This is a genomic window from Thermanaerothrix solaris (assembly GCF_032334255.1).
GTDB classification, from domain to species: Bacteria; Chloroflexota; Anaerolineae; order Anaerolineales; family Anaerolineaceae; genus Thermanaerothrix; species Thermanaerothrix solaris.
On record NZ_JAUHMF010000001.1, the window covers coordinates 922,237 to 1,152,922 of the forward strand.

A 230,686-nucleotide genomic window follows, 5' to 3' on the forward strand; every position below is an offset into this window, starting at 1 on the left:
AGCGCTGCGGTCTGGAATTGGTCTCGTAGTGCTTCATTCTCATAGTGGGTGCGTTCGACCTTAATGTTGGGATTGGCGGCCATGAACTCTGCCAACAGCTGGTCAATAAACACATCCACCTCGTCACCCTCTTGCTCCCAGAACGAGAGGGTGACTTCTTCCGCCGCCGGTGGTTGAGTCGGCTGTTCCTGAGCCGGCGGTTGCGTAGGTTGTTCTTGCGCCGGCGGTTGAGTGGGAGCAGCCGTCGGAGACGCCGGTTGGCATGCGGCTAGCACAAAGGCCACCACAAGCAGCAGGCTGATTAAGGGCAGTAACTTCGCTTTCATCTTTCCTCCTTTTGTTGCTTTTGGAAATTTGGATGCCTATCAAACAGATTCAGGCAGGGTAGAAGGGGTACAACTTCACCTTAACTCGTGCCCATCACCTCCTTTCCACATTGTCCCTTACAGACATACGTCCCGCAAAGAAGCAAGCCCATATATACCACAGTCCCAAAAATGTTGACAAGCCTTTTATTAAACCCCCTAATTCGACGAACACTAAGGAAAACTCGCATTAACCATATTTACAATTTTCATTATAGCATAAGCGGCAAAGCCTTCCTCGCATCTGTCTAAACTTTGGTTTTCTCTGCTTTTCTGGTTTATAATTTGGGTCACGATGCGGGAAACTTGGCGACTCATCCGCTCTTCACCCGCGCCGGGGGCTTGGAATATGGCTCTGGATGAAGCGATTTTGGAAGCTGTAGTCCAGTGGCAGGCCCCACCTACATTGCGCCTTTATGCCTGGAACCCTCCGTGCTTGTCCCTGGGATACGCCCAAAGTTTCAGTGATGTGGACATAGAAGCCCTTGAAGCGCTCGGGTGGGACATAGTTCGCCGCCCCACCGGAGGACGTGCCATCCTTCACACTGACGAACTCACCTATGCTGTCATCGCTCCCCATGATCACCCGATTGTCAGCGGAAGCGTGATTGAATCGTATCGCCGCATCGCCGCTGCCCTGGTCAAGGCCTTGCATGATTTGGGGCTCCTGGCGCGCGCCGACCGCGAATATGGACAAATCGAAGCCAACGGTGCAGTGTGCTTCGAAGTTCCTTCGAATTACGAGATCACTGTAGATGGTAAGAAGATTATTGGGAGTGCTCAGGCACGCCGCCTGCAGGGGGTCCTTCAACACGGCTCATTCCCATTATACGGTGACCTGACCCGCATCGTACATGTGCTTCGCTATGATGATCCTCAACAGCGTGCTAGAGATGCCGAGCGCCTTCTAGAACACGCCACCACAGCCGAAAGAGTATTGGGATATCCGCTGGCCTGGGAAACGGCGGCTGAGGCTTTTGCCCGCGCCTTCGCCGAAACGTTTGACTTGGATCTCCGGGAAGGTTTCCCTTCCCCTATCGAAATGCAGCGTGCCGAGGCCCTGGTACGCGAAAAATACGCCAATCCGTCATGGATTCAGCACCGATGAAGCGTACACTATTCTTCGCTTTAGGGGTGTTTTTTGGGTTAGTAATACTAACATCCTGCTCGTCTACCGGCACGCTTACCCCTGTAACCCCCACCCTAATTCCAACCCTTACCCCTACCCCCCAACCCCTGGGACATCCCGAAAACCCCCTGGTTATCGGCTTCGTCATCGAAAATCCCCTCGCCCCAGAAAACCAATCCGCGGCCCAAGGCTTGAGCAAGGCATTGAGTGAACGGGCGAAAATTAGTGTAAATGCTCGCCTCTTCGCGTCTTACACCGCTCTCATGACATCTCTGGAAAGCGGAGCGGTCCAAGCCGCCTTCTTACCTCCAATAACTTATATCTACGCGCATGACAAAGGCCTCGCCGAGGTTGAGTTATTGGCCAACCATTTCGGCGTTTATTTTTATGGCAGTATGTTCTTGGCCAATGCCGAGAGCAACTTCGTTCGTTACTTTGACCCCATGACAAATCGCAGCACCGCCTCTGCCGAAACTGCACTTTCTCAATTGGCTGGGACACGTCCCTGCTGGGTTGAAAACACTTCTATTGCAGGGTATTTGCTCCCAGCTGCGCTATTAAAACAATTTGATATCGAAACATTACCCGCGGTTATTGCCCAAACCCCCAGCGCAGTTGTTCGTGCTCTTTACATCAAAGGAATCTGCGATTTCGGTGCTACCTTTGCCATTTCTGGTGATCCGCGCACGGCATCTACAGTATTAAAAGACCTGCCAGATGCAGAACAGCGGGTGGTTATTCTTTGGCAGACTGAGCCCATCATCCCAAACCTGAATGTCTCTTTTCACCCACAGGTGCCAGAAGCAGTGCGTCAAGCGCTTGTGTCAGCCCTAATGGATGCCGTCAATGACACCAATTTGAATGCCTTGATCTCTCAACTCAATCAGGGATACACATTGCAGGCTTTCAAGCGAGTGGATGATTCGGTTTATGACCCACTGCGCGAAGTGCTCTCAGCGCTTTCACCGGACTTAGAAACCTTGCTAGGGCAATAAGCAAGCCTGATCTTACCAAACTGCCCCTCATGGTAGAATTCTCCGCATGAAGACCTTGAAGAATCTGTTTACAATATCAGCCGTCGTCGGTGGCGGGGCGATTCTTTTGCTCGGGATTTCCAATCTCACCGCATGGCTCTATGCCAAACCACGCACATTTTCCCTCCATGAGAGCCCAAAAGCCCCCGTAGCCATTGTTTTCGGCGCCGGCCTTGCCCGTGATGGCAGCCCTTCCCCCGTATTGCGTGATCGCGTGGCAACCGCAGCGCAATTATATTTTGAAGGTAAGGTCAGTAAGTTGCTCATGAGCGGAGATAACCGCTTCATCAACTATAACGAACCGGGTGCCATGCGCGATTACGCCCTTCAGTTGGGCGTTCCCGATACCGACATTGTGTTGGATTATGCCGGACGGCGTACTTACGACACCTGTTATCGTGCCCGCTATATTTTTGGTGTCCAACAAGCCGTGCTGGTGACTCAGGCATTCCATCTTCCACGCGCACTCATCACTTGCAACCTGCTCGGTGTTAATGCCTGGGGGGTGCCAGCAGATCAGCGCGCCTATCATCCGATTGCTTATCGTTACTGGCGGTTGCGTGAAATCCCGGCCACCTTCATGGCACTTATAGACGTTCTTATTCGGCGACCAGTGCCAGTATTGGGAGAACCCGAGCCTATCTTCTCTGAACCACACGGGGTGTACCCGTTGAACCTTCAAAATCGCCAAGGAGGTATAGAGGTATGAATCGCGATGAGGCTTTTGCCATTGTTACCGAATACGTAAAGAACGAGAATCTCATTCACCACATGCTCGCAGTTGAAGCGGCAATGCGCTTCTACGCCGAGAAATTGGGACAAGATACGGAATTATGGGGCATAACCGGCTTGCTCCATGATTTTGATTGGGAAATTCACCCCACTCTGGAAGAACACCCCCAAGCCGGCGCACCCATTCTGCGCGCGCGAGGTGTTCCAGAGGACATTGTGCGCGCTATCCTGAGCCATGCCGATCATACTGGTGTTCCGCGTGTCACATTGATGGAAAAAGCCCTCTATGCTTGCGACGAAATCACAGGATTGATCACTGCCGTGGCTTTAGTTCGCCCCTCACGTTCGCTTTATGACCTCACTGCCGCCTCAGTCAAAAAGAAATGGAAAGAGCGCTCTTTTGCAGCAGGTGCCAATCGTGAGGAAATTGCCCGTGCTGCGGAAGAATTTGGAGTTGAACTGTGGGAACACGTGGAAAATGTGATCACTGCCATGCGCCGTATTGCGCCCGAGATTGGACTGGCAGGGAACTTGCAACCTTCTTCCCAGGGTTGAGTCTCAATTTACAAGGGAAGAGGGAGTAACATGACACTCCAAGGAAAGGGTTTTTTTATCTGGAAAATCCGCGATTGTGAAGGTGGGGATCCTCAAGCCATTGCAAACCTTGCCCAATCCTCTGGCTATACGCATATCTTGATCAAGGTGGCCGACGGGCCATATGCTTATAATATCAACACCTCGACCGGCGCTGACCTGGTGCCCCCGGTTTTGCAAGCCTTGCGCGCCCGAGGAATCAAAGTCTGGGGGTGGCATTATGTCTACGGTTCCAATCCAGTGGGAGAAGCCAATATCGCGATTCAGCGCATTCAAACCTTGGGCTTAGAAGGTTACGTGATTGACGCTGAGGCCGAGTTCAAGCAGCCCGGACGAGAAACCGCCGCCCGCACCTTGATGAGCCGCCTACGGAGTACGTTTCCCAACCTCCTCTTTGCCCTCAGTTCCTATCGCTTTCCTTCTTACCACCGCTCCTTCCCCTGGCAAGCCTTTTTGGAATACTGTGATTACAACATGCCTCAGGTTTATTGGGAACAGGCGCATAACCCAGATGCCCAACTCCGGCGTTGCGTGAGCGAATTTCAGGCTTTATCCCCGGTTCGTCCCATCATTCCCACTGGACCGGCCTATAAAGTTAATGGCTGGGCACCAACTCCCGCTGATATCGTTACATTCCTGGATACTGCCCGAGCGCTTAATCTAAGTGCAGCCAATTTCTTCTCGTGGGATGAGTGCCGTCGCGATCTCCCCACCATATGGAACACTATAGCCGCCTATACATGGAACATTCAACCCCCTCCACCCGATATCACCCAACAATTCATCAGCGCCTTAAACAGCGGTAATCCAGACAGCGTGGTAGCCTTATACCATCCTGACGCAGTTCATATCACAGCAGCTCGCACCATCCAGGGACGAGAGGCTATCCGTGCCTGGTACACAACGCTGTTACGCCAACTCTTACCCCAAGCGACCTTTACTTTAACCAGCGTAAGCGGTAGCGGTAACTCGCGACATTTCACCTGGACTGCCCAATCCAGTCTGGGGAGCGTGCGCGACGGCAGCGATACGCTGGGCACCTTTGACGGAAAGATCGCTTACCATTATTCGTCCTTCAAAATTTCATGACCCTTAATAACAAGAAAAAGCAGGTGGTTAAAAAGCCACCTGCTTTTATTTTATCTCTCTGCGCGAAAGTCCGGTTAGTCGCCGGTGATATTGGCCATAGAGACGCTCTTGGAGAAGATTCCATCCACCTTGAAGCGATCAGGATGGAAACCTGTGCCAGCCGGGATGAGTTTACCAATGATCACGTTCTCTTTCAAGCCGTAAAGCGGGTCCACCGCACCCGCAATGGCTGCTCCGGCTAATACTTTGATCGTGTGCTGGAAGGAGGCCGCTGAGAGGAACGAATCGGTGCTCAACGAGGCTTTGGTGATTCCTAAGAGCACCTCAACGTAGCGAGCGGGTTGCTTGCCCTCAGCGATCAACTGCTCGTTGACGCGGCGGATTTCCAGCCGATCCACCAAATCCATTGGCAGGTAGGGCGAATCTCCTGGCCGGATGACCTGAACGCGTCCCATCATCTTGCGGATGATCACCTCAAAGTGTTTATCGTTGATGTTCTGCCCTTGCGCACGGTAAACCTTCTGGATTTCCGAGAGCAGATACATCTGGCAGGCTTCACGCCCTTTCACCCGTAGGATCATATGCGGATTAAGTGAGCCCTCGGTCAAAGGTTGGCCCGCCTCAACATGGTCACCATCGCGAATGAGCAGGCGCGCCGTGCTGGGGATTTCATATTCCTCAGCCTCTTTCTGTTCGTAAGAGACAATCACGCGCCGCCCTTCCAAGCGCACCCGACCGCTGTGTTGAGCCGTGATTACCGCCTCACCCTGGGTAGCAATTGGATCACCGATTTTCACTTCACCCTCATCGGTGACGTTTATCTCCCAACCCTCAGGTACGTCATACTCATCGCTGACCATTTCGGAGTGCTCAACGCGCACTACGCGCTGGTCAGAGTAACGATCAGATTGAATGATCTTTGCTGTACCGGAAATACGTGCCATGACCGCTTCACCCTTAGGCTGGCGGCGAGCCTCAAAGAGTTCTTCCACGCGCGGCAGACCGGTCGTGATGTCACCACCCGCAGCTACACCACCGGTGTGGAACGTGCGCAGGGTCAACTGCGTACCCGGCTCACCAATGGACTGAGCTGCCACAATTCCTACCGCCGCGCCCAACTCAACCATCTTACCCCGACCCAGGTCCATACCGTAACAATGGGCACAGACCCCGTGCACCAATTCACAGGTAAGCGGCGAGCGCACCTTGACCTCATCAATACCAGCGGCCAAAATCTTACGGATCAAATCATGATCCAGCATCTGATTGCGTTCCGCCAACACCTCACCGGTCAAAGGATGCACCACGCGCGCTGCGGTCAGACGACCATATAAGCGGCTCGCCATGGATTGCCCTGCCACATCGTCTGACTTGCGGATCCAAATACCTTCCTGGGTGCCGCAGTCCACCTCATTGACAATGATATCCTGGGCTACATCCACCAAGCGGCGGGTCAGATAACCGGCATCTGCGGTACGCAAGGCGGTATCCGCCAAACCCTTGCGGGCACCGTGGGTGGAGATGAAGTACTCCAACGCGGTCAAACCTTCGCGGAAGTTGGACTGAATCGGCAAGCGAATAATGCGTCCCGCCGGATCCGCCATCAATCCGCGCATACCCGCTAACTGCGAGATCGGCCCAAAGCCACCTTTGGTGGCGCCACTGTTAGCCATAATAGCCAGGTTGCCGTTTGGATCCATGACGCGGCGCACTGCTTCAGCCACCTCTTTGGTGGTTTGCTGCCAAATTTCAATTTCACGTTCATTGCGTTCCTGTTCGGTAAGCAAGCCGCGGCGGAAAGCACGTTGCACTTCATCCACACGCTGGTGAGCCTTGGCCAGGATCTCCTGCTTTTCTGGCGGCATGGTGATATCCTCTACCGCCAGCGTCGCACCCGAACGCATCGCGTATTCAAAGCCAATGTCCTTAATGCGGTCAGCAACGACTGTGGTAACCTCTTCGCCGCAGAGTTCATAGACTTGCGCGATGAGATCTTTTACTCCGCCTTTATCAAGCGCTTCATTGACAAACTGCACCTCTTCCGGCAGGATACGATTGAACAACGCGCGCCCAACTGTGGTTTCAATAAGGGCCTGCCGTGGCGCTGATAGGCGGTTGCCCTGATCATCGTACCAAGTTTTGACCCGTAGACGGATATTCGTGTGAACTTCAACCTGCTCGAGGTGATATGCTAACTCCACCTCATCCAAATCAGCAAAGACCCGTCCATCCCCGCGGTGGGATTTGTTGTCTTCCATGGTAAGGTAATAAACCCCGAGCACCATATCCTTGGACGGGCTGATGATCGGCTCGCCATCCGCTGGCTTGAGCAGGTTCTTGGAAGACAGCATCAAGTTGCGCGCTTCCCAGACGGCTTTTTCGGAAAGTGGCACATGAACGGCCATCTGGTCACCGTCGAAGTCGGCGTTGAAGGCGGTGGTAACCAAGGGATGAAGTTGAATCGCGCTACCTTCAATCAACACCGGTTCAAACGCCTGAATACCTAAACGGTGCAGAGTCGGTGCACGGTTGAGCAATACCGGGCGCTCCTTAATAACCTCTTCCAAGACTTCCCAAACCTCAGGGCGATTGCGCTCAATTAAACGGCGCGCGCCTTTGACATTAGCGGCATAATTATGCTGTACCAAACGTGCAATGACGAAGGGGCGGAATAGTTCCAGCGCCATGGTCTTGGGCAAACCACACTGATAAAGTTTCAGGGTTGGCCCAACGACAATCACAGAGCGACCCGAGTAGTCCACACGCTTACCCAGCAGGTTGCGGCGGAAACGCCCCTTCTTACCCTTTAGCATATCACTTAGGGATTTGAGTTCACGGCGTCCCCGGCGCGAGAGAGCTTTACCGCGCTGTGAGTTATCAATGAGGGAATCCACCGCCTCCTGTAGCATACGTTTCTCGTTACGCACAATCACGTCTGGCGCACCCAATTCGAGCAAACGCTTGAGGCGGTTATTGCGGTTAATAACTCGCCGATAGAGATCGTTGAGATCAGACGTAGCAAAACGCCCACCATCCAATTGCACCATGGGGCGCAAATCAGGCGGGATGACCGGTAAGACCTGCAAGATCATCCACTCGGGACGGTTGCCCGATCGGCGAAATGCCTCAACCACTTTGAGGCGCGTGGTAGCCTTCTTACGCTTCTGCTTGCTCTTGGAGGTGCGCACCTCATGCCATAGGTCTTCGGCCAATTTGTCCAGGTCTAAACGACGCAAAATATCATAGAAGGCTTCCGCACCCATGTCGGCACGGAACACCTGCCCCCAACGCGATTTCAACTCGCGATAGCGGCTTTCGGTCAGGAAGGTAAAGGGGCGCAGTTCCTGCAATTCATCCCGCTGGCGCGCGCTACTGCTCTGCGCCGCCACCGACTGATCCTCGAGCTCGCTTCGCAAGGCTTCCATTTCCATCTCAGCCTGCGCTCGAATCTCTTCGATCTGCATCTTAATTTGTTCGAGTTCACGCTGGAACTGCTCGCGGAATTCGTTCTCCAATTCTTCCAGGTGCTCTTTAACCACCCGCTGCACCCGCCCAATATGCTGTGGGGTGATCGTCTCCCCGGCAGCGGCAATTTCGACATTCGCCGAAGTAAAGACCACCGGCACACGCACCACTGTTCCTACTTTCTCCTGCAGCATTCGTTCCAGGGACTGCCCTTCCTGGATCACTGGCTCTAAGCGGGATGCAATTTGCTCATCGCGACGGGCTTCCATTTCAGCCCGCTGCTGATTCAACTCGGCGATGCGGCGATCGCGTGCCTGTTTGACTTCAAGAATACGTTTATTAAGTTCAGCCGCTTTTTGGCGCTCCGATACAGTGATTTCATCTTCCATACGCTTGAGCACCTTCTGGCGTGCTTCTTCATCCACGTAGGTGACAATATACTGGGCAAAATAAAGCACGCGATCCAGGTTTCGGCGCGAGATATCCAATAGCAAGCCAAGGTAAGAAGGCACACGCCGCGTGTACCAGATGTGAGCCACCGGAGAGGCTAATTCAATATGCCCCATGCGTTCACGGCGCACTGAAGACCGCGTGACTTCTACTCCACACTTGTCGCAAACAATGCCTTTATAACGTGGATTTTTATACTTACCGCAGTAGCATTGATAATCTTTGGTTGGGCCAAAGATGGCCTCGCAAAAGAGCCCATCTTTTTCGGGGCGCAGCCGACGATAGTTAATCGTTTCGGGTTTGAGGACTTCGCCATACGACCAGGACCGAATCGTCTCCGGAGAGGCCAAGCTGATTCGAAGGGCAATCAGGCTTTTCGTTTCCACAAATACGCCTCCTCTAGCAAATAACTTTTTTGACGTTAAACAAGATACACGCGTGAGACTCAAAGTCTCATGCGTTTGAGTTCGCCTGAGCATTAACCATTAGCATGCATGCAAAATCAAATTATAACACGAAAATCGTTCTTTGTATCCCCACTGGCGAAATTTTAAGGTTTTGGAGAAACTATTTCTTACGCTTATTATACCAAAGATTCACTTTTTTCAGGGTCAAGAGGCAATTCAACATAAAAAACACTCCCCTTACCAAGTTGGCTTTCTACCCATATCCGCCCATGGTGGCGCTCAACAATAGATTTGACAATGGCTAAGCCTAACCCCGTGCCTCGTTGCTCATATGCCTCGCGCCGCCCACTGCGGTAGAATTTCTCAAACAAGCGTGGAAGATCCAGCGGGGCAATACCAATCCCATTATCGCGCACCGCAAACGTGACATAACCATTGTTATACGTTGTTATCACACTTACTTCACCCTGAAGTCGTGTGTATTTAATAGCATTATCCACCAGATTAAGCAATGCCTGCTTCAGCAGGTCGGGGTCAGCCCGTAGCATTAACCCCTCAGGAAGATGAAACTCCCGCTGTATCTCAATGTTCTTTTGAGCCGCCTGGGGTTGCAGTTGAGCGATAACCTGACCAACGATTTCAGCCGGTTCAAGGGGCTCAAGTTTTAAGTCCACGCCCGCTTCAATGCGCCCTAGGTCAAGCAAATTATTCACCAAGCGGGTCATGGATTCGATACCATTGACCATTTTCTGCAGATAACCCCGCTGCTGCTCGTTGAGATCACCGATCATTTGCAACATCGTGGCATAACCTCGAATAAGAGTCAGCGGCGAACGTAAATCGTGACTTACTGTCGCCACAAATTCGGACTTCAGCGCATCCAGTTGCTTGTAGTGCGTAATATCCTGCAACACACACACCTTGCCAATGGGCCGCTCTTCGCCCCACACGGCTGCAACACTGGCATGGTAAACCCGACCATCGGGAAGCGCAATTTCTCGCGCCTGGAAATGCGCTCCGGGCCTCAACGATAAAAGGTCAAGCAGTGCAGGAACACTGATCACCTCACGCAATGGGCGACCCGGTGCAACCTGACCAAACAACCCTTGCACCTGGAGCGCTGCCGGGTTTAAGAGCAGTAGCTCATCCTGATCATCAAACACCAGCACCGGTTCAGGCACTGAGGTCAGGACGGCCTCAAGACGTTTACGTCCAACTTCGGCGGTGGCATACAAACGCGCATTGGCCGCGGCTACCGCAATATATCCCGCTAACGTTTCTAAAAAGCGCAATTCTTCATCAGAGAACGCCCGCGGCTGATCGTATCCTACCCAAAATACACCGTAATAGGTATTCTCATAGCGAAGGGCAAGGGCAACCAGTGCCGCTGGGTAGGGACGGTCGCGCACAACCTCTTGTAGGTGCCGGGCACGACTGACATTGGCAACCGTGAGCAGATTCTGTTCTCGAAGCCAATCAAAAAGCACCTCATCCAGGTAACCAAATGTCTCTGAAAGCTTCCCTTTCGCTACTTTGACCTCGCCCCCACCGGCAAAATCCAGTTTTACCTCGGGCACCAACATCACCCGTGCTGCAACCACATGCTCCCCAAGGGTAACTTCAAGTGCGGGGGCAATTGCAGCTTCAATATCTAAGTTGGTCGCCACCGCTTGACTAACTTGCAAAAGTTTGTTCAATTCTTCTAGGCGTGCTTTGAGGCTCACCCGCATCTGCTCAAAAGCGTGCCCCAACCGTCCAACTTCATCTACCCCCTCTACATTGACAACAGATTCCAAGTGGCCCTGCGCAATTCGGGTTGCTTGAGAAGCCAAAAGAGAAAGTGAAGCTGCTAGGGTGCGTGAACTTAAATTAGCCAGCAGAATCAGCAAGGCCGCAAAGACCGCTAATGAGATCAAAGTAGGCGCTGCAATTTGAAGTGCCACCTCTTGCACACGTTGTGCCGGTAGAATGAGGATCACACTCCACGCTTTGCCCACCGCCGGTTGGTAAAAGGCAAATTGGCGTGTACCCAGCGGCGAAAGGCCTTCAAAGAACCGCGGTGCATCTCCAAGCCCAATCGCGCCATATGGCTCGCCAAGAAGTGCTCCCTGGCTGGGATTGGCTTGATACAACACTATCCCGTTCTCATCCAGGATAAACCCATCCCCACCTTCAGCCAGAATGCTTTGTAACGCGGCTAGGGCGGGTTGGGTAAATGGATTGGTATCAAAGTCAGTGCGACCTAATAAAACACCCTCTACCTTTCCCCCTTCTTGAATGGTTGCCACAAAAACCACCTGCATGGAACGCTTTTCTCCCACCGGAAGAATTGGATACACTTGAATCGGCACACCTTTGAGGGCTAACCCGATTCCCTGATTTTCTTGGTCAGAAAGTGGAGTCGTCTTAATATCCATCTCAGGATAGGCTGCAACCAGCTCACCAGCAGAGTTGAATAGCATCAATTGGTTAAAGTAAGGTACCGCACGTAATTGTTGTGCCAATCGGTCCCGCATAACCTCCGGTGGTTGACCCAATAGGCTGGGTTCAGCCAGACGTGTGATTAGGCTCTGACCGCTCTCCAAAAAATAGGGTAACCCTTCAGCCGCTACTTGAGCTGCCGCACTTAAACGTTCACGGAGCATCTCGCGCGCAGCGTTCCCTGCCGCCATCCAATGGCTTACCGTCATCACTATCACCAAGAGCATGATCAAAGGCAAGGTAATGACTAAGATTTTCTTGGCTAGACTGGACTCCCAAGGAGCAGTTACAAGAATTGTGCTCCTCCGCCAACTCAGACCAGGAAGCACTGACACCACCGTGGCCATTACGCTAGCCAAAAACAATTCAAGATAACGCACCAGCCCTGGTAACCAGGCCTGGGATAAAGCAAAATCAAGTCGCGCTGCCAAACCCCCGGGAGTGGCAAAGAAGGCGCCCAAAATCCAAATTGGAGCATAAGCCAATCCCACTCCAAGAGCCGCCACCCAAGGTCGTCGCAACCAAGCCCAGAGCCGTCCGTGATATGCCTGAGATACCGTAAACCCATACAGCATACCCAGCCCACTTATTAACAATGGGGTAAAGAGGTCATGAGTCACCCACAACCCCATGAACATACCACTCTCTAACGCAATCCAGGCAGCCCAGAACGGCCCTAGCCATTCCGATGCCAAAACCCAGGGGATGGCCACCAAGGGCAAAAATAACGGTAAAGGAGACTCACCAGGAAGGTAGGGCAAGGGCTGCAAGGTCTCCCCTACCAGACGTAAGCCCAATCCCAGCGTGAACAATGGCGATAAAAGCACCAAACCAGCCAATAAATGCCATCGTTGTCGAGCTACTTCTAAGGCATCAGGGACAAAACGCCGGATTCCCCACCCCCAAACGAGCAATAAAAGCCCCCACCCTACCCAACCCAACCACTGGGCAGGTAGAGAAATTGATGGCTCCTGTAGAAACGGCCAGACCCATTCCATCATGCGATTATCCCGCTCCTAGACCCAATCCAGCACCTCTTGGGGAATCTTATTCAGGCGATTCATCTTTCGCCAAAAGGCATCGTATACCCATGCAAGCCGAGTTTTTAGCGGCCAACGGCGCACAACATCCAGCCAGCGTTGTTCGGCTAAACTGCTTTGCTCCAAGCATCGCTGACTCAACTCATACCGTTCCTCTGCCGAGCTTCCATACAGGCGCTCTACCTCGGATAAGAACTCGGTTTCTAAGGCTTCTCTCTCCGCCTGTATCGCTTCCATTCGGGTGGGGTAGTCACGCAGTATCTCCCGATGCAACACCTCATGTCGCCAGAACAAGGAATCAGGATCATATTCACCTTGCGGTTTGGGTCCCATATTAGGTAAGCCGCTATCCAGCCAGAAAGGTTTAAACAGGCTGGTACAGGGTGCTGAAGTAGCTGTTCCCCAAAACGTAAACTGGTTGGGCTTAAGATGGGCAATGAACGAGGCTACCGATTGGCTGCGCCGCACTGGACCAAATCCGGCATGCATGCACACATCCGCACCAAGTAAACCCCGATCTGGTCGCCAGGGGGTTCCTCGAGTAACCGGATGGGAACGAAGCACAGCCATAACCGTAGCAACTCGTATCCCCCCCTTTGCTCGGCCGAGAGATTCTAAAGTACAAACCTGGCGACGATGTCCATCACCAAAATGGGTATACAACCAATCCGAATAGCAGGTCGCAAAGTCAAAATCCTCGCGGCGTTTGCACCATCCTTGATCAAGGGCATAACGCACGACATCTTCAGACGCCAAATCCCCTGCCTTGCGGATGCTTAGTGCATTTGATATCGTGCGTACATCACGCACACGTTCTGCCACCCAATGGCGTCCCGCCGTTTCTAAAACCCATGCTTCCGAAGGATCTGCAATTAAAAAACTATTGTGATAGTAAAAAGGATGACGGAAACCGCAATTCCCCCCTTGCCCATAGGTTTCTAGCAAGCGTACAATCACCCACAGTGCTTCTTCGGCTTTTTGAGACCGTTCCAGGGCTAACCGCAACAAATCCATACCGGTCAGACCGGGTTGCTTTTCATAGGGGATACGGGTGAAAACCGCTTCATTTCCAATGACCACGCCATGCTCATTAGCGCCCATCTCCGCCCCCCACATCCAGAAGGGGCGTGAAAGCAGTACGGTATAGGTCCGCTCCACCTGAGGAATCTCAAGATAGGTGCACTTGACCATTTTCCCAGGCGGATGAACCCCTCCCGGAATTAATTCCAGAATTTGAGCTTCATCCGGCTCTCGGTCAGAATTCTTCGCAAAAATGACCGACCCATCTGCAGTTGCATTGTTTAAAGCCACCAGAGTGTCACACATCGGCGCTCCTAGTTGATCTGAGCCAGGATCTTTTGCACCACCTCGTCTACACTCAAGCCATCGGTATTGACCACGATGGCATCCGGAGCCACCCGAAGTGGGGCCACTTCACGTGTGGAGTCCAAATGGTCTCGTTGCCGCAAGCTCTCCAAAATTTCCTCGTAGTTAACCTCTTCACCTCGTGCTTTTCGTTCTAAGTATCTCCGGCGGGCACGTTCTTCTACTGAGGCATCTAAATAAATCTTGGCTTCCGCTTCCGGAAGCACCACGGTAGTGATATCGCGACCAATCATCACGACTTTTCCGCGTAAGCCAATCCGCCGTTGTTGTTGAGTCATGGCTTGACGTACCCCTGGATAGGCCGCTACGCGCGAAACCCATTGATCCACCTCAGGACGGCGAATCGCCCAGGTAACATCGTCACCATCAACCCACACATCGGCTTGCCGACCATCGTTTTGACTCGGCGGCTGAACATCAATTTGCACGACCTCGGCCAGGCGGGTAACAGCAGCTTCATCTTCAACAGATCCCAAACGCTGCAAAGCCACCCAGGTTACCGCGCGGTACATCACGCCGGTGTCAAAAAACAAATAACCCAGTGCTTTGGCTAAACGTTCCCCCACGGTAGATTTTCCCGAAGCGGCTGGTCCATCAATTGCAATTGTCAACGGTGGTGCCTCCATGATTCAATTCCTAATATTATGGACTCGCAAGACTCAAGACCTGTGGAAAACGATCTGTGCGCACCCAAACAATCACACCTTGGCGTTGTAAGGGGGCTTTACGATATATTATCCAGGATAACCACTCGCCTGGCAAGAACAACGACCAAGATGGCGTTTCCCGCCAGACGAAATCTTGTCCACGATACAGCGCACTCACCCCAGGCATTGCAGTTTCGGGTGTGATAATCACTGAGGGTGTTTCCATCGGGGTTAGGACTGGAACAAACTGGGCGTTATTAAAATGGCGTAAGGTCCACCGTAATGCAGGTGAATCCACCCCCACAACCCGAATATCAATGGCATCGCGTCGCCCGGTCGTCCACTCGGAAACATCGCCCAGTGTTTTCACTAACAGATCCGCCTCAGCAGGATATGGTTGGGGCCCCCACACCTGTGCTGATGGCGCACGACCCAATCCCGCCGCTTGCCATGTGGCCGAAAAGGTTAGAAAAGACAAAAATACAAATCCCCCCAGGAACAATCCTTGACGGGCTACATGTAATCCCCACGTCCAACTCACAACCAATCCTATCGCAATACCCAACAAGATCACCCCTAAAATAGCCAACCAGCGCACCCATACCCACTGCGGCATCAAGTTACCGGGGACAAATCCTTCGATATTCATCCAAAGGTAACCCACCAGAGTAAAGTATCCCGCCGCGACTACGACCTGTTTTATCCAATCCGTCTGGGCTAGATGCTCAATCGTTTGGGCTAAGGTAGAAGCCGCCAACATCCACACCGGTACCAACAGCCACACCAGATGAGAAATCTGTCGCCCCGGATACACCACCAGAACCAACAGACCAATCCCCAGCCACAGGGTCGCCACTTGTGCCAATGCCGGCATACGCCGCCATCCCCTTAACCACTGAAGCAACGCCAAAAACCAACCCAAAGGTTGATAGATGATCAAACCCATTCCCATCAGCCCCAGCGACACCCCTTCAGATGACCAACCGTGTAGAAATTCTGCTAGCCCGGTTGCTGCTGCCCCCAAGCCGCGCCAAAACGCGCCCAAACCGCTTCCTACCGCCACCAGAGTCACCAGAAAAGCAAGGCCCACCTTCTTCCAAGAAACAGAATGACCCTCTTCACGTTTTTGGGGGTCTAACGTCAATCCATTCTGCCATGATCCATTAACCCAGCGCCAGAGCCACCAGGTTAACAAAAGAATCAAAATCCCAACCCAAAACGAAGGGCCACTTAATACGCCCAAAGCCAACGCGACCCCTGCCAGGTACCATTCGCCACGCCAAAAGAACGTTATAAAACCCATAACCCCAAGCAAGGCTAATGAATCCGCAGCGGCCAAACGCGAGGTCGCAACCAAACCCGCATCCAGTGCTAGACCTAATGCGAGAAAAATTGCTAAGGGTCGCCCCAGGCGATTCCGCAATAGCCAAGGCAGAATGATGACCAGCAACCCCCAAACGGCCGGCCAAAAGCGGGCGGTGGCTTCGTGTGCACCCACCAAGAAAAATGCCACTGCGGTTGGGATCAGATAACCGGGTTGCCCAACCCAATCAGGCACAGATTGCCCTTGAGCCAACGCATAAGCCTGTAAGGCTACGCGCGCTTCGGTATCGCTTAAGGGGTGAAGATCCAAGCCAACGAAACGCAATATGCCTCCCAACAATAGTGCGATTAAGAATACCCCCTGCTCCCATTTGAGCGTTTGATGCCATGGTTGATCGGCGGGAATCGTGCTCATAGTCACCTCACTCGCCCGGACGAATAACCCGGTAAATGGCGGTATCGGCATCCTGGTAGACTCTTCGCCAGAGCCGGCCTTCTTGGGCCTCGAATTTGGCTAACCCTTCCGGTTGGTAAACCGCCTTTTCCAACTGACCCACGATAATATATGAAACGTGATACTGCTCCAAAAAACGCTTGGTTTCTTGGAGGTCGGTCGTGTTGTAGAAAGACGCAATTGCCACCACCCGTTCCGTCACCCAGGTGTCGGGTAGCAGTGCACGCTGCTGCCGCTGGTGCCAATTCCACCCTACCACCCCCGGCAAGCCGGTGTAAATTGTGAACCGGTTACCCCAGCGGTATTCGGGGACATTCGCCTCGACAATAACTGGCGATCCTTCTACATTCTCTTGCATCCAGCGAATAGCGCGATAGTCCTGGCTTAAATCAAGCGTGTGCTCCCCCTCCCAATAAGTTGAAAATGGCATATAAGCCATGCCATCCAGGCTATGAGGCGCGGTCGGGCTCATACGATCGCGAATTTTATCCAACCCACCCAATAAGGGGAAAAGTAACGCACCTCCCACCAACAAACTGACCCCCACTCTAAAAACATACTGCCAGCCTGTCTTCCAGAATCGCCGTACCGCGGGCCATAACCAGGTCAGAGCCACGGCAGCGCTGAGCCCTAATAGCACCCAGGCTTGCAGGTAGAACTTGAAGACCGTGTTCATGCGCCCAATATCACCACGCAAAACCACCAGTTCTACCGCCAACGTGAGCACCAGCGCCATGATGCTCATAACCAACACAGCACGTCGTGAATCATCCTGGCGAGGACGCAAGAGGAGTAGCCCTGCCCACAGTACTAAAAGCATAACTGGCCAGGCGATCTCCACCCCAAGGCCATGAGTCAGATAAATCATGATCCCGAGGTATACCGCTAATCCAACCAACAAGGGATACCGGTAAGGATAAATGCGCCTCAGGGCTGAAAGTGGTGTGGTCGCCATCCAGATATAGGTCTCCCAGCCATACCAGAACGTCAAAATGAACAGGAAGACCCCCCAGTGAGTCAGATACGACCAGAAAGGCGAACGAGCGCCACGCCACAGATCTATCGCCGCATAGGCCTGCCCATACCACTGACTAAATGGGAGATAGAGCAAAAACGACAGTCCGATCAGCGAAACTGCAGCCAAACCTATGGCTATCCAGCGCCTCAGCCAAGCAGGGAGGTATGGACACCAACCCTCCGGAAGATCAGCATACTGCCAGCCGCTGTAGGTCAACGCCAGCAGGCCCAATCCCAGATAAGTAGGCAAATCCCAGGTATTGGTCGGGCGTAAGGCGCCAATGATCAGCCCACCCAGGAAAAAAACCGCCGCCGTCCGTATCGGCCAGGGGAGGTCATCAGAACGTACCCAGCGCCAAGCCGTGAAGGAAATTGCCAGCGCCCACCCTAACGCCAAAAGGGTCAGCGGCAGCGCAAACAGATGAGCATGCGGATCGGCGTAAAGGAAAGTAAAGAACGGAAATTCTGTAATCGGTTCACCCGGATAAACACGGCTAGGGATCCAATACCAATCCCCTGGTGCATAGGGTAAATGAGCCCCTGCCACCAAGCGCCCAAATCCACCTAGTGCCCAAATAATCTGCTGGAGGAAATTTACCCCTTCAATTTGTCCATTTGGGGCAACCAGCCGTTGCAACCCATGCCAGATCATGCGCACCGTACCCAGGTTGCCCAGGATCAGCACACCAATGGCCCCCGCCCATCCGCCCAGCCAGGGATGTCCATCTACGTAATATGGATTTTCATGGTCACCGCGAACACGTTGGCTAATGGCCCACGCCACCAGATTGTAGCCCGCGCTGAACGCTCCCAACGCTACCAGCGCAAAGAACGAGGGCAAAATGAAATTGTAAGCAATTGAAGGAACAATTCCCAGCCATTTGGTGGGAACAGCCGCCAACACAAAACCAAAATAGTAGTAGTTAATGTATCCACCCGCGAACCAGGGATCATAGGGTGGAAACGTGGTGCTCTTTAGCACTGCATTGAAATAGGAAAAATCCATCGGCTTCTCTCCCCCCTTATAGGGGTGCCAGAGATCCGGATTGCCAAGGCGAATGAGCAAAAAGAAGAGGAAGAAAGCCAGGGCTAGGGCTTCGATGCGCAGAAAATAGCGCCATTCTTGCCGTAATTCTTGGCGAATGGCCTCACGCTGAAGATAACCTAATCCCAGATTTAACATCAGAATTGCTAAGGCGCATAGGGAGATGGTAAATGGCGTAAACGGCACACCCATGGATCCCAGAATCCATACCCCCCATCCCAAGCATAGTAATCCTAATATCCGTAACAGCGGATATCCCTTGTCGGGCAGGACCCCAAAAACCAACCGCGCCAAGGGGTAAACCATCCACCCCATTAACATTAGCGCAACATACCAGATGATAAGTCCTAACCCGGGATACCGGTTATTCCAGGCCGAGGTGCTAAATAATTCCGACCAAGTCCCTCCCTTGACCTGTTGAACCCAACGTTCTAGAGGGAGCATTAGCGTTGCCGGGTAAGATTTAAACTGACGCGGGGTTAGCCGGATCACTTTACTTAAGTCCACACCGCCCAATACCGCACGCACCTGTGCCGGGTTGTAATCGGCCTGTTTCTTAAAGATCAACACCTTGGGATGATCGTAAACCGTGAACGCTTCCTCAGCAAATTGTGTGTTGAAACGTAACGAACCCAGGTTAGGGTCACTCTGGAAAACTGCTACCAACTCAAAGCCCAACTTACCTTCAAACATACCCGGCTGGGCTACACTATAGCACCAAAGTATGGACGTCTCTTCTGGACAGCCCAACAAATTGCGATAATAAACCGTTGTCAACGGATAACGTTCGGGTACACGGGTCGTTGTCCCCCATTGGCGATTGGACGTGATGAAAATATAATCAGCCTGATCGAGAATAGAGAGAAAGCGCGCCAGTTTGTCTTCGTTGTCATCCCAATACATCTCAAAGTTCAAACCACTGCGGTAAATCCCCCCATAGGGATCATAACCATCCAGGCGTAAAGGCAGTCCATCATCCCAAGTGGATTCATGCGCTGGTGCACTGCCGTAAATCGCAAGGTCGCCTTCACCGGCTGTGATATCTAATGCAAGAAGGTAGCTTTTATTCTTCTCGATCTGAATTGGGTTCTCCAATGTAATCGCATAGGATTCCCCACGCGGATCGCTCAATGCGCGGAAAACTCCCTCAAATTCAATTGTGGTTAAGGTTATACCGCTCGCCGAATCTAAGATTTGCAAACGCAGCGTTTTTATATCCCCCAGGCCTCTCCAATCCACAATGCGGTTGAGCAAAACTTGTGACAACGTCCCGGACTGCACCGCTGTGAATGGAATGACCAGCCCCTGCCCCAAGCGCAAAGGTTCAACTAGTGCCGGGATCACGGTGAGCCGCTGGGAAACCTGGGCATTACCTAATTGGATCGCACCGTTCAGACGCAGTAAGCGCCCTTCACCTTCCAAACGGACTTCGAACCAGTAAGGGTGGCCGGCCACAAGGGTTACCACTGAATCAAATGGGATAACGCGGTTCGCTTGTTCCTCAGGGGTGGCAAAGGTATCGGTTAGTTGTGAAATTGCCAGAACCTCTCCTTCACCTTGCCCTAAAACAAATTGCACATTTTTCAAATCGGAACCCAGAGCCGGGTCATAAATGGCCGTAATCCAAGCCTGAGTCACACGCCAATCTTCAGTCGGTGTAAATACCCAACGAAGAGGGTGTTGAGCGGTCAAGGATACTCCCTCTCGGATTGGCAACGGCTGGTTAACCGTTTCTGATCCGGTCTGGATGCGCAAATTGATCGGGCCGGGCACATGCTGATAAATCCAACGGCTGGCCGCCACGCGGGTCACCGGACGGGTATAGATGCGGGTGAAAGCAAACGCCCATAAAAAAGAACCTATCAAAACCAAGCCCCCCAAAACCACCGCCAGCAAACGGTACGGGTTAATCCTTCTCACCGCCCGTGAGTGCAAGCCATTTAATAGGGCTTTATTCCACAATGTGATGATCGCCCAGGCGGCAATGATTGCCAGCGCAGGATATACCGGAAGTTGATAGCGCATGGCACGGGTGAAGTTCAGGCTCTGCCAAGAAAAATACAATCCAGTCCATGCCCACAATAAGACGTGCTCACGCCAAGCCCCTCTGATAATACGATACCCCATCCATAAAAACCCCACCCACGCCAAAAGTCCCAATGGCCAGCCCAACCCCCACCTTACCATGTTCACCCAGGCAAAGGTTAACGGACGCCGCGCCCACTGCAACGCTGGGGGAAAATCTACATCCCCATTGCTCAAGGTGCTCAACTCACGCAGGTTATCCACCCAGCGTGGATTAATAGCCAGCCCCCAAAAGCCCGGTCCACTGAACGCATAAGGTTGAAAGATGCGAAAGGTGAAAAAGGCTACTACTACGGCCAGCGCCAGGTTACGCACCATCCCAAGGCTAAGCCGACCGCGCATTTGCGGGGTTGGCACACGAGAATAACGAATGAGAGCCGCTATTGGCAACAGGATAGCAACAGGGAGGGTGCTCACTTTGGAAGCCAGCGCCAAACCCAACCCGAGTCCGAACAAAAGATAGAATCCCACCGGTTCGTCCAAGCGGCGTGCGGAAGTGTTATCCTGACTCTCAGAGGGTAATGGCGCCGTCATCACCCGCACGGCGGCGTAAAATGCCAAGTAGAGAAACGCGTTGGCAAATGTATCTACCGTAAAATAGTGCGAGAGTTGAATCTGCAATACAGCCAGGGCGGCAAACCCTGCCGCCAGCGCCCCTATTGCGTAACGGCGATAGAGATGCCGCGCGATATGATAAACCAGGAAAACGGTCAGCAGGTCAGCCAGGGCTGAAAGCACACGACCCACGAGATAAATTTCGCCGTAACCGGTTTTGCCCAGTGCCTCACCCACCCATCGCGTCAGGAACAACGGAAATGTACCATACACATAAAAGCCATAACCCACGACATGAGGATTAAGCGATGAGGTAGCCGTATTGAAATAATCCCCTAGGCTTCCCGGCGTGTGGATGGAACTGGCAACCATAGTCATGAATCGCTCATCGGGATGAAGGTGTTGCTCTTCATCCCAATCCAATCCAATCAACCGAAAATAAGCCCCCACTATTAAAATGACAAGTAACAGCACATCCCAAAACAGGCGCCGAGGCTTAATCGTTGAGGTTTCTTTCATAATAGAGGCTTCAACCATATTATGATCCGCCTGTAAGTCCTAGGGTGTCGTGGGAGGGACAAAAAAGATCAAGAAATCTTTGCCCTCACGGTGACTGTCATAATAATAGAGAAACCCCGTCGGGTAAAGTTGGCGCAGTTTATCCAAAGCGGCCTGATCCTCGGGTTTTAGAATAAACAACTTGGCCCCGAGTTGATCAAGTGTCTTCTCAAAATCTTGAGGCCACAGCGCATAGTCCTTCAGTGGATAGCCCGCGTTGATCCCTACCAACCGCGTGTCAACCCAATAGGGATAAGGGACAACGTATGCCGAATCAGGGTCGCCTATTGAATCGGCAAACGCTCGAATCACATGCCCGATTTGCGATGTATTCCAGGCCCCGGCCATAAACTGCCGATCGAATTGACGAAACACTAAGTCAAAGTTCTGATAACCGATTCCGATCAAAAGCGCCGCTCCGGTTAATGTAGCAGCCATTCGACCCAGCCGGGGTTGAAGATTATTGACCATGGTCTGCAAAAAGGAAATCAAACCAATCGCCGCGATGATAAAGACCGGCACAATCGCCCCACCAGTGCGATTAAGCGAAGGATTTTCCTCAGGGAAAGCCAACGAAAGAATGGAGGGCATCATGAGCATAGGTATCGAAAGCAAGAGGAAAAGATCCACCCAATGGCGCTTGCGGAGGTAACGCCCCCCTACTACCACCAAACCAAGAAAATAAAGCACCGCCGTGAAAATGTCTAGTGCCGGGCGGCCAGGAATGGAGTGCACCCAGATGTTCCCGTTATCATAAAAGAACATCACCAAGGCTTTTCCTAAATTACTTAGGAAGATTTGCCATACCGGCGCTGGATACGGCCGTTCAATGGCGCTCAGTCGGGTCAACGCGCGGAAGGCAAACATGTCCGGCTGTTCCATCATATACCGCAAAAGAGGCAAAAATACCACCAGCGCCGTGAAAGCCAGCATTCCAAAAGCCCACATGGATGCCCAACGCCGCCCTTCAGAATGGCGATGGAGTAAATACAAAACCAGCGCCAGAACCATGACCGCGGGCAGAAGTCGGGTGGGGCTGTAACCGTGCAAACCAACCCCCAGAGCTAGTCCCGACCAGATAAAATCGTTGCGGTTTCCATGCCTTAGGCCACGGATAAGAAAATATAGCGCTGGCGCTACTGCCATCGGATAAAGAGGAAAACGCAACCCCACTCGCGAAATCACATTCGGCCAATAGGCCATCCCAGCCAGGAGAAAGGCCGTTAATCCCGTCCATTTTCCCCCAATTTCCTTGCCTAAAAGATAGATAAAAGGCAGTGTAATGAATCCAGCCAGCGCTGTACCGAGTTTCAAACTCATGAAAGACAAACCCGTTCCAGCGACAACCGCGATCAGCGCCGTCAGATACATCTGAAACGCCTCTCGCCCGGTATTGCGGGGGAAGAAAATAGACGTCTGACCCTGCAACACATCTGCTACATCCAGTAATTTTTCAGCATGATCGCTGAACATCTCCCCCAGCACACTATCCAAGCGGTAGAAACGGAAGAAGGCCACAACCAAGGTAGCCAAACTTAGCAAAATAGCCCAACGCGAGATAGTTATTGTCCACCCGGGTTGACGCAGGAAGGTCAGCCAATCACGCCGATTATGCGACCGCTGCCCAGGGAGGATAAACGCTACCAAGGTGGCTACCAATGCCCCCAACCAAAGCACCAGATTAAACACCGTAAACCGGTTTCCCCCTAGGGCAATAAAGGCCAACGGTAATAATCCAGTGGCCAGAAGCGCGGCGCGAGTTTGCACCCTCAACGGCATAGGAGGGGGAGAATCCTCATTGATGAGTGAAGGGATTTGCCATTCCCGTCTCCCAATGGCTGCTACCAGGGCCACAAATGCCAAAGCATAGATTATAACGGCCACCCAGGGTGAGCCCTGACGCGGTGGTTCCAGTAGACGTTGGGCCAGAAGTGCCAACCCCACCGCCAAGAGACTTGACCAGGGAACTCGGAATCCGACCCGTTGTTCTGGGAAAATCTGGCCAGGGCTTTCAGGTTCTGGTATTGACGCAACTGGGCGTTCTAGTGGCGATGGAGATGCGGATTGGGATTCTTCTAACGGAGGAATGGCCGGGGGTCTACCCCGCCAGGGCGTCAGTAGGGCTTTCACGAAATCCAGAATGGTCGGCTCTTTCATGATTGATATGTCTTTTGCGGGTTCGCGTTCTTTTCAGCGGATCATTCCGATTGAGTGTATATCATAATTCAAGACCAGGGGGCTGACAAGCGCTGCCTTACTCAATAACGGTTGTGCTAAACTTATTTTTAGTAGTGCGATGCACACAGAGATGACATGATGAAATCAGTAACCCCTCTTGCTCTGGATACCATTCTGGAAGGTGATTGCCTTGAAATTCTGCCCCAATTACCTTCCGGGGTCGTGGATATGGTATTCGCGGATCCACCTTACAACCTGCAATTACGAAATGCTCTTTACCGCCCCAACTTCACCCGCGTGGATGCCGTTGATGATCATTGGGATCAGTTTGAGTCCTTCGCGGCATATGATGCCTTTACCCGTGCTTGGCTTTCCGAGTGCCGCCGTATCCTCAAAGATACCGGAACCCTCTGGGTGATTGGGACTTACCATAACATCTATCGAGTCGGTGCCATTTTACAAGAGTTGGGATTCTGGATTCTCAATGATTTAGTCTGGATCAAAACCAACCCCACCCCTAATTTTCATGGCACCCGCTTTACCAATGCCCACGAAACATTAATTTGGGCCCAAAAAGTAAAAGGCAGAAAATATACCTTCAACTATCACGCTATGAAGGCGCTCAACGATGACCTACAAATGCGGTCTGACTGGTATTTGCCCACCTGCATTGGCAATGAACGCATTCGTATTAACGGCGAAAAAGCCCACGCTACCCAAAAACCCGAAGCCCTTCTTTATCGCATTATTCTGGCATCAACCCAACCCGGTGATATCATTTTAGACCCATTTTTCGGCACCGGGACAACCGGGGCCGTAGCGAAGAAACTCCATCGCCACTTTGTAGGCATTGAACGCGATCCCAGATACGTGAACATTGCGCGCGCTCGCATCGAAGAAACAACCCCCGCCCCTCTTTCGGCGGTAATACTGAACGAACCTCGACGCCGTCCACGTATCCCGTTTGGGGCTCTGCTAGAGGCCGGCCTACTCCAACCCGGACAAATTCTCTATTTTCGCGGTAATACCCCCGAGGCTACGATCCAGGCCAACGGACATCTTCGTTGTGGTAATCTAACCGGTTCAATTCACACCTTAGCACGGGCCATGCTCAATAATGCCCCGTGCAATGGATGGGAACTCTGGCATTTCCGCGATACCGAGGGCAATCTGCACCCCATTAATGAATTGCGGCAGAAACTGATCCAGGAGTCATCAAGGGGCCAAAGCGATTAAGATCGCCGCGCAATGTAAAACGTATAAACCCCATTTTCACACTCTGCCGGTTGATCAAAGTAAGGTTGAACAACCCGTCGGGTTAGTGCCAGATTCCATGGGTACGGCGCCAAAATCCATTTACCGGTCAATTTCCGCGCGACCAATGAGGGCAGGCCAAAGTAATGTCCCCATTCCAGACAAGCCAGAGCCCCGGGCGAGAAATAATGCCAGTAGTTTTCCAAAGCAAAGCCCGCCCTCTCGAGCCGTTCTTGCCAGCGCGGAACATCATCACAATGATAATGCCGTGAAATACGATTGAAGAAGCGTTGATAAGCACCGGCGAGCCCACACCAACCCAAGCGCTTGAGGAAACGCGCCACCGAAAGCGAGGGGGCAAAACGATGATTCGGCACACAGAAGATAAAGGGAGCACCTGGGCGCAGAACCCGTGCAACCTCACATAAAACATTATCTACGTCAGGGATATGTTCAAGAACAGAGTTGCTGACCGCACTGGCAAAAGTTGCGCGACCAAAGGGTAAGGCATCTCCATAGCCGCGCAATACCCAGCGATAGCCCCCATACCCCCGCGCCAAGGGTAAAACCCGAGGATCGGGATCAAGGCCAACATCCAAAGGTTCATCAAAGGTCACGCTGGCAAAATGACCATCTCCGCAACCGATATCCAATACCGGACGTGGCAAGTGCAACCCCTGGTAAAAACGCGCCTCAACCGCCCGCAGTAATGCCCGAAAATAAGGCAATTCGCGTAAATGCAACCAAAGAAAATCTCGTCCTGATGGCTGACTTGACGCCGAAGGTGTGTCCATAACTACCGCAACTTGTTCAGCATGCTTTGAAACAGGCCTTCAAACTGCGCCGCAACGGCATCCGGATGATATTGCTGACGAATGGCGTCACGATCCACCATAAACTGTTCGCGGTGATTGAGCACATCCAAAATGGCCTCGGCGAGGGCTTTGGAGTCACCCACGGGGGCAATTCTCCCCATACGGTGTCGAAGCACCGGCTGGCGTACACCCGGCAAGTCCGAAGCCACGCACGGCACACCATTCATCATTGCCTCAATCTGGACTAACCCAAAGGCTTCGGTTGAGTTAAGGGAAGGCAAGACCAAGACATCAATATTAGGATAAAAGCGTGCCATATCTTCGGGGTTTAAAACACCCAGGAAGCGCCAATGTCCCTGCGCTTGAAAAGCCTGAATGCGCGGCGCTAAACGTTGAAAGTAGTGCTCTTCGCCAACGATGTTCTGATAAGGGCCGGCAAAATGTACTTGGGCCCGCGGATAAACCTCTAAAATCCGAGGGAGCGCATCCAGCAATACTTCTACTCCCTTTTCAGTGGCAAAGCGCGCTGCCATGCCGATCACCGGGCGATTGCCTTCAGGATTATTACGTTGGCTAAACGCCTGAATACTTTCCGGGTCAACCTCGGGCAATTCGACCGGTGGTGGGATGATCTGTAATTTATGCTGATAACGGCGTAAGTAGGCCGAGTGATCAGCGTAATCTTGGGTGTAGGTCACCATACGATGCGTGAACAAGGCTGCCAATTCGTTCATGACCAATACGGCTTGATTGGCCAACCAGGCTATCAATCCCGGAGGCATGCGCAAATCACAGTGATAGGTGATCACCGTGGGCTTGCGGAACAGCCGCCCGCGCAAGGCGATCCCGGCGGCATCAAACTGAGGCAAATGCAAATGCACCACATCGTGGCTCAGTACCAGCCGCGTTGCCAAGAAGCCAAATGTGGGCATGATAACCCCTTTGCTTACCCGCATGGCCACTGGCGCCCGGACGATTCGCACCCCATCAACCTCTTCCTCACGCGGCAATGCACGGTCATATTGCGAGGTCAGCACGGTCACCTGATGGCCACGCCGCACCAACGCTTTGGCTAACCTTTCCGCATAAATGGTGAGCCCTGAGGTATGCGGACGATAATAGGTCAATACCGTTAGAATGCGCATCGTTGCCCGCCAGAATTAGAATAGATTGAGGTTGTTTCTCACCCAGGTTACCAGTCGCTCAACCCCCTCTTCTACACCCACCTTGGGTTGCCATTCCAACCATTGGCGTGCCTTGCGAATATCCGATATATAAACCCGCTGATCGCCAGGACGCCATTCTCCGAAATCTACTGGAATGGGGTAACCCACCAAGCGCTCCAGTAGGGGTCCAAATTCACGCCAGATGGAAATACTGTTTTGCGGTCCGCCACCAATATTAAAAATTTGCCCGGCGACTTGATCAATGCATTCAATTGCAGCATCATAAGCATCCAGAAGGTCATCAATAAACAATAAGTCACGCACCTGCTTGCCGTCTCCGTAAATGGTCAATCGTCGTTTGAGCAGGGCGGCAATGACAAACCAAGCCACCCAGCCCTGATCTTCCACCCCAAACTGCCGCGGCCCATAGATGCAGGACTGGCGCATCACCACCGTCGGTAGTCCATAAATACGCGCATAGTCGCGAACGTATTGGTCACCACAACCTTTTGAACACCCATAGGGGGAATGGAAATCCAAGGGTTGGGTTTCAGGGCATCCCTCGGGCAAGTCCTGATAACGCCAACGCGTTTCATCTTCCACCACCGCCACATTCTCCATTCCCCCATATACTTTATTCGTTGAAGCATAAATCACGATAGGATCTCGGCCTGAGAGCCGGGCTGCTTCCAGGACATTAAACGTGCCCAGGGCATTGATCTCAAAGTCTGTGCGCGGATCGGCAACCGAAGTCGTCACTGCCACCTGCGCCGCCAGATGCACGATGACATCCACGCCTTGCACAGCCTCATTCAATCGGGACGCATCTCGCACGTCCGCCACGATCAAACGATAGGAATCTTCACCAAAGGTCGTCCGTAACCATTCCAGATTACGTACCGCACCAGCTCGGGAAAGATTATCATAAAGGATAACCTCGTGTCCCTGACCGATTAGCCGTGCTGCATAATTCGAGCCAATGAAACCTGCTCCACCGGTGATAAGATAACGTCGGGGCATTGTACCTCCCAATTTTATTGAGTAAGATTTCCACGTTCACGAAGTTGCAACCATTGACCCCATTCCTGTAAAGAATGCCGTTGACGCAGAAACCCCAGCAACCCCAAAACTCCTGTGACCAGGAATTGCAAGAAGTGAAGGGTTATTGCATAGGCCAATGCTGCCGTTGAATTCACCCCTAACAGGGCCAAGGCCGCTACCAGAGAGGCTTCAAATGTACCCAGCGCGGCTGGTGCTGACGGCAAGGCAATCCCCATGGCTAATACTCCATCGGCAAATACCCCCCACCAAAAACGAGCGTGCGGGGCTAGGGGCAAGAGCATCAAGTAATAATTGCAAACGGCTAATCCCCATGAAACGCCAACCCAGAACAGAGCCTTCCAAAGCGCACGGGGATTGCGCAAAGCGCCTAAGCCTTGCATTAAATGATGCAACTGCGGTAATACAACCACTCTCAGAAATCGCCAGCGCCACCGCTGAGATACATTGTCAAAGAACCGCAGGGTATTTTCTTGACGTCGTGAAAGAACTATCAACATGACCAGAACAGCCAGAATAATCGCCAGGGTAAGCCAGGACACGGTACGCGCCCAAGCCATCCCCACCACCAAAGGCAAGGTGCTCAAAAGAAGCGTTGCTGCAAAAGCAAGGTCTAAGATCCGTTCAATAACAACTGTTGAGAGAACCCGAACAGGGCTTTGGTTGATCTGGTAACCCAAAAGAACTGAGCGACCCAATTCACCTGCCCGCAGTGGCAATAGATTATTGATTAAATACCCCTGGTTAATCGCCCAGAAGGCTTGAATAGGACGGGCTTGTCCTTCCAGTAGAGCCGTCCAGGCCCAGGCTCGCGCCCACAAGAAGCTCAGGGTTAAAAGCAATGAACCCATAATAAATGGCCAACGATAGGCCGACAATGCGACTCCAACATCTTTCCAGTTAGCAACCCGGAACAAAATACCTATCGCCAGTAAACTGATCGCCACCCCCGGCAACCATCGTAACCACTGAAAAGATTTTCGCGCACCGCTTTCCTGCTTCAATCTTCCTCCAAGCCTAAAACCGCCAGGAAAGCTTCCTGCGGAATTTCTACATTACCTACCATCTTCATGCGCTTCTTACCCCGCTTCTGCTTCTCCAACAGTTTTTTCTTGCGCGTCACATCCCCGCCATAACACTTTGCCAGCACATCTTTGCGCAGTGCTTTGACATTCGCCCGTGAGATGATCCGCCCGCCAGCGGCGGCTTGAATCGCCACATCGAACAATTGACGCGGAATGACCTCTTTGAGTTTGCTCACCAAAGCCTGCCCCTTATGATAAGCCTGATCACGATGCACAATGGTTGCCAGCGCATCCACCGGCTCTCCGGCTACTAACACCTCTAACTTAACCAAATCACCGGGGCGATATTCGGCAAAATGATAATCCATCGAGCCATATCCCCGTGTACGCGATTTCAGTTCATCGAAAAAATCCACAATCAATTCAGAAAGAGGGATCTCGAAAGTTAACTGGACACGATTGGGAGCCGGATATTCCTGCTCGCGGAAAATTCCCCGGCGACGACGCACCAAATCCATCACGGTGCCGTAGTATTCCATCGGGGTGAAAATCTGAACCACCATCCAGGGTTCGCGTATCTCTTCAATCAGACCCTCATCCGGGAGCAGTGCCGGAGAATCAATCCGAATCACTTCACCGGTGCGCAAAACCACCTCATATTCCACTGAAGGCGCCGTGACCACAATATCCAGGTCGTATTCCCGTTCCAGGCGCTCTTGGATGATCTCCATGTGAAATAGACCAAGAAAACCACAACGGAAGCCGAAATTAAGCGCCTGGGACTTTTCGGGTTGAAAGACAAGCGAGGCATCATTAAGTTGCAGTTTCTCAAGGGCTTCTTTTAGGCGTTCATAATCTTCATTTTCAACGGGATAAATTCCAGCAAAAACCATCGGCTTGGGATGACGAAAACCAGGCAATGGCTCCACAGCCGGATGGGTGGCCAGGGTGATTGTGTCCCCGACGCGACATTCCGAAACCGTTTTTAGACCAGTCGCTACATATCCCACCTCGCCTGCGTTCAGTGAATTAACCGGACGCATATCCGGGGCGAACACCCCAATTTCAACCGGTCGGAAATCAATGCCACTGGACATTACCCTGAGCATATCTTCAGGGCGAAGTGTGCCATCAAATACGCGGATATATGCCACCACACCTTTGTAGGGGTCGTAATGCGAATCAAACACCAATGCTCGTAGAGGCAAAGATGCGTCACCCTGGGGTGGTGGTACTCGCTCGATGACAGCCTCTAACACCTTCTCTACGTTGGTGCCCTCTTTGGCCGAAACCGCCAGGATTTCTTCCGATGGTGTTCCTAATAAATTTTGAATCTCCTGCGCTACCTCCTCCACCCGCGCTGAAGGCAAATCAATCTTATTAATAACCGGGATAATTGTCAGATCGGCATCCAGTGCCAAGTAAAGATTGGCTAGCGTCTGGGCTTCAATTCCCTGAGTAGCATCTACAACCAGCAACGCGCCTTCACAGGCCATCAGAGCACGGCTAACTTCATAACTGAAGTCCACATGCCCCGGCGTGTCAATAAGATTTAACTCATACTCTTGACCATCGGAACGACGATAAAGCATTCGCACCGCCGAAGCCTTGATGGTTACCCCCTTCTCGCGTTCCAATTCCATTGAATCCAAAACCTGCTCTACCATCTGGCGATCAGAGATTGTACCGGTGATCTGCAAGAGGCGATCCGCCAGAGTGGACTTCCCATGATCAATATGGGCAATAATACAAAAATTGCGAATTAAAGCCTTATCCATAGCCGGGGAATAAGTATACCCCAAAATGAAGGCAAAAAACTCTGCCCATTCCGGCAGAGGCAATTATGAAGGATAGAATACAACGAAAAAACGACTAACTCACCGAAAAGAGGCGCATTCGCGGCGCTTCGGCTCGCTCAAGGTTAGTAATGCGTTTACGCACATGCTCAGCCAGATCAATAAAACTTTGAGCAATAAGTGAATCTTTACTACTGCGTAAAATCGGTATTCCCAGAGCATCCGCTTTTTGGGCGGCTTCAATGTCCTCGGGAATGGTCATGACAACGGTGTGCTTAAGACGTTCACTCACTTTTTCTACGGTAATCGGGTGATCTTTACGATAACGATTCATCACTAACGTAATTCGTTCTCGCGACATTCCTAACGCATCCCAAAGATCCAGAAAAAGCCGCACGTTACGAATAGAATTTATCTGTTGTTCTACCACCAGAACTACCACATCCCCTGCATCCAACGCAGCCAAAACTGGATCGTTAATGAAAGAATGTGTATTTACAACAATGTAATCACTAAACCGACGCATGAATTCTAAAATGCGTGCAAAGTTTTCCCCGGTAATCTTTTCTGCAAATTCTGGGCGCGGTGGTGCCGGTAAAAGATAGAGCCCAGTAGCCCGGTTTAGAATCATCACGCTCTCGACCAAAGGGATATCCAAATCGTAAATACGGGGAACAAGATCTAAAACCGAGAACTGCCCCAGTTCGTTGAAGAACATATGAGCATCCCCGTACTGCAAGCACCCATCTACCAGAGCTACCCGCACCTCGTTATTCAGTAGAGCCAGGGCCAAATTAGCCGCGATAGTTGTAGCCCCCGTCCCCCCTTTGGGGCTGTAAACGGTCACAATTCGACCATTGATGCCGCGCCCAGGCACAAACATTTGCGTAGGTCCGGCTGGCAAGCCGGCCGGTGGAGTTTGTCGTTGCCGCTCGGCTGAAGAAAGTTGTGCCGCGCGCCTTAGGACATCGGTAACTTCCTTAATCGAAACATCATGGGTAATAAAGTCGCACGCCCCCGCTCGAACCGCTCGCAGTACCAAATCAGTGTAGTTGTCTTGTGAGATAAGAACCACTTGAGTGCCAGGAAAATCTCGACGCAGCATTTCGGTCAGGGCAATTCCATTCATATCTGGGAGATCATACTCAATCAGGGCAACATCAGGTTTAAGATCTCGAATGGCCTCGACCGCCTCTTGAGCCGACATCGAGATATTAACTAAATCAACCTCTTCAATCAAACCCAGCGTTTTTTGAAGGTGTTTACTTAATTGTGGATTGTTTTCCACTAAGACAACCGTGATTAAGTCCTGTGGACTGATCATCGCCTCTCTCCCTCTTGAACACGGCTCGGGTTTCTATATTACCTCATGGACTAATAGGCTATTTAACAGATCACAAAGCGGAAATTTTAATCTGCTCTTAATTGACATGCAAGTTGAGCAGGGATATTATTAGTATAATACAATTAACTTTACAGGGGAGACTGCAACATTCGATGCTCCATTTGTTGTGCAGCAAAAAGTAGAGCCGGTTAATGGGATTGGAAGGAAAGGGTTATGGAAACCGAACGGCTTGACGAATCCGCAACAGAAAATCCTACAATTGAAAACGTTGTTGCGGGTTCAGATCCCTCAGAAGGAACGCCAAAAGACCAAAGCTCCCTCTCTCTCTTGGAAGGCGTTAAGACTTCTGAGCCTAGTTTCTCACGCCCCAACTCAGTCTTCCAAAACATAATAGACTCGATACGCCAATGGCTGGATTTGCAAAAGCAAATTCGGGCCTATCCCAAGCAAGCCCGTCAGCGTCTCAAGGATATTGAGGCTGCTTTTCTGGCTTACCGGGTCACTTATGCCAGCCTCACGTTTAAAGCGCCAAAAATTGAGGAGGAGTTACAAGATCTTTACCATCAAGTATGTGAAACAATCACCAATCTCGAGCAAAAAAGCCACAAGACTCCGCTCTTCATTTATCCCACCCCTAAACTTAAGAGCATAAAGGCGGCTTGGGACGAGTTACATACCCAACAAGACGTTCTGATAGATAAACTTGCCGCTGCACCCAAGCGCATGGATTTCTACAACCGAATGCAAGTCATGCGCGAGAAAAAACGGTTGGAGGAAATTCGGCGACGTGAAAACGCAGCACGCCTTGAAGCCGCCACCGAATCGGTTAAGAAGGTCATCAGTTACGTTGAAAGTCAGTGCAAAAACGACGATCCAGTGCTTTTTGGCAATGAGGTGCTCACCTTTCAAGATGCCCGGACATTATGGGAACAAATCCTAAACGAAATTTTACAACAGCGCAATCAAGAGGCTACAGAGGTTGAGGATCTTCTGGCTCGCTTGCGTGCTCTAGAAGAAAGTGTACGGGATTATCCTGCGCTCTCTAAACAAGTACAACGTGTCGGTGAGCGCTTTTCACGGCTTATTGCCTACCACGATTTACTATCTTCTTACGGGAAACGCATCATTCCACAGGCCGAAATTGCCCGTGCTTCAGCCATTATGTACGAACAAATCCCGGCGCTCTGGGCAACGGGGCAGTACCAGCAACTTAAAGTTATGCTCGAACGTGTAGAGAATTTTCTGAACTTTTACGAAAATACAGTTGAACTAGAAGTAGCAATTGGAGAACGGCGGCGCCCCGGTTTTACTCAATCGCTATCCCCTACCGTATTTCCGGGAGCAGCTGGTCTCTCTCCCCTTATCAACTTAGCCCGTGTTCTCGTCGCGGCTATTGACCAACGTGATCGCTTCATGGTTGGGCATTCTGAGCGCGTTGCACGCTACGCTGTTGAAACTGCCAAACGCATGAACTGGTCGGGCTCGGATTTGGAGTTTATCGAGATTGCTGGCCTTTTACACGATATTGGGAAAATCTCGATCCCTGAGGCCATTCTAACAAAAGTTAAACCCCTTACCCCTCAGGAATGGAAAATGATCCAGATGCATCCCTATTATGGAGCACAAATCGTCAAGCAGATGAATACTTTTTCACGCATTGTTCCTTGGGTCTACCATCATCAAGAACATTGGGATGGCACTGGCTACCCCGAACAGTTAAGCAAACAAGAAATACCGCCGGCTTCGGCCATTATTGCTGTGGCGGAGGCCTATACTACAATGACCACAGATCTTCCTTATCGAAATGGATTTACCTCCGAAGAAGCTCTTGATAAACTTCGCGAGGCAGCGGGTACTCAGTTCAATCCAGAAGTGGTTGAAGCCTTTGCCGAAGCCATACAGGATACCCAAGAGCATCCCCCAAAAGCGTGATTTATGTCTTAATTCATACTATCTGGCTGGAGAACCATTATGCGTATAAAAGCCCAACCCTTCATCCATTATGCCCCTGAAACCTGTGCATTTTGCAGTGGCAATGGCGCAGGGCGTTGCCGTGACGGCAACACCTACGACATCTGCCCGGTTTGCAAAGGGGTGGGAACAGTCTTAGTGGCTCAGGCACCTAAGAAATGTGCCTTTTGTGCTGGCAATGGAGGCGGGCTCTGTCGCGATGGTTATGTCTATAATGTATGCCCAGTGTGTAAAGGTACAGGTTGGGCCTACGTTTACGAAGAGAGCGTTGAGAGCGAAGAAGCCTAAAAGGACAAGATGGGATGGGGGAAACTAAAATAAAGCGCTATGTTCTGGCATTGACCACCATAGTTTGGGGGTTGATCGCCTTTGCTCCACCCCCAAGCATTATCCTCGATCAGCCAGATCGTCTACCCCAAGAAATCATCTCCTTTGCTCAGCCTAATCCCACTTTAAGTTCTTCATCCTCGGCTGCTGCAACAACTCCTAACGAAGGAAGCACTCAGCCGGTCTATATCCTTTATAGTACAGCCCTGACATGTGGTGAAATTTGGGGCATTCATCAGCGTCCCCCCTACATCCCCCCAATTCTGGAGCCATCCGTATTTCTTAACGAACTCAATACAAACACCCCCTATTACTATCTGGTCGCAATGTTAATTCGCAATAAGGTCGTTGATGCGCAGGACTGTCCAGGAGGCGGGTTGCAAACCCCTTATGTGGCCAATACGTGCGGCGTAGAGCGAGCACGTGCTGCGCTCGCCGAATGGCAAAATATGTACGACGCTGAAATCATCCAGGCATCTAAGAACACTGGTGTACCCCCAAGGCTCTTAAAACAACTATTTGCCATTGAATCCCAGTTCTGGCCCGGCACTTATGGCAACGGTTACGAAATCGGTTTGGGGCAACTTAACCAGTCGGGAGCAGATACCCTCCTCCTTTACAATCCACCATTTTTTCAACGACTATGCAATGGCATCCTTCACCCAAACCGCTGTGAGGTGGGATATCCCAACTTGAGCAGCGAGGAACGGTTGATGCTACGCGGTTATCTGGTTCAGCGCGTGAACGCCACCTGCACCGATTGCCCCGCTGGCATTGACGTAACCCGCGCCAAGGAAAGTGTCGCCGTTTTCGCCGAAGTGCTGCGCGCTAACTGTGCCCAGACGGCCCAAATCATCTACAATGTTTACCGACGTTCACCGGGCCAAGTGAGCAATTATGTTGATCTCTGGAAATTAACTCTGGTAAATTATCACACCGGCCCCGGCTGCACGTCTAAAGCTGTTCAATACGTAAACCAAAGCGGTTTATTCCTCACATGGGAAAGCCTTAAATCCGGACTCATAAGTCCAGAATGCAAAAAAGGTTCCGATTACATCGAGCGTATCTTTCAGTGAGATAGACTGACCACGGCGTTGATCATTGAGAGCAGATGTGAAGTCTTACTTTCCCCAGAGCCGGGAGTGAGAAGAGTTAGGAACTCAACATTTCCCTTCGGGCCTAAAAGCGGGGAGCGGATCAACCCCTGAGGCGTTAGTCCTATCGCCACCGCAAATGCCAATACCTCTTCAAGTACACGGTGGTGAACTCGGGGATCACGGATAACCCCCTTGCCACGAGCAGATTCGCTCGGGCCAGCCTCAAATTGGGGCTTGATGAGGGCGATGATCTTCCCTTCTGGTTTTAGCCAACCCTTGACTGTAGGTAGCACCAGTTTTAGCGAAATAAACGAGACGTCAATCGTGACCAAATCCACTTGTTCGGGAAGATCTGTCAGATAACGTACATTTGTTCGTTCCAAAACAACCACACGTGGATCCTGGCGCAGTTTCCAATGTAATTGGCCATACCCCACATCAATCGCATAAACCCGAGCCGCGCCATGTGCCAGCAAGCAATCTGTAAACCCGCCTGTGGAGGCACCCACATCGGCGCAAACCCAACCTTCAAGATGGGTTAATTCGAACGCATCCAAAGCAGCCTCTAATTTTTCTCCCCCCCGCGAAACATAGCGCATTCCTTCAACAATTTCAATTTGTGCCGATTCCAGGACTAAAGTGCCGGGTTTCAGAACCGTTTCTCCCCCAACTCGAACTTGCCCCGCCATAATCAATCGCTGGGCTTTAGCCCGGCTCTCTGCCAAACCCCGTTCAACCATGAGGACGTCCAACCGTTCTTTCACGTGGGGTATTTTACCCGGTTTGGAGAGTTATGATATGATTATGCACATGATCAAGGCGTTATTCCAAACCATGCGCCCTCGCCAATGGACGAAAAACGCCTTTGTGCTGGCTGCTCTGGTTTTTGATCGCCAGTTAACAAATGTACCAGCCACCTTACGAACCCTACTGGGGTTCATGTTATTTTGCCTTGTTTCAGGAGTTGTTTATATTCTCAACGATATCGCAGATGCCGAAGCAGATCGTCACCACCCTCAGAAGCGTCTGCGTCCGATTGCCTCAGGAGCACTCCCTATCCCTGTTGCTCGTGCTGCCGCCATTGGCTTAATTGTCTTAACTATCCCCTTTGCCTTTTACCTTTCGATTGGATTTGGAGTTATTCTGAGTGGTTATTTTTTGCTCAACCTGGCTTATACGAGGTGGTTTAAGCACATCCCCATCCTGGATGTGCTGATCATCGCCGCTGGTTTTGTTTTACGGGTGGCTGGTGGTGTTTCTCTAATTCAAGTGGAGCGGTTCTCGCCTTGGCTCTATGTTGTAACCACCCTTTTAGCTCTCTACATCGGCTTTGGTAAGCGCCGTGCCGAACTTACCGAACTGGCTGACCAGGCCAATACACATCGCCGCGTCCTAGATGGTTACACTCTCCCATTTCTGGATCAGTCAATCACCATTGTATCCAGCAGCACCATTATTGCTTACAGTCTATACACCTTCTCAGCACCTAACCTGCCCTCCAATCACCTTATGATGCTTACAATTCCATTTGTTCTTTATGGAATTCTGCGTTATCTTTACTTGGTTCAGGTTGAAGGTTCAGGGGGGGCGCCAGAGGATCTACTGCTAACCGACCGCCCCCTCCAAATTACGATACTGCTTTGGGGAATTGCAGTGTTGGTCATTTTTTACGCCTTTCCGGTTAAGTGAGAGACTATGCCTGCCATTTCATCCACTGCTCCGGCAAAAGTTATCCTTTTTGGAGAACATACGGTTGTTTATGGCTATCCGGCCATCGCAGCCCCGGTTACCGGATTAGAAGCGCGCGTGACAATCACCGCCCAACCTGGGCGCTCTACATTGCCCGTCATCGAAGCCCCCCAGATTGGTTTGAAAACCACCCTAGACCATCTTCCATCAGAGCATCCCATCGCGCTTGCCTTTAACCTGGTCGCAGAGGCCTTGAAACTCGATCACTGGCCAGCCCTGCACCTTCGTCTCACCTCATCCATCCCGGTGGCATCAGGTATGGGCTCAAGCGCCGCGACGGCTGTAGCCCTGATCCGCGCTCTCTCAGCATTTGTAGGACACCCTCTACCTGACCCCCAGGTCTGCGAATTAGCCTTTCGCCTTGAACAACACCATCACGGCACACCCTCAGGCATTGACAATACCGTTATTACCTACGCCCGCCCCATCTTCTTTATCCGTGACCAACCCATTGAGTTTCTCACATTCTCCATGCCTCTTTATTTGATCATTGGCGATACGGGAATGAAAGGATTAACCCGCGAAGCCGTGGCCGGCGTTCGTCAGCGGAGGGAACAAAACCCCACCTGGTATGATGATCGCTTTAGGGCAATTGGCGAACTCACACGGCGAGCCAAACGAGCCCTAATCGAGGGGCAGATAGACGAGGTCGGCAGATGGATGGTTGAAAACCACCGCTTACTGATCGAGATTGGCGTTTCGTCGCCCGAATTAGACCGTCTCGTTCAAGCGGCACTATCGGCAGGAGCTCTCGGCGCCAAACTCTCAGGGGGTGGCCAAGGGGGGATCATGATCGCGTTAGTGCACCCTGAGAACAGTTCACAAGTCGAACAAGCACTGCGTCGGGCTGGCGCTGCCAATGTTTTTTCCGTGGTTATCCGCACCACCCAAGCAATTTAATGGATAGCACCTTATGGATACACTTTACTTCGTCAAACTGGGTGGTTCGCTGATTACCGAAAAACACCGCGCCTCTACTCCCCGTCTGGATGTTATTCGGCGCCTGGCGTCCGAAATTGCCCAAGCACGGGCAGATAACCCCGCCCTACGCCTTGTCCTGGGACATGGATCAGGCTCGTTTGGACACTTCGCCGCTAAAAAGCATAACACTCATCTTGGAGTAGCCACCCCCGAACAATGGCGGGGTTTTTCGGAAGTCTGGTGGCAAGCCCGGGCACTCAATACTTTAGTAGTTGAGGCACTATTACAAGCCGGTCTCCCTGTGATCGCCTTTCCACCTTCCTCAACTATTCTGTGCCAAAACAGGCGTGTCGTGCGATGGGAAATTGAGCCACTTCAACGCGCCATTGGCGCCGGCCTTATCCCTGTCATTTATGGAGATGTGGTTTTTGATACCAAACTTGGGGGAACCATTCTCTCCACCGAACGCCTGTTTATCGAACTCATTCCTCACTTGAAGCCCTCGCGCCTTCTTCTCTGCGGGCAAGAAGAAGGCGTGTGGGCAGATTTTCCTCTGCGCCAGCAATTGATTTCGCATCTCACCCCGGATAATTTGGCCGAAGTTTTACCAGCCTTAGCCGGCTCTGAAGCCCCCGACGTGACCGGCGGCATGCTTGCTAAAGTGCACTTGATGCTCCAGGTCGTCCGACAATATCCTGACCTGGAAGCGGTTATTTTCTCTGGTGAGCAACCGAACAGCCTGGAACAAGCGCTTCATGGTTACCCGATAGGAACACGTATTACTCGATAAGGAGGCCGTCATGCTCTTAACCCGTGAGATGTTAGAAGAGATTGAGGACCGTAATCTCGCCCCTTATGGGTTTCGCAGTAAGTATTCCCGCGGGCGCTTTTACGCCGAAGACGAGCCAGAGTATCGCACGATATTTCAGCGCGATCGCGATCGCATTCTTCATACTACTGCCTTTCGGCGCCTCGAGTACAAAACGCAGGTTTTCATCACCTACGAAGGTGATTACTATCGTACTCGTCTCACCCATACCCTCGAAGTAGCGCAAATAGCACGCACTATCGCACGAGCGCTCGGTGCTAACGAGGACCTCACCGAAGCCATTTGCCTTGCGCACGATCTTGGGCATCCCCCTTTCGGCCACTCAGGAGAGACTGCTCTGGCTCGCTTGATGAAAGATCATGGCGGTTTTGATCACAATCGTCAGTCGTTCCGTATTGTCACCGAATTAGAACGGCGTTATCCCGATTTTCCTGGGCTCAACCTGTCTTGGGAAGTTCTTGAAGGGATCGTCAAGCACGAGACAGAATATGACAAAGCCGAAGCCCGGAATTTCAATCCTGAACTGCGCGGGCACTTAGAAGCCCAAATTGCAAATGCTGCCGATGAACTGGCTTACACTGCCCATGATTTAGACGACGGATTACGCTCAGGTTTGATCACCCCAAATATGCTTGACGGTCTTGAATTATGGGAGTTACTGAAACACAGCATCGGTTGGGATGGCAAACGATTGGATGAAATGACGCGACACCGTCTAATTCGCCGTTTAATCGGCCTAGAGGTTTCGGATTTAGTACACGCCACTCACCAACGGCTGGTTGAGAGTGGCGTGCAATCCGTAGACGAACTCCAACGTTTGTCTTATAATGTAGTGAGTTTCAGTGCGGATTTCATTCGTCGCAACCGTCAGTTAAAGGATTTCTTGTTCATTAATTTGTATCGCCATTACCGTGTTGTCCGTATGGCCGTAAAGGCAGAGCGATTAATCAGTGACCTTTTTAATGCCTACTGTTCTGAGCCCACCATTCTGCCCGGTCATATCCAGCAGTTGATCGAACAACGCGGGTTGGAAAGGACAGTATGTGATTATATTGCAGGCATGACCGACCGCTTTGCGATAGAGGAGTATCAAAAACTTTTCGCCCCTCTCACCCTTCCATAAGGAAGAGCGGTTACAAAAGCGGTCAACCCGAAAAAGTTATTGGGCAATGAATTTTTAGCGGAGAGGTGTTTAGCCATGTCCGAGGTGCATTATTTGACGGCTGAAGGTTATCAACGGATGCAACAAGAATTAGAATATCTGAAGACAACTGTCCGTCAGCAATTAGCGCAACGATTACGCGCCGCAATCCAGCAAGGTGACCTTTCAGAAAATGCTGACTACATTGCGGCCAAAGAGGAACAGGGTTTCGTTGAAGGACGTATCCAGGAATTGGAACAGGTCTTACGCAATGCCGTCATCATTGACCACGCTGAGAAAAAAGCAAATGAAGTAAGCATTGGACATGTGGTGACCGTCCAAGAGGGTAATTTTCCCCCTGAAACCTACCACCTCGTTGGCCCTAAAGAAGCCGACCCACTCAACGGGCGCATTTCCCATGAGTCGCCTATCGGCAAAGCATTGCTGGGTAAAAAGGTGGGTGACGAAGTGACTGCAGAAACTCCAGGGGGGACAATTCGTCTAAAGATCCTTAAGATTGAATAAGCCTGAATAATGGATAAAAAAGAGCCCCCACATTCAAGGGGGCTCTTTCTATCCGCGATCCAAAAAGCGGTGGGAAAATCAGGCTTGTTTCTGCCACACCGAAAGTTCAATCGTAATACGCTCGAAGTAACTATCTGGCGGTAATGCTCCACCGCCTAATACCAGATCCGCCACATGGGCTTCCATAATCAGGGTGTTGGCTTCCAACGTAATCCGCTGGCCAGGTTCAACCTGAATCAATTCACCCTTGGATTCAAGACGTTGACGAATGGCCGGATCGTTATAAGCATGTGGGGTCATCAAGACCTTAGTGACCGTTTGATAGTCATTCTTGTCAAACAACCACACTTCCAATGCCGTGACCCGCTTGGGCTCGCCTACACCAATGGTATCAGAGATACCTACACCACATTCCCCAAGGAACTCTCCCGCCGGAGAATCAATACTGAATGAGTCGTCATACAGGTCATCCCCAAGCACATAGGTGGTCATGAATTGGGAGATCGGCGGTTGCTGCCCTTGAGCAGCGAAATCCGTAGGCTCAGTCTGGCGGCTGTACTCGCGGGCCTGACTCACCACCGAGGGTGTTGTCGGGCCACCCTGTTGACGGCGGAAGACCAGCAAATACACCAGAACCCCACCCACAGCCAGGGTCACCAGACACAATATAATAACCATCCCCATCCCCGACGTACGCGGGGCGGCAGTGGGTTTTTCCGTACCCGGGGTAACCGCTGGCAACGGCAATACCGGTCCTTGGAGTGCAGCGCGGAATTGACTGATATCACTTTCGCTCAGGTTGCACTGACCAGGTTTCAATGCGGCCAGCAACGCCTCACCCTCTTCCCCTAAAAGTTCAAAGCGCGCCCTCGCATTGACCTGATTCTGGTTCTTGACATACGAATCAATGACCATACATAAATAATCCGTCTTCAAATCAGGACGCAAATGGCGCGGTTCGGCGTTAATCCACCGCACTGGCCAAAGCCACCATCCCAGAATCGGTAGTCCGATGATTAAGCCCAGGACAAAGCCACTCACGGCGGCAACAATGGGGTTTTTCAAACGCTCACGCAGCATCTCCATCATGATCTTCTCTCCTACTAGCGGGCTAATTCAGTCCGGTGGCCGGCTTGCCATTATTGTAGATCAAGCCCTAGAATAATGCAACCGCCGCCGAACCTGATTTTGGGATTTGTAGCTTTTCGATGCAAGATTCATGCCGATTCAGCCGCTTTTTCCCCAAGTTTTTCCAGTAAAAAAGTCTCGTTACAACGGATACATTGCGCTTCGCGTCTGTTGGCCTCAACCAGTAACCCTCCACAAGCCGGACACGGTGTAGATAAGGGACGTTTCCATGACGTGAACTGACATTGTGGGTAATTCGAGCACCCATAGAACACCCGTCCCCGCCGGGTCTTGCGGATCACCAGTTCGCCTCCATCCTCCGGGCAAAGCACGCCTAACTTCTCCAACCAGGGTTCAGTATAACGGCAAGTAGGGAAGTTACTACAACTAATGAATTTTCCAAAACGCCCATAACGAACGACCAGCGGATGGCCGCATTGGGGGCAGTCCCGCCCCACCGGTTCCAGGTCCATCTTACTCACCGGAATATCCGCTTGGGCTTTTTTAACCTGGGGGGCAAATGAATCATAGAAGGCTCGAATGACATCCGTCCATGCTCGTTGCCCTGAGGCAATTTCATCCAAATCTTCTTCCATTCTTGCTGTGAAGCCGATATCCACAATATCCGGGAAATGTTGTACTAACAAATCATTGACCAGCCGTCCCGTTTCGGTGGGGATTAGACGCTTATTTTCACGTACCACGTAGCCTCGTTCCTGGATAGTTGAAAGAATAGGCGCATAGGTCGAGGGACGGCCAATGCCATATTCTTCCAAAGCCTGAACCAGCGATGCTTCGGTATAACGCGGCGGGGGTTGGGTGAAGTGCTGCTCGGGCAACACACGCACTAAGCGTTGGGGTTGACCTTCTTGAATCCCTGCCGGAATACGTACATTCTCATCGTCTTCGCCTTCCTTCTGATCTTCGTCACGGGCTTCTTCATACAGCACCAGGAACCCGGGAAAACGCACGCTAGAACCCGAGGCACGGAAAAGGAAGAGATGATTTTCGTTTTTTCCTTCAACTTCTACTGCTAGGGTATCCAGAATCGCCGATTCCATCTGAGAGGCCACAAACCGCTGCCAAATCAACTGGTAGAGTTTAAATTGTTCCGGCGTCAAATGGGGTTTGACTTTTTCGGGCGTACGAAAGACCGAGGTAGGACGAATTGCCTCGTGGGCTTCCTGCGCCGCTACTGCTCGCGTGCGATAGTGAGGGGGTGATGGGGGAAGAAATGCATCGCCGAAGACCTGGCGGATATAATCGCGCGCCTCGCGCTGTGCCAGTTCCGAGACATTGGTTGAATCAGTGCGCATATAGGTGATTAAACCGGTCGAACCGCCCTCGCCGACGTCCAAACCCTCATAGAGTTGTTGGGCGATCATCATCGTTCGACGGGGTGTAAATCCTAAGCGCCGTGAAGCCTCTTGTTGTAAGGTGCTGGTGATAAAGGGCGCCGATGGGCGGCGACGGCGTTCACCGCGCTTAATCCTTGCGATGGTGTAACCTGCCTGCTCCAATTGTGCTACAACTTTCTGGGTCTCGGCCTCATTGGGAAGGTTGACCTCTTGATCGTCTATGCGCATTAGGCGAGCTACAAAAGATTGGTGTAACCCCTCAGGCAAAAATTCGGCCTGAATTGTCCAATATTCTTGGGGGACGAACGACTCAATCTCGCGCTCGCGTTCCACCACCAAACGCAATGCCACTGATTGCACCCGCCCTGCCGAGAGACGGCTGCGCACTTTCTCCCAAAGCAACGGACTTAGGCTGTATCCAACTAACCGGTCTAGCACGCGTCGTCCCTGCTGGGCATTGACAAGATTCATATCAATCCCGCGGGGATGAGCGAAAGCCTCCTGAATCGCCGGTTGGGTGATCTCATGAAACACGACCCGTTTGGCAATCTTTGGATCAATCTCAGCCGCTTCAAGCAAGTGCCAGGCAATGGCCTCGCCCTCCCGATCGGGATCGGTCGCCAGGTAAACTTCTTCTGCCTCTTTGGCCAAGGCTTTGATCTCTTTGACCACCGCCCGTTTTTCATTGGGCACGCGGTATTTGGGCTTGAAATTGTTCTCAATGTCCACCGACAGTTCGGAACGCAAAAGATCCCGTACGTGCCCTACCGAAGCCTTTACGGTATAACCTTTGCCTAAAAAACGCCCCACCGTTTTGGCTTTGGCCGGCGATTCTACGATCACCAGTTTGCCGTTCCGACGCGGTGCAGGCACGGGGGCTGGATCAAGGCCAGCATGCATCTCCGTAGCCCCCATGCGGGTCATCTTCGTTCCACAAACCGGGCAAACGCCCGTCGTCACCGGTCGCCCGGCTTTGTTAAATCCAGGTTGAGGGTCTTTCATTTCGCGTTTTGTTTTGCAGCGAACACAATAGGCTTCCAAGGTTCACTCCTCACAGGTAATGAGTTTTCCCATTTTGGGAGAGAATTTTAACAATTTCGCGCACTTTTTGGGCTTGGGAACGCTTACAGATCAATAACACATCGGAAGTATCCACGATAACTAAATCTTCTATCCCAATAGTCGCAATCAATCGTTTGGTTTGATCTGAGAGTAGCAATGAATTCCGGGTTTCCAAGATCAGAGTCTCGTCGGCTAAAACCAGGTTGCCGACCGCATCTGCAGATAGCACATCAAATAGGGAATCCCAACTACCCACGTCGTTCCACCCCAGTTCCTCCGCCGGCAAGACCGCTACGCGATCCGCCCGTTCCATAATGCCGTAGTCAATTGTTTCAGGCTTAATTTGCGGCCATAAGTGCTCAAGAAGAGCCTGCCCATCCGCTTCCCCCCATCTCTCTCCAATTTGACGCAACAACACCGCCAACTCTGGCATGAAGCGCTCAAATTCCTCTAAAATGCGATCCACCCGCCAGATAAACATGCCCGAATTCCAGTCAAAGCCACCCATTTCCAACATAGCCTGGGCGGTAGCCGCATCGGGCTTCTCTTTGAATCGCACCACCCGGTAGTAAGGTAAACCATCCTGTTCGCCCAGCGGTTCACCACGCTGGATATATCCATAGCCCGTAGCCGGATAAGTGGGAAGCACCCCCAGGGTTACCAGGTAACCTTCCTGGGCAACTTTATACGCCGCCCGCAACAAGCGCTGAAAATGGGGAATGTTCTGGATGACATGGTCTGCCGTCAACACCGCCATAACGCTGTGGGGATTCCGCCGGGCCAGCACCGTGGCTGCCAATCCTACCACCGAAGCGGTTCCCCGCGGCAGTGGTTCCAATAAAAAATTCTCGGGCAACAGATAGGCTACTTGTTCCTGCAACTGAGGCGCCTGATCCCGCGCCGTTACGACCAGGATGCGCTCTGGGGGAAATAATCCTTCCAAGCGCTCCACGGCTTGTTGGAACAACGTGCGGTCACTTCCCAAGTGCAACATCTGCTTCGGTCGAGCCTGGCGAGAGAGTGGCCACAACCGTGTGCCACCACCCCCCGCCATAATGACAGCATAATAATCCTGCATACGTGTCTTATCCTCCCGCATAGAACCCACTATCTTCGCGCAAGACAGTGAAATTCGTGCCGCCCAAATTGCGCACCAGACCTTTCAGTTCCATCATCGCCAAATTAGCAACAACTTTCTCGGCTCCCAAGCCGGAGAGAAAGCAAATCTCATCCACCGATAAGACCTGATCTCCTATTATGCTGAGCAGGGTGGCTTCTAACTCATTACCAGGCAACAAAGACCGCACCATCTGTTGATGCTGCACTTGGGCAATATCCAATGCGTCTAAAACTTCCTCTACCTGCAATAGGGGACGGGCACCGTTTGCAATCAGGCGATTCGTCCCTTTAGAGGACGGGGAGTTAATATTTCCGGGCACCGCAAAGACCTCACGCCCTTGCTCCGCCGCAAAGGTCGCTGTAATCAATGCGCCGCTCTTTTCTCCCGCCTCGACCACCACCGTTGCCATGGCTAAGCCGGATATAATACGGTTGCGTGGGGGGAAATTATTTGCTTCCGGTGGCGTGCCGGGCGGATAATCGCTGATCAACGCCCCCTGCTGGAGAATGCGCTCCGCCAAACGCCGATGCTCTGCCGGGTAAATAACGTCCACACCACTGCCCAGAACAGCCAGGGTACGCCCCCCAGCGTTGAGGGTTGCTTCATGGGCTAGAGCATCCACTCCCCTTGCCAGACCACTGACCACCGTTACTCCATGGTGGGCTAAAGTTACGGCCAGTTGCTCAGTCACCTTACGCCCATAAGCACTCACCTGGCGTGTCCCGACCACAGCCACCGCCACCTGATCAGCGGATGAAAGCCTCCCTCGCACATACAATACTGGTGGCGGTTGATCAATGTTTTTTAACAAGAACGGATAATCGTCATCTTCCCAGGTCATCACCTGGATGCTTTTTTGGGTAAGTGTTTCCGCCACTTTTTCGAGGCTTAAAGTTTTGCGAGTTTGAACAAAAACTTCAACCAGGCGCGGGGGTAAACCCGCGGCCCGCAAAGCATCGGGGGAGGCTTTCCAGGCGCGTTCCAGATCGCCAAAATAGTCCAAAAGCGCCCGCATCCGAACCGCCCCAATGCCCTTAACATGATTAAATGCGACCCAATAAATTCGCGCGTCCATCGGGCCTATAGCCATTCAGGAGGATTGACAATGAGGCGATGAGTTTTTAGATCTACCTCTAAAATAACCCCCTCGATCACTGGCAGAAGAACCTCACGCCCCTGCTCGTCACGCACCACATAAACATCATTAGCACCGGTTTCCAAAATTTCACTCAACACGCCTAAGGAATGCCCTGCTTGATCGAATACCGTTAAACCCAATAACTGATGATGGTAATACTCCCCTTCAGGCAAGGGGGGCAATTCGTCTGCCCGTACATAGAGGTACTGATTGCGAAAGGCAGCGACTTGATCGCGATCTTCAAACCCTTCAAACGCAATCAACATCGCCTGCAACGCTGGGCGTACCGAACGGATTTGCACCGGCAGGTGCTCTTCTCCTAAATAAAGCCGTTTGCCAGGCACCAGGCGCTCCGGAAAATCGGTCAGCAGGTCCATTACCATCTCACCGCGCACCCCGTGCGGACGACGGATGTAACCCACCGCCAAGAACACAGGCTCGCCTAAAGGGAGCGAGCCTGTGTTGTCCCTTTGCAACTGGCGCTTACGAAGATGGGAAGGATTCTTTCTCACCGCGGGTCTACGACATCCAAAGTGGCCTGTTTTCCTTCCCGAGCGGCGGCGACGCGCAAGAGAATTCGCATCGCATTGGCTACACGTCCATTTTTACCGATGACCCGGCCCATATCTTGCTTAGAAACATGCAGTTCAACCCGTACCCGGTTAGCCCCAAGTCGTTCTTGCTTGACCTCCACCTGGGCAGGGTCATCTACAAGCGCACGGGCGATGTATTCCACCAGGTCTCTCACGTTAATCCCCTCTCCGTATCCATTTAGGCGCGTGATGTAATAACGGGTTTCGTCTTCGGGCTCACTTTACGGCTGGCATAGTAAGCCTCAGCCTCGGCCAGCAAGGCTTCCAATGACTCACCGGCCTTATAACGTGCATAGCGATCCAGCAAGCCCACACTGCGGAAAATTTTTTCCACCGCTTCGCTTAATTGAGCACCCTTGCTCATCCAGTCAAAAACTCGATCTTCATTTACCTGGATGGTAAAGGGCTCGGTGCGCGGGTTATAAAAGCCCAAAATCTCCAAAAAGCGTCCATCACGCGGCATTTCTTTATCCGCCGCCACAATGCGATAACTGGGTTGACCACGAGCACCAACTCGACGCAAACGAATTCTGACCATGTGAGAAATCTCTCCTCTTTGTTTTTGATCTTAGAATTTTTATTTATCTTATTCTATCATCAGAGGTCACCGAAAAGTGAGGGGCGCGGAAGGAAGCGCGAGTCTTTTCGGCTCTCCTCTATCCCAACAGGCGCGAGAGACCCCTCCCGCCTGTCTTTTGCAGCGTTTTGAACAGTCGTTGTGCATCTCGGAATTGCTTAAGCACCCGGTTAACATCCTGAACATCCGTACCAGAACCACGGGCAATACGACGCCGCCGGCTGGCATTGAGGATTTCCGGGTGCAAACGCTCTTCTTTCGTCATTGAGTTAATAATGGCTTCAGTAATCTTTAGGTTGCGTTCGGCTTCTTCAGGAGATATGGCGCGCGCCATCTGTCCCATACCGCCAGGCAACATCTCCAGCAGTTGGTGCAATGGACCCATTTTGCGAATCTGGCGCAATTGCTGGGCAAAGTCCTCCAGGGTAAATTGACCCGAAAGCATGCGCTCAGCTTGCTTTTGGGCTTCTTGTTCATTATAAGCGGCTTCGGCTCGCTCAATCAGTCCAATGACGTCACCCATGCCCAAAATGCGCGAAGCCAATCGGCGCGGGTCGTAGGCTTCTAGGGCATCAAGGGCTTCACCGGTACCCAGATACTTGATAGGCACCCCCGTTACCGCACGGATAGAAATCGCCGCCCCACCGCGGGCATCACCGTCCATCTTGGTAAGCATCAAGCCGGACAACGGAATAGCCTGCTGGAAACCGGTAGCGATATTGAGGGCTTCTTGCCCAATCATGGCGTCTACCACCAGCAAGGTTTCATTAGGGGTAACCTTCTGAGTGATAGCGCGCAACTCATCCATCAGGGCTTCATCCAACTGTGAACGCCCGGCGGTATCAACGATGAGGACTGTGATCCCGCCTTTTTGAGCCTGTTCAAACGCCCGTGCCACCAGTTGCGGAGGTTTGACGCCGGATTCATAATAAACCGGAACCCCAACACGCTCACCCAACGTCTGCAATTGCTTGATCGCCGCCGGACGGTAAGGGTCGGCTGCTACCAACATGACCCGTTCGCCCTGGGAGCGCAATTGCGCTGCCAGTTTAGCCGCGGCGGTGGTCTTACCGGAGCCCTGCAACCCCACCAGCATGATCACCCGCGGTTTAGGGCCACTGAGATTCAGGCGGGCCGGTTCCCCCAAGGTTGCAATGAGTTCTTCATGGACGATTTTGATTACTTGTTGCGCCGGATTTAAGGCTCGTGAGACCTCATGCCCAACCGCCCGTTCGCGTACTCGGGCAACAAAATCCTTCACTACACTGTAATGAACATCGGCTTCTAAGAGCGCTAGGCGCACCTCACGCATGACGGCATCCACATCCGCCGGAGTGAGTTTGCCACGGCGGCGCAATTCCTTAAAGATGCCTTCCAATTTTTGCGTTAGCGCCTCAAACATGAAACCACATCCTGTACAACTTCGCTTCTTAACGCAACAAACCATCACCCCTGTCCGGGGCGTTAGCGAGGATGATTTTATATGGGTTAGAGCGATTGGTCAAGGGAAAACCCAACCCACGCATCTCTCTATCCCACCGAAGCCTGGGCTTTCACCATGGCTACGACCTCGTTCAACGAAAGTAAGGTCTGAGTTCCGGTTTGCAGGTCCTTTAGCGCCACCTTGTTCTGTGCCAACTCATCAGGACCCGCAATAACCACATGGCGAATGCCAGCACGGTGGGCATACCGCATTTGTTTGTCAAGTTTGACCGCCTCGGTATAGCCGATCACGCGCAACCCGGCCTCACGTAAAACCTGACTGATCTCCAAGGACTTAAGCAGGTGTTCGTTGTCGAACACCGTTACCAAAACGTCTGCCGGGGCCGGATTCCAGGGTGGGAGCAAACCATATTTTTCGAGAATCAGCGTGATCATGACATCCCCCATAGCAAAACCAACCCCCGGCAACGGTTCGCCTCCCACATCCGCAACCAGGTTGTCATAGTGGCCGCCCCCCAAAATGGCGCGGCCTTCTTTATCCATGTCACGCCCTTCGAACACTGTGCCGGTGTAATATTCCAAACCGCGAATGATTTGAGCATCAAAATGGACATATTCTGCCGCGCCATAAGCCACCAGCGCCGCAAACACCCTCTGTAACGAGGAAGACTCACGCCACAATTCCCTATCATCCAGAACTCGCTTGAGATCATTTAATTGAGTTGCTCGTATGCCCACGGAAAGGGCATATTCCTCCCAAGCCCCGGCGGTCATCTTGTCACGCCGATCAATTAATCGAAACACCTCACGGTGGCGCTCGGGCTCAATCCCTAGACCGTTTAACAGGTTTTCCATTAAATGGCGATCATTGACGAAGATTCCCACCTGATTGGGGGTCAATCCTACCCGGCGGAAGAACGCCACACAAAGCGCAATTAATTCCGCATCACTTTCGGGAGAGTTTGCCCCGATCAAATCGGCGTTCCACTGGAAAAATTCCCGGGTTCGCCCTTTCTGCGGTCGCTCGTAGCGCCAGAAGGGTCCAAACGACCACCATCGCAAGGGATAAACCAATTGTTTCTGGCGCTGTGCCACCATCCGGGCCAGTGTGGGCGTTAACTCCGGGCGCAAGGTAATCAGTTCACCCCCACGATCCGGAAACACAAAAGCCTGTTCCTTGACCAGTTCCTCGCCTGATTTTGCGGCATAGAGCTCCAGCCGCTCCAGGAAAGGCCCATCATATTCTTGATAACCGAACGAAGTCGAAACTTCTCCAATAACCCGATACAGCCAAGCGCGTATCGCCATCGCCTCGGGATAGAAATCTCGGGTACCTTTGACCGCTGAAACTACTGTTCCCATGACGTTACCCTTCTCGCACAAATTCGTATGTTTCGAATTTTAGCATACTCTGCGCTTTTCCCCTCCCTTCCCATGGTGATAACCTGACAAGAATCCCTTTTTACCAGCTCGATGATACAATGTTATTGATTGCAACCTGTGCGTTTGAAATCATTGCGCCTGTTTGTGAAAATAATCCCAAAATGAAACAAAGAGGCACGAGCCATGGAACTCAAGCAAGTGATTGAAATCCTGAACGGAAACGTATTAACACCCTCAGCCAATCTAGGCCGTCAGGTCAAAGGCGGGGTCGGGGCCGACTTGATGAGCGACGTTCTTTCTTCAACCCAGCCCGAAGCCGTTCTACTCACCGGGCTGTGTAACCCCCAGGTCGTTCGAACGGCAGTTATGGCAGACATCACCGCCATCGTTCTTGTGCGCGGCAAACATCCTCCCGCGGAGACCTTACAATTAGCCGAGAGCGAAGGGGTGCCCATCATTTCGACCCGTTATGGCATGTTTGAGGCTTGTGGCCGTCTCTTCCAAGCCGGATTACCCTGCCTGGAACGTCCGGTCAACGGTGAATAGGATGGATACCCTCATTTTGTTAATGGTGATTGAGTTGACAGCATGAACGAGAGTTTACTTTCGGCCTCCCGCGTGATCACCGACAAAGTCGCAGAGAACATCAGCCGCGTCGAGGAACTGGCTTATGAAATCCGGGTGCGCGAGGTAATGACCAGTCAGGTCATCACCATGCAACCCGACGATACGATGCAAACCGTTCTTGAAACGTTTCGTCAGGCACGCATTTCAGGGGCACCCGTGCTGGAGGATGGCAATCTAATCGGCTTGGTCAGCATCGAAGACCTCATCCGCTGTCTTCTCAAACAGGATTTGGCCGCGCCAGTTCGACAATACATGACACTCAACCCCGTAGTGGTTAAAGGGGACGACTCGGTCATCGAAGCCCTGAAAGTGTTTGTCAGCAAAAAATTTGGGCGTCTGCCGGTCGTAGATAACACTGGTCATCTGATCGGCATTCTTACCAAAGGCGATATCACTCGCGGTTTATTGCGCGCCCTGGAGCGCGATTATCAATCGGAAGAGGTCCGCCGTTACCGTGCCAGTCACCTGTTCGAGGATATCGAATCCGAACGCACCAGCCTGATCTTACGCTACAACATCAAACAGGGCGATTTCGAGCATGGTGGGGAGGCCTCCGCCAAGATCAAACGCGCACTTCTCCGTTTAGGCGCTTCACCTCAAATCGCTCGCCGCTGCGGGATCGCCGTTTATGAAGCCGAGATGAACCTCATCATCCACACCACTGAGGGAGGGGTCATCCGCGCCGAGATTGAACCACACCAGATTTCAATTGATGTCTATGACTACGGTCCCGGAATTCGCGATGTGGAACTGGCCATGCAGCCCGGTTATTCAACTGCGAGCGAAAAGGTGCGGGAGATGGGCTTCGGCGCCGGCATGGGACTGGTCAACATCAAGCGGTGCGTGGACTGGATGAAACTCGAATCGGAATGGGGCAAGGGAACGCGCTTAAGGATGAAAATCTACCTGCCACCACCGCATACTCATAAGAAGGAAGAGAATCCCTCTGGCCAATGATTTCCTAAAATTAAGTTAGGAGGTTTGAATGCATCTAAAACAAATCGTGGATGCGCTCCATCTTAAGATCTTGACCCAACCAATCGGCCTAGATGAAATCGAGCCCACCGGAGGCTATGCCTCAGATTTGCTCTCCTGTGTGATGAGCAGCGCACAGCGTGGCAATGTGTGGGTAACCCTTCAATCGCACTTGAACATTGTTGCGGTGGCGGCTCTGTTGGATTTGGCGGCCATCATCATTACCGAAGGTGCCCAACCCGATCCGGCTACTCTGGAAAAGGCTGAACAAGAGGGTGTCGTCCTCCTCTCAACCCCTCTCCCCACCTACACAGTAGTCGGAAAACTGTGGGAATTGGGGATTCGTAACCCAGAAACCACCCCCTGAGAATTGGAGCTGGGTGCGTTGGCCACGTTTCGCGCTGACCTGCATGTGCATACAGTACTCTCGCCGTGTGCCGAGATAGAAATGATCCCTCCTCTCATTGTCGCCGAGGCGTTAGAGCGTGGTATTACGCTAATTGCTATTACTGACCATAACGGAACTGCCAACATCGGCGCCGTGCAAGAAGCCGCCGCAGGCAGCGGGTTGACGGTCCTACCTGGCATGGAGTTACAAACCCGTGAGGATATTCACGTCCTATGCCTCTTTGATACGCTCGAACAGGCCCAAGCCTGGCAAGCCATGGTGGATCAGGCCCTGCCCCCTCTGAAGAACCAACCTGAATATTTTGGCGATCAACTGATCGTAGATAAAGAAGGCGATTTTATCGCCCGTGAGGAACGCTTGCTCTTGGTGGCCACCTCCTTTTCATTCGAGGAAGCCTGGCGAAGAGTCACAGAATTGGGCGGTCTCTTTATCCCCGCCCATGTGGATCGTAAAACCTTCGGGCTTATTGAGACCCTGGGATTCGTTCCCACTACGCTGCCCATCGAAGCCCTCGAAATTTCACGTCACCTTAAACCCCACCAAATCCCTTCGCGCTTGCCTCAAATCAGCGGCTTTCCCCTCATTCAAAGTGGTGATGTACACCGCCTGGAAGAGTTTCTGGGGAGCACGTTTTTTGAGATCGAATCCCCGACCATCGTCGAAATCCGTATGGCGCTGCGGGGAGAAAAAGGGCGTTCCTGTCGCATTCTTTCCACCACCACCGTTCCCGGCGGGATGGATTGTTAATTTTTTCACATTATTACACCTTTCATGATAAGATAATGACATTTGGTAATTCTGATCAGGGGGGAAACTCGGTAAACTCATCACAGTAGAGGAAAATATTTAAGGTTTTTTATATCCGATTTGTCTATTGGAGTTTCCCATGAGCCTGGCAGTTGCAGAGAAAACCAAAATTCCACCCAACGATCCACTGGCCGACCCGGAAAAGAAACGTTTGATTGATGAGATCCTTGAAAAGAACAAGGATCTTCCGGGAGCATTGATGGTGATATTAAATGAATTACAATCCCGCATCGGCTACATCTCGAACCCCATGCAGCAGTATGTAGCCGACGCCTTGCATATTCCGGTCAGCAAGGTGCATGGCGTAGTAACGTTCTACTCCTTTTTCACCACCACCCCACGCGGTCGGCACACTATTAAATTCTGCATGGGTACAGCCTGCTATGTCGGCGGTACGCCCCAATTGATCGAAAAAGCGAAATCCCTCCTGGGGATTGAGCCGGGCCAAACCACACCGGACGGCAATATCACGCTTGAGTTGTGCCGCTGTGTGGGTGCCTGCAGTCAAGCCCCGGTAGTCGTGGTGGATGAGCAAATCATGGGACGAGTGCGCCCGAACAAATTCCCGCAAATTCTGCGCCCGTTGCAATCGCAGTAATTTCTGTCAACTACTATGAAAGAACTTGCGCTACACCTCCTGGATATTGCTGAAAACAGCCTGGCGGCCGGGGCATCCCATATCACCATCAAGGTGATTGAGGACACCCAGAACGACCGCCTGACCATGGAGGTGTGTGATGATGGCAAAGGTATGGATGCCGAAATGGTCGCCCGCGTCGTAGACCCCTTTGTAACCTCGCGCACAACCCGCAAGGTAGGCTTGGGAATCCCCCTGCTTAAAGCCGCCGCCGAGGCTTGCAATGGTTATCTGACCATTGAGTCTGAGGTAGGAAAAGGCACTTGTGTGCGCGTGGTTTTTCAACGCAGTCACATTGACCGCATGCCCTTAGGAGACCTGGCCGGCACCTTCCTCACCCTTCTGGTGGGCAATCCTCACGTGAATTGGACGTTTATTTACCAAGTGGACGAACGTGTATATACATTCGAGAGTCCACCCGTGCTTGAAGTATTGCAAGGGATACCTTTGACCGAACCGGCGGTTTTATCCTACCTCCATCATGAATTAGAAGAAGGTATCCGCCAAGTTCAGAAACCCGTAACTCTGGAAAAAGCCTCTCAAGGAGTTTAACCATGCCTACCATCAAAAGTTTGGACGATCTGAAACGCATTCGAGAAGAAGCCCTGGCCAAGCGGAAGGCCAAAACCACCTCTGGACAGGTCCAGATCACGGTGGCGATGGGAACATGCGGTATCGCGGCCGGTGCCCGCGACACCATGAAAGCCATTCTCGAAACCATCGCGGAGAAAAATCTGGAAGGGATCATCGTGACCCAAACGGGCTGTATCGGCTTGTGCGAACGCGAGCCCATCGTGCAGGTTACGGTTGGGGATCAACCCAAGGTCACTTATGGAAAAGTGACTCCCGAGGTGGCACGCCGCATCCTGGAAGAACACGTGCTAAAGGGACAAGTCGTACAAGAGCACGTCGTTCCGCTCTAAACCCAAAGTATCCAGACACCTTAGCGAAGGTATAGGTTGCGATATGAAATACTACCGGTCACACGTTTTAGTCTGTGTAGATCCTGATTGCTTAAGTCGAGGAGCTCATGATATAGAAGACGCCCTCCAAGATGAACTGGTCGCCCAAGGGTTGATTGATGAGGTACAGGTACTGGAGACCTCACGCATTGGAGCCTGTAGTGAGGGACCCGAATTGATGGTTTACCCTGAAGGCGTCCATTATGTCGGCCTCTCGGTAGATGACATTCCTTACTTGGTGGAAGAACACTTCCTTAAGGGGCGGGTCGTTCAAAAATTCCTCTACACCAAGCCCAAATTTGTGGATGAGGAACTGAGTGCCCCTACCCCTAAGGAGGTGCGGGTTGTCCTGCGCAACTGCGGCAAGATTGACCCCCAGAACATTGAGGACTACATCGCCGAAGATGGCTACCAGGCGCTGGCGAAAGTGCTCACAGAAATGACCCCTGAGCAGGTTATTGAGGAGATCAAACGCTCGGGGTTGCGAGGCCGCGGCGGTGCCGGTTTTCCCACCGGGCGCAAGTGGGAACTCACCCGCGCCGCAAAGGGCGAACCCAAGTACATTATCTGCAACGCCGACGAGGGTGATCCCGGGGCTTTTATGAATCGCCGCGTGCTCGAGGGCGATCCGCATTCGGTTATCGAGGGTATGATCATTGCCGCGTATGCCATCGGTGCCTCGCAAGGTTACATCTACTGCCGCGCCGAATATCCGTTGGCCGTCTCAACCCTCAATATTGCCATCCAGCAAGCGCGCAATTTCGGCCTGCTGGGCAAAAACATCCTCGGCACCGATTTCTCATTTGACCTGGAGGTGCGTCAAGGTGCCGGTGCCTTCGTCTGCGGTGAGGAAACCGCATTGATCGCCTCGATCGAAGGGCGGCGGGGTGAACCGCGTCCGCGCCCGCCTTTCCCGGCTCAAAGCGGTCTCTGGGGCAAACCCACCAACATCAACAATGTTGAAACGTATGCAAACGTGCCTCAAATTATTCTCAAAGGTGCCGATTGGTTTGCCAGCATGGGCACCGAAAAGAGCAAGGGCACCAAGACCTTTGCCCTTGCCGGTGATCTCAACCACACGGGTTTGATCGAGGTGCCCTTCGGCATTACCCTGCGCGAGATCGTTTATGACGTGGGGGGCGGGATTCGCGATGGCAAGGCCTTCAAGGCCATCCAAACCGGCGGCCCAATGGGAGGATGTCTGCCCGCCAGTTATCTGGACCTGCCGGTGGACTACGAATCTCTAACTGCCGCTGGATCCATCATGGGTTCAGGGGGCATGATCGTCATGGATGAAGATACCTGTATGGTGGATATCGCCCGCTTCTTCATGGAATTCACCCAGGATGAGTCCTGCGGTAAATGCACCCCCTGCCGCATCGGTACCCGACGCATTCTGGAGATTCTCACCCGTATCTGCGAAGGCAAAGGACAAGACGGCGATATCGAGACTCTGGAATACCTATGCGAACAGATTCGCACCAATAGCCTCTGTGGCCTGGGTCAAGGCGCGCCTAACCCGGTAGCGAGCACCCTTAAGCACTTCCGCGAAGAATACGAAGCCCATATTTATGAGAAACGCTGTCCGGCCAAAGTCTGCCGTGCCCTGATCCGCTATGAGATTCTTCCTGAAGCCTGCACCGGATGCACCGTATGCGCCCGCAATTGTCCGGTGGGTGCGATTAGCGGGGAGCGCCGCCAGACCCACGTGATTGACCCGGATATCTGCATCCGCTGTGGCATCTGCATGCAGGTTTGTAACTTCAACGCTGTTGTCATTCAGTAACTGTTTTCACCAGCCGGTTGGAGGAGAGGCATGAGACCCCAAAACGACAATGGTAAACGAGAGAAAATTCTAGCTGCGGTAGAAGCCGCCCTGGAACGCTATGGCGCGCGGCGGGAGGAATTGATCCCCATCTTGAGCGATATTAACCGCACCCTGGGTTATCTACCGCCGGAGGCGCTGAATGAGGTGTCCAAGCGCCTCAAAGAGCCGCATAGCCAGGTGATGTCGGTCGCCAGTTTTTATCAAATGCTCTCCACCAAACCGCGCGGCAAACACGTCGTGCAGTTCTGCGAAAGCGCTCCCTGCCACGTTGTGGGAGGGCGTGAGGTATGGGAAGCGCTGCAAGAACACCTGCACCTTGAGGCGGGCGAAACCAGTCCGGATGGACAGTGGACGTTGATTACCGTTTCCTGCCTGGGATTGTGCAGTGTAGGGCCGGTAATTGTGGTGGATGAAGACGTTTATGGCAACGTAACGCCCGAACGGGTGCCCGAGATTTTAGCCCGATATCGCTAAGCCGCAAAGGAGGAGCGCCATGAAAATAATCCGTTCGATGGTTTTGGTTTCCGGCGATGCCATCAGCCTGGAGCGCGGCGCCGAGCAGGTCTTCCAGGCCCTTCAGAAAGCCGTGCAGGATTTTGGGCTTAGCGATGAAGTCTCAGTCATGATGATCGGCGATGTAGGCCGTCACGACGCCCTCCCCATGGTCATTGTTTACCCCGAGGCTGTGGTGTATGGGCCGGTTCGCCCTGAGGACGTGCGCTACCTGGTTGAGGAACATCTTTATAAAGGGCGCGTTGCCACCGATTTACTCGCACCAGTGCGCGAACTTTCCGGGCGCATTGCCTGGGTTGCCGCACGTAAAGGAACACTTCCGGCGGAACAGCGCATTGTTTTACGCCGTGTTGGGCTGATTAACCCCGACGATATTGAAGAATACATCCTCCACGATGGTTACAGCGCCTTGGGAAAAGTCCTTACCGAGATGACCCCCACCGAGGTCATTGAAGAGATCAAAAAATCCGGCTTGCGCGGGCGCGGGGGAGCGGGCTTCCCCACCGGTGTTAAATGGTCTTTTGTGGCGCGTGAGAAGTCCGAGAAAAAATTCATCATCTGCAATGCAGATGAAAGCGAACCCGGCACGTTCAAAGATCGCATCATCCTTGAAGGCGATCCCCACAGCATTATTGAGGCAATGGCCATTGCCGGTTATGCGGTAGGAGCGGATGAGGGTTATATCTATGTGCGCGGTGAATATCTCTTAGCCCAGGAACGGCTGCGCCGTGCCATCGAACAAGCCCGTGAAATGGGTTTCCTGGGGAAGAACATCTTTGGTACCAACTTTAATTTTGACATTCATATTCATACCGGCGCAGGAGCCTATATTTGCGGCGAAGAAACCGCGCTGATCGAATCTATCGAGGGCAAGCGTGGACAGCCCCGCTCTCGTCCCCCCTTCCCCACAACCCATGGCTTGTGGGGTAAACCCACTGTGGTTAACAACGTCGAGACCCTGGCGAATGTGCCGCCCATTTTGCTCAACGGCGCCGACTGGTACCGGCGCTTTGGCACACCCAGCAGCCCCGGCACCAAGGTTTACACTATTCTGGGTAACGTCAACGTAACCGGCGTCATTGAAGTGCCGATGGGCATCACCCTGCGTGAGGTTATCAACATTTACGCCAAAGGTATGAAGGGCGGCGCCGCATTCAAACTGGCTCAAACCGGCGGATCTAGTGGATCATTGATCCCAGCCTCACTCCAAGACACGCCCATGGATTTTGATTCCTACGCCAAGGCCGGCGTTGCCTTGGGATCAGGGGCCTTGCTAATCTGTGATGAGAACACCTGCGTTGTGGATTTAGTCAAAGTCTTGATGAACTTCTTCCGCAAAGAGTCTTGTGGCAAGTGCAATCCATGCCGCATCGGCACCCAGCGGGCCTATGAGATCATGTGTGCTATTGCCGAAGGCCGGGGCAAGATAGAAGATTTGGACCATCTACTTTGGCTAAGTGATAACATGTATTTGCTTTCTAACTGCGGGTTGGGTCAAACCGCTGGCACGCCAATCAAAGATATGCTCAAGCATTTCCGCGCCGAGGTCGAGGCCCATATCACGCTTCAGGTCTGCCCTGCCGGAGTTTGTAAAATCAAAGCCTTTGCATAATCCTTTACAACATAACTCAACCTTTAGAGGAGTTTTATCCGTATGTCAATCAATAATGGTTTCACCATTGATGCTCTGATGCCCCCAGAGATGGCACAGAAAGCCGAAGCCATTGGGGTTAAAAAGGCAAATTTAGATTTCTGGTCTATGCTGGCGCTTTCAGTTTTAGCCGGGGCATTTATTGCCTTGGGGGCAATCTTTGCCACCACGGTTAGCGCCGGATCCACCTTGCCTTATGGTGTGACCCGCTTGCTGACCGGCCTCGTCTTCACCTTGGGTCTGATCCTGGTCATCGTCGGTGGCGCTGAACTCTTCACTGGCAACAACCTCATCATTATGGCCTTTACCAGTGGAAAGGTCACGCTAGGCGCCTTGTTGCGCAATTGGATTATCGTCTATATTGGGAATTTCATCGGCTCGGTTGCTACTGCCCTATTGGTCTTTCTCAGCGGGCAGTATAAATTTGGCAACGGTGCGGTCGGCTTAAATGCGCTCAACATTGCCAACGCAAAAGTCAATCTGGAATTTGTGCAAGCGATTGCCTTGGGCATCCTGTGTAACGCGCTGGTCTGTCTGGCCGTTTGGTTATGCTACAGCGCCCGCACTACCACCGATAAAATCCTGAGCATCATCCCGCCTATCTCTGCCTTTGTGGCCGCCGGATTTGAACACAGCATTGCCAACATGTACTTCATCCCGATCGGTCTTTTTATCAAAGAATGGGCACCGGCGTCATTCTGGAAACTGCAGGCTCTGGTTGACGCCGGAAAAACGCTCGAAAGTTATGCCAATCTGACCTGGGGCAACTTTTTCCTGGCCAACTTACTGCCCGTGACCATTGGCAATATCATCGGTGGTGCTTTCATGGTTGGCTTGGTTTATTGGTTCATTTACTTGCGTCATCACCGCTCGTGAATTGGTTGTTGTTGAGTTATGAGAGAGGTGAGTATGGTCAAAATAATCATTGACGGAAAAAAATTAGAGGTACCCGAAGGAATGACGGTACTGGAAGCCGCCGCACAGGCAGGGATTACGATCCCCACCCTGTGTTATCACAAAGATCTCAGCCCTCATGGGGGTTGCCGCCTGTGTGTAGTTGAAGTCAAAGGGGCACGTACATCTTTGGCTTCCTGCACCCTACCGGTTAGCGATGGCATGGAAGTTACCACCGAGTCCCCGGCCTTACGTGAATCGCGGCGCACTATTTTACAACTTCTGCTCTCGACCTACCATGATGCGGGTTACGCTAGCAAAGATGGTCATTTCAATGAACTCGAACACTGGGCACGAGCCTATGATCTAGACCCTGCCTCGCTCATGGCCAGGGCGCCGCGCTATCCGATCAATAGTGATCCTAATCCCTTTGTTTGGGTGGATTTAAATAAGTGTATTCTGTGTGGGCGCTGCATCCGTGCCTGCGCCGAGGTGCAGGGGCGCTTCGTATGGGGATTATCCGAGCGAGGGTATGATACTCGCATTGTGGCCGGGATGGATGAAACCATGCTCGAAGCACGGTGCGAGTCCTGTGGTGCCTGTGTGGCCTACTGCCCCACCGGCGCATTGGATAACAAACCCTCTGTCAGCGCTGGTGCACCTGATAAAGTGGTGACCACAACCTGCGCATATTGTGGCGTGGGTTGTCAGTTTGACCTCCACATCAATACCAAAGAAAACCGTATCATCCGCGTTGTCTCCAATCCCAATGCGCCGGTAAATGGCATGCATTTGTGCGTCAAAGGACGTTACGGTTACGACTACATCCATCACCCCGACCGCTTGCTCAAGCCCAAAGTCCGCGCTTACTTGCTAAAGGGTGAAAAACGCCCTGCCAATGGTGATCGCGGCCCTTGGGTCGAGGTAGATTGGGAAACCGCCCTTGACATCGTCGCCCGTAAACTTGCCGAGACTCGTGATACGTACGGCCCGGACAGTGTGGGTATCTTGACCTCGGCGAAGTGCACCAATGAAGAAAATTATCTGATGAACAAGTTGGCACGGCAGGTCATTGGAACTAACAACATTGATCACTGCGCCCGCCTGTGCCACTCCAGCACGGTGGCCGGCCTGGCTATGGCCTACGGCTCCGGTGCAATGAGCAACTCCATGAAGGACGTAGCCGAAAAAGCCGCTGCTATTTTTATCATCGGCTCAAACACCACCGAGCAGCATCCCGTCTTTGGTGCCATGATTCGCCAGGCAGTACTAAAACGTGGCGCCAAGTTGATCGTGGCCGATCCGCGGCGCATTGACATCACCGAGTTTGCCACCCTTCATCTTCAACAGCGGCCCGGAACAGACATTGCTCTCTTAAACGGGCTAATGCACATTATTGTCCAAAATGGCTGGGAAGATAAAGCCTTTATTGTCGAACGTACCGAAAATTACGACGCCTTTGTTGAAAATCTACGCGACTACACCCCCGAAAGAGTTGCCGCAATCACCGGTGTGCCGGTGGAACAACTTTATCAAGCAGCCGAAATCATGGGTAAATATCACCCCATGGCCGTCATCTGGGCCATGGGCATCACCCAGCACATTGTCGGGGTTCAGAACGTGCTAACTTTGGCCAACCTCCAGATGCTCTTGGGCAACATGGGCATCCCCGGCGGTGGGGTCAATCCTCTCCGCGGTCAGAACAATGTTCAAGGCGCCTGTGATATGGGCGGCTTGCCGGATGTCTATCCCGGTTACCAGCGCGTAACTGCTGAAGAGGCACGGCTGAAATTTGAACAGGCATGGGGAGCCTCTCTCTCCGATAAGGTGGGACTGGCTGTCACCGAGATGATCCCGGCGGCGGGTGAAGGCAAGATCAAAGCCATGTATATCCTGGGTGAGAACCCGGTGATGAGCGATCCCGATACCAACCACGTCCGTCATTGCCTGGAGCGCCTGGAATTTTTGGCACTTCAAGAAATCTTTCCCTCTGAAACCTCAGTTTACGCCGATGTTTTGTTGCCGGGGGTTTCATTTGCCGAAAAAGATGGCACCTTTACCAACACTGAACGCCGTATTCAGCGCGTTCGTCAGGCCATTCGGCCTCTTGGTGATGCGCGCCCTGATTGGATAATCATTCGCGATCTGGCCCAGCGCATTATGAGTCAAGGCCAACGCAAGATTAATCCAGAAGCCCCCTTTGCCGACTGGAATTACACCGATACAGCGCAAATTATGGATGAAGTGGCAGCCCTAACGCCCATTTACGCCGGCGTTAGCCATGCCCGACTTGAAGCCGGTGAAAGTTTGCAATGGCCGGTACGCGGCAAAGATCACCCTGGCACGCCCATTCTCCACGTGGGTCAATTCACCCGAGGGAAAGGTAAATTCCATCCCACTGTCCATGTACCGCCAGCAGAGCAACCCGATAAAGATTATCCTATGGTATTGACAACCGGGCGGGTGCTTTACCACTGGCATGGCGGTGAAATGACACGCCGCTCCAAAGGGTTGTTAGAGGTTTATGATCGGCCCCTGATTGAGATCAGCCCTGAGGACGCTCAACGCATTGGCCTTAATGGTGTCCGTTACGTTAAAGTCACCTCGCGTCGCGGCAGCATTGTCGCCGAAGCCTGGATCACCGATCGCGTGCCACCTGGTTTGGTCTATGGTAATTTCCATTTCCCCGAAGCTTCAGTTAACGAACTGACTCTCGCTGCGCTAGACCCGATTTCAAAAATTCCCGAGTATAAAGTCGCGGCGGTCAGAGTAGAAGCCTATCACACCACCTAAATCTGCCATAATTTTGCATTCACTAGAAGGGAGCAGGGATGGCCACAATTACAATCAATCAGCAAACCTATGAAGTTCCCGATGGAATCACCGTCTTACAAGCGGCTAGGCAATTAGGGATATTCATTCCCACCTTATGCGATCATCCTCACCTGACGCCCTATGGGGGATGCCGGTTGTGCATGGTGGAGATCGAGGGTTTTCGCACCCTGCAAGCCGCCTGTACTATCCCGGTATCGAACAACATGGTGATCCATACTGAGAGCGAAAAGGTCAAAAAAGCACGCGAATTTGCCCTTTCGCTCATTTTTAGCGAACGCAACCACTTTTGCCCCTACTGCCAGGTTAGCGGAGGGGACTGCGAACTGCAAAACGCGGCCTATCGCTTGGGAATGACCCACTGGCCGCTGCAACCCAATTGGCAACCCTTCCCGGTGGATGCGTCTCATCCTTATATTATCCTTGAACACAACCGCTGTATCCTCTGCCGTCGTTGCATCCGTGCCTGTAATGAACTGGTCGGTGTCAACACCCTCGGTGTGGCAAATCGCGGGGCACGCACGTTCATCATCGCTGATTTCGAAGTACCCTTAGGTGAGAGCACCTGTGTGTCATGCGGCATGTGTGTTCAAGTGTGCCCCACCGGTGCTATGATTGATCGTAAAAGCGCTTATCTGGGGAAGAAATCTGAAGCCGAGCATGTGGCAACCGTTTGCACCGGTTGTAGTCTGGGCTGTGGCCTGGACGTGCTGATCACCGATAACCGCATCCTGAGCATTTACGGTGACTGGGATGCGCCAGTAAATCAGGGTGTCTTGTGCAAAGTAGGACGGTACTACCCACTGGACGATGAGCGTCCACGGGTGACCCAACCTCTGGTGCGCAAGAACGGCGAGCTTCGACCGGCAACCTGGGAAGAAGCCTTGGACACCGTCGCTAGCGCTCTCAAACGTCATGCCGCTAACAGCCTCGCACTGGCATCCGCTCGGCTGACTGCTGAAGCCCTGTATCTCTTCCGCAAGGTATTTACAGAAGGGTTGCAAAGCCCTCTGGCAACCACCTTGAACGGTGATGCTGTGCGACCCTTGATAGAGGCAATGGATGATCTCGGCGAGCCTTTTGAAGGAAGCGTTGCAGAATTAGATCGTGCTACCTCCATCCTGGTCATGCAAGCCGATTTAGCCAACAACCATGAAGTTCTGGGATTCATGGTACGGCGCTCTCTTAATCGTGGCACACACATTGTGATCGCCGATAGCCAGGAAAATCACCTCTCACACCTTGCAGAAGTCACACTGCGCTTCAAAGAGGGACGCCAGTTGGCGGTTATTGAAGGGTTGATAGCCGCGGTCGCCAGGTTGGGTTTGAACCGCACCGAATACGCTGAAGATGCGGTTGCCAATCTGGCTAATGCGGCTAAGTCAACTGGATTGGCAACGGATGATTTTCTTAAGGCCGCTTACCAGATCACACGCGGCGAAAAGCCGGTCATCGTTTATGATCCCGCCGCGCTCAAAGAGGGAGTCGCCATCAAAGCCCTGGTGCGGTTAGTCAGGATGATCGGGGCAACCTTGATCAGCCCGAAAGGGGAAGCCAACAGCCTGGCCGCGGCGCAATTTGATTTGATTGAGCCTCTGCGCCCGGGCACGTATGAAGTAGCCTTTGTGGCACTGGGGGACGAAATCCCCAGCGAAACCCTGGTCGCCGCATTAGAGCGGACACCTTACTTAATCGTCCAAGCCAGCCGTGAATCGAAACTCACCGCCCGTGCTGATGTGGTACTACCGGTCTACACCTGGGCTGAAGAAAGCGGCCATTACCTTAACCTAGAAGGCCGCTTGCAAGAAGCCCATCCGTGCCTATCCGCACCAGAGCAGGCTCGATCCAATGAAACCGCTCTGCGCGCGTTAGCCACTGCCCTTGGGATTGACGTGAACGGAGATTGGCGGGCTACACTTACTCAGCGTGTCGCCCCAGTCGCCGTAGCCGTCTAGGATAGTTACTGGTCAAGGTGGAAGGAGATGCCATGAGTAAACCCAAAGTTGCTACCGATTGGTTAGCCGGCTGTGCCGGTTGTCACATGTCATTCCTGGATATAGACGAGCGTATTGTTAATTTGGTCGAATTGGTGGATTTGCGCTCCTCTCCCATCACCGACCTCAAAGAACCCGACTCCAGCGGTGTGGATGTGGGCATTCTGGAAGGTGGAATTAACAATACCGCCAACGAAGAGGTTGCCCATAAAATGCGGCAACGCTGCAAGATCCTGGTAGCGCTGGGTGATTGCGCGGTGTTTGGAGGAGTGCCGGCCATGCGTAACTTTTTCAAGATCGAAGATGCTCTACGCCGTGCCTACATTGAAACGGAAAGCACCGACGCTGAGGGCAAAATCCCGGATGATCCCGAATTGGCAAAACCCACCCGGGTTCGTGCCGTGAGCGAAGTGGTAAAGGTGGATGTCTTTGTCCCGGGTTGCCCACCCAGTGCAGATATCATTTATTACGTCCTGAGCGAATTGGCACAAGGGCGCATCCCCGTGCTCAAAGATGAGCGTCTCCAATGGCATTAGTGGTAGGGTGCAACAAAACGAGGAGGAAACACCTATGGCTACCGTAACCCCCCAAAAGATCACCATTGAGCCGGTAACGCGGATCGAGGGGCATGCCAAGATCACCATTCGGTTGAATGAAGCAGGCAAAGTTGAACGCGCCTATTTGCACATCAATGAATTCCGTGGCTTTGAGAAGTTCTGCGAGGGACGCATGGCGTTTGAGATGCCGGTGATCACCCCGCGCATCTGCGGCATTTGCCCGGTCTCACATCACCTTGCTGCGGCCAAAGCCTGCGATGATCTGTACGGCTGCCCCCCACCCCGACCAGCCCAATTGCTGCGCGAACTCATGCACATGGGACAGGTGATCCAAAGCCATGGCATGCACTTCTTTGAATTGGCCGGCCCAGACCTCTTATTGGGTTTTGATGCCGACCCCGCCATCCGCAATGTGGTGGGGCTGATTCAAGCGAACCCCGACCTAGCCCTGCGTGCGGTTCGCCTGCGCAAATTCGGTCAGGAAATTATCCACATCCTGGGCGGTCGGCGCATTCACCCAATTTTTGCCGTTCCCGGCGGCGTGAATAAAGCCCTGACCCGTAGTGAACGTGACCAGATTCTGGCAGGTCTAGATGATGCCATCGAAACAATCCAACTAGGGTTGAAGATTTTCAAAGAGTGGGCCGAGGCCAACCAGGAAGACATCAATCGTTTTGCCGTCTTCTCCACCGGTTATTTCGGTATGGTCAAGCCTGGAAACACGCTGGAACTCTACGATGGTCAATTGCGACTTATTGACGCCAACGGTCAAGAGTTGGAGTACTTCGATGGACGGGAGTACCTGAATTACATTGCTGAGCATGTTGAATCCTGGTCATACCTGAAATTCCCTTACTACAAGAAGATGGGTTGGCCAGCTGGGGTTTACCGCGTTGGGCCGTTGGGGCGGCTCAACGTCGCTGACCGAATAGCCACGCCTTTAGCCGATGCCGCACTGAAGGAGTTCAAAGCCCTTAATCGTGGCAAGCCGGTAGAGCAAACGCTCTATTATCACTACGCACGCCTGATCGAAGCCCTCTACGCGGCGGAAAACGTGCGCGTCCTTCTCGACGACCCCGACATCCTCAGCACCGATATCCTCAACACCCGCCAAGAGATCCGTGGTGAAGGGGTTGGGGTGATCGAAGCCCCGCGGGGCACTCTTTTCCACCACTATTGGGCTAAACCCAACGGCCAACTGGAACGGGTCAATCTCATCGTCGCTACCGGCCACAACAACTGGGCCATGAGTGAAGCCGTGGACAGTGTGGCTAAGACCTACATCACCGGGCCGGAGATTCGAGAAGGACTGCTCAACCGCGTCGAAGCTGCCGTCCGCGCTTATGATCCCTGTCTTTCGTGCTCCACCCACGCCGTAGGGCAAATGCCCATGGTGATCGAGATCTTGGATGCCCAAGGTCAATTGCGGCAAACTCTGGCTCGTCTGCATGAGTGAAAGTTTCGCCTGCTCAGATCTGCCGCTTCCTTCCCTCGACATATGGGGGAAGGAAGCGTTTTCCTGTTCCCCACGCCTGCTCATCCTGGGCATTGGCAACCCGGATCGCCAGGATGATGGCCTTGCATGGCATCTTATTAACCGCCTTACAACCTATTGGGGCTATTCAAAGGTATTAGACATCGGAGAGACCCTTCCTGTGAATGAGGGACTCACGTTGTGCACTGATTTGCAACTGAGACCGGAGATGGCCGAAGATCTTGCAACCTACACGCACGTTTGTTTTGTGGATGCACATACCGGCGCTCTCCCCAAGGAAATTTGCTGGCAGACCTTGCAAGCCGGGTTTCAACCCTCACCGCTGAGTCATCATCTGACCCCTCAGTCCTGCTTAGCCCTGGCTGAGGCGCTATACGGGCACTCTCCAGCCGGATTCTTGCTTTCTGTGCGCGGGTATGAATTCGGCTTCTCACGTCAATTATCAGAACGAACTCAGAGACTGCTGGATTCTGTGGTGAATCCTTTACTCCGATGGTTAACACCTTTCCTTCAACAAGGATAGGATTTGATGACAATTTGCGTCTGCAATGATTACAGAGGTCACTATAACCCCACCCATGCAAGATGATAAAAACTATACAAGACTCTGGTCTAAACGTCGTTATAGGTGGTAGAACATGGAAGCCAACCTGGTAGCCCTTTTGAAGAGCATCCCATGGTTCATCGAACTCGGCCAGCACCAGTTAGAAACTCTGGCCAGCCTGGCCCATGAGCGATATTTGGCGCCGGGTGAAGTACTATTTCAAGAGGGCGATCAACCCGATTTTCTCTACCTCGTGCTGGATGGTCGCGCCAGTGTCGAGATTAGCGTACCTGGCCATGGATCGGTGCGCATCCTTCAGGCTGAACCCCTGGATATCTTGGGATGGTCAGTTTTGACGCCTGTTGTGCGTCAGCGTACCACCACCGTGCGTGCTCTCACTCCGATGCGGTTACTGGCTCTTGAAGGCAAAGCCTTGCAACAGCAGTGTGAGATGGATCCACACCTCGGTTATGTTATTACCCGTCGCTTGGCCAATGTCGTGGCCAGCCAGTTGTTGGTCACCCGCCTGCATCTAATGGAAATACTCATGAATTCTTCGCGCGAAGCCGTAGGATAAAGTGGACTATTATAGGTATAATATAAACCCCCATGCACGAGTTACCGGTTACCGAAAGCATTCTTTCTATTGCACTTAAGCATGCCCAGGAAGCAGGGGCTCAGCGTGTTACCGATATCCATATTGTTTTGGGCAAGTTCTCTAGCATCGTGGATGATTCGGTGCAGTTTTACTGGGATCTGATCAGTGCGGGCACTATCTGCGAAGGCGCACGGCTCCACTTTCAACGCCCAACTCCGCGCATGCGCTGTCAGGATTGTCAGCACGAATTTGAAGTCAACGACATCCTTCACCCTTGTCCGGCGTGCAACAGTTTTAACCTGACGTTGCTCTCAGGTGACGAATTCTATTTAGAAAGCATTGAAATCGAACGCTAACCGTCAACATTTATTATGGAGTAAATAATGGGTAATCCAATTAAAGTGCCAGTGGTTGAAAAACTTCTAGATGCCAACGATCAGGTGGCCGAACTCAACCGCCGTCTACTTGATGAGGCCGGGGTATTGGCGATTAACATCATGGCATCACCAGGCGCGGGTAAAACCAGTTTGATCCTGCAAACCCTGCGCGCACTGAGTACCGAATTTCGCATTGCCGTGATCGAAGGCGACACCGCCCCGGTTACCATTGATGCAGATAAAGTCAGTGCTTTGGGCATTCCCGCCGTCCAGATTAACACCGGAGGAGATTGCCATCTCGACGCAGTCATGCTGCGCGCCGGATTGGCGCAATTGACGCTCACCGAGTTAGATCTCATCATCGTTGAGAATGTGGGTAACTTGATTTGTCCTGCTGCCTTTAAACTCGGGACGCATCGCAACATCCTGGTCGCCAGTGTCCCTGAAGGTGACGACAAACCCTATAAATATCCCAACATGTATCGGGGCTTGGATGTTCTGATTATCAATAAGATTGACTTGTTACCCTATATTGAGTTCAACATGGAGTATTTTCGTCGCGGAGTTGAACTTCTCAACCCAGGACTCCTGACCTTCCCGCTTTCCTGCAAGAGTGGGGAAGGGTTGCAACCATGGCTGGATTGGCTACGCGCCGAGATAGCAACGCGCTAAAAATGAGCGCCTCTACTTATGGGTTATATATCCGAATTCGAGGCATTGTTCAAGGGGTTGGGTTTCGTCCCTTTGTTTACAACCTTGCCACGCGTTATGGGCTAAATGGGTGGGTGCGCAATTCTGCTGCAGGCGTAGAGATTGAGATAAGCGGTAACTCAGAGGCTCTACAAGCCTTTGTATCCGAATTGAAAACCAATCCTCCCCCCCTGGCACGCATTGATTCCTTCGAAGCGGTATCTATACCGCCTAATCACGCTACAACATTCACGATTATCGAAAGTCAAGACGAGAGCCACGAATTTCTCCCGGTCTCGCCGGATGTAGCCATCTGCGCGGATTGCCGGCGCGAATTATTCGATCCCCGGGATCGGCGCTATCGTTACCCTTTCATCAATTGCACCAATTGCGGCCCTCGTTTCACCATTATTCGCGCCATCCCCTACGACCGCCCCAATACCACCATGGCTGGGTTCCCCCTCTGCCCAGACTGTGAGGCAGAATACCACGATCCGGGCAACCGCCGTTTTCATGCGCAACCGATTGCCTGCCCCGTGTGCGGTCCACACCTTCAATTCATGACCCCCCAAGGCGAGATTCTCGCCGAACGAGAAGCCGCGCTTCAAATAGCACGCCAATGGCTGGCAGAAGGGCGCATATTAGCCATAAAGGGATTGGGAGGTTTCCACCTGGCTTGCGATGCAACGCGCGCAGAAAGTGTGCGCGAACTACGGTTACGCAAACAACGGAGTGATAAACCTTTTGCGTTGATGGCGTTTGATGTCAGCACCATTGCTCGCCACACCCACCTGGATGAAGCAGAACAACAGTGGCTCACCTCTCCCTCTCACCCTATCGTCATCCTAGAACGACTCCCCAGCTCACCGATAGCCGCTGAGGTTGCCCCTGGCCAGCACACCCTGGGCTTCATGCTCCCTTACACGCCCTTGCACCTTCTTTTACTCGAACCCGCCCCAGGCTTTCCCGAGGTGCTGGTTATGACCAGTGGCAACCTGAGTGAGGAGCCCATTGCCTACCTTGATCATGAGGTTTTTGACCGCTTGGCATCGCTTGCCGATGGCATCTTGACCCATAACCGCCCTATTTACACTCGTGTGGATGATTCGGTGATCCGAATCGTTCATGGCGCTCCCTATTTTCTGCGTCGGGCGCGCGGGTTTGCCCCCGATCCCCTCCACCTGCCGCGCGAAGTACCGCCTATCTTAGCTGTGGGTGCCGAACTAAAAAATACTTTTTGCCTGACCCGCAAGCACTATGCGTTCCTCAGCCACCACATTGGGGACTTGCAAAATTACGAAACCCTGCAAGCCTTCGAGGAAGGCATCCGGCACTATGAGACGCTATTCCGCACTCAACCCGAATGGCTGGCAACAGATTTACATCCCGATTATTTAGCCACCCGATACGCTCAAAATAGATCCCAAGTCGAAGGCAAGCCCCTTTTGTATGTGCAACACCATCACGCTCACCTAGCGGCTTGCCTGGTTGACAATGGAATCAACGACTCAGATCCAGTGATCGGACTGATTTTTGACGGTACCGGATACGGTAGTGATGGCACCATTTGGGGGGGTGAAGTGCTTATCGGGAACTATGCTGGGTATCGGCGTTATGCATATCTCAAACCGGTCCCATTGCCTGGAGGCGACCGTGCTGTCCATCAGGTCGCCCGTATGGCGCTCGCCCATTTATGGGCGAATGGCTTGCCCTGGGAGGAGGACCTGCCGCCCGTGCAAGCCTTATGCGCTGACGAACGTAGTTTGCTTTACACCATGTTAGAAAAAGGCATCAACACCCCTCTAACATCAAGCATGGGACGGCTCTTTGATGCCGTAGCCGCACTGATCGGGCTGCGATCCACGGTAACTTATGAAGCGCAGGCAGCCATTGAACTGGAACAAGCGGTAGATATGCACGAAGCTGCGGCGTATCCCTTCCGGATAGAATGGCCCTACCTGGATACGCACCCGCTGTGGGAAGCCCTGCTCAATGACCTGCGCCATGGCATTTCTGTCCCTCGTATTGCGGCACGCTTTCACAACGCCATTGTCACCCTATGCCTTGAGGTTGCCCAGTATATCCGCGATGTCGAGGGCATACGCCGTGTTGCCCTGAGTGGCGGGGTCTGGCAAAATCAAATCTTGCTTCACCGCACGGTTCGGGGATTGCAACAAGCAGGTTTTGAGGTGCTGATCCATCACCAAGTGCCGACCAATGATGGTGGTCTAGCCCTTGGGCAGGCCATGGTAGCCGCAGCGTGGGTCGAAGGAAAAAATTATTCCGAATAAGAGTTGGGAGGCTAATCATGTGTTTGGGCATTCCGGGTAAAATCGTCAGTATCTATCACCAGGCCGGCCTACGGATGGCAAAAGTAGACTTTGGCGGCGTCTTTCGTGAAGCCTGCATCGAAACCTTGCCCGAAGTCAAAGAAGGAGATTATGTCATTGTTCACGCCGGTTTTGCGCTGAATCGCCTCAGCGAGAGCGAAGCCTTGGAAACCCTCCAACTTCTGCGCGAAATCGGCGCACTGAACGAAGAGTCTTGAAGAGACGGGATTACCTATGCAGGCCTTACAAGAGTTTCGCAGCGCCGACTTGGTACATAAACTCGCCGCCGAAATCCGCCGCCGTGTCACCCATCCGTGGGTGCTCATGGAAATTTGCGGCGGTCAAACGCATGCTATCTTGCAATACGGCCTGGATCAATTACTCCCCGCAGAGATTGAGTTGGTACACGGCCCGGGCTGCCCGGTCTGTGTCACGCCCTTGGAGCTGATTGATAAAGCCATTGCCATCGCGTCTTTGCCCAACACTATCTTATGCTCATATGGGGATATGTTGCGCGTCCCCGGCTCACAACGCGACCTTTTCGCCGTGAGAGCCGCTGGTGGGCGGGTGCACGTCGTCTATTCCCCCCTGGATGCTGTGCGCATTGCGCAGGAACATCCGGATCGTCAAGTTGTTTTCTTTGCCATCGGATTTGAGACCACCGCCCCACCCAATGCCATGAGCCTGCTCCAGGCGAAGGCCTTGGGGTTAAAAAACTTTTCCCTTCTGGTCTCACAGGTGCGCGTGCCCCCTGCTATGCACGCGATCCTGAGCGCTCCGACCAATCGTGTCCAGGGCTTCCTGCTAGCGGGCCATGTGTGCACCATCATGGGCTATTGGGAATATGAACCCATCGCTTCCCAATATCGTGTCCCCATGACCGTAACCGGCTTCGAACCGGTAGATCTCCTACAGGGTATCCTTAAAACGATTGAGCAGTTGGAAGAAGGGCGGGTTGGGGTAGAAAATGCTTATACCCGCGCCGTTACCCGCGATGGCAACCGTGCCGCTCAGCAGATCATCAACCAGGTCTTCGAGCCTTGCGATCGAAATTGGCGAGGTATCGGCCTAATCCCGCAGAGCGGTTGGGGGTTGCGCCCCGAATGGGCTGAGTTTGATGCGGAAAAACGCTTTGATCTTGGTCCGATTAAAACCCAAGAATCCCCCCTCTGCATTGCTGGCCAGATCCTTCAAGGAATCAAAAAACCCCATGAGTGTCCAGCTTTTGCTACGCAATGTACTCCTCAAACCCCTTTGGGTGCACCAATGGTCTCGGCAGAAGGGGCGTGCGCGGCCTATTATCGCTACGGGCGCGGCCTCGAGCAATCTAACCGCGCCACCTCAGAGGGATAGCCATGACCACAACAACCGGTTTGCCTGCATTTGAAGGTCCCATGTGCCCGCTACCGCTGTCTCATACCGAACGCATTGTCCTCGGTCACGGCAGTGGCGGACGAATGACTCATGATCTAATCCGCACGCTTTTTCAGGCTCACTTGGGAAACCCCTATTTGGAGGCCGGTAATGATTTTGCTCGCTTGCCTCTCGGGATAGAACCCTATTCGGAAGGGCATCTGATCCTCTCAACCGATTCTCACGTAATTTCCCCTCTCTTCTTCCCCGGGGGTGATATCGGACGGCTGGCCGTTTGTGGCACCGTCAATGATGTGAGCATGAGCGGTGCTATTCCTCTCTATCTCACCGCTGCGTTCATTCTTGAAGAAGGGCTAAGCATTGAAACTCTGGAACGGGTTGTCCAATCTATGCGACAAGCGGCGGACGAGGCGGGGGTGTCCATCGTGGCCGGCGATACCAAAGTCGTGGAGAAAGGCAAAGGCGATAGTTTGTTTATCACCACTACCGGGGTAGGTTGGTTGCCTTCCCATTACCATCTTCGAGGTGGAGAACAGGCACGCCCAGGCGATGTTGTTTTGCTCTCGGGGCCGATTGGTGATCATGGTATTGCTGTACTCAGTGCGCGGGGTGAACTGGGCTTTGAAGCCGAGGTTAAATCCGATGTAGCCCCTTTGAACCACCTCATCCAGGCCGTGCTCAAAGCCGCCCCTCACACCCATGTCTTACGCGACCCCACCCGCGGCGGACTGGCAACCACTCTTAACGAAATTGCCCAGCAAAGCCAGGTAGGTATCCGCATTGAGGAAGCCGCCATACCGGTGCGCCCAGCCGTGCGTGCCGCCTGCGAAATGCTGGGTTTGGATCCACTCTATATTGCTAACGAAGGCAAGGTCATCGTCATTGTTCCTCCTGAGGAAGCCGAGGCTGCCCTGGCCGTCATGCGTCAGCACCCTTATGGTGCCGAGGCCGCTTGCATTGGCATTGTAGAAGCCCAGCCCGCCAGTCGCGTCATTATGCGCACAACGCTCGGCACGCACCGCGTTGTTGAAACATTAAGTGGTGAACTGCTCCCTCGTATCTGCTAGACTGGCGCGTTGGGCCGGGTTTCTCTGGCTTAAGAGTTTGGGGCTGGTTCATTTTCAACCAGCCCCAAAATGTTATTGTATCATGCGCGCGTCTTCTTTTTAGTTTACTCGTAGCGTAAGGCTTCAACCACGTTCAACTGTGCCGCCTGGCGCGCTGGAATCGTTGCGGCCAAAGCGCCAAACAAGATCCCAATCGCTACCGCTGCCAGGATCCCCGAACCGGGGAAGAGGTATTCCATCGGGAAGCCAAAGCCCTCAAAAGCGCGCACCGCCATATAACCCATGTACAATCCGGCCAGGATGCCAAACGCCGTGCCAATGGCTGAAAGGATTAGCGCCTCCGAGAGAATAATTGTGCGCACTTGGCGACGGGTGGCCCCAACCGCGCGGAGCATGCCGATCTCGCGCGTCCGCTCGATAACTCCAATTGCCAGGGTGTTGACCATGGCAATCAAAGAGGGGATCGCCAGGAACGCGGCGACCGCATACATGCTGAGAAGTACCACATCGAACAAGCGCCGATTTTCCTCTACATAACGCTTGCCGCTAAATAATTTGAACTGGGGATAGGATTTGAGCAGTTGGGTGATTGCCGTCTCAACGGCTGCGCGATCGGCGCCTGGCTTCAAATTGACCTGATAGAAGACATCTTCAGTACGGCCAAAATCGGTTGCCATATTCGCTTGGGAAATATAGCCGGTGGTGGTTTTGGCGTTGAGGTAATCAATGCCGATCGCCACGACGCGATATGTCTTTTCGCCGCTAGGCGCAAGCAGGTTAATCTCATCACCCACGCGGATCCCTGCTGTGGCCGCTAACACACCGTTGATAATAATAGCGCGTTCATTTTCTAACGCCCGAAAGGCTGTTTCAGGATCTCCTTCCGTGATCGTTAACGCATCCAGTTGGCGATAAGCCTGTGGGTCTATCCCCAATAGGCCAACGGCAACATCTTTGACCTGACTACCAGCAAACCGTAAGGTACTGACCAGAGCAACCCCAGGGATTTCACGCAATTTCTGAGCCAATTCAGGTGCAGCCCCAGTATTCGAACCCCATACGGCCACGGTGGGAGGCATAATAAGAAAATCACTGCCGAGGCTCTTTTCTAGCACCTTAGTAAACGTCAAGGTCACCGAAGAAAGTACGCTGGCCACCATGATAACCACCGCCATGGCGATCATGGTGGTCGAAGCCGTCACCGTTGCCCGCCCCGGCTGACGGCTGAGGTTGCCTTCAGCCAGTTGGGCTGTGCCGTTGCGCGCAAAGAGCAACGCCAGTAAATTACCGAAGAGAACCGCAATCGGGTTAATCAGAGCCGGCGCCATCAGAATGAGGGCACTAACAAATAGAATCGCCCCTATCCCGAGCAAGGCGGCTTGCCCGCTGATCAAGATTGCCACACCCAATATCATGAGCACCACGCCTGCCCAGAACGAAAGACCGGCTAAACGGCGAAAACTCACTTGTCCGACGGAGGGGCGCAGAGCTTCTAGGGGCGTAACCCGTGTTGCCGATTGCGCCGGTAATAATCCCGCTAATACGGTGATCCCAATACCCAATAATGAAGACGTGATCACCAACGAAGGAGAAACTGCCGGTAACCCCACTTTGATGTTCAAAAATTGTTTCCCTACAGGAACAATTAACTGCAAAATGAACCAACCAAAAAGATAACCCAAGATCAACCCTGCTACCGTCCCCACAATACCCTGGATCAGCCCTTCCGCAAGGATCAGGTTTCGAATGGTGGCCCGGCTGGCTCCTAACGCGCGCAACATGCCAATATCGCGGCGTCGTTCTGCCACCACAGTGCGGAAAGTGTTGAAAATAATGAAACCACCCATTAACAGTGCCAGGAAGCCCATAAGATTGAAGATGAGTTGGGCATTGCGAATATTGGCCAAAATCTCAGATCCACTTTCCAACGCGCCAATTCTGTAGTGATCGCCTACTTCAGTCATCAACCGTTGCTGAATCTCTGCCCGCTGGGCTTCGTCTAAGGTGGTCAAATTGACATCAATGACATTGATTTTGCCCGGCAAGTTGAGCAAATATTGGGCTTCGTTAAGGGTCACCAAAACCTCTTCGTTCCCAGGTAACGCACGCTCGGGCAATAAGCCAACAACCTCAAGATCCGTAACACCAATGGCAGTGGGTAGAGCCAATTTATCTCCTACGCCAACCCCCAACTCGCGCGCTAGAGAGCGGGTAATTACCGCCGCATGGGTATCCTGAGGATCAAGGAAACGACCTTCAACCACGTTGTAAACGATCATCTGCCGTGCCACCTCAGGATCAATCCCCTTTAGCACCAGCGTGGAAACACGATCGGGGGCTTGAGGATCGCGGTCAAAATAATCCGCCGGAAGGTTAATCAAGCGCTCCAACGATCCCATTGCCACCTTGACACCTTCAATACGACGAACCTTCTCTAAAAGCGATGGGTCAAAAGCTTCCCCCGTTTTATGGGTAATGGTCACATCAATCTGCCCGGCTACTGCCATCATTTGGGATTGAAACGCCTGAACAAAGGTGGGCATGAAGGTGTTCATCCCAAAGATGACCAACACACCGAACATGATAGCCAGGGTGGTCAAAGCAGTGCGTAATTTTCGTCCCTTTAAGTAACGCAGGGCTAATTTAATTGGCAGGTTCATGTTGCACTCCTTTTCGCCACCGAATTAATCACCGATTTCTTTCATCTTGCCGACAACCAAATCCACCTGCTCGCCATTACGGCGTTCCATTACCGTTTCGTCCACAATCTGACCATCTTTGAGGAATACAATTCGGTCCGCATACGCGGCGATGCGGGGATCGTGAGTGACCAACAAGATGGTACGTCCCCATTCCGAGGAAATCTGCCGTAACAACATAGCGATATCTTCGGAAGCTCGCGAATCGAGGTTACCGGTGGGTTCATCGGCCAAGATGATTGCCGGGTCACTGGCTAACGCACGGGCTATTGCAACCCGCTGCTGTTCACCTCCGGAGAGCTCGGAGGGTTTGTGATTGAGGCGTTGCCCTAATCCCACCCGTTCCAGCCACTCTCGAGCACGCTTGAATGCTTCATCACTCCGCGTCCCATCCAGGATCATCGGTAAAGCAGCATTTTCCAGTGCATTGAGCACCGGGATAAGGTTGAAAAACTGAAAGATAAAGCCCATCTTTCGCCGCCGCAAGGCAGTGACCTGGTCATCGCTTAACTGGGTCAAATTTTCGCCATCAACGATCACCGTGCCTGAGGTAGGACGATCTAAACCGCCAATTAGGTGAAGTAGAGTGGATTTTCCACAGCCGCTAGGGCCCATCACCGCAACAAATTCCCCCGGCTGGATGGTGAGGTTGATCCCCTTCAGCGCATGGACTGCTGTTAGGCCTTGGCCATAAATCTTGACCAGATTTTGAGTCAAAACAATGGGTTCCATAATGAATTCCTCCTTAAAGTATTTTCTCTTTTTTATTTCTCGCCCTTGGTGGGTCGGCCACGTGGCCGGAGTTCTGGCTCTGGGACGGGTTGTTTGCGTACCTCATCCAGCCGGGCTTCTATCATATCCAACCACCGCAAATCGGCTTCCAGATGCATAACCGCCTGATCCAGCAAAAGAATATGAGCGAGTGAGGTTGAAGGATCCAGCGTCATTCGCAAGGCAGCCAAACGGTGCAATTCCTGAAAGAGACTAGCGCGTTGGGTGTAGATCAAACGCCGCGGATCGGCCTGACCTGTGGCCAGGGCGAGCATTAACTTGAGGAAAAACTCATCCCGTTGAGGTTCTGCCCGAACTGGTGATTCAAACCAACGTCGCAATTCTTCCTGACCGGCCGGCGTAATCGCATAACGGCGCTTTTCCGGGGTCTCGCCCGCAGCGCTTTCATCTTCGGTAATCAAACCGCTTTCCTTAAGCCGTAGCAAGGTGGTATACACCTGCGCAGGTTTCAGATTCCAGGTTTCACGCCCACCGGCCAAGGCCTGAAACGCCTGCAGCAGTTCATAACCATAACGACTGCGCTGGCTGAGCAATCCCAAAATAGCATTACGTACCGACATATAAAATACTCATCCGTTATCTAAAAAACTTGGCGAAAATATATAACAGATTACTATTTTTGTCAATGGATTTGATTTCCTCAAATAGGATAAGTTTTTGAACCTTATCGTCATTAATTCACCCCGGAGATTTCTCGTCAACCGCTTGACTTTGTTACCTGAACCTGCTACAATGAATGCGAACGTTCGCGCGAACGTTCGCATTAAAACCTCAGAGCATCCGTCCCATGGCCAAGAATCGGGTTACTCTCAAAGATGTTGCCCAGCGTGCCGGGGTCTCGTATCAGACCGTATCCAAATTGATCAACCGGCAGATCCGCCTTGCCGAGGAGACCGAGCAGCGCATCTGGCAAGCCATTCAGGACCTTGGCTATACGCCACACTACAATGCCCGCAGCCTGCGTGCCCAACGTAGTTTCACCATTGGGTACTCTTGGCCCCCTTCTCCACCGGACGAAACCAACCCTATCCTCGATCAATTCCTCCAGAGCATGTTCGTTGCCGCCGAGGCGCGTGGATATTATCTCTTGATGTTCCCCTATCATTATGAAGTCGAGAAACAAATTGCCGCCTACGCCGACTTGATTGACGCCGGACGCGTGGATGGTTTTATCCTCTCCAGCGTTGAATACGACGATCCGCGCATTCGATATCTACAAGAACGGAATTTCCCCTTTGTAGCCTTCGGAAGGTCCAATCCCGAGTGGGTCTTTCCGTGCATTGATGTGGACGGTGGGCAAGGGTTGTATGAGGTCACTCAGCATCTCATCGCCTTGGGACATCACCGTATTGCCGTCCTGGCTTGGCCGCGCGAATCGCGGGTCGGAAATAACCGCCTTGAGGGCTATTTCAAAGCAATGGCAGAAGCTGCCATTCCGATAGATGAAAACTTGATCCTACGGGGTGAGGGAAAATTGGATTTTGGATATCGTGCCACCCAGCAGTTACTCAGCCTTTCCCTCACCCAACGTCCGACGGCCATTGTAGCGCTTAATGACTATATGGCTATCGGCGCCATGCAAGCCGCACAAGAACAGGGAATGCGGATCGGCGAAGATCTCGCCATTTCGGGTTTTGACGACATTCCTCTTGCGCGCTATCTCACACCCCCTTTGACCTCAATTCGCCAGCCGATTTGGGAGATCGGTCAACATGTGATTCAACGCCTGATAGACATTATTGAAAACGGACAAATCCCTGAACCCCAATGTTTGCTTGTTCCCCCCACCTTAATTGTGCGTGCTTCAACCGATCCAAAGGTTAAAGCCAGTCCTTTCTCCCGAACTGCAACTCAAAAGGAGGTGATCAGCCGTTAGACAAACTCATCTTGCCCGCTTTTTCCCAACTTATAGAACTGGAGCCACCCTTCTCCCCGCCAGGGCTTGTCAGGGTGGCCCCCGCAAGCACGGCATAGGCCGGCTTGTGGGTTTGAGTATAACACAACCATTCCCTCAAATAAACCACCAGGTCGCAAAATATCGAGGAGGAGAACCATGAAAGGCTTTCGTTTGACCCTGTTTATAACGGCGCTAGTAGCCCTTTTGCTAGCCGCCTGCGCGCCGGCTACCCCCCAGGTGATAGAAAAGACGGTCGAGGTTGAGAAACAGGTTGTGGTGACCCAAGAAGTGGTCAAGGAAGTACCTGCAGAACGCGCCGTCGTTCGCCTTTCCGGTTGGGCTGCCAGCCCTGAGGAGACGGCCTTACTCCAATCCTTGCTCTTGGACTTCACCGCCGAGAATCCTGACATTGTGGTCAAGTATGAGCCTATCACGGGAGATTTTTGGGCTACGTTGAAGACCTCCATTGCCGCCGGGACCGAACCCGATATTTACTACATGGATATCTTCCAATTTCCGGCTTTCGTCCAGGACGATGTCATGCTGCCACTGGATGATTTCATGGCCAAGACTGGTACCAAGAAAGAGGATTTTATCCCCTCGCTCATTGATGCCTTCTCAGCGAACGGCAAGGTATACGGCATCCCCAAGGACTTCAATACCCTGGGGCTGTTTTACAATAAAGATCTCTTTGCCAAAGCCGGTCTGGCCGAACCCACCGATGATTGGACCTGGGATGACCTGAAAGCCGCCGCTCAAAAACTCTCCGATCCGGCTAACAATGTGTATGGCTTGGGCGTACCGGCAGATGCGGGACGCTTCCCCATCTTTGTCTTCCAAAACGGCGGTTCCATCATGACCCCCGATTTTCAGGACACCCTGTTAGACGCACCTGAGGCCATCGAAGCCGGCAAATTCTACACCTCATTCCGTGCTGAAAAAATCGGCGCCATCCCCGCCGATGTCGGGGAAGGATGGCAGGGGACTGTTTTCGGCAAAGGGCAATTCGCTATGGTCTACGAAGGGGGTTGGCTCATCCCTTATCTGAAGCAACAGTTCCCCAACATCAATTACGGCGTGGTCACACCTCCGGCCGGTCCTAAAGGCGAGGGCAATTTGATCTTCACCGTGGCTTACGTCATTTCCAAGAACAGCAAGAATCCCGAAGCTGCCTGGCGTGTGATCAACTACCTAACCAGTGAAGCCGCTCAGAGGAAAGTCATGGAAAGCGGTTTTGCCCTCCCCACCCGCCTCTCACTCCAGGAAAGCGACTACCTTAAAACCAATCCAGCGTCAGCCGCGATCTTCCGCGGCGCCCTACAGGGTGCCCGCCCCTTCATGTGGGGGCTGGTCGGCTCGGATGTGAATGATCAAATGACCAAAGCCCTGGAGCGCGTCTATCTTGAAAACATGTCGGTTGAAGAGTCCTTCAAACAAGCCGCCGAAGCCATCCGTCAGAAACTGGCCGAATTGAAATAGTGATGGGCATTGGGAGGGGATAGTCACTCCTATCCCCTCCCCCTAATAACCAGGAGGGATTCCAGGATGACCACGCCCTCGACCACCTCGGTGATATTAACCGCACGTCAAAAAGCACGGCGGCGCCGCGAAGCCTTAACGGCTTATACCTTTCTTTTGCCATATCTTTTCATCTTTCTGATCTTCACCGTTTTCTCTATCGGATATGCCTTTTATCTCTCATTCACCCGCTATAACCTTCTCAGCCCACCCCAATGGTGGGGATTGGAGGGTTATCGCCGCGTCCTGTGCATTGAATCCTGGTTTCCACGTCCTGAAAATGCTCCCAAGCCGGTCTGCGATGATCTCTTCATCCGCAAGGCACTGCCAAACACCTTCAAGTACACTGCTATCGTCGTACCAACACAGACTCTGATCAGCCTGGTCCTGGCTTTCGCCATGGATCAGAAGATCCGCTTTCGCCGCCTCTTTCGCACGATCTTCTATCTGCCCTCAGTCACATCGTCGGTGGTTATCTCGCTCATCTTTGTTTGGTTGTTCAGCCCGCTGGGGGTGATCAATCAAATCTTTCACCTGAAAATCAACTGGCTCAACGATCCCCGCTACGCCTTTTACACCATCATGATGGTGAACATCTTTACTACCAGCGGTACGTTAATGCTCATCTTTCTGGCCGGTCTACAGGATATTCCCATCACCCTTTATGAGGCCGCCGCCATTGATGGAGCCAATAAATTCCAGATCTTCCGCTATATCACCATTCCCATGCTGCGCCCGGTAATCTTCTTCGTTGTAACCGTAGGCATCATCGGCTGTTTTCAGGTCTTTGATCAAATTTATGTGATGACCGCCGGTGGGCCGCTCGACTCCACCACCACTATTGCTTATCTAATTTATAAATGGGCATTCCGGGATACTACGGTTAAAATGGGCCAGGCCTCAGCGCTGGCATTCATCCTTGCCCTTATTATTTTTGTTGTGACCATGCTCCAGCGTCGCGTCATCGAAGGAAGCGGCAGTGTTAACCAGTAAAGGGAATGAGTTATGGCAACGATAAGTCACGCCCAACCCCGTATGCTCTCGTGGAGCGACCGCTTGATTTTGTGGTACGACCACCTTAAGACGCCTCTTTTCTACCTGATCTTAATCCTATGGGCGATTATTTGTATCGCACCACTTTACTTCACGCTGGTCTTCAGCCTAAAGCCGGTGGCAAATGCTTATGATCCGCCACTCTTCTGGCCAATTCCCTTTACCTTGGAAAACTTCCGTGACGTCATCGGTGCGCTTCCACTCTTCCCGCGCTGGTTGCTCAACAGCCTGATCGTATCGCTCACCGTGACCATCTTGCGCATTTTCTTCTGCGCAATGGGTGGATACGCCTTTGCGCGTATGGAGTTCCCCTTAAAAGGATTCTTGTTCAATGCCATGCTGGTCTCAATGATGATCCCGGGACAGGTAACGCTGATCCCTGCCTTCCTGGTGGTCGGCCCGGGCATCATCCGTGGCGGATTGAAACTGGGTGATATCACCCTCCCCACCGGCTTTGGGTTAATAGATAACCTGGGCGGGGTCATCCTGCCCGGTATTGTCACCGCCTTCGGGGTATTTATGATGACCCAGTTCTACAAAAGCCTGCCTCGTGAATTAGAAGAAGCGGCAATGATAGATGGGCTGGGACGCTGGGGCATTTTCTTCCGCATTGTCCTCCCCCTAAGCCAGACTCAACTCTTGACCCTGGCGCTCTTAACGTTCCAAGGCGAGTGGAATGCCTTTATGTGGCCCTTGATCATCCTGCGCACTCCCGAAAACTTCACTCTTCCACTAGGATTAAATTGGTTCCGCGGTGAGTACTATACCTTGATCTCCAAGGTACTGGCCGGGTCGCTATTCAATACTCTTCCTATCCTCATTTTGTTCTTTATTTTCCAACGTTATTTTGTTCAAAGCATTGCCGGTAGTGGCTTAAAAGAGGGATAAGCAACCATGCAAACATCCACAATTCACCCCCTTTGGTGCATCGAACAATCCCATTTTGACCCTCAGACCCAACGTCATTGGGAAACCGTTTTCACCACTGGCAACGGACTGTTCTGCGCACGTGGTGTGTTTGAAGAAGGCTACCGCGGGGAAGAACGCGCCGCCTTCATGCACGGCATTTTCGATGACGTCCCCGTGCACTTTACCGAGTTGGTCAACCTTCCCGATGCGTTAGAATTGGAGATTTTTCTAGATGGCGAACGATTCTCGTTGGGACAAGGTGAAATATTGGCGTTTCATCGTTGGTTGGATATGCGCACCGGACTTTTGGAACGCGAGGTTCATTGGCGCAGTCCCCGGGGGCGCACCACCCGGCTTCACTTCGCCCGCTTTATCAGCCTGGCCGATCCTCACCTCATGATCATTCGCTTTTCCGTTCACCCATTGGATTATCAAGGCGAGATTGAAGTTCGGGCAGGTCTTAACGGCGAGGTGGATAACCTTCAGTTTAAACATTGGGATTGGCAAGCCCAAGCGACATCGCAGCAACAAGCCTGGCTGGTGTGCTCAACCCGCAAAACTAACCTGCCAATTGCCCTGGGAGCCTATCTCCACGTTGAGAGTCACACTATCGTTGAGCGTGCTGGCTGGGATGTGCGCAATCACCCGGTGTTAGTAGCCCGCACGTTGGCCTCACCCGAAAACCTGATCAGCGGCGAAAAAATCGTCTATATCTACAGCGGGCGAGAAGCCCCCAACCCTCAAGACGTGGTGCAATCCCGTCTGGCTCAAACTCATGCGCCCTTATGGGAACAGGCCTGGTCAGAACACGCTCGGGCTTGGGAGCGCGAATGGGATGCCTGTGATGTCATCATCGAAGGGGACGAGGAAGCACAGCGTGCGGTTCGCTTTAGCATTTTCCAGTTACTGATTGCCGCACCGCGCCAGGACGAGAAGGTCAGCATCGGGGCCAAAACCCTCAGTGGCTACGGTTATCGGGGGCATGTCTTTTGGGATACCGAAATTTTTATGCTCCCCCTCTTCACCTACACCCGCCCTGAAATTGCCCGCAATCTCCTCTCTTATCGCTGGCACACTCTAGATGGGGCGCGACGCAAGGCTCAACGCAACGGTTATAAAGGCGCCCAGTACCCTTGGGAAAGCGCAGCCACCGGAGATGAGGTCACTCCCACCTGGGTGCCCCATTACGCCGACCCCACCCAGTTGATCCGCATTTGGACCGGGGATATTGAGATACACATATCTGCCGACATCGCCTATGCCATTTATCAATATTGGCGCATCACTGGCGACGATGCGTTCATGCGCGACCGAGGTGCTGAAATAATTTTAGATACTGCACGCTTCTGGGCCAGCCGTGCGGAGTGGAATCCCAACCTGAACCGCTACGAATACACCAATGTCATTGGTCCTGATGAGTACCATGATCATGTAGATAATAATGCCTATACAAACTACCTGGCACGCTGGCATCTGCAAATTGCCCTCAATATTCTGGAATGGCTGAGAGATCACGCTCCTGACCGTCATGCCGACCTGATTCACCGTTTAGAACTGACCCCTGCCGAACTTACCCGTTGGCAGGACGTCATTCACAAGTTGTACTGTCCCCTCGATCCCCAAACCGGTCTGATCGAGCAATTTGAGGGTTACTTCCAACGTAAAGATGTGCGACTCGCCGACCTGGAACCGCGGAATGTCTCCATTCAGGTACTCTTTGGGATCGAGGGCGCCAACGAAACCCAAGCGATCAAGCAACCCGATGTGCTCATGCTGCTCTACCTATTGCCCGAACTCTTCAACGCCGAGGTAGTACACGCCAATTATGCGTATTACACGCCGCGCACCGACCACACGTATGGTTCTTCGCTCGGGCCATCCATCCAGGCCATTATGGCATGCCGTGTCGGCCGCCCTGATGAAGCCTATGAGCATTTCATGCGCGCCGCCCGTGCCGATTTAGACAATGTGCGCGGCAACGCTGAAGATGGAATTCACGGTGCCTCTGCGGGTGGGGTTTGGCAGGCGGTTGTATTTGGTTTCGCCGGATTGCAGGTTTCAGAGACCGGATGGGGCCTCAAACCGGCCTTGCCATCCCATTGGAAGCGCGTGGCGTTCAAGTTCATGTGGCATGGACAATCCATTTGTACTGAGATAACACCGCACTCTCCGCCTTCAATTCACCAGGTGATTTCATGATACGCGCCTTCATTTTCGATTTGGATGGTGTGCTGACCGATACCTCTGAATTTCACTATTTGGCTTGGAAACGCCTAGCGGATGAAGAGGGCATACCATTTACCCGGGAGGACAACGAAGCCTTGCGCGGGGTATCGCGGCACGAATCGCTGCGTCTGCTTCTCAAGGGACGGACCCTACCTCCTGCACAGTTTGAGGAATGGGCCGAACGCAAGAATCGCTACTACCTCGAACTAATCAATCAGATTTCCCCGCGCAACCTTTTGCCCGGTGCTGTGGAATTTCTCCAGGCACTCCAAAAAGCCGGGCTGAAGCGCGCCATCGCCTCTTCAAGCAAGAACGCGCGCCTCGTGGTTGAGCGCCTCAATCTGCTCCCCTGGGTAGATGTTCTGGTAGACGGAACGATGGTTGATCGGAGCAAACCCGCACCAGATCTCTTTCTCAAAGCCGCGGAACTGCTCGGTGAACATCCCGAAGCCTGTGTGGTCGTGGAAGACGCCGAAGCCGGGATCGAAGCTGCCCGCGCCGCCGGGATGCGCGTCATCGGCATCGGTCCCTACGAGCGGGTGGGCAAAGCCGATCTGGTTATCTCGGGGTTGAATGCTTTGGGTCCCGAAGAAATTTTGAGGCGACTGGAAAGAAACGCCTGAATACCGGCTTCTTCCTCCTCATCGCGTTGAAACCCCATCGGACGGGGTTTCAACGCTATATCAGGTAAAATTGAGCCATCACAATCCTAACAGGTGAGCACAGAATGGCTTCACTGAGGCTGGCTTATTTTATTTCTTCGCACGGATTCGGTCACGCCGCTCGCGCCGCGGCGGTCATGGAAAGAATAAAGACCATTTGTCCCGAGACTCACTTTGACATTTTCACCCATGTGCCGCAGTGGTTTTTTGCCGACACGTTAGGCAATGGGTTCACCTATCACGCCTACGCTTCAGACATTGGCATTGTCCAACGGTCTCCCTGGGAGGAGGATCTATCGGCAACTCTCACCATGCTCTCACAGCGCCTTCCTTTCCCAATTGACGAGGTCACCCTCTTAAGTGAACAGGTTCGTGATGTGGGTTGTCAAGCCATACTCTGCGATATTGCGCCATTGGGTATTGCAGTGGCCGAAAGTGCAGGATTACCCTCCTTCCTGATCGAAAACTTCACCTGGGATTGGATCCTAGAGGGCTATTTGGACCAAGAGCCGCGCTTTGCCCCCTTCATTGAGCATTTTCGCACCTGGTTCTCACGCGCCAGTTATCACCTTCAGACCATTCCGGTGTGCGAACTGCGCCCCTGCCACCTACGCACGCCACCGGTCAGCCGCAGCCCTAAACATTCCCGAGCCGAGATACGCGCACTTTTGAATATCCCGGAGCAAGCCCCTACCGTGTTGATCACAATGGGGGGGATCGAGCATCATTACCATGCGCTTACAGCGCTCAAGCAATACCCAAAGGTCACGTTTATTATCCCAGGAAGTGCTACTCACCCGACCCAAGAGGATAACCTCATTCTTCTACCCCATCGAAGTGGTTTTTATCACCCTGATTTGCTCTTCGCCAGCGATGTTGTCATCGGCAAGGTGGGATATAGCACCATTGCAGAGACCTATCACGCCGGCATTCCATTTGGTTACGCCATCCGCGAGCATTTCCGTGAATCCGCGCCCTTGGCTGAATTCATTCGCCAGAATATGCCCTCCCTTCCCATCCCCACCTCCGAGTTTTTGGACGGTACTTGGGTCAAACATCTACCGGAGTTACTGGCATTACCCCGCCGCAAGCCATCCTCCATGTCCCCCAACGGCGCCATGCAGATTGCTTTTTTCATCCTCGAACAATTAGGGGTGAACCATGTGGGTACCGCTTGAGCCGGCTCGCGCTCATTTGGTGATTTCGAAATCCCGGTTCATCGCTTCGCTCTACCCCGTCCATTCTGAAAGCGAGGTGCGCACAGTCCTGGCTAAGATACGCACCGAACTCCCAGGGGCTTCCCACCATCCTTACGCGTACGTTTTGGGCGGCGCTATCCACCAGGAACATTCCTCGGATGATGGTGAGCCCGGGGGTACCGCCGGTCGCCCGATCTTACAGGCATTGAAATCCCGCGAGGTGGAAGACGCGGTTTTGATTGTGACCCGTTACTTTGGTGGTATTAAACTGGGCACCGCTGGATTGGCGCGCGCCTATCGCGAGGCTGCCCTTCAGGTTTTGGAGATTGCATCCCTGGGGCAGAAAGTACGCGTTACCATTCTCAGCCTGGGTATTCCATACTCCTGGTATGAGTACGTCGAGAAGCAACTGCCCCACTTCAACGCTCATCTCTTAACCAGAGAATTCACAACTGAAGTGCACCTCACCTTAGCGATTCCCCACGACACCATCACCTCCTTTCTGACGTTCATCGAAACCAGCACGCGTGGTCAAGCCCAGGCAACGGTTTTGGAAGAGAATGTAGAGCGTATTGTTCCGGTACAAAAATAAAAAAGGACGAGGCTCAACGCCTCGCCTTTTTCTCCTCTTACCTTACTGCCACCCTTACTGCTGCTTGGCTTCGGCCTGCTTAGCCACCGCTTCCGCCGCGGCGCGCACGGTCTCCTCATCGGCCAGGTAGCGCCGCGAAATGACCTTGAGGTCTTTATCCAAGGAATAGGCTAATGGAATACCGGTGGGAATGTTGAGTTCAGGTATATCTTGGTCGGAAATGTTATCCAGATATTTCACCAGTGCCCGCAGGCTGTTGCCATGTGCTACAATCAACACTCGCTGACCTGCCTGAAGGCGTGGAGCAATTTTCTCGTGCCAGTAAGGCAGTACACGCTCAAGGGTCATCTTCAGGGATTCGCATGCCGGCAGCAGTTTTGGATCCACATGCTTATAGCGCGGGTCAAAGCGAGGATGCCGTGGGTCATCCCAATCGAGAGGTGGCGGAGGAACATCATAACTACGGCGCCAGAGATGGACTTGCTCTTTGCCATATTTAAGGGTCATCTCGGCTTTGTTCAGACCCTGCAGTGCCCCGTAGTGCCGTTCGTTCAATTGCCAGGCAATTTCATAGGGCAAATACATCAAGTCCATCTCATCCAGAATGATCCACAGAGTGCGAATGGCGCGCTTTAGCACCGAGGTGAATGCGATATCAAACTCAAATTTTTCCGCCAGCAACTGCCGCCCAGCCCAGCGTGCTTCTTCTTTCCCCTGCTCAGTCAGGTCAACATCGGTCCAACCGGTAAAACGGTTTTCCATATTCCAAACGCTCTGCCCATGACGCACGAGTACTAGATTCTCCATTTCTACACCTCTCCTTTCCGGCCTAAGATTAGGATAAGCACCCTGTAATTGCTCGTGAAAATTTACACAAAACAATTATACTTCAAAAACCGATCCATTGGCTTAGATTTTACCGCGATTCTTTTCTCTTGACGGCCCTAAATCCACACTCATCACCGATTTCGATTACAATCAAGGCTCAGAATGATCTGCAAATAAGGGCTTATTATGTTTGTTTTCCTTTCAAAGTTCCTGCCCCTTTTTGTTTATCCGCTTGGACTGGCATGCGTACTCTTGATCCTGGCGCTCATCCGTTCATCAACGCGGATAAGGTCATACCTTATTTCCGGTGCACTTATTCTCCTCTGGTTGGGTGGCAACCGCTGGGTCGCCTACAGTCTGGCGCGTTCCCTTGAATGGCGCTACTTGCCGCCAGACGAGATTCCCCCAGCTGAAGCCATTGTCGTTCTGGGCGGCGGTACCGAAGCCCCATCTTATCCCCGTTTGTTTGTCGAGGTCAATGGCGCCGGTGACCGCGTTATTTTCGCTGCCCGCCTTTATAAACAAGGGAAAGCACCCTTCATCTTGCTCAGCGGCGGCTATATCACCTGGCTGAGCCAGCGCGGTAGTACTCCAGCGGAAGAGATGGCCGATCTCTTGACCCTGATAGGTATCCCCTCAGAGGCTTTATGGTTACAACCCCATTCTCAGAACACCCACGAAGACGCTGTCTTCTCGGCTGAAATCTTGCGCCAAAAAGGCGTTCACCGCATTATTTTAGTCACATCCGCCCAGCACATGCCGCGCTCGGTAGCCTTATTTAAACATCAGGGTTTTGAGGTCATCCCTGCCCCCACCGATTTCAACGTGACCGAAAACACCTGGCGCGATCTCTGGCGCTTTGACCCACCCAGCCTATTGATCAACCTGTTGCCCACCGCCGATAACTTAGGCTTAACCACCAGCAGTCTCAAGGAGTACCTGGGTTTGCTGATCTATCGTCTTCAAGGTTGGCTCTAGCAGTTAGAGACGTTGTGCGATATACACCCGCCACAATGCCTGTAAAAATGGCCCAGGTGGTAAAGAAGCTAAAACTTGCAAACACTCCCCCCAACTGGCTTGCTCATCCAGGAAGCGAAAGATTCTCCAAGCCGGATTATTGCGGAACAACTGCATGAAGATATCCGCCATTCGATCGCCATGGCGCGACATGACCTGCAGCATAATCCGATCAAAGACGTGAAATCGCCTTGGTACTCGGGAAAGCGCAAAGGGATGACCACGGGTAATCAGTGAACGGACAATGGCCGCGCTATCGGCCTGGATGCGCATAAACGCATAACCACTGGAAGGCTTGACCAATCCACCTTTGGTACCAATGTTTAAAATACGATGCCCGACCCTGCGCGCAAAAGGGTGGTCGGTCATCGGGATGATTCCTCGCTCCTGTTCAAGGATGCGATAGCCCTGCACCCGGAGCACCTCTTGGAGATACATTCGCAGAGCCTCATCATAAGCCTGATCGTCCAAAAGTGCAGCAGAGAAGAGAGTATATTCCACCAAAGCCTGGTTGGTGCTCCAGGGCAGGACGTACATAAACCGCATGGCACCGTCTTGCGGGGTGCGGAAATCAAATAGCGTTCCTTGGCCTGGGTCAAAGATGGCTCGATCAGTTTCAATCACCCAGCCCTTAAAGTGCTGCCATAGATAATGATAGCGCTGGGGTTGGGGCTTCCAGGACGAAAATGAAAACGTGCTATCAAAGCCCCACCCACCCCGATGCTCACGCCCCTCAACTACCACCGTGACCCCATCGGCGTCCTGGTTGACCGCCTCAATTTCACCCTGAATAAATGTCACGTTTGCATACTTTTTCAGTTCCGAGAGGATGAAACGATAATAATCTGCGCCACGGATCATGTGATAGGTATAATCGCCCAGATCCAAGTCTAGCCGTTCTTTCCAATGGATCACGCTTAACTGCGGCCAAGAATGAAAATAAATCGGCTCAAACACCTCGGTACGGCGACTCCAAAAACACCATGTGCGATCATTACGGTTTTTTTCTTCCCTGTCCACGATCAGGATACGCCGATCACTGAGCGGGCTCTGCACCATATGATAAGCCAGCGATAACCCCGCCGCCCCTGCCCCAAGGATGACATAATCATATGGTTTCGTAACGTCCGATGGTAGATGAGATGCCATATAAATAGATTTTACCCTTTTGAGCAGTACTTCAGGGCGATCAAGGTTGTACACCTATCAAACTCCGGGATCTTTAACATAAAGCGGGTCAGGGTTTATGCCTGACCCGCCTTCAGTGTGCCCACTGGTTGCGTCAACAGTTATTGAGGGCTTTGCAAATCATTTCTTGATCCACCGGCAAGCGATCCACCCGCACACCCACCGCATTATAAATGGCATTTGTGATAGCAGCAGGTGTTGGGATCAACACAATTTCCCCCACTCCCTTGGCCCCGTAAGGGCCTTCTTCCACAGGATGTTCCACCACAAACGAGATAATCTCAGGGGTGTGAACGATGGAAGGGGTGCGATACCGCGCCAAGCGATCCGTTACAACATGTCCCTCTTTGACGATAAAGTTCTCGGTCAGGGCATGTCCGATGCCCATGATTGCACCACCTTCAATCTGTCCACGCAAGCCTAAGGGGTTGATGGCATACCCGACATCATTGGCGATGATCATGCGCAACACCTTTACCTCACCAGTGCGGGTATTGACCTCCACCTCCGCCGCCTGCGCCGCAAATGAGAAGGCGAAATGCATATCCCCACCTTCACCCAGCGGGCGTGTTGCAGGCGCCCAATAAGTATAGGAGGTGACCGGCGGCCGACCGCTCGCCAACATTTCCTCCGCTACCTGCTGCAAGGACAAAGTATGACCGTTGATTTGAGCCAGCCCCTCAACGAAGCGAATTTGCTCCGGTGGCACATCGTAGCGCTCAGAAAGTTCGCTGGTGAGCAATTCCTTAAGCGCACGCGCCGCGTAGCGCACGGCATTTCCGGTCACAAAGGTCTGACGCGAGGCTGTCGTTGGTCCGCCATCCGGCGTCAAATCGGTGTCCATAAGTAGCACATCAATGCGCTTGGGCGATTGGTTCAATTCTTCGGCGGCGATCAATTGTAATACCGTTGGGAGGCCCTGTCCTAATTCCGCCGATGAGGTGCGCACCTGGAACGTGCCATCACGGCGTAACTCTACCTCAGCGCCAGCTTTGTCCGGAGCACCACCACCCAGACCGGTGTTCTTATACCCTACCGCAAACCCCCATGCCCGCACCAAATGGGGTGCGCCTGGCACCGGTTTGGGCGCAAAAGGATTGGGACCACCTAAGCGGCGCATTTCTGCCTCTACCTTCTCAATGCACTCTAACAACCCCACGCTCTGACGCAACACCTGGCCGGTATTGGTAACACTGCCGACCCGCAAGGCATTTTTGCGCCGCAATTCGACCGGGTCTATCCCCAAGCGTTCGGCCAACATATCCATGATGCTCTCAATCGCAAACGCCGACTGCATCACCCCAAAACCGCGAAACGCCCCAGCGGGGGGATTATTCGTGTACATGGCATAGCAGTCCGCTTTAACATGGGGGACTTCATACGGCCCAGAGGAGTGCGTGGTTGCCCGCGTCATCACCTTCTCGCCTAACGACGCATAAGCACCGGTGTCACCGTAGAGTTCGGTTTCCACGGCCGTCAACCGTCCGTCTAATTTTGCTCCTACTTTGACCCGAATCTGGGTGGCGTGGCGTTTGGGATGAACGATGAGTGATTCGTGACGATCAAAGAGCAATTTAACCGGTCGGCCAGTGGCATGGGCCAAAAGTGCAGCATGGATTTGCCCTGCAATATCTTCCTTACCGCCAAAGCCACCCCCCATCAATTGACCAACCACATGTACCCGCGATTCCGGCCAGCCCAACGCACGAGCAATCTGCTGACGATCCGCATAGGGAATTTGAGAACCCACATACACTTCCATCCGTCCATCCGGGGTCGGACGGGCAATGCTGCACTCTGGCTCCAAAAAGGCATGATCGTGCATCGGGGTGAAAAAGGTGTGCTCAAGGATGACATCTGCTTCGGCAAATCCTTGCTCAACATCCCCTTTACGCACCTTGATGTGTTTGAGGAGATTACCGTTGGGGTGAATCTTGGGCGCATCTGGTTGAGCCGCCTGCACCGGGTCAGTGATCACCGGTAACGGCTCAAATTCCACCTCAATGAGATCCAACGCCTGGGTGGCAATTTCGCGAGTTTCGGCGGCCACTATTGCAATCGCATCCCCCACGTAACGCACCCGTTCCCCTACCCCTACCATAATCGGCCAGTCATAAATCACCAAACCGTGATTACGCTCACCTGGGATATCCTCTGCTGTCAGCACCGCAACCACGCCGGGCAAAGCCTTGGCCTTGCTCACATCAATGCGTTTGACAATCGCTGAGGGCACCATTGCCCGCTTGACGCGCGCGTGGAGCATCCCCTCGAACTGCAAATCATCGGTGTACTTCGCTCGCCCGGTAACTTTGGCCACGGCATCTGGGCGTGGGTGAACATTGCCTACATACTTGCCCGGCTTCGCAGCAGGGGGGATCTGCGGCGCCTCTACCGGTGTCCCGGTTTTCATTGCCTTAGCCGCCGCCTTGATGGCTTGAAGAATAGACGGATAAGCCCCACAGCGGCACAATGTGTCTTTAAGCGCCGTTTTGATATCCTCATCACTGGGTTCGGGCTTACGCAGAAGCAGGGCATAAGATGTCATGATCTGACCCGGGGTACAAAAGCCGCACTGCAATGCGCCGTACTTGATAAAGGCTTCCTGGAGAGGATGAAGCGCTTCTTCTGAGGGCGATTTTTGCCCCCAATCCACCATCTTGGCCAGGCCTTCAATCGTTAGGACATGTTTGCCCTGCACACGTACCGCCGGATAGGAACATGAGAGCACCGGCTCCCCATCCACCAACACCGTGCAAGCCCCGCATTCCATTTCATTGCAACCAATTTTGGTGCCGGTCAATCCCAGGCGATACCGCAACAAGTCCGAGAGCATCTCTCCCGGTACAACGGGCAGATCCACTTCTTGCCCATTTACCCATAAATGTAACCGCTCGTTCATACCGCCTCCACCACCGAAGGTTCCAGGGTACGTTGCCAGGCTTTTATGACCACTTCTTCCAATAAGACACCACTCAGGTGATAACGATATTCTGCGCTGGCGCGCATTGGGCTACTGCGAAATCGAATCGTCTCACGGATCGCCTGTCGGGCTAAAGCAAACGCCTTCTCATCGCATTGCCGCCCTTTGAAGGCATCCTCCACTGCCACGGCCCGGCGTGGCACCGGGCCAGATGGACCAATGGCAATCCGAATATCCTTGATGATATCCTCATCCCGCTCAATCCAAACCGCGGTATTGAGGATAGGTAATGCCACACCTTGAGGTCGCATCACCCGCCCAAAAGCCGACGCCTGATAAGGTCGGCGCAGAGGGACGTGAAACCCAACCAGGATCTCCCGCCGCAAATCCAACGCGGTTTGTCCCGGCCCTTTGAAAAGATTTTCCAAAGGCTCCAAACGTCGCCCCTCCAGGCTGGCAACCTCAGCCCGCGCATCCAGGGCCAGCAAAGCGATCATGCCATCTGCCGCCGGCAAGGCATGGGCTACGTTTCCCCCCAAAGTAGCCGAATTGCGCACCTGTGGGCCGCCAATCTGACCGCATGCCTCCGCTACCGCCAGCGCATGATAACGCACCAGCGGTGATTCGGCGATCTGGCTTACCGGTACCGCAGCTCCAATGAAAAGATATTCCTTGCTTTCTTCCAGCCTTTTCAGTTCGGGGATATGTGTGATGTCAACCAGCGTGTGAACCGGCTCGTGCTCCCCCTGCTGGATTTCCAACAGCAGGTCAGTTCCACCCGCCACCGGTAGGGCGGGCTCAGGAGCACTACTCAGGACGTGTAAGGCTTCCTCAATCGAATAAACCAGAACATAGTTGTTCCAAAAGCGCATAGGATCGGTGGACTCCTTTCGTTTGACGGCGGCACTTTTCGACGGGCTCACCGGCCCGACGCCGACAGCCACCCGAGAGACTGCCGACCACCGATTCCTGAGATTTGGGGTTGTTTATTTATTATAGACGAATTTTCTCCAAATGGTGCTGCCCTCCTTCACGCACGCCAGCCATCATCAGCCCCAATTGTTCTGCGGTCGCGCTTGGACCATCCACGATGCCGACAATTTCGCCCTCATAGATGACCGCAATGCGATCCGAAAGGGCACGAATTTCATCCAGGTCTTCCGAAATCAAAAGAATTGCCGTCCCTGCCTGGCGTTGCTCGAGCAGACGTTGGTGGATATACTCGGTGGCGCCAATATCTACCCCACGCGTGGGCTGTGAGGCGATTAAAACTTTTGGTCGTCGCGAGAGTTCACGGGCCAAAATAAGTTTTTGAATGTTTCCACCCGAAAGGTTCTTGACCGGGGTATCCACCGAGGGTGTTTTGACATTATATTCATTGACCAGCCGACCTGAAACCTCACGAATGGCGTTAAAGTTCAAAAATATGTTGCGCGAAAACGGTGGTTTATGGTGGTCCTCAAGGATCAAATTATCCGCCACACTAAATTCTTTGATGGTGCCATCGCGCAGTCGCTCTTCCGGGATATAAGATTGGCCCAATGCAATCCGCACTCCGGGTGGTTCATGGGTGACATCCTGCCCGCAAAGCAAAATGCGCCCCGCTTTTACCGGGCGCAACCCTGCTAACGCCTCCGCCAATTCACGCTGACCGTTGCCCGAAACCCCGGCCAGCCCCAAAATCTCACCCGCACGCACCTCAAGTGAAATACCGCGCACAGCATCTTGTCCACGATCGCCACCCACGACGAGATTCTCGATCGCCAACCGTACCTCACCTAACTGTGCTGTCGGGCGTTCATACTGCAAAATGACCGGGCGGCCGACCATCATTTGGGCCAATTCAATTTTATTGGTTTCCTTGGTAGGACGCGATCCCACCACTCGCCCATCTCGCAACACGGTCACCCGATCACTGATGGCCAATACCTCATGCAGTTTGTGTGAGATAAAAATCAATGCATGCCCATTCTGAGCCATCTGGCGCAAGGTGCGGAAGAGATCCTCGACCTCCTGAGGAGTGAGCACTGCCGTAGGCTCGTCAAGGATCAGCAATGCTGCGCCGCGATAGAGGGCTTTAATGATCTCCACACGCTGTTGCTCTCCGACTGCCAATTGCCACACATAGGCCTTGGGATCAACCTTTAAGCCGTATTGCTCGCTCAACTCACGAATGCGTTTTTCTACGCGGTCCAGGTCTAACAAAATCCCGCGCGAAGATTTCAAACCCAGGGCAACGTTTTCAACTACCGTCAATGATGGCACCAGCATAAAGTGCTGGTGGATCATGCCTATTCCGGCGCGGATTGCGTCTTGGGGGGAATTAAAATGTTGTTCCACCCCGTTGATCAGAATTTTGCCCGCATCAGGGCGGTACAACCCATATAATTGGCGCATTAGTGTGGTTTTACCCGCACCATTTTCGCCCAGCAAGGCATGAATCTCGCCCGCGCGAACGTCAAAATCCACATGATCATTAGCCAGCACGCCCGGAAAGCGCTTGACAATACCAATCATGCGCATTTCTTCAATGCGCGCATGGCCTGTAGGCAAACGACCATCAAGACCAATCGTCTGAGTGCTCATCCTCACCCGCAATCCATTTCATTCAATCCCGGGGTGGGTGCGACCCTGGAGGGGCCGCACCCGCACAACGACAAAACCTTTTAGTAGGGCAACGGTTTGATTGTACCGTCAATGATGCCCTTGATCACCTCATCAGCCTTCGCCTTGATCTCTGCTGGCACCGGCACGCGGTCATTGTATTTGATGGTCAAACCACCATTTGCAAGGGTCAAGGTGTAAGCCACACCACCCAACGTGCCAGCCTTGCGCTTGGCGATCATGTCCTTGATGATGCCAGTGTAATCGTAAACCTGGTTGGCAACGACGATATCCGGACCAAGGCTGGTCTGATCCCATTGCTGACCGAACCACTTGGCGCCCTTCTCCTTTGCCACACCAATGGCACCCACCACCGACTGCGATGAGCCGGTCAGCATATCCGCACCCGCTGCAATGTGGGTCTCCGCCGCCGCAGCCATCAGCGAAACATCCGAGAACGAACCGGTGTAAGTCACCTGAACCTTCACGTCCGGTCGTGCTTGCTCGGCTCCGTACTTGAAACCATCCACATAGGTCTTGGCATCACCAGCCTCTACCGGGCCGCACACGCCGAGGACGCCGGTCTTAGACATCAACGCAGCGATGGTGCCCAACACATAGCCACCCTGTTCCGCGGCCGGGTTGTAAGCAAAAACGTTCTTAATCCCTTGATCCGCAAAGGTATCCGTTGCCGTACCCCAGGCAAAACTTGTGTTGGGGAATTCCGGCGCGATCTGTGCCACCGAGGTTCCATATTGAGAACCATGAGCAATCACAATATCGTACCCTTGAGAGGCATAATCACGGATCGCTGCTGCGGCATCCGGCACCTTAAACATGTTTTCCGAGTAAGCGATTTCCATCTTGGATGGGCCACCCATTTCCTGTTGCACCTTGACCAGTGCCTCATACATGCCCTGGCTAAATGCCATATCCGTGATTGAAGAGGGCATAACAATGGCCACGCGGAGTGGTTTTTCAGGTGCTTGAGTTGGGGTTGGCGTCGCTGCTGGCGCGCATGCGCTGAGGAATAAAGCGACCAAAACGACCAGCATGAGCAAGCGAGAGAACACAGACTTCATGGTTTCACCTCCTGAGTGGTTCGGAAAAAGGTTTGACAGGTCAATTCATACCGGCTTAAGCGACTTGACTTCTCCTCCTACCTAATTAGAATAAACCACCTCCTTCCATTAGAACTCACCACGCTCAAAGGGCTTGCCCAATGCATCCGGCATCGCCGCACGGCGGACCGAGATTGCCAATGCCAGAATCGTCATCGCATAGGGAAGCATCACCGCAAAGTCATAGGGGAAATTCACACCCAGAACCTGTAACCATAATTGTAGCGCATTGACAAAACTGAACAAGAGAGCGCCTCCTAAGATGCCCAAAGGACGCCAACTACCAAAATAAACTAAGGCAATGGCAATGAACCCCATGCCGCTGGTCATATTCTCCTGAAAGAGGTTGATCAGAGAGATAGATAAGGATGCACCGGCGATCCCAGCCAATGTTCCACCCAACGTCACCGTGATATAACGGATCAAATCCACATTGATACCCAATGTATCCGCCGCCTGAGGGTTTTGTCCTACCGCACGGATCATCAATCCGAAAGGCGTCCGATAAAGGACAAAACTGGCTAAAGGCACCAAAAGAAACGCCCCATAGACTAAAATATTGTGGTTAAATAACACATCCCCAAGATAGGGGATATTACCCAAAAGGGGAATTCTCACCGGCTGGAATCCACTGATGGATTCCACCCCACTCATTGTCTTCTTGAACAGCAAACTGGAAAGGCCCAACCCAAACATGTAAAGACCGATACCGCTGATCCCCTGTTCGGCCTTCAGCGTTACACTCACCAGGGCCATGAGCAATCCCATCAGCATACCCACCGCCGCCGCTGCCAGCAACCCCAGCCAAACATTCCCAGTTCGCATCCCCACAAAGAAGCCACTGAATGCCCCCATCAGCATTATCCCATCCACACCCAGGTTGTAAACACCCGAGTTTTGAGCAAAAGCCTCACCAATCGCAGCATACAGATAGGGGGTTGCCAACCTCAAGCCCGAATAAATGATCCCCAAAATGACCGGAACGGTAAAGAGATCACTCATAGGTCTCTCTCCTGCGGGCGCGGCGCACGGCCCAGATGCGACTGCTAACCACAAACAATACAATCAATCCCATTAGCGTATCCACAAAGGCTGAAGGGACTTGAACAGCGCGCTGTAATTTATCCGCACCAACCAAAAGCCCCCCAAATAGCACCGAGGCCGGTATGGTGCCCAAGGGGTGCAAATTGCCAAAAAGGGCGGCTACGATACCCGAAAAGCCATACCCTCCTGAGAGGCCTTCCATCATACGCCGCTGCACCCCCATGACCTCGACAGCACCGGCTAGACCAGCGAATGCCCCGCCCAAGATAATCGCCAGGGCTTGGTAAACCGGCACCGGAATCCCGGCGTAGCGTGCTGCGCGTGGATTCAGCCCCACCGCGCGAATACGATAGCCGATGGTGGTACGCCAGAGGAAGATATAGACCAATATCGCCATCACCAGCGCCAGAACACTACCCGCGTGTAACAGTGTCTGCGGCACCAGACGCGGCAGCCAGGCTTGGCGGGGTAATAAAGCCGATTGTGCTATGCGTGTACCCGCCTCAATTTCTGCCGGGTCAATCATCGGGCCGCGCAAGAGGTAGTTAGAGAGTTGGAGGGCGATCGCATTCATCATTATCGTACTGAGAATTTCATTAACTCCCAAGCGAGCCTTCAATACCCCTGGCACTGCCCCCCATAACGCCCCACTGAGTGTTCCTACCAGCAGACACAGTGGAAGTAAAAGCCACCCAGGTGCTTGGTTCAACGAGAGCGCCAGCGCCGTCGCCGAAAGCGCACCGACAATAATCTGCCCCTCGCCGCCGATATTAATGACCCCCCCGCGGAAAGCGATTGTAATTCCCAACCCCACTAGTAAAAGGGGGGTTGCCTTGACTAAGGTTTGAGTGATGCTAAATGTACTTCCGACCGCCCCCTGTACCAAAGCCGCAAAAGCCACCCCAGGGTTGGCACGGAGCAATAGCAAGATCAGCGCCCCAATCACCAGTGCCACCGGTACGGCTAATAGCGGCAGGATAGCCTCAAAGACTTGATTGAGGGTACGTTTAATCTCAGACCGCTGGGGCATTAACCGTCTTCCTTTCGATCAAATTTTTCAAACGCACGCTAGGGGAAACGATAAAGCGGGTGACTTACCAATAAGGCGAGCGGCGACGCAGAACACCGGCTAGCTACTAATTATAACGAAATATCAGACAATTACAAAGTGACAAATGTCGTAAATTTCTTTATTTCTCTCCCAAATTGTCATACAAGTTGACCGAACAAGTTTTATGATGTACTTTCGGTCGCATGAAATAATGCGCCTCCGCTTCGCCTCATCCCCAACCCACCCAGAACAAAACCAGGGTTTATTCCGACTGTCATGGGGATTCAAATTTACTCGCCTTCGTCCTCATCTTGTGAGAGCAAGACACTCTCCGTCGCTGAAAGATAATCTGCCGCGGTAGCCAAGGGCAAACGCACCACCAGACGCCGCACCTGATCGCTTTCGCGCCGTACCACGCGCAGCACCACCACACTCATGTCATCATTCGGACGACCATGATCTAACCGAATGGCTTGAGAAAGTAGGGTATCGGCCAGAACCTGAGCCTCAGGATCTTGCTCTTCAAGCATCGCTTCCAGAACCGTGCAAATATCCAGCGTACGCCCGTATTGACTACCGGCTTTGCTTATTCCATCGGTATGCATGACGACGGTAGTACCCGCTTCCAATGGAATCTCGGTGATGGCCGGTCGAATGTTCCGGGCCACACCGATGGGTTGATCTACGCCCGAGATACACTCGACCTGATCTTGATGGGCAACATAGATCGGCGTAGGGTTATTGTGAGTGAGAACGAGCGTGTGGGTCTGTAAATCCGCGCTCAAAATACTTAGATAAACCGCTGCCTGCCCATTCCGTTCGGTATAGAGAAAGTCCGATGCTGCACGGGCTGCCGCACCATCACGTACCCCTTCCGCCAGTAAACTTATCACCTTGTGCACTACCAAGCTGGAAACAACCTTGGCTTGACGCCCCGACGCCTGACCATCGCATAAAACTACCGAGAGCCCACCATTGGGGCGTTCTACCACTTCAAGGGTATCCCCACTCTCCTGAGAACCATATTTGGTCGCCTTCGCCACCGCAATTTGTATTTCCATCGCCAGCCACCTGCCTGATTATTCTAGAACGTTTGCTTCTGCAATTGCAAGATCAGAAGGTTTTTGGGCCACCAAAACCAATAACCGATCCCCATTATAATCGCTATTTTCCCAAGTGACGTTCACGTAATTTAAGTCAAGCAGGTGAGCGGTAATGGAATCACACACCGAAGGCAGCCAGGGGCCCTGCGATGTGACACGAAACAACCAGCGTAAAAAACGCGCATAAGGGCTATTACCACCCAGTCTACTTCCCAATAGAATAACTAAACGACCACCTGGGCGTAAAATCCGCCAGATACCCTCCAAGGTCGGTGTCGCCAAGATAAAGGCGCCTGGAAACGTCGCTACGACACAATCGAAGCACTCGCAAGCAAAGGGAAGCGTCTCAGCCCGGCCCCGAACCAGATTGAAGACCAAACCGGCCCGTTGCAAACGGTTGCGCGCCATTTTGATCATGGGCATACTCTCATCAACCCCAAAAGTTGAAAAACCTGCCGCGTTTAACTCGACCTGCAAATGGCCTGGACCAAACCCAATTTCCAATACCCGCAACCCGCGGATAAAAGGAAGGATTGTACGCACCCAATGCCGCCAGCGTCCAACAGAGACAACATGGGCAACCCAATCGTAAGCCCAAGCAAAAGGATGATAAAGCAACCAGAAAATGCGTTCCATAAGGTATACTTTACCTGCTGCACCTAAAACCCATAACCGAGATGAGCGCCTCATGGAATTATATTTCATCCGCCACGCGCAATCTGAGAATAACGCTTTATGGGAAAGCACCCGTAGCAGTGATGGACGTCATCCTGACCCCGACCTCACGGAAAAGGGAGTACGCCAAGCTCTTTATCTGGCTTCGTTCCTCAAAACACCCAGATCACTTCCACCAAATGCTAACCGCGGGGCTGATTGGCATAACCGTTACGGCTTTGGCATTACCCACATTTACTGCAGTCTTATGAAACGAGCAGTCAGAACCGCTGCGATTGTCGCTCAAGCCTTGAACCTACCACTCTATGGGCACTTAGATCTCCACGAGAACGGTGGAATCTATTGGCAAGACCCCGAAACCGGTGATTTTATCATCCAAGCCGGACTCTCCCGCTCATCTCTGCTGGCACTTTATCCCAATTTCATCCTCCCCTCCGAAGTTGGCGAAGAGGGGTGGTGGAATCGCCCCTTTGAAACCGAAGATGAGAGCCGGTTCAGGGCCAAGCGCCTGTGGCAATGGCTGCTTGAACGCCACGGCAACACCGAGGATCGTGTGGCGTTCTTCAGCCACGCTGGTTTTTACCACACCTTCCTAAGCACCATTCTGGGTTTTGAGCACATGGGTAACGCCTGGGTGTCTCTCAGCAATTGTGCCATCACCCGCCTGGATATCACACCTGATGGTGTATGGGTGGCTTATACAAATCGGGTGGATTTTCTTCCCGATTCTCTACTGTGAATCAGCCAGTTCCGCCCCTTCCATAACCACGGAATTTTTAGACCGATCCATCGTCGCAAACAGGAGAAATCCCAATAGTTGAACCCCACCACCGATCCACAGCGCTACCGGAAGCCCCAACCAATCTGCCAATGAAGTTCCTAACACCGGGGCAACCATCGAGGAAATATACTGTAGTTCTTGTGCCAGGGCAACAAATGAGGCACTATACTCCACCGGAACGCGCTTCATCAATTCATCGAAGAAAACCAAATTCAGGCCGGCCTGAAAAATGCCGGTAATCCCGGCCAGAACTGCGATAAGTTCCGCGCGTCGAGTTAGGGCCACCAGGATGGGATAGATACCCACCCCAAAGGTTGTCCACAGCAAGATCCAACGCGTCCCACGCCGCCGTGATTGCGCCGACCAAAAGAAATATCCCACCATCAGAATCGCCGTCTGAGCCGTGTTGATCGTCGCAATCCAACCATCGGAGGCATGGACCACCCGCACAAAATAGAGTGGAAACAGCGGCGTTACCAGTGCCGAACCGGTCAAGAAAATAAACCGTCGCGCCACGAAGGACAAGAATGAGTGTTCGTTGCGGAGGATATGTAGATAGCGGGCTAATCGTTCTCGTATCCCCCTGGACTCGTGCTCTTCCTCTACAGGCATTTCGGGCAAAACTATCTGACTCGAAAAATAGTAACTCAGGATTCCCGCCAACCCCAATCCCATAAACGCCAATTGATAATTCAATGGAAATGCAATCCGATCCAGAAGTTGACCGATGAGAAGAACGGCCACCGAGGTTGTCACCCCAAGAATGGACCAGCGCCGTGTCATCAGGTCGAAGCGGTAATTAGGACCGGCCACCGCGTTCATTACCACCGAGAACGTGATCGAGAGCATGGTTTGGGGAATGGTCGCCAGTGCCCACAAAAACAAAATTCCTCCCACCTGAAAGGACGGTGGGAGCACCAGGCTCACCAATCCAATCAGCCCATACCCAAGAATGTAGCCCATCCGGGAAAGGCTAAACCAACGCACAATATTGCGTTGGCGTTGCAGGAATTGCCCCATCGGCAACGCCAACAAAAGACCGGTCAGTGCCGGCAGTGATGAGAGCAACCCCACCTGAAAACTGGATGCCCCTAAACGGGTTAAAAAGACCGGTAAGAAGGGAGCCGCTGCGTTGGCTAACCCAACCGCTATCGCATCCAATTCAACGTTGCGAAAATTTCGCCGTTGAACTGGACTAAGTTCGGGTGGACCAGAAAGAAAGCGTCGAAGACTCACCACACCAAGTCCTTTGGATCAAAGTTGAATATCAAACTCCCCCACCTCAAGCACCACCGGCTCGGTTACCTCCACATCAAAACGGGCTAACCAGCGATAGAGTTCGAGCAGGTAGCGTAACCAGGCCTTTAAACTCGGGGATTCGGTCGCCGCCTTTTGCCACCGTTGTTCCAGGTATGGAATCTGTAACGCCGCCGGAAAACGAGGCACCGAACGCGCCAACAAGAGGGTTTCCAGATCCCAGAGATTGATATCCCCTGAAGCATGAGCGCTAAACAGACGGTGCCCCTGAGGATGAATCCACACCCCCACTCCCGCCGAGGCAGGATCCGTTAAGCGCGAAATTACCTTTCCACTGAAAATATTCCAGGCCGATATCGCACCCTCAAGATCCGTGCTAAATAACAATTGTTCTTCAGGGTGAAAACACAAATGGCTTAAGCGCATCCCCTCGCATGCCACTTCCCACAGACGCCGCCCGTTCACAATATTCCACGCCCGCAACCAGCCATCCCGGCTATACGAAGCCCCCAATTGCCCCGAACTAACTGCCAGAGCCAGCAAAGTTTCACCCTGATCCGGAAGTTCGGCGATTAAGGCGCCATCCATCCATCGCCACACCCGTATCACCCCTGCTGAACCGGCACTGATGAGCCGTTCACCATCTTCGCTTATGCCCAGGCCGAACAATTCCTCGCCATCCGGGGTTGGAATTAAGCGCAGTTGTGGTCCAAATGGGAAACGCCAAACTCGAATTGTGCCATCAAATCCGGCACTGAACAGCACTCGCCCGCCGGGATGCATGACTAAGGCTCGAATCAACCCTCTATGACCGTTCAGGGTTTTTACCAGCGCTCCGTCGCTCATACGAAAGACGCGGATAGCGTGATCGTTGAATCCGCCGATAAGATAATCACTCTCGGGGCTGAAAGCCAGCACGCGGGGTTGCCCCAACATACCTCCCAAACGGCGTGGGGGCAACCTTGAATCCACCAGATCCCAAATCCAAAGCGTCGCATCTGTGGTTCCTGCTGCCATCCAGGTGCCTTCGCGGTTAACCGCAAAACTCATTAATTCGGTTGCCACCGGAGGACGGAAAACAGCTGTTCGTTGTACCTGGGGAGGATTCAGACGACAGTTTTCGGCCAGGCCAGATAACATGGAAAACGCTTCGCGCTCCTCATCGCCATCCGGTTGCCACCCTTTTTCTTTTAGCAGATGTAAAATCTGAACACCCCAATAAGGCGGTGCTACCTGTGCAATTTTCCACATCTCAACCCAACGTTCTGCTGCGGCCAGATGCGCCATGAGGGTTTGCCAATCGGCATCGCTCAGGTCTCGTATCCCTCGCACCACATGTCCCCGCTGGACGATACTCAACCAACCCACTCGTCCGGTATAACGGCTTAGGTGAAGTAGGCGTCGTCGCACAAGCGGTGATGCCTGCTCATAAGCCATCGCCAACAAACGCTGATCAAGGTCGAGGGCTTCGTAACGTTCCCATTGTTGGGTTAGGAAGAAAAATAATGCCCGTTGCACAACATCTCGGGGGAGGTAACCCCGTTGACGCAAGATTTGTAACACCTGACCATCTTCATATCTCAGAAACAAGGCACATAATGCCTCTTGAGCAATCTCACTACCTGCTTGGGCCAACTTATCCAGATAATACAGAATAATCTGGCGTTCACGCGAATGGGTGAAGCGAGTATAACGGTTAATCAGAATATCCAGCCCCTCTTCGGTAAGCGATTCCAGGGTGTGGACAATGTCAATCCATTCCTCCCAACCCTGTCGCCGCGCTGCTTCAATTAATCGTTCGCGCAAGTCTGCATCCTGGGTTTCCAGATAAGCACCGGTAACATGAAGGCCCGAAGGATCATACTGACCATAGACTTCCGGATCCTGGTACAAAAAACTGAACACGGCTTGCAAGCCAGGAAACGGACAGGCCAGGTTGTATTTTAGAATGATAGCCGCTGCCTCCGTATTGGCTGCATTCACTGCCAATTCAAACAATGTGATACAACTGGAATCGCGTCCCTGCTGCGCCCGCCGGGCTAAGGCTTGAAGCGCTGCCGTACGCACTTCCTCGAGTGGACAATAACGAACCGCCGCACCCAATGCCCCATCGGCCTCTGGACTGTCCGCCTCTTCTAAAACAGCAACAGCACCTCGCAAAATCAGGGGCTCAATCAAGTCCGGCGGGGAATCCAACCAAATCGAAGGATGAGTCAATAGGCGCTGTAAACGCTCCCAAGGCAATGTCCCCATCATAAATGTAGCCTCATCCAATGCAGCGGGTCAATCCCCGAGATATGCACCATCCCACTCGAATCAATCATCACTTCAGAATCGGGCACCCGCTCCAAATCTGCCATCGAATAACGTGAAGTAAGAAAGTGCACGGTTTTGTTTGCCGAGCCCAGCAATCCACGGGCTAAACGCCGTTTGGCTTGATATCGTCCAGCAATCACCACATCCACATGGTCTAGCACAGCCTGCCCCCATGGCAAGGTTTGCACCTCTTCCCAGGTGTAGCCCGTAAATAATATCACCGACCAAGGGGTTCTGCGGCGCACCTGTGACAGGAAATCCACTAGTCCCTCACCTTGTTGCAAAGGCTCACCACCACTCAAGGTCAGCCCCTCACTTCGATCGGCAAAGGGCAAAATTGCTTGCAACAACCCCTCTACCGTCCACACCTCCCCTCCCTCAAACGGATGCGTTTGAGGATTAAAGCATCCCGGACATCCCAGGGTGCATCCTTGAAACCAAATCACCGTTCGCAACCCCGGCCCGTTGGCTCGGCTTATGGGCTCTATATGGTGAATGCGAAGAGTGCCGACAGGCGCATTCATTTCTTGGTATTACCCACCTCAACCCGATCAACCTCTTGAACGCCGGAAGCAGGCGTTTCATGAGCCTCAGCTGTCATCTCCCGCTGAATAATTTTCCCGCCCAAAGCCTCTTCTAAGGCTGCGGTTAAGGACAGGCAGGCTTCTCCTTTAACACCACGCACATGAACCAAAACACGCCCTTGCGGGTCAATTGTCACCTCAATCTCTTCGATCTTCATTCGAATCACCTCGCTATCCAATGCGGCGGAGCAACAACCGGATTTGCCCTGCTTCATTGGATTCTTCTACCAGTGCAAATCCTTGGGCTTCCAACTGCTCACGGGCGGCGTGGTAGGCATAGCGTTGGGCCAGTTGACGCTTGAATTCCTCAGGTTTAACACCCATGACCCCAAACCAATCAGCCACAATTTCATAGACACCCTTGGTCTTACGAAAACCTATCGGGTAACTCAAGCGCGGTTGAACCCTAATCTCTACCGCCAATTCCTCCCCCCGCACGCTTTGGACCTTTAAATCTCCCTCCTCGGGCTCAAAGCCCATGTCGCGCAAGGCGGCAAGCAGGTAGCGCTTCTCAACAAATTGGGTTTTGTAACGCGATATGTGAGACATGAACAAAACCTCGTGTAACCACTCAAGTAAGGCGCACCACCGGTACCGCATTCAAAACCCGGTGGTGATGAAGAAGGTCACGCGCATTAATTACCAGACGCTTTTGTGCATCCACAAAGAATTCAACCTCAAACCGGGGCTCGCCTTGGCTGGCAGGTGGATCGGCTACCAAAAACGTGGGGTTATTTTCATTCATCCAAAACAACGTCCGTGCTTCCTGCTCTTGTGGGCTAAGCGGAAGTAAACGAACGGCGCCGCCGGGGTCAAAAATGATCTCTACGCTTTCCTCAGTTCGAGGACGCGAATCGCCTATTTCAAAGATGGCCAATCCGAGTCTCTGCTGTCCCTCATAAGCCGCTTTGATCGTTAACCGTGCCACCGGTTCGGGAGTCGGGTAGGGCGTACCTCTAGGCACAATAACCCGATAGTCATACTTTCCCCTTTGAGGATCAATATAGCGGATGGCATAATCATGTTGAATGTAATCAAAGAGTTCCACACCCCCAATGAACGCCGCCGTTCCTAACGCCACTGCTTCTAAAGGCCGATGCAGCAAAACCCGCTCACGCCCAAACCATTGACGTAGCAAGCGCTGCACCGCCGGAATGCGGCTACTGCCTCCGATCATGAGCACCGCCTGGATCTGGTCTTCATCGTACCCACGCTCGCGCGCTTGATTTAGGGCAAGTTGAATCGTGCGATGAATATCGGTGAATAGTCCATGTGCATCTAATAAGTGTTCGAAATCCTCACGGGTAATGCGAAACGAAAGCACACTACCATCCGATAAGGACAGGGCATCTAGAGAGGCCTCCTTCTCAAACGAAAGCCGTTCCTTGATATATTCGCTGTAAACCAGCAATTGGGTGCTGTGTTCACGCACCGCAGATTCTTCCTCGCTTCGGTTATTAAAGCGCAAGATCTCTTGAAAGAGCCACTGGTCAATTCGCGCGCCTCCCAGGTCACGCCCCGCCTTACCCAACACGCGGCAATGACGCCCGCGGGCATCAGCGGACTCGCCGAGTTGGATGACCGAAACATCCAGGCTTCCCCCACCGAAGTCGAACACTAGATAAACCTGGCCAGGGTGCAGGCTCAACCCATACCCCAGCGCCGCTGCGGAAGGTTCATCAATAACGCGAAAACGACGAATTCCCAACTCTTCCGCCAGAGCCAGCAGCCAATTCTCATAGTGCTCAAAAGCCTCAACGGGGACGCTGAATCCAACCTCTTCATCGGGGTGCAACTCTTCGAGCGCAAAAAACAACACGGTGCGCAGGAAATCGCGCCCGGCATCAGCCGGGTGAATGTCGCGCTGGCCGACCCGTAGGCGCAGCGGTGAACGATGGCTGATATAGCGCTTCATCCAGCGCACCGTATAGGGTGACGCATACAGACCACGCTCAAACACCTGTTGACCAATCCAGTAATCTTGTTCACTACTATAATGAATGACCGAGGGGATATAGGAAATAACCCCGCCCTCGCTTTCCTGTTGACGCCCATAATCCGGTAAATGTAGCACCTGGGGTTGCTGGACTTCAGTATCCCAGAAAGCCAGTATGGTATTCGAGGTACCAAAATCAACCGCTAATCTTCGACTCATGGCCATACCCATCAGCCAATGCACCATTTACCCACACGACAATGTGGGCTTGATTTGATTATAACGCAGCGTTGGGCCGTTTTCTCAGCGGTTTCCCCCAAGCCCTCCTCGGTAGGTTACGGCTCAACCGGATAACCCGCTTCAGTCCAGGCCGCAAAACCGCCTAAGATTGGTTTCACCTTCTGAAAGCCCTGATCTAAGAGATACTGCGCCGCACGGGCGCTCGACTCCTCAGCCGGTCAGGTACAGTACGTGATAATCAGGCGCGATGGGTCAAGTTCGTTGATCCGTTGGGGCAATTCATTCACCGGAATATTGAGCGCACCCGGAATGTGGCTGGTAGCATAAGCACTAGCCGGCCGCACATCCAGAAAAACGGCGCTCCCCTCATCATAAACACGCTTAGCCTCTTCAAGAGCGATCCGCTCAACCTTTGGGTAGGGAATATTCGCGGAATTACCAACGGTCGTTGTCGGCTGTGATTGATTCTGCATCAAGAACCCCCACGCTCCATACAGCATCAATCCTAAACCGATCAAGATAAACACCCAGGGGGCAATACGCCGCGTACCTTGCGATTGGGGTTGCTTCTTGGTCTTGCGGGTCGTTTTCATATTGAATATTATAACAAAATTTATCGTATTTAGTGTTATTCGTCGAAGCCTTTGCCACCCTCTATGGCTTTCAGATCCACTAATTCGAATTTACCCAATGCCGCAATCAAATCGTCTCGCCGTAAGATAAGTGCCTTTCCTGGCAAGCCTGAACCAAGCGAAACCTCTTCTGGAGCAAAAACCCCGGGATCAACCAGAATACGTAAGTGCGATGGCAATCCCAATGGGGATACACTACCCGGTGCATATCCCGTGATCCGGAGTACCTCTTCATCGCTCGCCAAAGTCACCCGCCGATGTCCCAAATAATGCCGTAAGGTTGGCCAGTGCACATGATAACCTCCTGGAATGAGCACGACCACGAATTCATTTTTAGCCATCCGAAAAAGCAAGGTGCGGATTACCTGAGTAATCTGCTGTCCACGCTCAGCTGCTGCTTGCGCCAAATCTTGTGGCGGTTGGGAGTGAATGAAAACGCGATAAGGAATCTGTCGTGTTTGCAGAAATTCTTCTGCTGCCGTCAACATCCGTTACTCTCAGAATGTGAGCGTCAATTGCCGCGCGGGTTGCCGACCATCTAGCAAAAGGTAAGGCGCTGCTCGTTCTACGTTCACGCCTAATTGGCGCAACTGCCGTAAATCCCGCAGCCGAAAAAGACGACGCGCGCGGATGATCGCAAGAGCCGACTTTGGACCAATCCCCGGAACGCGTATTAACTCTTCGCGTGAAGCGCGGTTAACTTCCAACGGATGGGTAAGGTAACGTTGCGCCCAAGCCATTTTGGGGTCCACCTCAAGCGCCAACCTGCCATCTGGGTTCAGGGGTAGTTCATCAAAACTGAAGCCATAATCCCGTAACAGAAAAGAGGCTTGGTAAAGACGCAGTGCGCGGTGTGGGTTTTCCGCTGGATGATCTTCTAGCGGGGTATCTTCAATCGGGCGAAAGGGGGAGTAATAAACCCGGCTAAGCCCCAACTGGCGGTAGAGGTGGGCTGTGATTTGGAGTAATTCGGCATCCGTTTCTCCAATTCCGACCACGAATTGGGTAGTAAGTGAAATCCAACGGCGGATGGAGCGGTACTGCTGGTTAAGCACCGCCTGATGGGCCAATTGGAGGGGTTCTAACATTCGACTTTGCGGCACTTTGCGCGGCGCCCAGTGCTCTAGGTATTGGTTCCCCGGCATTTCTAAGTTAATCGAAACCCGTGAGGCTAATGCTACCGCCCGTTCTACTTGCGCCGGTTCGGCACCTGGCATCAATTTTAGATGCAAGTAGCCCTGAAAACCCAATTTGTTGCGCAAAACTTCCGCGGTAGCAATCAAACGATCCTGGGTGCGGATTCCTCCCCCGGCAATCCCCGAAGATAAAAATAAACCCTTTACCAAGCCGGCATTGTATATCTGAAGAAATGCCCGCGCTAATTCTTCCGGCTGAAAGGTCGCCCGCCGAAAATCCCGTCCGACTCGAAACGGACAATAAGCGCAGTTATATTCACACACCGAGGTCAGGAGCACCTTCAGCACCGGGATTTTCCGCCCACCCTGCAAGGTTACGTGACTGATATGATCTAAAAGGCGCGTAGTCGTTTGAGTGGTTCGCGCCGGATGGCAGACAGGCAGGGCTTCGCTCCCGGGGTTCGGCTCCGCATCCACTTCTAATCCATCGTCTTGAGAAAGTAAGGCAAGTTTCTGAAGCCAGTCCATAGCAATTTGATTATAGAACATATTTTCCGCTTGTGCAACCGGCATTTAAAAATGGGTCAACCACTTTTAATAGCCACCAGTCTGTTATACTTGAAACACAAATAGCCTCGTTTTGAAGGATCATCCGTCCATGGTTATTCTGGGCACCTGGAGGGGTTATAAACTGACCTTCAGTTTCAAGTCCAGTGGCCTAACCGTCAGTTTCGAGCAGACCGGACAAACCACGGTCTATGGTTATGACTGCGCTGGGCGCCTCTGGACAGGGCTCGAAAACGGGATATCGTTTCGTCGTGGCCTGGATGGCAAGGTTGTCGCCAAATGGCGCCAACCCGGCAATCAGGCGGCACGGCGTTGGCTTTCACCCACCGAAGCGGAAGGGTGGATAAATCGTGCGCATCAACAAATGCGCACTCTGTTCACAGCCATTGAAAATGGGGAGGCACACCTGGAGCGCCTGCTCTCAGAGGACGAAATAGAGATGGTAAGAACAGCAGCAGGATTTGACCCTCAGCGCGCTGCCGCCGATGCAGCCCAGTATTTTCATGTGTATAAACCCATCGGCATCCTGCCTCCCGATCAGTACATGGCAGTGGTGTTACAAGCCACCGAAGGGTGTTCTTTCAATACCTGCACCTTCTGCAACTTTTACCGCGACCGCCCCTTCCGTATCAAAACGCCCGATGCATTTCAAAATCACATCTTGGCTGTCAAGGCTTTTCTGGGCCCTGGGCTGAGCCTGCGCCGAACCATCTTTCTGGGAGACGCCAACGCCCTGGTGGTACCCATGCCACGCTTGGTGCCATTGTTCCTGAGCGTTCATGAACACTTTGATGTCGAAGCCTTGGGTGGGATTTACGCTTTTCTGGATGGCTTCAGTGGAGAGAAAAAAAGCCCTGCCGACTTTGCCCAATTGGCCGCGCTGGGTCTCAAACGGGTCTATATCGGCATGGAATCGGGGAACGCCGAGCTATTACGTTTTTTGCAAAAACCCGGTGAGCCCGAGGATGTTATCCGTACGGTTGAAGCCCTTAAGAGCGCCGGCGTAGCCGTCGGGATCATCATCCTATTAGGCGCAGGTGGGCACACTTTCGCCCTTCAGCATGTTGAAGACACGATCCAAGCGCTTAACAGCATGCCGCTCGATATGGAGGATATCATTTACTTCTCGGAATTGATCGAGAGCGAGGGGATGCCTTATGTCCAACACGCTTACGAAGCAGGTCTGCATCCTCTTTCACCCGAGGAACGCCTTATGCAAGGCCAAGAGATTGAAGAGCGTTTGGTTTTCAGCGAAGAACGCGGCACGCCCCACATTAGCCGCTACGATATTCGTGAGTTTGTATATTGAGTAAGTTTGCTATGGGATGGATTTACCTCCGTTTTCACGGTTGCTTGAACGATTTTCTTCCCGTGACTCAACGCGAACAAACGATCAATTACTGGGTCAAGGAAAAAACGGCACTTAAACACATCATCGAGACAGTAGGTGTGCCGCATCCCGAGGTTGGATATGCCGAGGTCAACGGCCACCCTCAACCTCTCTGCTATCACGTCCAGGATGGCGATGACATCCACGTCTATCCCTTTACCCTGAACGGAAGCGATGCTCTCACCCTCGACCCCCGCTTTGTGTTAGATAACCACTTAGGTAAACTTACCCATTACCTACGGCTATTGGGATTCGATGCCTTATACGATCCTAACTGGCAAGATCGCGACCTGGCACTAATTGCCAATCGCGAAGATCGCATCCTGCTCACCCGTGATCGCGGCTTGCTCAAGCGCAATCTCGTTCGGCGCGGATATTGCGTGCGCGCCCACAATCCTCGCGACCAAGTCTTCGAGATCATTCGACGCTTTAACCTCAAACACCTGGTTAACCCCTTTCAACGTTGTCCTCGCTGCAACGGGTTATTAGAGTCGGTCAACAAGCAGGAAATTCTAGACCGCTTGGAACCACTGACGCAGTTATACTACGATGAATTCGATCGCTGTACCCAATGCGGTCAGATATACTGGAAAGGCTCGCACTACGAACGTATGCTGCCCTTTATTGAGAAGGTCTTAAATTACTGCAATGGAGATTCATTATGAATGCCGTGCTACCGGTAGGAAAATTACCGCATCATCTTCTTGCCGACCTCCTGGCACAAGCCCCCAGCCACCATGAGCGCGTTCTACTAGGGCCTGGAATTGGTCTGGATTGCGCTGTTTTGGATATGGGAGAGACCGCCTTAGTTCTCAAGACTGAACCGATCACCTTTGCCACACAAGAGATTGGCTGGTACGCCGTGCAAATCGCCAGCAACGACATCGCCACGACCGGCGCCTTACCACGCTGGATGCTGGCAACTCTTCTCTTGCCCGAGGGCAAAACCACCCCTGAACTGGTGAGCACAATTGGACGGCAAATCTTTCAAACCTGCCAACAGTTGGGCATCACCTTGATCGGAGGTCACACCGAGATCACTTATGATCTGCATCGCCCGATTATTGTGACCACGCTGATCGGCGAAATCGCGAAAGCGCACGTAATCACCCCGCGCGGTGCTCAACCTGGAGATGTGATCATCCTAACTAAAGGCATCCCTATCGAAGGATGCGCAATTCTTGCTCGAGAGTTTGCCCACCGATTGGAGGGGATCCTAACCCCCGAAGAAATCCAAACCGCACAACGTTACATTTACGAGCCAGGCATTAGTGTACTAAAAGATGCCCAGTTGGCTATTGCCGCTGGCCGGGTCACCGCCATGCATGATCCCACTGAAGGCGGATTAGCAACGGCGCTGTGGGAACTTGCCGAAGCCGCTGGAGTCCGCTTGCGTGTGGAACAAAGTGCTATCCCTATATCACCATTAGCCCAAAAGATCTGTGCCTTTTTCGGCCTTGATCCTTTGGGGACGCTGGCCTCAGGCGCTTTGCTGCTGACCACGCACCCCCACGATGCCCCACATATTCTCAAGGTCCTCACCTCAGCCGGTATTCCCGCCGCCGCTATCGGGCGCGTAGAATCTGGCACGCCGGAGGTGTTCCTCATCGTCCAAGGGCAAGAACGGCCCTTACCCTACTTTGCACGGGATGAAATTGCGCGCTTTTATGAGCAGCAAGCCATTGCATGACCTCCTCGCTCAACCTTAAGGACCCTCCAAATTGTGGTAAAATTTTGGTGCACTCAATGCGCCCGTGGTGAAGTGGATATCACGTTACCCTCCGGAGGTAAAATCCCGAGTTCGAGTCTCGGCGGGCGCACTTGAGTTTTTTTGTTTTAATTGTTCTTCATCAAAAAATCACACATTGTTAATACCCCGCTTATATTCTTTTAGTATAAATTCCAGTGAACTGGTTATAATGTCATTAGCGAGACCAGGATAAGGAGGACAACGATGTATTACCCATTCTTATTTGGTGGCTACGGTTTGTACTTGCTTTTCAGCCTGCCGGCGTTGATTTTGGGCTTATGGGCTCAATTCAAGGTCCAATCAGCCTTTAGCAAATACTCGCGCGTGCGCACTATGAGCGGCCTAAGTGGGGCTCAAATAGCACGGCGCATGCTCGATATGCACGGCCTGCAAGATGTGCGAATTGAACAAGCAGGGGGGTTCCTGAGTGACCATTATGATCCACGCGCAAAAGTGTTGCGATTGAGTCCAGAGGTCTACTCCAGCCCCAGCGTGGCCGCCGCCGGTGTGGCCGCCCACGAAGCTGGGCACGCGATTCAAGACAGCCAGGCCTATGCCATGCTTCAACTGCGCACGGCGATTGTGCCGACAGTACAAATCGGTTCCTGGCTCGGTCCCATCATTTTTGTGCTCGGTTTTCTCTTCCAGGCCGATTCTATCGCGTGGTTAGGGGTGGGACTTTTCGGATTGACCGCTCTCTTCGCCCTGATCACCCTGCCAGTAGAAATTGACGCTTCGAATCGAGCCAAGAAGTGGCTGGCAACCTCAGGCATAATCTATAACCAGGAAATGGAAGGGGTGCGCAGTGTTTTGGATGCGGCCGCGCTCACCTATGTTGCCGCGGCCATTCAAGCCATTACCACGGTGCTTTACTACGTTTTCCTCTTAATGGGACGCCGCCGCGATTAAGGATAAAACCATTCCTTTTAACCAAAAGCGGAGCCTTCTCGGCTCCGTTTTTATTTTTCCGTCAGCCCTTATAATAGCATAAGCCATGAAAGTCCTACATGACTCGTCTGGTGCAATCCTTCGCCGTGTCCTTGCGTCACTTCTCACCCTGGCCTGGTTGCCTCTGGCCATAGGGATAGACATGCTTGCCAGGAATACCACGCCACCTCCTCCCCAATGGCGCTATACAGATGTACGGCAACTGGATCCCATTGATATAGAAACTCCACCTCAATGTGATTTCATTGCTGCCTATGCCCGTACCTATCGTGCCGACCTTGAAATTCGTCTGGATTTTCTAGACAGCCAGAGTCAAACAAATTGTGATCTCTATTTGGCGATGGATTGGCATCCCGGGGGCAGTTTCGTTTTGCCTGTTCAAGCCATCAGCCCCAGGGCATGGGATGCCCTATTCATCATCCAAGCAAATCATAAGCCCATCGTGATATGGCCCTCAGGAGAATTGGCCCCCCTAAAACCCCTCATACTGCGCGATCCGCAACAGGATACCTGGACCATCCGCCTGAATCGCTACCTTTTTTCGGACTCTCAGCATCAGGCAACGTTCATAGCTTGGAGCACGCTACCAGGTCAAGACTTAATTGCCGATTCTATTGGTCCATTTGCATTATCCGCTTCACCCCCGCCGCCGGCACCAGTCGCACTGGTCTTTTGGGACACCTTACCTGCCGCAACCCCAGCCCAGACCTTGCGCCGTTGGGATGGAGCTCACACCGGGCCCTTTGGGCGGCGTCACGGATTGCGTCATTTAATCGAAGCCGCTTCTTATTATCGTATTCCCATTATCCTGACCGATTTGCTCCAGCCCACCTCGCTAGCCGGACTTGATGCGATCGGAGGTCTGAAAGTAGTACAAGGTGCTTATCGTCAGGGAATGCTAATCCTGCCTACGCCTGCCATCGGGGCACCCCCCATAACCCCTTGGTCTTATTCACTGGCCCAGGATAGCCGTACCAAATTCGACTTTGGCGCTTCCACAGTAAACTTCGGTGCCTTTTCCGTGAGTAATCTTTCCCCTGGCCAGACTTACTTCTTTCGTTACAAGGGCTCTCCTCATATTTTTCAGGTAAACCAAACCCGCTTGATCCCGCTTCCTACAAGTTTTTTATCAAGCCAGCCTGTTGATCCCCAAATAGACTCCACCGGGGATTTTACGCTTTCCGTCAAACAAGCGCTGATTATTTCCGCCCTTTCACCGGATAAAACGGATGTCGTCATCCTGGGTGAGAGCCTGCCCGAAAGCCCCTGGGGAGATCGCAGTATAGCCTTTACCGCTTTGGCCTATCTCGCCAATCATCCCTGGATTCACGTCCTGAACGCAAATGACCTTCAGTTTTTCCCCGCTCAAAAAGTTGCATTCGAAGCCGTTCTGCCCTGCGCTGATTTATGGTGTACCGAGGCGTCCTCGATTCCTATCGCCCCGGTTGATGCGGACTGGCAAGCGCAGTTGAAGGCCACCATCGAGACCTTAGAACAAACCCCTGTAACCTCGCGCACTGAGGCACTTCGCACCGGGTTAATCCTCACCACTGCCCTGCTTAGCCATCCTACTACCGATACTGCTCTCCAGACGCTACGAGGGCAGTACCAGGGCGAATTGGGTTACCTGAGGGAAGCCCTGATCTGGGCTTGGCATCCCACTGATCTTCAAACCTGCGAGCGCGATCTGGATGCCGATCACCGCCCAGAATGTATTCTCAGCAGCACTACTGCATTTGCCATCATTGACCCCCAAGATGGACGGTTAGCACACCTCAGCCTGATCCAATCCGGGCGCGCAATCCCCATCGTGGCCTCAAGCGCTCAATTAGCGGTGGGCTTGAGCGATCCATCCCTGTGGAATCCGCAAAATGACCTTTGGGCCGACCCCGGTGTGATTCCCGGCGCAGTCATCTCCCCGCCGCTGGAGATCCCCTACCAGGTCGCGACCATGGATTCTTATTGTCTCACCTTGACTAACCCTCCAAACAGGGTAGCAGAACGGTATTGCCTGCAGCCCAAAGGACTGACCCTTGAATTACGCGGGGTTTTCTCCCATCGCCAAATCTGGTTGCCCCTCGTTGTATCACCCGAACAACGCCTAACACCCCATTGGGTACAACGTTACTATCTCAGTCATATTGCCCCCAACCATGTCGTTTGGGCTGTTCTAGGACAAGGGTTTGTGGAGATCAAGATAAGCCAGGGCGACATTGAGGTCACATCTTTCACGGACGCACTACCCTGGTTGGGACAGCCTGAAGATCCTAACCGGGATTATCCTGCCGGGCATTATCTTCCTTTTCCTTTGGCTTTACTTACCATAAAAGACCCAACAAATCTTCTATTAGAAATCATTTTGCATTAATGCGGTTGTCCTAAAAACAGTATAATATCTGTAGAATCTTTCACAACAGAGGTCGCAATGGCCGAACAAAGTGTACCCGACATTGTCATCGGAAGATTACCTCGTTACTTACAAGCGCTAGAACGCATGCGTCTTGAAGGCATAACAACAACCTCGTCATTGGAACTTGGGCAGCGACTCGGCATCTCCGCCGCCCAGATTCGCAAGGACTTATCCCATTTTGGCGAATTCGGCAAACAAGGCACCGGTTATTCAGTGGAATTCTTAATCGAGCAGTTGCGCGCAATCCTTAATCTCAACCGCATGTGGGATCTGGCGCTGGTGGGTGTGGGCGACTTGGGAAGCGCCCTGGCTCGTTATCAAGGATTCACCAACCGCGGTTTCCGCATTGTCCTGGCTTTTGATAACGATCCCCAAAAAATTGGGAAGCGCATTGGTCATCTTGTCATTGAAGACAGCGCCACCATCCCGGAACGCATCCGCCAAACCGGGGTGAAAATCGCCATGCTAACTGTTCCAGCCGCCGAAGCCCAGAAAGTCACCGACTGTTTAGTTGAGGCCGGAATCCGCGCCATTCTCAACTACGCACCAATTCACCTTGTCGTTCCCCCTGGGATCATCGTTGAGAACATTGATCCCATCCTCAAACTCCAACATATGACCTATTACTTGGATTGAGGCGGAAGCATTTGGGGCTCAGACGAAGACACTACACGTAAACCAAACTGCGCCGCAGCAGATCACGCATTGCCAGGGCTTTAGCCGCGCCCTGCGCGGTGCAGGTAGTGGGATTATCCACCAGATAAACTGGGATGCCCAGTGATTTCGTGAGGTAGGTATCTATGCCTCGCAAGAGTGCGCCCCCTCCGCACAGGGCCGCTCCGCGATCAATAATGTCCGCAATTAATTCGGGGGGCGTCTTCTCCAATACCCGCCGCACTAGGGTCACAATTGCCTCCAGCGGTTCTTCCAAGGCATCCACAATATCTGCTGTCGTCAATGTCACCGGACGAGGCAGTCCGGTAACCTGATCCTGGCCTTGCACCTCTAAACTTTGCTGTTCTTCCTGAGGTACCGCAGCCCCAATGCGAATTTTGAGTTGTTCAGCCGTTGGTTGGCCAATTATGACCCCGTACTTCTTACGTACATACGTCATGATGGCCTCATCCATGGCTAGCCCACCGGTGCGCGCAGTTTCAGCTGCCACAATATCATTTAGGGCTAATACCGCAACCTGGTTTGTTCCTCCGCCTAGCGAAATAATCATGTTACCGCTCGGCGTATTGACGGGTAAATCCAACCCCAGTGCTGCCGCCAAGGGCTGCTGAATCAAATAGACCTCTCGACCGCCGGCCTCTAAACCGGCTTCGTGAACTGCTCGTGTCTCGACACTGGTAATTCCATAGGGAATCGTGACCATCAACCGTGGGCGGAAGAAAAGCATCGGGCCACAAATCTTTTTGATCAAGTATTGGAGCAAAATTTCGGTTACCTCGTACTCTGCAATAACGCCATGCTGCAGCGGGCGAACTACCTGAATGCGTTCCGGAACGCGCCCAATCATATCCTTGGCGGCCTGCCCCCATTCCACCAGTTTCTGCTCATCCACTACGATGGCTACAACCGTAGGTTCTTGAAGCAGAATCTGGTTACCTTCGGCAATAACGGTATTGAAAGTGCCCAGGTCAATACCCAATTCTCGCGACAATAGGGGCATAGTAATTTAATTCCTTTCTTTCCCCAGCATCGTCTTACCTACTCTCGACGCTCACGTTGCATCCGCTGTCGGTAGCGTTGTACGGCTTCAAGACGCAAATTCGAGCGCCGTAAGGCCGCCTGCAATTCGAAATACTCATCTGAATCCTGAGGAACGCCCGCTTTCAGCCGCTCTTCCGCTCGACGCTTCGCGGCCTCAGCACGCTGGACATTGATCTCCATAACGTTTTCCGCCGCATCGGCCAGCACGGTCACTTGATCGGGCTGCACTTCCGCTACCCCGCCGGCAACGGTGAAATACTGCTCTTCGCCCTGTTTTCGCACGACAATAATCCCATAGCGCAACGCCGTAAGCAAAGGGGCGTGGTTAGGCAAGATGCCCATCTCCCCTTCAACCCCCGGCAGGACGACAATATCCGCATCCCCCGAGAAAACCACGCGGTCTTGAGAAACAATTTCACAGCGAATCGGCATGCGCTATTCCCTCATGCTGCGGTTTCAAGCAACTTTCGCGCCTTCTCACGCGCCTCATCAATGGTACCCACCATATAAAAAGCCTGCTCGGGCATGTCGTCGCACTTGCCGTCAAGGATCTCGCGAAAACCACGCACAGTTTCACGCAAAGGTACGTAACGGCCTTCTAACCCGGTGAACTGCTCCGCCACAAACATGGGCTGAGAGAAGAAGCGCTCAATTTTGCGCGCCCGCGAGACCAGCAACTTATCTTCTTCGCTCAATTCATCAATACCCAAGATGGCGATAATATCTTGCAAGTCCTTGTAGCGCTGCAAAACGCGCTGCACCTCGCGTGCGGTGGTGTAATGTTCCTCGCCTACGATGCGCGGGTCCAGAATGCGCGAGGTGGAAGCCAGCGGATCCACAGCAGGATAGATTCCTTTTTCAGCAATGGACCGCTCCAGAGCAATCGTTGCATCGAGGTGAGCAAAGGTGGTCACCGGTGCCGGATCGGAATAGTCATCAGCAGGCACATAAACTGCCTGCATAGACGTAATCGAGCCCTGGCGGGTGGAAGTAATGCGTTCTTGCAGTTCGCCCATCTCGGTCGCCAATGTAGGCTGATAGCCGACTGCCGAGGGCATGCGCCCAAGCAAAGCGGATACTTCCGACCCGGACATGGTAAAGCGGAAAATATTGTCAATGAACAGCAGAACGTCCTTACCTTGATCGCGGAAATACTCAGCCATAGAAAGCGCCGTCAAAGCGACGCGAAGGCGCACCCCCGCTGGCTCATTCATCTGCCCAAACACCATGACCGTGTCCTTCATCACCCCCGATTCGAGCATCTCGCGGTAGAGTTGAGTGCCCTCGCGGGTTCGTTCACCTACCCCGGCGAAGACCGAGTTGCCCTGGTGCACGGTTGCAATGGAACGGATTAATTCCATGATAATAACCGTCTTTCCCACCCCGGCACCACCAAAAATACCCGTCTTGCCACCCTTGGTAAACGGTGCGATCAGATCAATAACTTTTAGACCGGTCTCAAAAACTTCCACGCGGGTGGATTGCTCGGCAAATTTAGGCGCGGGTCGCCGAATGGGATAATACACATCAGAAACCACTGGCCCCTTGCCATCCACGGGTTGCCCCAGCACATTAAATACACGCCCCAACGTTGCGGGCCCTACCGGCACCGTAATCGGAGCATAAGTACGGCGCACCGGTAAGCCACGCATCAACCCATCGGTAGAATCCATCGCAATACAGCGCACCCAGTTATCGGGTAACTGCCGTTCAACCTCTAGAACCAGGGGCTTACCTTCAGGGCGAAGCACTTCCAGTGCCTCAAAAAGTTCGGGCAAATCCCCGGCTGGAAAGACAACATCAACTACGCCACCTAGGATTTGAACGATGCGACCGCTAGCCTGATTCATCAAAAAGTTCCTCCCAATATGCTGACGTCATCGAGCCGCTTCAGCCAAGTTTTGCGCCAGCGCCTCGGCTCCTGCGGATATATCGAGCATATCACTGGTGATGGCTTGCTGGCGGGCTTTGTTGTAATCCAATTGCAATGCTGCAATCAACTCGCGTGCATTCTCCGTGGCATTACGCATGGCCACCATACGTGCCGCATGCTCACTGGCAATGGCCGATAAAATAGCCCGATAAATTTGGAGCGACGTAAAGCGCGGTAAAATCTCATTTAAGATTTCGGTATGCCCCGGCTCATACGTAAAAACGGCATGTGTGGGATGCGTTGCTTCCGGAGAATGAACATCCATCGGTACAATTTTGGGCTCCAAAGGCAGTAATTTACGCACCTGTGGCTCCTGGCGTAGCATACTGATAAACTCGGTATAGGCAATATAGACCTGATCGTAATGCCCTGCCAGGAACTCATCAATCGCCATTTGCCCAATGGGGGCACAGTCCACAAAACGCGGCGTGGCCGGCAAATCCACAAATTCTGCCACAACACTGCGTCGCCGCCGCGAAAGCATTGCCGCCCCTTTCTTTCCCACTGCCACATAACTGACCGGCGCATCAAAATCACGAAAAACCTGCAGGGTATGGCGCATAATATTGACGTTGTAAGCGCCGGCCAAGCCGCGATCGGAACTAACGAGAATGACCAGAACCGGTCCATTGCCAGCACGCTGGGTTAATAATGGGTGCAGACTTTCGGCGCCAGGCTGACGTGCCAGGTGTAACAATAATTTCCAAGCCTTTTCAGCATATGGACGGGTTTGAGAGTAAGCCGCAATAGCCCGGCGTACCTTGCTGGCACTGACGGTTTCCAACGCCTTGGTCACCTGGGCCAGGTTCTTGACCGAGCGAATACGGTTACGCATCTCGCGGATGGACGCCATTATCTTCCCCCGCCTCAGAGCCAGGTATTGCTAAACGCCTGGAGCGCCTCACGCAGTCGCGCTTCAGTTTCCGGCGTGATCATCTTCTTTTCAGCAATATCCCGTCCAATTTCAGGATGTGAGGATTCCATATAACGCAGAAGCGCCGCTTCCCAGGCCTTGACCCGTTCCACCGGCACCTGATCGGCAAAGCCATTAACCCCGGCAAAGAGCACAATAACCTGATTTTCCAATGACATCGGCTCGTATTGCGGTTGTTTGAGTATCTCTTGCAGGCGCAGACCGCGATTTAGTTGCGCTTGGGTGGCCTTATCCAAATCAGAACCAAACTGGGCAAAGGCTGCCAACTCACGGAAGGCCGCCATATCCAGGCGCAAGCGCCCCGCCACTTGTTTCATGGCTTTGGTTTGAGCCGCTCCACCCACACGCGATACGGAGATACCCACATTGATCGCCGGGCGAATTCCCGCATTGAACAGGCTGGTCTCAAGATAAATCTGCCCATCGGTAATCGAAATAACATTGGTGGGAATATAGGCCGAGACATCACCCAGCAGCGTTTCAATGATCGGAAGCGCTGTCAATGATCCGCCAGTGCCCTCAACCGGCACAACCTTGTAGTTTTCGGCGTTTGGCATCGCCTTGAGCGCCTCTTCGGCTTCCACCTTTGAACGGGGGCCCTTAAAGACCTGCCCATTCACGCCGTCCTCGGCCTTGGCTTTGGGATGAGGATAATCTTTTGGCACAATAACGTAGTGAGTCGCAAGGCGCGCAGCACGTTCTAACAAACGGGAATGTAGGTAGAACACATCACCGGGATAAGCCTCTCGCCCAGGTGGGCGGCGCAACAGTAACGAGATTTGGCGATATGCCCAGGCATGCTTGGAAAGATCATCGTAAACCACCAGCGCATCGCGCCCATTTTCCATAAACTCCTCGCCGATGGCACATCCGGCGTAGGGTGCAATGTACTGCATCGCCGCCGGATCATCTGCCGAAGCCATTACCACTACGGTGTGGTTCATCGCCCCATACTGCTCAAGCAAAGCAATCGTGCGGGCAATGGCGGCCTTCTTCTGCCCAATGGCGACATAAATACAAATGAGATCTTTGCCTTTCTGGTTGATGATCGTGTCAATGGCAATTGCCGTCTTGCCTGTTTGGCGATCGCCAATGATCAATTCACGCTGGCCTCGTCCGATCGGGATCATGGCATCAATGGCTTTGATCCCGGTCTGGACCGGGGTATCCACATCTTGCCGTTCCACCACACCGGGGGCAATGCGTTCAATCGGTCGGTAGCGCGTGAAGTTAATTGGGCCCTTACCGTCTATGGGTTCACCCAATGCATTGACCACCCGACCGATCAACCCATCGCCTACGGGGACGGAAGCGATACGTCCCGTGGTCCGCACCTGCATTCCTTCTGTAATGGTCGAAAAATCCCCTAAGATGATGACCCCGACCTTATCTTTTTCCAGGTTGAAGGCAATCCCCATAACACCGTTCTCAAACTCCACTAACTCTTGAGAACGTACGGTCGTTAACCCCTCTACCTGGGCAATCCCATCGCCGGTTTCAATCACCGTGCCAACATCACGGACTTCCAACCGTGGTTGGTAGGCTTCAATGCGTTGCTGCAACTCGGTGGTAATTTGCTGGATAAGATCGGTCATCAGCCCTCCTCAAAGAAATGCTCTTAGCCGTCCATAGAAGTTAGTGCCTTAGCCTTAAATTCACAAGAGGACAAAACACGGAACAATCATACCTGAAACGCACACCTTTGTCCAGAAAAACCTTTTATGCTCTTAAGGGGCGAGATGTTGTAGTGCCAAGCGTAACCGTTCTTCTACATCCGCAGGGGCATCACGCGGGATAGATTGTAGAGCCGCCTGGGCTTCCACTACACTATAACCCAGATGCGTCAATGCCTCCAATACCTGATGATCCACCTCGCTAAACGCCGCCAAGCCAGTGAATGATTCTTCACGCCCAATCTTATCCTGCAAATAAAGGATGATCTTTTGAGCCGTCTTGCGCCCCACTCCAGGCACGCGAGCCAGGAGGTCAGGTTGTTCGCCGTGCACGGCCTGCTGGATCAAACCCACCGACAAAGCACTCAGTATCGCCAGCGCCAGCCGCGGTCCTACCCCATTCACCCCAAGTAACAGGGTGAAATAATGTCGTTCTATCTCGGACTCAAAGCCATAAAGCGCCCAACCATCCTCGCGTACGACCAAGTGGGTGTGAAGAAACATGGGTACCCCCACCTGGGCTTGCCGCGCTAAGGCTGTCGGCACAAAAACCTGCAGCCCCAATCCACCCAAACGCAGGACAAGGTGATCATCACCCACATGCGCCACTTCCCCTTCAATAAACGCGATCATGCTGTCTACTCCTCATTTGCACCCAAACCTGGCCAACTTCCCCGCTGCCGACGTTGATTAAAAATCTCATACAAAACAATTGCCGTTGCTATGGCAACATTAAGCGAATCCACCCGCCCTACCATAGGAATAGCCACCATCGTCTGACACAATGCGGCATAGGGTGGTGAAAGCCCTTCGCGTTCACTGCCCATCATCACGATTAAACCCTGAGGATAAGTGAACTCGTGGTAATCCTGATGGGCTTTGTCTGAAGTTCCAATCAGAGTTGGGTGAGTTTGGGCACACCATTGCAAGAACTCTTCCTGGGTGGTGCGCACCAATTGTTGAGTGAAAACCGCCCCCATACTGGCCCGAACTGCCGCCGGATCATACGGATCGGTTGTGTGCTCCAAGAGGATCACCCCCTTAGCACCGACAGCATCGGCTGTGCGCAGAATGGTGCCCAAATTACCCGGATCTTGGATGGCTTCCAACGCCACCCATAATTCACCGGCATTGGGGTTGACCATGGATAGCGGTGTCCAGCGCTGGCGCGCCACGGCTGCAAGGCCCTGCGGGTTTTCTTTGAGCGCAAGGCTTTCAAACACCTTCGCGCTAACCTCAATAATCCGCACCCCTTTTTGGCGCGCTTGCTCAACGTGTTGCCAGGCGAACTCACTGCTCAAGCGTTGTGGCGCTACCACCAGCATCTCAATGGGCCAACCTTGCTGGATGGCTTCAGCGACCAACCGAATGCCCTCGACATAAAACAAGCCGTACTGTTCGCGAACCTTACGTTCGCGCAATTTCCGGATCAATTTCAGCCGTGGGTTCGCAGAGCTGGTAATCAGGTCGTCCATTGCTGGGCTGTGCGCAAATGATGTAAATGGCAGATGGCAACCGCCAACGCATCCGCGGCGTCATCCGGGTGGGGCACTTCGGGAAGATTAAGGAGCAACTGTACCATGTGTTGTACTTGGTTTTTATCTGCTCCTCCGTATCCAGTCACCGCTTGCTTGACTTCTAGGGGTGAGTACTCGCCAACGCTCAGGCCTGCTTTGGCGAGCGCCAATAAAGCCACCCCTCGCGCCTGTCCTACGGCGATGGCCGTGCGCACATTGCGTTGAAAGAACAATTGCTCCACCGCGGCGCTATCGGGCTTATAGCGCTGGATAAGAGTACTGAGCGCATCGAAGAGTTGAGCTAGGCGTTGTTCTAAAGGCAAAGAAGGCGCGGTAGTCACCACGCCATACGTTATGGCCTCCAGGCCATATCCCTTATCCTCAACAATTCCATAACCGGTCGTGGCAGTGCCGGGATCAATACCCACGACCATCATGGGGGGTTAACCTTCGCTAATAGCCATTAAGGCTTCATCGGTAATACGCAGGTTGTGATAGACGTTTTGCACGTCATCTAAATCTTCTAAGGCTTCGATCGCGCGCAGTACCTGGAGCGATTCCTCTGTGCCCAGTTCAATCTCTTGAGTGGGAATCATGCGCAATCCAGCCTCCTCTGGCTGGTACCCCGCCCCGCGCAGGCCGTCCAACAGGCTCTTGAACGATTCAACGGGTCCAACAATTTCGATGATATTCCCATCCATAGTGACATCATCGGCCCCCGCCTCAACCGCCACTTCAAAGATCTTCTCAAAATCTTTCTCGGAGCCTTGCAAGGCAAAGTAGGCTGCCCGTTTAAACTGCCAAGCAACCGAGCCTGCTTCGCCCAAACTTCCCCCGGCTCGCGTTAGAACATGGCGAATCTCGGCCACGGTTCGGTTACGATTCTCGGTCACGCATTCAATCATCAAGGCCACACCGTGGGGGGCATAACCCTCGTAAAAGACTTGCTCCAGTGCTCCACCTTCTTTGCTTTCGCCGGTGCCGCGCTTGATGGCACGTTCAATATTCTCTTTGGGCATATTGTTGGCGCGCGCTTTTTCAATTGCCAGGCGCAAGCGCACATTTGCCTCAGGATCACCACCCCCCTCGCGTGCGGCCAACACAATTTCACGTGCCAAACGGGTAAACAATTGTCCCCGTTTGGCATCCATAGCGCCTTTCTTGCGCTTAATCGTTGCCCATTTTGAATGTCCAGACATGCTACTGACTCCTTAATCGAAAGAGTTTCACATTCCCACACCCATTTGGATTGATTATACCACAAGGGCAACCTTTCATTTTTGTTAGGACACCTTACAACCGCCTTATAACGCTTGCTTAGCCCCCTGTAATTTCCGGATAATAAGCGCGCTATGGACAACGTCACCTTCAAACGTCAATTGGCACGAGCCATAAAACCCTGGTTAAAATTCTTTCTTATCCTTGGGGTGTGGATAAGCACAACAGCGCATGTGGTTGTTTCTCATCCAGTGCGAGATCCAGGGCTGGTCGCTGGACACGATGTCGTCACATCATTGATTACCTCACTCAATCTGGAAACCTTTCAGGCTTTTCGTGCCAGCCTTACCTTGAATGGTCAAACCGATCAGCCCATTGGCCTTTATGCTGAGGGGATCATGGCTTATCCCATCGTTCAGCAGCCCACCTCAAATCCTGCGTTCGTTTCCACCCAACCAAACACACTCACGCACTTTGCCCTCGCTCAACGTTATGGTAGTTTGGGGCTTTTGGCCCATAATCACTTAGCAGGACAAGCCTTCTTTGCCCTTCAACCCGAACAAACCTTATGGGTGGTTTTTGGTGATGGTAGTCTGAAGCGTTATCGTATTGTAACCATCGAACGCTACCAAGCCCTACAGCCCCATTCGCCCTATTCCAAATTTATCAACCTGGATGATCCTCAACAAAAGGTACTCAGCGCTACCGAATTGTTCTTGCATATTTACGAAAATCCAGGCACCCTGGTTTTACAAACCTGCATTGCTCAAGGTGATGAACTCTCTTGGGGGCGCTTGTTTGTTATCGCCCAACCCGAAGACACGGCACCACGAAGACTTCCGCAGTCGTAGCGAATCGTTTCATTGAGGTTCGGCGCCCGGCAAGGGAGATTGGCCGATGGGCCGCGCCACAATGACCAAACGATGCGTATTGGAATTCGCCGGCCAGCACGTTACCAGGGTGAGTCGCTCATCCTGAGAGGGCTGAATCCACCGCGCGTTCTCCAGGCGGGTCTGCAAATCAGCATCTCGCTCGGGTAGGATCATCACGTTGACTATTTGATAACTGAAACGCCGATTTCCCCCCTCCACCACAATGAGGTCTCCCGCTTCCAGTTCGTGAAGTCGTTCGAACACCTTGCCATGCACATTGTGGTGCCCAATAAGAACCGTATTTCCCACTTGGCCCAACATTGCCGTCTCGGTAGGCCAACCCGCCGCAAACTCATCCGGCGCTAGCCACTGTTCGTAGACAGTCTCACCCACTTTGATCTTGCGTGCCTTGACCGGTATAACCGGCGCATCTAAATCAATTTTAGCGATGATCAGGCGCTGAGGAATTGCAGGTAAAGGTGTAAGCGTTGGCTCAGGGACAGGCGTGGCTTGATTTGTCCCCGGTTCAGTCATTCCCTGCTCCGATTCCTCGCCCTCAGGCGTGGAAATCGCCAATGTCGGCGCACCTTCTTGCACGTTCATCAAAGTCAATGGCACAAAGCCGCTTTGAGACGATGGTTCCTCATACACAACAACTTCTTGATCAGCGCGCCGTAGTTCCGCCCACCGATAAAGGCTCACGCCCAAGCCGATCAAACCTACAAGCAGTAATAAGGTCCCGCCGAAACGCCACCCATCAAATCTAAAATGCAGTTTCATTGGCCCTGACGCAAAAATCACCCCTCACCGGTTTCCAATTTATACCCCAACCGATCTACATTAACAATTAAATCGGCACCGGCAGGGTCAACACGCCCCAATTTTCGACGCAGCAAGTAGATCAAGAACTTAATGCGCTGGCGCGCCTGAGGCAAATCCTGCCCCCATACTGCTTCTGAGAGGGTCAGGTAATCCACAACCTCAGGGGCATGCCGGGCTAGGGTGGAAAGCACCTCGAATTCCTTCACCGTGAGGGGGATACGTTCATCCTTATATCGCACTTCACGCGATTGGCTTTCGATAATAAGACCAATCTTCGGAAAGGCATAACGATAGGCCGGCTGAGGACGCCGTGAACGGCGTAAAACGGCATTAATCCGCGCCAAGACCTCACCGCGATAAAACGGTTTGGTCAGATAATCGTCTGCACCCAATTGGAAACAATCCACCAAGGTTTCTTTGCTATTAATCGCCGTCAACACCATGACTGGGGTTGGACTGAATTGGCGTAATTGGCGTAAGACCTCCCAACCGTCCATCTCCGGCATCATCAGATCTAAAAGAACGAGATCCGGAGTAACGGCATGATACTTCTTGAGCGCTTCAATCCCATTCGCAGCGCTTAGTACATCAAAACCCGCTGAGCGTAGAATCTGTTTCAGTAATAGTGTGGTATCTGGATCATCGTCAACAATCATAACCCGCGAACGCTGGCCAGCATAAAGTTCATCCAGATCCGCTCCTACAGGTTGACTTAGCGTCATGGTGACACCTCCTCCTTCGACAGAATATAAAAAACCGGCCCAGGGCCGGTTTCGCTACTTGGCTCCCCGAATGTCCGCCTGAAATTATCAGGCAAGCGACCAAATCAGACATCCGGATCCTCGCCGCCACTTACATTTTTACACTTGTTTTATAATGTGCTGTTCGGTTATAAATTTATTATAGTGAGGTAAGCCCGACTTGTCAATCATGCGTGTGATATATGACTCGATCCGGTAAGATTAGAATTTGATTAGAATTTCGTCAACCTATTGAAATCCGGCTTAAATTGATGTATATTTTTATCACCCCATGTAGGCAGCGGGAAGAATGAACTGAACCGCTGTCTATTTTCGTGTCTTACCATGGGGACAAGATAAATTCCTACCTTATAAATTTAACGCATACACGTATTGAATTTTCATAAAAAAAAGTGTATGCTGATAAACGAGACGAATAAACACTTTGAAAACTACTCTCGGTTAACGAGGATAAAAGAAGGCCTATGGAAAACCCGTTGCTTAATGTTGTGGACGAAGACGAAGAATATCCTGCAATTGCGCGACTGATTGAACTGGGGCGCCAAAAGGGCTACGTCACAATTGACGACATCCTCCACTTTTTCCCTGAGGCGGAGCAGGATGTTGATCAATTGGAAGAAGCCTTTTCGGCGCTGATGAGCGCAGGTATTCCTTACCTCGAGGATGAACCTCTTAGCGGCGAACTCGAGGAAGAAGAGGAAGAGGAGCTGCTCGAGGAAGAGCCCGAACTTGAGGCCATCGAGCATGACCTCAACCTCGACGACCTGCGCGACATTGACACCGATGACACCATCGGTCTATATCTCAAAGAGGTGAGCCGTGTGCCCCTGCTCACCGCCGAAGAAGAGGTGGAGTTAGCCCAGCGCATCGAACGCGGCCGCATGGCGCGCGAGGAACTGGCGCGTGGCAATGTAAGCCCCAAGCGCCGGTTGGAACTGCGCAAGTTGATCGAAGATGGGTGGGCAGCGCGCGAGCACTTGATCACGGCCAACTCGCGCCTAGTCATCAGCGTGGCTAAGAAATACATGGGGCGCGGTGTTCCCTTCCTTGACCTAATCCAGGAAGGAAATATCGGGTTGATACGCGCCACCAAGAAGTTCGATTACCGTCGCGGACATAAGTTCAGCACGTATGCCACCTGGTGGATTCGCCAGGCCGTCACGCGTGCCATCGCCGACCAGGGGCGCACCATCCGCGTGCCGGTGCACATGGGCGACCAGATCAACAAACTGCTACGCGTCCAGCACCAGTTAACACAGCGTCTGGGGCGTGAGCCAACCGTTGAAGAACTGGCCGAAGAATTGGATGTGCCACCAAAGAAGGTGGAGAACATGATCCAAGTAGCTCGCCGACCGCTCTCGCTGGAAACGCCCACCGACGATGAAGAAGATTCGGTGCTGGGAGACTTCATCGAGGACGAAGAAGCGCCACCTCCTGATGACACGGCCACCTACAATCTGCTGCGCGAGCACCTGGAAGAGGTGCTCAACACCTTGCCACCGCGCGAGGTGCGCATCTTGCAACTACGCTATGGCCTGCTTGATGGTCAGGCCTACACACTGGAAGAGGTTGGCCGTAAAATGGGTGTCACGCGCGAACGGGTGCGGCAAATTGAGGCCCAAGCCCTCAGCCGCTTACGGCACCCTAGCATTCGCCGTAAACTCAGGGACTATCTTGGTGAATAACCATTTCCGATTGCCCATTCCACATCCGTGCAGGCTGGCCGTGGAATTAGCCTTGCACGGATGTCTTTTTTGGGACACCCCCTCTTGCTTGATTGGCGGAGTTAGGGCATACTAAAAAAGGGAGGTGGCTCATGCCCAAAATCTCATTACGTGCTTATAACCGAGAAATTGAAAACCTCATCGAAAACGGGCAAACCGATGCAGCCATTGCTCACTGCCGCCATATTTTGAAATTCTTTCCCAAACACATTGACACCTATCGCCTTCTGGGGAAAGCCTATTTAGAAGCTCAACATTATGCTGAAGCAGCGGATATTTTCCATCGCGTGCTCTCCTCAGTACCCGATGACTTCATCTCCCAAATCGGGATGAGCATTATCCGCGAGGATGAAGGCAATCTTGACGCGGCCATCTGGCATATGGAGCGCGCTTTTGAAACCCAACCCTCTAACACCGCCATCCAGGACGAATTGCGTCGCCTTTATGGGCGCCGCGATGGTGTTGAACCCCCCCGTATTCGCCTTTCACGCGGCGCGCTGATCCGCATGTATGCCCGTGGCGAACTTTACCCTCAGGCCATTGCCGAAGCACGGGCTGCCCTGGCTGAAGATCCCAATCGTGTTGACTTAGAGGTCATTCTCGCTCGCGTATATTACCTCTCTGGCCAAAAAGTAGCCGCAACCGAGGTTTGCACACGCCTGGTGGGCAAGTTGCCGTATTGTTTCGAGGCCAATCGCATCTTAGCCGAAATCCTCCCCACCACCTCTCGCGCTCAAGATGCCGCAATTTACCGCCAACGGGTGATTGCCATGGATCCTTACCTGGCGCATATGACGTCAGGGATGCTCTCGCCGCTTGAGGTTCCCGACGATGCCGTTATGCTCGACTATCTTGAATGGCAGCCCGAGTTGGAAACCCCGGCCCAGCCCGAATGGACCCGCACCGTCGGTGTAACCTGGTTGGCGGAAGAAGAAGAAGCCCTGCCCGATTGGTATTCCGCACTACAAGAACAGTCAACTGCCACGGAGGTCGCGCCTTCCGAAACCACGCCGCCAGAAAATATCTTGGCAGAGGCAACTGAAGAAACGACACCCGCCGAACCTGAAACTCTTATCCCCGACTGGATGCGCGAAGCAGGTTGGGAGATGCGTACCTCAGGTCTTGCAGAAGAAGAACCCCAGGAATCGGCACCGTTCCTAGAAGAAGCAACCGAATCCCTCGTTGAACCGGCTGAAATTCCGGAATGGTTAAAAGGCATCGTCCCGCCCGATCTGAAGACCGAGACCGAAGAAAGCCCTGAACAGGCCGAAGCCTGGTTCGAGAACCTGCTTCAGAGCGGCGCCACCCAAACCCGATCTGATATTGAAGAAGTTAGTCCTCCAGAAGCAGGCGCAGAATTTGAAGCCTCTTTGACAACACCCCTCTCCGAAGAAGAACCTCCGGCTTGGCTGGCCGATCTAACCACCCCCGAGTCCGTTACACTTGAAGAGACAACCGAATCTCCGACAGAGTGGCCGCATCCGGAATGGGCAGTAGAATCTACACCGAGTTCACCAGCCCGTGAAGAATCATCAACCATGGCAGACATGGCGGCAGAGACCCCTCTGGCTGCAGATGAAGTCGCTCCCCCCGCAATAACAGCCGCATCACCTAGTGCAGAGGAGATTACTCCTGACCTCCAACCTCTGGGAGGGGTGCCCACAAGCAGCGAAGACATTGAAGCCGCTCTGGCATGGTTGGAAAGTCTGGCTGCCCGCCAGGGCGCAGATGAAGCCACGCTCACCACACCAGCCTCTGAACGACTTGATCAACCACCCACCTGGGTGATCCAAGCCCAAGAAACAGAGATCGAAACCACGCCGCCAACCTATCCACCTGAAGCACCATCAGAGATAGAAAAGACCACAACCACCGAAGGGGCAGAACAGGTCATTCCTAACATTGAAACAGAGCCCTCCTTAACGAGCGGCTCACCTACCGAGGTAGAGATTCCCCTGGATTCGGAAGCCACTTTTGCCTGGCTCGAAGGGCTCGCCGCACGCCAAGGCGCAGATGAGGAAACCTTACTTACACCACCGGAACAGCGGTTTTCACATCTCCCGGACTGGGTGAGCGCTCAACGCGAACCAGGTGAAGAACTCATAGAAACGCCTGAGGAAGCGCCCATTGCCTCTGAGGAAACCGCCATTTCCTTTGAGGAATCCACTACCAGCGAGGTTTCTAGCCCGAGTGAGGCCGCACCAACAACTCAAGAAGCCATCCCCGAATGGTTGCAAGAGGTTCTGGAACCCCCTGTCACTCCTCTTGAGGAAACCGAAACGCCTATCTCAGCCTTAGAGATTCCCTCTTCCGAGCCGCTGGAGACCATAGAAGACACCCAACCGGTGCGCATTGGCGGTAGTATCAAATCAACACCGCAACCACCGGTTGAAGAGGAAAACATCCCTGCATGGTTACAAGAACCCTCCGAGCCTACCTCTCAGGTTCTGGGAGAGGAAGAGAGCGTTTGGATTCCAGAACAACCCTTGCCGTTGTCCGAGGAATCCCAACCTACCGTTGAGGCTGTTTCCGAGGCGTCGGTGGAAACGACTTTACTATGGTTACATGAGGCGCAAAACGCGCTACAAGCCGGCAACTTGGAACGGGCACTTCAATTCTATAATCGTCTTATCCAAGAGGCTCAACACCTCGAAGATGTCATTCATGACTTGCACGAAGCACTCTATCGCTATCCAATTGATGTTGGGCTGTGGCAAGCCCTCGGCGATGCTTATGTGCGTAGCAATCGCCTGCAAGAAGCCCTGGACGCTTATACCAAAGCCGAAGAGTTGCTTCGTTAAAACAACATCGTTGATGGAGGATCATTGTGGAACGAACGCTCGTCTTAATCAAACCAGACGCCGTACAACGCGGACTCATCGGTGAAGTCATCCTCCGATTGGAGCGCCGCGGCCTGAAACTCATTGCCGCCAAGTTTTTACAGGTAAGCCAAGAGTTGGCCGAAGCCCACTACGCGGTTCACAAAGGAAAACCCTTCTACGAGGGTTTGGTACGCTACATCACCTCGTCCCCCTTGATGGCAATGGTATGGGAAGGTCCCAATGCTGTGGCAGCGGTGCGCCAAACCATGGGTGCCACCCGCCCTACCGAAGCCGCCCCCGGCACCATTCGCCATGATTTTGCGCTTGAGGTGGGGCGCAATCTTACGCATGCCTCCGATTCACCCGAAACCGCAGCCCAGGAAATTGCCCTCTGGTTCAAACCCGAAGAGATTTATCCCTGGGAACGGGCAACAGATCCGTGGATCACGGGACAGAATTAATACCTGTCCTTACCCTGTACCCCATTAATCATCAGGCCTCGGCATTTCCCGAGGTCTTTTTCTTTTTCCAACACCCCGCTTAGCGGTTGATAACCGGAAGATTGATCGTGTAAAGAGCCTGATAGGCAAAATGGGTTTCCTGTTCTTTATCGTCCCAGCGTCCACCAATAAAATGCAAACGAGTATCTGTGGAAAGAAGTAAACCCTCTTCACCCATTAACGTAGGGAGACTAGCGATCTGTTGCCACTCGTCACTTGCCTCCAGGTACGCCCACAACGTTTGCTGCTTCTTTTCAGAGGGATTTTGCGATTCGCCCACCAGGTAAAGATTTCCGGCTAAAGCGGTCATAGCAATTGGTTTCAAAGAGGCGGGCGGATCCTTTCGTTTTTCCCACACCTCGTCTTGTTCGGGTTCCCGATTGGGATAATAAGCCCAAAGTTGAGGCATCGTTTGCGTTTCACCGCCATACCCTATCAGGTAAATTTTGTTATTAACCACGGCTGAATAAAGACGCTCATACGCTAAAGGTATCTTACCGACTTCTTTCCACTGCTCAAAGGCGGGATCATATACCAAGATGGACGAGATGAACGCTTTCCCATCCCATCCTCCAAAAAGGAACAGCCGCCCCTCAAAAGCCGTTATCGCATAAGCGCATATAGGATAGGGTAAAACAGGCCCATTTTCCCACTCATCACGGCGTAGATCATAAACCTCTAACATATCACTGGCCTGACCATCTGCAAAGCATCCCCCAGGGATATAAAAGCGTTCTCCTAAAATCGCTCCGCCTATTTTTTCTACCAGCGCGGGTGTAGGATGACGGGCCTCCCAGGTATCCTGATCAAGACCATAGGCCCACACTGCCCCATCTATCCCTTGAGGAGTTCGCCCTCCCACCACCAACAACTGATCCTCATAACGTGCTCCTGCCATTCCACTGCGCCCAATGGGCAAAGACGCTAAGGCTTTAAATCGTTGCGCGCTTTGAAGTTCGGGGGTGTCAGAAGGCATTTGAGGTGGCAGAATTAAAAAGCGCACAAGCAACGTGATCCCGAAAATGGCCCCAATCAACAAAACAACACCACGCCAGGAAAGCCACCAACTTCTCCCCGGTGATTGAGATACAGTAGGAAAAGGTTGGTTGTTCTGCTCAAGGGGCGTTTCAGAGGTGAAAGCAGGTATGGGTGGCTCCACTATGCCATGCTTCAAGGCATAAAGCGTGGCTTCGGTACGCGAGACCACGCCAATCTTGCTAAAAATATTACGCAGATGCACTTTAACCGTATTGGGGCTGATAAATAACTGTTGCGCAATTTCTTTGTTGGATGCGCCCGTAGCCACCAGACGCAAAATTTCGCGTTCGCGCTCGCTTAAGGTCACCTGTTCTTCTTCAGCCATGTTTCAATTATACGGTGAGAAAGATGATCCTGTGTTCCCCCAAAAAATTCCTACAATGAAGAAACCGCCTAAAATTCTGGCGGCATCTTACAATTAGGTTTGGTTTCAGAGCGGGTGACGGGATTCGAACCCGCGAATCGTAGCTTGGGAAGCTACTGCCTTACCACTTGGCCACACCCGCATTGCATGCAAAATTATAGCCAGAGGTGATAGGAATGTCAACGTTTTTACCACCTCTGGCTGTAATTCAAAGGCCATGTTCCCTTACCGATAAGTTTCATAAATTTTCAGAACGATATCGGCGTAATAATATCCCACGTTGATCGGGCCATAAGCGCGCAACGCCTCGCGTACATCTCCGGTGCGGTTAATCAATCCTGCCAGCATTCGCGTGCCATAAGCGATGTTGAACTCGGGATCAAACAATTCGTCCATGCTGGGACGCGAAGCAAAACAAGGGCCGTTTTTACACATGAAGTTTGCCGCCAAACCATCCCGTGGCATGATCTGCATCAACCCCACTGCGCCGCTCTTGGAGTATGCCTCGGGATTACCACCGCTCTCTTGCAGAACAACGGCAGCAATGAGATTGGGATCCAGCCCATTTTCTGCGGCGTATTGCTCGATTAGACCACACCAGCGGCGTACTTTATCGGGATAGCGGGGACTTATCGAACACTCCCCATTAGCTACGATCTCATTATGACTTGCAGAAACCTCCGCAGCCCCTACAGGTGTGGGTGTTGGGGTCATCGCAATCTCCCCCGCCGCCTGAACCGTTAGATTGGGGCTGGCAATCCAGCGCGTGAATAGAATCAGGAATAAACATCCCAGCAGAAATCCAGGTACAATGGCAAATGTGGCTCGGTTCATCGCAGCACCTCACTTTTTGGGGTGCTGTTATTATAGCACATATGTTCTATCTCATTCAACCCCCATTTTTGAAGAGAATTCAAATGTGCACTTGGATCACCGTTTCCGTTCCTGGGACAGTTGCAGGCTTAAAGCCACAATCCGATCCCATCCTTCTTCCAACAAGCGCCGGATCAATGCTGACGCTTGTTCAAAGTCGGCTAAACTCCCCCCAATAGGATCAGGCACATCGTAAGTTTGCCCCGTCATCTCGGTAAGTAAATAGACTCGCGCGGCAAGTTCAGGATACTCAACTCTCAACGCCTCGCGTTGATTTTTCTCCATCACTAAAATCAAATCGGCCTGCTCCAGAATATCCCCATTAACCTCACGTGACCGATGCGAGGATACATCCAAACCGAAGCGGGCCATCACCGTTTGCACCTCACTCACCACAGGTTGACCCGGCATCGCCCACGTACCTGCTGATTCCACCCGCCATTCGCGCCAATCTTTACGCCGTTGTTTCAGCAACGCCCGAAACAACTCCGCCGCCATCGGGGAGCGCACCCGATTGGCCGTACACACAAAAAGAACGGTGGGCATAAATCCCCTCTCACATCGCTTTATGGTAAGCGTTCCATGCTAACCACCTGGTGCTCCCAGCGATGCCAGCCGGAGGAGAAACGCTCAGCCAGAATGCGCTTTCCCTCACCAGGCGCAGTTAATCCCATTAATTCCAAGTCGGCATCCACCATAATCCGCACCAACTCGTGAAACCGCACCTTAGGTTCCCACCCCAACTCGCGTCGTGCCTTGCTGGCATCCGCCAATAAGAAATCCACTTCAGTGGGGCGGAAGTAGCGCGGATCAATACGTACGTAATCATGCCAGTCCAAACCCACATAACCGAAGGCTTCATCTAGAAATTCACGCACCGAATGTGCTTCTCCCGTACCAATAACGTAGTCATCTGGCCGATCTTGCTGAAGCATTAGCCACATGGCTTCCACATACTCAGGAGCGTATCCCCAGTCACGTTTAGCATCCAGATTGCCCAAATAAAGATAACGTTGTTTACCTGCCATGATTGCCGCTACGGCACGGGTGATTTTACGTGTGACAAACGTTTCCCCCCGGCGCGGTGATTCATGGTTGAACAAAATACCGTTACAAGCAAAAAGGCCATAACCTTCGCGATAATTTCGGGTAACCCAATAGGCATAAACCTTAGCCGCCGCATAAGGGCTACGCGGTTCAAAGGGGGTTTGCTCGTTTTGGGGGGGTTTGGCACCACCAAACATCTCACTGGATGAAGCCTGATAAAAGCGAGCCTTGCACCCGCTTTTACGGATGGCTTCCAAGACCCGGATCGCGCCCAAACCGGTAATATTGCCGGTGTATTCGGGCATGTCAAAACTCACCCGCACATGAGATTGCGCCGCCAGGTGGTATATCTCATCCGGTTGAATGTTATAAATGAGATCCATAAGGCTTTCCGGGACCGAAATATCCCCATAATGGAGATAAAAGGGCAACTCCCCTCCATTGGGATGCGGGTCGCGGTAAATATGATCAATGCGCCGGGTATTGAACGTGCTGGCGCGGCGGATCAAGCCATGAACTTCGTAGCCCTTAGAAAGCAAAAACTCCGCCAGGTAAGAGCCATCCTGGCCGGTAATGCCGGTAATCAAGGCCTTTTTCAACTAACGTACCTCCCCAAAATAATGACCCAAGGGTTAACTTGTCCTGTGTCCCAAGTATACCCAGGCTGCTCACACCTGTCAAATTCATCGCATTTGATCGCCTAAAATGTTACCGTAGTAAGATGGTTTGCTCAGAGGACTTCAACCAGTGTGATGCGGTTACCTTGCGCAGCAGCCATCATGCCCATCGCCCCTTTAAAAATCTATTTCATCATAAATTCAGATTGAACAAACGGCGTATGCTATAATGGAGGTATGACTCAGCAACTTCCTCTCCCTCCTTCTGAGAAACCGACTTCGCAACCCTCTGAGAGCAAACGATTTACAGGCATCATTATTGGAATCATTATTCTTCTTATTCTGGTTATTGCAGGCATTACGCTGCTTGCAATTGCCCCCGCTGAAACAACTGCCCGTGTACGTGATATTTTCATAATCGTCCTCGCGCTTGAATCACTTCTCTTGGGAATAGCACTCATTATTCTGATCGTCCAATTGGCTATTTTGATCAACCTGCTTCAGAATGAGGTCAAACCCATCCTGGAAGCTACCCAAGAGACCATCAATAATTTGCGTGGTACAACGGTGTTCTTATCCAACAACCTGGTCGAACCCGTGATAAAACTCAACGAGTATCTTGCGGGCTTGAAGAAAATCCTTGACCTGTTACGATTTGGGCGCTAAGATGAGGTTCTAGTTTTTTACCAAAGGAGGTAAACCATGTCAGATCGCAGTGAATTTGGGGCATTCTTAATCGGCTTTGTCATCGGTGGATTGAGTGGTGCAATTGCCGCTTTGTTGTTGGCCCCTCAATCGGGTGAAGAAACCCGCACTCAGATCAAAGAAAAAGCCATTGAATTGCGCGATAAAACGTCCGAAACCATGGGAGAAGCCTACAGCCAGGCTGAAGCTGCTGCCCAAGAGGCTGTCCGCCGCGCTGAAGCCCTTCTAGCCAAAGCCAAGGAAACAGCGCGCGAAATTCAACAACGGGGACAAAAGGTCCTGGAAGAACAGAAAGCACATCTAGGCAGTACAGCCGAATCCCAAACCGCTGGTACCGAAGGCGAAAGCGCGTAATTCCTTTATTTACAAGACAGAGGAGGTGCTCAGGTTTGGCCCTATAGCCTCCTGAGCACCTCTGGTACCTGCTCGAGAATATCGCCTGCCAAAACACAGGCTTCATGACCAAGCGTTTGGGCCGCTAATAGGCCAGCCTGGGCGTGAATCCAGGCAGCAAGCACGGCTGACTCCAACGGCGCCACCCGCTGAGCCAATAGCCCCACTACCAACCCGGCCAGGACATCCCCACTACCGGCGCGAGCCAGGGCTGCGCTGGCCACGGGAATAATAAAGACACGTCCATCGGGTGCCGCCACCACAGTCAGCGCCCCCTTTAGCACGACAATATGCCCCCACTCAACTGCAAAGCGTTGGGCAACCTCTAACCGATTGGCTTGAATCTCAGTCACTGGGAGTTTGGTTAAAACGCTCATCTCTCCAGGGTGCGGGGTTAATACACTTTGAGCCGGTAGAGCGTGCCACCATTCAGGAATACGCGCCAGATGCCGTAAACCATCCGCATCCACGACACAGGGTGGCAGTGACGGTCGCTCGGGATTAACACTCTCTTCCCTGACGACAAATCCCAAGGGATGACGCTTCAAAGATTCCTCGCCTTTACCCAGCAGACGGGCTATAAATTCCGCGGTCGTTTCCTCTATTCCCAACCCGGGCCCAATCAGAATCGCAGTCACTCGCTCCAATGACTCCAGAACCACACTTGCAGCATCGCGATCAATAACCCCTAACTCACTGGGCAAGAGCACCCATGTAGCCTCAGGTAAATGCCCGGCCAGAGCAGCATGCAGGCTACCTGGTAGAGCCACCCGCACCAAACCTGTCCCGATCCGATACGCCGCCTTAGCCGCCAACCACACCGCGCCGGTGTAGTTTACTGAGCCAGCGATAATCAAGGCAGTGCCAAAAGTGCCTTTGTGAGCCTGACGCGGGCGGGGCGGTAAATGGTTGCGGCAGTAATTAGCTTCTGCCATGTATAAGTTCAAGCCATCGTACGCCTTCAGGTCAGAGGGAAGCCCAAGTGAAACGACCTCCAATTCCCCCACATAATCAAAAGCCGGAAACCGCAGTAACCCAATCTTGACTGCCTCCATGCAAATTGTGAGTTCTGCTGGGATTGTACCTTCGGCGACCTCACCGGTATCACAATCCACCCCAGAAGGGCAATCTACAGCGACGACGTGTGGCAAGGGATGAAAGTGGGCCACCTCACTCAAAAACTCCCCCACCTCTCCGCGCAGAGGCAGTTTCACGCCGGTGCCGAAAATGCCATCTAACAAAACCCGAGCTTCGATCAGCCAAGAATGAAGCCCATCCCGAGCAGGGTCGTCGCCCAGGTTCATAACCTCTCCCCCTGCGGCTACCAATTCCCTAAGCAATGAATCATCTTGGGGGCGGGGACGAACCAAATAGGCTCTTGCTTGCCATCCCCAGCGCGCCAGATGGGTGAGCGCCACCAGGGTATCTCCCCCATTATTCCCTGAACCCACCAATCCCACTACCACCTTTGGGGTTACATCATGATAGCGCCGCTGGACGATCCTCGCCACCCCTTCACCCGCGCGATGCATCATCAGGGCGTAGGTGATCCCTCGTGCGTCTGCCTCTTGCTCAATAGCCCGCATTTCCGCCACATGAACTACCCGCACTGCATTCATGCTAACCTCACCCTATTCCCAAGTCTTGGTTGATCTAATTTTATCCTTAAACCCTCCGGTCACCCTTTGAGACCAGGCTTAAGAGTATAATCATCACCATGCGCAGGTTGCTCTACGTGACCGTTTTCTTCGCTGGCCTAACGACCTTGGCTCTGGAAATGGCCGCCTCCCGCCTGCTGGGCAATTATTTCGGTACCAGCAACCTGGTCTGGGCGAGCATAATCGGCTTGATTTTGATTTACCTGACTGCGGGATACTTTCTCGGCGGAACCTGGGCAGATCGTTCCCCCAAATTCTCCACTTTTTACCAGATTCTGATCTGGAGTGGCTTGATCATCTCCCTCATTCCGGTAATTGCCCGCCCAGTGCTCAGACTGGCGGCGGATGCCTTTGACGCGTTAGAGTTGGGAGTTCTGTTTGGTTCGTTTGCCGGGGTGATGGTTCTCTTCAGCCTCCCGGTAACTCTCCTGGGTACCGCCTCCCCTTTTGCCATCCGCCTGGCACTTCAGGACTCCCGCCAGGCAGGAAGCATTTCCGGTCGCATTTATGCCATCTCCACCCTTGGCTCCTTTTTAGGCACTTTTCTCCCACCCTTATGGTGGATACCAACTCTGGGCACTTACCGCACCTTTTTGGTCTGCAGTGCTATTTTGCTCTTCACCGCGCTCATCGGGTTGGGAATCAGCAGTGGATGGCGGAAAATGTTACGTTATGCCTGGACGCCTATCATCCCGCTTCTTGTGTTTCTGATTGGCCTCAAAGGCAGCGATAAAGCCACTCGGGGGTTAATTTATGAAACCGAGTCAGCCTACAACTACATCCAGGTTTTACAGGTGGGAGAATATCGTTTTCTGCGGTTAAACGAAGGTCAGGGTATTCATTCTGTCTATCATCCTACCCAGCGGTTCTTCGGCGGCCCCTGGGAGCAGGTCTTAATCGCCCCCTTCTTTAACCCGCCCCCGATGACAACTAGTGCGGTGACAGATATCGCCATTGTGGGTTTGGCAGCAGGCACAACCGCACTTCAAGCCACCCAGGTTTACCCCCAAGCACATATAGACGGCTATGAAATAGACTCGCGCATTATTGACGTCGCGCGCAAATACTTTGGAATGACCGAACCCAATTTGAGCGTCATTATCCAAGATGGCCGCTGGGGACTGGCAACCAGTCCCAAGCGCTATCAGATCATCAGTTTAGACGCCTATCGCCCGCCCTATATTCCCTGGCATATGACCACCGTGGAATTCTTTCAAATCGTCTATGATCACCTCACCCCAGACGGTGTCGCCGTGCTCAACGTTGGGCGCGGCCCTCAGGACCGCCGTTTATTGGAGCGCCTGAGCAGTACTATGCGGCGTGTCTTTCCTTCCGTTCATGTGGTAGATCTTCCCGGAACGTTCAACAGCCTCCTCTTTGCCACCCGCCAGCCCACCAGCGCGGAAAACCTCCGCCTCAATTATGACTTGCTCCGGCAGGATCCAAATGCGCCTCAACTACTTTTGGAGACCATGGCACTGGCGCTGGCCAATTTGCAGCCCACTCCGCCGCCTGGTCCTGTTTTTACCGATGACCTGGCACCGGTAGAACAGATAACAAATGCCATGGTTCTGGATTATTTGCTGTTTAATCCCGGAGGGCAATAAGGCATGAAACGCTTATCTTCTTGGCTATTGGGCCTGACCACGATTCTGCTACCTTTATTGCTGATTACAACGGCTATCCGCATCTTGCTTACGCCGACCTACCTTCAAATTGCTTATCGCCTACCTGCTTTTCCACCTGACCCGTTTGGTTTCACCACAGAAGAGCGCTTATACTGGGCAAACTACTCGCTCACGTATCTACTCAATCAAGCCGATATTTCGTTCTTGGCTGATCAAACTTTGTCCAACGGTCAGCCTCTTTACAATGCCCGTGAGTTACGCCATATGGTGGATGTGAAGAATTTAGTGCAACTCATGTTGCATGTCTGGACAGCCTTAATTATTTTCTACGGGGTAGTCGGCATTTGGTTTTGGCGCACACACCAAGGAAGCGCTTTCTGGCGCGCCCTGTCTCGCGGCGGCTGGCTCACCCTGGGGCTAATCCTACTGATTCTCATCGGGGTCGTAGTTAGTTTTAACTGGCTCTTCACGGCCTTCCATCGCCTCTTCTTTGAAGGTGATACCTGGCTGTTCTATTATTCAGATACGCTGATTCGTCTTTTCCCCTTGCGTTTTTGGCAAGATGCCTTCACAGCCATGGGACTGCTGACGTTAACCCTCGCCCTCATCACAGCCCTGGGCGGGCAGAAATTGGCTTCTAGGACTGCTTAAAGAAATGGTGGGCGCAGTTCCAACAACCGCGCCCACCGCCGTATCACTCACCAAGGGGCTTACCGCACTGCCACCGGGTTCTCGCGGTCTACCGCCGGGTCAAAGATATGGAAGTTATCCATATTGAAGACCACTTGGACCTGCTGACCCATGGTAAAGCGCGTGCGTGGGTCAACTCGGGCCACAAAACTGTGCCGTCCATTGACCAGATAGAGGAAAATTTCATTCCCCATTAACTCGATGACATCCACCCGCGCTTCCACCGGTTCAGCATGGATGCCAGGCGGCGCAAACTGCGGGTTGTGAATATCCTCAGGGCGGATACCAAAGATCACTTCGCGCCCAGCGTAGTTGTAATAGGGTTTAGCGCGTTGCTCCGGGATCTTTACCTTGAAGGTATCAGCGTCCACGTAGAGATCATTGCCGTCTTTCCGGATGTGCGCGGGGAAGAAATTCATGGACGGCGACCCAATGAAACCGGCCACAAACAGGTTAGCCGGGCGGTCATATAAATTCTGCGGGGTATCAAGTTGCTGTAACACGCCTTTGTTCATGACCGCGATGCGCGTGGCCATGGTCATGGCTTCCATCTGATCATGGGTTACATATACAAACGTGGTTTGCAGGCGCTGATGTAACTTACTCAATTCCGCGCGCGTCTGAACACGCAATTTGGCATCCAGGTTGGAAAGTGGCTCATCGAACAAGAAGACTTTCGGCTCGCGCACAATGGCACGCCCTACCGCCACACGCTGACGCTGACCACCCGAAAGTTCACGCGGTTTGCGCTTGAGCAGGTTTTCAATGCCCAGAATCTGAGCGGCCTCTTCCACCCGGCGCTTGATCTCTTCTTTTGGCACCTTGCGCAGTTTGAGACCAAATGCCATGTTATCAAAGACGGTCATGTGCGGATAAAGCGCGTATGACTGAAAGACCATCGCTATATCGCGGTCTTTGGGGGGCACATCGTTGACGATGGTGTCGCCAATTTTAATGATGCCCTCGCTCACGTCCTCCAGACCTGCCAGGCAGCGCAACGTGGTGGTCTTTCCACAGCCCGAAGGCCCGACTAAAACCAGGAACTCGCGGTCTTCGATGTGCAAGTTTAGATCGTTGACCGCCACAAAGTCACCAAAGCGCTTGGTGACATGCTCAAAGGTAACGCTCGCCATGAATTCTTCCTCCTTCCGGAAAGAGTATCGTGCTTTTATTATAGTGGAATTTTGGAATTAAGTGTCAAGAGTCCTCTCATGTTCTTCCAAAAGCAAACGGTCGGCTTACAAAGAGCCGACCGTTGAAATTTGCCCTTTTCTAAACCAAGTGTGTCTATTCGGGTTGACTGGGGCGAGGATTCTTAGCCCGTTGTCGCACCTGGGGACGGGCTCGCCGTCGCCGTTTGGGTGCGCTCCCCGCGGTGGGGCTCAAGATTAACGACAACCGATTAAGCGCACTAACGTCATACTCACGATGTCCACACAAATCACACACCCAGGCCGGAAAATCAGGCACGGTGATTAAATCATTCCCCAGCCAAGTGTAGTAAGCCAGATACTGGCGGTGCAACTGCCCCGCCTGACATTCTGGACAGGGACGAACAGGAAAACCGGGAGAAGCAAACATCTTTCTCATCTTCCAACCGCTAAAGCCTCCGCAATCTTGACCCCCGCACTGGTGCCCAGCCGGTTGGCCCCTGCTCGCACCATGGCTTGTGCATCTTCCAGGGTGCGAATGCCACCAGCCGCCTTGACACCCATCTGCGGTCCTACAACTCTTCGCATTAATTCTACATCGTCTACTGTCGCTCCGCCAGTGCTGAATCCGGTGGAGGTTTTCACAAAGTCCGCGCCTGCGGCTTTCGCAAGCAAACAAGCCAGGATTTTTTCTTCCCGTTCCAACAACGCGGTTTCGATAATTACCTTCAGAAGGACACCGAACCGATGACACACTTCACTCATAGCGCTCAATTCATCATACACAGCCGCATATTCGCCCCCTTTGAGCAGGCCAATGGCAATAACTGTATCTACCTCAACCGCCCCTTCTTCGATCACAATTTGTGTTTCGCTCAATTTAGCCCGCCGTCCGTTTGCCCCCAGGGGGAAACCGGTGACTGTTGCAACCCGCACCCCGGAGCCTGCGAGGGCACGCACAGCCCGTGGCACATATACCGGGTTGACACAAACCGCCGCAAACCCATAGCGGCGCGCTTCCGCACAGAGTTGATCAATCTGCAGTGGCGTCGCTTCGGGCTTGAGCAAAGTATGATCAATCAACGCCGTAAGGGGTTGCTTATCCCAACCCGACGGCAACTCAAGCGGAGGTAGTTCTTGCATGTAGAGACGGGCTTGTGCGACCAAATCATTCAACGTATCCATTATCGAATCTCCATAGGGCTTTCCCAAGACCATTTAGTGCGCGGCATTGACCACTGAGGACGGCGTAAGGAGTTTAATTTCGCTGGGAGGCCAATAAACCAACAAGGCTTTGCCTACCACGTTCTCCAGCGGCACAAAGCCCCACGAATGCGAATCCGAGGACTGATTACGGTTGTCCCCTAATACAAACAACTGTCCCGGCGGCACATCCCACACCCCGTTATAACTGGGGGAAGCGGCCACATAAGGCTCTTCAAGGGCTTGACCGTTGACAAATACCTGGCCATCACGGATTTCAATATGATCCCCCGGCAGACCGATCACCCGCTTGATGTAATCTTCGCGCGGGTTCATGGGATAGCGAAAAACGATTACATCGCCGCGCTGCACCTGTCCGGTGCGATAAGCAACTTTACTCACAATCACAAATTCCCCGGGTTTGAGCGTGGGTTGCATACTGATATTTTCAACCCGCACCCGGGCAATAAAGGTGTCAATAACAAAGTACAGGAGCAAAGCCAGGACGATGACTTGCAAGGCTTCAGAAAGCATCCGTAACCAGCTCACCGAGCCCTTTTGCGGCACAGTCGTTTGGGACGCAATATCGGTTGAAGGTTTATCCATCATTGGCACCAATCCGTGGTTACCCGTAAATTCCCTTCGATTATATGCCACCACCCTACCCCCGACAAGGGGCGGGGGTAAGACCGGATTTATCCCTGTTGCAGGCGTGTTCCACAGGTGCGGCAAAAGCGATCTTCAGGCTGAACGCGGTGCCCACACGCCGGGCAATATAAGCCCCGCAACGGTGATGTGCCGCTTGGAGAGGATATTCCTGCCCGTGATGTATGGCGTAGGCGCTTGCTGGTCCTTTCTTGGGCCGGTACACGGGTCAGGGCAAACCACCACAATAACCCGGTCAGAATGAGTACTCCCCCTGCCCCCATAACGATTACCCATACCTGGGTGTACCAGGGGCCACTTTGCTCCGAGCCTGCCGACTCAATAGGAGCGGCAGGTTGGACCAGTTGCATCGGGGCACTAAGGTCATCATTGGCTTTTTCATAGCGCAGGCGCAGCACAAAAGAGGTACCGGCTTTGAGTTCCCCTACCGCATAGTGATAATAGGTCAAACCATCTTCGCCCTTAACGCCGCTTCCCATGCTCGGAATGAGCGTCCAAGCGGTGGCTGTGGGTGGCTGTTGCACTACCACCGTGAGATCCCTAACGGCGTAATCCCCCGGCCAGAGATATTCGAACGTGCGTAATGCACCTTCTTTTTTCAAGCCGGGATCATAATACTCAATTTGTAAAACCGGAGAGGGTGTTGTGAAACTAACCCTTACCCAGTCCCCTTCTATCTGGGTCGAGTAATTCAAATTATAAAGCATCCCGTCTGCCGTGTCTTCATAGGCCACGTTGTAAGGTGCGCCTACAGTGGCGGGGATACGAAGGGTTAATTGCGCCGGCAGTTTCACCGAATTATCTAACGTGATACGGTAAATCACCAGCATGTCCGGACGATCATATTCCGGCCAAAGGTCAATCTCCAAATTGGCAAATGTGATGTCACTTTGAGCGCCGACATCATGGGTAAACCCTAAGAAACCTATAAGTAGGATAAGTAGCCCTAATCCACAACGCTTAAGCATTCAAAACCTCCCAAGCATGAAACCATATAGCCAAATCTTACCATTAACTTTCCTAACTTAATCAACTTGGCATTGTTCGTGCACGCTATCCTTTCGTGTTTGATCCTTTTATGGTCGGGGATTCCCCTTGAGAATACGGTATAATCACACCCGGGTAAGGGCGACCCAAGGAGTAAAGGATGCCGCGTAAACGTTCCGCTGAGGATCTCTCCATTGAAGAACTGCGCCTGTTGCTGATCGAGAAGCAACGGGCGCGGCGTCAAAAGCGGTTGGAGCACTTTCGTCGCAGCGGCCGCCTGATGCTGGTTGAGGAGCATCCCATCGAAACACCGTTGGACCATCTCTCCAGCCGCTCACTCAGTGAGGAAGCCTCACCTACGACTACAAGACCCCCACGCACCTGGCTGGACCGCGTGTTGCTGGGGATCGAGGTCTTGGCTGTCCTTGGGCTGGCTTTTGTCCTGCTAAACGGGTTCACGCTCATTCGCGACCTCAATCGCGAAGTGGCCTCACTCATCACGCAACCCACCCTGACCCCCACGCCGGCCATCACCGCCATCGTCTTGCCTGGCGGGCACACCCCGCCCAATTCGCCCGGCGGGCCGCGCCCTAACGATGCCGAGATCCCCGAACACCTGCGCCCGGTCATGCTCTCGTTGCCGGAATTGCCCACCCCAACCCCTGGCGTGGAGCAAGCCATCCGCATCCAAATCCCGGCTATCAACGTGGATGCACCGGTAGTGCAAGGTGATGGCTGGGAGCAGTTGAAAAAAGGGGTTGGTCAGCGCCTGGGAACACCCAACCCCGGCCAGCGAGGGAACATTGTCCTTTCTGCCCACAACGATATTTTCGGTGAAATCTTCCGCGACCTGGATAAACTCAAGCCCGGCGATCAGGTCATCCTTTACAGCAACCAACGGGCATATGTGTATATTGTGCAACAGACACAAATTGTCGAGCCAACCCGGGTTGAGGTTATGGCGCCCACGCAAGAGCCTATCGTTACCCTAATCTCGTGTTATCCTTATATGGTAGATAACCAGCGCATCGTCGTGACTGCGCGGTTGCAAGAATAACCAGTTCATTTACTTGGGAGAGTTAGCTATGAGCAAGAAGCAAAAACGCCGTGTTTCGTCGTCCACAGCCTCGCAACGCCCAGCCCCTGCCGCCCGACCGGTTGAGGCACGGCCCAGCCCTTCACCCCGGAGCAGTGCCAGTAGCACGGAATTCAATCCGGATTACTCTTATGTTATCCGCGACCTCAAACGTATTGGGACGCTGGCCGGCACCTTCTTCGTCATTCTGATCATCCTCTCGTTCATTTTGCGATAAAACCCCTGCGGCGCTCAGGGATCTGAGACAATTTCAGTACCCCTTCTTTTTAATTTTTCCGCATTTGCGCCCACCCCAGGACGTTTGCCTCCTCCATGTGCTCTACGAAGCATGGAGGAGGTATCTTTAAGCAAAACCCTTTGAGCCAAGTTCAAATTAGCGCCTAAAGAACGGAAGAGAGGACCAGCGCTCAAAGATGCGATTGACGCAAACGTCGAGCCTTCCTTATCAAAACCTCGGCTTTTTGGGGTTGACCCGCGGCACGATATACACTTTCAGCAAAGACATACCCCTTCGCCAATTCTGCCTGGATCGCCACCTCCCCATCGTGGCGATCCGCCACCGCCTCCAGCCCCTCCAGCACCTCCCCCATCGCCTCTAACTCACCCGCCCGGCCATAATCGTGAATAGCATTGAAATACCCCTGCGCCAATGCCACCTGGATCGCCACCTCCCCACCGTGGCGATCCGCCACCGCCTTCAGCCCCTCCAGCGCCCTCTCCATCGCCCCTAACTCACCCGCCTCACCATAATGGTTAATGGCATTGACATACCCCTGCGCCAATGCCTCCTGGATCGCCACCTCCCCACCATAGCGACCCGCCACCGCCTTCAGCCCTTCCAGCACCCTCTTCATCTCCTCTAACTCACCGTTTTCGCCGTAGACATATATAAGAGTTACTCTTGAAGCACACCAATAAACCAGGTGGGCGGAGTCACCCGGAGGCGTATCAAGTTCTTCGATTAAGGAATGAGTTGGAAAATCCAGAATGAGTTTTACCAGGAAGGAGGCAACCCCTTGGGGATTGGCCTCCCAACCTTTTCGGATAAAATGCTTCCTCTCATCTTCGTAAAACATCGTACCAAGGACGTGCAACACAAAGGCTTCACCGAACAAGTCCGGCGTAATTCCGGGTAACTCATTATCCACACGTTGCTGCAAAATGCGTTGCATCATATCTTTGCTGGGTAGTTCCCCTCCAATATACTCACGGGCGTCGTTCAGGGTTAATTTACGTGCGAAAGTCGCCAGTGCGATCAAAGGCAAATAGTTTTCCTTTAGCCCCACTTGTTTGTACTTTCTTACCATCCGTTTCGCCCATTCTTCCAGCAACTCAAACCGATTTTGCCACTTTAATTCTCCCGTCTCCAGCAGGAGTTGCTTTGCCGCCAATGCCAGCAGTGGATTTCCTTCGCTCACACTGATAATCCTTTTAATGTACTTTTCACTTAATTTGCTGCCCAATAGTGCGCGGATGTCTTGGTCGGACAGGTTTTTCAAAACCAAAGCATCCTGATAGCGGTAGCGCTGATATTTGTCTTGCTCGTTTAGATCTTTCAAGGATTCGGGCATCGTTCGTTCCACCAACAAAACCCGTAGGGGAATGCCCTGCTTGGAACCACTCTGAGTAAAACTATTCAGCATCTTAAAAACATCGTCAACAAATTCAGCAGCGTTATCAACCACGATAACTGTGGGGCGTTTTGGACGCCATTCCGGGATCATCCCCCCCTGATAGAAACCCGCGTGGCAATAGTAAGGCTTTTTCCGTAATTTTTGCACCCATTCCAACGCCAAACGGCTCTTGCCCACTCCGGCGCCTCCGGTTAAGAACCACCACAGAAAAGATTCAGGGCGCTTTAAAAAATTATCTAATTGCTGTTGAACCTCATCTCGCCCCACGAAGGCAATCTTACCAGACGCAAAATCCAACGGATCAGACACCGGTGGCGGATCCCCGATAAACGACGGTGGGGGTGAAAACAAGCGCTCACTGAAAACCTGCGTCCACTCTTCAATATAGGTTTGAAGGGGCTTTATGGTGTTGAGGATTGATACAAATAAAATTGCTACCAACAACTTCCAATCAAATTGCGCCAGTTGATCGCCCACGCGCTCCAGTCCAGGATATAAAACAATCCAATCACCTAGTTTACGTAGAAATAGTTGTCGCAATGACTCCACATTCGGTGCAGGGGGATTGACCAAACTCAAAATCCCCCAAACAACCAGAACAAGAATGAGATTCACACCTGCATAGACAAGCCAATAAACCGAGCGTTTTATCTGAGCAGATGCCATCTTCGCCCACTCTCCCACCGCATGGGTAAATCCAGGTTTCCCGTCTCAAATCACCCGCCTCAATGAGGGACTTACGATAACTTTATAATGATCAGGAAACTGCCTTTTTAGGGTTATTATACAGAAAACCATAGCCAAAAAGCACTCGGTTCCAGGAATTTTCCCCATCTCGCTAATTTGGTAAAACCGGAGACTTAAATCCAACTGCCTCAAAAAGTCACAACAGCCTTGACGTCTTGATGCAGTCCAATATAATATACTCAAGTCCTATATTTGAGACTACAACATGGAAGATTTAACCCTTGCCCGTAGTGCCGAGCGCACCCTGCGCTTGATTGAAACCATCCTCGCCCACCCCGAGGGGCTAACCCCCCAAGATTTGATGCAAAAATTGGGGCTCTCGCGTTCCTCGCTCTTCGTCCTGCTCAAGACCCTCAAAACCCTGGGCTACCTGGATCAATCCGAGAAACGCGGGCGCTACCTGCCCGGCCCACGCCTCTTGGCCTGGCAAGCGCGCGGTGATCTCAGCCAGCAGGAACTTCTGGCCGCTTTCTATCAGGAATGCGCCCAAACCGCCTGGCCCGAGACGCTGGCTCTGGTGGTGCCCATCTCCGAGGGATTGCTCGTCCTGGCACAAACCGAGGGCAGTTATGAGACCCGCCGCGTGTTTCAGGTGGGAAAAATTTACCCGCATTTAGAAGCCGCCCAGGCCCTGTTCGCACCCTCTTCCACCCCCCTAACCATCGAGGAGGGTATGGCGCTGGCCCAATCGAATGAGACCCTTGATCTGGCTGCACCGATTTGCCCGGATGGGTATCAGCCCCGCGCTGCGGTGGTACTGAGCGCCCTGGCTTACCGCTGGCAACCGCATGATCTTTACCACCAATGGGGCAACGATGTGCGCAACCTGGCCGCGCGCATTTCCCATCGCTTGGGCGCTCTCACCTACTCACCCTTCCAGCCTCAACCTGTGCAAGAACTTCAACCCCTGGAGCCCCTCACTCCGGCTCAAATGGAGGCGTTCCTGCGCGGACCGGTTTCAGCCCGCCTGGCCTGCGTGCGTCCCGATGGTCAACCCCACGTCATACCCCTCTGGCAAGAGTGGAACGGCCACGCATTCATAGTGATCGCCTGGCAGGGCTCACGCTGGCCTGAATATGTGCGACAAAACCCCGCCGTTTCCTTGACCATTGACGAGCCCTGGCCACCGTTACGCCGTGTCGTTGCCCGCGGGCAAGCCAATCCGGTCACCGATTTAACGCCACAGGAGTTGCAACGCTTGCTCAATCGCCTCGGCCGGCGCTATCTGGGGCGCGACTTGGCCCAACCCTACCTGAACCAGGTAGCCGAAGTCTTCCGCATTGACGTAGAGTACCTGCGCGGCTGGCGCGGCCTCACTACCGCTCTCACTCCGGCCTGACCTCACGCCTATGGATATTCACCTGAAGGCCCTGACGTTCTCTTATCCCAACCACACTCAAGCAGTCTTGCGGGGGCTAACCCTTGATATCCCTTCCGGGCAATTCGTCGCCATCATCGGTCAAAGTGGTTGCGGTAAATCCACCCTACTACGGCTGCTGGCAGGGCTACTATCACCGACACACGGGCATATCGCTTTTAATGGGACTCTCTCCACTGGTCCTTCTCAGGCTCACACTGTGGCCTGGATGGCTCAATCCCCGGCGCTATTGCCCTGGCTCACCACATACCAGAACGTTGCCCTTGCCCTAAAGTTCACACGCACCGGTAAATCGCCCCTGATGAGCCCTGAAGAAGCCCTCGACCGCGTTGGATTAAGTCAGTATGCCCACGAATATCCGCATCGTCTCTCGGGCGGTATGCAGCAGCGCGTCGCCCTAGCCCGCTTATTGGTCCAAGGGGCGCCGATTTGGCTGATGGATGAACCTTTTTCGGCACTGGATGAACTGACGCGAGAGAATCTCAGCGATACCTTACTCGATCTCTGGCAATGGTTAAAACCCACTATCCTGTGGGTAACCCACCACATCTACGAAGCCGTCAGGCTTGCCGACCGCATCCTGGTACTCTCACCCCGCCCGGCCCAAATTGCGGCAGACCTTGAGATTATCCTTCCTCGCCCCCGCGACGAAAATCACCCCCAATTTAGCGCCTATGTCAACCAACTCAGGAAATCACTTTTCTCCTCGAATGGTCAGGAAAGCACTTCCAATGACAGGTTCATCGCGTAGCAAGCTGGTCACCTGGGGACTTATTGTAGGCGCCCTCTCTATCTGGGAGGTGGGCGTCCGAGTGGGGAATATGCCCCCCTATCTTTTGCCCGCCCCTAGCCTCATCCTCCACACCCTGGTACAAAACTTCTCCACCTATCTTCAGGCGTCGTTGATCACTTTTGGCGAAGCCTTGCTGGGCTTGTTGATCGGAACCTGTGTAGGGATTCTCATCGCTGTCCTGGTTACGTTTTGGCCGGGTTTGGAACACGGCGTTATGAGTCTGGCCATTTTGGTCAAATCCACGCCCCTCGTGGCCATCGCTCCCCTGCTGACCATTTGGTTGGGGTTCGGCTGGCAGCCCAAAGTCATCATTACCGCCTTGGTGACTTTTTTCCCCGTGTTGGTCAACGTTCTGGTTGGCCTTCAAACCATCACCCCTAGCCTGTTGGATTTATTTCACGCCTGGCAAGCGAACCGTTGGGAACTTCTATGGCATCTGCGATTGCCTCACAGCCTCCCGTATGTATTTGCCGCACTAAAGGTCAGCACCCCCTTGGCATTGATCGGCGCCATCGTCGCCGAGTGGACTGGTGCTTCGGGAGGGTTAGGACGCCTGATGTGGCTGGCCTACACCAATCTGAATCTCCCCCATTTATTTGCCGCTATTTTTATCCTGGCAGCGGCGGGAATGCTCCTCTATCAGGGAACAACCCAGGCCGAAAAACGCCTGGTGTTTTGGTACACCTCATCCTAATCCCGTTGCGGAGGTCCCTTTCCCATGAGACATCGCTCTTTCTTCCATCTTTTCATTCTTCTTTCGATCTTTCTAACGATTGCCTGTCAGCCCTCAGCACCACTTACAACCCCTACCCCACCCCGCACTGCGCTCACTTTTATGGCCGGATATAAACCCCAAGCCAATTTACCTTTCGTGGGGGCTTATGTGGCTAAAGAAAAAGGTTATTTTGAAGCCGAAGGATTGGATGTCACGATCGAACACTCGCCCGGGCAGGGGCAACACCTCCAGTTACTGGCCGCCGGAAAGGTCCAAGTCACCACCCAGGATGCTGCCGTGTTATTACAGCGCCGTGCTGACCCCGGCCTGCCCTTGGTTTCCATCGCACTGATCGGACAGCGCGGCCAACAAGCCTTTGCCGCGCTCAAAGAGTCGGGCATGGTCACCCCTAAAGACTGGGAAGGTCATCTGGTGGGCTATAAAGGCACCCCACCTCCAGATCTCTTTGCCTTGCTTCAAGCCGCTGGAGCCGATGTCAATAAGGTTGATCTGGTCAATGTGGGGTTTGACCCACGCGTATTGGTCGAGGGCAAAGTGGATGTTTACCCTCTTTTCAAATCTAATGAACCCTTTTTACTGCGCTCCTGGGGCTATGAGATCACCCTGTGGGACGCGGCAGATTACGGTGTGCCCACGCTTGGACTGACTTATGTCACCAGTGAATCCTTGCTCCAGGAACAACCTGACATTCTGGCGCGCTTCTTACGAGCGGCACTGCGCGGGATTGACTTTGCCGCCCAACATCCTGATGAGGCCGTTCAAATTGTGTTGAAATATACCGGGCCAGAGACCAACCCGGATCATATGCGTTACATGTTAGAAACCGAATTGAAGGATGCTCAGAGTAATATCACGCGCGAGCATGGCTGGGGCTGGCAGACTCAGGAACAATGGCAAGCCCTGGCAAATATGCTTCATCAGTACGATATCTTACCTTCTATGGACGTCACCAAAGCCTTTACCACCCGCATCCTGGAAATGGTAAAATCGCAGTAACTCAATTCGGTAACCCAACTTTTAAGAGCCCCGCGGGATCGCGGGGCTTTTTTTTCTATGTTTCTTGCGCTTGCTTCATTCGCCAAATTCCTAAGGCGAGGAAGACGACCGCAAATCCGGTTAAAACCACCAGGTGGGGGAGCAGGTCCTGCAGGGTACCCCCGCGCATAAGATAGTTGACCATGCCTTCCAGAGCCCAGGTAGTCGGAAGCACATGAACGACTGTTTTCACCGATGCAGGGAAGAGCTCCAAGGGATACCAACATCCACCCAGTAGCGCCATCACCATGCCCATCAGGATACTCAGGTTATTGGCTTGGGCTTCGTTCTTAACCCATGTTCCCATGAATACGCCAATCGCCCCCGCCGCCAACGCCGAGGTCAGCAACAACAAAATTAATGTCAAAGGATCACGCATCCAAGACAACTTTAGAACCAGCACTCCAAACCCCACCAGCAATCCCATCTGGATTAGAGCCATCAATACCTGACCGCCGATGGTACCAACCAAGAAAACAGCCTGAGAGGTGGGTGTGGTCATCACCCGGGAGAGCGTGCCGGTATTGCGTTCATATGCTAGCAGTGCCGAGATTCCAAAGAGGGGGATGAAGACCCAGGTAATGAGTTGACCGGCTGAGGCTTGGGCACGCGGATCGTAAACCGGAGCGCTTGAAGGGCGAATCACCTCTAAACGGTCTGGCACTTGTGCCCATAACGAGCGAGCCAGATGGCTGGCTTCAATGACGTATTGCTGGCGTTCTGCCTCCGTCTTAAATGCGCCATACTGTTCAGCCAACGTCACCGCCGCATGGGCAGCCTCAAAAGGCAGGCTCTCCCCACCAACCGCCGCCTGGATTGCACGCTGCACCGCCAAGGCACGCAGATTATTCGGTTGTTGGTAAAGCAAAAGCCGGACTTTTTCACCGCGCATCAGTCGCTCTACGGTAAGGTCAGGCGGCAGGTATAACCAAAAGGCCACTTTGCGGGCTAAAAAGCGTTCCTCGGCTACGGCGCGGCTCACCACTTCCGGTCGCAAACCCGGTGCCTCCTTAAGAGCCTCCACGATGCGGGCGGAGACCTCATTTTGAGCCTCATCTACCACCAGAAGGGAAACCTTCCCATCCGAGCCATACTTCCCCATACCCAATATAAATGTGAACAGCACGGGTAGAAGAATGAAGAACAGCCATTCGCTGGGTGAGGCAAAGCGCAGCAAAATGTCTTTACGGACGATGGCAAGAATTTGGCGCATAACTCTCCCTCTTAAGCCTGAGAAAAACGGCGCGAGCGCATCAAGATAACCCCTGCCAGAGAGATTAAAACAACTCCCATGAGTGCCAGGGCCAACAAAGGTCGGACGATTTGGCTCAGGGAGCCGCCCGCGGCCAAAATGGCATACCCGTCCATCCCCCATGCATTAGGGGTAATACGGCTTAGGACATACACCGCGGGCGGCATTTCACCCAGATCAACAAAACTGCCACCCAACAAACCAAAGATCAACATCAGCGCTGAGCCGGCCGAGGCAACTTGAGCCGGCGTGCGAGCCAATGCAGCGATGAGCAACCCCCAACCCACCGCAGCCAATGACGCACATAGAATTAACCCAAGCACTCCAAAGGCGTCACCCCAATTCAAAGCAAAAAGCCAGGTTGAGATGCCAATCAACAATACCTGCTGCACCACACCGCTCAAGTAAACCCCAATACCTTTCCCCACCAAGATCTGAAACGGGAGGATTGGGGTGATCATCAAACGCTGTAATGTTTGCTGCCGCCGCTCGACCAATAGAGAACGCGCACCAAACGTCGCGGTGAACATCAAGAAGAGCAGCGCCATTCCTGGTGCCATAGAAGCCATTACATTGACATCTCGGAGTTGGGTGACTTCCTCCTCGGTAACGACCACCTGGATCAATTCCTGTTCCACACCCGACCGCGCCAGAGCTTCGCCCCAAGTGCGTCCAATGTCTTCGGCTTGTGCGGGTTGAATCACGCCGTTCGCCACCAACGGTGCAATAGCCGTCCAGCCTAGGATGCGCCCTTTTTCCACCCGAAAGAGGAACGCACGTACAATGCTTTCGAGAATCGCAACGCTATTGGGACGCCCGGGATTGGCATAAATCTGAAGGGTGACATCAGGCGATGACGAAGGGAACCATGCTTGCCATTCCTCTGCAGGGGGAATCAAACTCTGGGTAAAACCGGTCGGGATGATAACCGCTGCCGCCGCTTGATCTTTTTCAACCTGTTGCTTTGCTTCTGCCAAATCCGAAACAAGGACGGGCTCGAGTAGGGAATCCAACTCTGGGGAAAAGAGCACATTCACCAAGGCGTTTCCCAGAGTTTGCCCATCATAATTTACGATCACCACAGGGATATCGCTAGGGCCACTGGATGAATTTGCCCCCCCTCCCACCTGACCACTGATCAGCCCCATCCCAAGCGTCAACAAAAATGGCCCAACCAAGATCATCAATACGGTTGACCGATCACGAAAGATCAGGAGCAAATCCTTGAGCGCAATGAGCAGAATCCGCCGCATCCTCGTCCTCCCTAATCCCTTAAAGCACGCCCGGTCAGTTTTAAAAAGACGGCCTCCAGATTGGGCTCGCTGATCTCGACACTGCGGATGCGCATGCCATGCTCTAAGCACACAGCGATGAGATGGGGCAGGATTTCGCCCGAGGCATGGGTGAGCACTTTTAAGCGATGATCCTCTTGGATCACATTAACCACGCCCGGCACGTTGTTCAATGCCTCTAAAGGTAGCATGGGATTCATATCATCCTCAAATGTCAGTACCAGGGTGTCATGTTCACCCACTTGCTGTAAAAGTTCCAATTGTGTTCCCAGTGCTATCAACCTTCCATGATCCATAATTCCAACCCGATGCGAGAGTTCCTGGGCCTCTTCCATGTAGTGGGTGGTATAAAGGATCGTGATGCCCTCATGGTTGAGCGACTTGACAAAGTCCAGAATTGCGCGCCGGGACTGTGGGTCAATCCCCACCGTGGGTTCATCCAGAAAAAGTACCCGGGGGCGATGTAACAGACCTGCGGCCAAATTAAGACGACGCTTCATCCCTCCCGAATAGGTACGCACTTTCTGATTGGCTTTTTCACTCAATCCCACCTGTTCCAGGGTTGAGTGAATCCGTTGACGTAATTCCTTGTCTTTCAATCCATACATTTGCCCCCAGAACCATAAGTTTTCATAGCCGCTCAGATCTTGATAAAGCGCAATTTCCTGGGGCACCACCCCAATCAAGCGGCGTACTTCCAAGGGATGCTTTAGGATCGAATAGCCGCCAATCCAGGCCTCACCCGAGGTTGGCAACAATAATGTAGAAAGGATTGAGATTGTGGTGGTTTTCCCCGCCCCATTGGGCCCAAGCAGGCTAAAAATTTCACCTTCCCTCACCTCGAAATTAAGGTCATCTACTGCGGTCAGATGACCGAAACGCTTGGTAAGATTTTGCACCCGGATCATCACACCTCCCGACAAAAGGAACAGAACGACTTCACCAATCCACATCTACGCAATTTCGAATTAAAAGTTGCGTATCTGAGCAAATAAACAACCAAGCGATGATTTTTTGTCACCGCCTAGTTGCTCTATCTTAAAATAACGTAAAAGGTTCAAAGAGATCTAAACTTCGCTAGTGGACTTCACAAAATCCACAACCTCATCCAGGTAAGCAAAGGCCAATGCCGTCACCGTATCGGCTGCCCCATAATAAATTGCTAAACGACCTGTGGGGGGATCATAGAGCGTTGCACAAGGAAAAACCACATTGGGCACATCGCCCACACACTCATAAAGGGTCTGCGGGGACATCAAATAGGGACCTCCCCGTGCAATGACTTTCCAGGGTTGATCGAGATCAAGCAACGCCGCACCAAAGGAATAAACAAAACCATTGCACGAAGTAAGCACCCCATGATAGAAAAGCAACCAACCCTCACGGGTTTCAATTGGGATTGGACCAGCACCGATTTTTGTGCTTTGCCATCCCCCTTTGGGGCTCATCACAAAGCGATGCTGCCCCCAATGGATCAGATCTGGGCTTTGACTGATAAAAATATCTCCAAAGGGCGTGTGTCCACGGTCACTTGGGCGGCTCAGCATCATGTAGTAACCGTTGATTTTGCGCGGGAAGAGCACCCCGTTGCGGTTATAAGGGAGAAAAGCGTTCTCCAAGAAGTAAAAAGTCTCAAAATCAAACGTGTATCCCACACCAATTGTGGGGCCATGATACCCGTTGCACCACGTGATGTAATAACGATCTTCCAACCACACTACGCGCGGGTCATAACGATGTTCGAAATGGGCTAGTTCCGCATCCTTATATTGCCAGATGATCGGGTCATCATCCAGTTGCCACCGAATGCCGTCCTCACTAAAGCCGCGATGTAAATTCATCTCGCGTTTTTTGTTATCACATCGGAACACCCCTGCAAAACGACCCTTGAAGGGCACAACGGCGCTGTTGAAGATGCTGTTAGAAGAAGGAATAAGATTACGGGGAATAATGGGGTTGCCGCTGTAACGCCAAACAACATCCGAGCACCCGGCGGGACGATCTTCCCAGGGTATGTTAGGCAAAGCAGATGTAGTCATGGCTTGATCATCTCCTTGTGCATGGTTATTGTCGTCACCGATTCCCGTTCCACCAGAAACGGATGAATAAGCAAGGTCATCCGCGCCGCATCGGGGTATTGGCGTCGCAGTTCCACCAATTCCACTGCAGCCCGTCCCATGGCTAATGTATCTACGTGTAAGGTGGTCAGCGTTGGATGGGTGTGGGTAGCAATATACGTATCGTCATAGCCGACCACCGAAAGGTCTTCCGGCACGCGTCGTCCCAGGCTTTGAGCCGCCCGAACGGCAGCATTGGCTACTTCATCATTAAGACAGAAAAGAGCCGAAATCTGGGGGTGAGCCTTGAGCAGCGCAATAGTTTCATCATACCCCCGCGAGCGGCTGATATTGAAATTAGCGATGTAGGTGTGCGAAATTCCGTGTTCTTTGAGCGCGCGTAGATAACCATTGCGGCGATCCCGCAAACTGGGATAGCACCGCTCTTCCCCACCAATCAACCCAATATGCTGATGCCCACAATTCAGCAAAAATTCCACTGCCTGATAGGCCGCGCGAAAATTATCCGAGAGCACGGCATCGAATTCTTCACGAACCGCATAACTATCCACTAGCACGACCGGGCCAGTATATTGAGCCAATAGTTCCATAAAAGCCGCGTTCACAAAGACCCCAACCAGAAGAAGACCGTCGGGATTTCCGCTAAGCCATTGGGAGGAAATTTCCAGGGGTTGGTTATTTTCATCTACCGGCAACGAAGCAAACAACAAATTGATCCCTTTGTGGCGACAAGCCTCCTCAATTCCCAAAATCACCTTGGAATAAAACGGATTTGCCTGTGGGGCTAAGTCTGGATCTAATTTAACCAGCATACGCAGGGTAGAAAGAGGGGATTCGCGATCTTTGAGAGAAGAAGAGTTGATCGGATATCCCAATTCCGCCGCCACTGCCAGCACTCGTTCACGCGTTTTCTGAGCCACACCGGGGCGATTATTCAAAACCAGAGAAACGGTGGAAACCGAAACACCGCAACGATGAGCAATCTCCGCAATTTTCACTCTTTTGGTCATCATCGAGTCAGGCTCTAAAACATTTAAATGTTTTTTTATGATTTTATTCACAATGCGCCTAAAGTCAAGCCGTATATCCATAAAATTTTTCCAAAATATTTAATATTTCGAAAATTACCCCTCGCTATTACAAAAAATCCTATCCCATTTTTCATCTTCCCCTTCCTGGTAATCCAATTTACCCCTTAATACCCGAAGATTTGAGGCCATCTTAACCCTGGAAGCCCAATTTATTCCCCTCCCTGCCCCTAGAACAGCGTAACTAAAATTTTAATTTATCAATTTTTAGTCTAACCCAATTGACTTTTGTTCACAATTTTTCTATAATGAAATAAATTGGGAGCGCTTCCAAAACCATCTTGCCCTGGCGCCCCCGGTATCACCAACCACAGGCCAACCATGTCCAACCTGACCCTGGAAGATATTGCCCGCCAAGCCGGTGTTTCACGTTCCACCGTCTCACGCGTCCTCAACGATCATCCTAATGTACGCGAGGAAGTACGGCGGCGCGTCCTAGACGTTATTCGCCAAACCGGCTATCATCCAAATGCGGCTGCGCGTACATTAGCTTCTCAGCGCTCTTTAATGCTGGGCTTGGTGCTACCGCGGAGTGTTAGTTCAATCTTTAGTGACCCTTACTTTCCGCGCCTAACCCAGGGGATTGCCCAGGCGTGTAATCACTATAATTACACCCTCGCCCTCTTCTTAGTGAGTAGCGCCGAGGACGAAGCCAAAATTTACCCGCGCATCTCGCGGCGCGGGCTGTTGGATGGCATCTTGCTTCAATCCGGCCAAATTGGGGATCAACTAATGGACCGTTTGCTGGCCTCAAACATTCCACTGGTGGTGATCGGCCGTCCCTTCAACCCCGATGGAGTCAGTTACATTGATGTAGATAACGTCAATGCCGCTTACAATGCTGTCAGTCATCTCATTCGCCTGGGGTACCAGCGTATTGCGACCATTGCCGGACCTGACAACTCGACTGTTAGCATAGATCGCAAAGAAGGTTATGCCCGAGCATTGCAAGAACGCGGGCGAAAAATAGATCCTTCCCTGATCGTCGAGGGGGATTTCACCGAGGCAGGGGGCTATTATGCCATGCAAAGCCTGCTCCCAGCACGACCGGATGCCGTCTTTGCTGCCTCAGACGCTATGGCAATCGGTGCAATGCGCGCCATTCACGAAGCCGGCCTGCGCATCCCAGAGGATATTGCCGTGGTTGGCTTTGACGATTTACCCTTTGCGGCGACTGCTACGCCCCCTCTTACTACCATACGCCAGCCCATTGCACCATTGGGATTTAAAGCCGTTGAAATTTTGCTCGATTTAATTGAAAACGGCGCTCAACCACCACGGCGAGTCATTATGGATACCGAACTGGTAGTGCGTGATTCATGCGGCGCCCTCAAACGCCGTAGTCCGGGGTAAATGATGAAATTTCTTGCCTCAAACTGGGAGCGCTCTCAAAAAGCGACGTATCTTCAAAAAATTTTAGAGGAGGTGATTAGCCAGGAGGAGATGTTCATCACGAGAAGTCCATAAAATTTTCCATACTTCATCTCAATCCAAATCCCTATATGTTCGTGAATTGGAAGAAAGGAGAAAGGAACCATGCGTAAGCTTGCCCTATCTGTCTTCACTGTGCTGATCCTGGCCAGCCTGCTTCTGGCGGCTTGTGGACCAGCAGCCACCCCCACCCCCGAGAAGATCATTGAAACCGTGGAGGTTGAGAAAACCGTCATTCAAACCCAGGTCGTTGAGGTAACACCCACAGGCCAAGCCGCCCCAACTACCTACCCCCGCAATGAAACCATCTACGTTAGCGGCGCCGCCTGGGGGCCCCCCTCCACCTGGAACCCCTTCCAGCCGGGAATGTTGGCCAACGCCACCGGGACCATTGGGTTCGTCTATGAGTTCCTGTTCAACTACGACCCTCTGACGGATAAGTTCATCCCCTGGCTGGCCGAAAAAGGCGAGTGGACCGACCCCACCACTTATGAAGTTACCCTGCGCAAAGACCTCACGTGGAGTGATGGTCAGCCCTTGACCGCCGAAGATGTCAAGTTCACATTGGAATTGGGTAAGAAATATCCCGCCCTGTGGTTCTCCCCACTTTGGACCAATACCGGTTTGACTGATGTCACCATTGTGAATGACACCACGCTCAAGTTGACCTTCAAAGACCCGCTCTACCAGGAATGGGATAACTACCTCTTTAACCTGCCCATCGTTCCCAAACACCTGTGGGAGAATCGCACTGAAGAAGAAATTACCACCGGTGCGAATGAAAAGCCAGTTGGTTCCGGCGCCTATCTGTACCTCACCCACGCCGAGGATCGCAACGTCTGGGTACGTAACGAGAACTGGTGGGGAATCCCCATCTTCGGCAAACCGGCACCCAAATACATTGTGGACATTCGCGTGTCGAGCAACAACGTTGCCCTGGGCATGGTTGTCAAGGGCGAACTGGACCTGAGCAACAACTTCCTCCCCGGCATCGCCACCCTGGCCGAGAAGGGCTACGTCAAGACCTTCTATGAAAAAGCCCCCTATATGCTCTCGGCCAACACCGCGGTGCTCTTCCTGAACACCAACAAGAAACCCATGGATGACCCGAAGTTCCGCCGCGCCCTTGCCTTCGCGATTGACGTGCCCTCCATCGTTAACGTGGCTTACGCTAACCTGGTCAAGGCCGCCAGCCCCTCAGGTTTGCTCCCTACAATGAGCAAATATGAGGATCAGGAGGTCATCGCCCGCCTGGGTTACACCTTCGACACCGCCAAAGCCAAGCAAATGCTGGCCGATGCCGGTTACAAGGACGTCAATGGCGATGGATTCGTGGAAGCACCGGACGGCTCCAAGATTGAACTCCAGGTAACCTGCCCGAACGGGTGGACCGACTGGATGGCCGCCATTGACATTATCGCCTCCAGCGCGCAGGCCGCCGGGATCAATATTCAGGCTGCCTACCCCGATTACGGTGCATGGAACACCGCTCTGCAAGGTGGCACCTTTGACATGACCCTCAATAACTGGGCTCAGATGAGCAACACCCCCTGGACGCTCTACAACTTGCTCTTCCGGCACCCAATCCAGGAGCAGATGCAATCCGGCAACTTTGGGCGCTATGTTAATCAGCAAATGTTCGATCTGGTAGATGCACTAGCCCGAGTGCCAACCACAGATGAAGCCGGAATGAAAGCCGCGACCAGCAAAATCCAGGAACTCATGCTTACCGAGATGCCCGTAATTCCGCTGTGGTATAACGGCCTATGGGCACAGTGGACGGAAACCACCTGGACCAACTGGCCCAATGAGAAGAACCCGGTCTCACTGCCTACCACCTGGTCCGGTTACTGGCAGATGGGCGGTCTGCAAACCCTGATCAACCTGAAGCCGGTGGCGCAACCTTAAACTAAAGCGCCCGCGGGATGCCGCTTCCCGGAGTATGGGAAGCGGCATCCCAACCTAATGTTTTTACCTCAAAACCATTTTTACCCACTAAAATTTTTTTACCCTCACTCCCCCAGGAGCCCGTCATGCGACGGTATTTGACGCGTAAAATCCTGATTTATATTCTGACTTTTTTTCTCGCGGTGACAATTGATTGGCTCATTCCACGCTTCATGCCTGGTGATCCGATTCGAAACATGTTGGCGCGCGTCTCAGTGGCTTCCAATGCCTCAGCCATCCAGATGATGTATGACTATTATGCGCGCCTGTTTGGGCTTGATCTCCCCTTGTGGCAACAATATCTCAATTTTTGGAAAGCGCTATTCCAGGGCAACCTGGGCATTAGCACGTATCTTTTCCCCACCCCGGTCATTGATGTTCTAAAGCGTGCGGTGCCTTATGACGTGTTCCTACTTGTTCCATCCATCCTTTTGGGGTGGTATGCGGGCAATCATTTTGGGGCTATTGCGGCACGCTCTAAGCGCCTGGATAATTTCATCCTTCCCCTTAGTTACATCTTGACAGCCACGCCCTATATGTGGCTGGGCATTCTATTGGCCTGGTTTTTTGGGATTGTCCTGGGATGGTTCCCCATTGCTGGAGCCTATAGTTTCTCCTTACGCCCAACCTGGTCTTGGGGTTTTCTACTTGATTTGCTTCACCACTGGTTCCTCCCGTTTGCTTCTCTCTTTATAATCGAATTTGGGGGATGGGCTATCGGTATGCGTAATATGATCATTTATGAATTAGAGGCTGAATACTCACGTTATTTGACCGCCTTGGGAGCCCCCAAGCGTCTGATCCGCAAATATGCGTTCGACAATGCGATCCTGCCCCAAATTACCGGCTTAGCGCTTAAGTTGGGGGTGATTGTGGCAGGCGCCTTGGTCACCGAAGTGGTTTTCTCCTATCCAGGAATCGGTTATCTCCTCCTGGCCGCGATTCAAAATCAGGATTACTTCCTGATCCAGGGCTGTTTTCTCTTTATTATCCTTGGCGTCTTAATGGCTAATTTTATGATTGATATCGCCTATCTCGTAGTTGACCCGCGAACACGTAGGGGCATGGTGGGAGAGTCGGCATGATTAAGCGGAGCGAGCTCCTCTATTTCACATTGCGCAACAAAAAACTGGTCATCGGGAGCACGATTATCCTGGCATTCCTGCTCTTGGCATTGATTGGACCAACCTTTGCCCGATACCAGCCCATGGACTATGCCAGCCCACTAGGTGCTGAGCCCCCTTCCGCAAAATACTGGTTTGGCACGACCTTTTTCGGGCAAGATGTCTTCTCACAGTTCGTTCATGGCCTACGGGCCACATTTATCGTTGGCCTGCTGGGGGGTGGTCTGGGCACCCTGATGGGCATGCTTATCGGCTTCACCGCCGGTTATCGCGGTGGAATCCTCGATGAGATCCTTAATGCCTTCACTAACATCGTGCTTGTAATTCCTACCCTGGCTGTTCTGCTGATTATTGCCGCCTATTTACAAGTACGCAGTCTGCTCATGGAATGTCTGTTCATCGGGTTAACGGCTTGGCCTTGGGCAGCTCGTGCCATTCGGGCGCAAACGTTCTCCCTCCGCTCCCGCGATTTCGTAGATCTGGCCCGATTGAGCGGCATGACTTCTCTAAAGATCATTCGCGATGAGATTGCGCCCAATATGATGTCCTATTTGGTGCTAGTCTTCATCCTGCAATTTGGAGGGGCTATTCTCACCGCTGCCACCTTGGACTTTATCGGCCTGGGTCCAACCAACACGATCTCCCTGGGGCTGATGATGCAATATGCCGTCCTGTGGGGTGCCTTGCCCCTGGGAATGTGGTGGTGGTTTATTCCTCCTGGCTTGGCGATTACAGCTATCGTCGGAGCCCTTTACAGTATGAACGTGGGACTGGACGAAATCTTTAATCCCAAATTACGTGAGATGTAAACCATGGCTTTAAACGTTGAAAATTTGACAGTTTACTACCAAACCCTGCGTGGGGATGTTCACGCGCTAGAACACGCAACGTTCCAGATCACCGACGGCGAAATCATGGGTTTAGCGGGCGAGTCGGGGTGCGGTAAGACAACCTTGGGGCACAGTTTGATTGTGCTCTTTCCACCGATGAAATATATCACTGGGCGTGTGCTACTGGATGGGGAAGAGTTACCTATCTGGGACGCCGAAAAGATGAACGCCTACCGATTCCGTAAAGTTTCTCTGATCCCCCAGTATGCCATGAATGCAATGAACCCCATCCGCAAGATTGGGAAAATGACCCAGGAATTGCTCGAATCGCGAGGGGTAGATTTCAAAGAAGTTCTACCGGAGTTGAAACGGCGGCTAGATCTCGTCGCCTTACCTCATGATGTCCTCAACATGTACCCCATCGAACTTTCTGGAGGTATGAAGCAGCGCATGGTCATGGTGATTTCCTCCCTGCTCAACCCCTCTCTTCTTATTGCGGATGAAATTACTTCAGCCCTGGATGTCGCAACTCAAAAAGCCGTGGCCGAGATGCTGGTGGAATTCCGCGACCGCCAGTTTGTCAACAACCTAATCGTGATCACACACGACATCTCGGTCTTGTACCAAATTGCCGATACCATTCTAATTATGTATGCAGGAGTTCTGGCCGAAAAAGCTCCTACGAAATCTATCATCGAATCTCCGCGTCATCCCTATACGCGATTGCTCATCTCATCCTTACCTGAGGTTGGGGTACGCCACGCTGAAAAGCGGTTGCAGGGTATACCGGGTAACCCACCTTTGCTCTTGAACCCACCTTCAGGTTGTCGCTTTCGTGATCGCTGTCCTCTGGCTTTTGAGCGCTGTCTGGAAGAGCCACCGTTTATAGAAGTAGAGAAAAATCACTTTGTGGCTTGTTGGAAGGAGTTTGAGCCCCATGCTTAAGCTGGATAATGTCTCCAAGGTTTACCGCGTTGGTGCTTTCGGAGGTAAAGCCCTTTATGCCGTTAATAACGTAAGTTTTGAGGTTCAGAAAGGCGAAGTGGTCTCGCTAATCGGCGAAAGCGGGAGCGGCAAGAGCACGATTGGCAAAATGATATTGCGCCTACTTAATGTGACTGACGGCAAGATCACTTTTAACGGGACGGACATTTCAACCCTTGAGGGTGAGGCATTGAAAGAGTACTACCGACAAGTGCAAGGGGTCTTTCAAGATCCGTTCAGTTCCTACAATCCCATCTTCAAGGCTGACCGAATCTTTAAGGTCCTTCACGAAGAATTTTTTCCAGAAGTACCAGGAGCGGAATGGCAGAAACGGGTCGAACACGCCCTTTCCTCGGTGGGACTGAACCCCATGCATGTCCTGAATAAATATCCGCACCAACTCAGTGGTGGGCAATTGCAACGTTTCCTTATTGCCCGCGCCCTGCTACTTGATATTCAGTTTCTGGTCGCCGATGAGATCATCAGCATGCTTGATGCCTCAACCCGTATTGACGTGCTCAACTTGCTGGCCGATCTCAAATCACGCGGGCTTTCCATCTTGTTTATCACCCATGATCTCTCGCTGGCTTACTATATCAGCGAGCGGGCTGTGATTCTTTATAAGGGCTATGTGGTCGAACAAGGCGCCGTCGAGAGGATATTTCATACCCCTTTACATCCTTACACGCGCATGCTCATGGAGTCCGTCCCGCGCCTGGATCGCAAATGGGAGAAAGGAGTCACCCTCTTAGAACGCAAAATTGAGGAATTTCGCAATGGGTGTCCTTATTTTGAACGGTGCCCGGTCGCCGAGAAACTGTGCGCCGTCTATCGCCCTCCCCTGATCGAGGTAGAGACCGATCATGCGGTCGCGTGTATACACTATCAGTCCTCCTCAGAAGTGCAAAATCCGCTCGACCTGGTTCCCCAGAGCACCCGTCCGACAAGCTCCATGTAACCAGGAAGCTTCCGCACCCCCAAAGTTGGGGTGAAACCTTACGCCCTACCTCGGCTAATCCCCTATCCGCAAGCCGTGATCGAGAATACGCTTGACCAACCCCGGACCTTCATAGATCAGGCCGCTATAGAGTTGGACCAGCACAGCGCCAGCATCCAGTTTCTCCTGCGCTTGATATGGCCCCATTACACCACCGCTGGCAATCACCGGCACCCTCCCTCCGGTTCGTTTCACTACCTTGCGCACCAGAGAGGTATTTAGATCATTAAGCGGCAAGCCGCTCAGGCCACCCGTCTCGCCGGCCAATGACGAGTGCAAACCACCCCGCTGAGTGGTGGTATTGCTCACAATCACACCATCCATTCCGCAACCCAGGATCGCCTCTAAGGCCGCATCCAAAGCCTCATCATCCAGATCCGGGGCAATCTTAACTACAAGGGGAATGCGCCGCCCCAGGTTTGGTACCTGGGCATCCCGTGCTTCGGCCAGAGGGGTCAACAAAGCCTCCAGCATCTGACGCTGTTGCAACTGGCGTAGCCCAGGAGTGTTCGGCGAACTGACATTTATGGCCAAGTAATCGCACAAGGGGGCAAAGACCTGAAACAAGTAAAGATAGTCTTGAACTGCTTCTTCAAGCGGTGTCTGCCGGTTCTTACCGATATTGACCCCAATCACCACACCTGCAGGACGCTTTCCTCTCAATTGCCGCGCCAGAAACTCGGCCCCGCGGCTAGGAAAACCCATCCGATTTATGATGGCTTGATCCTCCACCAACCGGAAAACCCGGGGCAGAGGATTACCGGATTGAGGGCGAGGGGTCACCGTGCCCAGTTCCAGGTGTCCAAACCCCAGGCATGCCAACCCTCGCCAGGCCAAGCCATCCTTATCAAAACCAGCGGCTAAACCCAGTGGATTACGGAATGACAGCCCCATAACGCGTACCGTTGGTCCCTGCACTCGGGGCTGAAACCACGCCCTCAGCACGGAACGAGTGATCGGGTTGCTCCCCGCCAAACGCAAAAGCGCAATCACCCCGTGGTGCGCCGTCTCGGGTGGAAGCCGAAAAATCAAAGGACGAAGTAACGCATAAACGCTCATGCACGCCTCAGGAATTCGCGGACCTCTGCAATCTTTTCTCCAGGAATGCGCCCGGTGCTCTCCCAATAGTCCAGAAGTTGGCTCAGGGTAAGAACCGCATGCAGGCGATACCCCGCCGCTGAGAGCGCTTCAGATGCACCTGATTGACGATCTATCAACACTACCACATCCTCAACCACCAACCCTGCTTGAGTCAGGCGTTCAATCGCTTCAAACTTGCTCCCCCCGGTGGTGGCTAAGTCATCAATGACAACAACCCGCTCCCCGGGGCGAAACTCCCCTTCAATCTCAGCCTGAGTGCCATAAGCCTTAACCTCTTTGCGCGGGTAGATCAACGACCAGTTGCCCAACAGGCTTATCGTCGTGGCAATTGGAAGTGCTGCATAGGGTAGCGCTGCCAAGCGATCAAAAGAAAGGGTGCGTAATACCTTTAGATAGGCGCGGCTGACCTGTGACAACACTCTAGGGTAAGACACCAATTGGCGTAGATCAATATAGATGGGAGATTGCAAGCCGGATTTGAGGGTAAAGGTGCCAAAACGCACACACCCTGCTTCTAAGAGGGCCTCAGCCAACGCGGCCCAATCAGGTGAAAACGGAGGAATAGCAACCCGCGAGGCCAGGACTGCTTCGTGTTCCTGACGCAACGAAGCGACCAGGTCCAATGCTGCTTGGCGCGGTGATTCCGCCCGTGAGATTGCCCGCGATACCGGGATTAAGATCCCTAAACCATCTGCCCGCAGCCCGGCGCGCAAGGTCGCTGCCAGGTCTCCCCCTTGCACCCCTACACCTGGCGCCAGGAACCAAAGGTCTGGCGCCAGGCGGCGCAAGCGGGCTAGGGCTTCGGGGTAGGTAGCACCCACCACCAGCCCAATGTTCCCCTGGGTGTTCCATTCTTGCGCCTTTAGTGCTACTTTCTCATACAGCCTCAAATCCGACTCCCCGTCACCCAATGGCAAATCCTGAAAGTCCACCGCACCCGGGTTAGACGTCTTACATAGTAGGAAAACTCCGCGGTCAGGGTAGCGCAAGAAAGGCTGTAGGCTATCATACCCGAGGTAGGGATTGAGGGTAATGGCATCCACGCCCAAGGTTTCGAACGCTGAGCGCGCGTAAGCCTCGGCGGTAGAGGCAATATCACCGCGTTTAGCATCTAGGATAACCGGAATGCCCTCTGGAATGCTGGAAATCACCTCTTTGAGCACCTGCCAGCCTTGCGGGCCCAGGGCTTCAAAAAAGGCAGCGTTGGGTTTGTAGGCCAGCGCCAGATCCAATGTTGCCTCGATCAGGCGCTGGCAAAACATCTTTGCAGCTTCTGGCGTTGATGCTGCGAGGTCTTGAGGATGAGGATCCAAGCCCACACACAGCAGTGAGTTAATCTTGCGCGCCCTGTCTTCGAGTTGAGCGAAAAAACCGCTGTTCATCAGGCCTTCCCCAACACCATTGCTAAAAGCGCCATGCGAACATACAGGCCATATTCGACCTGACGGAAATACGCCGCTCGCGGATCTTGATCCACTTCCAGTGCAATCTCGCCCACCCGGGGCAAGGGGTGCATCAGGATCATCGTCTTTTTGGCCGCCTGCATGATCTCGGGCGTGATGACATAGGCATCTTTCACCGACTCATACTGCTGTGGATCTTCAAAGCGCTCTTTCTGCACCCGCGTTACATAAAGGACATCGGTTTCGGCCAAGACCGGCTCCAGTGAGGTGTACTCAAACTGAGGTGTTCCCGTGGCCTGGATTTCGGCAATAATCTCGGGGGGCATGCGCAGGATTTCCGGCGAGACATAGTTGAGTTTGACATTATAAAGCGAGAGCAAGCGCGCCAGAGAATGCACCGTGCGCCCATATTTCAGGTCACCCAACATGGTTACCGTAATGTGATCCACCCGCCCCAATTCCTCCTGAATGGTGAACAAATCAAGCAATGCCTGGGTCGGGTGCTCACCTACGCCATCGCCGGCGTTAATGATCGGCTTGCGGGCATATTTTGCGGCCAATGCAGCGGCACCGACTTCGGGGTGGCGCAAGACAATGACGTCCGCATATGCTTCCAGAGTGCGCACAGTATCAGGTAGGGACTCCCCCTTAGCCACCGAAGAGTAACGCACTTCGTTGATCGGGATCACACTTCCACCCAGGCGTTCCATGGCCGCAGTAAACGAGGCCGAGGTGCGGGTTGAGGGTTCATAGAAGAGATTGGCCAGAATCTTGCCTTTCAGCAAGTCAAACGTACCGATGCGCCGCACCATCTCCGCCATTTCATGCGCCACACCAAAGATATATTCCAGGTCGCTGCGATCAAACTGCTTGACCGAAAGGATGTCCTTCCCATACCACGAGGCATTTTTGTTTTCGCCGAACGGCAGGTAGGGACTTTTTTCGGAATATGGGGTATACGTTGCCATTTCTCACTCCTTTGGGTTAGATTTTTGAATGTGGACTCTGGGCCCAACTTACTTTACATGGCATTAGCACGGACATTGCGACCAAAACCCGGCACAGCCAGCACTTTACCATCCCGATAGACCTCGGTCCCACGCAACACAACCCGCATTACCCGCCCTCGCACCCGCCAACCCTCGAAGGGCGTCCATCCGGCGCGAGTTAACAAATTCTCACCCCGGATTTCCCAGGTGCTCTCAGAATCCACTTCTACCCATGTCTCCGGTTGAGCGGGCAAGCGAAAAATGCGCTGGGGATTGACGTAATAACGTCGAATGACATCCTCAAGCGTCAGACGGCCCTCTGCCACGGCCGTCAGCAACAACGGCAAGGCGGTCTCCAGGCCGGGGAAGCCCGGGGGAGGGGTGTTGCCATCTTTTTCCGCCAAGGTGTGGGGCGCGTGATCAGTGGCAAAGCAATCAATGACGTCCAGGTTATCCCACAGCGCCTGCCGGTCACGCGGGCTGGCCAGCGCTGGGCGTACCTCAGCCCGTCCCTGACCAAGCGCCGGGATATCCTCCTCGCTCAAAAACAGGTGATGCGGTGTGACCTCACATGTTACTTTGAGTCCGCGTTCTTTGGCGGCCCGAATGATAAGAATCTCTTCACGGCGAGAAACATGGCAGAGATGAAGTGGTCGCTCAAAGAATGCGGCCAAAAGGATCACCGCCGCCAGCGTACGTCCTTCGGCATGGACGGCCAGGGGCATCTCATACGGCCAATGAGCCAGGTGCGCCATCCAGTCCGTCATATCGGCGAGGCGCAGGGGGCCGTAGGTATGATCAAGATACATTTTCAACCCCGCCGTCTGCGGTGCCAACTCGGCCGCGATGGAAGCGTTTTCCGGAGTCGCGCCTAGATATTGGGCATAATCGCACACCGCCTTCTGGCGTGCAGCTTCTAGCGCCAGGTTTAGGGATTCCGCATCGGTTATCGGCGGCTGGGTATTGGGCATCGCCAGAACCATCGTTACCCCACCCGCTAGCGCTGCTGCCGTTCCACTATACCAGTCCTCTTTATGAGTAGCACCGGGCTCACGCATATGAACGTGAGGATCAATGAAACCAGGTAATTGCACCATTCCCGCCTCCACACAGAGAAAGAGAGCCTGAAAACGGCTCTCTTTCCTTCCACATTTGACTCGTGAGATATAAAAAGAAAGAGCCGATAACGGCTCTTTCTCCCCAAATCCCAGGAACGCGGAACCGATTCCGCCGTTCACCCGAGAGTGTCATCATCAGATACTGCATGCTCATTTCGGGGCAATTCTATTCAGGAACGTCAAATTGTCAAGGGCTAATTTGTAAAATCACTGCATTGGGTTCGTTTCTCGTGCTTATTCTAATCCGCAGGCATGGTTGTAATCTTCAAGCACCATTTGAATCTTGTCTAACACCAGTGCATCGAAGGTGTTCATCAACCGCCCTTCGCGCACTTTGCGGTACTGCTGGGGCAAATACTGGCTGAGCAGGGTCAGTGGGATCGTGACCCGGTTCAAGTTCGAACGCAAACGTTGAAATGCCTGCTCTACCGTCGGTGTTGCCCAATAATAGCGAATACGATCGCTAAAACTATATCGCCGCGCCATCGCTAATGTTCGCTCATCACCGCGGTAATACCTGATCCAATACTTGGGATTCGAGAGCATGGCTTCTTCCAGTGCATGGACAATGCGACTGGATTCATCACACAGAACCTCTTCAATTGCAGCCAGCGCAAAGACAGCCTCGCGAAAGGCAAACGTCAGTGCCGGGCCGACTTTGAGGATGGCAAAATGATCTTCAACCAAAGCCCGCAAGGCTTCGCGCGTTTGATAATCGGTCGAATGGGCTTCATAGACCCACCCGGGCCGGGTTTCAATAAAGTGAGAGAGGGATTGGGCTGCTTCGCGGTGGTAGTCATGCACCTGAGCATCACCAAACTCCACCCCAGGTTGAACCACCAAGGCCATCACACGTTCCCAAGCAGCGTCTAAACCCCGCTTCGAAAAAGCCCGTTGCGTCAGTTCCAGGGTCTCTGCAGCATCTTCGGGGCGCGTGATTATCAGCCGGTCTTCCTCCGCTTTGGCGCCTCCCGCCGGGGGCACTTCCGTACCGATGACATAGCGTGGTAAAGGTAATGGCGCTTCTTGGCTGGCCGCTTCAGCCTCAGCAGCCAGTTCTGCCGCTCGTTCAGCAACCACAGCCGGAGAAAAATCACGATCATCCGCACACGGCATCGAACAATCCAAATGGATTTTGCGGAAACCAGCCTCCACATACGCTCTAACCAAGGTTCTGGCTTTGGCCATGGCGCTCGCGGCAGGCTCATTGGACCATACAAGTGGACCTAAATGATCCCCGCCCAAAAGGATGCGCTCACGTGGGAAACCCACCCGCGTCGCTATGGCTTCAACAAAGCGCACAAAATCTGCGGGGGTCATACCGGTGTAACCGCCATACTGATTGACCTGGTTACAGGTGGCTTCTATTAACACCGGAATCTGCTTTGCCTTCCCGTTGCGCAACGCCGCTTCGATGACATAAGGATGGGCTGAACATATCGAGGTAATTCCAAGCGGAGGTCCGAATTGATGTGATTGCACCACAAAATCCAGATAGGTGATCATTGCCCTTCTCCTTCGGAAAGCGTTGGGGCGCCTTTCTTCTCCCATGTGGCGAGAATGTCTAATGCTTCGATCAGCGTGGGTTGAGCAGCAATGCCCCCTGCCGCCTGGGTCGAAAGCGATCCACAGATCACCGCTAGGCGCAATGTGCGCTCCAGGTCCCAGCCATGGAGATACCCATAAATAAAGCCGGCATCGAAACTATCACCTGCACCGACTGTATCCACCACCTTAACGGGCAAACCAGGAACATTAACGATGCGCGATCCCTGGATCGCCAACGCCCCCCGTGCGCCCAATTTAATTGCCACCACGCTGACTAGTGCCGCCAGTTTTTGGGCTGCGGCTTCCACATCGGCCTCCCGACTCAGGGAGCAGGCTTCGGTTTCATTGAGAAACAGCACATCGGTCTGAGCCAATAAAGCGTCGAAGCCATGCCATTGACCACTGGGATCATAGTTTGTATCCAGCGAAGTCGTTACCCCTAATGCTCGCGCCTGACGAAATAGATCAGGCAATCCGGGCTGCAGATTGGATTGCAGGAAGTAAGACGCCACATGAAGATGGCGCACTTGCTCCAAAAGGTGCAGCGGAACATCTTCTGCTCGTAACACCGGAATCAAACCCGGATAGGTTAGAATCGCCCGGTCGGCCCCCCGCGCCAGAATAACACTCAGGCCGGTGGCTCCATCCGGGCGAATTTGTATATGCTCGACCCCTATCCCGCGCCGGTGCATTTGATCAACCATAAAGTGGCCAAAGACATCCGCGCCACATAGCCCTACAAAGGTGGTTTTCAGACCTAAACGGGCAGCCCCGCAGGCGAAAATGGCCGACGACGAGCCAACCGTCAGTGTCGCGCTATCTACCAATTTCTCAACTTGCCCAAAAACCGGTTCGACATCCCCGGTCAGAATGAGGTCAGGGTTGATTTCACCCACGACCAAAAGATCATAAATCCTGGTCATAATGATTCCTCACACGCCATAGAATAAAAGCACCTAACAGCCCCAAGCCACTCACCAGCCGGAACATCCAAATCGCCCCCACCCGCGCTAATAAAAATCCGCCCACCAGTGAGCCGACCACCATCCCCACCCCCATGATGGCGCTGGAAAACAAACCTTGCGCCGTTGCATTCAAACCTGGTGGCGCCAGCACACCAGCATAAGAAACCCCGGCTACCCACATCAACGCATAGGTTACTCCATGCATCAATTGGATCGGCATTGCCATCCAGGGTTGAGTCATGAATGAGTAGAGCAAGGATCGCAGTGAAAAAAGGATCAATCCTACCATCAAGAGCCGCTGCGGATGCCAGCGCTTAAGCAGAGCGCTTGAGACAAAAAGAATTGAGACCTCAGAAACGGTCGCCACAGTCAGATTCAGCCCCAAGAGCGTCTGTGAAGCCCCCAAATCTTGAAGAAACAAAAATAAAAAATTGCTAATCACAGAAATCAAAACGCCCCCAGTAAATGCCGTAAAAAGAAACGCCCGCCATCGTGGATCGGCCCAAAAACGTGAGAGTGCTTCCAGTCCGGCTGGTCGCACCAGAGTGGAGCGCACCGAAAGGCGGGTGGCCAGAAGTGAGCTTACCCCCATCATCACCCCAAACAGGACAAACAACCCTTGTAATCCCACTTGCTCGGCCAATCGGCCCGCCAGCGGCGCGCATACACCCCACCCGACCGCCCCCCACAAACGGATGCGCCCATAGTGCTCGCGCCGCTCGCCCAGTGCCTGGAGCACTGAACTATCCATGATCGGCACCAAAGGCGATAAGAATAGCGCTAGAGGCACTAAAATCACTACCAGCCCGATAAATGAGCGTGGCAGGATCAGCAATGCCCCTAATACCCCCACGGTTAACATCGAGAGAACCAATACCCGCTTTTGTTGCTGGTATGAATCGGCCAGCCACCCCCACAAGGGACCGCTGAGCAAGTTGATCAGGGGAATGGTCGCGGTTAAGATGCCGATTTGCTCCCCACCCAGACCCAATTGGCGGTAATACACCGGCAGATAAGGAGACAAAGCTGCCATTGCCGCGTAGTAGATGAAATACAATGCTGACCAGTACACAATGACTCTTGATGACCGTCCCTGAAAACTGCGTAGGTCTTAATACGTTTTGTACCAGTCGAACGGTGCGTCAGCCTCGAAATAATTCGTCCAGGGTTGTCCTAGAGCATAGCACAGCGCCGCCAAGCGTTCTAAACGCTCCCGTGCTACGGCTTGCAGAAAGTTGTTCCGCGCCTCTGCATCCAGACCAACCGCTTCTTGCCAAACCGCCCGCCCTACCGCAATACCGCTCGCACCACACTGACAAGCCAGGGTAACCTGGCGCAGGTAAGTCTCAAAGTCCACCGCTGCAGAAAGTAAAATCCAGGGCACTGCCGAAGCCGCGTGAAGTGCCTCTAACCCTTCCCGCCACATGCCTTCATCTTTGTTCTGAGCAGTAAGCGGAAACTCAGCCTTTAGCACATCTACCCCGGGAATGACGGTCAGACGGCGCGCCGTCTCGACCACCACCCAATGTTTTTCCTCATCACTTAATGGGGCCCCATCAAGCGAATAGGAAAGCGGCTCCAACATCAAAGGAAGATCATACTTCAGGCTTTCGGCTCCTACCTGGGCCACAAATGCCTCGATTTCCCCCGCCGTAGGTGCCTGAGGATGATAATACACCAGCAACTTGATCATATTTGCCCCCATGCGGCGCGCCTTCTCCACACTCCACCCTGGTAATACCTGAGAGCGCCGCGCTCCAGGTTCACCGCTGTAACCGGTTGCCTCAACTGCCACGACCAATCCCACGTGGCCGGGCAAGTTGCGGGCTGCAATCGCCTGAGCCGCCGAAACCTCCGGATCCAACAATACGGCGGTCGCCGATTTAGCCAGCGCCGCAACAACATCAAGCTTGAACTGCGAAAGTACGGCATCACTTACCGCCCCCGGATCCTGAGGGTTAAGCGCCCGGCGCAGGTTCTGACGATGATCCAGTGCCAGCACCGTGAACGTAAAACGAGCACTGCTACATTGTTGTAAACCGCGCAGTTTTCCAATTGAACGTTTTTCCATGAGATTCACCTTACCACTTGCGATGAGAAAGTAATGTTAAACTCTATGAGCCCTGAATGGTAACTTCTTTATACCCCATCCCAACTTATGCTTGGATGACCTGCACCCCCGCCTGACGCAGTGCTTCAACAAACTCTTGGGGAGCACCCGTATCGGTAATCAGGGTATGAATGGTATTAATGGGAGCCACCCGCGCTGTAGAAACACGCCCACACTTTGAATGATCGGCCAAAACGATGATCTCTCGACCGATTTTTAGAATGGCGCGATCGGTAAGCGTCTCCGGCAGGTAAGCGTTGGTCAGACCCTCGCTCACATCCACCGCGTGAATGCCAATGAACACCTTATCTGCCCGGACTTCACTCAGTGCCTGTTCGGTGATATGGCCAATGAACGAAAGTTCACTGGAACGAAGCACACCCCCCAACCCCACCAGGGTGATTCCACTTGAGGCTGCCAATTCGTTGATCACCGGGAGAGAATTGGTGATTACCGTCAAGTTATTGAAAGCGCGTAGCAGCCGCGCCAATTCCAAAACCGTCGAACCCGAACCGAGAAAGATCGTCTCTCCTTCTTGGATGAGCTTGACGGCGGCCTGGGCAATGCGCCGTTTCTCTTCCAAATGTTGGTTAGAGCGTTGGAGGATGGGGGGCTCTGCTGGTGCCCGGCGCGCAGGGATAGCACCACCACGCACTTTGCAGATCAAACCTCGTTGATCCAGGGCTTCTAAATCCCGCCGCGCCGTTGCCTCACTAATACCAAACGCCTCACAAATCTCGGCAATGCTCACACGCTGGCGACGATTAATGAAATCGAGGATCAATCCCTGCCGATCCGGACCAGGAAAGGCTGTTTTCTGCGCCTGAGTTTTCATTGGAGCATTCCTTGTTATATCATACGATCCGACAAATGAATGATTATGACCGATTGTACGATATTTTGATTGAATTTGCAACTCTCATCCTGCTACTTTATCCATGATTGGTATCCCCTCAGATTAAGCAATTTTGCCTACCAGGGTTCACGCTATGCAGCGCTCGGTTATTTTTAACTCTATCGTTATACTCCAAATTAGACCACACCATTAAGGCGAAGGATCCATGCGTTTTGTGAGACTAACCCTAAACCCCCGGAAGAGAAAAACCTTCTTGTTGTTTTTAGTGATTGCCGTTTTGTGGCTTACGGCATGTAGCCGCTCAACCTCGACCTTACCAATGGCGCCGCTCGACAAAATGCCCCCCGAAGTTCAAAAAGCACCTGTTTCGGTACAAGATGCCTATCGTTTTGCGGTGGCCAACCCAGAGGTCCTCTCTCAAGTGCCCTGCTATTGCGGATGTGGGGCTGTAGGTCATACCTCAAATTATGACTGTTATGTCAAAGACGTTCAGTCCTCAGGGAGTATAGAATTTGACTCCCATGCGTTGGGGTGCTCCATTTGTGTAGATATCACCCGGGACGTAATGCGCTTGACCCAAGAGGGCAAGGCCTTGGAGGATATCCAGACCTATATAAATCGCACTTATTCCCAATATGGACCGCCAACACCGTTAAAACCATGAAGCACGCCAAAACTGTAGTTCAACATCTTGCCTCACTTCAATGGCGTACCGGTCTAATTTTTATCCTGGCCGCGGCTATAATCCTTGGAACGCCAATGCCGCTTTCTTCCGCTCCGATCAGTGAAAGCTATATTCGTATTGAAGCCAGTAGATACCGTTTCACCCCAGAGCAGATCTATATATCACCCGGTGAGCGAGTGACAATTGAACTGGTGGCCACCGATGTTAAGCATGGTCTGAGCCTGGACGGTTACTCATTAAACCTGGAGGCTGAACCAGGGCAACCGGCGCGGGCAACATTCATAGCCACTCATCCTGGCGTGTACCGCTTCCGCTGTTCGGTGGCCTGTGGAAACTTACATCCGTTTATGTTGGGCAAGATCCAAATCGGTGCTAACCTCCCCCTATTACGCGGAAGTCTTTTGGTCATAATCGCAATAGTTTTAGCCCTCTTCTACCACCCTATCCCCCAGCACCATAATAACCGTGCCTTAAATGATCTCTATTGAGGTAAGCCGTTTTTCATGGATAAATTCTTTGTTGCGCAGTCGCTGGCCGCAATTCATTCTACGTGCGCTTATATTGGCCGGTTTTATTTTCACGATTCTAAGCGGGTTTTTGGGATCTCAGGTGGGAAGCCACAACTTTGCGATCATCTTCGTGTGGATCGCCTGGTGGAGTGCATTGAAACTTTTCTTTATCCCCTTGGGAGGTCGCACCTGGTGTAGTATTTGCCCCATCCCCTTACCCGGTGAGTGGCTACAAAACAAAGGAATTCTCCGTTCGCGAGGGCCTCAAACCCGACCAGGAAAACGTTGGCCTCGCCTCTGGCGCAATGCCTGGTTGCCAGTATTCGGTTTTGTGTTGGTAGGCTGGTTTGGCGCTATTATTTTGACCGCCCCACGGGTCACCGCCTTCGTTCTATTAGGGTTATTTCTTTTGGCGACAATGCTAAGTCTGATTTACGAGCGACGTGCCTTCTGCCGCCATGTTTGTCCCGTCGGTGGTTTCATCGGGCTTTATGCCAGATTGGCACCACCAGTCATAAGCGTCAATGAGCCTTCTCTGTGTGCCCTCCATACCAAAAAAACTTGCTACGAAGTCTGTCCTTGGGAGCAATACCCGCCGGCGCTCAAGACCAGTGCCAATTGTGGCCTGTGCCTGGAATGCCTGCGCGCTTGCCCATACAACAACATTAGCCTTCGCCTGCGCCCCTGGGGCGCCGAGTTACCTTTAGCGGCGAAAATGGGCCTAGACGACGTCTTTCTTGCGCTAACAATGTTGACCACCGCCGCCATCGATACCGTAATTTTTCTGGGGCCTTGGGGCATATTAAAGTCCGTTGCTTACACCATAGGCAGTCCGGCTTGGTGGATCTTTGCGGCAAGCTTTCTCCTCTTAACTCTTGTAATCGTTCCTGCCTTTTATACCTTGGTGGTGTGGGTTGCCGAAAGGATAAGGAAAGAACGATTTTCTTTCAAACGTTCGTTGGTCTATTATGGGCCAATTCTCCTCCCTATTGGGCTGACGAGTTGGATGGCTTTCACGTTGGCATTTGCCTCGACAAAATCCTCTTACCTTCTGCCTGTACTTTCCGACCCTTTGGGTTGGGGTTGGAATCTGCTGGGGCTTACCAACCACCTCCCAACCGGACAAACCTCGTCATTTAGCCTGGCTTTACAAACCCTTCTCCTTGCAGGTGGCGCCATGAGCGCCACGGAAACTGCACGTAAATTATCTCGGTCTACACGCGAGTCCATTCCGCTATTGGCATTTATTGCCACTTATACGTGGATCATGTTGTGGTTGCTGTTAGGATGAAACACGAACATCTTGCTCGCGTTATTATTGTCACCCTATTGGCGCTTGTCCTGGCTCTTCCAGTTATCGGCAAGTTCTTGTGGCATTTAAGTTACCCTGCAGTGTTAGAAATGCACGCTCGCTTGCCTGAATCCGGTGGTTGGTCACCGAGCACGATCACTGTTCGCAGCGGACAACCTATTACCCTCCGCTTTACTAGCGAGGATGTCGTACACGGATTTGCCATTGGCAAACTCAACCAGCCCGAGATTGAAATATTGCCCGGTGAATTTGTCGAGGCAACTCTAACGTTCTCTGCTCCCGGCACTTACACTTTTTACTGCACCCGATGGTGTGGCCCCAACCACTGGCGCATGCGGGGGGTGATTAACGTCATCGGTGATGGCTCCACACCAACTCCGGAACCCACACCACTTTACCTTGTGTTAGGCATTGACCTGGATACCCCACACCGCGCAGAAATCATGCCTCATCGGATGGCTGATCCCCAGCGTGGGGCAAAATTGAAGGATCGCCTACCCGCTTATGCTCTCGAACACACCACTTATCTTTCCAACAGCCCGGCTTCATTATGGATGCGCCTCCGCGCCGAACCTTCGCTACAAGTCTTGAATGACGATGATCTTTGGGACCTTGTGGCTTGGGTTTGGGAACAACACACCTCGCCCCAAGCGATTGCCACGGGGCAAAAACTCTATGCCCAAAATTGCGCTGCCTGCCACGGTGAAACCGGGCAGGGTGATGGAGTCATGATGCGCGATCTGTCTCCCCCGCCCTCTGATAATCACATTACTACTTACAACGGGCATACCCGGCCGCCCGATTGGAGTGATCCGCGCCAACTCCTTGGGGCTAGTCCAGCCCTCCTGGCCGGCAAAGTGACCCGTGGAGGTATGGGCACCGGTATGCCTTATTGGGGGCCCATTTTCACCCCGGAACAAATTGATGCATTAGTGGCTTATCTCTATCGTTTTGCCTGGAACGCGCTCCCTGAGCACCCTTTAAAGCGTTAAATTAGATGCTGACCCGCACCCGCGTGCCTTTGCCAGGGGCCGATTCTAACTCCAAATGGGCTCCGATTAATTCTGCCCGTTCGCGCATTCCCAAAAGCCCAAAATGCCCTTGCAAGGCAAAATCAGTTGGAGCGGCAGGTAACTGAAAACCGACCCCATTGTCTTCCACTTCTAGCGCTACCTTCCGGTCTTCGAAGGTCACACGAAGGTGAGCCTGCAGCGCTTTCGCATGACGGATGACATTATTAAGTGCTTCCTGGGCAATACGATATAGAACAAGTTCAACCTGAGGATCGAGGCGCCTTTCCCAACCTATACATTCAAAATGTATCTGTACACCACTGGATTGCTCAACTTCGCGGGCTAACATTTCCAATGCTGTGACCAGTCCTAAATCCTCCAAGTAGATGGGACGCAGCGCCCGGATAAGACGACGCAAGTTTTCAATGGTCTGTTCGGCTAATTGCTCCAACTCTCGCAAAGCTTTCTTACCATTGGGATCACGCACCGACTTGAGGGCTAATTGAACATGGTGTTTCAGCGCAATCAGCGCCTGGATGGTATCATCATGAAGTTCACGCGCCAGACGGCGACGTTCTTCTTCCTGTCCTGTGGTGATGGCATTGATATAATCGCGTAAACCTTCCTGGGCTGCTTGGACTTTACGCGCCATTTCAATGAGTTCGTGTTGCAAATTCTGTATCTCGACAATCCCCCCTACCGGTCGCTGAACGAACTCAAAATCACCCTCGGCTAATGCCACAGCCTGCTTTTCCAGTGCCTGCAAGGGACGAATGATTTGCCTTGTGCCAAACCAGAACGCCGCACCGGCAACTGCCAGGGGGATAAGCAGAACCAATGGGGCTACTAAGGTCAATTCCAAGAGGGGATCGGTTGCCGCTTTCCAGGCTTCCTCAGTTAAATACTGGCGCATAACATGCTCATGCAATGCCAAACTACCCACGACCACACCAATAAGAACCAGGGTAATGGGTAAAACCATCCAAAACAACGCCTGGAACCCCGAGGCGCTGAATACATTGAAACGTCTATTCATGGTTGAACTCATCTCCCGAAAATTCGCCTGGCCGGGGGATTAACCCCAAAGCCACCGCTCGCATCACCGCTTCGGTACGACTGCTAACTTGTAATTTAGCAAAAACATGGGCTAAATGACCTTGCACCGTTCGGTCACTGATCCCCAAGTGCACCCCAATGGCCTTATTGGTCAATCCCCGTGCCACCAGCCGCAAGACATCCAACTCGCGTTCGGTTAGCGGTTCCACCAAATGCTCGCTACGACGAAATAAAGTGGACATAAGTTTACGGGCTATAAGGGGATCAATGGCTGACTTCCCTTCGAAAACATCACGTACCGCCTGCACCAAGTCTTCCGCATCTGCCGTCTTAAGCACATAACCGTTGGCACCCGCCTGGAGCACGGCCATGACATAAGGGTCGTCATCATAAGCAGTGAGAATGAGGATTCCTACCTGGGGAAAATGGGCTCGGACACGCTGAGTGACTTCAATCCCGCTTGCTTTCGGCATTTGTAGATCTAAGACTGCCACATCAGGTTGGTGTTTCTCAATTAACGCCAGCGCCTCTTCTCCATCCGCGGCTTCAGCGATGACTTGAATATCCCGTTCTCGTTCGAGCAACTGACGTATTCCCGCCCGCACAATGTGATGATCGTCTGCCAGCAGCACCCGGATTTTACTTCTCGCTTTTAAACGCTTTTCCATATTTCCACAACTCTCACCAATATGATGTTTGATTATAGCCTATTCTCAAAAATGCCCCAGCGGATGGCGGGATTCCGTCCATATAGATTCATCAGTCTTTATAGATCCGGTATATCCTAACACAACGCACCAGCAAGTCAGCAATTCCCCATCCCGCTAATAAACCGGTAAACAACCGCATCCAGGAATTAAAAGAACCCAACGCATCTCCGGCATAAAACCAAGGCGGAAGCGCGTTATCGGTCAAGACAACCAACCACAAGTTGTTAGCCCGAAAGCCCTGATCAATGCCAGATAAATCACTCACTAGATGGGAAAACCCATCCACGGCCATGGGTGCGAGGAAAAGCAGGGACATGAGATTAGGATGCTTACTAAGGGCTGGACTCCAAAACCATCGTAGGGCAGTAAAAACCCAAATACTGGTGTAGAACGAAACCATACGATCCGACCAGGCCACCTTCCATCCTATAATGGGGTTTCCTATAAACTGGCGCAGAACAAGAGGATCTGTGGTCGGCTTCCAAGCCGCTTGAATCTCCGCCAGAGTGTACATTGGTTTGGTTCCGAACAAGAAAAAGGACCGTTGCGGTAACTGATGACAGAAGAAGGAGTAAATCCGATAGATCACCCCGGCAAGTTCGGACTGCCCTAAGTACATCAATACGGGTGCTAGGAAAGGCATTAAAACCCACTCCCCATATGCCCCCCAAAGGATCAACATGATACGGCGCCAGCGCAATTCGGTCACAGTCACTCAACCAACAAGGTATATTCTCAAAACCTAAGGCACCCAATTCGAAAGCACATGAACTACAACATCGGGACGTTCAGGATCATTAGTAATCAAGTGTACGGCAAAGTCGTGAGGGCCTTCCATCCCTTCATGCATCATGAAAACACCAGATCGGATCACAGTGCTTTCACCCGGTTTGAGGACCATCGAACCGATGGTCAATCCCGGCGGTCAACACCCCTCCAGAACTTCGATGTAAGGTTTCTCCTTAAATCTCAAAATTCCATCGCCGGTATTAGTAACCTCAATCTCAAAAGTAAGTGGGGTGCCTAACTTTACAGTGTCAAATTCTATTTTAGATTGATCAACTGCTAAAACAGGTGTGCCTCTATCACCACCCACTTTTGTGCCCAACATCAATCCCAAGATCAATAAAAGCCCTCCTACTAATAAATAAACATAAACGGGAAACCTTCGGTTTCTGGGACACGAGTGATGTGATTTATGAAGCCGTTTACTCATACCTTTTTGCTCCGATTCGGATTGTGGTTAGTATTCAAGCGATGCGCCACAATGAGGACAATGTTTCCAATCACGCTGTACCGACCGCTGGCAAGTAGGGCAGCGCAACCCAGGTGTGTTTTTACCAGACTGGGAAAATACGCGTAAAGCCCAAATAACGCCAAGAATTCCTAAGACGAACAAACCTAAAGGCACCAGTATCATCAATAACATTCCCCACCACCCCAACGGGATGAACCCCCAAGTCATCATGCCACGCCCCACTATTCCCCAAGGCCACCACCCGCCACAGCACCCGCCATGCATCCCCCATCCCCAAAATGAGGCCAACACAATTCCCCCTAACAATAAGGCCAAGATCCCTAGCGCAAGAACCCATTCAACCCCTTTTCTCATTCTAAGCCTCCTTAAAACAAGTATGGAATCCTGTTACTTACGGGTATAGTACCCTAGAACGCGAGAAACCCCTTGAATGTTCAAGATCTCAAATCGAGGACAGGGCTTGTAGATCGTTGTGAACCCGGGCCTCCGATTGCAAAATAGATTGAATTAGTGCAGCGAGACCCGCATCCTCTTGGGCCGTCGGTGGTTTGGAAATTGCGATCCAGGTTTGAGTATCTTCACCATATAACAACAAAGTTGCCCATGCACTTCCTCGCCGAACCAGAAAGATGATCACCCGATGACCAACATCGGCTTCCTTACCAGCATCCTCTGCCTGGGGAGCATCCTCATTCGGAAGCCATTGCACATTAAAAGTTTGAGTCACGCTCAAGTTCACCTGGGTCAAACATTCAATGACCCATGATGCGGCTTGGACACAGGAAAGATTAAGTTTCAAGATCGGAATTAACACGCTCATCGTTACACCCATATCGAGTGTACCTAATGGGTACCCCATGTCCAAGCGTTAATAATCGGATATGGATATAAGCAATTTGGCGTAGGGGGAGATCCTACTGTTGTGCAGGAATGAAAATGGCTTATCTTGTTTACATCACATCATTGCAAAAACGGCGGAACTCGCAGCCCACACACCGCGCACGCTGAGAGGTTGGTACCGGCATTTGTTCGCTTTCTAGCATCTCCTTCATGCCAATCAAAGTTTTATGCACTTGCACTCGCAGCGTTGGGGTAAACGGCACCTCTACCGCTCGGCGCAAGGGGATCTCATACAGGAAGCCACGCCGTGCAGGTCTGCCGCTAATTTCCTCAAGTAACAAGCCATAAGCCATCAGTTGGAGTCTAAAGTGTTCATTGCTCCGATGAGAGAACTTAAAATCCACTGGGATGACCTCGCCAGGGACAGGTTCATCCACCCAGATCACCAGATCCACAGTTCCGCGCAACCCCCATCGGGCTGAGCGCAATGTTACATTAAATTCCCGCCGCCCTTCTATCAGTCCATAGAGACGTAAGGAACGACGAATCTCCCGGGTTTCCTCCTCTTCACCCGCCTCCTTCCCAACCTCCATAAGATAAGTGCGTGGACGCACGTCAGGTAGACAAACCAGAAAATAAAGCAAACGGTGACAATACACCCATTGTTTTAGATCTGTAACACGGAAAGGATATTCATAGACCTCATCATCTAGGTCTAGCATGTCTCAAACCCTCTCTTTTTGATCAATAACCTTGCGCCTATTCCAGTCATCAGCACAAATGGGGACAAGTTGCACATTTCCGGGACTCTTGCCCAGAATGCGCTTGATCTTGACCATCAGTTCTTGCTGCTTACTCGGCGTCAGCCATCCTACAAAAGCGCTAAATTGGATTCGATCCAATCCATAATCCAAACAGGCATCTGCGATTTTGGCTCGTTTACGATCATCCACAATATCATAAACGAGGATCATGTTCGGTACTTTTTCTGCACTCACAATTTCCCTTACCATGGTAACGTAGAGGGTTGATAAGTGTCGCGTTCGCCACGGAGGTATGTGGCCATGTGACGCGCCTGCATTTGAATAATGGCACGTATGGAATAGCGTTTTCCTTCAAAAGGGATAGGGGTATCTAGCCGCTCCAGCACTCGTTCGGCAACCATGCGACGGGTTTCGGCGGTTAATAGATTTTTACCATCCTGGGAAAATTCCACGCCCTTATTGGCCAATCCGATAATCGTACGATCTACCACCATAGGACGAAATTCCTCGATAAAGTCCAAGGTTAGGCTGGGTTTGCCTGGACGATCAACATGAAGAAAACCGGCATAAGGGTCTAAACCCGCCAAGACAATAGCACGCTCGACTTGACCGTAGAGAATACCGTAGCCGTAATTAAGGGCCGCGTTGATCGGATCAGTTGCTCCCCGTCCCTCTCGCCCTGGGAAGCCATATTTTTCCGGCACGGTCTGACGAATCGCCTCCCAGTAGCGACGAGCCGCACGTCCTTCTATCCCCATAATAGGCTGGCGCAACTGTTCAACGGAGAGCCTACCCTCCTTATAATCGGGAGAATGCGTTAAGCGTTCCAATTTGATCCGTTCATCTAGAATCTCTGCCGCACAAAGGCGCAATTCTTCATAGAGAGCTGGGTCACTTTCCTTCCGATACTTGCTCATATATTTTAGAAAGTTGGCTTGATTCTGGATCTTTCCCATGGCAAGGGCAATCACCAGATCTAATCCTCGGCGGTTGCGGTAGGCTTCTAATTGCGCTCGGCGGGTTGCTATGGTACCGGTCAGCCCGGCACTATATAGACTCGCATAAGGCTCACCCATTGAGTTGAGAAAATAAATTGGAATGCCACGCTCAGTGCAGGCTTGCACAGCATCGGCGCTGATGCTAACGCCCAAATTAGCGATTACTACCGACTCAAGGTGCAACAGTGGAGCCTGCAGCCGTTTTTCGTCGCCCTTGAAAACGATTAGGCGTTCACTGTGTTTCCCAATGAAAGCCCCATATTCATCCACAATCAAATGCTGAATAATTGCCATCCCCCTACTCTCCTCTATTCAGGCCTCAAATTACCAATCGAAAAACTCCATTGCCCTTTACAGTGTCCTTGCCCACTTGCACCATCTCCCCCCAGATTAACCAGGGTAAGAGTTCACGCCACACCTCGATTGGTGCACCATAGCGCGCCGTCCCAATCAGGCCACTAATCCACGTGCGTCGGCCGGTGCGGCTGGAACCACTGGGTACCTCAGTCCATCGGGTGTCATTTTCAATCAGACGTACCTGCGAAGCAAGATGATGTAAATGAGTGCGTTCCTTATAGGAACGCCTTTCACCTCCGGAGAACTGGATCGCTAACTCATCCAGACGTTCCAGTAAACGGGCAAAAAAGATGGCGAAATCAGGGGCTTTGACCAACTGATCATTCCAAATAAGACGTATCGGGGTTAGAAACACCATGTTGAGTTCACGCATGCCCTGACCTTGCCAAGTCTGCACCGCACGTTCAACACGCTCCAAAACATCAGCATGGGTTATCGAATGCTTAGGAATATGCAGTACTGTTTCACCCTCAGCAAGCACTTCCTCTTCATTGCCATTTAAAGTTTCAGAAACGATGCGTAGCAATCTAAATCGTCCACGCTTATACCCGACCCCAGTGCTTCCCATTTCAGGTACGGCCAGGACAAAATAAGGCAAGTAGCGCTGGGCCTCGCCTACCAAAGTGAGACGGAAGGAGAAGCGCTGACCCGGTACCAGGGTCTCGGGAAGATAAAGAGGTGGTGTAAGTACGTAACCGCGCCGTTCTACCCCGGGTTTTTCATTTGCAGCCACTAACCAACACACCGGACAGGTTGCGACATGTTCGGGATCAGGTACTGGCGATACCCCTGCCACCGCCGGTACGCTATAGGGACATGTGGCGCGGCGCATTACATCTACCAAAGCACCACGTAAATTATTACCGGCCCGCACACCGCCCAAGTGGATCGGGGTCTCGGCCACACATTCAAAACGTAATCGGATCAAGGTAAGAGGAAAATCCGCCATCAATCGGGAGCCTCCAAAAATTGAGGGTCTAGTGAGGTATCAAGGTTCAGGCCTCGCTCATCATCATAAGGAATAGAAACTACATCGGGGAAGTCGCGGCCTCCCGCACGTAAAAATCCCCGTTGGGCAAGCATGGCACGCAAACCCCATGAAAGCGGTACAAGTAACGAATCGGCCTCAAGCGCACGCTCACTGTCTTGCAATTGCAGATATTCGTCATATAGCGATTCAGGCAAGACCTCTGTGCTATCGAACAAACGATGAAACTGCTCTGATAGCGCCTGGTTAGAACGGAATGGCTGAAGCACTTTTAGAAAACTACGTTCGAAATCGGTACGGGCGTTCTCAAAGGTGTTATGCCATAAAGCCAGCACCTCACCAGTATAAACAGCATCCAGCCATTGGGGGAGAAAACGCTCATCTAGCACTACGCCTTTCCCATGAGAAGCGTTAAAACGTTCTTCTAACACTTCCAGCGTACGGTTGACCTGCTCAATGGGACTGTAAATGCGATGAAAAACCTTATCTATATTGAGGAAAACATAGACCGGCGATAATCCCCGTTTGCCCAAGCGGTTGATGCGCCCAATGCGCTGAAGCAGGGCTTCCAGCGGTGCTGGATCGGAAAAGAGAACATCCAGATCAAGATTAAGGCTCACTTCTACCACCTGCGTGGCAACAACCACCAACGGGCGGCTTTCCGCCGGATTCAATCCTACCGCCCGAAGCATCTCGCGTTCTTTACGCGCACGATCACGACCGGTAAAACGCCCATGGAGTAAGAATAGAGGAATTTCGGAGAGAAGATGATCGCGCATCCACGACCATGCTTGCTGGGCGCGGCGTACCGTATTACAGACGATGAGTACCCGTCGCCCTTGCCTGGCCTCGCTAAGAGCTCTTTTCAGATTTTCTTCGTCTAGCAAGTCACCCTCTGCTAGGAAAAGACGATGGCGGCGTAATCTTGCTAACAAGCGCTGAGAGGCATGGATGGGGGTAACCCGCTCTAAAGTATCTTCCAGCACACCGCGGATGGGCGCGGGCAAAGTTGCCGACATAACCAGAAAACGTGCCCCATAGACACGTTTTAGAAACCCCATGGTGGCGACAATCATTGCCAAACGAGCCGGTTCGTAGGCATGAATCTCATCAAAGACAAACGCCGCTTCGGTGAAATCGCTTATTAGGGCTTCGTGCCCTTTGAGTTGAAAAGCGGCCTTTAGCATTTGATAGGGGCTAAAGATACGCACAGGATAATATGCCAACCCAGAACGGTTGTGAAACAAACGCGCCAATCTGGCCGCTTCTTCGGGGGCATAGGATTGCTCCATCAAACGCTGAAACTGTGCCATAGTGCTACGTCCATGCAAAATCCCTACCTGCCCGGGGAAGATGCGCGTCAGGCGGTCGAACATGGCATTCATACTGGCTTGGTACGGCAAGGTATAGAACAAACGTGGCACGCGTTGATTCGCTGCCCACAGCAGGGCAGCCTCGGTCTTACCTGTACCAGTGGGCGCCAGCAGGATGGCATGTCCGAGGGTGCGGGCGGCGAGGCGCTGATGCGCATACAAGCCCCGGTAGGGCAAAGCCAGCGACTGCAGAATAGCCCCTGCAGAAAGGTGAGGTTGGGGTAAAGTCCCCCAGCCCGCCGAAGCCAGATGGTCGGACTGCAAGAGCAAACCTCGCAGAAAAACACCCGGGCGGAGGACTTCGGCAGAGGGCGACTCATCCTCCCACTCGCACAGGCATCGTTCCAAACGTTGCAAATGACGGCGCACTGCCTGTGGATTCAAGCCTTTCAAGGCTTGCTCCAGCGGCGGCAGGATAGGGCAAGTGACCCCTAGTGAGCGCATGTCTAGGGCGTCAATCCATTGCTCGGCACAGGTCTCGATCCAGCCATAAAGCGCGACGAGATCCTCGCGGGAGAGTTCCCCCAACATCGCCATCAAAGGGTCAAACTCGGGATCTTGTTCATCGAGATATCCCTCGATCTCATCGAAGTCCTTGTGATGAGTAGCAATGGCTGCTGCCAGAAAGGTTGCCTCTTTGGAGGAAAGGCCGGCAGAGATCCAGTCTACAAACACCAGTGAAAGCACCTCGTGACGGAATGACCAACTGCGCTTCTCGCCGCGCAACAGACGCTGAAAACCCTGCGCGGCCTTGCCCCAATCGTGCAAGAAGACCGCCCAAAAGAGAAGATGCCACAGGCGCGGTTGCCCACTAAGGGTTGGTAAATCAGGGCGTTGATGTGCTAGTTCGCTCAAACGCTCCAGCGCCTCCCATGTGTGTTCCACGAGAGTTTGAGGCGAATCAGATCCAGGGCGTGGACTCTTTGCCCATAAATGCGCCAGTCTTTGTGGCTTACAAGGAATACCCGAACTCATCGGTTCACGCCCACCTAAGCCATACCACTCCTAAATATTCGCCCTCACCTACCGGCTCAGTAGGATCAGCCCACCACGGCTCAAGGATCGGTTGTCCTTCATAGCGAGTAAAATTTCGACTATGTACACGGCGATGCAAGATCACATAACGCTCGAAATAAGGATAACGCTTATGCCCATAGTCGAGGAGCCGCGGCATGAGTACGGCTTGCCCGGCAGCCGTATAAGCCGCATACGAATAGGGCAATAACGTATGCTCCAGAACCACATGTTCGGCAGGTTGAAGTTCAATCACCTCAACACTGCGATAGGTGAACAGGTCTTGAGAGCGCCCCAGACAAACCGCATAGCGTGGGTGACGGAATGCTTCTGCCCAATCCGGGCGATCCAGATAAAGCGTTAAGCGAGGGAAGAAAAGAATCTCGCGCTGGAAGGGATTGGGATTGCCCTCCAGGACTTTGGATGCAGTTTTCTCATGCGGCAACTTTCCTCTGGCAGGAGTGAGCAAGTAGGTGGTCTCGATATCCACCTGCTTGCGGCGGAACTCAAAACGCACGGCAAAGCGCACCCCCTGCGGCTCAAACCACTCGCCCAGGGCGCTGGCAACATGCCCGTACAAGGTAGCAGGCGGGGGCATTTCAAAGGTGGGCTGAACGCCCATCATGAAGTGGGGGTAACGAAAGGAAGCGGTCAGCCCTTCGGCAACAATTTTGAGTGCGCGCATGGTGCACCCCCGTTTACTGCATCCAGTCCGGGTGCGCCTCCAACTCTTGCGCTAGCCGCTGGCAGGCTTCGCGCGGGTGGATGAGGTGAATGCGACCCTTCCAATCGCTGAGTACACCGCCTTCGCCTAAGGCAGTTTCGAGTTTTTCGCGCTCAGCATCCAGATAACCACGCACCCAGCCAACATACACATCTGAAAGCAACCCATCACGGTTGACATCTAACGCTTCACACAAGGCAGGCAAGTTAAGCACTGGACGTTCACCTTGGGCACCAATAATGTGCCCGAAAATGTGATTGCCACCGCGGGTCACCGCCAGTACAAGGATATCGGGACTGACATCGGTATAATGCAACGTCTGTTTAGCACCCCCGCTCAGTTCCGCCAGTCCCCCTAGCAGGGCACGTACGCGGGCAACGCGTTCCTTGAGGGGCAGACGGTAGGCTTTCTCCTGCTCTAAATGCTCCAGCCCCTCTTTCCTTGCCAGTTCACAGCGTTCCTTATCTAGATTGAGATAACCGGTGCGCTGAATGTAGGTAAAGGTGCCAACGGCATGTAAATCGAGTGAGAATAGCCCATGCAGAGCAGCACGGTAAAACTGATGCCCATGCGGTACAGGATCGCCTTCGTGACGCGACATAGTGCCAAAATCCTCCACCAGGCGCACCGGGGCGATCGAAACCAGGGTGCTGACCCGGAAAGGCGAGACACGGGTCACCGTATCGGCGGTAGGGGTGGCTTCGGCTACCAGACCGCTGGATTCGCGGGCGTTGGCAGCTTCGGTTTTCTTCGAGGGGGCGCGCATGTAACCGAACAAGTCATCATCCCAGAAGAGAATGGGATTAGCATCTGTATAAGCAATCTTGGCTTCGCGGAAAACTGGCGCGGCTTTCCACCCCCAGTTGCCCTGTTCTAAGGTAGTGCGTAACCAGTAGCGGAAGGCTTGAGCCGAAACATAGGGGTAGGTGCCCTCGCGGGTAGGGATATGCTTGACCCCGACCACGTTTTCGGTCATACTTCCGGGCAGATTACCCAGATTATTGAGCGCAGATGCGGGGGCGTCAATCAGGATTAAACCGGTGATAAAGGACATAGAACCCTCCTTGAATTAGGATTACAAGGTTTATTCTTCAGGCGTGGTTTCAGGCAGTTCTTCGGCATGCGCTTGGAACCAACCCTTTTGATACAACTGTTCGAGCAAGCGTATAAGTACTAGATCACGTCCAAGGCGCCAGTCAGCATTAGGCACTCCTTCGGATTGCTCAAAAATGGAGAGAAACTGATCGAGAGTGATGAGTGGCTTGCGCCCAGCGCGTACCTCGGCAGCAGAAGCGCGGATGAGCACCGCGCGCAGTTCACCGTAATTGCGCGCCATCCAAAAACCATTGAACACGCCACGGTCGTTTCGATCAATGACATGTTGTGCAAGGGCGTCGCCCAATTCACGGATAGATTGAATACGGGACTCTTCCATAAGCATCACCTTCTTAAGAAAGATTTCGGTCAACCGCCACGAAATTAAATTCACTTCACGGTGGGTGTCGTAGGTTAACGTGGGATCTTGTTTATCCAATGTCTGACGAGAGGGCTTACGCAGGAAATACAGACGAATGAAGCGCGGCGCTCCTTCAGGCAGGGTAAAGAGATCTTCGTAAAGACGGTTGTAGCGCGGGATCTCACCCTCTTTGCGAGTCAATTGCCAACCGCGGGCAGTCAGCGCCTCCCATTCGGGTTTTAGCAAATCATTGTGCATAACCACCATCAGGAAACTGCTTACCTCCAACGGTAGAGGGTAAATATCCAATTCGGCCCCCTGACCGCTGTTCGTAAAGTAGTAGCCGGTGAGAGTAGGAGCAATTACTCCGGTCTCACGCTCGAGCCGAATGCGTTTTTTTTCGGCGTCCAGCAGATACTCGATAAGCACAGTACGAGCCCGGTGTGGACTAGTATCAGGCAGTTTTTTCTCACCGCCAGCGCGAGCAATGGTCACTCCCTGTAAATTGGCTTTGAGAAAGGTTTTGGCAAAGTAAAGTAACAAGTCGGGATCATCGCTGTGAACCGCCAGCAGTTTACCGCTTACTTTAGCGCACCCCATAGGAAGCATCTGAAACGCCAACAAACTGATGCCAGAAAGAGGAATGCCCGACTCACCGTAGGGATGGAAGTTAATCACATTCTCGCCGGTGAGCAGAGGCACATGCTGGCGATAGGTACGTCCGGGGGGCAAATCACCATCCGGATTGAGGGGCAAAGCCGTTGCCGGTAAGCCGGTGAACGGGTCACGATCTTCCCCCACAGGTGCGGTAAATGCATTGGAAATGATCTCCGCATATTTATGGCGTTTTTCAGGTTGCTTTTCAAAAGCTGGGTTGGTAAATCCTGAATTAGGAAAGGCCACATTGAGGAATGACTTCAGCGGGTCCACAACATAATTTTCCCGGATGTACTGCGCCGCGTTATGCAAGTCGTCCTCGGTGAGATGAATAGGGCGCTTCTTGTCGGCAAAGGCGGTCAGCGTTGCCAACCCCACATCCAGCAGCGGATGACCTGTATAGTCTAGCGAAAAAACCATTTCTTCGGGCACCGAATACCTCCTTTCCCTAAAGATTATTCCCGCTGTTGCGTCGTATTGCACAGCGCCAGCGGCCGGTCAGGCTCGATCTGGCTGTGCACCTCCACCACGCGGTCAATGGATGCGCCCAGCAGGGCTTGTAGTTGCTTCAGCTGGTCGGCAGAAAGGGGATGCGAGAAGTTGACCAGAATCATCCGTTACTCCTGCGAATGGGAAGGATGCTCGAAACAATGTCAAGCAGATGGCGAGCGTCGCTCTGGCTGAGCGGTCTACCGGGACGGTACTCCTTGAGTTCAATGACCGTCACCCGCAGGGCATATGCCAGCGCTTTGTAACGATCTTCCATTGAAGACTGGGTAATCATAAAGCGCGCCGCATAGGTGCCCAGGTATTCGCGGGCGGCGATGGTGGTTAACTGATCCACTGCCTTCTTGCCGCTGCCCTCGCCGCCGGTTTTGATTTCAAAAATGCCCACATGATTGCCGCAACGCACCAGCAAGTCAATTTCCGCCTGATCCTTCACCCCGTCGGGCACCACATTTTGTTTGATCTCGTCCACGTGCGGTTTTAAGGCTTGAGCAATGGCATCTTCCAGCACCTTTCCAGCAGTTTGCTTGGTGTTGTAATGATATCCATCCAGGTGGGCTTTGAGATAATCGTCCAGGGTGATCAGTGCGGGCAGTTCACAGGGGTAGCCCTCTTCCAGACACAGTTGACCCTGTTCATCAAAACGATAGCGGTAGAGCTTGCTTTTTTGATCGCGTCCGCGCGGCCCCTCCGTCTGGTAATAGACCATTGGATACCGACGTTGACGTGCCAATTCAAACGCCGCCAGCGCCATCGGTTTGGTACCACCCGTCAAGTTAACAACGACTTCCTCCTCTGGCTCGCCAATCTCACGACGAAGCGTGTCCAAAATGCGGGGGATCTGATAGCCCTCGCCGATGGAGAACTGTCGAGCACTACCCGTCAGTCCAGCCAGGCGCTGGGCGCTCTTCCGCGAGGCATCTAGCGCAGTATGGGCAATGAGGGTCTGCGCCGGTTTGAGAAAACGCACCGGCAGCAGATTGGGGATGGGTTGTTCACCTGCAAGGCAGAGCAAAATCATAGGCACCTCATTTGAAATAGCCATATCCTGCACTGGTCTTGGCTCCGGCGCCCAGGTCGCGCAAGCCGTTCTTCAGCCAGGTACAGGCTTGTTCCAATAGGTCCGCACGGGGGGCGCCGCGCCGCCACGCCACCGCAAAGGCAAATTCCTTATCTTTCGGCACCGCCAGAAAGGTGACGGGGTTGGGGTTGTGCCAGTCGCCGGGGGGTTCTTTGCCCTGATAGTAGGGAGCGTAGTGCGGGTTCATGATATCCATGTCTAACTGGAAGGCAGAAGTTGGCATAGCGTCAAAGAAGATCGCCCCACCCGCCTGGTCCAGCGTGCCAAACACCAGACGGATAGTCTTTGCCAGTTCCTTTGCCTCGGGCGAGGGCTTAAAACGCTCAAAGGCTTTGTCAAACTCCTTGTCTTCCTTAGAGAGCGTCTGGTCAAGGTCGTTCAATTTTCCTTCGCCCAGGGCTAAGAGCGCCGCCAGTTCAAACAACGCCCAGGTGCGGGCAATGCCCTTGACACTGCTGGCTGGCAGGTAAGGGAAGCCATAGCGATGAAAACTGAAACCAATCTCCAGCGCGGTCTTGCGTCCCAGCCCGGGGATGAAGCGCCAATCGGTCTTGAGGGTGAAGGTTTGGGCTTTGCAGGCTTCGGTCAATGCCTGCCAGCGTGCATACACTGCCTTGAGCGCGGCTGAGTCGGGGACGCTCTGGGCTATCTTCAGCGCTTGCGCGCGCCATGCCGACTTTTCTCTGGGATTGGCCTGGCTCATATCCGGCGCAAAGCGCTCGAAGATCAGCCCGGGGTTGCTGACCGAGGAGATACTCTTGAAGACTGCCACCACCTCTTTTGGCAACGGATACTTCCATGCAGACGAGGAAGCAGGGGCGCTCCCTCCGCCGGAGCGGTTGGAGGGAGTGCCATGCTTTTTAGGGCTATTTGGGCTCATAGGTCACTCCTGTTGAGCATCAGGCAATTCGGCCTCAGCGAAACGTTTGTACCAGTTCAGGTAGGCCAGGGCTTCCGCCGTCGCCTGGCGGTACTGCAAACTGGTCGCCGTGGTAGCAATCCATTCCAGCAGGTCGCGGTTATCGTCAATCTGCAACTGATTTTTCAGCCAACCCGAAAGCGCATCGTACAGCGGCACTTCCTTTTTGGCTTTCCAAAATGCCAGGGTTTGCCCCAAGCCATTGCTTTGAATGCTGGCAGGAGCGCTACGAGCTAGGCTCTTTAACTCTTTATCTTTCTTCCCTTTGGCTTTAGTCACTTCCTCGTAAGCATGACTGGCACGTTCCTGCTCCAGCAACCGTTGTTTGGATACTGTCTCCGTCATGGCATTACCCTCCGTACACTTTCACTGCCACCCAACCCTGACCGGTGGTCTCATCGCCACCCAACTGAATGTGTCCGCCCTGCAGGAAGTCAAATTCCTTGAGGACGTCATCGGCGCTTTTGTTATCTTTGCCGTTGCGCACATCCATCGCCATCAATGGGGCGTAGAGCAAACTATCGGCAGGCAGGCTCTCTGCCGTCCACAGCGCCCCTTCGGCAACGGTTTTCTTGTCGGGGTCAATGCGGATGTGCGTCTGCACCTCCGTGCCGTAGAGGCAGAAATCGCGGAATGCGTCTTCATGCAGAATGCACAGGCGCGCGGGCAGAGTGTCGCGCCAGTACTGGAAAGCCTCCCCCTTGGGCAAGGCATTCTCTGCCAGCCACTTCGCAATGGCATCCACTTCGGCTTTCGGTCGGGCATCGAAACTGAATTCTTCCAGTACCACTTTCCCCTGTGCCGACACCTGCGGTTTACTGCCCACCCAGGCAGTATTCGTATCGGGCATTCCCTGGGGCAATGTCCATGGGATAGATTGCCCTACCAGATCGGCAGCGCGGCGGAAGGACTCCAGCGCATGCAGGCTGGTCACCCAGGCAAATACGCCTGCCAGCGAGCGCACTGGGAAGAGCAGAATGCGGGCATCCCCGACAGAAACAGCCCCGGCCCAGTTCTCACCGTCCGCACCGGCTTTGCCAAACACAGCTTCCACCTGGGGGGAATCATCCTGCAGATTGTGGGCTTGGCGATACTCCGCCCGCAGAGCGCCTTTCAGGCTGGAAGCCTGCACCATGGGGTATTGGGTCACCCGTTCGCGCTGGATGGGCAAATCCACATTGGCGCTGGCGCGCCCGGCACCCACGTGCAGAGGTGTTTCGACATAGAAGAAGAGCAAACGTCTGGCCTTAAACATGTTTTTTCCTCCCAAAACTCAAATGATCTTTATGCTGATTCCGGTGTCCACGCAGCAACTATCACCTGCCCAAAGCCCAAGGCAGCCCCGTCCTCGGTGATGGTTTGCTGAGATAACTGCACTCCTCCCGCATGGGAGAAGTAATACACACTGCCCGCAGGCACGAACCGCCGCCCGGGTTTCTGCCTACGATTAAGCAGGTCATACCCGCCCAGGGTTTGATAGCGCGAGAGCGCCACGGCTTCCAGCCTCACTTCGCCAGTGAAGAAAGACTGCCAGGAAGCCGGCTTCCATCCCTGCGAGAAGTACGCCGGGGTGGCAAAGTACACCTTGAAGAAGCGCGGCAGTTCGCCGGTGTATCCCCACGAAAATGGGGTAATCTCTCCTTCTTTCAGGATGGTGTAGCGCAGGGCACGTCCTTCACCGCCCGCACGCATCACCCCTTGAGGTGGAAAGTCGGGATAGCCCTCAAGAATCTCCACCACCAGCCCGGCATCCTCATAAAGACGGATGAACGCCACTTCGTAGAGCATTCCTTTGGCGGTGGAAAGACGCTGGGAGTCGATCTGAATGCCTAGGCGCCACTCGGTGACGTACAGGTCGGCGGCTTTGACGGGGGTAACCTCCTTTCCCTGTTCCAGGTACTCCAGCAAGGCTTTCTCACTGAGGTATTCGCCCGGGGCGCTTTTGGTGACGATTTTGTTAGGTCTCTCCAGCAGATACGGCAAAATTTCGTTTCCCCATACACATCCACCAGGATTCTTCGCCACCTTCATGGGAACAACCCGCTCAGCTTTCTTATCTGCCGGGTAAGCATCTGCCGGGGTGGGGAAGCAGCGCACCACCCTGTCATTTTCACGCCGGGCAAGGAAAGGGCCACGCAGGCGCAATCCTTTGGGATTGGCTGAATCGCCGACCAATTCGCGAATGGCTTGCGGATCGTTCAATGAAATATTCTTGTGGGCAAGGTAATGCGAGCGCAGCACCCCCTGCATCACCGAGGGAGGCGGCGGGAAGAGACTGCGCGCCTCATGATCGCTCCCAGCGCTAAAGGGACGCCCATCGCGAAAGAGCAGGACATCTTCGGCTTGCATGAACAGGATGCTCATTCTGCACCTCCCGAAGCGAGGAAGCGGGCAATGATCAGCCAGCGGGCAATTTCGCCCATTGCAGATGCTCCGATTTTTTCCTCAATGGCTTTGTGCCATTCGGTAAGCGTCTTCAGCAATTCACGTTTGCGATCCTCTGAGACCTTCTCACCCGTGTGGCGACTGAAGAGATAGCGCACCACGCTAGTGATAGCTTCTGACTTCAAGCCCTGGAGCGTTTCAGTTTCGCGCGCCAGCGCATAGGGGAAAACTGCGGAAACGTCGTCGTTTTGGAAAGCGCGTACCCACTTGCTCACATTCCTAATATTCTCCCAAGGGCTATGAGCCGTGAGCGCCTCACCGCCGCGTCTGGCGAGCGTCACGCACACTATGCCCTTGTTGCCCAGGTCATCCTTTTTGCCCGCGTCCTTAGCGCTCCTTTCTGCCTGACGCAGAAGATTCAGCACCCGCCCAAGCGGGGTAAGATGATGAGCAATCACCACTCCCACCGAGGCGGTTGCCAGAATGTTCAAACCCTGGCCCACAATGTTCTGATACTCCTCTGCCAACTGACGGACAAGTTCCAGCCCTTTTTCGCGAGACACCAGTAAGAGCACGTCATCCCCGCCGTTGTAGATAAGGAAACCACCCGCCTCCGGCTTCACAATTTCCTGCACCTTTTTGGAGAAATCAGCAAGGTTCTGGCTGAAACAGCGGTGTTTTTCCTCTGCCTTCTCCTTATCCTCTAAAAGATGGTCAATCTTAGCACCCACGCCATCGCCGTCAAATTGGATCAACATGTAGTAAGGCGAGGGGGATTTTTGGGTTTTCTTGATAAGGTCTTTGAGCAAGTCCCGCAACCGTCGAAGCGTAGCCTCATCCACCTCCACGCCGTAACTATCCTTTATGCGCTGGCGGGTGAGTGTCTCCTCGAAGAACAGATCGCCGTCGTAAGGGAAAATCTCATCGCTTCTACGAGCCTGGTAGAGCGGTAATTTCTCTAACTCTTCGCGGTAGCGCCTTAACTCATCCGGGGCTTTCTGTTTCGCTTCCTGATAAAAATCCCACGCCGCCACTGTACTGGTGGAAGGAAATTCACGCTCCGCACCTTCCCAGAAACGTTTGACCAGGGCGATGCTATCGAGCAGTTCGCATCCACCGGGGCGCACTTTCGAGGGCAAAATATGCTGCTTTTTCGACATGGCTTCCCAGTACTCGCGTGCAGTCTTATACCTTTGTGTACGCAGGGCGGCACGCGCGCCGCTCAAGGAGTCCTTCTCGCCCTCTTCTTCGCACTGGTCGAAGAGACGACTGCGCTTGGCACGCTCCAGCAGGTCACGGGCGGTCTCATAAGCCCGGGCATAGTTCTTAGTTTCCGGCGCTACCGCCCAGAAGATTTGCCAGGGCGGCGCCTCAACAATTTGGCGCTTCCAAATGCGCTCCCAATGGTCATCCTCTTCAAGACGGGCTTTCTTGCGAGCCGCTTCGGCAATGGCCTGCCATTCTTCCAGTAGGGCTCGCTTCGCATTCTGGGCAATCTCCTGTGCCTGCTCGACGGGAATGCGGGCGACCAGTACATTAGGGGTATCATGCTTTTGCAGATCCGCAGGGTAAATCAGCGTTCCTGCTGACTTAATTGCCTCACCGGCTGCCCAAGCCAGTCGCGAGAGGATGGCACTACCGTTGAACAGGTCCTCACTGCGCCGTGCCTCGGCAATAAAGGACTGCACCGGTGAAAAGGTGAAAATCAACACGGCGTTTGTCATAGATCCCACCCCTTTATTTCAATCCTTTGCCCACCAAAAGACTGAAGCACGTCCTGCACCTTTTGATAATCATGCTTGCCAGAAATCAGGCGAGAAGGCAAGACGGTTAACAACAGATGATAGGCTTGGGCAGCATAGAGAATGTTCACCCAGAGGGGAGAACCCTGCCGGGGCTGAATACCACCCAAATGGTCAATTTTAGGTATTTTGTGCATCACTTTCACCATTGCCTCATCCGGTGTCTTTGCCCAATTCTTCACAAAACGGACCTCGGCATCCTGAGCCATACATGGATATTGGGTTGGCGAAGATGGCAAAGATGGAACCACTGTAACGCCATATTTTTGTGCCAGTTCTTTCCCTCTCTTCAATGCTGAGCGAATAATGATACTCACCCACTCCTGGACTTTATCTGGATCATTAGGAAAAACAGGGATCAACGAAGGGTCTGTACTGTTTACAACCCGCAAACTCCCCGCTCCTCTCCTGGAACGCAATCCCAAACCTCCCAACCAGATGGCAAGATTGAACGCCATACAGGCATTCACCCACACCAGAGGATCTACCAGGCGTGTGGTATCCAAAATAACCTCAAACTGCTGTTTTGGATTGAAAGCGCGGCGTCTCCCTGAAGGTATTTTGTGGGGCAGAATGGGGTACATATCGGATACACAAGGCACTTGCCGTACTCTAACGGCAACGGGCGAACCATACTCCGCATCCCCAAATACCTCACGCTCTAACTTCCTCAACCCATCCAGGTTGCTATCTCCAATCACCCCGCCAAGGGCAGCGCGGAACCAGTAGCGCATGGCGCCGCGAAATGCCGGCGGACGCAGTTCCGGCTCGCCTCGTGGATCAGCGCCCCCCAGAAAGAGCGGGGTCACCGTTTCTAATTGCACCGTAACCTGTTGTTTCCAGTCGGCCATATTCTCTCCTTTCTTGCGCACAACCCGGCTTCAAAATTACATCCGTCACTTCAGCCTGTCATCACAAGGATCTCCTATTTTGAATGGGAATTTCTTCCTATGTATCCCCTTTGGAAAACAAAGGAGCAAATTCGGCAATGAACGCCGCACGGCTTGCCCCCGCTTTCCCAGAATAGGCGCCGCGCCAATCATCAAAGGCGCGGTAGATACGCGTTAATTGATTGGCAACGGTATGCTCGCTTTTTCCCAATCGTCGGGCAATTGCGGCATTATCTAATCCTTCACGCACCAGCAATTCCGCCACCTCGCGCAGGCCCGGCGTCAGGCAATGCTCCCAGAACTCCCGTCGCCGACGCATGACCTCCCACAGGGTGAACTCCCGCTGACGGCGCAGGGCTTCCCAGGGGTCGTCCACCTCAGACAGCAGGACTTGCACTGTAGCCGCATCCCCCCAGCGCACCACCGGCACTGGTACGACCTGGAAGCGATCCGATGGTGAAGGATGCATGCGCTTCTCGCTCCCAGACCAATGCACATCTGAGATCATATGCCAGGCCCGATCATGTTCGCCAAAGAGCAACTGGGCTGCCACCATGGCATAAACAGCCATAGTTTTGCGTCCCCCGATTAGGCTTAGGTGCACGATCTGACCCGCCTGACGCGCTCGGCGGATCGCCCGGTAGATGGCGCGCAGAAAGGCCCAAGCGTCCTGTTCTGAAGCCAAATCACGAATCGGACCCACCTCGCCACGAATCACCTCACGACGATAACAAAGACCAGGATAAGTGGCTGACGATTCAAGTTCAGCATCTAGTTTTTCCAGCGCGGGCTTTACAACGTCGCTTTGGGTGTGTAGGACAAGTATCTCTCGGATCGGATACCCATGTGCCAACAACCAATCTAGCAACCATGTCACGCCCTGAGGCTCTGTGCCGAGTGTGGCGATTAGGATTTCCTGTGTAACCTTCTTCTCACTGGACATCTCGCATCTTTTCCCGTCCCCCAGTAATACCGATCGTCCTTCCATCTTGTGTTCATTTTACTTATCCTCAACACCAGTGTCAATTCATTTGGCGGTGAAACAAACAGAAAACAAACCACAAGAGAGGAGAATGACACCCCATGAAACTCCTTTAACCTAGCAGTTGAAAAACTTACTCTTAAACAAATTTGGAGACCCGCATGGTCTCCAATGCGCAAAATAATAGTCTTTAGTGAGCGTGCAGGGACTCGAACCCTGAACCAATGGCTTAAAAGGCCACTGCTCTGCCTGTTGAGCTACACGCCCTGTTTGCAATCCAAATTCTATCACGGCTGGACACGGGCGTCAACGCTATTTTTACGCCATATCCCCAGCTGCCTGCAACCATCCATCTAGTGTAGCCCGATACAACGCGCGTTCAAAATACCCTCCGTGCGGTGAGAGCCCCTCATACCCCTTCTCAACTAATACTTCTAATAGGGGTTGTAGTTGCTTGGCATAATGTCGCATGCAAGCCTCAGGATGAATCCCCGGCCACGAGTAGCACGTCACCGTCACCCGCCGGTGTTCCGTGGATATATCCTCCGGAATAGTTAGAGACCAATCCGGATCCTCAGGGTAAAACACATACTTATCTAAATTCCCTTGCGGGATGCCTTCTATTCCCCTCACTACCGGGGGATTCGCCTGCGGCAAATAGGGGTCAACCGCTAAATCCACCACCACTGCATGCTCAGGCAACCATCCAATCCATGCATTTGGAATCACCGGACGACTGGTATCACGGCGCTGGGTGGCGTCCACCAACATATCCACCATTCCCATCAGATAACGCATCTGCTCAGGTTTGTGGGTAATATTTCGCCCCACCACCCACGCCACCGCGCCGGGGCCCCCAGCACGAATATGCTCCTCATTACGCTCTACATTTCCCAACTTGGTAGCCGCCTCAACCGCATGCTTTCCAACCGCTCCTGCACCTAAAATAAGAACCGCAATCGGCTGATCCCCGGGCTTTTTCAGCCCAGGCCACCGTTTCTCCAACTCATCAAACGCTACCTCCAAACCATTCCAAGCCACAGCCCGCATATTCTCAACCAAGCGCTCATTGTTATCGTCCACAATGCTGTCCATCGAAATCGCACGGATGCCTAAATCGCGCAAGAGTTTCACCCGATTGGGACGGGTCGGATAGTGAAGCATTGATAGTAGAATACTACCGCGTCGCAAGAGAGAGAACTCCTCTTCTTTTGGCGAACGTAGAACGATGACCAAATCCTGCTGAAAGGCTTCTTCGCGGCTACCACGCACAACGTTGATATGCCCTTGCTGATAATCATCAAACGTGAACCCTGAGCGCGAGCCATAACCATCCTCAAGTACCACTTTCAAACCCATATCCGCCAGGAATTGGATGAATTCAGGCAAAAATACACGTCGCTCACCAGCTTCTTTGCGCATCCGCGGAAACCCAACACTGTGAATTCTCATAACCTCATCCTCCTCAAAAACCCAGAATCATGTCCACCGCGATAGCATAGCCCGCGCAATCGCTCGTTCGAAGAATGTCCCCTCAGGATGAATAGAACGCACACCTCCGGCTTGAATTAATGTGCGAAGAATGGGTGCCAATTGTTTACCGTAGATGTCCATGCATTCGAGGGGGGTCAAACCCGGCCAGGAATAGCACGAAACCACATGCCGCCGATTTCTTGCATTCACACACGCAGGCAAGCGATCAAACGCCGGATCATCCGGAGCAAAGACATACTGGTCCAAATTGCCATGAGGGATACCCTCAATGGCTTTTACGCTGGGTTGTTCTCCCTCGCATTCATAAGGATCCACAGAAAGGTCGAGTATCACCGCATGGAGAGGCAAGAAAGCCAACCACTCATTAGGTACTACCGGTTTCGAGGGGTCTGGACGCTGGGTGGCATCCACCAAAACATCTGTTTTTCTTAATAACTCAATCATGACCGCTTGATGAGAGGTAAGATCATAATCCAACACCGTTGCTTGAACACCCAGCACCCCTGCGTTTGCTATTCGTCGCCAGTAACTTTCATCCCCGTAGCGTACCGCTGCGGGTAATACGTGCATCCCCACCATGCCTGCGCCTAACACGCTCACGTAAATAGGTGGACGACGCGGATGCTCAAAGCCGGGTGGATCGGGATAAATCCGACGTAAGACTTCAAATGCTGTGCGTACGCCATTCCAAGCAACCATGCGCAGGTTTTCAACCAGGCGTCGCCCGGTATCATCCTTGAGCGAATCCAACGAGATCGCTTCAAGCCCACGTTCACGTAAAAACTTTACTCGACCTGGGCGAGTAGGATAGTGGATCATTGAAATCAAACACGCGCCCGGACGCATCCAACGCAAAAAACTCTCCTGGGGATAACGCAGCACCAAAACATAATCCTGCGCATAAACCGTTTCCAAATCGGCAAAGCGAACCTGGGGCGCAACTTTGAGATAATCGGCTTCTTTCAGTCCCATCCCCGACCCATAACCATGCTCCAACACCACCTCGCCACCCCAACGCTCAATGTGTGCCACGAGATCCGGCAGAAATGCGCGCACCTCGCCCTTTTCGGCATGCATGCTGGGTAGACCAAATGTCAGTCGCTTCATTCCTTTTTACCTCTCAAACGATAATCCAGAAATAGTGTATCAAGAGATGCTGGGAGTTCCAAATCTGTCGCACCTTGAATTTTGCTTTATCTATGCTAAACTGAAACGTGAATGAAGATTTTTCAGCCGCGAGGAATATCCCTGTGGAAAAGCGTCCCTCCCGTCTTCGTCTCATCCTCGAAATTCTTTTTGTGGTGTTCCTCTGCCTCATAACGGCCTGGGTGCTTTACAACCTGGGCGTTTTCACGCCCCCCTCTACAGAGCGACATGCCACGCTTGTGGTCCGCGCATCAGGTGGATTCGCACAAATTGATTATCGCGTTGGGGAAAAGATCATTTACAAACAACACTCTGTTTCGACCCCCTGGAAACTGGAAACAATTTTCTCCCAAGGGGACGAGGTTTACCTGACTGCCGCCAACCCTTCCGGTTACGGCGATTTGGAATGTCAGATTATCCTTGAAGGGCGAACCTGGAAATCTCAGCGGGTAGAGTTTCCTGCGGATAAAGTCGCCTGTGCCGGCCTCGTCCCATAAAAACCCTTGCCAATCCCTCGGGATCCAACAGTCTGGAGTAGCGGATCCAAATCCAACAAAAGCACTAGGTGGTCCTCGAGGCGTGCCACCCCGCGGAAATAAGCGGCATGGACCGAACGGGTCATCGGTGGGGGTGGTTCAATTAGGCTCGCGGGAACTTGACGCACGGAATCAACTCGATCTACAACCAATCCTGCCAATCCCAATGAACTGCGCACCACAATAATGCGGGTCTCATTGTCATCCGCTGTCTGTAAGCGTCCTAATCGCAGATTTAGATCAATCACCGGTAAAACAGCGCCCCGCAAATTTGTCACACCGCGGATAAAGTTTGGGATTTTGGGCACACGAGTAATCGGCTGCATCTTGATGATGGCCTCAACCTTTTCCACCGGCACCCCATACATCCCATCCCCAAGGCCGAAAACGACCAACTGCTCATCCGACGGAAATGCAGACAATTCATCGTCAGATTTAATTTCCGGTTTCTTTGCCTCAGGCGGCTTGGGGCTTTCCTCTACCGTGGATGGTTGTGGGGCTTTTCCACCATCGGCAGATTCCAGATCCTGAGGATTTAATGCAGATGAAATTGGGTTGCCCTGAGAGACTACTTCGCTTTCCTTGACCTGGCCTGAAGTTATCTCCTCGACTTGATCGGTGCGGGGAGAAACCAGCACCTCAGTCCCCACAACCGCTGGCTCCTTTGCCCCCGTGGAGAAAAGTTGCTCAATTGCCCGACTTAATTTATCGCGTCGCCGCATGGATGCCCCTCCCATTCCGGTTTTCAAAAAACGCCATTATTTCCTGCGCCAACTGCCGATATTGTTGAGCCGCGCGTGACTTGGGAGCGTAGCACACAATTGGTTCACCCGCCACAGCCGCCTCACGCAAACGTGTATCCAACCCGATCACCGTCCGCCACAGACGATCTCCAAACGAACCCTGCAAGCGTTCCAACATCACACGACTGATCCCATTACGGCGATCAAACATCACACATAATAACGAATACTCCAAAATGAGGTTCGTGTGCTCTTTGATCGTTTCAATCGTTGTGATCAGTTGCATCAATCCCCAAGCCGCTAAGTAGTCCGCGGTAACCGGGATCACCACATGATGCGCGGCGGTTAGTGCCATCACAGTCAATGGGCCCAGTGAGGGTGAACAATCAATTAACACATAGTCGTAATCGGATGCAACACCTTTTAACAGATTATGCAACCCAAATTCATAACGGGCTATTCCAGGAAGTTGGCGCTCAAGTGCTGCTAGTTCCGGATCGCCCGAAACCAAAGCCAATCCATGAGGGTGAAGACCAAGGGGCATAAAAGACCGATGATCACTATGCTCTTTCAATCCCCACGTTAACCACGCCACAATCCCCCCTTCATCTGGTGGTTCTCGAACCCCGACGCTCACACTTAGATTCATTTGTGGATCCAGGTCAATTAATAAAACCCGCTGTCCCTGCTCAGCCAGAGAGGCCCCCAGCGAAAGACAGGTGGTCGTTTTGGCAACCCCACCCTTCTGATTGACAATGGCCAATATGCAGCTCATCACACTTGCTCCCTTTTAATCTCAAACCTGTGGGCGTGGCGGAGTGGGTAATTGACCACTGTGCACCACACCACCCCGCCCTTCACGCAAGGCCAGATGGATGGTAACTTGCCCACGCTCAAATTCAAGTGGAACGATTAAGCGCGGGAAATCAAGGGTAGAAATACGCGCCCCATTTCCCAATAGGAGTGTAGGGGGCGAAATCACCGATTCAAAGCCTGCTTGCGCCAATTTAACACTGGCCCGTCCGGTAATGACATTTCCCAATTCGGCGATCGCGCTTTGAGCAAGTTGATCCAGCGTTTCCACTTCGCTTCCCATCATTGGTGATACCAAAGCCAGCGCGGTCGGTTGACTCATCGAATAAAATACAGTGCCTTCAACCTGTCCAACCAGGGAGAGAATCACCGTTAAATCCTCAGTCACATAGACGCTTTTCTCCAACCCCAAATCACCGCGACGCAAGTTATAGCCCGTTTCTGCTTTTAGGACTTCGAAAGCCGATTCCACAAAAGGATTTAGGAATTTAACGTTCATGTTTTCCTTCCTCTCCGAGTGTCACGAACCTGTTCCATTGACAGCAAGCGGCACAAAATTGCTACCCTTCATATCCGGTGGGCTTTCACGTACCGCCAAATGTACAACCAGATCACCCAGTGAGGTTTGCAAGGGAACCACCAGGCGCGGAAAATCGAGGGTGGAGATCTGCACACCTTGCCCCGAGATTAGAGTAGGGGGTGAAATGTTCGTCCGGTATCCCGCCTCTGCCAACTTAATCGTGGCTCGACCAGTAATGACATTGCCCAATTCGGCAATACCACTTTGAGCCAGGTTATCGAACTCTCGAAATTCCTGTCCCATCATCAGCGAGACGAACTTAAGTGCCGTCTCATACGAGAGGCCATACAGCACCACTCCCTGCAACTCATCCACCAGGCTAATTAACACGGTAACGTCATCTGTGGTCAAGGCGGATTTATGCAAGGAAAGAGGGCCACGGGTAGTGCTTACGTTCATTTCGGCCATTAACACTTCATTTGCGGCTTCGACGAAAGGATTGAGAAAATTAACATTCATGACCCGGATCCCTTTCTGTAATGATGAAATCAGCCCCGACGCATTAAGCCGATATAGTGCTCGGCTTCCTCAATCAAAGCACTTACGCGCGGGAGCATGTAGTCGAAAAAACCTTCATCTAAACCCAAGACTTGAAAAGCGCGCAAATCCAATTGATACTGAAGTCCATCGCGCCCTAGACCGATTCCAAACATCATCATGGCGGCATCGGCAACGTGCACCGCAGCCGCCAACACGATCCCATCGCCTGCCAAACTAGGCCGATGGTGAAACGCAATCGCCTCAGGCAAGGGAGAAGGTAAGTTCCAGCGCCGTGCTAATTCACCGCCTAGCGTGGCGTGATCCACACCAAAGTAATGGCGTTCCAGATAGTCGAATGGTATCTGTTGCCAGGACCCTTCAAAAGGATCGAGGGTACGCAATAGAACCTCAAATGCCAACTTTCCAATATCGCACAACAACCCAGCATGATACGCCTCTTCGGCAACCTGCGGCCCTAAATGCTGGGCAGCCAGGCGCGCCCCACCCGCCACCCCCACTGCATGCTTCCACAATTCTCCCCGGTCTAGACGATATCCTGGCACTGGTCGGTCCATCAGGGCTGCTACTGAAGCCGTTAATATCAGGCTCTGAACCGCATTCTGACCCAGGTATGCCACGGCCTGGTGAACTGTCTTGATCGGTTGAATTGGGCTATAGTAGGCTGAGTTTGCCCAGCGTAAAATCAGACTGGCCATGGATTGATCCAATGCCAACACATTGGCTACTTCAGCCAGATTGGACTTGGGATTACGGATCAGTTCCAGTGCTTTATTGACCGCTTGAGATAGCGGCGGTAAGTCACCAATACGGCGTAATAAAACCTCAAGATTGAAACGGGGCGAGGTCATAGACCCTTCTTCATGTAAAACGAAATCTGAAAACTACTGAAGCCATAGACGTGAGGATGAGGAATGATTTCTGTCCCTCCCAGGAACAAAAATCCTCCCGGGCGCAGCGCCTGATAGAACTTGCGGTAGAGTTTTTCTTTGGCCTCATTGGTGAAGTAAATAACTACATTGCGGCATACGATGAGATCAAAATCCCCTTCGAAGGGATCATCCAACAGATTCTGTTCTCGAAATACAATCTTCTGGGTTAGGCTCTCACGGACGTAGTAAGGCGGCCCCCCAACCTCGAAATAGGTTTGGAATTGCAGGGGAGATACGTGGCGCACCTCTTCCGCCAGATATGGGCCTCGAGCCTGGGCTTTCCGCAACGCTCCGCGGTCGAGGTCTGTGGCCAGGATATAAGGCACCGGTCGAACCGCCAACTCATCACATAGCATTGCCAACGAATAAGCCTCCTGACCGGTAGAACAACCCGCACTCCAAATACGCAATTGCCGACGGTTATTTAGGCGTTGTTCTTGAATTAACCGCGGTAAGACGTGAGAACGTAAAAGTTGCCATCGCTCAGGATCACGGAAGAATTCACTCACATTAATCGTGAGATAATCCCGAAGACGTTGCCGTTCCTGTTCATCGCGCCGTACCCAGGCAAAATATTCCTCCCATGAAGACTTATTAGAACGCACCAACCACGAATCCAGACGGCGGCGCATCTGCTCGTCCTTATAATACGAGAGGTCAATTCCAAGCAGACTTTTGATGGAGGCCTTGACGCGTTCGTACTCCACTAACTCCATCGTTCTTAATCCCTCCAACCACCGTTGAATTGACGCACCAAATGCTCAATCTTTGCCGCCATTGCCGATAAAGGCAACACAGCATTTGCGGCTCGTGCCTCAACCACGCTCCGTGGCATTCCCCACACCACCGCCGTGGTCTCATCTTCAGCAATCACATACCCACCTGCCGCATGAATCAACGCTGCACCGTTGGCGCCATCATTACCCATGCCCGTCAAAATGACCGCCAGAGTTCGGGAGGCAAAATGCTGGGCCACCGAAAGTAACGTCACGTCCACTGCCGGGCGTACGCCATGCACGGGGGGATTTTGATTGAGTTGTACCGTTCCTTGAGCATCCAACGTGAGATGGAAACCGCCCGGTGCAACCAGCCCCAAACCCACTTCCAACCGATCCCCAGGTGCAGCCTCCTTGATCCTAAATGCGGAAAGGCTATCCAGACGGTGTGCTAACGAGCGGGTAAAGCCTGCCGGCATGTGTTGAACAATCAGCATCGCTGCGTTGAGATTTTGGGGCAAAGCCGGGATTAGGGTACTTAATGCCCGAGGACCTCCGGTTGAGGCACCGATCACGATGAGCACATCACTTTCCTGCCATGGGCGAGTTAATTTGCTGGATACCCGATCGAGAATTTCCTCTGACCCTGGTGTTGACCAATCCGTCTGCACCAGCGCCCGTGCTTTAACCTGGGCCGCCCGGCGAATCTTTTGGACAACCTCGTCCATGACAACTTGAATATTCGCCTTGCTATCCGGTTTAGCCACAAAATCCACCGCCCCAAGCGTCAATGCCCGTACGGTCTCCTGAGCCCCTTCTTTGGTCAGGCTACTGAGCATGATCACCGGACGGGGCTGGATGCGCATGATCTCCTGTAAGGTGCTCAAACCATCCAGGCGTGGCATTTCAACATCCAAAGTGATGACCTGCGGATTCAGGCGGGAGATCATGTCCAGGGCCTCTTCACCATCTCGCGCCGTTCCAACCACTTGGATGTCCGGAACATCGTTCAAATAGCGGGTAATGGTAAAGCGCATGTAGGCAGAATCATCCACCACCAACACGCGTATTGGCCCGTTCACATCCGCAGTCATCCCTGTTGCCATAAGTCGGCTCCGCGATTACCCCAGTAACTTTTGTAAGGCGCTTAACACGCGTTCCTGGTTAAAGGGCTTTACCACAAAATCACGTGCTCCTGATTTCACGGCTTCCAAGACCACCGATTCCTGCCCCAATGCCGTCAGCATAACGACCTTGGCTTGGGGATCATAAGCGCGAATATTCTTAAGTGCAGTTAGGCCATCCATCTCTGGCATAGTAATATCCATCAGCACCACATCCGGGCGTTCGGCTTTGTATTTCTCAACCGCCACCGCGCCGTTTTCGGCCTCAATGACCTGATAGCCCTCTGCAACCAACATCTTAGAGATGCGCACCCGCAAAAATTCGGCATCATCTACCACAAGCACTGTTGCCATAGTTACTCCTTTCGATTGCAAAGAATGACAAGACTAAAGTGTTTGTTCAACGCCTCCGATCTGACGTACCACCAACTTGCCCGATTCCACATACAACTTGACCGTTCGCCCCACGTTGCCACCCACTTCCGCACCTGCCACCTTCAGATTTAACATTTCCAAAACTCGGTAAGCGGCCTGGACGTTGCGGGTTCCAATTTCGAAGGTGTGCGAAAGCGCCGAACTGAGCAACATATTGGCGCCTCCCACAAGTTTCACAATAAAGTAACGTCGCTGACCACCTGCGGCTTCCATTGCCTCCACCAGCGCTTGAATGCCGCTGTCCACATACTTATAAGGGTTATCCTGATGACCATTGCCGTTGAGGGGTAAAACGGCATGTAGTAAACCCGCTAAACGGCTGACCGGATCGTAGATGGCAACCCCCAAACACGACCCTAATCCATACGCCACCAGGACCTCTCGTGGGTCATTGCTCACAACTGCTTCACCCAATCCAACGCTTAGTATCTGGCTCATAACGATAGAGAAGTTCCCTGCCAATGAAACACACGCAACGTTGCGGGGTCTGGGACAACCCAAAAATCCGCATTCACCGTGCGTTGACCACAGGTAAAACCCGCCCGGATAACCAGCAAATGTTCACCAAAGCCTCCCGTTGTGGCCACAACCACATCTACAATAGCGCCCAGCATGTCTACAATTACAGCGGGTGGCGTCGGACGAGCCTCTTGTCCGGTCAATTCAGCAACCCGATTGATAAAAAATGTGGCAGTTAAGTTACCCACTTCAGCCAACGCAGAGCGTTCCAATCGGTCTAGCGTCTTGGTAGTACCGGTGGGCAACTCCATAACCATGTCGACAAGTTCCAACGCTTTGCTCAACGGAATGACCAACATGATCTGGCACGCCAGACTGCCTTCAGTGCGCAGATAAATGCCCACCGCCTCATCTTCTGGAGAGCCGAAGATTTCGGGTAGCCGCGAAACCGGCACGAGCAAAGCCTGAGGGCGACTCATTGTAAGTGCTCCCCCGACCATACCCGAGAAGCCGCGCGCCGCATGGGCCACACCTTCATCCGCAATTCGGCGCATGGCATTCAACAATTGCTCATCAAATGGGGTCTTTAGTTGGGATTCCGCCATATCGCTACACCCTCCAAGGCGATGTTGTCCAGGGAAGATTCCACCATGCTGAGCAATCCAGCCACGTCTACAATTAGGCTAACCCGACCATCCCCCAAAATGGCAGCGCTCGCGATACCTGGCACCTCGCCGATCACCCCACCTAGCGATTTAACCACGACCTCTTCTTCACCGATCAAATCATCAATGATCAGCCCTGCGCTACGCTGATTAGCACGCACCACCACCACATGCTCGTATCCGTCCGGCTTTGAATGCGAGGAAAAATCGAATACCTCGCGCAAGCGCAGCAACGGCAAAACCTGATCACGCAACACGAAAACCGGACGTTGGTTAACCGTATGAATCTCGCGAGGGGTAATGCGTAAGACCTCGGTGACTGCGGTGAGCGGAAGCGCAAATACGGTATCTTCCACCCGCACCAGTAAGGTCGGCACAATGGCCAGGGTAAGGGGAAGGATGATCTGAAAACATGTTCCACGCCCCGGAGTTGTTTCAACCAATATCGAGCCATTGATGCGTTCGATGTTGTTGCGCACAATATCCATACCCACCCCACGGCCGGAGATTTCGGTTACCTGTTTCGCCGTGGAAAGACCCGAGGCAAAGATCAAATCTATGGCCTTTTCTCGTGGTAGGGCAACGGCTTCACTTTCTCTCAAAAGACCTTTTTGCACCGCCGCACTTTTTAGGCGCTCGACATCAATCCCGCGCCCATCATCCTCCACCGTCAGCACAATCCGACCCTGTTCATGCCGCGCGGTCAAAGTTACCCGACCCTGAGGGGATTTACCTGCCCTTACCCGTTCCTCCGGCGGCTCAATACCATGATCAATCGCGTTGCGTATCAAGTGGATGAGCGGATCATGAATTTCGTCTATTACCGAACGATCCAGTTCAGTGTCTTCCCCATGTATGATTAATTCAACCTCTTTGTTGGCTTTGCGCGCCAGATCACGCACCATGCGGGGAAATTTATTGAACACGCTGGATATAGGCACCATTCGAATGCGCATCACTTCTTCTTGCAACTGATCCGTGATGCGGCTCAGGTGCATGATGGTATCCGCCAACACTGTGACCTGTTCGTGCCCTTGAAAAGTTGCTTGTAGTTGATTGCGGATCTGGAAAAGCCGGTTTCTATCGGTAATCAATTCACCAATTAGATTCATAAGAGCATCCAGGCGTTCCACGCTGGTGCGCACGGTTTTATCTGCGCTACTCTCGCGCATGCGTTGTTCGGTGATGGCCGATTTCATCGCCGCCAGAGCGCGCTGATGCTCTTGTAAGAGATCGGCAAGCGCGCGGTCTAAAGTGGCTCGCGAGATATATCCCATCTCGACAAGCAGATTTCCCAGCAGAGTTCCCTGGGGACGGCGCTTTTGCTCCTCTAATGCCCGTTGTAACTGCCCAGCAGTGATTAATCCTTGCTGAACCAAGTAATCCCCCAATCGTGCCGGCTCTTCAATCTCCAAGTCACTCCCATCATCCTTCAGCAGTTCCTGAGTGCCGGCTGTAGCAGATACTTCCTCCTTACTCTTTTCATCAAGAACGTCGATCCATTCCAATTCACTAATCTGCGCTAATCGGCGTTTGACTTCTGCAACCGGAACCGTTGTGCGTACCTTGACCTCTATCTGCGATACCGGAGCCGCGGTTTCAATTTGCGCTTGCGTAGGTTGTGATTCGAGCACTTCACCGAGTTCCTGCAGGGCCAGCAGAACCTGTAATGCTCTGGCTGCTGAGGCTATACTCTGGGGCGAGATCTCCACCCGCACCTTAATCGTTCCGTTTGCGGTGGTGGGGGATTCGGTTTCTACTGAAGCAGGACGAATCGGCTCTGGCCGGGGAGATATAATCTGTTCCCCTGGCGCGGGCTGCACTTGTGCTAAAAATTGTTGCACCAACAGAGCAGTGTCTATAGGACTTGGCTCCAATGAAACCACCTCATCCCGCAGTGCCCGCAACGCATCAACCCCTTGCAAGCACAGGTCTATCAACGTCGGGGTAACATGAAGCGTGTGCTTGCGTAGGGCATCAAAGACGGTTTCCAACGCATGGGTTAAGTCCACCAAACGCCGATGGCCTATCAATCCTGCTGAGCCCTTTAGCGTGTGCGCAGCCCGAAAAAGCGCCTGGATCAGGGCTTCATCGCCTTCGTCTCGCTCAAGGCGCACCAGCCCCTCATCGAGAATCTGGAGATGCTCGTCCGTCTCGGCTAGAAAAATGGGCAATTCATCTGCGCTCAGGTCAAACTGGAGACTCATTGATAATCCATTGCCTCGTTTTCGTCAGGTTTGCGAACGAAAAGTCCATAACTCATCAGGGTGAACAGGCATGCCTTGCTGCCGCACCTCGTAATGCAAATGTGGTCCGGTAGAATTGCCAGTATTCCCCGAAAGGCCGATCACCTCACCAGCTTCTACCCACTGCCCAACCTGCACCGGAATCTCAGATAGATGGGCATAATACGTGCGCCATGGACCGTTTTCCACAATGACCAAATTTCCATATCCCTGGTTATTCCAACCCGCGTAAACAACGCGCCCACTGATTGTGGTTTTGACCGGTGTTCCTACTGGCACGGCAATATCAATACCGCGATGATGGGCATGGAATTCTTGCGTCAAACGCCCCTGAACAGGCCAGGGTTGAGATGAAGTAACCTCCCCGCCACTTTCGGCGACCAAGCCTTCCTCCACACCCTCGTCGGCTAAATTTTGGCGGATCACCGTTTCCAGCAAGGTGCTCCACAATAGCGTCCCTGACAAATCGGCTGAGTTGTTCGTGGACGGCGTTGAGAGCGAGGTTATCAGCCAGGCTTGCAGAATTTGGGCAAATTCTCCCTCGTTCTTCATGTCAGGACGAGTTGATTCGCCCACAGCGGGTTGTAATAAACGCTGAAGCAATAACGGGAGCAAGTCATTGACCATGGCATTCCCATTTTAGCCAGCGCCTCGCCAATCTGCCATAAATCCTTAATAAAACTCAGCCCACAAGCGGATATAAGCGACATAAAAAACCGGCCGTTCTGTTAATACTGGTTTTCCCCTGAGCGGTTTTATGTCCAGCCCAACCGATCCGGAACTCTTCATGAGGAATTTACGCTCTTTTCAACCCCTATTTATGGGTTCATAAAGGCGACCCCCCTATAATCCAAGTAGGTCGTTTCATCCCTTCTCGGTTAGGACCTTGTTATGAGCGAAGTAGCGCTGGTGGATACCTGGTTAAGCCAAGCCGAAGAGGCTCTTCAAGCGGAAAATTGGCCTGAAGCCCTTGAAGCGTTGCAAAAAGTTCAAACCATTGATCCCGATAACCCGGCGATTTTATCTATTTTGGGCACCTGTTTCTTGCACCTGGGAATGATCGAAGAAGCCCGGGAAACCCTAGAAACGCTTGTCCAACGCCAACCCGATTCCGCCGAAGCCTATAACAACCTTGGGGTAGCCTTGCTCATGGATAACGATCCCCACAACGCGCGGTTGGCATTCGAAAAAGCACTCGCATTAGAAAGTACGAACAAGGTAGCCCAAAAGCATCTAGCACTAGCCTGTCTACAATGCCAAGATTTCTCCCACGCAGCCCAGATTCTGGAAAATCTAATTACAACATCTGATGAAGTTGAGTTAAGGCTCTGGTTGGGACATTGTTATGCCGGTTTAGGCAGGCCGAACCTGGCACGCGAGCTTTATCATCAGGTGCTTCAACGCCAACCCGACCATCCTCAAGCCCAAGATGCATTACACGCCCTTGATCGCATTGCTCAGCCAGAACAACCCAAACCGCAAATCGCTCGCACAACTACCCCAATCTTTCGAACCATTCTTTTCTGCGGAAGCGGCGAGGTCTCCGATTTTCGTTTACATCTGCCGGCGCGATGGCTCAAACAGGTTGGGTATCACACCAGATTCATCCTCTACCCCCAACCCAAGGATATTGAATCTGCGGATGTTGTTATTTTCCTACGCCCTCACATTCGCCGCGAGAGCATGCAAGCCCTGGCAGAGTGCGTGCGCAAGGGAAAAACCATCATTGTAGATATTGATGACGACTTCCACAATATTCCTGTGCATCACCCCGGTTATTATCATTGTGGGCCGGGAAACCCCAACATATTGCGCGCCCTTGAATTGGCCATCGGCGCCGCCGCTGTACTTGTCGTATCTACTCCGACACTTGCTGAAAGGTATGGGCACCTCGCCCATCGCGTTCAAGTAATTCCTAACGGCTGGGATGACGAAAACCCCAATTGGGAGCAACCCGCACCTCCCCACACTGGGATTAACGTCGGGTGGGCAGGAACAGCCACCCACCGTGAAGATATCCTATTGGTTCGCAATGAACTTCTACACTTCCTGCGTTCGTATCCCGAAGTGAAACTTTTTATTGGCGGCGACCCACAGATTTTTGAGTTGTTCAAACCGCTTCCCGAACGTCAGAAGGTCTTTCTGCCTTTCCGTCTCCCCAATGAATATCCGTTAATGCTGGCGAACTTCGATATCTTGCTTGCTCCACTGGCTAACAACCGCTTCAATCAGGCCAAATCCGATATCAAACTCGTGGAGGCCGGAGCACGTCGTTTGCCCTGGGTAGCCTCACCTCTTCCCGCATACCAGACCTGGGGCGTGGGTGGCATTTTTGCCGAGACACCTTCATCCTGGGGAGACGCCCTCAGCACCCTCGTTCGGGATTCTCAATTACGCCAGCAACTGGGAGCGGCGGGGAGAAAGAAAAGTGAGGCACGCAATCGGGAGGTGATAAGCCTTTGGAGCAATCTATTGGGAACGCTATAAGTTTGGTCAATGCCCTTTAGCCCACTTTTACGTGGCTTTCATCACCCTTTTATACATTTTTATCGTCGCCGGTTTTATCTTAAAGTAAATCATTTGGTGCGGATATTTAGAAATGCAAACCGGTTTTAACTCTACGCCCAGTCCACTAAAGATCCAAAAGAGTATGGTTCGCGCTTATTTAAGTGCGAATCGTCTTGAAGAGGGAGTAAGCTTACTAGCGGAAATTCTCAACCGATATCCGGATGACTGGGAATCCTTAATCATTTTGGGAGATTTGTACTTAGCCGCCGAGGAAATGGAGATAGCCTATCACCTCTACCAACAGGCAGAGAAGATAATTCCTCATAATCCCGAAATTTTACGCCGTTTACAACTTATTCAAGAAGAATCACTGCCTACGTCACCCCGTATAGAATCTCCCCTTCATCCGGAGGCGTTACAACGGTTACTCTATCGCCTAACAGGCCAGTCCATAAGGCTGGGTGATGATTTAACCCAAAAGGCTGCCGATTTACTTCAAACTGTGCTTCACAGCCGACAACCGGCCCAAGCCGTTGCTGAGAACCTGGACGAAATCGAACGACTTATTCCAGCCCTGATCGAATTAAACCTGAAACAGGCCCGTCAGGAAGGCAAAATCGAACTGGCTAACGCGCTTGAAGGATTGCGTCAAAATGTGGAGTCTCTGAATCACACCGTTCAGACCCCAGACCCCATAGACAATCAGGGTACTATCTTACTGCTTGCCCCTGAGAATGCCCCGTCCCAAGAACGCGCCTGGGTCATTAAAGCCGCTCTCGAGGCAGGTGGTTTTCAGGTTACTTTCAATGGCGTGGTGTCTGCAGAAAGTTTGGAGCACACCGAGGCAATCGTTGCCATCAACCCCTACATCTCAAGCAGTCTTATGGCCAATCTGGCCCTTTGTGCCGGGGCGAAACGCCCCATTGTGCTCGATTTGACCAATAATGCAGAACAACTTCCGCTCAAACACCCTTATTACCCCATTTTAGGTCTGGGCACGCTCGAAACAGCCCGTGCCTACCATGCCAGCCTATGGTTGGCAGATGTGATTACAGTCACAACCGAAAATCATGCCCTCGCGTTAGAGGGTTACGGGCGGCGGGTTGAAATCATGCCCGATGGATGGACCGAACAAAACCCAATGTGGAGAAAGAAGTCTCCACCCCGCTCCACCATTAATCTGGGGTGGGTAGGTTTCTGCTCAGAGGTCGAGGATCTGCTGATTATCCGCCGCATCATCCTGAGGGTGTTGCGCGAGTTTCCCCAGACTCGTCTGGTGCTGGTGGATAATCCCGAGGCTTATGCTCTATTTGGAAGTCTCCCGCCTGAAAGATTACTCTACCTTCCGGCGACGTCTGCCGATGACTTTCCCTACCAATTGGGATTAATAGACATTTTACTCATTCCCCATCGCAATATTCCTTATAATCAATCACTTTCTGAGCGCTTATTGATACATGCTGGCGTCAAAGGCATTCCCTGGGTGGCTTCACCCCTGCCCGCTTTTCGAGAATGGGGTGCGGGTGGATTTACGGCCTCTTCCCCAGAAGAGTGGCACACCTACTTGCGGCAATTAATCGTAGATGCCGACGTGCGCCGACAACTGGGCCGGGCTGGGAATACCCAAGCCGCTTTGCGAGAGAGCCGTCACCTCGCCACCTTATGGAAAGCCTTGCTAAAGAAATTGCGTTTCCCTCTTTCCTCGACCGAGGCGGTTATTCCCACTTCGGCAAATCTCGTTATACCAGGACGAGCATGAAAATCGTATATGTCGTTTCAGACTCACCTGAGGAGTGGAATTCTGCAGAATGGCGCTGCGCCATCCCCGCCCGCGCCATTCAGTCCACCAGACAGCACCAAGCTACACTCATTCGTATTGACCATTTTGCCTACCATACACCAGAAGCCATGGCGGCTTGCACTGAGGCCGATATTATCGTTATTCAACGGAATGCCTTCGGGCCGGTCTTACAGGCGATGCAATACTGGAAAGCCCGAGATAAAACTATTATCCTGGATTTTGACGACGCATACCACCTAATGCCACCCCAGGTTCGGAATTACACCTTCTGGATAGAAGGTCGTATTGTTCAGAATGGCCCAGATGGCAAACCATTCTCAACCGTCATTCAACCCCCGCCCTTGACGCAATTTCAATGGGGCTTGCAACTTGCCCATGCTGCAACAACCCCTTCCCGCCTACTAGCCGCGGATTGGCGGGCCCACGCAGCAGTGCACTACCTGCCTAATTACCTCGACTTACCCCGCTACTTAAATCTCAAACCTCTTCCGCACGAACGGATTGTCATCGGCTGGGGAGGCAGTTTATCGCATCTTCAATCCTTCACTGAAAGTGGGATCATTAAGGCTTTACGTCGCATTTGTATCCGCCGCCCACAGGTGCAGATTCTCATCTGCGGAGACGAACGCGTATTCCACGCCCTTGACGTTCCCGAATCTCAGAAACGTTTTCAACCCTGGACAGCACCAGAAAACTGGCCGCAATATTTGGCAATGTTCGATATCGGCATTGCCCCCCTCCACGGAGCTTATGACCAGCGCCGCTCCTGGATTAAAGTTTTGGAATATATGATTATGAAAATCCCTTGGGTTGCAAGTCAAGGTGCCCCTTATGAGGAACTCAAAGATTTTGGCTCCCTGGTACGCAATGACCCGTACGCTTGGGAAGAAGCCCTAATAGAGTTGATAGATCACTTGGATCTTTATAAAGAACGCGCCGCACAGGAACCCTACTTGTTTGCTTTGGGTCAAAGCGTTCAGGAAAATGTCGGCGCGATTTTGAGTACCTATGCGCAAATTCGCCAATCCACATTTCCCACACAGGTTTAGCGATGGCCAAGAATACCCGCCCGTCCTTCTTGACGCGTAGTAAAAGTTATCAAATCCGTAACTTTCGCATGATCCGGATTCCGGAAGGCCCTTTCACTATGGGATTGAGTGATGAGCAGGTTCTATTCCTCTTGCGTAGTGAGGACTGGGCTGAGGAATGGCAAGAGTGGTACGACAACGATTTATTTATGGTAGAACAACCTCAACATATCGTTTATGTTCCGGAGTTTTACATTGCGCAATATCCGGTCACCAATGCCGATTATTTTGCCTTTGTCTGGCGAACCGGGTATCGTATGCCACGCACCTGGAACGGTTTCTATTATCCTGACGGGACGGATGATCATCCGGTGACGGGCGTTTCGCGCCATGATGTGTTAGCCTACATTGAATGGTTAAACCAGGAAACCGGAATGAAGTATCGCTTGCCAACCGAAGCCGAATGGGAGAAAGCCGCGCGCGGCGACATGGACGCTCGGATCTATCCCTGGGGCGACGAATTCGGTCTCTGGCGTTGCAACACCAAGGAAGGGGGTAAATTGTCCACAACACCCGTTGGAAGTTATTCCCCTTCCGGTGATAGTCCTTATGGGGTTGCCGACATGGTGGGGAATGTTTGGGAATGGACCAGCAGTCTCTTCCGGCCTTATCCTTACTCAGCCACTGATGGACGTGAGATCCCTAATGATAGTGAAAAATATGTGGTCCGCGGTGGCTCATGGTATTACAGCCGCAAATTAGCACGGTGCACGGTGCGTGAAGGGGTTATTGCAACCTACACCTCCCCCGCCCTGGGGTTTCGATTAGCACTTTCACCATGATTTTAATTCGCGAATTTTTGGGGTAGACTCACAACAAATTCGGTCCCTTCTCCGGGTTGACTTTCAACATGAATACTCCCCCCATGCTGACGCACAATTTGATAGCACAGCGATAACCCTAACCCTGTACCTTTGCCCGGGCCTTTAGTTGTAAAGAAAGGCTCAAAAATATGAGGCAAATGCTCGGGGTTAATACCATATCCATTATCGCGGATGCTCACGTAGAGGGTTTCATCATCCTGCCAGGAACGAATCACCAATCGCCCTTCTCCCTGCGGCATAGCATCCATAGCGTTGAGAAGAAGATTGAGCCATACGCTTTCCAGGTTCTCGGCACTGCCGAAAATCTCGGGCAAGTTTTCCGCCAAGTTTATTTCGACCTGTACGCCGCGCGAAACAATCTCGTGATTAAGTAACGCCAGTGCCTTTTCTAAAGACTGGTTGATGGAGATCCACGTCATTTCACCGTTATCCTTGCGCGCAAATGACAACAAGTTCTGCACCACCCTCACTGCACGCGTTGAAGCAATTTCAATCAACCTTAAGGATTCCTCAATACCCTCATCCTCGCTGTGTAAATCGCGCCGCAATAGTTGGGCATTGGCCAGAATGGCTGCCAGAGGGTTATTAATTTCGTGTGCCACTCCGGCCGCTAACTGTCCAACTGCAGCCAGTTTTTCGGACTGAATAACCCGTGATTCCATACGGCGGCGTTCAGTCACATCGTTCTCATACACAATGACCTGCAACGTTTGCCCATCTTCCCCTTGAATGGGGTACGTGGTGATCTCCCATTCCCGTAACGAACCATCATCGGCTTGCTCGCTTAGTGAACGTGTCTGAGCTTGAGCGCTTAAAAATGTATCCATTACTTTACACCCCGCACAAGGCTGCGACCGTCCAAAAAGCGCTACAAAACAGGCTTTACCCACCACCTGACTGGGATGCACACCAAGACGTGAAACGCGGCTCTTGTTTACAGCCATCAGAGTATATTGGCGATCCACAATGTAGATGCTATTAGGCAGACTATCAAACAAAGCGCGTAACGTATTGCGGGAATTAATCAACTGCCAGCGGCTAACTTCCAGGTTAGCATTGATCACTCGGAGAGAATTGATTAATCGGGTATTATGAATCGCGTATGCCCATGCCCCAGCCAGCACGCTTAACCACCGCTTCTCCTCATCTGAAACCATCCGCCCCGGCAAATGAGTGACGACGATGAGACCTTGAACCCGTTGATCGGCAATGGCTGGGAAAACAATCATGGCGGAATCCCCGTCGTCAAGTTCTCCATCGCACTGGGGATCATAACGGGCATCTTCAGAAACGCGAGGGATAAAAAGAGGAACTTTGAGTCGCGCACTTTCGGCCACCAACCCTCGTTCCAATCTTAAAGAGGTTACAGAACGCCACTCCCCTACGCGTCCCATGGTTTTACGCAAAGCCAAATCGCTTCCTGTATCCTCGAACACATAAAGGACCACCTGATGAGCCCCTAATAACTCATTCACGGCCTGGGCAAGTAGGGTCTCTACGGTTTCCAAATCGTGAAACGCCGAATGTGCCGCATTGATCGCGGTCAAGGCCTTTTGCAATCCCCTTCGCCCCCCGGACAGCCCGGTCCAAGTGCGCTCAACGGCAATGCGCCGACCCAAGGTTCGCCCCAGCCAGGCCAAGGTTTCATCTCCTGTTTCCGCCGAAGGTTCCCCTGCCAGCAACAGCACCCCTTGAATTCCTAGGGGTGACGTCAACGGCAAGGCGACCCCTACTTCCAGATCCGTTCGCCCAATGACTAATCGCTCTTCTGAAAGAATTTGCCGAACAAGGGCATTCAATTTCTCACGCACCAAAGGCTGGGACCAAGAATAAGGGGGATCCAGAGCCAAGTGGAGATAACATTGGTCTTCTTGGGGGGTTTGGACAATTACCTCACCGCCTTTAAAGCCCGCCGTGGTGCATAAATACTCAAGTGCCGACCGCAACGCTTGGACCAAGTTCGCCTGCATCCACAGCCGATCATTGAGTTGCTCGGCAAGATCTAACCCGATCAAAAGTGAGGACGAGGATGAAGGATTGGATTGGAGACTCATGAGCTTAGGCAGTTTCTTCTTTGCGAATCGTATAGCCGTAACCCGGCACAGTCTCAATAAAGGCTGGATTCTTAGGATCGCGTTCGATCCGCTCACGTAGATTTTTGATATGCACACGCACTAAATCAGGACTCCCTGCATCTGAAGGGTAGTCCCACACTTCATCCAGCAAACGCTGGGGCGAGAAAATCTCTCCCGGATGAGTCATCAGATGATAGAGTAAGTCATATTGAACCGGTGTAAGGCGAATGCGACCCGCGTGTGGTGTAATCACCTCAAAGGTCTGCGTATCCAACGTATACCCGCGTAGCGAAATCAATCGCGATGATTCGGCAGGTTTCTCTTCACTGCGCTTGCTCTGGAAAATGCCCGGTATCAACTGCCCTAAGGGGAACGAACGACCGGAGGTCTCCTCGCCACCACTCTTAGCACGATAACGAGTACGTTTGAGTATCGCCCGCACACGCAGAATTAGTTCGTCCAGGTTAAAGGGTTTACCTAAATAATCATCTGCTCCGGCGCGAAAACCAGCAATGCGATCCTCATCCTTTACCTTTGCGGTAAGGAAGAGAATCGGTACATCGGCCAGTAGCGGATCATTGCGCATCTCTTTGCACACAGCATACCCATCCATGCCTGGCATAATCACATCCAAAATTACCAGGTCGGGCACATGCCGTCGCGCCGCTTTCAGCCCTTCTATGCCGCTGTTTGCCACAGTCACACGGAATTCCTCACCGCGCAAACAACGTTCAATTGTACGGGCTACAATGGTATCGTCTTCAATCACTAAAATGTTGGCTGGTTCCATACCCCTCTCACCTCACAAAATTAATTTGGACTCACACCGGGAAAACTCACTCGAAAGCAAGTTTGATTGATGTGGCTGTTTACCTCGATCATCCCCTGATTTTGACGCACCAGTTCACGACATAGGGTTAACTCGATACCCGTCCCACGCCCCTCGCTGGAGGAAACAACCCGCGGCTCAAATATTGTGGCTAATTCATCTTCTGGAATGACCAGACCATTGTCCGTCACCTCGACCACGACCTGACCATCCTCACACCGCGACGTCAGAGCGAGATAAGGATGTTTGGGTTTACCCAATGCAATGCCATCCAGGGCTAGCAGAAGCAAATTAAGCCACAGATCAACCAATTGGCTGGCATTGCCCCACACCTTGGGAGGTGGCTCTTGTTGTAAAACCAGCGCAGGACGTAGTGCCATCTCACTTAAAGGATCGCTTAATAGGTCTAAAGCCTGATAAATTGTCTGATTGATATCCACCAGAGTATGGGGTTCAGATGCCCGAGTGGAAAAACCGAGTAACTTTTGCACCACTTGCTGTGCCCGCCAACCGGCCTTCTCGATTGCCTCCGCCGATTCGCGGATTAAGGGCTGACTCCCGTGTCGATGCAATAGCAATTGGGCTTCAGCAATGATGGCGGTCAGGGGATTATTGATCAGATGCGCAACACTGGCTGCCAACAACCCAATGGAAGCGAGACGATTGGCTTCAGCCAGTTGCACTCGCGCTGATTCCACCTGTGCTTCCAGCCGCTTCCGTTCTGTTACATCTCGCCCGATGGACTGAATCTCAAGGATGAACTGCTGGCCGGGATCAAAAATGGCTCGACTGGTCCATTCAATCCAAATTTCGCGCTCGTTTGGCTCCCGCAAACGAGTTTCATAGGTACTAACCGGATTCGTTGTGGTCAATTTGGCAATACCTTCTTCTAAAACGCCCCGATCAGTGGGGTACACCAAATTGAAAATAGAATCGCCCGATAATTCATCCCGTTCACGCCCAAGATAACGACAAAATGTTTCATTGACAAAGGTCAACATTCCCTGAGGATTGAAACGGCAAATCAACTCAGTTTGGTGATCTTCCACAATGGCGCGGTAGCGGGCTTCACTTTCGCTTAGGGCCCGATTAAAGTCGGCTTGCACCATTGCGTTGGTGAGTGTGCGCCCCACCTCGCGCATTACGGGCAAATAATCATCGAAGGACACAGTTACATCCGAAAGGCTTTCACACCCCAAAACCCCATATATTCGCTGATTGTGCATAAGCGGCAAGATTAAAACAACTTTAGCGCCGTCGGGCTGAAGATTCAAATATTCTCGCCGTAGTGTTTCGTTCTCATCATCCAATGCCGTCCAACTCAAATTTCGCCCTGTTCCTAACGCCTTCCACAGGGTTGAGATATCCCCTAAGGCAACTTGAGAGTTTAGGCGGTGAGAAGCCCACCGAAGGACCGCTTGGCTTTCCCAATAAGTGTATAAGGTAAGGTGTTCTTCTCCGGTGGGAAGGACGTAAATAAACACACGGTCTGCACGGATCATCTCGCCCAACAAGCGTAAACCTTCACTAATCTCGCTTTTTAGATTGATTTGATTGATATGGATCAGGCGTGATGAGATATCCGCCAGCAAACGCTCACTTTTGATACGTCGCTTAAGATCTTCTTCCGCCTGCCGGCGGGCAGAAATATCCTGTGCGGCGCCAAGAATTTGAACTGGTTTCCCTTCCGCATTACGCTGAAAAATCGTCTCACGGGTGTAAACCCACCGCCAGCCCTTGCGACTATCCTGCACCCGGAATTCCGTTTCTAGCACTTCGCCATCCCGTGCCTGCATAAGCGTCTCTCGGAACTGATGCAGCAGGTCAGCATCTTCCGGGTGTACCAAACCTGCAAACAGGTCCCCTTCTTTGCCGAACCAGGCACCGGCCGGCACCCCTAGCACATCCGTCAAGCGATGATTAACATAGACAAGGCGATTCTCGTTCAAATCATAAAGATAGAGCATGCTTGGTGATGTATCCAGGATACGCGCGATAAAATGCTGGCTGTGGCGCAACATCTCGCGTTCCTGGTGGCGACGGGTTACATCCCGTGAGACATCCATGAAACCCAGCAATCGCGCTTCCGGTGAATATTGACGTAGCGGCATAATGCGCGAACTGATCCACAAATGTTGCCCATGACGATTTACACAGGCTCGCTCCACTTCCAAGCCCGCCGTATCCTCAATACTGGGCATGCGAATAGGGGGATCAAATAGGTTGAAATAACACTCGGATGCAGGTTGTCCCAATCGCTCGACCGCTTTCCAACCGAATAATTTCTCTGCCGCAAAATTCCAGTAGGTGATCTTACCTTCTAAATCCCACACTACAACCGCATCACGAATATTATCAAGTAAGAGCGCCTGATAACGCGCCTCTTCCATTGAACGTTCAGCCAGGGTCTGCAATTCAAACATCCGTATTGCGCGCTGAATCAACCCCGGCAGACTTGATAAATAATCACCCCCCTTGACCAAATAGTCGCTGGCGCCCTCTTGAATAGCGCGGACAGCTACACGTTCATCTCCTTCCCCGGTAATCATAATCACTGGGAGACGAATCCCGCGCTGTTTTATTTGGGATAGCACCTCTAAACCGTTGGTTTCCCTTAACTTATAGTCGAGTAAGACTAAATCATACGCCGAGTGATCAAGATAGTCCCAAAAGGCCTCAACCTCGGTTACCACATCCACCTGATAGTGACTGACCAGTTCGAGATAGGCCTTAATCATCTCCCCCTGTGCAGGATCATCATCAAGCACAATCAGGCGGTAATTTTGCACCACATTGCCTCCACAGGCTCTTCAACATAAAGGGGGTATTTCATCAATCTGATGCAGATTATAAGCTGCCCAAGCGCCTCTGGAATTAACACTATCCTTACAAAATTTGACCTTCACCTTGCACCCGAACTTTAAGCCGTTTTTTAGGGAAGGTTAACCTCGCCTTCACGGCCAATTTACGGCTCTTCAACTTCAGGTGTGCTAAAAAGAAAACGCGCGGGAAATTAGCGCTGGAACGATTGGTAAATCCAATGAGGTTAACTGTGATCTGTCTGACCCATTTTAAAGGCAATTCTTTTTATCTCAATGCGGAATTGATCAAAAGCGTGGAAGCTACCCCAGATACAGTAATAACGCTGGTGGATGAATCAAAAATTGTCGTGCGCGAATCACCCGCAGAGGTCGCCCGCCGCGTGATCGAATACCGGCACGCCGTTCTGACCGGGCGTTACGAACCATCTTCCGCAGGAGCATAGTTTATGGATCTGGCAACCATTGTCGGCTTCATTGCTGGTGTGGTCATTCTGATCACAGTTCTAATCCTGGATGGCGGCTCGCCGGTGGAGCTCATTGCCCATCCCGCCCCGATTTTACTTATTGTCGGGGGCTCACTGGCCGCCACTACCATTTCCTCACCCCTCAAGGAAGTACTCAAACTCCCCAAACTCATCATGCTCGCCGTTACCCAAAATCGGTTTGAGCCGCTTGAGGTGATTGACCTGATTACCCGTATGGCCGATAAGGCCCGTCGCGAAGGGTTATTGGCATTAGAAGATGAAGCCAAGAAGATCAAAGAGCCTTTTCTTCAAAAAGGCATCATGATGGTGGTAGATGGAGTTGATCCCCATCAGGTGCGTGAGATTCTAGAGAGCAGTATCCACCATATGGAAAACCGTCACCGGCGCGGGGCGGGGCTCTTTGCCGCTGCAGGCGGCTTCTCCCCCACGTTCGGTATTATCGGTACGGTTATGGGGCTAATTAGCGTACTCAAACAACTTGATGATCCTAATCAGTTAGCCCGTTCAATTGCCTCGGCTTTCCTCGCCACCCTGTGGGGCTTACTGATGGCCAACCTGATCTATTTGCCAATCGCGTCAAAACTTAAGTCGCGAAGCGAGGAAGAGGTGCAGTACCGCTATATGATCATGGAAGGCATCCTGGCCATCCAAGCCGGTGAAAACCCGCGCATCGTCCGTGAGAAACTCATGGCCTTCCTCCCGCCCAAGTTTGCAGTGAGCGCAGAAAAACAACCTCAGACCGCTGGGGGATCTTCAGAATCCAAGAAAGCGAGGGCTGAAGCATGAGTCACGGTGGTGGTGAGGGTGATGGCGGCAGCGAGCGCTGGCTGGTCAGTTACGCTGATTTCATCACCCTGCTGATGGTGCTGTTTGTGGTCTTGTACTCAATGGGCCAGATTGATGTCGAAAAATACAAACAACTGGCCGAAAGTTTGCGCGCCGCTTTCTCCCTGGGTGGAGCGGTACGAGTCATTGATCCTACTATCAATCAGGGCGGGGGTACTAATCCAGATGGCTCACCTAATCCCATCATTGTCCCTGGCATCCCCCAAAAACCACCTGAGTCCCAAGAAGTGGCCGGACAACTGACCCAACTCCTAGCCCAATACAACATGGGACGCGAAGTAAGTGTCCAAAATAATATCGAGGGGGTGCTGATCTCGCTCAGCCAACAACTTCTCTTCACCCCTGGCACAGCCGAACTTCAGCCGACTGCCTATCCCGTTTTAGATGTGATCGCTCAAATGCTTAAGCCTATTGACAATAATGTTCGCGTGGTGGGCCATACGGATAATAGCCCACCTTCAGATCCGCGGTATGCGACCAACTGGGAACTCTCGGTAGCGCGGGCAATGGTAATTGCCAATTATCTGATCAATGCCGGAATTGACCCTCGGCGCATCACAGTTGCCGGACGTGGCGAATATCAACCCATTTTTCCTAATGACACCCCAGAACATCGCGCCCTTAATAGCCGTGCCGAAATCATCATTATCTATAAGGTTGAATCAAATGTAATCACACCTCTCCTGGGATCTGAATCGGGAATAAGTCCCTCGTTGGGCAATTAAGGAGTGACTATGGCTAAGGTAACCAGTATTTTGAGCATCGTTTTGAAAATGGTGGTGGTATTGACCTTATTGACGGGAAACCTGCTTAGTCTGGCTGTCGCTTATATCGTCTTCGCGCCGGATGATCTACCCAAACCCTTTTATCTCAGTTACACCTATCCGGGCCAAACTCATAGTAACGGAGATCCCATCGCCAGCGAGGTCCCTACCCTACCCTTACCCACGCCAACACCCCAGATCCTACCCGGGCAAGGGGTCATGATTGACACCGGCGCCAAGATTATCAACTTAGCCGATCCTTCGGGCCGGCGCTACATTCGCATCAACGTCGTGCTGGAATTCCGCCCCGAAGTAGCCCCCGAAGCCCAAAGCACCAAAACCAAAGGGGAAGGCCAGGCTACTGATCCCAATCAGAGTCTAAAGGACGACATAAACCAGAAACTACCCCTCATCAACGATGTCATTATCACATTAATCTCAACCAAGACCTTTGACATGCTTTACACCGCCGAGGGCAAGGAACAACTGCGCCAGGATATCATGAATGGAATCAATGCCCGCATCCCTGAACATCAAGTCATTGCCGTTTACTTCTCCGAATTCGTTGTTGAGTGAGGGTTAAACCATGCTTACCCAGGCTGAAATTGACGCCTTGCTCAGCGGAGCCATAGAACTGGAAAAATCCGGCGACGGTGGGAGCATTAACCTCGCCGAATTGATGGGAGAGACACCAGCGGCTCCACGCGAGAAAACCGAAAAGGGGCGCAATATCAGCACCTATAACTTCTGGTCACCCGACCGCTTCTCTAAAGAGCAAATGCGGGCGGTTGAACTGGTGCACGAAGATCTAGCCGAGCGCCTGGCAACCTCACTGCCGACCATTCTTCGCACAAACCTTAAACCACGCCTGGTGCATACCGAACAGGGGCGCTTTCACGATTTTCTCAAAGATATGCCCCCCAACAGTCTGTACCACATGATCATCCTGGCCCCCTTGCCCGGGCGAATCGTGCTTACTTTTAGCCCCAATATTGATCGGATCATGCTGGAGCAGTTGTTGGGTGGAAAACTTTCCAATCTGAATCGCAAGGACCGCCCTCTAACCGACATTGATCAGTCCCTTTTGCGTGATCTGGTCGAAAACATGCTTAATGACATTAAAGCGGCTTGGAGCAAAGTGGTCTCAATCGAGCCCACGTTGGAAGATAGCACCATCAACCAGCATTGGGTGCAGATGTTCATGGGCAACGAACGCGTCATGTGCCTTACGTTCGAAATGACGATCCAAAACACCACCGGCACCATGAGCATCTACATTCCCTTCAGCACCCTCAAACCGATCGCCAACGATCTTAACCCTCACGTTTGGATTTCTGGACGCAAAGAGAAACAGATTGACCCGGTTGCCCGTCAAATTGCCCTGGAGAATCTGCATAAGGTTTACCTGCCGGTTAACGTCTGGTTAGGGAGTTGCCAGATGCGCCTGCATGATGTCCTTAACCTCCAGGTAGGGGATGTCATCGTCTTGGACACCAGCATTTACCAAGACCTGACAGTTCAAATTGCTCACAAGGACAAGTTTTACGGACAAATCGGTAAAGTTGGCAAATATCTCGCCGTGAAAATCACTGGAAAGATTAACGATCCGGCATAAGCCCACTATCTTTTGAGCCAGAGGAACCCAAAATGGAAGAAAACCTGTCTAATCCGACGCCCGAACGAAAATCTGAAGAGCGCCCTCAAGAGGCCCCCTCATCCTTTGAGCGCCCTACTCCTCCAGTGCCACCTGTCCCAACTAAAAGTATCGGAACATCCGATAACAAAGCCAGTTTAGACATGCTCTATGATATCCTGCTGCGAGTCACCGTGGAACTTGGGCGAACGCAAATGTCACTCCGCCAAGTTCTAGACCTGCAAAACGGTTCCGTGGTTGAATTGGATCGCCTGGCCGGGGATTTGGTGGATATCTACGTCAACGACCGTCTGTTCGCTCGCGGTGAAGTCGTGGTTGTGGATGACAAATTCGGCGTGCGCATCAGCGAATTGATCTCGCAAAAGCGAGATAAAGAGAGCTAGCCATGAATAAGGGCGTTCTAATCAGCAACCGCTGGCTGACTCTGCTTCGAAAGCGGTCGTCCTGGCCATGGCTGGGAGCAGGGTTGCTCTTCATCGTTGGCCTTACACTGGGGAATGAACACTTTTCAGCCCAAGATAGCACAGCCTATTTGTTGGGCCGCACTTTAATGGCATTGACCCTAACATTAGGAATGCTCTATCTTAGCCTGCAAGCCTTGAAGCGCTGGAAGGGATGGATGCCCCGCTCCACCACCCGCCAAATTGTGCTGCGTGAAACGCTTTCGTTAGGATCACGCCGAGCATTGCACCTCATCCAGGTAGGAGATCAGCAATTCCTGATCGCAGCCACCGACCATCAGGTGACACTCATCAGCGCTTTCCCTCCCGTATCTCCAACCGCATCGGCTTCCTCTGATGAGTCACTCCCTCTTTCATTTGCCGAATTGCTTGTTCAACGCACAACATCCTCTTCCTTCAATGCACCAGCCCAGGGTGTAAATGCTCAAATTGGCGAGGCTTGGCAATGAAAAGGCGTAGTCTCATTATCCTATTCGTATTGGGCGCAACGGTTTTGCTCAGCGGTTGTGTTGGGGATTCTCAATTTAGCGCGCCCGGGGTTACACTGACGTTGGAGCCGGCAACGTCCCCCCAACAAATGAGTTCAGGGGTGCAACTCCTGGTGCTACTTACTGTCCTAAGCCTGGCCCCTTCCATTTTGATACTAGCCACATCGTTCACCCGGATAGTGATTGTTCTCTCGATGCTTCGCAATGCCATCGGCACACCCACCATTCCTCCCAATCAGGTTGTTATTGGGTTGTCGTTGGTACTAAC

Annotated in this window: 211 protein-coding genes, 3 tRNA genes and 2 pseudogenes (2 of these 216 running past the window's edge); 91 read left to right on the forward strand and 125 right to left on the reverse strand. The window is 52.6% G+C overall.

What is annotated here, in order from left to right:
- A protein-coding gene (locus QYE77_RS04135; RefSeq protein ID WP_315624098.1) for a sugar ABC transporter substrate-binding protein crosses the window boundary here: on the reverse strand, positions 1-326 show its 5' end (the start). The gene continues 982 nt to the left of window position 1, outside the view; the window shows 326 of its 1,308 coding nt (coding positions 1-326); its start codon is at positions 324-326; its stop codon lies beyond the left edge, outside the window.
- A gap of 334 nt (positions 327-660) precedes the next feature.
- Here QYE77_RS04135 and QYE77_RS04140 point away from each other — a divergent pair, with 334 nt between their 5' ends.
- Genes QYE77_RS04140 through QYE77_RS04160 form a run of 5 tightly spaced genes read left to right on the forward strand, consistent with a single transcriptional unit; the run spans position 661 to position 4,943 of the window.
- A complete protein-coding gene (locus QYE77_RS04140; RefSeq protein WP_315624099.1) occupies positions 661-1,473 on the forward strand; it encodes a lipoate--protein ligase family protein in 813 nt (270 codons plus the stop codon).
- On the forward strand, positions 1,470-2,489 hold the full coding sequence (locus QYE77_RS04145) for a phosphate/phosphite/phosphonate ABC transporter substrate-binding protein (RefSeq protein ID WP_315624100.1): 1,020 nt from the start codon (positions 1,470-1,472) through the stop codon (positions 2,487-2,489). Before QYE77_RS04140 ends, QYE77_RS04145 begins: the two co-directional genes overlap by 4 nt.
- Positions 2,490-2,535: 46 nt before the next feature.
- A complete protein-coding gene (locus QYE77_RS04150) occupies positions 2,536-3,237 on the forward strand; it encodes a SanA/YdcF family protein (protein ID WP_315624101.1) in 702 nt (233 codons plus the stop codon).
- The gene (locus QYE77_RS04155; protein WP_315624102.1) at positions 3,234-3,815 is read left to right on the forward strand and encodes an HDIG domain-containing metalloprotein; all 582 of its coding nucleotides are present in this window, start codon (positions 3,234-3,236) and stop codon (positions 3,813-3,815) included. The genes QYE77_RS04150 and QYE77_RS04155 overlap by 4 nt, the downstream gene beginning before the upstream one ends.
- A 30-nt stretch (positions 3,816-3,845) precedes the next feature.
- Positions 3,846-4,943, forward strand: a complete 1,098-nt coding sequence (locus tag QYE77_RS04160) for a nuclear transport factor 2 family protein (protein WP_315624103.1) — start codon at positions 3,846-3,848, stop codon at positions 4,941-4,943.
- Between the two features lie 74 nt (positions 4,944-5,017).
- Here the strand turns inward: QYE77_RS04160 and rpoC are convergent, their stop codons facing one another.
- From rpoC to QYE77_RS04195, 7 genes are all read right to left on the reverse strand, one after another.
- Entirely contained in the window at positions 5,018-9,244 is a 4,227-nt protein-coding gene (rpoC, locus tag QYE77_RS04165; RefSeq protein ID WP_315624104.1) for a DNA-directed RNA polymerase subunit beta', read from the reverse strand.
- 197 nt (positions 9,245-9,441) lie between these two features.
- A complete protein-coding gene (locus tag QYE77_RS04170) occupies positions 9,442-12,747 on the reverse strand; it encodes an ATP-binding protein (RefSeq protein ID WP_315624105.1) in 3,306 nt (1,101 codons plus the stop codon).
- A 15-nt stretch (positions 12,748-12,762) separates the two neighbouring features.
- Positions 12,763-14,112, reverse strand: a complete 1,350-nt coding sequence (locus QYE77_RS04175; protein WP_315624106.1) for a C69 family dipeptidase — start codon at positions 14,110-14,112, stop codon at positions 12,763-12,765.
- Between the two features lie 8 nt (positions 14,113-14,120).
- Complete coding sequence (gene cmk, locus QYE77_RS04180; protein WP_315624107.1) at positions 14,121-14,783, reverse strand: (d)CMP kinase; 663 nt, start codon at positions 14,781-14,783, stop codon at positions 14,121-14,123.
- Positions 14,784-14,814: 31 nt separating this feature from the next.
- Positions 14,815-16,557, reverse strand: coding sequence for a hypothetical protein (locus QYE77_RS04185; protein ID WP_315624108.1), 1,743 nt, complete (start codon positions 16,555-16,557; stop codon positions 14,815-14,817).
- A gap of 7 nt (positions 16,558-16,564) precedes the next feature.
- Complete coding sequence (locus tag QYE77_RS04190; protein WP_315624110.1) at positions 16,565-21,835, reverse strand: DUF2298 domain-containing protein; 5,271 nt, start codon at positions 21,833-21,835, stop codon at positions 16,565-16,567.
- A gap of 21 nt (positions 21,836-21,856) precedes the next feature.
- On the reverse strand, positions 21,857-24,013 hold the full coding sequence (locus QYE77_RS04195; RefSeq protein ID WP_315624111.1) for a glycosyltransferase family 39 protein: 2,157 nt from the start codon (positions 24,011-24,013) through the stop codon (positions 21,857-21,859).
- Positions 24,014-24,169: 156 nt separating this feature from the next.
- Here QYE77_RS04195 and QYE77_RS04200 point away from each other — a divergent pair, with 156 nt between their 5' ends.
- Positions 24,170-25,270 carry a site-specific DNA-methyltransferase gene (locus QYE77_RS04200; RefSeq protein ID WP_315624112.1) on the forward strand — a complete coding sequence of 367 codons (1,101 nt, stop codon included), beginning with the start codon at positions 24,170-24,172 and terminating at the stop codon, positions 25,268-25,270.
- Here QYE77_RS04200 and QYE77_RS04205 read toward each other — a convergent pair.
- From QYE77_RS04205 to QYE77_RS04230, 6 genes are all read right to left on the reverse strand, one after another.
- Positions 25,267-26,082, reverse strand: coding sequence for a class I SAM-dependent methyltransferase (locus QYE77_RS04205; RefSeq protein WP_315624113.1), 816 nt, complete (start codon positions 26,080-26,082; stop codon positions 25,267-25,269). The genes QYE77_RS04200 and QYE77_RS04205 overlap by 4 nt on opposite strands.
- A 2-nt stretch (positions 26,083-26,084) precedes the next feature.
- A complete protein-coding gene (locus QYE77_RS04210) occupies positions 26,085-27,248 on the reverse strand; it encodes a glycosyltransferase family 4 protein (RefSeq protein WP_315624114.1) in 1,164 nt (387 codons plus the stop codon).
- A 15-nt stretch (positions 27,249-27,263) separates the two neighbouring features.
- Positions 27,264-28,289 (reverse strand): GDP-mannose 4,6-dehydratase, encoded by a 1,026-nt coding sequence (locus tag QYE77_RS04215; RefSeq protein WP_315624115.1) that lies wholly within the window; start codon positions 28,287-28,289, stop codon positions 27,264-27,266.
- Positions 28,290-28,303: 14 nt separating this feature from the next.
- Positions 28,304-29,332, reverse strand: coding sequence for a lysylphosphatidylglycerol synthase transmembrane domain-containing protein (locus QYE77_RS04220; RefSeq protein WP_315624116.1), 1,029 nt, complete (start codon positions 29,330-29,332; stop codon positions 28,304-28,306).
- Positions 29,329-31,131, reverse strand: a complete 1,803-nt coding sequence (lepA, locus tag QYE77_RS04225; RefSeq protein WP_315624117.1) for a translation elongation factor 4 — start codon at positions 31,129-31,131, stop codon at positions 29,329-29,331. The genes QYE77_RS04220 and lepA overlap by 4 nt, the downstream gene beginning before the upstream one ends.
- A 94-nt stretch (positions 31,132-31,225) precedes the next feature.
- A complete protein-coding gene (locus QYE77_RS04230) occupies positions 31,226-32,473 on the reverse strand; it encodes a response regulator (protein WP_315624118.1) in 1,248 nt (415 codons plus the stop codon).
- Between the two features lie 234 nt (positions 32,474-32,707).
- Here QYE77_RS04230 and QYE77_RS04235 point away from each other — a divergent pair, with 234 nt between their 5' ends.
- The 3 genes from QYE77_RS04235 to QYE77_RS04245 are packed head-to-tail and all read left to right on the forward strand — an operon-like array spanning position 32,708 to position 35,868.
- Entirely contained in the window at positions 32,708-34,426 is a 1,719-nt protein-coding gene (locus QYE77_RS04235; protein WP_315624119.1) for an HD-GYP domain-containing protein, read from the forward strand.
- A gap of 39 nt (positions 34,427-34,465) precedes the next feature.
- The gene (locus QYE77_RS04240; protein WP_315624120.1) at positions 34,466-34,753 is read left to right on the forward strand and encodes a hypothetical protein; all 288 of its coding nucleotides are present in this window, start codon (positions 34,466-34,468) and stop codon (positions 34,751-34,753) included.
- Positions 34,754-34,767: 14 nt separating this feature from the next.
- Positions 34,768-35,868, forward strand: a complete 1,101-nt coding sequence (locus QYE77_RS04245; protein WP_315624121.1) for a hypothetical protein — start codon at positions 34,768-34,770, stop codon at positions 35,866-35,868.
- Here the strand turns inward: QYE77_RS04245 and QYE77_RS04250 are convergent.
- Positions 35,862-36,662 carry a TlyA family RNA methyltransferase gene (locus tag QYE77_RS04250; RefSeq protein WP_399389893.1) on the reverse strand — a complete coding sequence of 267 codons (801 nt, stop codon included), beginning with the start codon at positions 36,660-36,662 and terminating at the stop codon, positions 35,862-35,864. The two genes, QYE77_RS04245 and QYE77_RS04250, sit on opposite strands and share 7 nt — an antisense overlap.
- Before the next feature lie 25 nt (positions 36,663-36,687).
- On the opposite strand from QYE77_RS04250, the gene QYE77_RS04255 reads away from it, so the two are divergent.
- From QYE77_RS04255 to greA, 5 genes are all read left to right on the forward strand, one after another.
- Complete coding sequence (locus QYE77_RS04255; protein ID WP_315624123.1) at positions 36,688-37,578, forward strand: decaprenyl-phosphate phosphoribosyltransferase; 891 nt, start codon at positions 36,688-36,690, stop codon at positions 37,576-37,578.
- A gap of 6 nt (positions 37,579-37,584) precedes the next feature.
- A complete protein-coding gene (gene mvk / locus QYE77_RS04260) occupies positions 37,585-38,538 on the forward strand; it encodes a mevalonate kinase (protein ID WP_315624124.1) in 954 nt (317 codons plus the stop codon).
- Positions 38,539-38,551: 13 nt separating this feature from the next.
- Positions 38,552-39,349: an isopentenyl phosphate kinase gene (locus QYE77_RS04265; RefSeq protein ID WP_315624126.1), complete on the forward strand. Its 798-nt coding sequence runs from the start codon at positions 38,552-38,554 to the stop codon at positions 39,347-39,349.
- 10 nt (positions 39,350-39,359) lie between these two features.
- A complete protein-coding gene (locus QYE77_RS04270; protein WP_315624127.1) occupies positions 39,360-40,511 on the forward strand; it encodes a deoxyguanosinetriphosphate triphosphohydrolase in 1,152 nt (383 codons plus the stop codon).
- Positions 40,512-40,586: 75 nt separating this feature from the next.
- Positions 40,587-41,054, forward strand: a complete 468-nt coding sequence (gene greA, locus QYE77_RS04275; RefSeq protein ID WP_315624128.1) for a transcription elongation factor GreA — start codon at positions 40,587-40,589, stop codon at positions 41,052-41,054.
- Positions 41,055-41,132: 78 nt separating this feature from the next.
- Here greA and QYE77_RS04280 read toward each other — a convergent pair whose 3' ends face one another.
- The 10 genes and pseudogenes from QYE77_RS04280 to hisS all read right to left on the reverse strand — a co-directional run bounded on the left by QYE77_RS04280 (position 41,133) and on the right by hisS (position 50,835).
- Positions 41,133-42,143, reverse strand: a complete 1,011-nt coding sequence (locus tag QYE77_RS04280) for a hypothetical protein (protein WP_315624129.1) — start codon at positions 42,141-42,143, stop codon at positions 41,133-41,135.
- A 128-nt stretch (positions 42,144-42,271) separates the two neighbouring features.
- Positions 42,272-44,440, reverse strand: a complete 2,169-nt coding sequence (topA, locus tag QYE77_RS04285; RefSeq protein ID WP_462476623.1) for a type I DNA topoisomerase — start codon at positions 44,438-44,440, stop codon at positions 42,272-42,274.
- Between the two features lie 24 nt (positions 44,441-44,464).
- Positions 44,465-44,581: pseudogene (locus QYE77_RS15430) on the reverse strand (DUF5679 domain-containing protein); the annotation flags it as partial.
- Between the two features lie 10 nt (positions 44,582-44,591).
- The gene (locus QYE77_RS04290) at positions 44,592-45,680 is read right to left on the reverse strand and encodes a mannose-1-phosphate guanylyltransferase (RefSeq protein ID WP_315624131.1); all 1,089 of its coding nucleotides are present in this window, start codon (positions 45,678-45,680) and stop codon (positions 44,592-44,594) included.
- 7 nt (positions 45,681-45,687) lie between these two features.
- Complete coding sequence (gene dprA / locus QYE77_RS04295) at positions 45,688-46,797, reverse strand: DNA-processing protein DprA (RefSeq protein WP_315624132.1); 1,110 nt, start codon at positions 46,795-46,797, stop codon at positions 45,688-45,690.
- A 5-nt stretch (positions 46,798-46,802) separates the two neighbouring features.
- Positions 46,803-47,372, reverse strand: coding sequence for a ribosome maturation factor RimM (rimM, locus tag QYE77_RS04300; RefSeq protein WP_315624133.1), 570 nt, complete (start codon positions 47,370-47,372; stop codon positions 46,803-46,805).
- Positions 47,369-47,608 (reverse strand): KH domain-containing protein, encoded by a 240-nt coding sequence (locus QYE77_RS04305; RefSeq protein ID WP_315624134.1) that lies wholly within the window; start codon positions 47,606-47,608, stop codon positions 47,369-47,371. The genes rimM and QYE77_RS04305 overlap by 4 nt, the downstream gene beginning before the upstream one ends.
- A 184-nt stretch (positions 47,609-47,792) precedes the next feature.
- A pseudogene (gene rpsP / locus QYE77_RS15335) lies at positions 47,793-47,991 on the reverse strand (30S ribosomal protein S16); the annotation flags it as partial.
- A 118-nt stretch (positions 47,992-48,109) separates the two neighbouring features.
- Positions 48,110-49,432, reverse strand: coding sequence for a signal recognition particle protein (gene ffh / locus QYE77_RS04315; RefSeq protein ID WP_315624137.1), 1,323 nt, complete (start codon positions 49,430-49,432; stop codon positions 48,110-48,112).
- 128 nt (positions 49,433-49,560) lie between these two features.
- Positions 49,561-50,835: a histidine--tRNA ligase gene (gene hisS, locus QYE77_RS04320; protein WP_315624138.1), complete on the reverse strand. Its 1,275-nt coding sequence runs from the start codon at positions 50,833-50,835 to the stop codon at positions 49,561-49,563.
- Positions 50,836-51,039: 204 nt separating this feature from the next.
- Here hisS and QYE77_RS04325 point away from each other — a divergent pair, with 204 nt between their 5' ends.
- The 23 genes from QYE77_RS04325 to hypE all read left to right on the forward strand — a co-directional run bounded on the left by QYE77_RS04325 (position 51,040) and on the right by hypE (position 74,017).
- Positions 51,040-51,402 (forward strand): DRTGG domain-containing protein, encoded by a 363-nt coding sequence (locus tag QYE77_RS04325; protein WP_315624139.1) that lies wholly within the window; start codon positions 51,040-51,042, stop codon positions 51,400-51,402.
- A gap of 42 nt (positions 51,403-51,444) precedes the next feature.
- Entirely contained in the window at positions 51,445-52,440 is a 996-nt protein-coding gene (locus QYE77_RS04330) for a CBS domain-containing protein (protein ID WP_315624140.1), read from the forward strand.
- A 28-nt stretch (positions 52,441-52,468) separates the two neighbouring features.
- Positions 52,469-52,825: a DRTGG domain-containing protein gene (locus QYE77_RS04335; protein ID WP_315624141.1), complete on the forward strand. Its 357-nt coding sequence runs from the start codon at positions 52,469-52,471 to the stop codon at positions 52,823-52,825.
- A gap of 18 nt (positions 52,826-52,843) precedes the next feature.
- Entirely contained in the window at positions 52,844-53,614 is a 771-nt protein-coding gene (locus QYE77_RS04340) for a PHP domain-containing protein (protein ID WP_315624142.1), read from the forward strand.
- Between the two features lie 139 nt (positions 53,615-53,753).
- Positions 53,754-54,272, forward strand: coding sequence for an NADH-quinone oxidoreductase subunit NuoE family protein (locus QYE77_RS04345; RefSeq protein ID WP_315624143.1), 519 nt, complete (start codon positions 53,754-53,756; stop codon positions 54,270-54,272).
- A gap of 15 nt (positions 54,273-54,287) precedes the next feature.
- Positions 54,288-54,863 carry an ATP-binding protein gene (locus tag QYE77_RS04350; protein WP_315624144.1) on the forward strand — a complete coding sequence of 192 codons (576 nt, stop codon included), beginning with the start codon at positions 54,288-54,290 and terminating at the stop codon, positions 54,861-54,863.
- A gap of 2 nt (positions 54,864-54,865) precedes the next feature.
- Positions 54,866-55,234 (forward strand): (2Fe-2S) ferredoxin domain-containing protein, encoded by a 369-nt coding sequence (locus QYE77_RS04355; protein WP_315624145.1) that lies wholly within the window; start codon positions 54,866-54,868, stop codon positions 55,232-55,234.
- A 43-nt stretch (positions 55,235-55,277) separates the two neighbouring features.
- Entirely contained in the window at positions 55,278-57,059 is a 1,782-nt protein-coding gene (gene nuoF, locus QYE77_RS04360; protein ID WP_315624146.1) for an NADH-quinone oxidoreductase subunit NuoF, read from the forward strand.
- A 30-nt stretch (positions 57,060-57,089) separates the two neighbouring features.
- Positions 57,090-57,575, forward strand: a complete 486-nt coding sequence (nuoE, locus tag QYE77_RS04365) for an NADH-quinone oxidoreductase subunit NuoE (RefSeq protein WP_315624147.1) — start codon at positions 57,090-57,092, stop codon at positions 57,573-57,575.
- A 19-nt stretch (positions 57,576-57,594) separates the two neighbouring features.
- The gene (gene nuoF / locus QYE77_RS04370; RefSeq protein WP_315624148.1) at positions 57,595-59,226 is read left to right on the forward strand and encodes an NADH-quinone oxidoreductase subunit NuoF; all 1,632 of its coding nucleotides are present in this window, start codon (positions 57,595-57,597) and stop codon (positions 59,224-59,226) included.
- A gap of 42 nt (positions 59,227-59,268) precedes the next feature.
- Positions 59,269-60,141 carry a formate transporter FocA gene (gene focA / locus QYE77_RS04375; protein ID WP_315624149.1) on the forward strand — a complete coding sequence of 291 codons (873 nt, stop codon included), beginning with the start codon at positions 59,269-59,271 and terminating at the stop codon, positions 60,139-60,141.
- 33 nt (positions 60,142-60,174) lie between these two features.
- A complete protein-coding gene (fdhF, locus tag QYE77_RS04380) occupies positions 60,175-62,952 on the forward strand; it encodes a formate dehydrogenase subunit alpha (RefSeq protein WP_399389482.1) in 2,778 nt (925 codons plus the stop codon).
- Positions 62,953-62,990: 38 nt separating this feature from the next.
- The gene (locus QYE77_RS04385) at positions 62,991-64,946 is read left to right on the forward strand and encodes a molybdopterin-dependent oxidoreductase (protein WP_315624151.1); all 1,956 of its coding nucleotides are present in this window, start codon (positions 62,991-62,993) and stop codon (positions 64,944-64,946) included.
- Between the two features lie 32 nt (positions 64,947-64,978).
- Positions 64,979-65,521, forward strand: coding sequence for an NADH-quinone oxidoreductase subunit B family protein (locus tag QYE77_RS04390; RefSeq protein ID WP_315624152.1), 543 nt, complete (start codon positions 64,979-64,981; stop codon positions 65,519-65,521).
- A gap of 34 nt (positions 65,522-65,555) precedes the next feature.
- Positions 65,556-66,998, forward strand: coding sequence for a Ni/Fe hydrogenase subunit alpha (locus QYE77_RS04395; RefSeq protein WP_315624153.1), 1,443 nt, complete (start codon positions 65,556-65,558; stop codon positions 66,996-66,998).
- Positions 66,991-67,560: a hypothetical protein gene (locus tag QYE77_RS04400; protein ID WP_315624154.1), complete on the forward strand. Its 570-nt coding sequence runs from the start codon at positions 66,991-66,993 to the stop codon at positions 67,558-67,560. Before QYE77_RS04395 ends, QYE77_RS04400 begins: the two co-directional genes overlap by 8 nt.
- A gap of 115 nt (positions 67,561-67,675) precedes the next feature.
- Positions 67,676-68,158 (forward strand): cyclic nucleotide-binding domain-containing protein, encoded by a 483-nt coding sequence (locus QYE77_RS04405; protein ID WP_315624156.1) that lies wholly within the window; start codon positions 67,676-67,678, stop codon positions 68,156-68,158.
- A gap of 32 nt (positions 68,159-68,190) precedes the next feature.
- Complete coding sequence (gene hypA / locus QYE77_RS04410; RefSeq protein ID WP_315624157.1) at positions 68,191-68,535, forward strand: hydrogenase maturation nickel metallochaperone HypA; 345 nt, start codon at positions 68,191-68,193, stop codon at positions 68,533-68,535.
- Positions 68,536-68,562: 27 nt separating this feature from the next.
- Positions 68,563-69,228 (forward strand): hydrogenase nickel incorporation protein HypB, encoded by a 666-nt coding sequence (gene hypB, locus QYE77_RS04415; protein WP_315624158.1) that lies wholly within the window; start codon positions 68,563-68,565, stop codon positions 69,226-69,228.
- Positions 69,189-71,537 carry a carbamoyltransferase HypF gene (gene hypF, locus QYE77_RS04420; RefSeq protein WP_315624159.1) on the forward strand — a complete coding sequence of 783 codons (2,349 nt, stop codon included), beginning with the start codon at positions 69,189-69,191 and terminating at the stop codon, positions 71,535-71,537. Before hypB ends, hypF begins: the two co-directional genes overlap by 40 nt.
- A 17-nt stretch (positions 71,538-71,554) precedes the next feature.
- Entirely contained in the window at positions 71,555-71,794 is a 240-nt protein-coding gene (locus QYE77_RS04425) for a HypC/HybG/HupF family hydrogenase formation chaperone (protein ID WP_315624160.1), read from the forward strand.
- A 16-nt stretch (positions 71,795-71,810) separates the two neighbouring features.
- Positions 71,811-72,929 carry a hydrogenase formation protein HypD gene (gene hypD, locus QYE77_RS04430; RefSeq protein ID WP_315624161.1) on the forward strand — a complete coding sequence of 373 codons (1,119 nt, stop codon included), beginning with the start codon at positions 71,811-71,813 and terminating at the stop codon, positions 72,927-72,929.
- Between the two features lie 2 nt (positions 72,930-72,931).
- Positions 72,932-74,017, forward strand: coding sequence for a hydrogenase expression/formation protein HypE (gene hypE, locus QYE77_RS04435; RefSeq protein WP_315624162.1), 1,086 nt, complete (start codon positions 72,932-72,934; stop codon positions 74,015-74,017).
- A 104-nt stretch (positions 74,018-74,121) separates the two neighbouring features.
- On the opposite strand, the gene QYE77_RS04440 is transcribed toward hypE, so the two are convergent.
- Genes QYE77_RS04440 through QYE77_RS04450 form a run of 3 tightly spaced genes read right to left on the reverse strand, consistent with a single transcriptional unit; the run spans position 74,122 to position 78,068 of the window.
- Complete coding sequence (locus QYE77_RS04440; RefSeq protein WP_315624163.1) at positions 74,122-76,677, reverse strand: ABC transporter permease; 2,556 nt, start codon at positions 76,675-76,677, stop codon at positions 74,122-74,124.
- Positions 76,678-76,701: 24 nt separating this feature from the next.
- Positions 76,702-77,448: an ABC transporter ATP-binding protein gene (locus QYE77_RS04445; RefSeq protein WP_315624165.1), complete on the reverse strand. Its 747-nt coding sequence runs from the start codon at positions 77,446-77,448 to the stop codon at positions 76,702-76,704.
- A 32-nt stretch (positions 77,449-77,480) separates the two neighbouring features.
- Positions 77,481-78,068 (reverse strand): PadR family transcriptional regulator, encoded by a 588-nt coding sequence (locus tag QYE77_RS04450; protein WP_315624166.1) that lies wholly within the window; start codon positions 78,066-78,068, stop codon positions 77,481-77,483.
- Between the two features lie 227 nt (positions 78,069-78,295).
- Here QYE77_RS04450 and QYE77_RS04455 point away from each other — a divergent pair, with 227 nt between their 5' ends.
- The 8 genes from QYE77_RS04455 to QYE77_RS04490 all read left to right on the forward strand — a co-directional run bounded on the left by QYE77_RS04455 (position 78,296) and on the right by QYE77_RS04490 (position 87,564).
- Positions 78,296-79,384 carry a LacI family DNA-binding transcriptional regulator gene (locus QYE77_RS04455; protein ID WP_315624168.1) on the forward strand — a complete coding sequence of 363 codons (1,089 nt, stop codon included), beginning with the start codon at positions 78,296-78,298 and terminating at the stop codon, positions 79,382-79,384.
- Between the two features lie 177 nt (positions 79,385-79,561).
- Entirely contained in the window at positions 79,562-80,884 is a 1,323-nt protein-coding gene (locus QYE77_RS04460; RefSeq protein WP_315624169.1) for an ABC transporter substrate-binding protein, read from the forward strand.
- 66 nt (positions 80,885-80,950) lie between these two features.
- The gene (locus tag QYE77_RS04465) at positions 80,951-81,916 is read left to right on the forward strand and encodes a carbohydrate ABC transporter permease (RefSeq protein WP_315624170.1); all 966 of its coding nucleotides are present in this window, start codon (positions 80,951-80,953) and stop codon (positions 81,914-81,916) included.
- A gap of 12 nt (positions 81,917-81,928) precedes the next feature.
- Positions 81,929-82,864, forward strand: a complete 936-nt coding sequence (locus tag QYE77_RS04470; RefSeq protein ID WP_315624171.1) for a carbohydrate ABC transporter permease — start codon at positions 81,929-81,931, stop codon at positions 82,862-82,864.
- A gap of 6 nt (positions 82,865-82,870) precedes the next feature.
- The gene (locus QYE77_RS04475) at positions 82,871-85,084 is read left to right on the forward strand and encodes a glycoside hydrolase family 65 protein (RefSeq protein ID WP_315624172.1); all 2,214 of its coding nucleotides are present in this window, start codon (positions 82,871-82,873) and stop codon (positions 85,082-85,084) included.
- Positions 85,081-85,734 carry a beta-phosphoglucomutase gene (gene pgmB, locus QYE77_RS04480; RefSeq protein ID WP_315624173.1) on the forward strand — a complete coding sequence of 218 codons (654 nt, stop codon included), beginning with the start codon at positions 85,081-85,083 and terminating at the stop codon, positions 85,732-85,734. Before QYE77_RS04475 ends, pgmB begins: the two co-directional genes overlap by 4 nt.
- A gap of 104 nt (positions 85,735-85,838) precedes the next feature.
- Entirely contained in the window at positions 85,839-86,951 is a 1,113-nt protein-coding gene (locus QYE77_RS04485) for a glycosyltransferase family protein (protein ID WP_315624174.1), read from the forward strand.
- Positions 86,935-87,564, forward strand: a complete 630-nt coding sequence (locus QYE77_RS04490; RefSeq protein ID WP_315624175.1) for an IMPACT family protein — start codon at positions 86,935-86,937, stop codon at positions 87,562-87,564. Before QYE77_RS04485 ends, QYE77_RS04490 begins: the two co-directional genes overlap by 17 nt.
- Before the next feature lie 54 nt (positions 87,565-87,618).
- Here the strand turns inward: QYE77_RS04490 and gpmA are convergent, their stop codons facing one another.
- Entirely contained in the window at positions 87,619-88,371 is a 753-nt protein-coding gene (gpmA, locus tag QYE77_RS04495) for a 2,3-diphosphoglycerate-dependent phosphoglycerate mutase (protein ID WP_315624176.1), read from the reverse strand.
- A 207-nt stretch (positions 88,372-88,578) separates the two neighbouring features.
- Here gpmA and QYE77_RS04500 point away from each other — a divergent pair, with 207 nt between their 5' ends.
- Entirely contained in the window at positions 88,579-89,370 is a 792-nt protein-coding gene (locus QYE77_RS04500; protein WP_315624177.1) for a YdcF family protein, read from the forward strand.
- Positions 89,371-89,373: 3 nt separating this feature from the next.
- On the opposite strand, the gene QYE77_RS04505 is transcribed toward QYE77_RS04500, so the two are convergent.
- The 9 genes from QYE77_RS04505 to QYE77_RS04545 all read right to left on the reverse strand — a co-directional run bounded on the left by QYE77_RS04505 (position 89,374) and on the right by QYE77_RS04545 (position 101,076).
- Positions 89,374-90,612, reverse strand: a complete 1,239-nt coding sequence (locus tag QYE77_RS04505) for a lycopene cyclase family protein (protein WP_315624178.1) — start codon at positions 90,610-90,612, stop codon at positions 89,374-89,376.
- 79 nt (positions 90,613-90,691) lie between these two features.
- Complete coding sequence (locus tag QYE77_RS04510; protein ID WP_315624179.1) at positions 90,692-93,496, reverse strand: molybdopterin-dependent oxidoreductase; 2,805 nt, start codon at positions 93,494-93,496, stop codon at positions 90,692-90,694.
- Entirely contained in the window at positions 93,493-94,389 is an 897-nt protein-coding gene (locus QYE77_RS04515) for an FAD binding domain-containing protein (RefSeq protein WP_315624180.1), read from the reverse strand. The genes QYE77_RS04510 and QYE77_RS04515 overlap by 4 nt, the downstream gene beginning before the upstream one ends.
- Before the next feature lie 121 nt (positions 94,390-94,510).
- Entirely contained in the window at positions 94,511-96,103 is a 1,593-nt protein-coding gene (locus QYE77_RS04520; RefSeq protein ID WP_315624181.1) for an ABC transporter ATP-binding protein, read from the reverse strand.
- A gap of 80 nt (positions 96,104-96,183) precedes the next feature.
- Entirely contained in the window at positions 96,184-97,203 is a 1,020-nt protein-coding gene (locus QYE77_RS04525; protein WP_315624182.1) for a BMP family protein, read from the reverse strand.
- A gap of 108 nt (positions 97,204-97,311) precedes the next feature.
- Positions 97,312-98,244 (reverse strand): ABC transporter permease, encoded by a 933-nt coding sequence (locus tag QYE77_RS04530; RefSeq protein ID WP_315624184.1) that lies wholly within the window; start codon positions 98,242-98,244, stop codon positions 97,312-97,314.
- Positions 98,237-99,316: an ABC transporter permease gene (locus tag QYE77_RS04535; RefSeq protein ID WP_315624185.1), complete on the reverse strand. Its 1,080-nt coding sequence runs from the start codon at positions 99,314-99,316 to the stop codon at positions 98,237-98,239. The genes QYE77_RS04530 and QYE77_RS04535 overlap by 8 nt, the downstream gene beginning before the upstream one ends.
- 311 nt (positions 99,317-99,627) lie before the next feature.
- Positions 99,628-100,398, reverse strand: coding sequence for a SpoIIE family protein phosphatase (locus tag QYE77_RS04540; RefSeq protein ID WP_315624186.1), 771 nt, complete (start codon positions 100,396-100,398; stop codon positions 99,628-99,630).
- Between the two features lie 18 nt (positions 100,399-100,416).
- A complete protein-coding gene (locus QYE77_RS04545; protein WP_315624187.1) occupies positions 100,417-101,076 on the reverse strand; it encodes a class I SAM-dependent methyltransferase in 660 nt (219 codons plus the stop codon).
- A 52-nt stretch (positions 101,077-101,128) separates the two neighbouring features.
- On the opposite strand from QYE77_RS04545, the gene QYE77_RS04550 reads away from it, so the two are divergent.
- Positions 101,129-101,854: a histidine phosphatase family protein gene (locus QYE77_RS04550; RefSeq protein WP_315624188.1), complete on the forward strand. Its 726-nt coding sequence runs from the start codon at positions 101,129-101,131 to the stop codon at positions 101,852-101,854.
- On the opposite strand, the gene QYE77_RS04555 is transcribed toward QYE77_RS04550, so the two are convergent.
- The 9 genes from QYE77_RS04555 to QYE77_RS04595 all read right to left on the reverse strand — a co-directional run bounded on the left by QYE77_RS04555 (position 101,846) and on the right by QYE77_RS04595 (position 110,546).
- Positions 101,846-103,132 carry an MFS transporter gene (locus tag QYE77_RS04555; protein ID WP_315624189.1) on the reverse strand — a complete coding sequence of 429 codons (1,287 nt, stop codon included), beginning with the start codon at positions 103,130-103,132 and terminating at the stop codon, positions 101,846-101,848. The two genes, QYE77_RS04550 and QYE77_RS04555, sit on opposite strands and share 9 nt — an antisense overlap.
- An 18-nt stretch (positions 103,133-103,150) precedes the next feature.
- On the reverse strand, positions 103,151-105,409 hold the full coding sequence (locus QYE77_RS04560; RefSeq protein ID WP_315624190.1) for a WD40 repeat domain-containing protein: 2,259 nt from the start codon (positions 105,407-105,409) through the stop codon (positions 103,151-103,153).
- Positions 105,406-105,993, reverse strand: a complete 588-nt coding sequence (locus tag QYE77_RS04565; protein ID WP_315624191.1) for a 4Fe-4S single cluster domain-containing protein — start codon at positions 105,991-105,993, stop codon at positions 105,406-105,408. Before QYE77_RS04565 ends, QYE77_RS04560 begins: the two co-directional genes overlap by 4 nt.
- Entirely contained in the window at positions 105,990-106,211 is a 222-nt protein-coding gene (locus QYE77_RS04570) for a DUF2997 domain-containing protein (RefSeq protein ID WP_315624192.1), read from the reverse strand. The genes QYE77_RS04565 and QYE77_RS04570 overlap by 4 nt, the downstream gene beginning before the upstream one ends.
- A 13-nt stretch (positions 106,212-106,224) precedes the next feature.
- Positions 106,225-106,602: a DUF1257 domain-containing protein gene (locus QYE77_RS04575; protein WP_315624193.1), complete on the reverse strand. Its 378-nt coding sequence runs from the start codon at positions 106,600-106,602 to the stop codon at positions 106,225-106,227.
- A 22-nt stretch (positions 106,603-106,624) separates the two neighbouring features.
- Positions 106,625-108,235 carry an Hsp70 family protein gene (locus tag QYE77_RS04580; protein WP_315624194.1) on the reverse strand — a complete coding sequence of 537 codons (1,611 nt, stop codon included), beginning with the start codon at positions 108,233-108,235 and terminating at the stop codon, positions 106,625-106,627.
- Between the two features lie 212 nt (positions 108,236-108,447).
- On the reverse strand, positions 108,448-108,822 hold the full coding sequence (locus QYE77_RS04585; RefSeq protein ID WP_315624195.1) for a rhodanese-like domain-containing protein: 375 nt from the start codon (positions 108,820-108,822) through the stop codon (positions 108,448-108,450).
- Between the two features lie 35 nt (positions 108,823-108,857).
- Positions 108,858-109,349 carry an aminoacyl-tRNA deacylase gene (locus QYE77_RS04590; protein WP_315624196.1) on the reverse strand — a complete coding sequence of 164 codons (492 nt, stop codon included), beginning with the start codon at positions 109,347-109,349 and terminating at the stop codon, positions 108,858-108,860.
- Between the two features lie 9 nt (positions 109,350-109,358).
- Positions 109,359-110,546: a radical SAM protein gene (locus QYE77_RS04595; RefSeq protein ID WP_315624198.1), complete on the reverse strand. Its 1,188-nt coding sequence runs from the start codon at positions 110,544-110,546 to the stop codon at positions 109,359-109,361.
- Between the two features lie 109 nt (positions 110,547-110,655).
- Between QYE77_RS04595 and QYE77_RS04600 the strand changes: the two genes are divergently transcribed.
- The 7 genes from QYE77_RS04600 (at position 110,656) to QYE77_RS04630 (ending at position 117,698) form a co-directional block, all read left to right on the forward strand.
- The gene (locus QYE77_RS04600) at positions 110,656-111,873 is read left to right on the forward strand and encodes a radical SAM protein (protein WP_315624199.1); all 1,218 of its coding nucleotides are present in this window, start codon (positions 110,656-110,658) and stop codon (positions 111,871-111,873) included.
- Positions 111,870-112,619 carry a Mut7-C RNAse domain-containing protein gene (locus tag QYE77_RS04605; RefSeq protein WP_315624200.1) on the forward strand — a complete coding sequence of 250 codons (750 nt, stop codon included), beginning with the start codon at positions 111,870-111,872 and terminating at the stop codon, positions 112,617-112,619. The genes QYE77_RS04600 and QYE77_RS04605 overlap by 4 nt, the downstream gene beginning before the upstream one ends.
- The gene (locus QYE77_RS04610; RefSeq protein ID WP_315624201.1) at positions 112,616-113,644 is read left to right on the forward strand and encodes an AIR synthase family protein; all 1,029 of its coding nucleotides are present in this window, start codon (positions 112,616-112,618) and stop codon (positions 113,642-113,644) included. Before QYE77_RS04605 ends, QYE77_RS04610 begins: the two co-directional genes overlap by 4 nt.
- A gap of 58 nt (positions 113,645-113,702) precedes the next feature.
- Positions 113,703-113,774, forward strand: a tRNA-Arg gene (locus QYE77_RS04615).
- A gap of 134 nt (positions 113,775-113,908) precedes the next feature.
- Positions 113,909-114,613, forward strand: a complete 705-nt coding sequence (locus QYE77_RS04620; RefSeq protein ID WP_315624202.1) for a zinc metallopeptidase — start codon at positions 113,909-113,911, stop codon at positions 114,611-114,613.
- 85 nt (positions 114,614-114,698) lie between these two features.
- A complete protein-coding gene (locus tag QYE77_RS04625; RefSeq protein WP_315624203.1) occupies positions 114,699-117,020 on the forward strand; it encodes a hypothetical protein in 2,322 nt (773 codons plus the stop codon).
- A gap of 57 nt (positions 117,021-117,077) precedes the next feature.
- Positions 117,078-117,698 (forward strand): redox-sensing transcriptional repressor Rex, encoded by a 621-nt coding sequence (locus tag QYE77_RS04630; protein WP_315624204.1) that lies wholly within the window; start codon positions 117,078-117,080, stop codon positions 117,696-117,698.
- A gap of 31 nt (positions 117,699-117,729) precedes the next feature.
- Here the strand turns inward: QYE77_RS04630 and mreB are convergent, their stop codons facing one another.
- From mreB to QYE77_RS04675, 9 genes are all read right to left on the reverse strand, one after another.
- Positions 117,730-118,737, reverse strand: coding sequence for a rod shape-determining protein (gene mreB, locus QYE77_RS04635; protein ID WP_315624205.1), 1,008 nt, complete (start codon positions 118,735-118,737; stop codon positions 117,730-117,732).
- A 38-nt stretch (positions 118,738-118,775) separates the two neighbouring features.
- Positions 118,776-119,210 carry a F0F1 ATP synthase subunit epsilon gene (locus QYE77_RS04640; protein WP_315624206.1) on the reverse strand — a complete coding sequence of 145 codons (435 nt, stop codon included), beginning with the start codon at positions 119,208-119,210 and terminating at the stop codon, positions 118,776-118,778.
- Between the two features lie 11 nt (positions 119,211-119,221).
- Entirely contained in the window at positions 119,222-120,628 is a 1,407-nt protein-coding gene (atpD, locus tag QYE77_RS04645; RefSeq protein ID WP_315624207.1) for a F0F1 ATP synthase subunit beta, read from the reverse strand.
- Between the two features lie 27 nt (positions 120,629-120,655).
- The gene (gene atpG / locus QYE77_RS04650) at positions 120,656-121,564 is read right to left on the reverse strand and encodes an ATP synthase F1 subunit gamma (protein WP_315624208.1); all 909 of its coding nucleotides are present in this window, start codon (positions 121,562-121,564) and stop codon (positions 120,656-120,658) included.
- Between the two features lie 14 nt (positions 121,565-121,578).
- On the reverse strand, positions 121,579-123,240 hold the full coding sequence (gene atpA, locus QYE77_RS04655; protein WP_315624209.1) for a F0F1 ATP synthase subunit alpha: 1,662 nt from the start codon (positions 123,238-123,240) through the stop codon (positions 121,579-121,581).
- Between the two features lie 132 nt (positions 123,241-123,372).
- Positions 123,373-123,951, reverse strand: coding sequence for a Holliday junction branch migration protein RuvA (ruvA, locus tag QYE77_RS04660; protein ID WP_315624210.1), 579 nt, complete (start codon positions 123,949-123,951; stop codon positions 123,373-123,375).
- 5 nt (positions 123,952-123,956) lie between these two features.
- Entirely contained in the window at positions 123,957-124,793 is an 837-nt protein-coding gene (locus QYE77_RS04665; protein ID WP_315624211.1) for a TrmH family RNA methyltransferase, read from the reverse strand.
- Positions 124,781-125,272, reverse strand: coding sequence for a crossover junction endodeoxyribonuclease RuvC (gene ruvC, locus QYE77_RS04670; RefSeq protein ID WP_315624212.1), 492 nt, complete (start codon positions 125,270-125,272; stop codon positions 124,781-124,783). The genes QYE77_RS04665 and ruvC overlap by 13 nt, the downstream gene beginning before the upstream one ends.
- Positions 125,273-125,278: 6 nt before the next feature.
- Positions 125,279-126,034 carry a YebC/PmpR family DNA-binding transcriptional regulator gene (locus QYE77_RS04675; RefSeq protein ID WP_315624213.1) on the reverse strand — a complete coding sequence of 252 codons (756 nt, stop codon included), beginning with the start codon at positions 126,032-126,034 and terminating at the stop codon, positions 125,279-125,281.
- Positions 126,035-126,187: 153 nt separating this feature from the next.
- Here QYE77_RS04675 and QYE77_RS04680 point away from each other — a divergent pair, with 153 nt between their 5' ends.
- On the forward strand, positions 126,188-126,904 hold the full coding sequence (locus tag QYE77_RS04680) for a hypothetical protein (protein WP_315624214.1): 717 nt from the start codon (positions 126,188-126,190) through the stop codon (positions 126,902-126,904).
- A 9-nt stretch (positions 126,905-126,913) separates the two neighbouring features.
- On the opposite strand, the gene QYE77_RS04685 is transcribed toward QYE77_RS04680, so the two are convergent.
- Positions 126,914-127,705: a sortase gene (locus tag QYE77_RS04685; RefSeq protein ID WP_315624215.1), complete on the reverse strand. Its 792-nt coding sequence runs from the start codon at positions 127,703-127,705 to the stop codon at positions 126,914-126,916.
- Between the two features lie 17 nt (positions 127,706-127,722).
- Entirely contained in the window at positions 127,723-128,469 is a 747-nt protein-coding gene (locus QYE77_RS04690; protein WP_315624216.1) for a response regulator transcription factor, read from the reverse strand.
- Positions 128,470-128,972: 503 nt separating this feature from the next.
- On the opposite strand from QYE77_RS04690, the gene QYE77_RS04695 reads away from it, so the two are divergent.
- The 3 genes from QYE77_RS04695 (at position 128,973) to ndk (ending at position 133,515) form a co-directional block, all read left to right on the forward strand.
- Positions 128,973-130,193, forward strand: a complete 1,221-nt coding sequence (locus QYE77_RS04695) for a sigma-70 family RNA polymerase sigma factor (protein ID WP_315624217.1) — start codon at positions 128,973-128,975, stop codon at positions 130,191-130,193.
- A gap of 131 nt (positions 130,194-130,324) precedes the next feature.
- Entirely contained in the window at positions 130,325-133,033 is a 2,709-nt protein-coding gene (locus QYE77_RS04700) for a tetratricopeptide repeat protein (protein ID WP_315624218.1), read from the forward strand.
- A gap of 26 nt (positions 133,034-133,059) precedes the next feature.
- Positions 133,060-133,515: a nucleoside-diphosphate kinase gene (ndk, locus tag QYE77_RS04705; protein WP_315624219.1), complete on the forward strand. Its 456-nt coding sequence runs from the start codon at positions 133,060-133,062 to the stop codon at positions 133,513-133,515.
- 79 nt (positions 133,516-133,594) lie between these two features.
- On the opposite strand, the gene QYE77_RS04710 is transcribed toward ndk, so the two are convergent.
- The 5 genes from QYE77_RS04710 to gmd form a co-directional block, all read right to left on the reverse strand.
- Positions 133,595-134,917, reverse strand: coding sequence for a LuxR C-terminal-related transcriptional regulator (locus QYE77_RS04710; RefSeq protein WP_315624220.1), 1,323 nt, complete (start codon positions 134,915-134,917; stop codon positions 133,595-133,597).
- A 109-nt stretch (positions 134,918-135,026) separates the two neighbouring features.
- Positions 135,027-135,098, reverse strand: a tRNA-Gly gene (locus QYE77_RS04715).
- An 83-nt stretch (positions 135,099-135,181) separates the two neighbouring features.
- Positions 135,182-135,790 carry a transglycosylase SLT domain-containing protein gene (locus QYE77_RS04720; RefSeq protein WP_315624221.1) on the reverse strand — a complete coding sequence of 203 codons (609 nt, stop codon included), beginning with the start codon at positions 135,788-135,790 and terminating at the stop codon, positions 135,182-135,184.
- 96 nt (positions 135,791-135,886) lie between these two features.
- The gene (locus QYE77_RS04725) at positions 135,887-136,375 is read right to left on the reverse strand and encodes an arsenate reductase/protein-tyrosine-phosphatase family protein (protein ID WP_315624222.1); all 489 of its coding nucleotides are present in this window, start codon (positions 136,373-136,375) and stop codon (positions 135,887-135,889) included.
- Positions 136,376-136,395: 20 nt separating this feature from the next.
- Positions 136,396-137,475: a GDP-mannose 4,6-dehydratase gene (gmd, locus tag QYE77_RS04730; protein WP_315624223.1), complete on the reverse strand. Its 1,080-nt coding sequence runs from the start codon at positions 137,473-137,475 to the stop codon at positions 136,396-136,398.
- 255 nt (positions 137,476-137,730) lie between these two features.
- Here gmd and QYE77_RS04735 point away from each other — a divergent pair, with 255 nt between their 5' ends.
- Positions 137,731-138,159, forward strand: coding sequence for a hypothetical protein (locus QYE77_RS04735; RefSeq protein WP_315624224.1), 429 nt, complete (start codon positions 137,731-137,733; stop codon positions 138,157-138,159).
- 36 nt (positions 138,160-138,195) lie between these two features.
- Entirely contained in the window at positions 138,196-138,552 is a 357-nt protein-coding gene (locus tag QYE77_RS04740) for a YtxH domain-containing protein (protein WP_315624225.1), read from the forward strand.
- 41 nt (positions 138,553-138,593) lie between these two features.
- On the opposite strand, the gene QYE77_RS04745 is transcribed toward QYE77_RS04740, so the two are convergent.
- Positions 138,594-140,210, reverse strand: a complete 1,617-nt coding sequence (locus QYE77_RS04745) for an NAD(P)H-hydrate dehydratase (RefSeq protein ID WP_315624226.1) — start codon at positions 140,208-140,210, stop codon at positions 138,594-138,596.
- Between the two features lie 98 nt (positions 140,211-140,308).
- Here QYE77_RS04745 and QYE77_RS04750 point away from each other — a divergent pair, with 98 nt between their 5' ends.
- A complete protein-coding gene (locus tag QYE77_RS04750; RefSeq protein WP_315624227.1) occupies positions 140,309-141,856 on the forward strand; it encodes a spermidine synthase in 1,548 nt (515 codons plus the stop codon).
- A gap of 3 nt (positions 141,857-141,859) precedes the next feature.
- Positions 141,860-142,528, forward strand: a complete 669-nt coding sequence (locus QYE77_RS04755) for a TIGR01906 family membrane protein (protein ID WP_315624228.1) — start codon at positions 141,860-141,862, stop codon at positions 142,526-142,528.
- A 59-nt stretch (positions 142,529-142,587) separates the two neighbouring features.
- On the opposite strand, the gene QYE77_RS04760 is transcribed toward QYE77_RS04755, so the two are convergent.
- The 5 genes from QYE77_RS04760 to QYE77_RS04780 all read right to left on the reverse strand — a co-directional run bounded on the left by QYE77_RS04760 (position 142,588) and on the right by QYE77_RS04780 (position 146,555).
- Entirely contained in the window at positions 142,588-143,700 is a 1,113-nt protein-coding gene (locus QYE77_RS04760) for an ABC transporter ATP-binding protein (protein ID WP_315624229.1), read from the reverse strand.
- A 154-nt stretch (positions 143,701-143,854) separates the two neighbouring features.
- Positions 143,855-144,148 (reverse strand): YgiT-type zinc finger protein, encoded by a 294-nt coding sequence (locus tag QYE77_RS04765; protein WP_315624230.1) that lies wholly within the window; start codon positions 144,146-144,148, stop codon positions 143,855-143,857.
- Between the two features lie 5 nt (positions 144,149-144,153).
- Positions 144,154-144,894 carry a deoxyribose-phosphate aldolase gene (deoC, locus tag QYE77_RS04770; RefSeq protein ID WP_399389896.1) on the reverse strand — a complete coding sequence of 247 codons (741 nt, stop codon included), beginning with the start codon at positions 144,892-144,894 and terminating at the stop codon, positions 144,154-144,156.
- Positions 144,895-144,936: 42 nt separating this feature from the next.
- Positions 144,937-145,530: a signal peptidase I gene (gene lepB / locus QYE77_RS04775; RefSeq protein WP_315624232.1), complete on the reverse strand. Its 594-nt coding sequence runs from the start codon at positions 145,528-145,530 to the stop codon at positions 144,937-144,939.
- 86 nt (positions 145,531-145,616) lie between these two features.
- On the reverse strand, positions 145,617-146,555 hold the full coding sequence (locus QYE77_RS04780; RefSeq protein ID WP_315624233.1) for a zinc ribbon domain-containing protein: 939 nt from the start codon (positions 146,553-146,555) through the stop codon (positions 145,617-145,619).
- A 179-nt stretch (positions 146,556-146,734) separates the two neighbouring features.
- Here QYE77_RS04780 and QYE77_RS04785 point away from each other — a divergent pair, with 179 nt between their 5' ends.
- Positions 146,735-147,631, forward strand: a complete 897-nt coding sequence (locus QYE77_RS04785) for a sortase (protein ID WP_315624234.1) — start codon at positions 146,735-146,737, stop codon at positions 147,629-147,631.
- A gap of 28 nt (positions 147,632-147,659) precedes the next feature.
- Positions 147,660-147,887, forward strand: coding sequence for a hypothetical protein (locus QYE77_RS04790; protein ID WP_315624235.1), 228 nt, complete (start codon positions 147,660-147,662; stop codon positions 147,885-147,887).
- Positions 147,888-148,077: 190 nt separating this feature from the next.
- Here QYE77_RS04790 and QYE77_RS04795 read toward each other — a convergent pair whose 3' ends face one another.
- The gene (locus tag QYE77_RS04795) at positions 148,078-149,970 is read right to left on the reverse strand and encodes an ATP-binding protein (protein ID WP_315624236.1); all 1,893 of its coding nucleotides are present in this window, start codon (positions 149,968-149,970) and stop codon (positions 148,078-148,080) included.
- Between the two features lie 286 nt (positions 149,971-150,256).
- Between QYE77_RS04795 and QYE77_RS04800 the strand changes: the two genes are divergently transcribed.
- The 4 genes from QYE77_RS04800 to QYE77_RS04815 are packed head-to-tail and all read left to right on the forward strand — an operon-like array spanning position 150,257 to position 153,954.
- Positions 150,257-151,390 carry a pyridoxamine 5'-phosphate oxidase family protein gene (locus tag QYE77_RS04800; RefSeq protein WP_315624238.1) on the forward strand — a complete coding sequence of 378 codons (1,134 nt, stop codon included), beginning with the start codon at positions 150,257-150,259 and terminating at the stop codon, positions 151,388-151,390.
- 10 nt (positions 151,391-151,400) lie between these two features.
- A complete protein-coding gene (gene ccmA / locus QYE77_RS04805) occupies positions 151,401-152,180 on the forward strand; it encodes a heme ABC exporter ATP-binding protein CcmA (RefSeq protein WP_315624239.1) in 780 nt (259 codons plus the stop codon).
- Positions 152,161-152,916 (forward strand): ABC transporter permease, encoded by a 756-nt coding sequence (locus tag QYE77_RS04810; RefSeq protein ID WP_315624240.1) that lies wholly within the window; start codon positions 152,161-152,163, stop codon positions 152,914-152,916. Before ccmA ends, QYE77_RS04810 begins: the two co-directional genes overlap by 20 nt.
- A 24-nt stretch (positions 152,917-152,940) precedes the next feature.
- A complete protein-coding gene (locus QYE77_RS04815; RefSeq protein ID WP_315624241.1) occupies positions 152,941-153,954 on the forward strand; it encodes an ABC transporter substrate-binding protein in 1,014 nt (337 codons plus the stop codon).
- Positions 153,955-154,009: 55 nt separating this feature from the next.
- On the opposite strand, the gene QYE77_RS04820 is transcribed toward QYE77_RS04815, so the two are convergent.
- From QYE77_RS04820 to QYE77_RS04840, 5 genes are all read right to left on the reverse strand, one after another.
- Positions 154,010-155,206, reverse strand: coding sequence for an ABC transporter permease (locus tag QYE77_RS04820; protein WP_315624242.1), 1,197 nt, complete (start codon positions 155,204-155,206; stop codon positions 154,010-154,012).
- 11 nt (positions 155,207-155,217) lie between these two features.
- Positions 155,218-156,498: an ABC transporter permease gene (locus tag QYE77_RS04825; protein ID WP_315624243.1), complete on the reverse strand. Its 1,281-nt coding sequence runs from the start codon at positions 156,496-156,498 to the stop codon at positions 155,218-155,220.
- An 11-nt stretch (positions 156,499-156,509) separates the two neighbouring features.
- Complete coding sequence (locus QYE77_RS04830) at positions 156,510-157,445, reverse strand: ABC transporter ATP-binding protein (protein WP_315624245.1); 936 nt, start codon at positions 157,443-157,445, stop codon at positions 156,510-156,512.
- Positions 157,446-157,604: 159 nt separating this feature from the next.
- Positions 157,605-158,576, reverse strand: a complete 972-nt coding sequence (locus QYE77_RS04835) for a glycoside hydrolase family 130 protein (RefSeq protein WP_315624246.1) — start codon at positions 158,574-158,576, stop codon at positions 157,605-157,607.
- Positions 158,573-159,628 (reverse strand): LacI family DNA-binding transcriptional regulator, encoded by a 1,056-nt coding sequence (locus QYE77_RS04840; protein ID WP_315624247.1) that lies wholly within the window; start codon positions 159,626-159,628, stop codon positions 158,573-158,575. Before QYE77_RS04840 ends, QYE77_RS04835 begins: the two co-directional genes overlap by 4 nt.
- A gap of 396 nt (positions 159,629-160,024) precedes the next feature.
- Here QYE77_RS04840 and QYE77_RS04845 point away from each other — a divergent pair, with 396 nt between their 5' ends.
- The 6 genes from QYE77_RS04845 (at position 160,025) to QYE77_RS04870 (ending at position 166,977) form a co-directional block, all read left to right on the forward strand.
- Positions 160,025-161,056: a LacI family DNA-binding transcriptional regulator gene (locus QYE77_RS04845; protein ID WP_315624248.1), complete on the forward strand. Its 1,032-nt coding sequence runs from the start codon at positions 160,025-160,027 to the stop codon at positions 161,054-161,056.
- 183 nt (positions 161,057-161,239) lie between these two features.
- Positions 161,240-163,042, forward strand: coding sequence for an ABC transporter substrate-binding protein (locus QYE77_RS04850; RefSeq protein ID WP_315624249.1), 1,803 nt, complete (start codon positions 161,240-161,242; stop codon positions 163,040-163,042).
- Positions 163,043-163,167: 125 nt separating this feature from the next.
- Entirely contained in the window at positions 163,168-164,166 is a 999-nt protein-coding gene (locus QYE77_RS04855) for an ABC transporter permease (protein ID WP_315624250.1), read from the forward strand.
- Entirely contained in the window at positions 164,163-165,014 is an 852-nt protein-coding gene (locus QYE77_RS04860; RefSeq protein ID WP_315624251.1) for an ABC transporter permease, read from the forward strand. Before QYE77_RS04855 ends, QYE77_RS04860 begins: the two co-directional genes overlap by 4 nt.
- Before the next feature lie 3 nt (positions 165,015-165,017).
- Positions 165,018-165,980: an ABC transporter ATP-binding protein gene (locus tag QYE77_RS04865; RefSeq protein WP_315624252.1), complete on the forward strand. Its 963-nt coding sequence runs from the start codon at positions 165,018-165,020 to the stop codon at positions 165,978-165,980.
- The gene (locus QYE77_RS04870) at positions 165,973-166,977 is read left to right on the forward strand and encodes an ABC transporter ATP-binding protein (protein WP_315624253.1); all 1,005 of its coding nucleotides are present in this window, start codon (positions 165,973-165,975) and stop codon (positions 166,975-166,977) included. Before QYE77_RS04865 ends, QYE77_RS04870 begins: the two co-directional genes overlap by 8 nt.
- A 54-nt stretch (positions 166,978-167,031) precedes the next feature.
- Here the strand turns inward: QYE77_RS04870 and QYE77_RS04875 are convergent, their stop codons facing one another.
- From QYE77_RS04875 to QYE77_RS04915, 9 genes are all read right to left on the reverse strand, one after another.
- The gene (locus QYE77_RS04875; protein ID WP_315624254.1) at positions 167,032-168,075 is read right to left on the reverse strand and encodes a quinone-dependent dihydroorotate dehydrogenase; all 1,044 of its coding nucleotides are present in this window, start codon (positions 168,073-168,075) and stop codon (positions 167,032-167,034) included.
- On the reverse strand, positions 168,072-169,499 hold the full coding sequence (gene pyrF, locus QYE77_RS04880) for an orotidine-5'-phosphate decarboxylase (RefSeq protein ID WP_315624255.1): 1,428 nt from the start codon (positions 169,497-169,499) through the stop codon (positions 168,072-168,074). Before pyrF ends, QYE77_RS04875 begins: the two co-directional genes overlap by 4 nt.
- Positions 169,499-170,488, reverse strand: coding sequence for an aspartate carbamoyltransferase (gene pyrB, locus QYE77_RS04885; protein WP_315624256.1), 990 nt, complete (start codon positions 170,486-170,488; stop codon positions 169,499-169,501). Before pyrB ends, pyrF begins: the two co-directional genes overlap by 1 nt.
- A gap of 53 nt (positions 170,489-170,541) precedes the next feature.
- The gene (locus QYE77_RS04890) at positions 170,542-171,606 is read right to left on the reverse strand and encodes an amidohydrolase family protein (RefSeq protein ID WP_315624257.1); all 1,065 of its coding nucleotides are present in this window, start codon (positions 171,604-171,606) and stop codon (positions 170,542-170,544) included.
- A 255-nt stretch (positions 171,607-171,861) separates the two neighbouring features.
- Positions 171,862-173,133 carry a D-tagatose-bisphosphate aldolase, class II, non-catalytic subunit gene (locus QYE77_RS04895; RefSeq protein WP_315624258.1) on the reverse strand — a complete coding sequence of 424 codons (1,272 nt, stop codon included), beginning with the start codon at positions 173,131-173,133 and terminating at the stop codon, positions 171,862-171,864.
- The gene (locus tag QYE77_RS04900; protein WP_315624259.1) at positions 173,130-174,098 is read right to left on the reverse strand and encodes a carbohydrate kinase family protein; all 969 of its coding nucleotides are present in this window, start codon (positions 174,096-174,098) and stop codon (positions 173,130-173,132) included. The genes QYE77_RS04895 and QYE77_RS04900 overlap by 4 nt, the downstream gene beginning before the upstream one ends.
- Entirely contained in the window at positions 174,082-175,212 is a 1,131-nt protein-coding gene (locus QYE77_RS04905; protein ID WP_315624260.1) for an MFS transporter, read from the reverse strand. Before QYE77_RS04905 ends, QYE77_RS04900 begins: the two co-directional genes overlap by 17 nt.
- A 39-nt stretch (positions 175,213-175,251) precedes the next feature.
- The gene (locus QYE77_RS04910) at positions 175,252-176,211 is read right to left on the reverse strand and encodes a tagatose 1,6-diphosphate aldolase (RefSeq protein WP_315624261.1); all 960 of its coding nucleotides are present in this window, start codon (positions 176,209-176,211) and stop codon (positions 175,252-175,254) included.
- 85 nt (positions 176,212-176,296) lie between these two features.
- On the reverse strand, positions 176,297-177,085 hold the full coding sequence (locus QYE77_RS04915) for a DeoR/GlpR family DNA-binding transcription regulator (protein WP_315624262.1): 789 nt from the start codon (positions 177,083-177,085) through the stop codon (positions 176,297-176,299).
- Positions 177,086-177,443: 358 nt separating this feature from the next.
- Here QYE77_RS04915 and QYE77_RS15340 point away from each other — a divergent pair, with 358 nt between their 5' ends.
- Genes QYE77_RS15340 through QYE77_RS04930 form a run of 4 tightly spaced genes read left to right on the forward strand, consistent with a single transcriptional unit; the run spans position 177,444 to position 180,604 of the window.
- Positions 177,444-177,770, forward strand: a complete 327-nt coding sequence (locus tag QYE77_RS15340) for a PCYCGC motif-containing (lipo)protein (RefSeq protein WP_399389899.1) — start codon at positions 177,444-177,446, stop codon at positions 177,768-177,770.
- Entirely contained in the window at positions 177,767-178,279 is a 513-nt protein-coding gene (locus tag QYE77_RS04920) for a cupredoxin domain-containing protein (protein WP_315624263.1), read from the forward strand. Before QYE77_RS15340 ends, QYE77_RS04920 begins: the two co-directional genes overlap by 4 nt.
- Positions 178,280-178,307: 28 nt before the next feature.
- Complete coding sequence (locus QYE77_RS04925; protein ID WP_315624264.1) at positions 178,308-179,591, forward strand: 4Fe-4S binding protein; 1,284 nt, start codon at positions 178,308-178,310, stop codon at positions 179,589-179,591.
- Positions 179,588-180,604 (forward strand): c-type cytochrome, encoded by a 1,017-nt coding sequence (locus QYE77_RS04930; protein ID WP_315624265.1) that lies wholly within the window; start codon positions 179,588-179,590, stop codon positions 180,602-180,604. Before QYE77_RS04925 ends, QYE77_RS04930 begins: the two co-directional genes overlap by 4 nt.
- Position 180,605: 1 nt before the next feature.
- On the opposite strand, the gene QYE77_RS04935 is transcribed toward QYE77_RS04930, so the two are convergent.
- From QYE77_RS04935 to QYE77_RS05060, 26 genes are all read right to left on the reverse strand, one after another.
- Entirely contained in the window at positions 180,606-181,661 is a 1,056-nt protein-coding gene (locus tag QYE77_RS04935) for a sensor histidine kinase (RefSeq protein WP_315624266.1), read from the reverse strand.
- Positions 181,654-182,349 carry a response regulator transcription factor gene (locus QYE77_RS04940; protein ID WP_315624267.1) on the reverse strand — a complete coding sequence of 232 codons (696 nt, stop codon included), beginning with the start codon at positions 182,347-182,349 and terminating at the stop codon, positions 181,654-181,656. The genes QYE77_RS04935 and QYE77_RS04940 overlap by 8 nt, the downstream gene beginning before the upstream one ends.
- A 91-nt stretch (positions 182,350-182,440) precedes the next feature.
- Positions 182,441-183,034, reverse strand: coding sequence for a DUF2085 domain-containing protein (locus tag QYE77_RS04945; protein WP_315624268.1), 594 nt, complete (start codon positions 183,032-183,034; stop codon positions 182,441-182,443).
- Positions 183,035-183,316: 282 nt separating this feature from the next.
- Positions 183,317-183,607, reverse strand: a complete 291-nt coding sequence (locus QYE77_RS04950; protein WP_315624269.1) for a hypothetical protein — start codon at positions 183,605-183,607, stop codon at positions 183,317-183,319.
- Between the two features lie 27 nt (positions 183,608-183,634).
- Positions 183,635-184,003 carry a zinc ribbon domain-containing protein gene (locus tag QYE77_RS04955; protein WP_315624270.1) on the reverse strand — a complete coding sequence of 123 codons (369 nt, stop codon included), beginning with the start codon at positions 184,001-184,003 and terminating at the stop codon, positions 183,635-183,637.
- Between the two features lie 88 nt (positions 184,004-184,091).
- On the reverse strand, positions 184,092-184,469 hold the full coding sequence (locus QYE77_RS04960; protein WP_315624271.1) for a hypothetical protein: 378 nt from the start codon (positions 184,467-184,469) through the stop codon (positions 184,092-184,094).
- Between the two features lie 130 nt (positions 184,470-184,599).
- Entirely contained in the window at positions 184,600-185,211 is a 612-nt protein-coding gene (cas4, locus tag QYE77_RS04965) for a CRISPR-associated protein Cas4 (protein ID WP_315624272.1), read from the reverse strand.
- Positions 185,212-185,214: 3 nt separating this feature from the next.
- Complete coding sequence (cas2, locus tag QYE77_RS04970) at positions 185,215-185,487, reverse strand: CRISPR-associated endonuclease Cas2 (protein WP_315624273.1); 273 nt, start codon at positions 185,485-185,487, stop codon at positions 185,215-185,217.
- An 8-nt stretch (positions 185,488-185,495) separates the two neighbouring features.
- The gene (gene cas1, locus QYE77_RS04975; protein ID WP_315624274.1) at positions 185,496-186,545 is read right to left on the reverse strand and encodes a CRISPR-associated endonuclease Cas1; all 1,050 of its coding nucleotides are present in this window, start codon (positions 186,543-186,545) and stop codon (positions 185,496-185,498) included.
- Between the two features lie 25 nt (positions 186,546-186,570).
- Positions 186,571-187,557 (reverse strand): CRISPR system precrRNA processing endoribonuclease RAMP protein Cas6, encoded by a 987-nt coding sequence (cas6, locus tag QYE77_RS04980; RefSeq protein ID WP_315624275.1) that lies wholly within the window; start codon positions 187,555-187,557, stop codon positions 186,571-186,573.
- Positions 187,557-189,944, reverse strand: coding sequence for a CRISPR-associated helicase Cas3' (gene cas3, locus QYE77_RS04985; protein WP_315624276.1), 2,388 nt, complete (start codon positions 189,942-189,944; stop codon positions 187,557-187,559). Before cas3 ends, cas6 begins: the two co-directional genes overlap by 1 nt.
- A gap of 4 nt (positions 189,945-189,948) precedes the next feature.
- Positions 189,949-190,668, reverse strand: a complete 720-nt coding sequence (gene cas5, locus QYE77_RS04990; protein ID WP_315624277.1) for a CRISPR-associated protein Cas5 — start codon at positions 190,666-190,668, stop codon at positions 189,949-189,951.
- 13 nt (positions 190,669-190,681) lie between these two features.
- A complete protein-coding gene (gene cas7i, locus QYE77_RS04995; protein ID WP_315624278.1) occupies positions 190,682-191,761 on the reverse strand; it encodes a type I-B CRISPR-associated protein Cas7/Cst2/DevR in 1,080 nt (359 codons plus the stop codon).
- 30 nt (positions 191,762-191,791) lie between these two features.
- Positions 191,792-193,252, reverse strand: coding sequence for a type I-B CRISPR-associated protein Cas8b1/Cst1 (gene cas8a1 / locus QYE77_RS05000; RefSeq protein WP_315624279.1), 1,461 nt, complete (start codon positions 193,250-193,252; stop codon positions 191,792-191,794).
- Positions 193,253-193,275: 23 nt separating this feature from the next.
- On the reverse strand, positions 193,276-193,434 hold the full coding sequence (gene csx15, locus QYE77_RS05005) for a CRISPR-associated protein Csx15 (RefSeq protein ID WP_315624280.1): 159 nt from the start codon (positions 193,432-193,434) through the stop codon (positions 193,276-193,278).
- Entirely contained in the window at positions 193,431-194,348 is a 918-nt protein-coding gene (locus QYE77_RS05010; protein WP_315624281.1) for a PDDEXK family nuclease, read from the reverse strand. Before QYE77_RS05010 ends, csx15 begins: the two co-directional genes overlap by 4 nt.
- Before the next feature lie 7 nt (positions 194,349-194,355).
- On the reverse strand, positions 194,356-195,288 hold the full coding sequence (gene cmr6, locus QYE77_RS05015; RefSeq protein WP_315624282.1) for a type III-B CRISPR module RAMP protein Cmr6: 933 nt from the start codon (positions 195,286-195,288) through the stop codon (positions 194,356-194,358).
- Between the two features lie 3 nt (positions 195,289-195,291).
- Positions 195,292-195,672, reverse strand: coding sequence for a type III-B CRISPR module-associated protein Cmr5 (gene cmr5, locus QYE77_RS05020; protein WP_315624283.1), 381 nt, complete (start codon positions 195,670-195,672; stop codon positions 195,292-195,294).
- A 4-nt stretch (positions 195,673-195,676) separates the two neighbouring features.
- Entirely contained in the window at positions 195,677-196,582 is a 906-nt protein-coding gene (gene cmr4, locus QYE77_RS05025; RefSeq protein ID WP_315624284.1) for a type III-B CRISPR module RAMP protein Cmr4, read from the reverse strand.
- Positions 196,583-196,611: 29 nt separating this feature from the next.
- A complete protein-coding gene (gene cmr3 / locus QYE77_RS05030; protein WP_315624285.1) occupies positions 196,612-197,691 on the reverse strand; it encodes a type III-B CRISPR module-associated protein Cmr3 in 1,080 nt (359 codons plus the stop codon).
- Positions 197,688-199,436, reverse strand: coding sequence for a type III-B CRISPR-associated protein Cas10/Cmr2 (cas10, locus tag QYE77_RS05035; RefSeq protein WP_315624286.1), 1,749 nt, complete (start codon positions 199,434-199,436; stop codon positions 197,688-197,690). The genes cmr3 and cas10 overlap by 4 nt, the downstream gene beginning before the upstream one ends.
- Complete coding sequence (gene cmr1, locus QYE77_RS05040; RefSeq protein ID WP_315624287.1) at positions 199,433-200,365, reverse strand: type III-B CRISPR module RAMP protein Cmr1; 933 nt, start codon at positions 200,363-200,365, stop codon at positions 199,433-199,435. Before cmr1 ends, cas10 begins: the two co-directional genes overlap by 4 nt.
- Positions 200,366-200,462: 97 nt before the next feature.
- The gene (locus tag QYE77_RS05045) at positions 200,463-201,347 is read right to left on the reverse strand and encodes a CRISPR-associated ring nuclease (RefSeq protein ID WP_315624288.1); all 885 of its coding nucleotides are present in this window, start codon (positions 201,345-201,347) and stop codon (positions 200,463-200,465) included.
- Positions 201,348-201,580: 233 nt separating this feature from the next.
- Positions 201,581-201,653, reverse strand: a tRNA-Lys gene (locus QYE77_RS05050).
- 51 nt (positions 201,654-201,704) lie between these two features.
- Complete coding sequence (locus tag QYE77_RS05055; protein WP_315624289.1) at positions 201,705-202,838, reverse strand: Rossmann-fold NAD(P)-binding domain-containing protein; 1,134 nt, start codon at positions 202,836-202,838, stop codon at positions 201,705-201,707.
- Between the two features lie 27 nt (positions 202,839-202,865).
- Entirely contained in the window at positions 202,866-203,987 is a 1,122-nt protein-coding gene (locus tag QYE77_RS05060; RefSeq protein ID WP_315624290.1) for a Rossmann-fold NAD(P)-binding domain-containing protein, read from the reverse strand.
- A 143-nt stretch (positions 203,988-204,130) separates the two neighbouring features.
- Between QYE77_RS05060 and QYE77_RS05065 the strand changes: the two genes are divergently transcribed.
- The gene (locus tag QYE77_RS05065; RefSeq protein ID WP_315624291.1) at positions 204,131-204,523 is read left to right on the forward strand and encodes a hypothetical protein; all 393 of its coding nucleotides are present in this window, start codon (positions 204,131-204,133) and stop codon (positions 204,521-204,523) included.
- On the opposite strand, the gene QYE77_RS05070 is transcribed toward QYE77_RS05065, so the two are convergent.
- Genes QYE77_RS05070 through QYE77_RS05125 form a run of 12 tightly spaced genes read right to left on the reverse strand, consistent with a single transcriptional unit; the run spans position 204,469 to position 214,400 of the window.
- Positions 204,469-205,284, reverse strand: a complete 816-nt coding sequence (locus QYE77_RS05070; RefSeq protein ID WP_315624292.1) for a chemotaxis protein CheW — start codon at positions 205,282-205,284, stop codon at positions 204,469-204,471. The genes QYE77_RS05065 and QYE77_RS05070 overlap by 55 nt on opposite strands.
- Positions 205,268-206,080 (reverse strand): ParA family protein, encoded by an 813-nt coding sequence (locus tag QYE77_RS05075; protein WP_315624293.1) that lies wholly within the window; start codon positions 206,078-206,080, stop codon positions 205,268-205,270. Before QYE77_RS05075 ends, QYE77_RS05070 begins: the two co-directional genes overlap by 17 nt.
- Positions 206,081-206,101: 21 nt before the next feature.
- Positions 206,102-206,617, reverse strand: coding sequence for a chemotaxis protein CheX (locus QYE77_RS05080; protein ID WP_315624294.1), 516 nt, complete (start codon positions 206,615-206,617; stop codon positions 206,102-206,104).
- Positions 206,618-206,638: 21 nt separating this feature from the next.
- Positions 206,639-207,157 carry a chemotaxis protein CheX gene (locus tag QYE77_RS05085; RefSeq protein ID WP_315624295.1) on the reverse strand — a complete coding sequence of 173 codons (519 nt, stop codon included), beginning with the start codon at positions 207,155-207,157 and terminating at the stop codon, positions 206,639-206,641.
- Positions 207,158-207,186: 29 nt separating this feature from the next.
- On the reverse strand, positions 207,187-208,047 hold the full coding sequence (locus QYE77_RS05090) for an HDOD domain-containing protein (protein WP_315624296.1): 861 nt from the start codon (positions 208,045-208,047) through the stop codon (positions 207,187-207,189).
- Positions 208,044-208,844, reverse strand: coding sequence for a CheR family methyltransferase (locus QYE77_RS05095; protein ID WP_315624297.1), 801 nt, complete (start codon positions 208,842-208,844; stop codon positions 208,044-208,046). Before QYE77_RS05095 ends, QYE77_RS05090 begins: the two co-directional genes overlap by 4 nt.
- 5 nt (positions 208,845-208,849) lie before the next feature.
- Complete coding sequence (locus QYE77_RS05100) at positions 208,850-209,950, reverse strand: protein-glutamate methylesterase/protein-glutamine glutaminase (RefSeq protein WP_315624298.1); 1,101 nt, start codon at positions 209,948-209,950, stop codon at positions 208,850-208,852.
- Between the two features lie 15 nt (positions 209,951-209,965).
- Entirely contained in the window at positions 209,966-210,322 is a 357-nt protein-coding gene (locus tag QYE77_RS05105; RefSeq protein WP_315624299.1) for a response regulator, read from the reverse strand.
- 33 nt (positions 210,323-210,355) lie between these two features.
- Complete coding sequence (locus QYE77_RS05110) at positions 210,356-210,841, reverse strand: chemotaxis protein CheD (protein ID WP_315624300.1); 486 nt, start codon at positions 210,839-210,841, stop codon at positions 210,356-210,358.
- On the reverse strand, positions 210,838-211,467 hold the full coding sequence (locus QYE77_RS05115; RefSeq protein WP_315624301.1) for a chemotaxis protein CheC: 630 nt from the start codon (positions 211,465-211,467) through the stop codon (positions 210,838-210,840). The genes QYE77_RS05110 and QYE77_RS05115 overlap by 4 nt, the downstream gene beginning before the upstream one ends.
- On the reverse strand, positions 211,449-213,734 hold the full coding sequence (locus QYE77_RS05120; RefSeq protein WP_315624302.1) for a chemotaxis protein CheA: 2,286 nt from the start codon (positions 213,732-213,734) through the stop codon (positions 211,449-211,451). Before QYE77_RS05120 ends, QYE77_RS05115 begins: the two co-directional genes overlap by 19 nt.
- 24 nt (positions 213,735-213,758) lie before the next feature.
- Positions 213,759-214,400, reverse strand: coding sequence for a M23 family metallopeptidase (locus QYE77_RS05125; protein ID WP_315624303.1), 642 nt, complete (start codon positions 214,398-214,400; stop codon positions 213,759-213,761).
- A 264-nt stretch (positions 214,401-214,664) separates the two neighbouring features.
- Here QYE77_RS05125 and QYE77_RS05130 point away from each other — a divergent pair, with 264 nt between their 5' ends.
- From QYE77_RS05130 to QYE77_RS05145, 4 genes are all read left to right on the forward strand, one after another.
- Positions 214,665-216,260, forward strand: coding sequence for a tetratricopeptide repeat protein (locus QYE77_RS05130; RefSeq protein WP_315624304.1), 1,596 nt, complete (start codon positions 214,665-214,667; stop codon positions 216,258-216,260).
- A 163-nt stretch (positions 216,261-216,423) separates the two neighbouring features.
- Entirely contained in the window at positions 216,424-218,040 is a 1,617-nt protein-coding gene (locus QYE77_RS05135; protein ID WP_315624305.1) for a hypothetical protein, read from the forward strand.
- The gene (locus QYE77_RS05140; RefSeq protein ID WP_315624306.1) at positions 218,037-219,131 is read left to right on the forward strand and encodes a glycosyltransferase; all 1,095 of its coding nucleotides are present in this window, start codon (positions 218,037-218,039) and stop codon (positions 219,129-219,131) included. Before QYE77_RS05135 ends, QYE77_RS05140 begins: the two co-directional genes overlap by 4 nt.
- Before the next feature lie 2 nt (positions 219,132-219,133).
- Positions 219,134-219,952, forward strand: a complete 819-nt coding sequence (locus QYE77_RS05145) for a formylglycine-generating enzyme family protein (protein ID WP_315624307.1) — start codon at positions 219,134-219,136, stop codon at positions 219,950-219,952.
- A 2-nt stretch (positions 219,953-219,954) separates the two neighbouring features.
- Here QYE77_RS05145 and QYE77_RS05150 read toward each other — a convergent pair whose 3' ends face one another.
- The 3 genes from QYE77_RS05150 to QYE77_RS05160 are packed head-to-tail and all read right to left on the reverse strand — an operon-like array spanning position 219,955 to position 225,690.
- On the reverse strand, positions 219,955-222,048 hold the full coding sequence (locus QYE77_RS05150) for an ATP-binding protein (protein ID WP_315624308.1): 2,094 nt from the start codon (positions 222,046-222,048) through the stop codon (positions 219,955-219,957).
- Between the two features lie 4 nt (positions 222,049-222,052).
- A complete protein-coding gene (locus QYE77_RS05155) occupies positions 222,053-222,859 on the reverse strand; it encodes a response regulator transcription factor (protein WP_315624309.1) in 807 nt (268 codons plus the stop codon).
- 20 nt (positions 222,860-222,879) lie between these two features.
- Positions 222,880-225,690 carry a PAS domain S-box protein gene (locus tag QYE77_RS05160; RefSeq protein ID WP_315624310.1) on the reverse strand — a complete coding sequence of 937 codons (2,811 nt, stop codon included), beginning with the start codon at positions 225,688-225,690 and terminating at the stop codon, positions 222,880-222,882.
- A gap of 260 nt (positions 225,691-225,950) precedes the next feature.
- Between QYE77_RS05160 and QYE77_RS05165 the strand changes: the two genes are divergently transcribed.
- The 8 genes in view from QYE77_RS05165 to fliP are tightly spaced (at most 32 nt apart) and all read left to right on the forward strand, a layout consistent with a single transcriptional unit that may run on beyond the window.
- Positions 225,951-226,163, forward strand: a complete 213-nt coding sequence (locus QYE77_RS05165; RefSeq protein ID WP_315624311.1) for a flagellar FlbD family protein — start codon at positions 225,951-225,953, stop codon at positions 226,161-226,163.
- A 3-nt stretch (positions 226,164-226,166) separates the two neighbouring features.
- On the forward strand, positions 226,167-226,991 hold the full coding sequence (locus QYE77_RS05170) for a motility protein A (protein WP_315624312.1): 825 nt from the start codon (positions 226,167-226,169) through the stop codon (positions 226,989-226,991).
- Complete coding sequence (locus tag QYE77_RS05175) at positions 226,988-227,776, forward strand: OmpA family protein (RefSeq protein WP_315624313.1); 789 nt, start codon at positions 226,988-226,990, stop codon at positions 227,774-227,776. The genes QYE77_RS05170 and QYE77_RS05175 overlap by 4 nt, the downstream gene beginning before the upstream one ends.
- Positions 227,777-227,785: 9 nt before the next feature.
- Entirely contained in the window at positions 227,786-228,391 is a 606-nt protein-coding gene (locus QYE77_RS05180) for a flagellar basal body-associated FliL family protein (protein ID WP_315624314.1), read from the forward strand.
- A gap of 10 nt (positions 228,392-228,401) precedes the next feature.
- A complete protein-coding gene (gene fliM, locus QYE77_RS05185) occupies positions 228,402-229,430 on the forward strand; it encodes a flagellar motor switch protein FliM (protein WP_315624315.1) in 1,029 nt (342 codons plus the stop codon).
- A 32-nt stretch (positions 229,431-229,462) separates the two neighbouring features.
- Positions 229,463-229,852: a flagellar motor switch protein FliN gene (gene fliN / locus QYE77_RS05190; RefSeq protein ID WP_315624316.1), complete on the forward strand. Its 390-nt coding sequence runs from the start codon at positions 229,463-229,465 to the stop codon at positions 229,850-229,852.
- A 2-nt stretch (positions 229,853-229,854) separates the two neighbouring features.
- The gene (locus tag QYE77_RS05195; protein ID WP_315624317.1) at positions 229,855-230,379 is read left to right on the forward strand and encodes a FliO/MopB family protein; all 525 of its coding nucleotides are present in this window, start codon (positions 229,855-229,857) and stop codon (positions 230,377-230,379) included.
- A protein-coding gene (gene fliP, locus QYE77_RS05200; RefSeq protein WP_315624318.1) for a flagellar type III secretion system pore protein FliP crosses the window boundary here: on the forward strand, positions 230,376-230,686 show its beginning. 445 nt of this gene lie beyond the right edge of the window; the window shows 311 of its 756 coding nt (coding positions 1-311); its start codon is at positions 230,376-230,378; its stop codon lies beyond the right edge, outside the window. Before QYE77_RS05195 ends, fliP begins: the two co-directional genes overlap by 4 nt.

What these genes read in the sequence shown, in the direction of transcription:
- QYE77_RS04140 (WP_315624099.1), top strand. Translation starts at nt 661, where the DNA reads ATGCGGGAAACTTGGCGACTCATCCGCTCTTCACCCGCGCCGGGGGCT.
- QYE77_RS04145 (WP_315624100.1), top strand. Translation starts at nt 1,470, where the DNA reads ATGAAGCGTACACTATTCTTCGCTTTAGGGGTGTTTTTTGGGTTAGTA.
- QYE77_RS04150 (WP_315624101.1), top strand. Translation starts at nt 2,536, where the DNA reads ATGAAGACCTTGAAGAATCTGTTTACAATATCAGCCGTCGTCGGTGGC.
- QYE77_RS04155 (WP_315624102.1), top strand. Translation starts at nt 3,234, where the DNA reads ATGAATCGCGATGAGGCTTTTGCCATTGTTACCGAATACGTAAAGAAC.
- QYE77_RS04160 (WP_315624103.1), top strand. Translation starts at nt 3,846, where the DNA reads ATGACACTCCAAGGAAAGGGTTTTTTTATCTGGAAAATCCGCGATTGT.
- QYE77_RS04170 (WP_315624105.1), bottom strand. Translation starts at nt 12,747, where the DNA reads ATGATGGAATGGGTCTGGCCGTTTCTACAGGAGCCATCAATTTCTCTA.
- QYE77_RS04175 (WP_315624106.1), bottom strand. Translation starts at nt 14,112, where the DNA reads ATGTGTGACACTCTGGTGGCTTTAAACAATGCAACTGCAGATGGGTCG.
- QYE77_RS04185 (WP_315624108.1), bottom strand. Translation starts at nt 16,557, where the DNA reads ATGAGCACGATTCCCGCCGATCAACCATGGCATCAAACGCTCAAATGG.
- QYE77_RS04190 (WP_315624110.1), bottom strand. Translation starts at nt 21,835, where the DNA reads ATGGTTGAAGCCTCTATTATGAAAGAAACCTCAACGATTAAGCCTCGG.
- QYE77_RS04195 (WP_315624111.1), bottom strand. Translation starts at nt 24,013, where the DNA reads ATGAAAGAGCCGACCATTCTGGATTTCGTGAAAGCCCTACTGACGCCC.
- QYE77_RS04200 (WP_315624112.1), top strand. Translation starts at nt 24,170, where the DNA reads ATGATGAAATCAGTAACCCCTCTTGCTCTGGATACCATTCTGGAAGGT.
- QYE77_RS04205 (WP_315624113.1), bottom strand. Translation starts at nt 26,082, where the DNA reads ATGGACACACCTTCGGCGTCAAGTCAGCCATCAGGACGAGATTTTCTT.
- QYE77_RS04210 (WP_315624114.1), bottom strand. Translation starts at nt 27,248, where the DNA reads ATGCGCATTCTAACGGTATTGACCTATTATCGTCCGCATACCTCAGGG.
- QYE77_RS04215 (WP_315624115.1), bottom strand. Translation starts at nt 28,289, where the DNA reads ATGCCCCGACGTTATCTTATCACCGGTGGAGCAGGTTTCATTGGCTCG.
- lepA (WP_315624117.1), bottom strand. Translation starts at nt 31,131, where the DNA reads ATGGATAAGGCTTTAATTCGCAATTTTTGTATTATTGCCCATATTGAT.
- QYE77_RS04230 (WP_315624118.1), bottom strand. Translation starts at nt 32,473, where the DNA reads ATGATCAGTCCACAGGACTTAATCACGGTTGTCTTAGTGGAAAACAAT.
- QYE77_RS04235 (WP_315624119.1), top strand. Translation starts at nt 32,708, where the DNA reads ATGGAAACCGAACGGCTTGACGAATCCGCAACAGAAAATCCTACAATT.
- QYE77_RS04240 (WP_315624120.1), top strand. Translation starts at nt 34,466, where the DNA reads ATGCGTATAAAAGCCCAACCCTTCATCCATTATGCCCCTGAAACCTGT.
- QYE77_RS04245 (WP_315624121.1), top strand. Translation starts at nt 34,768, where the DNA reads ATGGGGGAAACTAAAATAAAGCGCTATGTTCTGGCATTGACCACCATA.
- QYE77_RS04255 (WP_315624123.1), top strand. Translation starts at nt 36,688, where the DNA reads ATGATTATGCACATGATCAAGGCGTTATTCCAAACCATGCGCCCTCGC.
- mvk (WP_315624124.1), top strand. Translation starts at nt 37,585, where the DNA reads ATGCCTGCCATTTCATCCACTGCTCCGGCAAAAGTTATCCTTTTTGGA.
- QYE77_RS04265 (WP_315624126.1), top strand. Translation starts at nt 38,552, where the DNA reads ATGGATACACTTTACTTCGTCAAACTGGGTGGTTCGCTGATTACCGAA.
- QYE77_RS04270 (WP_315624127.1), top strand. Translation starts at nt 39,360, where the DNA reads ATGCTCTTAACCCGTGAGATGTTAGAAGAGATTGAGGACCGTAATCTC.
- greA (WP_315624128.1), top strand. Translation starts at nt 40,587, where the DNA reads ATGTCCGAGGTGCATTATTTGACGGCTGAAGGTTATCAACGGATGCAA.
- QYE77_RS04280 (WP_315624129.1), bottom strand. Translation starts at nt 42,143, where the DNA reads ATGATGGAGATGCTGCGTGAGCGTTTGAAAAACCCCATTGTTGCCGCC.
- topA (WP_462476623.1), bottom strand. Translation starts at nt 44,440, where the DNA reads ATGCATGCTGGCCTTGATCCAGCCCCCGTGCCTGCACCGCGTCGGAAC.
- QYE77_RS04290 (WP_315624131.1), bottom strand. Translation starts at nt 45,680, where the DNA reads ATGCAGGATTATTATGCTGTCATTATGGCGGGGGGTGGTGGCACACGG.
- dprA (WP_315624132.1), bottom strand. Translation starts at nt 46,797, where the DNA reads ATGGACGCGCGAATTTATTGGGTCGCATTTAATCATGTTAAGGGCATT.
- ffh (WP_315624137.1), bottom strand. Translation starts at nt 49,432, where the DNA reads ATGTTTGAGGCGCTAACGCAAAAATTGGAAGGCATCTTTAAGGAATTG.
- hisS (WP_315624138.1), bottom strand. Translation starts at nt 50,835, where the DNA reads ATGGGAACAGTAGTTTCAGCGGTCAAAGGTACCCGAGATTTCTATCCC.
- QYE77_RS04325 (WP_315624139.1), top strand. Translation starts at nt 51,040, where the DNA reads ATGGAACTCAAGCAAGTGATTGAAATCCTGAACGGAAACGTATTAACA.
- QYE77_RS04330 (WP_315624140.1), top strand. Translation starts at nt 51,445, where the DNA reads ATGAACGAGAGTTTACTTTCGGCCTCCCGCGTGATCACCGACAAAGTC.
- QYE77_RS04335 (WP_315624141.1), top strand. Translation starts at nt 52,469, where the DNA reads ATGCATCTAAAACAAATCGTGGATGCGCTCCATCTTAAGATCTTGACC.
- QYE77_RS04345 (WP_315624143.1), top strand. Translation starts at nt 53,754, where the DNA reads ATGAGCCTGGCAGTTGCAGAGAAAACCAAAATTCCACCCAACGATCCA.
- QYE77_RS04350 (WP_315624144.1), top strand. Translation starts at nt 54,288, where the DNA reads ATGAAAGAACTTGCGCTACACCTCCTGGATATTGCTGAAAACAGCCTG.
- QYE77_RS04355 (WP_315624145.1), top strand. Translation starts at nt 54,866, where the DNA reads ATGCCTACCATCAAAAGTTTGGACGATCTGAAACGCATTCGAGAAGAA.
- nuoF (WP_315624146.1), top strand. Translation starts at nt 55,278, where the DNA reads ATGAAATACTACCGGTCACACGTTTTAGTCTGTGTAGATCCTGATTGC.
- nuoE (WP_315624147.1), top strand. Translation starts at nt 57,090, where the DNA reads ATGAGACCCCAAAACGACAATGGTAAACGAGAGAAAATTCTAGCTGCG.
- nuoF (WP_315624148.1), top strand. Translation starts at nt 57,595, where the DNA reads ATGAAAATAATCCGTTCGATGGTTTTGGTTTCCGGCGATGCCATCAGC.
- focA (WP_315624149.1), top strand. Translation starts at nt 59,269, where the DNA reads ATGTCAATCAATAATGGTTTCACCATTGATGCTCTGATGCCCCCAGAG.
- fdhF (WP_399389482.1), top strand. Translation starts at nt 60,175, where the DNA reads ATGGTCAAAATAATCATTGACGGAAAAAAATTAGAGGTACCCGAAGGA.
- QYE77_RS04385 (WP_315624151.1), top strand. Translation starts at nt 62,991, where the DNA reads ATGGCCACAATTACAATCAATCAGCAAACCTATGAAGTTCCCGATGGA.
- QYE77_RS04390 (WP_315624152.1), top strand. Translation starts at nt 64,979, where the DNA reads ATGAGTAAACCCAAAGTTGCTACCGATTGGTTAGCCGGCTGTGCCGGT.
- QYE77_RS04395 (WP_315624153.1), top strand. Translation starts at nt 65,556, where the DNA reads ATGGCTACCGTAACCCCCCAAAAGATCACCATTGAGCCGGTAACGCGG.
- QYE77_RS04400 (WP_315624154.1), top strand. Translation starts at nt 66,991, where the DNA reads ATGAGTGAAAGTTTCGCCTGCTCAGATCTGCCGCTTCCTTCCCTCGAC.
- QYE77_RS04405 (WP_315624156.1), top strand. Translation starts at nt 67,676, where the DNA reads ATGGAAGCCAACCTGGTAGCCCTTTTGAAGAGCATCCCATGGTTCATC.
- hypA (WP_315624157.1), top strand. Translation starts at nt 68,191, where the DNA reads ATGCACGAGTTACCGGTTACCGAAAGCATTCTTTCTATTGCACTTAAG.
- hypB (WP_315624158.1), top strand. Translation starts at nt 68,563, where the DNA reads ATGGGTAATCCAATTAAAGTGCCAGTGGTTGAAAAACTTCTAGATGCC.
- hypF (WP_315624159.1), top strand. Translation starts at nt 69,189, where the DNA reads ATGGCTGGATTGGCTACGCGCCGAGATAGCAACGCGCTAAAAATGAGC.
- QYE77_RS04425 (WP_315624160.1), top strand. Translation starts at nt 71,555, where the DNA reads ATGTGTTTGGGCATTCCGGGTAAAATCGTCAGTATCTATCACCAGGCC.
- hypD (WP_315624161.1), top strand. Translation starts at nt 71,811, where the DNA reads ATGCAGGCCTTACAAGAGTTTCGCAGCGCCGACTTGGTACATAAACTC.
- hypE (WP_315624162.1), top strand. Translation starts at nt 72,932, where the DNA reads ATGACCACAACAACCGGTTTGCCTGCATTTGAAGGTCCCATGTGCCCG.
- QYE77_RS04440 (WP_315624163.1), bottom strand. Translation starts at nt 76,677, where the DNA reads ATGAACCTGCCAATTAAATTAGCCCTGCGTTACTTAAAGGGACGAAAA.
- QYE77_RS04445 (WP_315624165.1), bottom strand. Translation starts at nt 77,448, where the DNA reads ATGGAACCCATTGTTTTGACTCAAAATCTGGTCAAGATTTATGGCCAA.
- QYE77_RS04450 (WP_315624166.1), bottom strand. Translation starts at nt 78,068, where the DNA reads ATGTCGGTACGTAATGCTATTTTGGGATTGCTCAGCCAGCGCAGTCGT.
- QYE77_RS04455 (WP_315624168.1), top strand. Translation starts at nt 78,296, where the DNA reads ATGGCCAAGAATCGGGTTACTCTCAAAGATGTTGCCCAGCGTGCCGGG.
- QYE77_RS04460 (WP_315624169.1), top strand. Translation starts at nt 79,562, where the DNA reads ATGAAAGGCTTTCGTTTGACCCTGTTTATAACGGCGCTAGTAGCCCTT.
- QYE77_RS04465 (WP_315624170.1), top strand. Translation starts at nt 80,951, where the DNA reads ATGACCACGCCCTCGACCACCTCGGTGATATTAACCGCACGTCAAAAA.
- QYE77_RS04470 (WP_315624171.1), top strand. Translation starts at nt 81,929, where the DNA reads ATGGCAACGATAAGTCACGCCCAACCCCGTATGCTCTCGTGGAGCGAC.
- QYE77_RS04475 (WP_315624172.1), top strand. Translation starts at nt 82,871, where the DNA reads ATGCAAACATCCACAATTCACCCCCTTTGGTGCATCGAACAATCCCAT.
- pgmB (WP_315624173.1), top strand. Translation starts at nt 85,081, where the DNA reads ATGATACGCGCCTTCATTTTCGATTTGGATGGTGTGCTGACCGATACC.
- QYE77_RS04485 (WP_315624174.1), top strand. Translation starts at nt 85,839, where the DNA reads ATGGCTTCACTGAGGCTGGCTTATTTTATTTCTTCGCACGGATTCGGT.
- QYE77_RS04490 (WP_315624175.1), top strand. Translation starts at nt 86,935, where the DNA reads ATGTGGGTACCGCTTGAGCCGGCTCGCGCTCATTTGGTGATTTCGAAA.
- gpmA (WP_315624176.1), bottom strand. Translation starts at nt 88,371, where the DNA reads ATGGAGAATCTAGTACTCGTGCGTCATGGGCAGAGCGTTTGGAATATG.
- QYE77_RS04500 (WP_315624177.1), top strand. Translation starts at nt 88,579, where the DNA reads ATGTTTGTTTTCCTTTCAAAGTTCCTGCCCCTTTTTGTTTATCCGCTT.
- QYE77_RS04510 (WP_315624179.1), bottom strand. Translation starts at nt 93,496, where the DNA reads ATGAACGAGCGGTTACATTTATGGGTAAATGGGCAAGAAGTGGATCTG.
- QYE77_RS04515 (WP_315624180.1), bottom strand. Translation starts at nt 94,389, where the DNA reads ATGCGCTTTTGGAACAACTATGTTCTGGTTTATTCGATTGAGGAAGCC.
- QYE77_RS04520 (WP_315624181.1), bottom strand. Translation starts at nt 96,103, where the DNA reads ATGAGCACTCAGACGATTGGTCTTGATGGTCGTTTGCCTACAGGCCAT.
- QYE77_RS04525 (WP_315624182.1), bottom strand. Translation starts at nt 97,203, where the DNA reads ATGAAGTCTGTGTTCTCTCGCTTGCTCATGCTGGTCGTTTTGGTCGCT.
- QYE77_RS04530 (WP_315624184.1), bottom strand. Translation starts at nt 98,244, where the DNA reads ATGAGTGATCTCTTTACCGTTCCGGTCATTTTGGGGATCATTTATTCG.
- QYE77_RS04535 (WP_315624185.1), bottom strand. Translation starts at nt 99,316, where the DNA reads ATGCCCCAGCGGTCTGAGATTAAACGTACCCTCAATCAAGTCTTTGAG.
- QYE77_RS04540 (WP_315624186.1), bottom strand. Translation starts at nt 100,398, where the DNA reads ATGGAAATACAAATTGCGGTGGCGAAGGCGACCAAATATGGTTCTCAG.
- QYE77_RS04545 (WP_315624187.1), bottom strand. Translation starts at nt 101,076, where the DNA reads ATGGAACGCATTTTCTGGTTGCTTTATCATCCTTTTGCTTGGGCTTAC.
- QYE77_RS04550 (WP_315624188.1), top strand. Translation starts at nt 101,129, where the DNA reads ATGGAATTATATTTCATCCGCCACGCGCAATCTGAGAATAACGCTTTA.
- QYE77_RS04560 (WP_315624190.1), bottom strand. Translation starts at nt 105,409, where the DNA reads ATGATGGGGACATTGCCTTGGGAGCGTTTACAGCGCCTATTGACTCAT.
- QYE77_RS04565 (WP_315624191.1), bottom strand. Translation starts at nt 105,993, where the DNA reads ATGAATGCGCCTGTCGGCACTCTTCGCATTCACCATATAGAGCCCATA.
- QYE77_RS04570 (WP_315624192.1), bottom strand. Translation starts at nt 106,211, where the DNA reads ATGAAGATCGAAGAGATTGAGGTGACAATTGACCCGCAAGGGCGTGTT.
- QYE77_RS04575 (WP_315624193.1), bottom strand. Translation starts at nt 106,602, where the DNA reads ATGTCTCACATATCGCGTTACAAAACCCAATTTGTTGAGAAGCGCTAC.
- QYE77_RS04580 (WP_315624194.1), bottom strand. Translation starts at nt 108,235, where the DNA reads ATGGTGCATTGGCTGATGGGTATGGCCATGAGTCGAAGATTAGCGGTT.
- QYE77_RS04585 (WP_315624195.1), bottom strand. Translation starts at nt 108,822, where the DNA reads ATGAAAACGACCCGCAAGACCAAGAAGCAACCCCAATCGCAAGGTACG.
- QYE77_RS04590 (WP_315624196.1), bottom strand. Translation starts at nt 109,349, where the DNA reads ATGTTGACGGCAGCAGAAGAATTTCTGCAAACACGACAGATTCCTTAT.
- QYE77_RS04595 (WP_315624198.1), bottom strand. Translation starts at nt 110,546, where the DNA reads ATGTTCTATAATCAAATTGCTATGGACTGGCTTCAGAAACTTGCCTTA.
- QYE77_RS04600 (WP_315624199.1), top strand. Translation starts at nt 110,656, where the DNA reads ATGGTTATTCTGGGCACCTGGAGGGGTTATAAACTGACCTTCAGTTTC.
- QYE77_RS04610 (WP_315624201.1), top strand. Translation starts at nt 112,616, where the DNA reads ATGAATGCCGTGCTACCGGTAGGAAAATTACCGCATCATCTTCTTGCC.
- QYE77_RS04620 (WP_315624202.1), top strand. Translation starts at nt 113,909, where the DNA reads ATGTATTACCCATTCTTATTTGGTGGCTACGGTTTGTACTTGCTTTTC.
- QYE77_RS04625 (WP_315624203.1), top strand. Translation starts at nt 114,699, where the DNA reads ATGAAAGTCCTACATGACTCGTCTGGTGCAATCCTTCGCCGTGTCCTT.
- QYE77_RS04630 (WP_315624204.1), top strand. Translation starts at nt 117,078, where the DNA reads ATGGCCGAACAAAGTGTACCCGACATTGTCATCGGAAGATTACCTCGT.
- mreB (WP_315624205.1), bottom strand. Translation starts at nt 118,737, where the DNA reads ATGCCCCTATTGTCGCGAGAATTGGGTATTGACCTGGGCACTTTCAAT.
- QYE77_RS04640 (WP_315624206.1), bottom strand. Translation starts at nt 119,210, where the DNA reads ATGCCGATTCGCTGTGAAATTGTTTCTCAAGACCGCGTGGTTTTCTCG.
- atpD (WP_315624207.1), bottom strand. Translation starts at nt 120,628, where the DNA reads ATGAATCAGGCTAGCGGTCGCATCGTTCAAATCCTAGGTGGCGTAGTT.
- atpG (WP_315624208.1), bottom strand. Translation starts at nt 121,564, where the DNA reads ATGGCGTCCATCCGCGAGATGCGTAACCGTATTCGCTCGGTCAAGAAC.
- atpA (WP_315624209.1), bottom strand. Translation starts at nt 123,240, where the DNA reads ATGACCGATCTTATCCAGCAAATTACCACCGAGTTGCAGCAACGCATT.
- ruvA (WP_315624210.1), bottom strand. Translation starts at nt 123,951, where the DNA reads ATGATCGCGTTTATTGAAGGGGAAGTGGCGCATGTGGGTGATGATCAC.
- QYE77_RS04665 (WP_315624211.1), bottom strand. Translation starts at nt 124,793, where the DNA reads ATGGACGACCTGATTACCAGCTCTGCGAACCCACGGCTGAAATTGATC.
- ruvC (WP_315624212.1), bottom strand. Translation starts at nt 125,272, where the DNA reads ATGATGGTCGTGGGTATTGATCCCGGCACTGCCACGACCGGTTATGGA.
- QYE77_RS04675 (WP_315624213.1), bottom strand. Translation starts at nt 126,034, where the DNA reads ATGTCTGGACATTCAAAATGGGCAACGATTAAGCGCAAGAAAGGCGCT.
- QYE77_RS04680 (WP_315624214.1), top strand. Translation starts at nt 126,188, where the DNA reads ATGGACAACGTCACCTTCAAACGTCAATTGGCACGAGCCATAAAACCC.
- QYE77_RS04685 (WP_315624215.1), bottom strand. Translation starts at nt 127,705, where the DNA reads ATGAAACTGCATTTTAGATTTGATGGGTGGCGTTTCGGCGGGACCTTA.
- QYE77_RS04690 (WP_315624216.1), bottom strand. Translation starts at nt 128,469, where the DNA reads ATGACGCTAAGTCAACCTGTAGGAGCGGATCTGGATGAACTTTATGCT.
- QYE77_RS04695 (WP_315624217.1), top strand. Translation starts at nt 128,973, where the DNA reads ATGGAAAACCCGTTGCTTAATGTTGTGGACGAAGACGAAGAATATCCT.
- QYE77_RS04700 (WP_315624218.1), top strand. Translation starts at nt 130,325, where the DNA reads ATGCCCAAAATCTCATTACGTGCTTATAACCGAGAAATTGAAAACCTC.
- QYE77_RS04710 (WP_315624220.1), bottom strand. Translation starts at nt 134,917, where the DNA reads ATGGCTGAAGAAGAACAGGTGACCTTAAGCGAGCGCGAACGCGAAATT.
- QYE77_RS04720 (WP_315624221.1), bottom strand. Translation starts at nt 135,790, where the DNA reads ATGAACCGAGCCACATTTGCCATTGTACCTGGATTTCTGCTGGGATGT.
- QYE77_RS04725 (WP_315624222.1), bottom strand. Translation starts at nt 136,375, where the DNA reads ATGCCCACCGTTCTTTTTGTGTGTACGGCCAATCGGGTGCGCTCCCCG.
- QYE77_RS04735 (WP_315624224.1), top strand. Translation starts at nt 137,731, where the DNA reads ATGACTCAGCAACTTCCTCTCCCTCCTTCTGAGAAACCGACTTCGCAA.
- QYE77_RS04740 (WP_315624225.1), top strand. Translation starts at nt 138,196, where the DNA reads ATGTCAGATCGCAGTGAATTTGGGGCATTCTTAATCGGCTTTGTCATC.
- QYE77_RS04745 (WP_315624226.1), bottom strand. Translation starts at nt 140,210, where the DNA reads ATGAATGCAGTGCGGGTAGTTCATGTGGCGGAAATGCGGGCTATTGAG.
- QYE77_RS04750 (WP_315624227.1), top strand. Translation starts at nt 140,309, where the DNA reads ATGCGCAGGTTGCTCTACGTGACCGTTTTCTTCGCTGGCCTAACGACC.
- QYE77_RS04755 (WP_315624228.1), top strand. Translation starts at nt 141,860, where the DNA reads ATGAAACGCTTATCTTCTTGGCTATTGGGCCTGACCACGATTCTGCTA.
- QYE77_RS04760 (WP_315624229.1), bottom strand. Translation starts at nt 143,700, where the DNA reads ATGGCGAGCGTTACCTTTGAGCATGTCACCAAGCGCTTTGGTGACTTT.
- QYE77_RS04765 (WP_315624230.1), bottom strand. Translation starts at nt 144,148, where the DNA reads ATGTTTGCTTCTCCCGGTTTTCCTGTTCGTCCCTGTCCAGAATGTCAG.
- lepB (WP_315624232.1), bottom strand. Translation starts at nt 145,530, where the DNA reads ATGATGGATAAACCTTCAACCGATATTGCGTCCCAAACGACTGTGCCG.
- QYE77_RS04780 (WP_315624233.1), bottom strand. Translation starts at nt 146,555, where the DNA reads ATGCTTAAGCGTTGTGGATTAGGGCTACTTATCCTACTTATAGGTTTC.
- QYE77_RS04785 (WP_315624234.1), top strand. Translation starts at nt 146,735, where the DNA reads ATGCCGCGTAAACGTTCCGCTGAGGATCTCTCCATTGAAGAACTGCGC.
- QYE77_RS04790 (WP_315624235.1), top strand. Translation starts at nt 147,660, where the DNA reads ATGAGCAAGAAGCAAAAACGCCGTGTTTCGTCGTCCACAGCCTCGCAA.
- QYE77_RS04795 (WP_315624236.1), bottom strand. Translation starts at nt 149,970, where the DNA reads ATGGCATCTGCTCAGATAAAACGCTCGGTTTATTGGCTTGTCTATGCA.
- QYE77_RS04800 (WP_315624238.1), top strand. Translation starts at nt 150,257, where the DNA reads ATGGAAGATTTAACCCTTGCCCGTAGTGCCGAGCGCACCCTGCGCTTG.
- ccmA (WP_315624239.1), top strand. Translation starts at nt 151,401, where the DNA reads ATGGATATTCACCTGAAGGCCCTGACGTTCTCTTATCCCAACCACACT.
- QYE77_RS04810 (WP_315624240.1), top strand. Translation starts at nt 152,161, where the DNA reads ATGACAGGTTCATCGCGTAGCAAGCTGGTCACCTGGGGACTTATTGTA.
- QYE77_RS04815 (WP_315624241.1), top strand. Translation starts at nt 152,941, where the DNA reads ATGAGACATCGCTCTTTCTTCCATCTTTTCATTCTTCTTTCGATCTTT.
- QYE77_RS04820 (WP_315624242.1), bottom strand. Translation starts at nt 155,206, where the DNA reads ATGCGCCAAATTCTTGCCATCGTCCGTAAAGACATTTTGCTGCGCTTT.
- QYE77_RS04825 (WP_315624243.1), bottom strand. Translation starts at nt 156,498, where the DNA reads ATGCGGCGGATTCTGCTCATTGCGCTCAAGGATTTGCTCCTGATCTTT.
- QYE77_RS04830 (WP_315624245.1), bottom strand. Translation starts at nt 157,445, where the DNA reads ATGATCCGGGTGCAAAATCTTACCAAGCGTTTCGGTCATCTGACCGCA.
- QYE77_RS04835 (WP_315624246.1), bottom strand. Translation starts at nt 158,576, where the DNA reads ATGACTACATCTGCTTTGCCTAACATACCCTGGGAAGATCGTCCCGCC.
- QYE77_RS04840 (WP_315624247.1), bottom strand. Translation starts at nt 159,628, where the DNA reads ATGATGACCAAAAGAGTGAAAATTGCGGAGATTGCTCATCGTTGCGGT.
- QYE77_RS04845 (WP_315624248.1), top strand. Translation starts at nt 160,025, where the DNA reads ATGTCCAACCTGACCCTGGAAGATATTGCCCGCCAAGCCGGTGTTTCA.
- QYE77_RS04850 (WP_315624249.1), top strand. Translation starts at nt 161,240, where the DNA reads ATGCGTAAGCTTGCCCTATCTGTCTTCACTGTGCTGATCCTGGCCAGC.
- QYE77_RS04855 (WP_315624250.1), top strand. Translation starts at nt 163,168, where the DNA reads ATGCGACGGTATTTGACGCGTAAAATCCTGATTTATATTCTGACTTTT.
- QYE77_RS04860 (WP_315624251.1), top strand. Translation starts at nt 164,163, where the DNA reads ATGATTAAGCGGAGCGAGCTCCTCTATTTCACATTGCGCAACAAAAAA.
- QYE77_RS04865 (WP_315624252.1), top strand. Translation starts at nt 165,018, where the DNA reads ATGGCTTTAAACGTTGAAAATTTGACAGTTTACTACCAAACCCTGCGT.
- QYE77_RS04870 (WP_315624253.1), top strand. Translation starts at nt 165,973, where the DNA reads ATGCTTAAGCTGGATAATGTCTCCAAGGTTTACCGCGTTGGTGCTTTC.
- QYE77_RS04875 (WP_315624254.1), bottom strand. Translation starts at nt 168,075, where the DNA reads ATGAGCGTTTATGCGTTACTTCGTCCTTTGATTTTTCGGCTTCCACCC.
- pyrF (WP_315624255.1), bottom strand. Translation starts at nt 169,499, where the DNA reads ATGAACAGCGGTTTTTTCGCTCAACTCGAAGACAGGGCGCGCAAGATT.
- pyrB (WP_315624256.1), bottom strand. Translation starts at nt 170,488, where the DNA reads ATGGCAACGTATACCCCATATTCCGAAAAAAGTCCCTACCTGCCGTTC.
- QYE77_RS04890 (WP_315624257.1), bottom strand. Translation starts at nt 171,606, where the DNA reads ATGGTGCAATTACCTGGTTTCATTGATCCTCACGTTCATATGCGTGAG.
- QYE77_RS04895 (WP_315624258.1), bottom strand. Translation starts at nt 173,133, where the DNA reads ATGATCACCTATCTGGATTTTGTGGTGCAATCACATCAATTCGGACCT.
- QYE77_RS04900 (WP_315624259.1), bottom strand. Translation starts at nt 174,098, where the DNA reads ATGACCAGGATTTATGATCTTTTGGTCGTGGGTGAAATCAACCCTGAC.
- QYE77_RS04910 (WP_315624261.1), bottom strand. Translation starts at nt 176,211, where the DNA reads ATGGAAAAACGTTCAATTGGAAAACTGCGCGGTTTACAACAATGTAGC.
- QYE77_RS04915 (WP_315624262.1), bottom strand. Translation starts at nt 177,085, where the DNA reads ATGAAAACTCAGGCGCAGAAAACAGCCTTTCCTGGTCCGGATCGGCAG.
- QYE77_RS15340 (WP_399389899.1), top strand. Translation starts at nt 177,444, where the DNA reads ATGCCCCCCGAAGTTCAAAAAGCACCTGTTTCGGTACAAGATGCCTAT.
- QYE77_RS04920 (WP_315624263.1), top strand. Translation starts at nt 177,767, where the DNA reads ATGAAGCACGCCAAAACTGTAGTTCAACATCTTGCCTCACTTCAATGG.
- QYE77_RS04930 (WP_315624265.1), top strand. Translation starts at nt 179,588, where the DNA reads ATGAAACACGAACATCTTGCTCGCGTTATTATTGTCACCCTATTGGCG.
- QYE77_RS04935 (WP_315624266.1), bottom strand. Translation starts at nt 181,661, where the DNA reads ATGAATAGACGTTTCAATGTATTCAGCGCCTCGGGGTTCCAGGCGTTG.
- QYE77_RS04940 (WP_315624267.1), bottom strand. Translation starts at nt 182,349, where the DNA reads ATGGAAAAGCGTTTAAAAGCGAGAAGTAAAATCCGGGTGCTGCTGGCA.
- QYE77_RS04945 (WP_315624268.1), bottom strand. Translation starts at nt 183,034, where the DNA reads ATGCCTTTCCTAGCACCCGTATTGATGTACTTAGGGCAGTCCGAACTT.
- QYE77_RS04950 (WP_315624269.1), bottom strand. Translation starts at nt 183,607, where the DNA reads ATGAGTAAACGGCTTCATAAATCACATCACTCGTGTCCCAGAAACCGA.
- QYE77_RS04955 (WP_315624270.1), bottom strand. Translation starts at nt 184,003, where the DNA reads ATGAGAAAAGGGGTTGAATGGGTTCTTGCGCTAGGGATCTTGGCCTTA.
- QYE77_RS04960 (WP_315624271.1), bottom strand. Translation starts at nt 184,469, where the DNA reads ATGAGCGTGTTAATTCCGATCTTGAAACTTAATCTTTCCTGTGTCCAA.
- cas4 (WP_315624272.1), bottom strand. Translation starts at nt 185,211, where the DNA reads ATGCTAGACCTAGATGATGAGGTCTATGAATATCCTTTCCGTGTTACA.
- cas1 (WP_315624274.1), bottom strand. Translation starts at nt 186,545, where the DNA reads ATGGCAATTATTCAGCATTTGATTGTGGATGAATATGGGGCTTTCATT.
- cas6 (WP_315624275.1), bottom strand. Translation starts at nt 187,557, where the DNA reads ATGGCGGATTTTCCTCTTACCTTGATCCGATTACGTTTTGAATGTGTG.
- cas3 (WP_315624276.1), bottom strand. Translation starts at nt 189,944, where the DNA reads ATGAGTTCGGGTATTCCTTGTAAGCCACAAAGACTGGCGCATTTATGG.
- cas5 (WP_315624277.1), bottom strand. Translation starts at nt 190,668, where the DNA reads ATGCGCGCACTCAAAATTGTTGCCGAAGGGCTGACCGCTTCCTTTCGT.
- cas7i (WP_315624278.1), bottom strand. Translation starts at nt 191,761, where the DNA reads ATGTCCTTTATCACCGGTTTAATCCTGATTGACGCCCCCGCATCTGCG.
- csx15 (WP_315624280.1), bottom strand. Translation starts at nt 193,434, where the DNA reads ATGATTCTGGTCAACTTCTCGCATCCCCTTTCTGCCGACCAGCTGAAG.
- QYE77_RS05010 (WP_315624281.1), bottom strand. Translation starts at nt 194,348, where the DNA reads ATGATTTTGCTCTGCCTTGCAGGTGAACAACCCATCCCCAATCTGCTG.
- cmr6 (WP_315624282.1), bottom strand. Translation starts at nt 195,288, where the DNA reads ATGAGCCCAAATAGCCCTAAAAAGCATGGCACTCCCTCCAACCGCTCC.
- cmr5 (WP_315624283.1), bottom strand. Translation starts at nt 195,672, where the DNA reads ATGACGGAGACAGTATCCAAACAACGGTTGCTGGAGCAGGAACGTGCC.
- cmr4 (WP_315624284.1), bottom strand. Translation starts at nt 196,582, where the DNA reads ATGTTTAAGGCCAGACGTTTGCTCTTCTTCTATGTCGAAACACCTCTG.
- cmr3 (WP_315624285.1), bottom strand. Translation starts at nt 197,691, where the DNA reads ATGAGCATCCTGTTCATGCAAGCCGAAGATGTCCTGCTCTTTCGCGAT.
- cas10 (WP_315624286.1), bottom strand. Translation starts at nt 199,436, where the DNA reads ATGACAAACGCCGTGTTGATTTTCACCTTTTCACCGGTGCAGTCCTTT.
- cmr1 (WP_315624287.1), bottom strand. Translation starts at nt 200,365, where the DNA reads ATGGCCGACTGGAAACAACAGGTTACGGTGCAATTAGAAACGGTGACC.
- QYE77_RS05045 (WP_315624288.1), bottom strand. Translation starts at nt 201,347, where the DNA reads ATGTCCAGTGAGAAGAAGGTTACACAGGAAATCCTAATCGCCACACTC.
- QYE77_RS05055 (WP_315624289.1), bottom strand. Translation starts at nt 202,838, where the DNA reads ATGAGAATTCACAGTGTTGGGTTTCCGCGGATGCGCAAAGAAGCTGGT.
- QYE77_RS05060 (WP_315624290.1), bottom strand. Translation starts at nt 203,987, where the DNA reads ATGAAGCGACTGACATTTGGTCTACCCAGCATGCATGCCGAAAAGGGC.
- QYE77_RS05070 (WP_315624292.1), bottom strand. Translation starts at nt 205,284, where the DNA reads ATGCGGCGACGCGATAAATTAAGTCGGGCAATTGAGCAACTTTTCTCC.
- QYE77_RS05075 (WP_315624293.1), bottom strand. Translation starts at nt 206,080, where the DNA reads ATGAGCTGCATATTGGCCATTGTCAATCAGAAGGGTGGGGTTGCCAAA.
- QYE77_RS05080 (WP_315624294.1), bottom strand. Translation starts at nt 206,617, where the DNA reads ATGAACGTTAAATTCCTAAATCCTTTTGTGGAATCGGCTTTCGAAGTC.
- QYE77_RS05085 (WP_315624295.1), bottom strand. Translation starts at nt 207,157, where the DNA reads ATGAATGTTAATTTTCTCAATCCTTTCGTCGAAGCCGCAAATGAAGTG.
- QYE77_RS05090 (WP_315624296.1), bottom strand. Translation starts at nt 208,047, where the DNA reads ATGACCTCGCCCCGTTTCAATCTTGAGGTTTTATTACGCCGTATTGGT.
- QYE77_RS05095 (WP_315624297.1), bottom strand. Translation starts at nt 208,844, where the DNA reads ATGGAGTTAGTGGAGTACGAACGCGTCAAGGCCTCCATCAAAAGTCTG.
- QYE77_RS05100 (WP_315624298.1), bottom strand. Translation starts at nt 209,950, where the DNA reads ATGGCAACAGGGATGACTGCGGATGTGAACGGGCCAATACGCGTGTTG.
- QYE77_RS05105 (WP_315624299.1), bottom strand. Translation starts at nt 210,322, where the DNA reads ATGGCAACAGTGCTTGTGGTAGATGATGCCGAATTTTTGCGGGTGCGC.
- QYE77_RS05110 (WP_315624300.1), bottom strand. Translation starts at nt 210,841, where the DNA reads ATGAGCCAGATACTAAGCGTTGGATTGGGTGAAGCAGTTGTGAGCAAT.
- QYE77_RS05115 (WP_315624301.1), bottom strand. Translation starts at nt 211,467, where the DNA reads ATGGCGGAATCCCAACTAAAGACCCCATTTGATGAGCAATTGTTGAAT.
- QYE77_RS05120 (WP_315624302.1), bottom strand. Translation starts at nt 213,734, where the DNA reads ATGAGTCTCCAGTTTGACCTGAGCGCAGATGAATTGCCCATTTTTCTA.
- QYE77_RS05125 (WP_315624303.1), bottom strand. Translation starts at nt 214,400, where the DNA reads ATGGTCAATGACTTGCTCCCGTTATTGCTTCAGCGTTTATTACAACCC.
- QYE77_RS05130 (WP_315624304.1), top strand. Translation starts at nt 214,665, where the DNA reads ATGAGCGAAGTAGCGCTGGTGGATACCTGGTTAAGCCAAGCCGAAGAG.
- QYE77_RS05135 (WP_315624305.1), top strand. Translation starts at nt 216,424, where the DNA reads ATGGTTCGCGCTTATTTAAGTGCGAATCGTCTTGAAGAGGGAGTAAGC.
- QYE77_RS05140 (WP_315624306.1), top strand. Translation starts at nt 218,037, where the DNA reads ATGAAAATCGTATATGTCGTTTCAGACTCACCTGAGGAGTGGAATTCT.
- QYE77_RS05145 (WP_315624307.1), top strand. Translation starts at nt 219,134, where the DNA reads ATGGCCAAGAATACCCGCCCGTCCTTCTTGACGCGTAGTAAAAGTTAT.
- QYE77_RS05150 (WP_315624308.1), bottom strand. Translation starts at nt 222,048, where the DNA reads ATGAGTCTCCAATCCAATCCTTCATCCTCGTCCTCACTTTTGATCGGG.
- QYE77_RS05155 (WP_315624309.1), bottom strand. Translation starts at nt 222,859, where the DNA reads ATGGAACCAGCCAACATTTTAGTGATTGAAGACGATACCATTGTAGCC.
- QYE77_RS05170 (WP_315624312.1), top strand. Translation starts at nt 226,167, where the DNA reads ATGGATCTGGCAACCATTGTCGGCTTCATTGCTGGTGTGGTCATTCTG.
- QYE77_RS05175 (WP_315624313.1), top strand. Translation starts at nt 226,988, where the DNA reads ATGAGTCACGGTGGTGGTGAGGGTGATGGCGGCAGCGAGCGCTGGCTG.
- QYE77_RS05180 (WP_315624314.1), top strand. Translation starts at nt 227,786, where the DNA reads ATGGCTAAGGTAACCAGTATTTTGAGCATCGTTTTGAAAATGGTGGTG.
- fliM (WP_315624315.1), top strand. Translation starts at nt 228,402, where the DNA reads ATGCTTACCCAGGCTGAAATTGACGCCTTGCTCAGCGGAGCCATAGAA.
- fliN (WP_315624316.1), top strand. Translation starts at nt 229,463, where the DNA reads ATGGAAGAAAACCTGTCTAATCCGACGCCCGAACGAAAATCTGAAGAG.
- QYE77_RS05195 (WP_315624317.1), top strand. Translation starts at nt 229,855, where the DNA reads ATGAATAAGGGCGTTCTAATCAGCAACCGCTGGCTGACTCTGCTTCGA.